Below are 230686 nucleotides of genomic sequence, written 5' to 3'. Positions count from 1 at the left end.
GTAAGTGGGTGGACATATTAAAATGGTGTCTTGGTATGCTTTACAAAAACTGCGAATGATAAGCTCTATGCCTTCATCTGCGCCTCGTGTTGCTAGGATTTTATCTTTTGCTAAGCCTGAATATTCGCTATAGGCTGAAATTAAACAATCGGGCTGAAAATCCGGGTAGCGATTGATATTTATCGCGGATAACTGATATTGACCTTTGCCTGGTGCTTCATTTGCGTTCAGCCATACTTTATCTTCTTGAGCATCAGCGCTAGAAAATAGACGTCGTGCCGATTGATAAGGCACCATAGCAATTAATTCTTCGCGTGCTAATTGCTCAGCGGTCGTTAAAGCGTGTTTAGCCATGCTTAAACTCCTTCCTCTAAGCGAATGGTCACCGCGCGCTGATGGGCATCTAGCCCTTCGGCATCGGTTAATTCAATAATACACTCAGCTAAACTCGCCAAACCTGATTTAGTTATCTCTTGCACGGTATAGCGCCGAGAAAAGTCAGCCAGTGATAAACTTGAGATAACCTTTGAATAACCATACGTTGGCAATACGTGGTTTGTGCCGCTGGCGTAATCACCCGCCGATTCAGGGGTATAAGCGCCGACAAAAATTGAACCGGCATTACGCAAACTGTTAAGCAAGCTTGGTGCATCTTCAGTTTGAATAATTAAGTGCTCTGGCGCGTATTGATTCGACACTTGCACCGCTTGCGCTAAGTCCTTGGTTAAAATTAACCTAGACTGGGTTAACGCTTGCTCAGCAATGTCACGTCGAGACAATACCACAACTTGCTTTTCTAGTTCAGCAGATACCTGTGCTATTAATGACTCGCTATCACTGAGTAGTATTACTTGGCTATCAACACCGTGCTCGGCTTGCGATAATAAATCTGCGGCAATAAATGCCGGGTTTGCTTGCTCATCGGCAATAACTAATACTTCAGAAGGGCCGGCGGGCATATCAATAGTAAAACCGGGGACTTGTTGTGATAACTGAGTTTTAGCTTCGGTAACATAGCGATTTCCTGGGCCAAAAACTTTATTTACCGCGGCTATTGTTTGTGTGCCGTAAGCTAAGGCGGCAATCGCTTGTGCACCACCTACTGTGTATATTTCACTGATACCACAAAGATCAGCCGCCACTAATATTTCATTAGCCAGTTGGCCATTTTTATCAGGTGGACAAACCAAGACCGTACGTTGACAACCGGTAAGTTGTGCCGGTATGCCTAACATCAATACCGTTGAGGGCAATGGCGCTGAGCCTGCAGGAATATATAAACCAACACTTTCAATGGCTTCAGTTTTTAAGGTGCACTTAACGCCTGGGATCGTTTCAACCGTTATATCTGTTGGCTGTTGTGCGCTATGAAAGGCTCTGATTTGCTGATAAGCGGTGTTAATTGCTTTTAAACGTTTAGCAGATAGGGCTAACTTGGCTTGCGCAATTTGCTCTGCACCCACTGATAAGGTGCTAAGCGCGATACCATCAAATTGTTCTGTTAAGGTAAATAGTGCCTTATCACCTTGATTTTTAACTTGCGCCAAGATGTTAGCAACTTGGGTGGACAATAAGGCACTATCCACTATTGCTGGTCGTGCTAGCGCACCTATTTTTTGCTGCTCTGACAGCTCTTGCCACTTGATTAGTTGATTAATCATAATTACTTGTTCCTAATACTTCGAGGATGTGTTTCTTTATAAGTAAAAAAAATAATTTACTTTAGCTCGACGCTAGTTGGTGCAAGTGCAAAGAGGGAGCACTCAGCTGACGTTAGTCAGTGAGTACTGCCGATGCTGAGCTTGCATCTACTAGCAATGAGGTAAGGTTAATTTAGCCCATCATCTTTTCAATCGGCATTACCAGGATAGAGTTACAACCTAATGCCTTTAGGCTTTCCATGGTTTCCCAGAAAAACGTCTCAGTAGCAACAACGTGTACGGCTACTAAATCATCACGACCAGCAAGCGGTAAAATAGTCGGCGTCTCACTACCTGGCATTAAAGCACTCACTTCATTGATCTTATCTTTAGGCGCATGCAGCATGATGTACTTGCTTTCTTTGGCTTTCATTACCCCTTGAATGCGTGGCAATAAGGTATCAAGAATTTTTTGCTTGGCTGGCGCTAAGACTGCAGGGTTTTGGATCAGTGATGCGGTTGATTTGAAAATCACGGCAACTTCTTTTAAACCGTTAGCTTCAAGTGTCGCACCAGTGGAAACCAGATCACAAATACCATCGGATAAACCAACACGTGGCGCCACTTCTACCGAGCCTTTGAGTAAACAAAAATCTACGTTAATGCCATTATTACGGGCAAAGCGGTTAAGCAGTTGTGGGTAAGTAGTGGCAAAGCGTAAACCATCTAAGCTTTTAATACCTTGATAATCAAACTCTTCCGGCATGGCTAGTGATAAACGGCAGCCGCCAAAATTAAGTGCTGTGGTTTTTATATAAGCAAATTTTTGCTCCATTAATTCACGCTCTAATGCCGCTTCTTCTAGGGTGTTATCACCGACAATGCCTAAGTCACATACGCCATCCATAACGAGTCCTGGAATATCACTACTACGTACGCGCATAACATCTATCGGCATATTGCTAACATGCGCGAGTAAACGACGGTCGCTAAGGTTAAGTTTCAATCCGCAGCGCTTTAATAATTCTTGTGTGTCTTCACTCAGGCGTCCTGACTTTTGCATGGCAATGCGTAAACGTGGCTCTGATGTGCTCATATTGGTAATTCCTATGGTGTCTTAATCTTTAAATTCGTCATGTATATACAATTTCTAATGCGCTAAAATGCGAAAAACCCCCGAGAGAGAAAAGACTCTTTCGGGGGTTTAGTAATGACATTTTATTGTTATAAAGCTTGTGCTATTGCTTGTATAACTGTTTACTTAATTCCACTGAAAGGCCTTTGCCCTGCAGTGTTTTTGTTACTAACGCTGAATGGGCTAATTGCTATGATTATGGTGATGTCGGCTATTCAGGTTAATAATCATGGTTAAATTCTCTGTTAGTAGTCAGTAATTTACTGTGCTGTTGTATAATTAATTGAACAGTATTGAGTAAGTAATTTATTTTGATGAACTTTACATTACTGCTTAATTAAGATAGCTGCAAGTAATAAATAGAAGTTTTTTATTACTTTTTGTTATATGAAAAACGGTTAAATTTATTAGTCGAGTCTTGGTAATAGTATTAGTCCCTAAGTGAAAAGCTAAAGCTAATGTATTTTTGGTCGATAATAGAATTAAGGGTTAACAAATTCGCAACATGAAGCAGTGTAGGAACTAAAGATGGATATTTTTACGACTCAACTAACACGTGTAGTCCAGATACCTATTAAGCCGGCAAGCTTAAAGGTAAAAGCACTGTTGAAAGAGGCTGCTAACAGTAAGCTAAGCGATGATGCTAATCATCTTGAAAATCATGAGTATTATTTTACTAGTGAAGAAGACAAATACCATAGTTCACAGCAAGAAACGGATGATAAAGAAGAAGGTGCTAATAGTGCTAATACTAATAAAGAACCTAGTGTTGAGTTTGAGCAGAGTGATGTAGACATCAATAAAGCTACCGATAATAGTAACGGTAAACACTTAGACCTTTATGCCTAAGCGGTAGTTAAGTATACTCTCAAGCATAAATTTTTATTCGTGCCTTTTTTTTAAATGATAGCATCCCAAGTTAGTCAAGCCTTTGCTAAAGACGGCGCTTTAGCTAAAGCCATTAAAGGCTTCTCTCCTCGCCAAGCGCAAATAGATATGGCCCTTGATGTTGCTGAAGCCATTGACCAGCAATCATCGCTCATTGTGGAAGCAGGCACTGGCACAGGCAAAACCTTTGCTTATTTGATCCCCGCCTTTTTAGCGTTAAATTCGAAAAACCCTAAAAAAATAGTGGTCTCAACCGGGACTAAAAACCTGCAAGAGCAACTATTCCATAAAGATATTCCTTTAATAAAAAAGGTGCTAGGCAGTAATGCACAAGTCGCTTTATTAAAGGGGCGTGCCAACTATTTATGCATTTATCGTTTAGCACAGTACCAAGATAGTCGCGGTCAACTTGATGCACAAATGTTACAGGATCTGGTGAAAATTAAAACCTGGTCTAATGGTACACAAAGTGGTGATATTGGCGAATTGGTTAATGTTAGTGAAGACTCCAGTATCTTTCCGTTTGTTACCAGTACCTTAGATAATTGTTTGGCCAGAGACTGTCCAGACTATGACGCTTGTTACCTAGTTAAAGCCCGTCAAAAAGCCAGTGATGCCGATATTATCGTGGTCAATCATCATTTGTTTTTTGCCGATATGGCTTTAAAAGATACCGGTTTTGGTGAGCTTATTCCTAAGGCTCAGGTGATGATTTTTGATGAAGCTCATCAAATTGGCGATATCGCCAGTGAATATTTTGGTGAGGCATTCTCAACTAAACAGCTCGTTGATTTGTGCACCGACGTATTACAAGTACACCGTAGTAGTTTAACCGATGTGAAGCAATTAGGGCGAGCAGCGGAAAAATTACAGAAAAGCTGTCAAGAATTCCGACTGTTATTTAATTACGATCCCGAACGGGGAAATTGGCGAGAAAAGCATAAACAAGTTCAATTTCAGCAAAAATTTGCTAACTTAAAAATCGATTTAGATTTTTTATACCAAGTGATAAAGCTTTGTGTCTCCAGAAATGAAGCCATCGATAATTGTTTTGATCGGGCGGTAAACTTATTGGCCCAATATGAAGTGATGGCCAATGTTGAAGCTTATGGCATGAGTTTTTGGTATGAAACTACGCCGCGCAGTGTGGTATTACATCAAACACCACTGACGGTGAGTGATAAATTTAGTGCTGTGGTGAAAGAGTCGGGTGCCGGTTGGATTTTTACTTCGGCAACCTTGGCGGTAGATAATAATTTTGATCACTTTGCCCAGCATTTAGGTTTACAAGGGGCAAAAAAGCTCTTACTTGATAGCCCGTTTGATTATCAAGCGCAATCTCAACTGGTCGTGCCACGTTATTTACCGCCCGCCAATGATAAAAATCGCGCTTTGGCGTTAGCAAAATTAGCGGAGCCGCTGATTGCAGCGAGTGGTGGTGCTTGCTTTATGCTCTTTACTAGTTATCGGGTAATGCATCAGGTTGCTGAAATTCTAGCTGACAGTATTGATAATCCCTTATTAGTGCAAGGGCAGATGGCCAAGCGCAAGTTACTTGAGCAATTTGTTGAGCATGATAAAGCGGTATTACTGGCAACCGCCAGTTTTTGGGAAGGCATTGATGTTCGTGGTGATAAGCTTACTTGTGTCATCATTGATAAATTACCTTTTGCTTCACCGGACGATCCGCTGTTACAGGCACGCTGTGAAGATGTCAGGCGACAAGGCGGCGAGCCTTTTAGCCAAATTCAACTTCCACAGGCGGTAATAGCGTTAAAGCAAGGAGTAGGGCGACTTATTCGTGATGTCAGTGACCGTGGTGTCTTAGTGATTTGTGATGATAGGTTAGTCAATAAACCTTATGGTAAAACTTTCTTAAAAAGTTTGCCTGATATGAAACGTAGCCGAGATATTAATAAAGCGGCGCAGTTCTTAGCCTCCTTGTCTTAAGGTAAAAAAGCAAGGCCAGAGTTTTTCCAAAAATGGCACGACTAAAACCTAAAAAACGACTGCTGATAGCAGTCGTTTTTTATTTGCATACTTTAAAGTTAAAGTGCTGGTTTATACCCATTACCATTCAAAGTGTTCTCTGAAACATGCATCTTGATTGGTCATGGGGATATAGTCTCGCCGTTTTACGGATGATTTTGGCCAATAAACATTAGCGTGAAATATCTACCATCAAGTCATCCGCTATTTGCTCTAAGGCACTGATAAGCTCATCAATAGAGTTTTCATCGATGGCAATTTTCACTTTTGCTTTGAAAATATTTTGGCCACTATAGGCGGCGCTCTCTTGCGAACTTACCAATTTGATTAAGTTACCATTTTGATGATGAATGACCGATGAAACTTCTTGCACTATACCCGCTCTGTCATTGGCGGTGATCTCAAGGACTAGGTTACTAGTCACCTTAGGTAAATTAGGCTCAGCTATTTCAATTTGGCAGCTTAAGCCATTAATGGCTTTTAATTCACTGATGAGCTGGTCAGTATTTTCACTTACTACGGCTACTTCAATAACGCCGGCGAAAAAACCGGATAAATGATGCAAGCTACTGACTTGCCAATTACCTTGATGTTTGGCAATAATTTTAGATAATGTGTCTACTAGGCCGGTTTGATCTGGGCCAATACAAGAAATAACTAGATGATTCATAAAAACTCCTAAAAGGTAGGGGGAATAGCTGAAAATCTTAACTTAACTTTTAACGTGATAACTGACTTAACTCTTTATTGAGTTGTTCACTGTCACCTAGATTGAGCTCAACCAAGCGGCGTAAATGGGTGACGCTGTCTATATCAATAGCATTACATTGCAAGCCAGTCTCATTTTTTTCTACGTGAACAACCGCAATGTTCATTGTTACTTCTGACTCATTGTCTGACAGTAAAAAATGTAAGGTGCCAAGTTTACCTTTCAATGATTTTTCACTGTCTATGGCGGTAACTAAGGCGCCATTAAGTGAGATATCATGGATAGATACTGAATAAATACTACCTTCAATGGCTAATTCAGCTTTAATTGAAAATAAAATGCGGGTGAATTGTCGTCTGTTTTCCATTTTTGACCATTACATTTTAGTATTGTGTATCCTTAGCATAGCCCGATTTTATTGAAAAGTAAAAAGTTACTGGGTAGTAAAAAGCCAGTTAAAATCAAAATTTTAACTGACTTTTAATCGGCTATTTCAGCTCATTAGCGCAAAGTTACCCGGGTATGACTAAGGGCTACTTTATTTAGCGACTAACCTATTTTCTTATACTTGATTCTATGAGGCTCTGTTGCTGCCGGACCTAAAGTTTTCTTTAACCAAGCTTCGTAATCGGTGAAGTTACCTTCGTAGAAGTTGATTTTACCTTCGTCACGGTAATCTAAAATATGGGTAGCAATTCTGTCAAGGAACCAGCGGTCATGGGAAATAACCATGGCACAACCTGGGAATTCTAATAAGGCTTCTTCTAGCGCACGTAATGTTTCAATATCTAAATCATTGGTCGGTTCATCGAGTAACAATACGTTACCACCTGTTTGCACAAGCTTGGCTAAATGAACGCGGTTACGTTCACCACCGGATAATTGACCAATAATTTTTTGTTGATCATTGCCTTTAAAGTTAAAACGGCTGACATAAGCACGACTCGGAATTTCATAATTACCAATTTTTAAAATTTCATGGCCTTGGGATATCTCTTGGTAAACGGTTTTGCTGTTGTCCATATCATCACGGAACTGATCAACACTGGCCAGTTTTACCGTATCACCCAAGATTATTTCACCTGAGTCGGGCTGTTCAGCGCCAGTCATCATTTTGAATAAGGTTGATTTACCCGCGCCGTTTGGCCCGATAATACCAACGATAGCACCTTTAGGTACGCTAAAACTTAAGTTATCAATGAGTACTCTATCGCCAAAAGACTTGGTTAAGTTGATAACATCTAATACTTTGTCACCAAGGCGTGGTCCAGGTGGAATGTAAAGTTCGTTGGTTTCACTACGCTTTTGATGCTCTCGAGAATTAAGTTCTTCAAAGCGAGCCATACGGGCTTTGCTTTTTGATTGACGTGCTTTTGGATTTGAACGCACCCATTCAAGCTCTTGTTTGATGGTTTTTTGTAAAGCACTTTCACTTTTACTTTCTCGTTCAAGGCGAGCGTTTTTTTGCTCTAACCAGGCAGTGTAGTTACCTTCATAAGGAATGCCGTGGCCTCTATCAAGCTCTAATATCCAACCGGCTACATTATCTAAGAAGTATCTATCATGGGTGATTGCTACCACAGTGCCTGGGTAGTCATGCAAGAAACGCTCTAACCAAGCTACAGATTCAGCATCTAAATGGTTGGTTGGTTCATCCAGTAATAACATGTCTGGTTTTTCTAGTAATAAACGACACAGGGCGACACGACGGAGTTCACCACCACTTAGCTCGGCAATTTTTTGCTCCCAAGGTGGTAAACGTAAGGCATCGGCGGCACGTTCAAGTACGTTATCAATATTATGGCCATCATTAGCATTAATAATATCTTCTAACTCACCTTGCTCTTTTGCTAGTTTATCAAAATCTGCGCCTTCTTCAGCGTACTCGTTATAGACTTGGTCTAAACGTGCTAAAGCATTTTTAACGGTAGCAACGCCTTCTTCAACGATCTCTCTAACCGTCTTTGTTTCGTCAAGGATTGGTTCTTGCGGTAAGTAACCAATTTTAGTGCCAGCTAATGCGGTAGCTTCACCTTCAAATTCTTTATCAACACCCGCCATAATGCGCAGCAAGGTTGATTTACCTGAACCGTTTAAACCTAAAACACCTATTTTAACGCCAGGGAAAAATGAAAGAGAAATGTCTTTTAAAATGGTGCGTTTCGGTGCGACTATCTTTGAAACGCGGTTCATCGACATGATGAATTTATCGGGTAACGGCTGAGCCATGTGAATACCTTTTAGTTTGATGGAATTTTTATTGCCAATATTTTAGGTGATAGAGTGAGGTTAAGGCAATAGTTTGTAGTGATAATAAATTTAATTTTTAAGCATTATTAGCCATAAATGAACGATAAGCGAAAATTTCTTACGGTAATGTCCATTTTAAAATGGTATAACGACTTTGTTTGGTCAATCCAGAGTGACTCTCTATGCCCGCCTACTTACCCGTAAGCTGACTCTGTTTAGTCGCTTCATCTTGAGTACCTCATTAAAATTAAGAATTAAGAATAAATCTAAAAACTATAAATAAGTACCGCTGAGGTTTCCGTATTTAAGTTAGCTTTATTGTCATCTACCTTTGAATTGTAATCGATAACAAAGTTGAGTTTAAGTTGTAGTGAATCAATCAACTTACTGGTGATTGAGCTTTCGGCTTTGTAAATGCTGTTTTGTCCCACTTCGATGGCATGTTTAATGGTGAAGGATTGTTTAAACTCAATGTGTTCATTTATTTTTTTTCTATAAAGCGCTTGAACCTGCAAAATGAAGGTGTCTTGTGTGTGACTTCTCATGCCATTAGACACTTCTTCAGTAGTCACATGGGTAACATCCCTCTTAAAACCTGGGCCAATATCGGCATCAAAACTGCTATCTTTACTTTCAAACCAGCGGCGACCCCAACCAGTAGACACGGAAGCTTGCGAGTCAAAACCAGAAAAACGGTTTTCTTCATAAAAGACACTGCCGTAGATGTAGTTTTGATTTATTGAATCAAGGGTGTAGTTAGTTTGTGAAGTAAAGCTCCATTTTTGATCTGTGGTTTCAAAGTTTTTACGAATATCATTGTTGTTAATTTGTGAAGCTTTTTCGGTTTTCTTGACCAATAAATCAAAAACAAAAGAGCTGCGCCAAAGACCTCTTTCAAAGCGTAGATCTAAACCTGTTTTAATATCGGCACTGCGAGTATTACCGGTTAAATAGAGGAAACCAAGTTGGGCCGAGGCGGTAAACAAGGTGCCAGATGAAGGCTGGTGTGACTCATCGGCCTTTTCTAAACTAAAGAGTATGTCTGAGGCATCTGCAGGGCTAGTCTCTGCTGTTTGCTCTTGGGCATAAGAAATTATAGGGAAAATGCAATAAATGACCAATAGGGGGAGAAGGATAAAGCGAGAAAACATCTTAATTAATACTACTTTTTAGGGTGAACCGCTGATAATTACCGGTGATTATACCTAAGTCGCCTATTTATTTCGAGCATAAAAAAAGGACCTAAGCCCTTTTTATGTAACTAGTTTATATCAGCAGTGTTACTTAATGATAGCCTTTAACTCACCGCTTTGATAACGGTCAAACATGCCATCAAGACTTATAGGTTTGATTTTACTGGCATGACCTGCAGTGTTAAATGCTTCATAACGTGCTTTACAAATGTCGTACATAGCATTGGTTGATACTTGTAAAAATTTACGCGGATCAAATTCACTTGGGTTCTGCGCTAAAAAGCGACGAATAGCACCGGTAGATGCAAGGCGTAAATCCGTATCTATATTGATTTTACGTACACCATGTTTAATGCCTTGTTGAATTTGCTCAACGGGTACACCGTAAGTTTCAGGGATTTTTCCGCCAAACTCGTTAATTACCGCCAGCCATTCTTGTGGTACTGATGAAGAGCCGTGCATAACTAAGTGAGTATCAGGTATACGTTTGTGAATGGCTTTAATAAGATCAATCGCTAAGATATCGTCTGTTGGTGGACGAGAAAACTTATAAGCGCCGTGAGAAGTACCACAGGCAATTGCCAGTGCATCTACTTGGGTTTTATTGACAAAATCAGCCGCTTCTTCAGGGTCTGTTAACATTTGCTCTTTTGTTAAAATACCTTCTGCGCCAACACCGTCTTCTTCACCAGCCATACCAGTTTCAAGAGAACCTAAACAACCTAATTCACCTTCAACAGAAACACCACAAGCGTGTGCCATTTCAACTGCACGTTGAGTTACTGCAACATTGTATTCATAACTGCTTGGTGTTTTACCGTCTTCCATTAATGAGCCATCCATCATTACTGATGAAAAACCTAGTTGAATAGAGCGTTGACAAATAGTAGGAGAAGTACCGTGATCTTGATGCATAACTACTGGGATATTTGGGAACTCTTCAATAGCCGCTAGAATTAAATGGCGTAAGAAAGGTGCGCCGGCGTATTTTCTGGCACCTGCAGATGCTTGCATGATGACAGGGCTATCAGTATCACTAGCGGCAAGCATTATTGCGCGTACTTGCTCTAAATTATTGACGTTAAATGCTGGAATACCGTATTCAAATTCTGCCGCATGATCGAGCATTTGGCGCATTGAAATTAAAGCCATTTACTTACTCCTAGATAAGTTTTGTTGCTGAGGTTGAAAGTTTTTATTTTGATAACGGAATTATAGCAAAGAGACCGCTTATCTTACAGAATAAATTTACTAAAGTTGTCTTTTGAACGGGAATGATTACAAAACCCGTATTTTGTACGAATATTACAAGATGTTCTTGTATCTCGTTATGTTTTAGTCCATTTATTAAGTATTAAATAGTAAGTTTACTACACTAGTATAGCAAGAAGTTTCGTTTATGTTTCGTTTTAATTTCGTTTTGTTGTTGTTTTAGCGTTGCTGGCTTTCAGTTTACTTTCTTTTTACGCATATTTACTTTTTATTTAGCGGATTTCTTGTGTCTTAGCATAAAAAACGAGCAGCTTAGAGAATAAGCTACTCGTTATTTTTTACTCTAAGCAATCGTTAAATTCTGGCTAAAAATTAAGCGTTAGCCATGTTGTGATTTTGCGCGCTGCTCTAAAATTTCAACGGCGGGAAGTTTTTTACCTTCTAAGAACTCTAAGAAAGCACCACCACCGGTAGAAATATAAGATATTTTATCGGCTATACCATATTTATCTACTGCTGCTAAGGTATCACCACCACCTGCAATTGAGAAGGCTGAACTATCGGCAATGGCTTGTGCAATCATCTTGGTGCCTTGAGAAAACTGATCAAATTCAAATACGCCAACAGGTCCGTTCCAAACAATGGTGCCAGCTTTAGCTATGATATCAGTTAATGCTTTTATCGAATCTGGGCCAATGTCAAAAATCATTTCATCATCACTGACTTCATTAACATTTTTTAATGTTGCTGATGCGGATGCTGAAAACTCAGTGGCGACAACCACATCCGTTGGAATTGGAATATCACCCTTATTGGCTTGCGCTTGCTTAGTTAAACGAGTCGCTTCTTCTACTAAATCGGCTTCAAATAATGATTTGCCGACATTGTGCCCTTCTGCTGCAATAAAGGTATTGGCGATGCCACCACCGACGATAAGCTGATCAACAATGCCCGCTAAAGAGTCAAGTACAGTCAATTTAGTGGACACTTTAGAGCCACCAACAATTGCAATAAAGGGTCTAGCTGGGTTGTCTAACGCTTTACCTAATGCTTCTAGTTCACCAGAAAGTAATGGACCAGCACAGGCTGTTTCAGCAAATTTTGCTACGCCATGGGTACTTGCTTGCGCTCGATGAGCTGTACCAAAAGCATCCATGACAAAGACGTCACATAAGGCAGCTAATTTTTTTGCTAGAGCATCGTCATTTTTCTTTTCGCCAATATTAAAGCGGACATTTTCAAAAACAACCAATTCACCCGTTGCCACTTCAACACCGTCTAAATAATCGGTGACTAGTCGAACCGGGTAGTTTAATGCAGCACTTAGGTATTCAGTTATAGGCTTAAGTGAAAATTTCTCTTCAGGCTCACCTTCTGTAGGTCGACCTAAGTGAGACATAACCATTACTTTTGCGCCAGCTTCTAAAGCAAGTTTTAAGGTAGGTAAGGCCGCACGTAAACGAGCATCCGAAGTGATTTTACCGTCGGTTATCGGTACATTTAAATCTTCACGAATTAACACACGTTTGTTAGCTAATGTTAGCTCAGCCATTTGGATAATAGACATTGTTGTCTCCTCATTTTACTGTCGGTAAATTATGTTCAATGCCTTGATAAATAGTTATTTTACAAGGTACTTTTCTTTTTTGTTAATTTCGCGCTAGGTGCATTGCCATGGCAGTATCTAACATGCGATTGGCAAAGCCCCATTCGTTGTCACACCAGATAAGCATTTTAACTAGACGTTTGTGGCTAACCCGCGTTTGGTTACCATCAACGATACAAGAGTGTGGGTCATGGTTAAAATCGATCGACACCAAAGGTTCTTCGGTATAGGTTAAAATTCCAGATAAATCTTGCTCTTTGCTAGCTGACACTATTGCTTGGTTGATGTCGTTAATGCTGACATCGGCATTGACCGTGATACTTAAGTCCATGGCGGTAACATTGAGTGTAGGGACCCGTACGGCGATGGCTTCAAAGCGGCCCTTAAATTTTGGTAATATTCGCTCAATACCCGCAGCCAATTTAGTATCTACGGGAATGATTGATTGACTGGCCGCACGCGAACGACGTAAATCTTTATGGTAAGCATCAATGACTTGCTGATCATGCATTGATGAATGAATGGTAGTGATGGTGCCACTTTCTACGCCAAAAGCTTCATCAATCACCTTAATCACTGGCACTATGCAGTTAGTAGTACAAGAGCCATTGGAGACAATGCGATGATCTGAACTTAAGGTTTTATGATTAATACCATAGATAATGGTTGCATCAACGTCTGGGCTACCTGGGTGAGAGAATAATACTTTCTTCGCGCCGCGGTTAATATGACTTAAACCGTCGGCTTGGCTGCCATATTTACCGGTACAATCAAAAACAATATCAATATCTTGTTGTTGCCAAGGTAGACTATTCAAGCTATCGATATGAGTTAAGATTACTTCATCGCCATCGATAATCAATTGATCATCATTTTGGCTGACATCGAAAGGAAAGCGACCATGGGTACTATCGTATTTTAACAGGTGGGCTATGCCAGAAGAAGACGCTAATTCATTAATTGACACTAGGGTAAATAACTCTGTTTTGCCATTTTCATATAGCGCTCTAACTACGCTGCGACCGATACGGCCAAAGCCATTAATGGCAATTCTTATTGTCATAATTTTACTGCATTTCTAAGTGATAATTTTAAGCGATAGTAAATTGATAATCTAAGCGGTAATTGTACCAGAGCTTACCACAAGTGCGATAGAGCGTTTGTGGTAAGCGTTATCTACTGAGTTATAACTGGTTTACTGTCTTAACAACATTGTCTACGGTAAAACCAAAGTGCTCAAGTAATACCTTACCTGGAGCTGACTCACCAAAGGTGGTCATGCCAACAACCGCGCCACTTAGACCGACATATTTAGCCCAAAAATCAACATGTGCCGCTTCAATGGCAACACGTTTGGTTACGCTAATAGGTAAGATAGCTTCTTTATAGTCAGAGCTTTGCTTATCAAAAACATTCGTGGATGGCATAGAAACGACACGTACAAGTTTACCTTGCTCGGTTAATACTTTTGCGGCATCTACGGCCAGCGAAACTTCAGAGCCGGTAGACATTAATATAACATCAGGTGTACCAGCACAATCAACCAGTATATAAGCACCTTTTTCAATGGCACTTACTTGCTCTTGAGTACGACTCATAGCCGGTAGGCCTTGGCGTGAAAATATCAATGCCGTTGGTGCTTTTTGGCTTTGCACCGCAGCTTTCCAAGCAACCGCCGCTTCAGTGGCATCACATGGGCGCCATGTTGTTAAGTTTGGCGTGGTTCTTAAGTTAGTTAATTGTTCAATAGGTTGATGCGTTGGACCATCTTCACCTTGACCAATAGAGTCATGGGTATAAACAAAGATATTTTGAATCCCCATCAATGCCGACATACGTATGGCATTACGCGCGTATTCCATAAACATCATGAAAGTAGCTCCGTAATTGATAAAACCGCCGTGCAGAGAGATACCATTCATAATACTACTCATGCCAAATTCACGCACGCCGTAGTAAATATAGTTACCAGCAGGGTCAGTATTGATACCTTTAGAACCTGACCATAAGGTTAAGTTAGAGCCGGCTAAATCAGCTGAGCCACCTAACATTTCAGGTAATATACTCGCAAAGGCTTCAATGGCATTTTGTGACGCTTTACGGGTTGCAATGTTTTCACCGCTTTCATGACATTGTTGAATAAAAGCATTGGCTTTTTCTTCAAAATCGCTCGGTAATTCACCTTTAATAACACGACGCTCATATTCGCTGGCCAGTGCCGGGTGTGCTGCTTTATATGCAGCAAATTTTTCATTCCAGCTCACTTGACTGAGTTGACCTTTTTCTTTGCTATTCCACTGAGCGTAAATGTCAGTTGGAATTTCAAAAGCTGGGTGTGGCCAATTTAAAAATTCACGTGTTGCAACAATTTCGTCATCACCTAAAGGCGCACCATGACAATCATGAGTACCTGATTTATTTGGCGAGCCAAAACCAATGATTGTTTTACAACAAATCATACTTGGTTTATCAGTGACTAGTTTCGCTGCTTCTATGGCATGTGCAATTGCTTGCGGGTCGTGACCATCAACAGAAACAACATGCCAACCGTAAGACTCAAACCGGGCCGGAGTATCGTCGGTAAACCAACCTTCAACTTTACCATCAATTGAAATACCGTTGTCATCCCAAAAAGCGATTAACTTACCTAAACCTAAGGTGCCAGCAAGTGAACATGACTCATGTGATAGACCTTCCATTAAACAACCATCGCCCAAGAAGCAATAAGTGTAATGGTCAACAATGGCGTGATCTTCGCGGTTAAATTGCGCCGCTAAGGTTTTTTCAGCAATAGCCATACCGACAGCATTGGCAATACCTGCCCCTAATGGGCCGGTAGTTGTTTCAACGCCTGGCGTATAACCGTATTCTGGGTGACCAGGGGTTTTTGAGTGCAATTGACGGAAGTTTTTTAAATCTTCAATAGATAAATCGTAACCCGATAAATGTAATAAAGAATAAATAAGCATTGAGCCATGGCCATTTGATAAAATAAAGCGATCGCGGTCTACCCAGTTAGGATCGGCAGGATTGTGCTTTAAAAAATCACGCCATAATACTTCGGCAATATCTGCCATGCCCATTGGGGCTCCAGGGTGCCCTGATTTTGCTTTTTGTACGGCATCCATACTTAATACACGGATAGCATTTGCTAGCTCTTGACGTGATGACATAATAGCTCCAGATCTTATAGTCTTGAAAGAATAAAAATTCTGCGTATTTTCGCTCACCAAAGCACGCAGCGCAAATTAAATTATGGAATTTTAACTATTATTTTGTCTCGCGATAAATTATTGCGATAATATAATGCTAGTATCGGGTAAAACTTGTGTCATTATTTACAAAATATTAACGGAATTACTCTGCCACTCTTGAATAATACTCTATGATGCAACTTCACTTAGCGCGATTTTTTATTTCTGCCATTTTGTACTTTACTACTTGTTTTGGTGCGATATGGCTTATCAATCCACAATCCCTCGTAAACTTTGTTGGTCCTGCCGCGGCAGTTGTCAGTGGCTTACTGATTATCTGGGGTCTCACGCCCATTGTTGCCGTCTTATTGGTAACACCAATATTGGCTTTTAGTCTGAAGTATTTGTTTTACTTTGATGCCAACTTAGCGGTGATGAGTATTGCCGTACTCGCTATTATTTTGCAGGCTTTCTGGACTAAACAGCTTGTTTTTCGCTTTATTCATTATAAAAAATGGTTACTATCTAGAAAGCACTTATTCTTTTTTCTGCTTCGTATTGGCCCTATTGCCAGCATAGTCTCAGCTAGCTCGGTTTTAGTTATTGCCATGCTAGATAACCAAGTTATACAAGGCACCTTTTTCTATACCTTTATTAATACCTGGTCCGCCAGCATGTTGGTGGCGGTATTTTTTATACCTTTATTGTTACTGGCAAAAAATGCGGAACAGCTCAAGTTAACTAAACGAATTTTTGTCGGTTTTACTTCTGTTTTGGGTGCTTTGGCTATTTTGATCTTGTTTAAAACTTCTCAGTATGAACAACAAAGTTATCGACAAGCGCTGTTTAAGCAATCAAAAGTGGCAATCGAGCGCTTGATACAAGCAGAAGTTGCTGGCGTAGTAAACCAAATCAATAGCCTGTCGGCATTTTTTAAAGCCAGTGATTATGTATCATTAACTGAGTTTACTGTGTTTAGTGAAAGTATTTTTAAGCAAGATTCTAGTATTAGGGCGTTAGAGTGGGCACCGATTGTACCTTTTAGCCATCGACAACGTTTTGAGCAACAAAGTTCAGTAACCTTGCAGCAAGACTTTCACATTAGAGAGCGTCTAGCCAATGGAAAAGTTGTTCTTGCTAAAACCCGCAGTCAATATGCTCCCTTGTATTATATATACCCACAATACGGTAATCAGGCTGCTTTCGGCCTAGATATTTATAGCAACCCCCTGCAGGTATTATCTATGCAGCAGGTTGTTGATAGTGAACAGGTGATTGCCAGCGCACCAATGACCTTGGTACAAGACGATATGGCTAAGCCAGGCATGTTGTTTAGTAAGGCTGTTTTTTCACCACCAGAGGATAACTACGCGACTAAGCCATCAGGGCAAAATAAGTTGTCGATAATCAAAGCAGATAAGTTAATAGGCTTTGTTGTGGCAGTCGTACAATTTGATCGCTTTTTTCAGCAGCTAGCGAAACAACAAGACCAAGACGTTAGCTTTTTTATTCAAGATGTCTCAAGTCACCAGCCCTTTACTCTCTTTGGTCAGGCGTTACCTAGCGCGAATAGATATATGGAAACCATTAACATGGAGGTCTTTTCTCGACTCTGGCAAATTAATATCGCCGAAAAGCAACCTTGGTTTAGTCAAGTGAAGACTTGGCAAGCATGGGCTGTGCTTATTGGTGGTACGCTTGGCGCTTTGCTATTTCAAATGTTGGTATTGATGATGGCTGCCTACTCAAGTGAACTAGGTCAGCAAGTCGACATTAAAACCAGGACGCTTATTTTAGCGAAAGAAAGTTCCGAGCAAAAAAACTTAGCTAAAAGTAATTTTTTACAGAATTTAAATAAAGAGTTACGTTTACCATTGCTAGCCATGAAGGCATTTGTTGAGCAATTAAAGAAAAAAGGCATAAATAACAAACAGGTGACAGGTATAAGCCATGCAGGCAGCAATATTGCTCTCTTGTTAGATACCATGATGGATTTATCTGATATCGAGTCAGGTAAGATCATTGCCAAAGAAGACTGTTTTGATTTTTATGGCTTTTTACAGCGCACTGAAGCGGTATTTAAAGCAAGTAATGCTTATGAAGGTAAGCCAATTTCTTTCCTTATTGATGACAGCGTGCCGCATTATATCAATAGCGATGAACTCTACATTCAAAAATTATTACAGGCACTGATTGAGAGTGCTCATAAGTTACTAGGGGCTGACGCCTTACGTTTATCTATTAAGCTGCATAAACACAAACGTGCAGACGCTAGTTTGTTTTTTATTATATCTTCTCAAAATGAGGCAGTGAGCAAGGCAAACGAGCAAAATCTCACTCAACAAAACTATGACGAACTATCAGTTAACAGTACGGCAATGGCTATGGCCATTAAATATAGCCATTTATTACGAGGCGATACCAAATTAGCGACGTTAAGCTCGGGAGCTGGCGTGTTAAGCGCTTCAATTAGAGTGATTATCTCATCTATTGAGCAACAAGAAGCTCAGCAAGGCTTAACATTTGATATAATTGACTAAGTTGTTTTTTATTTAATTGTTTATTTAACTAAAGAAAACGCTTGAAAATAAAAAAGTAATCGTTTAGTGTCTTTGTACCTGCTCATAAATAGTACAAATCAATAATAAATCAAGCAGGCAGTGATATAGGTAAAACAATGAATAATTCATCCTCGCGAGGGTTTAAATTAACAACCGTGATATTTGCAGTATTAATCATGGCTGTTAGTGCAATGCTGAGTGGTAACTCAGTCGCAGATGACATGGATGTAGAAATAACGCAAGCAGATGAGTAGCTAAGTCGCTGGTTATTTACTTGCTATGGAAAATTGAAGCTCCACCACTGGTTTAAGTACAGTGCTGGGGCTTTTTCATTTTCAGAACTTAATGATTTTGAAGGTGTATTTTAGGGAAAATAAAGTGTTCATGGGGGGGGGGGTTACTAGTAATGGCGTCTCCACCGGGACTCGAACCCAGAGCAGCAGCTTAGGAGGCCGCAGTTTTATCCAGTTAAACTATGGAGACATAGCACTAAGGTCGCTATTTTAACCATACTTCTTATGCTTTGTTAATGTTTTTATTAAATTTTTATGCACTTTAGCTTAGCTTCTTCTTATTCCAAGATAGTCACCTAGTTGTTAGTATGATTTTTATGCTTATTTATTGATCTGTATCGTCTCTTTATCACGCCCTAGTTATACAATGAGCTGTTTGTCATTCGTCGATAATCATTTCGGCGTTCTCTACTTTAGCAATAACTATTTCAGTAACAACTATTGCAGTAACAATAATGTGAAGGGGTTCTATTATGAAAGCAGCCGTTATTCATCAATTTAAAGGTAAACTTGAAATTCAACAGCTCGATAAGCCAATAATATCTAGCCAAGAAGTTTTAGTTAAAATTCATGCCTGCGGTGTTTGCCATACCGACTTGCACGCCTGTCACGGTGATTGGCCGGTTAAACCTAAAATGCCACTTATTCCGGGTCATGAAGGTGTTGGTGAAATCGTTGAAATTGGTGAGCAAGTTAAACATTTCAAACTGGGTGACCGTGTTGGTATTCCATGGCTTTACAGTGCCTGTGGCTATTGTGATTACTGCTTAACCGGTAATGAAAATTTATGTTTATCACAGCAAAACTGCGGTTACTCGGTTGATGGTAGTTATGCCGAATATTGTAAGGCCCATGGTGATTATGTGGTGAAAATTCCTGATGGTATTGATTATGTTGCTGCGGCCCCCTTATTTTGTGCAGGCGTTACTACCTATAAAGCACTGAAAGTCTCCACCGCAAAACCAGGTGAGTGGGTCGCTATTTTTGGTATCGGTGGTTTAGGGCATTTAGCGGTTCAGTATGCTGTTGCCATGGGCTTAAATGTTATTGCCATTGATACGGGCACTGATAAGCTGAAACTGGCTAAAGAACTGGGAGCCAGCATTTGTTTAGACTTTAAAAGTGATGATGTTGTTGCGCGCGTACTTGAGGAAACCGGTGGTGTGCACGCCAGTATTTGTACCGCCGTTAGTAAAAGTGCCTTTGAACAGAGCTATAAAGTCATTCGCCGAGGGGGTAAATGTGTGTTAGTAGGCTTACCGGCAGAAGATATGCCGCTGCCTATTTTTGATACGGTATTAAATGGCGTGAGTGTTATCGGCTCTATTGTTGGTACCCGTAAAGATTTAGTTGAGTGTTTAGACTTTGCCGCGAGAGGTAAAGTTAAAGCCATTACCATTGAGAAAAAACTAGAAGATATCAATGAGATTTTTGACGATATGATTAATGGGGATATTACTGGCCGTGTGGTGATGACGTTTTAGCTTTCTTTGGCAATACTTATTAGCGCTAACAGGCTTAATTTTATCTGTTTGTTCAAAGCCCTTTACTGTGGATAACGGTTAAGGGTTTTTTTATGTGCGTAGTTGTAGCCCTGTATTTAGGGGACGTTTGTTCTGCCTGTCCACCCACTTAATCAAAACAATTACTGTAAACGTAATAGCTAAAGATTAATTACCGCTAAAATAAATAAACTTTTTCCAAACTATTTTGCTTACCCGCGCTACTTTATAGTTGCATACCAGTAATAATGACGCTTATGTAGCGATAGCATAACAAATTTTTTTTAAGTAATTGTTTTTTAAGTAATAGACTAATAATAGGAGCCTTTGTGTTTGAAAGAAGCGATGAAAAGCTCATAGCGCAAGCGCTAAAAGGCAAAAAGTCAGCCTGGCTAACACTGGTAAAACGTTATGAGAAACCACTCTATAACTACGCTTTACGTATGGTGAATAATCCGGCTGATGCCATGGACTTAATGCAAGATATCTTTATGGCATTATTTCGGAATTTATCCAAGTTTCGAGGTGAATGTCCCTTTAAGAGTTGGCTGTTTAAGATTGCTCATTATCGTTGTCTTGAGTTTTATCGACGTAAACGGCCGATGCAATCACTTGATGATGTACCAGAGCAAGAAGATGAACAATCGTTATGCCTAGAAAAAGACTTATTTTTAAAACAGCAAAGTAGCACGCTATTACAAGCGATGCAGCATTTACCGGTCAAGCAAAAACTGGTAGTGGAGTTAAAGTTTTTCCAGCAGTGTACTTTTGAAGATATTAGTCAGCAACTTGGCATCTCAACCAATACCGCCAAGTCACAATTATATAGCGCACTCGATAAATTAAAACTGCAGTTAGCAGATGATCCAATTAGCAAGGTAGAGGTGGAGTATGTCTGAGCCAAAATCAGTTAATGCTCAAATGAGTGATGATGATAGAGCATTATTTAGCGAAAATATTGCCCAGCAAGCAAGCACTGAAATAGAGCAAGAGGTGCCAAACTGGCATAGAGCCCAAGCATTTGAACAACATTTTCAGTTTGATAAAACCAGTCAGAGTAAAGCCATTAACTGGGGGATGTGGTTTGGTGTGCCCGCATTATCTATGGCGTGTTCGGCATTTGCTATTACTGTGGTGATGACTTTTATGCCAGGTGAGAAAGTGGAACAACAGGCGTTTGCTCAACAAGCACTTTCTCATCAAGTAACCGCCTTCATTGCTCAACAAGTGCAACAGAAATGGGCAAGTACCAGTAATGCTGATATCGAAGCCATAGTGAATCTTAAATTACGCGAGTTTGCTGCCGAGCAACAAGTCATTTTAGCTAATTATCGTGCTGATATTAGCATCCAGCAGCAGAGCAATAACCTTGCTTTAGCAAGTTATGTTATTGGCGCATCGAGAAAAGAACGTAAAGAAGATATGAGTGATTTTATTCACTTTATTAATGCCCAGCGAGAAGATGAACAGTTAACTCATAAAATTAAATTTCAGCAACTGGAACGGGAAATCGGTTTTCAAAAACTTGGCTTTGAGCACAGTGTCAACACACAGAATAACTCAATAAAAGCTATTAACTACCAAGGCTAAGTTATTAAAAAGATAATTATTAGTAAATTAAGAAAAGACCAGAACTATCCATAGAGGGGAAAACTTATGATGAAATTAACAAGCTTAATAGTAAAAGTAAAAACGCGAGGCTCAGTGGTTAATGCCAAAGTTAAAACTAGAACTGGCACTAAAATAGCAGCAAAGCTTGCCCTGCTCAGTTCCGCATTTTTATTAGTCTTTAGCGCTCATAGCGTGCAAGGCGCAGAAAAAAACTATGACATTTTGCATAAACAATTAAATATCATGAATGACATCATGATGTCATCGGCAAAATCGCCGCAAAATTCACATCAGTCCTTAATTCGCTCAATCGAGAGTGTTTATTTGCAAGGCCAAGGCGCTATTTTTACCATCAATTCGGCTCATGGTGGTTCTTCCCATCGTCAGTTTTTTCAAAGGGTAGCGCCGCTAGCACCACTAGCGCCAAAAGCACCATTAGTTTCTGTTGCCTCTATCAGTGCTACTGACAGAGTGGTTATTGACAATGAAGACTTTGTCATTGACTTTGACGATCATGAAGATGAATTTGAACGAGTGATGGAAATTTTTGAGCTACAGCGAGAAGGGGCTAGAGAGCTTCGTAGTGAGGAGCGTGAGATTGCCTATGCAATGCGTGATATCGCTCGTCAGCGCAAAGATATTGAATACCAGCTACACCGCGCGGAAAAAATCGTACAAGTTGAGCTAACCGCTGAGCTTAATAAACTTAAAGTAGCGCGGGTTGTTTTGGATAGCAATAAAAAACAACTTGAACAAAAGGTCAGTCAATTAAACTCGCAGAGAAAACAGCAACAGCTTGCACAAAGCAAAGCAAGATCTGCACATTTCAGCGCACTTAATAACACTTTGGTGGAAACATTATGTTTATATGGTAATGGCTTAAGAGCAGTACCAAGCACTGAATATGTCAGCTTAATCATTAAAGACGCGGGTAGTAAGCAGGGTCGCGGCTACAAAGATCAAATCTTAGTCTTTAATAAAAAAGACATTAACGCTTGTGCCAACAGTAAGCTGACCGCTAAAAAGCTATTAGCCAAAGCAGAGCAGTATCAGTTCTAGTTTCGTTAGCTAAACGTTAAGGCAACTAAGTTTAGCTTCATCTAGCTAGACTTAGTTAAGTTACTGTGAATGTTTTCAGCCATAAATAGCGTAATGAATATTCGCTACTTATGGCTTTTTATATAGCATAAATTAGTGAGTGAGGATTTAATTCATAACAAGACTTTCTAAAATGGTGATAAGATAATATACTGTTTAAATGTACAGTACTTGTGTTGATGCTATGAAAAGTTGTCTGTTATGAAAGTTATTCCTATCTATATTGAAGCTGGTATTTCTGGCTTTGAATCGCCCGCTGCCGAATATAAAGAGTTAGGTCTAAGCTTAGATCAACTTATTATTCGCCATCCCAATGCGACTTTTATTGGTCAAGCCATAGGTCATTCTATGCAAGGCATAGGTATTTTTGAGGGTGATATACTTATTGTTGATAGGTCGCTTACCGCCAAAAATGGTGATGTCATTGTGGCAAACTATAATGGTTGTTTTGTCTGTAAAATTTTGGATAAGCCACAAGCACGGTTATTGTCTGCTTCTCAGCAATTTGCTCCGGTAAATATTAAACCCGAAGACACCTTCCAGCTAGAAGGCGTCGTTACTCAGTCTATTCGTCTGCACCATCCAGTCCCCGATTTACTTGCATGTTTGCACTAGTTGATGCGGTCTCATTTTACGCCAGTGCTGAGAAAGTCTTTGATCCCAGTATTCGTAATAGACCTGTGGTGGTACTAACCAATAACGATGGCTGTATTTGTGCGGTTTGTCCTATTGCTAGAAGGTTAGGTATTCCAAAATTTAAGCCTTACTTTCAAGTGAAGTGGTTATTAGACAAGCATGATGTGGTGGTTCGCTCTTCAAATTACGAACTCTATGCGGATTTGAGTGAAAAAATGATGGCGGTTATTGCTCGTTACTGTGATAAACAATATATTTATTCTATTGATGAATCATTTTTAGTTTTTAATCATTATCAAAATATTATTAGTGATTGGCATGCCTATGGCCATGAGATAAGGCGCGCTATATGGAAGGAAATACGCTTACCTGTGGGTGTTGGTTTTGGCTCCACTACTACCTTAGCTAAAGCGGCTAATCATGCGGCAAAAAAATTAACCGGCTTTAACGGCGTCGCGGTTATTGATAGCCCAAGTAGTGCTAAGGCCGTGCTCACCCGCATGGCTGTTAATGAGGTCTGGGGCGTGGGCCGACGCATTGCAAAAAAGTTAACAGCGCGGGGCATTAATAATGCCTACCAGTTAGCGCAGCAAAACCCTAAAGCTATGCGTAAAGAGTTTAGCGTTATGATTGAGCGAACCGTGAATGAACTCAATGGCATTACCTGCTTATCTTGGGATGAGGTTAAGCCGGCTAAGCAAGAGATCTTTTCAACGAGAAGTTTTGGTCAACGCATTATGGATATTCATGCATTGCACGCCGCATTAACCAGTCATGGCGCTATTGTTGCTAAAAAATTGCGACAACAAGATAGCTTAGTTAAGAAGCTGATAATATTTGCTTCGAGCTCACCTCATGATGACAACTATTATAAGCAGGCCATTAGTTACCGCTTCAACCAAGCAACAGATAATAATTGCGACATAGCTGCCGCAATAACGTGTGCGCTGAGTGATATTTTTGTGCTCGGTGTGCGTTTTTATCGCTGCGGTGTCGGTGCGATTGAATTACAAAGTCGTGTTTTTCAACAAGCGGATTTATTTTTACCCGCGCAAACAAAGCCAGCTTTGATGGCATGCCTTGATAAAATAAATAAGCGTTATGGTCAAGGTACCTTAAAAGTTGCGGCGCAAGGGCAAAGTGATAGCTGGCAGATGAAACGGAATTTTTTGAGCCCACAATACACCACCTGCTGGCGAGATATTCCTAAAATTCAGTGTTAATTTAAAGTGAAATAGTTGGTGTTCATGTATTGCTTTTAATCAATAACAGGAAAAATAAGCTATTGATGAAGGCTTAAAAGCTTTGCGCTGGCAAGTTAGCAAGGAATTAAGTAGTATGCCTTTTTTCAAGTAAGCAAATTTTTAAGGGTGTTATTGAATGAGTAAATTTATATTACTAGCCGTTGTTATTGGATTATTTGTCTTTTTCATTATGCGGCAAAGTAGTAATAAAGCAGCGGCCGAAATTAATATAAAATTAGGCAGTGAGTTTTTAGTGGCTAATAAAAGTGAGGCAGGGGTAATTACAACCGCTTCTGGCTTACAATATCAAGTGCTAACTCAAGGTAGTGGTACTGAGCACCCAAGTGCCTCGTCGAAAGTTAAAGTGCATTATCATGGAACTTTACTTGATGGCAGTGTCTTTGATAGTTCAGTCGATCGAGGCCAGTCAATTAGTTTTGGTTTAAATCAAGTAATTAAAGGCTGGACTGAAGGTGTGCAGTTGATGGTTGTCGGCGATAAAACGCGTTTTTATATTCCGTCAAATTTAGGCTACGGTAACAAGCCGTCTGGTAAAATAGGCCCAGGAGCATTATTGATTTTTGATATTGAGTTGCTAGCGATAAACTAATACCAGTTGTTATAACAAACAGCCAAGATCAAAGCCCATTTAGTATGACTAAATGGGCTTTTTTACTCGCTAATGATAGAAAACCTCGGCTAAATAATACCAAGTCCATTAAGTTAGTTCCCACTCAGAACTTACCAGCGGTTTGAGAATAAATAGAATTTTTTTGCATATAGTCACTCTATATGAAAGAAATTCTGTGCGGTTACCGAATCGGTGGAAAGCTCCCGAAGGGCGAGTTTAAAAGGCTTACATGCTGCGTTATTGATTTTGATAAGGGGGTAACTATTATCTACAATCAATGCCTTGCCTCTAAGACTTTTAATTCTCGCTGAGTGGGAATAAACTTATTGGAATTGGTATAAGCTTCGTTAATGGTAGCGCAACTCTTGTACTTTACCCCAAAACACCCGATAGGAGAAAATGGTATAGCTGATGATCACGGGAACTACTATGATTACTCCCCACAATATAAAGCTTAACGATTCCGGTGCTGCGGCTGTTTGCCAAATGGTCAATTTACCCGGCACTATGTAGGGAAAGAAGCTAAAGGCTAAACCGAAAAAGCACAAAGAAAAAATAGCGACCGCGGCAACAAAAGGTCGCCAGCAACCTTTATCATTTATCGCAGGTAAGTGTTTTAATTGCCTTTGGCTATAAGCAAATAAGGCAAAGCACAATACCGGTAAAGGCAATATATATAAGGTGGTCGGCCAAGCAAACCATTTAGCATAAACATCAGGGTTAATTAAGGGGTTTACCACCGAAACAGCCACTACGCCGATAAAGCAAACAACCCCGGTCTTTTTAGCCCAAGCTACCGCTTGTACTTGTAAGGCTCCTTCTGTTTTCATGATCAGCCAACATGCACCTATATAAGCATATGCTGCCGCAACACCTAGCGCACTGAGTAAACTAAAGGCATATGCCGCTAGTGAGTCTTCAAAGCCCATAACATACATGCCCAGCATATAACCTTGGCTCATGGCTGCGAGCAATGAGCCTATTTTAAATACCTTATTCCAGGTAGGTTTGTGGCTAAATGCGGCTTTGGTTCTAAAATCAAAAGCCACCCCGCGTAATACCAAGCTAATTAATAATACCGCGGTAGGTAAATAAAGCTCTTTAAAAATGTGGCTATGGGCCGCCGGAAAAGCAATTAACAACAAACCAATGGCTAAGACCAGCCAGGTTTCATTAGCATCCCAAAAAGGCCCAATAGAGGCAATCATGGTATCACTATCATCTGGCTGACTAAGAGGCAGTAATATGCCAACACCTAAATCATAACCATCTAAAATGGCGTACAACAATATTGAAAAGCCCATCAGCGCAACAAATATTACTGCCAGTGAATCTACTTCAAACATAATTATTCTCCTTTATTTGCTGTGGTAGGACGAATCACAGGTTTTACTTTTTCATCTTCGGTGATCTCTTCAATTTCAACAGCACGGTTTGCCATCGTAAATAAGGTGTGTAAGTAAGCGACCATTAACACCACATATAAAGTGAGATACATAGCCAGTGATAAGCCAACATTAGCCGGTGCTATAGTCGTTGCGGCATCTTTAACCGTTAAAATGCCGGTAACTAACCAAGGTTGTCGTCCTATTTCAGTCACATACCAGCCTGCTAATGTCGCTAACCAGCCAGAGAAACTCATGGCAACCAATACTTTTAACAGCCATGGCGGCAAAACATTATTACGCATGAGTTGTATTCGGCTGACCCAGGAGATAATGAGCATTAACATGCCAACACCCATCATAATTCGAAAAGCAAAAAATACTGGCGCTACGGGTGGGTGATTGCCTTCAAATTCGTTTAAACCCTTTATTTCACCTTCAAGATCATGGGTTAAAATTAAGCTGGCCAGTTTGGGTATAGCTATTTCAAAGTGGTTCTTTTTTTGCTGTTCATCAGGTATGGCGAACAGTAATAACGGCGCACCTTTTTGGGTCTGCCAAATTCCTTCCATAGCAGCAATTTTTTGTGGCTGATGTTCAAGGGTATTTAAGCCATGCAGATCACCCATAAATATTTGTAGTGGTGTTAAAAACATTGCCACAGTTAAGGCTATTTTTAGTGTCAGTTTAGGCGCTTTTTTATCATCGCCCTTAAGTAATCGATAAGCACTTATACCAGCGATTAAAAAGGCGGCGGTTAAGCCTGAGGCAATAAGCATATGGGTTAAACGATAGGGAAATGACGGGTTGAAAATAATCGCTAACCAATCGACCGGAAAAGCAACACCATCTCGCATTTCATGGCCTTGGGGTGTATGCATCCAAGAGTTAAGGGCTATAATCCAAAAGGCCGATAAGGTAGTGCCTATGGCAACAATTAAGGTGGATAAAGTATGCACTCTAGCTGACACTCTTCTTATACCAAAGAGCATAATACCGAGAAAACCGGCTTCGAGGAAAAAGGCGGTTAATATTTCATAGCCCAATAAGGGGCCGGCAATATTACCGACGGTTTCCATATATTTAGGCCAGTTAGTACCAAACTGAAATGACATGGTAATGCCAGTAACGACACCAATGGCAAAAGTGATAGCGAATATTTTTACCCAAAATCGATAGGCACGCATCCAAACTGGCTCGCCCGTTTGATCAAAGCGTAATTTGAAAAAAAACAAAAACCAACTTAGCGCTATGGTGATCGTGGGGAAAAGAATATGAAAACTTATATTAGCGGCAAACTGAATGCGTGACAGCATTAACGTTTCAATCATAATGGACTCCGTTAGCCGACGACTTACACGGCAGTAAAATAGCGGGCTGTAAATTGAGAATGTTCAGTATTTTTTACAAAAAAAAGTAAAAAAAAACGATTAAGCTCGCACTTAACCGTTGTTAATTAATTTATCTTTAAGGCTGATGATTTTACTTACCCCAGCGCCTAGTTTCATTAGTGTATTTAGCTGCTCTGGGCTCAGGCGTTGCAGTTCACTAGCCCAATGGGTGACAGTTTCTAGTAAGTCATGAATTTCATGCATCTGCTTTTGAGCATACTCTTCTTGTTGATTCGTCGGCTCAGTTAATAAGTTATCGCGCAATAGTGACAGGGTTGGGTCTATTTCGCGTTTACGGCGTTCTTCAAAGACCCGAATTGCCATTTCCCAAATAGAGCCTGCAGGTGAGTAATACTCTTTTCTGTCTTTAGGTTTATGTTGAACCTGCACTAAACGCCAGGATTGCAGCTCCTTAATACCCATGCTGACATTGCCACGAGAGATATTAAGTGCCTCAGATATTTGTATAGCACTTAAAGGCTCTTGATAAATAATCAATAAGCCATACATTTGACCGACAGTGCGATTAAAGCCCCATCGGCTGCCCATTTCGCCACAATGCATAACAAAAGATTCTATTTTTGACGGTAGTATCATAGGTTCGTTCTGAAGTTTCAGTAATTTCTGAAAGTTTAAACCTATATTGATATAGATCAAGGATTAACTGGCTTTATTTTGTACTGGTTATTCCTAGCAAGGAATAAATACATTGACATGGAAATAAAATATCAATCTAAGGTACTGTTAAGTAGGTTAATTAGTGATTTAATTCTTACTGGCGGGTAAGTGCTAACCTGTAGTGGAGTACTGCCGGGGCTTTTAAAAAGAACACTATAATATAGCTCAGGCAAAAAAAAGCATGTCTTGATGACATGCTTTTCATAGCGGTTTAACGCTTAACTAAACAAAAGCTAGACTAATAAATCGTGAATATTGACGAGATCTTTTTTACCATTGATGATCTCATCAGGGGTTAAGCCCGATAATTCATGGGGGAACACTAACCATTCATCAGAGGTATGAAGAAAGTAATCCGGAGCAAAATCTACTTTTGAATTTTGCGGCTTATACCAAGGACAAGCAACACGAACATCTTGTGGCATATTATTGCGCATATTTTTCTTAAGCTGCTTGATAAGTGCATCTATGCTTCGACCAGAATCAAAGACATCATCTACAATGAGCAAACCATCGCTGGCGTTAGCATTTTCTATAATGTAATGCAGGCCGTGCACTTTAATTTCTTTACTTTGTTTATTGATACCATAATAAGACGAAGTACGAACGGCAATGTGATCAGTTTCCACGCCTTTAAAGTCGAAATATTCTTGCACAGCGATACCAATAGGTGCACCACCACGCCAGATACCGACGATAAATTGTGGACGAAAGCCATCTTCAAATACTTTGGCTGCTACACGAAACGAATCTTCTAATAATTCTTGTGCGGTAATAAAACGTTTTTCCATTGCCGAGGAAACCTTTATTGAAAAAATAATAAGCGCTTATTATAACCTGACTATGGCAAATAGTGTACCGCTAGCAAGATTAAAAATGTGACAAAAGTGCAGGAACTAAATTTTCCCTTAGTAAATAAGCATAAAAAAGGCCTTTGTTTTTTACGAAGGGGCAGAGCCGAACACAAACAATTAAATAACTTTACCGCTGATCTTGATGGCAGAGTATTACGCAGTTCGTTGTTTTATGAGTTTACGTGGTTAAAAGTCCACTCGCTTAACATTGTCGGTCCATTTTTTACCGGTAAAGGCGGAAAATTCAACGGCTACAAGATGATAAAATAGTTAAATAGTTCAAATAGTCGTTTGACATTGGAGTTAACTCCAAGCTTTATAATGTAATATATTCATTAAGGGTGGACTTTTACATAATTAAGTAAGGGATAATATATGTATAGAATAGGTGAGCTGGCGCAAAAACTATCGGTATCGACAGATACCTTAAGGTATTATGAAAAACATCAATTATTAGCCGCGACCAGTCGTGCAGATAATGGTTACCGTTTATATAATGAAGAAGCACTGAGGATTATGCAGTTTATCATCCGAGCTAAAGCTGTTGGTTTTAGTTTAAAAGAAATCAGTGGTTTACTCTCTATTAAAATTGATAAAGCCAGTCATAGCTGTGCTGAAGTCAAATCATTTGCCGAGCAAAAACTTAGCCAAGTAAATAATAAAATAGCCGAGCTGGCATGTTTTAAAGGCTCACTGGAATTATTAGTTGCGGCTTGTTGTGGTGGCGAAGAAGAAGCAACCCACTGTTCAATTTTATCTGCACTGGAGAATGTCGATGCAATTATTAGTAAGTAATTTTTGGCAGTTGTTTGTCCTGTCGGCTCCTTGGTTAATGTTAGGTTTATTGATCGCGGGCTTAATTAATGTTTATCTACCAAAGGATTTCCTCATTAAACACCTAGGCAGTGAGGGTCTGCTTACCACGATAAAAGCCGCGCTGATTGGCGCACCTATGCCACTTTGTTCATGTGGCGTTATTCCAGCTGCTTTAGCACTGAGGCGTTCGGGCGCTTCCAAAAGTGCCACCACGGCATTTCTCGTTTCTACCCCAGAAACAGGCATAGACTCTATCTCGGTATCTTATGTGTTACTGGGCCCATTTATGGCCATTATCAGGCCTATTGCTGCGATAACAAGTGCAATTGTTGCGGGGGTTCTGGTTGGTCGTGATAGCAAAGACGAATTAGTTCAGCATGAAGCTAAAAATAATAATAAAACAGAAACTAAAGCTGAAAATAATGATAGCTCTTGTTGTGCGGATAAAGACGCAAAGCCTGACGTTACCATAGCTGCGACTAGTGAGCAAGCAAGTTGCTGCGCTAAACCAACAGTGGCAACTAAAACCTCATGCTGTGCATCTGAGACTAAGTTAGCTAAACCAACAGCATTACCACAAGAGTCGCAGCTTGCGCTTCAACAAGGGGTCAGCAAAGCATCGGCAGACACTTGTTGCAGTACCAAAGGGGACGAGCATGATTCTGCTCAAGGGTCTGTTTTTAATAAGTTGAAGCAAGCCTTAGCCTTTAGTTGTACCAAGCTGTTAAATGACACGGCAAAATGGTTGTTAATTGGTTTAGCATTCGCCGCTCTGGTGCAAACTTATATTCCGCTAAGCTTTTTTAGCCAATGGGGTAGCGGTCTATTAGCCATGATTGTAGTGATTTTAATTTCTATCCCTATGTATGTCTGTGCTACCGCATCAACACCTATTGCCGCCGGTTTATTATTGTCGGGTGTTTCACCCGGAGCCGTGTTGGTCTTTATGCTCGCAGGTCCCGCGACAAATATCGCTACCCTTGGCGTGGTAGCAAGTGAGTTGGGTAAGCGCGCGGTGGCCTCTTATTTAACGGGCGTTATTGGTGTCGCTATTGCTTTTGGTTTTTTAACCGATATGTTAGTGGAGCATTTCGACATTAAAGTGGCACCTATGTTAGGAGAGCACCATGAAGTGTTACCCAATTGGTTATCACAATCATTCGCCTTGATTTTGGTGTTACTGCTGGTGAGGTTGTTGGTGTTAAAGTTTGTCCCTAAGAGGCAAGAATTAAAAAGTTAACCAGCAGGGTTACGCGGGAGGCGAATTCAGCATGAATTCGGGTGATAAGTGATGGGAATAAACCGTTCTAATACTATTTTTACCGAGCAGGCAGCTCGGTCAAATTTACGTATTTTATCGTGCTGTAAGTAATAACTGAACTGAACTCAAGCTAAGTTCAGTCAGGATAGTCAACATATTGACGTAAGCTAATCACTTGCAGAAAAACTCACTTTATACGATAACGACATATGCAACGGAACAAACAATATAGTTAGTAATTATGTTTTATTTTAATTAGTGATATCGAGGCATAATTCCTTAAACAAATAGCACCTTAGAAGCAGTCTTCAAGCGTTAGATAAACATTACCTAGAAGCTGCTTAGGGGGGCAATATAGTGCAAGCTAGCGGCAATGGAGTGGCTATTAGTCTAAGGTCTGCACAGTATAAAAATTAACCTGTGGGCTATGGTTTTTATACCGTGCAGGTCATACGTATACAAGCTTTAACCTTAACACCTAGAAAATAAAATTATCTAGGTGTATCGACAAGGAGCTAAAGCCCTACTAGCCATGGGAATTATTTGATAATAATAAAATTGATGTTCATACCCGTCGACACTGATTAATAAGCAGAGTGACTCTGTTTAGCGGCAACCTATTAACTTTGGCTTATTATGTGCATATAAATAATTAATCTATTACGTTCAAGTAAAACACTTTTTATAAGCAGTGAATATACAATGAATAGTTCCGTTAAAAACTCAATGAGAGTTATTGTTTTTTTTATAAGTGCAATACTTGCTACAGGTTGTTTAAGCCTTGATGACTCAATACATTTATGTGCTGATGATAACGGTGAATTTCATCAATGTACTGATATTGAACTTATCGCAAGCACCACAGTAAAAAAATCGCCCGACTTTCAATCAGAGCGGAGTTTTCAAACCCTCAATGATACACAGATCCATCAAAACGTGACTCATTTAGCCAATAACTTATTTTCAAGTGCGAAAAACATCAAGTTATCTCAATCTGTTGCTATAGGTACTTTTTTGCCAATAAGCTTAAACAAGAATCCTAACTTAGCTGTACAGCATTATATTGGTCTGCAAATTCAAGAGAGTTTTATCACGCTTGCCACACAGGCAGGGTTGAATGTAATTGAGTTTAAAACAGCTTCAGCAATTGAAATAACATCAGATGCAGATATTATGCTCTCCAGAGATACAAATAATCTTACAGCTAGCATTCAAGCAGAGTATTTCCTAACGGGGACTTATTCAGAGCATGATAATAAATTAGTTGTTAATGCACGTATTATCGAATTTGCAACACAAAAAATTATTGCCGCAGCAACAGGTTATATTCCTATGCCCTCGCGGAACGACAAACAAACAATTACAATGAAAAATAAAATGCTTTACCGAAAAGCGCTTTAAGGTGAACTTATGAAATATACATTACCCATACTCATTATTGCCTCTTCCTTAGCAGGTTGTTCAATGGTTTATGATGATTTACCAGTTCAAGAAGACGTAACTGTAACTGTAACAGAAATAGTGAATATTAACTCACAAGGTAACTTTCGCTTTCAAGGGAACTCAATGAGTAAAAAACAACCAGTCGATGCTTTTGACAGTAAAGCCCTATCAAATAATATCAATTTTTATATGCGCGGTTTAATACAAGATTTGATCAGTAATCTGCAATACGTGAATAAAACAACACCTGTTGCGGTCACTAGCTTTGCACTTTTAGACAGTGATTTACAGCAAACAAACTTACTGGGCAACCAAATAGCAGAAAGCTTGATCCATGAACTTCATAAGGCTGGCTTCCTGGTGCTTGACTTTAAAGTGACTGACTCCTTGCGTATCACTCAAGAGGGTGATTTTATCTCAAGTCGTGATTTTAATGACTTAACGGCTACCATTCCTATTAGATATATTGTCACAGGTAACTTAGTAAAACATCAAGGTGGCTATTTAGTGAATGCTCGTGTGGTGGGTCTTACATCCAAAGTAGTAGTGGCTTCCGCACAAAGTTTTATCCCTGCCCATGTCGCTAAAGCGATATTAAGTAGCAAGCCGATTAGCTCTTCTGAACAAGCACCAAGTCGAGTGCCTTTAGTTCAAGGTTGATTGCATTATCAGGTGCTACTTTACACAAAACAACCATAGTATAAATACGGTTGTTTAAAAAACGCGGACTGAAAGTCCAACATTCGGCTAAAGCCGATTACTCAATTTCAAAGTTATCACTTGCTCTACGTTCAAAGCGGTACTCTAAATATTCTTTGATTACCTATTTCGCTTATTCTCCTGCGGTTACATAAAAGTAAACTCTAGTCTAGGAGCGTTGCCCTCAATATCGTTTCTTCAATTGAGGGAATTCTAAAAACAACTTTGTCGTTATCCGTCCTTTGATTCGTCATATTATTTCTGATAAAGAGAAACTTGGCAGAACTGAACGAGTATGTGAACATTAGCCTGACTAAACCTAGTAATATTTCCATTTCTAAATGCTTAACCTACACCGCCAGTTAAAACTCATACGGGGATGGTTGGTTTAATCTCACTAAATTATTATCAAGAAAAAAATTAATACAATAACAAATGGAAAAACTGATCAATAGACAGATCTAAAGATGGGGTTTTAACATTAGGCACGGACTAATAAAAATCATCTTGGGTCTGACGTCACTAAAATAAAGTTAGGAAGCATTTTTTTTGCACTAGAAATCACGCGTTTATCTTTAACACTTACAATTCTTGCATTTACAATCGTACCCTTATTCGTTTTTAATAACGTGCCGATTAATACATATTCATAATGAATATCACCAATAAAAAGGTCTTGCTCTCTTGATAATGAAAAGTCGCCCATAGGAGTAATCTCAATATAATCCCTTATTTTTATATCAGCAAGAATAAAACCTAATTTATGCATTTCTGTATACAATAATTCAGAAAGTTGATTACCTAACTCATTTCGTTTCTGTAATGTTGAGTCAAAAGGAACGAACGATGTTAGGGCAATAGCTCCTTTAGGAGGGGCTTTTTGAAGATTGTTTTTTAAATTCATTGCAAGCTGTTCTACGTAATCTGGCAACAACGCATGGTCGAATGATAATGGCTGAGGTAAACCTGTTTCTTTTTTGTCCATATAATGGCCTTCACCTCTTTTTTGATTATCAGCATCACATCTTTGATAAATACCATTATCCCCAATACATACCCGAGAACTATTATCAAAAAATGTTGAAGAACACCCCGTTAAAGTCAAAATTAACATTGTACTTTTCAGTGCATTAAGAGGTTTCATATTTATACTCCTTTTAAAAAATGGTTATCCATCAACAAAACAATCTGAACTTACCAGAGTTGTCACGTCATTAAGCTAGGTTACATTTACAGCTACCTACATATATCTAATATATGCCAGATATATGCCAGATATATGCCAAACACCTTAAATAGCTAAAATAACTACGCCCCCCTTATTGTCACAATAAAATCGCATATATTCAAATGGTTAGGTATTATCCTTTGGCTGGTAAGTGAACGTTTGTCCATTATAGGGTTCATTTTTTAAGGTGAAACTATCCAATTAGCGCAACCTGTGTCAATAAGTCGTGGGTTGCCAATAACCTATTTCACTTAATGCTGACCTAATGATTTTGTATAGCCAAACTGTTTTAGCAAAAGTATTCCATATACGATTCAAAAAAATACATTTAAATGCGTTAAGTGACGTAAGCAAAGGACTGTACCAGCGGGTATTCCTTTCGATAAGACCAGCCCCTCTAAAAAGTTGCTTTGCTGTTGTTTGCTGTTGTTTGGTATTTAAAAAGTTAGAAAAATGGCTCAATGTACTTGATAGGTACGCTTATTTGGGCTTGGCAGATAGCAAACTGCTTGAACAATACGTCATCGACTTGCTCATAGTGAATAATAAAACCTTAATTTAATGAAATAAAGCCTCGGCCAATTAAAATATTAATACCTAATCACCCAGCAACTTGCCACCCAGCAACTTGCCGCCGTGGCAAACAAATTCCGCTTGTTACCAACAACACTATATAAAAACCAAACATCAACAAACTGTAACGCCACAAAAAAAAATAAAGCATTGATAGTAAAGTAAAAAAAATGAATAAAATAAAAACAAATGATGTTGGTATCAAAAATGCTTAGAGCATAGGTGATTATTTAATTAAGTGGATCTTAAATCCCCCTTTAATTAAATAGAAACTTTTATTAACTTAAAAAATATAAGTAGTATTTTAACAAATGATTTTTGTGAAATAATATTTAAAGTTTTATTTATTTAAGTCGATATACAAAATAGCGGTGGTTTATTTACGCATGAACAAGCGAAAAATAAAATGATTAGAAAAATTAAATTAAATTTTTTCTAAAGTTTTCAAATAACGAACCGATATAACTTTTAAGCCAGCAATGATTGATAATTGTATCAAGAATGCAAAAGCGTTTAATAAACCAAGTTGAGGAATTACCATGATAAATAATTTTACTAAAAAAGCCGGTCTAGCTACCGCCATCGCTCTAGCTTTAGGTGCATCAACGGTTAGTGCAACAATATTCAATGCAAGTGCAAGTTTTCGTACCATTGCTGATGTAACTATTACAGAAGTTGCTGCCCTTTCATTTGGTACGGCAGTTACTGGTAAGGCGGGCACTGATTGTTCACTGGTTGCGGTCATTACGCCTGCCACCCCAGCATCAAATGTTGATGCAAATAATACCACTACAGGTACTGGTTGTAGCAGTACAGATGCGGTAGTCGCAGAGTATACTATTGGAGGTGCCAATGGCGCGACTGTGACTATATTAATGGCCACAGCCACTGATACAGACTTTACATTCGCACCAGCTGGTGATTATAGTGACCAATTAGCTGCAGGTGATACTATTACCACTTATTTTGCTGATGCTCCTTTTAATGTAACGCTTGACCCCGCAGCTGGTACAGGCATGTTAGCTGTTGGTGGTACTTTGACTATAATTAATGACCTTAACCCATCACAAAGTTATGCCGTGGCATATGATATATCTATTATTTATTAATAGATAAATAGATATTGAAAACAACTTCCCTTAAATTAAAGGGAAGTTGTTTTTATCATTAACAATTAATATATTTACCTATTATTTTTTATAAAAGTCATACTCCTTCCTTAATAATAACCTAAATACATAAACCCCTCTCAACTTTAAACTATTGGCATAATTTAAGCATAACAATAAGTATAATAATAAATTGACAAAAAAATGTCAGTTGTTTATTTTTAGTATTTTAAAAAACTATGCGAGATTATATTATGCACTATGCAACTAAAACCAAGATTACATCCTCACTATTAAGCATTTTTTGCTGTCTTTATTATATTTCTTTTCCAAATATTGCTCATGCAAAAGTAGATGTACACTATTCAAAATATCGTTTTGTTTTTGATGATAAGCACAGAAAAGATTCATTAACCATCCGTAATACAGGTAACAGTAATGTAAGCTGTAGCATATCTTTAGCTCACTTCATTATGAATGAGCTAGGACCTCAAAAAATAGCAAAGAATGCGACCGAAGTACCCAATTCTGCAAAAAACTTAATTCGTTTTTCTCCTCGGAAGGTAAACATTACTGCAGGTCAAAACCAAACAGTACGTATTAGCTCAAGACGTAAACCTAACATTGAAGACAAAGAATACCTTAGTTACCTTAAATTAAGCTGCCAAGAAATTGAGTTAAACAACAAGGAACAAGTAGGACAAGTAGTTATAAAACCGAAATTCATTCATTATATGCCTATACAAATAAGAGTCGGTAACTTAAGTGCCTCAATGAGTTTTGAGAACATTAAGGTGATTGAAAAGCAAGGAATGACCATGATCTCATTCGACCAAATAAAAACAGGAAATCGCTCACTTGTTGGTACAATAAAAATTAAGGAACGGGATTCCGACCGAGTACTAGGGCAGATAAATAATTCAGTGATTTATGCTGATTTTAATAAAAAACATCACAAGATTAATATCCTGAAAAATAAAGGATCAAAAGTACAACTTGAAATAGTTTTCACTGAAGATAAGAACACTTGGGGCTCTGTAACGGCTCAAGCCAATATAATATAATATTGACTAACAGGTTATAATATGATGATTTTAATTTATAAAAGGTTGCTACGTTGTTGTTTACCCTTCTATAGGTTAATAGCATTAATAGCATTAATAGCATCAACTCAAACACAGGCTTTAACGTACCAAAAAGTTGAAGTTCTGGATGAACAATTCTTATTACTCGATGTAAATTATAAAAAACTCCGCTTATTAGAGTCTGTTACTGCATATAAAGTAGATGAGCAAGTTTTACTACCTATCAGTTCAATTTTCAGTATATTAGAATTGGATTATAATGTTTCAACAATCGATAGTGTAGTTACGCTAACAATCGATAATAAAACAACCACAATTTATTTGTTACAACAAATTGAAAATGGTTATATTTCTTCAAATAAACATCACAAAAAACAAGATGTTTATTGGGCAAAAGATGAAGGTGAATTATTTGTTAGCCACTGGTTAATTGAGGCTTTGACAGATTCTGAACTGTTACTCAATATGAGCCGTTTAACGATAGAAATAATCCAAAACAAAACTTTATTTCCTTTAGAAAAGCGTTTAGCGCGAGAAGAACGTAGAAAAGATACATTGCAACAAAACAATATAAAAAATAATTCTGAAACAAATGTTGTTTTTGGTGATGAGTATATTTTAGATACCTATCAATTATTTAGTTCACCATCAGCATATATCAATTTAAATTTATTGTCTTCAGAAGCCATAAATAGTGATATTGAAACTCGATCTAGAGCTTCATTACAAAGTAATTTTGATTTTTTATATCATTATGTTCAATTAACCATTAACAAAAAAATTGACAATAACATCGCGAGTAATTTAACGTTTACCCGCCATCAAGCATCACCCTATGAAAGTTTTCCTTTAGGTATAAAACAGTATTCCTTCGGGGATGTTTTCGCTAAATCCAATAATATTTCTTTAGGAAATCAGGCAGGCGTTGGCATCACCGTATCAAAACGCCCCTTAAATCATAGCCGAAACTTTGGCAAATACACCATTGAAGATATGGCTCCTCCAGGGTGGGACATAGAACTATATCGTGGAGGAGTATTACTACAAACAGCAACAGTGCCTGACGATGGTCGGTATGTTTTTGAAGATATAAAAACGCTATATGGTGTGAATAAATTTCAAATAAAGATCTATGGCCCATATGGTGAAGAAATTATTCATCATAAAATCATCCAGATTGATTCGACTCAATTAAAAAAACAACAATATGGGTTTGACGGCTATATTCTCGATGCAGGTAATAAGCTCTTGAATACAAATGGTCAAAATACAAGCACGTTTAAACCAGATACCTTCGGGTTTTCATACGATTATGGTCTTAATGATGATTTCACTCTGGGTTTTAATTTAAGCCAAACAGAAAAAGAAAGTAATGAGATACAAATTATTGGCGCAGAATTAACCAGAAGCATACCGGGGGCATTATTTAACGTGAGTTTAGCTCACCAATTAGAGGCAGGGTATGCTAGCCATTTATCTGTCATTGGCCAGCTTGGAAATGGTTATACTTATCAAATATATTATTCAAAAAACCGTGATTTTCAAACTAAAAATACAGGTATTAATCAAGAATCTATTGAGGTGTCATTAAGTGCTAACATATTCGATATTTACAGCGCTAACCAAGTGTCTTTTAAAACGAATGAACAAACCGATACTTTAGACTTTACTAATCGCCTGTCTAAAAATTTAGGGTTAATTAATCTAACGCATTATCTCAATTATCGTAAAGAGTCACCAAATAAACTAAATACTCCATCAACATCATTTTTTACAGGGAACATTAATATTGCCGGTAGATTAAGTCCTACTATAAGAATCGCTGGTGGTTTAATTTATAACCTTAAAAAAAATGCAGAAATAAATTCACTTTACTTCAATAATCACTGGTCTTTATCTGATCAAATCAGCTTACACAACAGAGTAGAATATCTTCCTCAAAGTAAGACTCACTGGCGTTTAGAGAACTCATTAGTATGGCATACCTCTAAAGCCTTTTTTAACTCTTCATTTTCATATGATGCTCTAAATCAATGGTCTGTTGGCTTAGGCGTTAGCTTTTCAGTCGGTTTCGATAATAACAATAATGACTGGATAATAAGTAATAAAAACATAGGGAATTCAGGTACATTAGATATTAATAGTTACTTAGACCTAAATAATAACCAGCGACTCGATGCAGGAGATGTAGCTTTACCGAATGTAAGTTATACACCCTCCGCTGAATGGCAAGATATACGTTCAAATGCACACGGTAAAGCGACACTACCATTTGTTAATACTTTTGCCCCGACAAGATTTCGAGCAAGTTGGAATGATGGTGTTTATCCTTCAACCAATAGCTATACTGTTTTCACGCATCCCGGTAGCCATATTACCGCTGAAATACCTTTTGTGGTAACAACTACGGTGACAGGCTTTGTTTTATTTAATGATATTAACGGCAAACCTTTTACTGGCGCAAAAGTACAAATAAAAAATAACAACAACTTGATTGATGAAGTTACCACGGATGAAGATGGTTTTTTTGAGTTTGAAGAGCTAGATCCAAATGCTTATACAATCAATATAAAGGATAAAGCCCTTTCATCACGTAACTTAAAAAGTGACCCTGAAAGTTTAGCTTTTACGACGCCACCTGCGGGCGGGTATTTTGAATTAGGCATTATTACTGCTGTCCCATTAGGTCAAGAGAACATTTCAACAATACGAACTGTACTTCCTACTTCTGATAATTATGAGGCTATTTTGGAAGTTGAACAATTATTAAATATTAAGACTTTAGAAAAAGTTACGGTCATAAAAAATAAAATATTATCACCATTGCGTACAACAAAAGTTCTAGAAGAAAATATACAACCGCAACGTAATTTAAAGTTTTTATCCCAAGGAGCTGAGCAAACACTTAAAACGACGAGGTCACTAAAAAACTTAACTGCCAAATTAGAAAATAAAAAGATAAAGGCCACACAGTGGATTGTTCAAGTCTCAGCGTTAAGTACGAAAGATTTACCTGATGATTTTATAGTAAAAATGCAATCTGCTAATGTGAAAACAACGAGCTACTTTGATGCCAACATAAATATGTATCGAATAATTGCAGGCCAATTTGATTCAAAAGAACAAGCTCAACTATATTCTGATAAATTACAATTAAAAGGGATTCATACTTTAGTAAAATATTTGAGTATATCAAAGGATATAAATAAGTTAAAAGCTATGGATAAAATAGCATTAAACGGTTTTACCATCCAATTAATAGCTGCCGATAATAAAAGTACAATCGATGCGATAATGAGTGATATATCAACAAAACAGAATCACGACAAAGTTGATAAAAATGAGTTTTATCAACTGACGCAAGAAACACAAAATACTGTACGCTATTTATTATTAAAAGGTCATTATTCTACTCGAATTCAAGCTGAAAATGCGGTTCAGTTGTTAATTGAACCATGGAAAAGTAACACCTGGATACGTAAAACTGAAGATTTACGTACAAAATAAATCTATAACATTATGTGAAAATCTTGATGTATTAACAATTAACAAGGAACCACTAATGAGCAAGTTAAAGTACTTTTTTTTCATTGTATTCTATTCATCTGCCATTTACGCAGAACCCTATATAGTACAAGTGTCTACCACTTCTTTCGGCTCTGAAATAGCCATAAGTACAGGCTCTTGTAATTTAACCTTTGACACCAGTACTTTGACAAACACTTCAGGAGTTATTTGTACTGGAACTATGGGCAGCAGAGGACACTATAAAGTGTACGCGACCCCGAGTACTACTGTACGTATTGTAGTACGCCCCCATAATGATAGTGGCGACGGTGTAGTCTTCTCTCCTGACGGAGTCGTTTTTAGTGACTCTACCGCTGAAATAGCATTTGTAGAATACACCACTATCAATATAGATAGTGGAGTATCAGGCATTGTTGAAATTTATGTTGGTGGTGTATTGTCCCTTTTGAGTAAACAATTTCCCAATATGACAGTCAACTTTACTTATGAAATTGACTTTAGTGAAATATAGTCCAAATGAATCATAAAATAAAAAACTTATTATGCCTTTGCCTTTCAAGGTAATCACTTAGGCAGCGTTAGCCGTGAACATATTAATAAGTATTGATAAAAATCCGGTTGAAACTGGCTTGTTTTTTGCTTAACTATAAACAGTGAATTAATATAAAGTATTACTTATGACAATGAACAAACTACCCTCTACCTTTATTCTTATTACAGCTTTTATTTGCTGTTTATTATTAAGTGGTTGCTCAAATACAGTCCCATTAGAACAACTAGAAAACAAACAACTGTTACAGTCTTTATATCAAGTAAACCAGAAAAAGTGGTTAGTTGCTTCTTCTAGAGAAAATGACCTATTTAAACGTTATAATTTAAAAGTTCTTGCTTCAATCGAATGGAAAAAACGTTCAGATGCTCAGACCTACTCTTTTAAAAACATCACACTAGTAGGTGATGATGATAAATACACAATCAACCTACTCAATCCTGAATTTAGCCAAACAATGGCTTGTGGCTGGTATTGTGAATATCTTGATCAACCTATCACACAGGCTATGACATTACGTTATACAATGTTAGATAAAATATATGAAAAAGAAAAACAACAGCTTCATAACTTTTATAGCAGTATTAATAGATTAAATAACAATCTAGCAAAACTCCCTGAAGATAAATTAATACTATTACCTAATATAATAAAGGAACTTAAAAATAAGCCAGAAGTCTTTGATTCTTTGGCTGATTTAATGGGCTTTTTAAATAACTACTTTGATGAAGTAGACTTTAAAAACATTTCATTAGGAAAAGATATAATTAGTACGCGAGAGATAATTGTAAATAATGCTATGTTGGATCCGGAGTATGATTTACAACATCGCTTTAGCGAACCACAGACATTGCAGCAATTACTTGGTATACCACCATTAGAGCCTAGGCCAGTAGAAATCAGTAACGATATAAAAATTTCAGTTGAATCTAGATGGTTAATACAGCAAAAACTCCCTATATATAACGATCAATTCGTCTGTAGTTATAAAGAAAATTATTTTGGATATATCACTAACATTGAGCAGAATAAAATTACTGTTGCATTAAAAGGACAAGTTAAAGAGTTTCTCGATGGCTTATTATTAAATATGGAAAATGGTTTACTTTTTAACAAAAATCAAGATATTTCATTTATTACACTAGAAAAAAATAAAATATTTAACAAAACAGGACTTGCTCCTTGCTCATTACTTGGATTTGAAGAAGTATAAGATGACAAAAGTGGCAGATATGACAATTTAAAATTATTTTACACAGGTTGATTCAGTACTTTAAGTTAATTAATTTTTGAAAGCTAAAGGCTTACTGTTTCAAATTATTAATATTGAAAAGCAAGAAAAACGTGCTTATATTTTTATTATGTCAAATATTATTACGTGTGAATCATTGAGAGGAATTAAAAAAAACAATAGACCAATCCATTGCTATTTTTCCTAATAGTGCTAAATTTTGGTTCTACCTTGGCAAGTTGATGTTACTGCAAAAATGGAAATGTAGAAGACACCCACTCAAATGGAAAAAATGATTGGTATCAAATGTGACCAAATAACCATCAATTAATATCTTTGAGAGTTATTATGGCGACGGTAAGAAAACAACAAATAAGCTTAGTTGATACACCTTATTATGATTGTGTTTCTCGTTGTGTTCGCCGAGCATATCTATGTGGTGAAGATAAATTTACCGGACAAAGTTATGAACATAGACGTGCTTGGCTCGCCGATAAATTACAGGTATTAAGTGACGTTTTTGCGATTGGTGTCTGTGCTTATGCCTTGTCTATTTGAGAGGGAGTAATCACACCCATTTGGTGTTTTATTGATGAGCAGCAAGCTAAGTCATGGTCAATGCATGAAGTGATAAGCCGTTGGCATCAGCTATTTAAAGGAACCTTGCTAACGCAACAATATTTACGCGGTGAGCCACTTATTGACACCTTACAACAGGTCGTCGAACAAACCGCCAAGGTTTATCGTCAGCGATTGATGGATATCAGTTGGTTTATGCGTATCTTAAATGAAACTATCGCTAAACAAGCCAATCGAGAAGATGGCTGCACTGGACGATTTTGGGAAGGGCGTTTTAAATCTCCAGCCTTGCTTGATGACGCCGCATTAATAGCTTGTATGGCTTATGTCGATTTAAACCCCATTAGAGCTAAGGTAGCTAAAACCCCAGAAACATCGAACTACACCAGTATTTAACGACGGATAAAAGCCGCAATTAAAGGGCAACAAGCCCAACAACTACTGCACTTTATCGGCAATCCAAGAAAGAACATGCCTATAGGTTTAGCGTTTGCATTAAATGACTATATCCAATTGCTTGATTGAACCGGCCGTTGTATTCGAGCCGATAAACATGGTTATATAGACAAAGCCCAACCTGAAATATTAAGCCGCTTAGGCATTAGTACCCAAAACTGGTTAGTATTAACCACCCAGTTTAGACAATGTTTTCATGGCGCTGTGGGTAGAACGCAAGCACTTACGGATTTTTGCGAACATCAACACTTAAAAAAACGAGCAACGGTGTCAATTTGCCAAAAGTTGCTGGCTTAATTAACATGCTCCTTCTAAATAAATTACTCACTTAAGGCTAGTTGTGCCTTAAATTGGGTGAAACCTCTATTTTGCTAAATTAATTTGAATACCCTCTTCGTCACCATAATACTCAAAGTAAAACTCGGCCCAATGTAAATCAATAACGATGATTTATTGAACTTATGTATTAATTATTTTGAGTGGGTGTCTGGTATTTTCTTGGTGTTTTCCTGAAGAAGCAGTCCTTTGCAAATGTAGCTATTATTTTCCCTTATAAATTATTTACTGCCACTGATTTATTGTTCTACCAATAAATCAGTAAATTTATAACCCGTTAAATTATTTATTACCTTGGTAACATAAAACATAAGGCCACCAAGCATTATCATTGAGGGTATGGCAATGATTGGATAACTCATTAAGGTCATATAACCAAGTTCTTCATTAAAAGAAACTGTCCCTGCAGGACTCGTTACAAGCCACGTTGCTAACAAATAATTCATTACGGCTGAAAAGACAAACGTTAATGCCAACAACTTATTAGCAAAGCCTATTTTAGCTTTAAATGCCTCAGTATTCCCTGATGCACAAAGTTTTTCATATATCAGTTCGACCTTAAACATTGACTCATTCAATAATAATTTTGCGATTAAAGGTTTACCATACACACCAGAGAACACGACAAACACAGCGATTAACGCCGGTATAGAGGCTTCTTTTATTGCGAGCCAATGGACACTTAACTCAAACAGCGCAATCCCACCGGTTAATAGGGTACTTAAAAAGCCAAAGACAGATATTAGGTTCATTTTTTTTGTTCTAAGGTAATCATAAATGGCATACCCAAGAGGGAATGCTAAGGCTATGATTAATCCTGCCACTACCCCAAAATACTCAGGACTGGAAAACTTCATTAGCACCCAAGAAGGTAAGGCTACGTTAAAGATAATTTCCACGAAGGGTTTGTTTTTCGGTTTTTCCGTTGTCATATTTTATTACCTGGATATTAATTTATTTTATTTTATTGGTTATCTATAGCCATAATCATTCAAACTGATCGTGTTTATAAGCCTAAAAAGTTTCATCTACTGCGTTGCTCACCTGGAGGTGAGAACTTAGGTTTTGTCTGGAACAATAAAGCTGTGTAGTTCAAATCCTTAGCCATGCTAAAATTCAAGCATGTCCAATGGTCATGGGTATATAAAGAGAGTAATTATTTCAGCACCGACAATAAATTACTGTAATCATCCGTCCAAACTAATGGTTTTTTGGTACTGTGAGGCCAGTTACTAGCGTAACGCCTGACAATAGCATTATTGATGAATGCAGCATTATTGGTTAATAATACCCACTCAGCCTCATTATTATTTTTATCTCTTGTTGTTTTAAAGTATAACGCTTGTTTATTAAATGCGTCGGCAAGTCCAATAGTCAGCCGAGTTAAATCTAAATGACTATTGGAGATATGAATCGCTAAAATACCGTCAAATTTTAATTGCTGAAAATAAATAACTAAGGCTTCTTCCGTCAGTAAATGGGTCGGTATTGAATCACCCGAAAAAGCATCGATCACTAAAACATCAAAATTGTTGTTTTTTTCATTCGCCAATGAAACCCTACCATCGCCTAGTATTATTTCAATGTTAGCTTTTGATTTTGACAAATAGCTAAAATGCTTATTTGCCATTAACAGTACATCAGGATTTAATTCATAAAACCTATATTCATCACCAGCTTGACCATAAGCGGCCAGAGTACCCGCACCAAGACCAATAATACCGACCTTTAATGGCAAGGTTGCCCTTATCTGTTCTAACGCAATAGCCACGCCAGTATTTTGACGGTAATAGCTTCTTGGCGTAACATCATCACTAACATCCTTATTATTAAGATTAGTCACTAAATATTGAGTGCCATGTGAGGTACTGCCATCAATTAACCGACGTTCTATAATATTATTAATCTTTACATCTTTCACACTTAAAATACCATAAAAATTCCTGCTACTATCGATATTACTTTCGGCAAATAAATGATTAAGGTAACTAAAAAACACAAATAAAATCAACGCTGAAACTAGGCTTGCTCGTGCTAATAATTTTTCACGAAAGATAATTTTATGTCGATTAACGTCTTGGTCAGAAGTATGTTCATCAAGGTGATTGTTGACTTGGCAGCAAAAATAAAATAACAAATAAACCGCTAAAATAGCCAAAGGAAATTCTAAAAACTGAGTGAATAAATTTTGAGCAACAAAAGCAACAAAAACACTGCCTAAAAAACCACCTAAAGACATGTTTAAATAAAATAGGGTTAAGTGCTCTATCGATGGCTTCAGTCTTGCTAACTCTCCGTGACATAGCATGCAAGCAGAAAACAAGATCACGCAATAAATAACGACTTGAGAAATAATGTCGAATTGAGAGCCAATAAAAAACATAAAAACAGCAGTAAAAGAGCTAATTACAAATAAAACAAACCAATACCAGCGCACATACCAACGAGGACTATGAAAGCTAATAATAAAAGTAAGCAAATAAATACACAGAGGTAATATCCATAAAAAAGGCATTGGCGGGATATTTTGTGTCATGGCATTAGTCGTTGAAACTAACAATACCACGCCAGTGGCAGATAACATCAACCATAAGGCAATCACCGTTTTACTACATTTTTGAGCGTCGGTTTTAATCTTTGCGGCTAACATATTTGTTGCTAAGTGTGTTTGTTTAAACATGACTAACGCTAAACTGACAAACCCTAAAACAAAAATGGTATAACCAATTGACCAAATGAGTATTTGATTGCTCAGGGTAAATTGTGGTTCAAAAATAAAAGGGTAGCTCAACAAAGCTAGTAAGGAGGCAGTATTGGACAATGAATAAAGCTTATAAGGTAGCTTGGTACTATCTTTATAGGTCAACCACCTTTGCACTAAGGGCCCGGTTGATGATAATAAAAAATAGGGCAAGCCTATTGAAAGTATTAAAATAAAAACAATTTCAAATAATGGCGAGTCACCCATTAGTTTTGACAAATATGGCTTAAAATTGAAATTCAACGCCAGTGGTAAAAACACCAAACTTATCATCAATAAAGTTACGTGTACTATTACTTGGGTCTTTAACTTATTCAGTTTGGTCAGATAATGTGAATATAAATAGCCTAATAATAAAAAGCCTTGAAAAAACAACAAGCAGGCAGTCCATATTGCTGCCCCGCCGCCAAACAAAGGTAAAATCAACTTGGCAATTAATGGTTGAAGTTGAAATAATAAAAAAGCTCCAACAAAAATAACAAATAAATACAGCATTTTTCTAATGGTTTTCCTTGGTCAACAGGGGGTAATTAATCTGGCGAGCGAATATTAACTGATAGCTTAGCTTTTTGGTAGTGCTCTAGTTATCGATTTTCATCCACAATACTTGAGTAAACCATGATCTCGAAGCAAGCATACAGGGAAATATTTTAGAGTATAATTATATTAAAAAACTGCCTTGTTCGCAGCCTATTTTCTTCTAATGTAATTAATGAGTACCAGATGGGCATCAATAAAATACGTATTATTTCTTGTATATGAAAGCATAGACATAAAAACCACAATTAAGTGGTTTTTTAGTATTATAAACAAAGGCTTGCCTATGTTGTTGGCTGAAAGTTACTTGGTGTGAATAATGGATTAATAAATATAGCAGACATATATGTCTGCTGATTTCCCTTCTTAAAGCGGCTTCAATCTTTGCTAATAATACCTGCACTTTAATTTTATAATTAGGCTGTTCTAACAAAGATTTAATTCACCACTTCGTGCGTGATTTTTTTACATCTGGCTCTGTCTCTGATGATACAATCAATTTATATAGATAAAACCTAGCTAATCAATACTATTAGTTAGTAAATTACAAGGTTACTCCAATGGAATATAAACAAATTGAATTTAATAAGATCACTATTGATCACTTAACATGCCAGTCTTGTAGTTCTAAGCAGCATAGTGTTATTGGAAAACTGACTTATGCGTATTTTTATATAGAAAGTATTCCCTTTTTCCCAGTTAAAAAATCCATCAATATCGTCTGTGACCATTGTGATAGCTCTTTTGATGTCGACTCACTTTCATCGTCTGCTTATAAAATACTTAGGAAAAAACTATTCAAATCATATGCCTTGATCCCTATGTATACTGGCATTATTATGGTTTTACTGGCGTTGTCTTATTGGCAGTATGATAAATATCAGGCCAGTTTTCTCAGTAAAGAATATATTGAAAGCCCTAAAATTAATGATTTTTATTATATTGATCAAACGAGTATTAACGATAAAATAATACCCAATAAAAAGTATGTCTTGGGCAAGGTGGTCAGCCTTACTCCTAACACAGTTTCTTTGGTGTTTTCACGCTTTCTTTTTGAAAACGAGTCCTCTTTAGCAAGTGACATTCGAGGTGCCAAGGTCTTAAATGACAAGTATTTCAATAAAAAGCATCATGTATTTACCCGCGAGAAACTTATTAACCTTTATCAAAACGAGACGGTATTGTTGGTGCTACGTCCGAAAAACTCAAAGTTATTTGGCACCATAGTACTGACACCAAACCTCGGTGTTAATAGGAAGGTAGAAGGTTATCGTGAAAATAAAATCGGTTTATCTTTTATGTTACGTGCTGATATTAAAGTAAATTTAGAAGACGCTGAGAGATTTTTCTTGGAATCTGCCAATAAAGGATATGTTCAAGGCCAACTTAATTTAGCTCGTTTGTATCTTGACAGCAATAAAATAAACCAAGCATTAGAGTGGTCAAAAATAGCAGCATTAAAAGGCTATGATTTGGCAATAGAATTTCATACTAAACACTGTAGTGTTAGTGAAGATTGCGATGTAGCCGCCTTTAATGCAGAACTCATCGAAGTAGGATTTTAATTAACTGGGCAATAAAAAGTAACTTATTAGGCCATCTATAATAACTGTTGTCTGTTTAAATCAATAAACTAAGCTTATTTACCTTTGTTAAGTTTAGTGGTTATTATGCCTAAGTCTGAAATTAACGAGGACACTCACTGTTAATCATTATTCTAACATCAGCTGCTCGGACTATGATGACTAACTCTTTATTAACAGCAGTATCTGACTTTAGGTGTGTTCATATCAATAATAGTTTGTTATTTTAACGTAATATGTCATCAGATTGGCTTACTCGGTTATGGTCGAGCAAAGCCCTCTAATTCACAAAAAAAACAAATTAAATTGGGAGAATAAACAATGGTAAACATGTTAATTACCTATCAACTTAATGACGGTGAGGTTATTGAAATTAATCATCCAGAAGAGTTTGAGTTTAGAGATTTAGATGGAAACAGTTTAGGGAATGCTGAGGTAATCAAGCGTCATAATAATGATCTCATATTGGCTGAAGCCGCATTTGTGATCTCAGCCGAACATGAGAAAATTATTATACCAAGCGATGCTGCATTCATGGAATCAAAAGCAGGAGCAAAACAACCGTTTGACTTTAATGGTCTTGTAAAAGTCTGTGGATTTTCTTCGGTTAAATATAAATTTGATAAACAAGGTGATGAGAGCTCTGCTTGGGTGGTCGCTTATCCTCTGTACTAATTGGGGGCAGAGTAACGTTAAATGATTTGTCGTCGCCATCGCGACACGTCAAGCAAGGAAACAAACTCAAGCTAACTAGTAATGAAAAACTTATCAGATCACCTAGATAAATTATGGTGATTACTCATTATCATGGGTATCAATAAATATAAGTACCTTGTCGTTTATAACAAATTTCAGACATAAAAAAACCGCAATTAAGCGGTTTCCTTATCATAAACAATGACTTGTCTATGGCCAAATCTAAAAGTTACTAGGTATAACTAATGGATTAAAAAGGTCTTTATTTGGTGGAGCGGGGGGGAATCGAACCCCCGTCCAAAAAGCCTACATCCTCGGTACTACATGCTTAGTCGCTTATTTATTTAACCAATTGGACGCCAAGCGACAGGCTTCGTCATGGTGAGCTTAATACTATTTCGCGGTTCAGCCTTAAGCGTGCTTCCCTCGCTATCCTATTTAGGGTGACCATCGATCCTCTAACCAATAGGAGAGATTTCAAGGCGATGGCTAGCCTAAGCGGCTAGTGCGAACGTATCGTCGTTAGCAATTATAGTTTTTACGGCTTTTTACCAGGCAAACCGCCCCTGGGCATGCACCTTGGGTTTCATGAATCTTGTCGAATCCTAGATCCGCCCCAAAGTTTACTTTTCTACTTTTTTCTATTCTATTTTGCTAATACTATTTCTAATATTATCATAGACTCGATATGCCTATAATCTCATTATACAACGCTAAACATGAATAGACAACGTGGTAATTTTTAACCACTTATCTAAATAATCAATTTAACGGTCCAGATTTTTGTTCTTCATTAAACGTCCTTTATCAACAGCCCACTCTCTGTCTTTAATTTCAGCACGTTTATCGTGATCTTTCTTACCTTTACCTAAATAGAATTCTAGTTTTACCCAACATTGCTTCCAATACATGGCGGTGGCAATCAGAGAATAACCGTCACGTTCAACAGCGCCAATAAGTTTATCTAGTTCTCGTTGGTTAAGTAATAATTTTCTATCGCGGTTAGGATCACAGACAACATGACTAGAGGCCGCATTAAGGGGCATTATTTCAGCACCGAGTAAATAGGCTTCTCGGTTTTTTATATGGACGTAACAATCAGAAATGTTAACTTTACCACTTCTTATGCTTTTAACTTCCCAACCTTGCAAACTCATACCCGCTTCAAACTTATCGGTTAGGGTATAGTTGTGCCTAGCCTTTTTATTTAAAGCGATGGTATTGCTATTGGATTTATTTTTAGATTTCTTTTTAGCCATTTTTTGTTCCATTTTTCGTTGCCATAACAAGCAGCAAGCGCGGTGATTATACCGACATAAAGGCTTTTTTACATGGCAAATTAGTGTTTTTTAGAAAAATGACTAGATTAATGCGGTTTTAGCTGTGTTTTGTTATGATAGTGCCATTATTTTGTGAGCAATAGGTGAAAAAAGGTGGAGAGAGAATGCCAACCATAAGTCGTAGTGCGTTAGTTATGCACAGTGTTGAACAAATGTATCAGTTAATAAATGATATTGTCGCTTACCCTACTTTTTTACCTGATTGTAATGACAGTAAAATTATTGCTCAAGATGATGACACGGTAACTGCAGCCTTGCTTGTCTCCAAAGGGGGGTTAAGTAAGTGGTTCACGACTAAAAATACTATGATCTCTAATGAAAAAATAAAGCTATCTCTGGTTGATGGACCCTTTAAAAGTCTTGAAGGCTATTGGTTACTAACGCCCTTGTCTGATGACGCTTGTAAAATAAGCTTAGAGTTAGAATATGAGTTTTCAAATAAACTCGTTTCATTAGCCTTTGGTAAAATTTTTAGCCATTTTAGTAACAACTTGGTACAAGTGTTTACGCAACGAGCCAAAGAAATATACGGAGTTAATGGTTAATTATGACCGTTGATAGCACGGCGTTAAAAAATATTAATGATGTAATAGTCGTGGATAAAGTCACTATTGAAGTTGTTTATGGTGTTCCGCACAAGCAAAAAATATTAACTTTAGTGCTTGCGATGGGAACTACAGTAGAACAAGCCATTATCGAGTCAGGAATAATCGACTTGTTTCCTGATATAGATTTAAAGGTTAATAAAGTAGGTGTGTGGAATAGGGCGGTCAAGCTAGCGGATTTGATCAATGATCTCGATAGAATTGAAGTGTATCGTCCTCTTCTCGCTGACCCTAAAGATGTAAGGAAACGTCGGGCAGAAAAAGCCAAGCGAGAAGGTCGAGCAGATAAAACAACCGGTGGTCGGGTTAACCCACTACGAGTTGAGGCAAAGAAGTAGCGACTCAATTTCTGGCTATGTTCAGGCATAGCTTAAGGCAATAAAAAACGGCATAAAAGCCGTTTTTTTATGAGCTTTATTTATTGCTAAATAAGCTAAAGGATGAAAAAATTAAGGATACAGATTCAACTATCAAGTTAAAGCCAGTTAACTAAAGTGCTATTAATTTTTAATTGCTGCTTTGTTTTCACCAGGCTTATCTTCATCTTGCTTACCCTCAGTGACCACGTCACCTTGTTTGGCATTGAACTTGTTATTAGTGTCTGATTCTTCTTCTCCAGCAGGAGCATTGAACGGGGTATTAAACTTATCAGAAAGTTTAAAATCTCCAGAGGCAGAAACTAACTTGTCGTCGGAAAACTTAATGATAAACTGTTTTCTCAGATCGAATTTTTTACTACGGCCCGACTTTAACTTGTAGATATAGCTCCAGGTATCATTATCGAACGCGTCAACGACAACTGGGCTACCGAGAATAAATTTAACTTGTTCCTTGGTCATATCGACTTGTAATTTATCAATACTCTTTTGTTCAAGGTAATTTCCTTGTGGAACATCATAGCGATATACCCAACTAGAGCAGGAAGATAACGTGAGGGCTGTGATAATAATGGCAACACGAAAATACATAAAATTTATTTACCTTTAAGTAGCTCAAAAAAACAGGCTAAAAATGTGAGCAGGGATAATACCCAAGCCCAGCATGGATGCAAAGCTATTTATTGCATCCGTTTAAAAAACACTAGCTTGATTACTCGCTAGTGACAAGGAGAACACTTGTTAGTAGGCCAATGATAGCTATGTCGATAGCATGCAAGAGCTATTAGCCCGCTAATAGCTCTTGGGCATTTGCTAAACTGTGCTGAGATATTTTATCACCCGCTAACAAACGGGCAATTTCTTTGACCCGATTTTCTGCACTTAGTTCACTTACTCGAGTTTCTGTCAACTTACCATCGGTTATTTTACTAACAAAAAGTTGTTGGTGGCCTTTACAGGCAACCTGTGGCAAGTGGGTAACACAAATTACTTGGGTATTTTTAGAGAGTTGTTGTAGCTTTTTACCGACCATAGCGGCGGTCGGCCCGCTAATACCAACATCTACTTCATCAAAGATGAGTGTTGGGGTAATAACTTTATCGGCTAAAATAACCTGCATGGCTAGGCTGATACGTGACAACTCTCCCCCTGAAGCAACTTTGTGCATAGCCTCAAGTGCTTGACCTGGGTTAATACTGACTTTAAAACTGATAATATCAGCGCCATTACTATTGATGATTTCTTTGCCACTGTCGGCTTGCTTATTGCTTTCGACAGCAATATAGAATTGTCCATGGGGCATATTCAATTCTTGCATGCTTTTGCTGATGCGCTTACTAAGACTTTTGGCTGATTTTATTCTTGAACTTGATAATGCCTCTGCGCGGTCATAATAATGCTGCTTAGTTTGTTCTAACTCTTCAATAATGGCATTAATTCGCGTCTCATCACCAGATATTGATGCAAGTTGTTGTTTTAATTCGCTATGAAAGTTAACTAAATTTTCCGGTGAAAGTTGATGTTTCTTGGCTAATTGCAAAGCCGTGGAGTATCGTTCCTCGATGATGGCGTAACTTTGCGGATCTAATTCTAATTGTTGGTAATAGTGCGTTAAATCGTTATTTGCTTCATCTAATTGAATGAGGGTATTGTTTAGTATCGTGGCGACATCGTTTAATTGCGTATCAACACGCGCTATTGAGTTGATGTTTTCACTGCATTCTCTTAACGCGTCCAAAATATTAAAATTATCATTTTCAGAGAGCAGTTGTAATGAGCTTAGGGTTGTATCAAGTAAGTCTTGGGCATTACTGTGTCTTTTATAGTCTTGCTCTAATGTTGTAAACTCATCGGGCTGTAAAGAGAACTCATCGAGTTCAGTCACTTGATATTGAATGAGTTGCTGCTCAGCTTCCCGCTGCTGTTTACTTTGTTGCAGTGTTTCTAATTCTTTATTGAGTTTATGCCATTGCTGTGAATAATGTTTTACTTCACTCAGTAGTGTTGGATGATTAGCATAATTATCGAGTAAGCGGCACTGTTGGCTAGCTTTAACAATGAGTTGATGATCGTGTTGACCATGTATATTAATTAATAGTTGCCCAATCTCTTTTAACTGTACTAACGGCACTTGGCTGCCATTAATATAAGACCTTGACCGCCCTTCAGCCGATATAACACGACGAAGTATGCACTCACTGCCATGCTCTGACACCAGCTCATGCAGTTTTAACCAGGCTTTTGCCATTTTATTTTTATTGATGTCAAACGTTGCAGCTAAATCGGCTTTTTTGCAATTTGGCCTAACAACATTCGTTGTTGCTCTGTCGCCTAGACATAAACCCAGCGCACCAATGGCAATTGATTTACCCGCACCCGTTTCACCGGTAATTGTCGTCATACCCGCTTGCCAATCAATATCTAATGAACGGACAATGGCAAAATTTTGAATGTTAAGTTGCAGCAGCATAGTTAACCTTATAAGCATGAATAAAAAACCAGTACCTGTTAATTTATACAGTTATTGGTTTTTATTCAAGCTTATTTGTAACTATTTGCTTGTTTTTTGATAGGGTTATTCTTTTCTACCAGTCCAAAAGGCTGATTAATATAGCTTATTACCCCAGCTTAATTTATTTCGTAAAACGTTAAAATAGTTGTGATCAAGGGGGTGAATCAAACGAATACTGCATTCACTCTTTTTAATAATAACTTCATCGCCGGGCATTACCGATAAAATGACATGGCCATCGCAACTTACTTGTAAATTTTCATGGTTATCATTGGCAAGTATCAATTTGATTTCACTATTACCATCGACAACAATAGGGCGACTTGTTAGGGTATGAGGAAACATAGGCACCAGTGACAGTGCATTTAGATTAGGCGTTAAAATCGGTCCACCAGCAGACATAGAATAAGCGGTTGAGCCGGTAGGTGTTGAAACAATGAGGCCGTCAGAGCGCTGACTAAACATAAAAATCCCATCAATATAGACTTCAAATTCGATCATGCTAGCAACTTTCCCGGCATGAAGTACCGCTTCATTAACGGCACTATTAGAGCTTTTCAGTTTTCCATGGCGATATACTTCAGCTTCAATGATAAAGCGTTGTTCACTGCGAGACTTACCCGCTAATATTTGTGCTAAAGGTTCGATAAGTTCATTCGGTGAAAGATCGGTTAGAAAGCCTAAATTACCGCGGTTCACGCCAATAACACCAATGTCATAACAAGCTAGTACCCGTGCTGCGCCAAGCATATAACCATCACCACCGATAACAATTGCCAGATCAGCTTGCTCGCCAATGTCAGTCAACTTACCCGTTGTCATGTTTTTTATATCGAGTGATTGTGCTACAGAATGCTCAACAATCACTTGATAGTCATTCGCTAATAAATAATCATGCAAAGTTTTTATTGTGGCACTCGCGCCATCATGATTTGGTTTGCCAATAAGGCCAATAGTTGTATAGAGTTGAGCCATAAGGATAATTTACTTAGTTTGCTAGATATAGGGGCAGTTTCGCTGGATTTTATCCACTTGTAAAGTTCACTTTTTTATAAAATGTCTAAAATCACGCTTGAATCATTTTCCACAGCCCCCATAATGTCACCAATAGTTATAAAATTGAGGTTTTTCCATGACAACAAAGTCAACACCAACTAACGATGAGCAAGTAAGCAGCCCTGAGCAAGATATTAGCCCTGAGCAATTAGCAGATGAGATTGTAAAAGAAGCCGAAGAGCAGGTTGAAGAGCAACATGAACATGCTCATGAAGTGCTCAGCGAAGAGCAAGAAAAAATTAACGAGCTAGAGTTGGCGGTCGCTACTGCACAATCTACCGTTGCTGATCAAAAAGATTCGGTTATTCGTGCCAAAGCAGAAGTGGATAATATTCGCCGCCGTGCTGCTCAAGATGTTGAGAAAGCGCGTAAATTCGCCTTAGAAAAATTTGCTGGTGAGATGTTAGCAAGCGTTGATAATTTAGAACGTGCTTTACAAAGTATCGATAGAGAAGATGAAAGTAACAAAGATATTATCGAAGGTGTTGAATTAACTCTGCAAGGTTTAATTTCGTCATTAGAAAAATTTGGTGTTATTGCGGTTGATCCACAAGACCAACCTTTTAACCCAGAACTTCATCAAGCTATGTCTATGCAAGAAGCGCCGGATGTAGCACCAAACACAGTTATTGCCGTAATGCAAAAGGGCTATGAGTTAAATGGTCGTTTAATCCGTCCTGCTATGGTGATGGTCTCTAAAGCAGCACCTAGCGTAGACACTACTGCTTAGTAGCGGGTTCTCCTTGTTGCTGTAAAACTTAATTTATATATCAAGTGTACTCACTGACTAACGTCAGCTCCGTGCATTTTCTTTTAACTTGAGCCATACAGCTTAACGTTGAACACTACAGCTTAGTCGACTAAGGTACATTGTAGTTATAAAAGCCAGACATTTGTCTGGTTTTTTTATGTTGTTTTATAAAGAAAAAATAATATTTATTGTTTTATTTATTAGGAATAGTTGAAAAGCATTTTGCTGACCCCACTTACTATTCAACAAACAATTTAATTAATATTACTTTATCTTTTTCAGATAAAGACTAATGAATAGGAGCTCCCAAGATGGGCAAAATAATCGGTATTGACCTAGGAACAACTAACTCATGTGTTGCAGTTTTAGACGGCGACAGTGTACGTGTTATTGAAAATGCTGAAGGCGAGCGTACCACCCCTTCAATCATTGGTTATACAGCTGAAGGTGAAATTTTAGTAGGTCAACCTGCTAAACGTCAATCAGTGACTAACCCTGAAAATACTTTATATGCTATCAAGCGTTTAATTGGTCGTCGTTTTGAAGACGAAGAAACTCAACGTGATATTAAAATCATGCCATTTGGCATTGTTAAAGCTGACAACGGTGATGCTTGGGTTGAAGTAAAAGGCAACAAAATTGCGCCACCACAAGTATCTGCTGAAGTATTAAAGAAAATGAAAAAAACGGCAGAAGATTTTCTTGGTGAAACAGTCACTGAAGCGGTTATTACCGTTCCTGCTTATTTTAATGATTCACAACGTCAAGCAACTAAAGATGCGGGTCGTATCGCCGGTCTTGATGTTAAACGTATTATCAACGAGCCGACAGCCGCTGCTCTTGCTTATGGCATGGACAAACAAGAAGGCGATAAGGTTATTGCAGTATACGACTTAGGTGGCGGTACTTTCGATATTTCAATTATTGAAATTGATGAAATGGACGGCGAGCACACCTTTGAAGTATTAGCGACCAATGGTGATACTCACTTAGGTGGTGAAGATTTTGATAACCGTTTAATCAACTATCTTGTTGCTGAATTCAAGAAAGATCAAGGCATGGACTTAACGTCTGATCCATTAGCGATGCAACGTTTGAAAGAAGCGGCAGAAAAAGCGAAATGTGAGCTTTCTTCAGCACAACAAACGGATGTTAACTTACCTTACATCACTGCTGATGCCTCAGGTCCTAAGCACATGAACATCAAAGTAACGCGCGCTAAATTAGAGTCGTTAGTTGAAGACATGGTAAAAGCAACCTTAGAGCCATTAAGAAAGGCTCTTAAAGATGCCGACTTAACCGTAGATGACATCGATGATGTTATCATGGTAGGTGGTCAATCACGCATGCCTATGGTGCAAAAAGCGGTTACAGATTTCTTTGGTAAAGAGCCACGTAAAGACGTTAACCCAGATGAAGCAGTAGCGTGTGGTGCTGCGATTCAAGCGGGTGTTCTTTCTGGTGAAGTTACCGATGTATTACTTTTAGATGTTACGCCATTATCATTAGGTATTGAAACCGCCGGTGGAGTAATGACCAATGTTATTGATAGAAACACTACTATTCCTACTAAGCAATCACAAACGTTCTCAACGGCTGATGATAATCAATCAGCGGTAACGGTACATGTGTGTCAAGGTGAGCGTAAGCAAGCCTCAGCGAACAAGTCTTTAGGTCAATTTAACCTTGAAGGTATTCCAGCTGCACCACGTGGTCAACCGCAAATCGAAGTGACTTTTGATATTGATGCCGATGGTATTTTGCATGTAACGGCAAAAGATAAAAATACTGGTAAAGAGCAAAAAATTGTTATTAAAGCCTCTTCAGGTTTATCGGATGAAGAAGTAGAGCAAATGGTGCGTGACGCTGAAGCTAACGCAGATGCTGATGCTAAATTTGAAGAATTAGTACAAGTACGTAACCAAGCTGATGGTATGATTCACTCTACTCGCAAGCAAATTGAAGAAGCTGGTGATGAGTTACCAAGTGAAGATAAAGAGAAAATTGAAGCAGCATTGACTGAGCTTGAAGACGCGGTTAAAGGTGATGACAAAGAAGCGATTGATAGCAAAACTCAAGCGTTAATGGAAGCATCAGCTAAATTAGTGGAAATTACTCAAGCTAAGCAACAAGCACAAGCTGCTCCAGAAGGTGCTGAGCAAGCAACGGATGCTGCTGCACCTGCAGACGACGTTGTAGACGCTGAATTTGAAGAAGTTAAAGACGACAAATAATTAGTTTTTTATTCGCTTAGCTGTCGTTATATCGCTTAATTTCTGTGGCGAAGGTACTCACGTATAGTCATACGCTCTGTACCTTCTTGTTGAACTAAAGCGATATAGCTTAATCTTAGCGAGTAAAAGAGTTAAACTATGTCCTCTGTACTTGTATAGAAAAATAAAGCGTCGATATTTCTCGGCGCTTTTTGTGTGTTAGTAAGAGAAAAAAGTAATTTTTATTTGGTGCTGATTTTCTTGATTTTTTATCGAAAAATTTCGAAAAATGAAGAAAATTAGCCTCAATCAACTTGAAGTAAAGAAACAGATTTATGTCAAAACGTGATTATTATGAAACCTTAGGGGTTAGCCAAAGCGCCACTGAGAAAGAAGTCAAAAAAGCCTATAAAAAACTAGCCATGAAGTATCACCCAGACAGGACTCAAGGTGATAAGGCTAAAGAAGAAACCTTTAAAGAAGTTAAAGAGGCTTATGAGATCCTCAATGATGATCAAAAACGTGCTGCTTATGATCAATATGGTCATGCTGCTTTTGAGCAAGGTGGTGGCGGTGGTGGTGGCGGTGGTGGTTTTGGTCATGATTTCGGCGATGTTTTCGGTGATATCTTTGGCGGCGGTGGTCGTGGCCGTCAGCGCCAGCAACGTGGCTCAGACTTACGTTATAATGTAGATTTAACCCTTGAAGCGGCGGTTAAGGGTAAAAGCTTAGAAATTAAAGTACCTACCTTTGTCAGTTGTGAGCCGTGTGATGGCTCTGGTGCTAAAAGAGGCACTTCTGCTAGAACCTGTAGCACTTGTCATGGTCACGGCCAAGTACAGATGCGTCAGGGCTTATTTGCCGTACAGCAAACGTGTCCTACCTGTAGTGGTAAGGGCAAAGTTATTAGCGAAAAATGTACGTCATGTCGCGGTCAAGGTCGTGTTGAGAAAACTAAAACGTTATCCGTTAAAATTCCACCGGGTGTTGATACCGGTGATCGAATTCGTTTATCTGGTGAAGGTGAAGCCGGTGAACATGGTGCACCTGCTGGCGACTTATATGTGCAAGTTAATGTCCGTGACCACGAAATATTTGTTCGTGATGAAAACCACTTATATTGTGAAGTACCGATTAGTTTTGTTACCGCAGCCTTAGGTGGTGACATTGAAGTGCCAACATTAGGTGGAAAGGTTAAGCTGAAGATTCCTAAAGAAACACAAACAGGTAAAATGTTCCGCTTACGTGGTAAAGGTGTTAAGTCGGTACGCAGTACTTCTACCGGCGATTTAATGTGTAAAGTAGTATTGGAAACGCCCGTTAACTTATCCGCTGATCAAGCGGACCTATTACGTCAATTAGAAGAGAAAATGGCGAATAGTAGTAAAAAACATAGTCCAAAAGAAACTGGATTTTTTGATGGCGTTAAACGATTTTTTGATGACCTCAAAACCTAAAGTATTCGTTCATTGATAATATAAATCCCGCGTTATTAAATAATAGCGCGGGATTTTTTATGGCTTACTTTTAGTCACATTTAATACCAATTTCATTAAATTATTGTCCACTTGTGCTGGTTAAAATACTCCAAGGCGGCGTTGCTCTCAATCCCAATAGCCCGCTATTGCTCAATCGAGCGCCTTGCCCTGATTTATTTTCCCTACACACAACAAGATCACAAACTTAATGAAAATGGTATAATAGGCAATTGTTATTCGTCAAAATTGGGTAATATGCCACTGCGGCTATGCTCAAAAACCAGTGAGGTTTCTACCGTAGTTACTTCTTCGCGAGAAGTAATATTTTTGAAAACAAATTGACGTAAATGCTCACTATCTTTTACCGACATATGAATGTAGTAATCATAGCTACCACCCATATGGTATAAATTTAATATTTCAGGGTACATTAATAAATCATCGCGTAGGCTATTAACAATTTCTTCTGAATAGGGTTGCAAACGAATAGCGGCAATGGCCTCTATATTACCGCCAATAGTTTTTAAGTTAACATCGATAAATGCTCCCTTTATAACGCCACTTTGTTTTAAGCGCTTTACTCGCTCTAAACACGTTGAGGGCGCAATACCTATTTGGGCTGCAAGTTCTTTATTGGTAATATCTGCATCATCATAAAGTATGGTTAATACTTGTAAATCGATGCTATCAAGTTTTTTCATTAGTCACCTGTAAATTTAATAGCGCTACTTTAGCTAAATATTACACTTAATGGCGGTAGTGAGACTAGTGTAATATCGTAGTAATTTGAATTTTTGACGTTAAACGTTAAAGTATCCGAATTATTTTTATATTTCAGCCGATATTCTGCTGTTATAACGTGATAAAATTGTTACAAACTTTCACAATGTTAATGTTTGCTAGTACCTGCCATTGTGACATATTATGACATAATACTATGGATATCTTTTCCTCCTAAATAGCATAAGCAAAAAAAGGACAACTATGCCAATTTCTACCATTGATACATTTCTGAAAAAAGAATCTGCCAGCGGCATTATATTAATGTTCGCTGCCGTTTTTGCCATGATCTTAGCCAACTCTCCCTGGGCTCATTGGTATGCTTTATTACTTGATGTACCCGTTGTTGTTTCCGTAGGAAAACTTGAAATTGCTAAACCTTTATTACTTTGGATTAATGATGGTTTAATGGCGTTATTTTTCTTTCTTATCGGCTTGGAATTAAAACGTGAATTCTTAGAAGGGGGTTTATCACAGCCAGGACAAATTACTTTACCTGCCGTTGGCGCGTTAGGTGGTATGGCAATACCCGCATTATGTTATGTGGCATTGAACTATGATAACCCGAATGCGATAAATGGTTGGGCTATTCCAACTGCTACGGATATCGCTTTTGCTCTAGGTATTTTAGCGATTATTGGCTCGAAAGTACCATTACAGTTAAAAGTGTTTTTAACATCGTTGGCTATTTTTGATGATTTAGGTGCGATTGTGATCATTGCCCTGTTTTATACTGAGCAATTATCTATGTTGTCTTTAGTGATAGCAGCAGCGATGTTAACGCTTTTATTTACCCTGAATCGTTATAACATTACCAGTACATCGCCTTATATATTTATCGGCGTGATTTTGTGGATCGCCGTGTTAAAATCGGGCGTGCATGCAACCTTAGCGGGTGTTGCGTTAGCCTTTTTTATCCCAATGAAAGGTAAGGGTGATGAACCGTCACCCCTTAAATCGTTAGAGGAAAACTTACATACCACCATTGCTTTTGTGGTCTTGCCTATTTTTGCTTTTGCCAATGCGGGTATCAGTTTTGCAGGTGTTGGATTAGAGCAAATTACTTCCCCGGTACCACTGGGTATTATTTTAGGTTTAGTGGTTGGTAAGCAAATTGGTGTCTTTGGTTTTTGTTTTATTGCCATTAAATTAGGTTTTGCCAAATTACCAAGCAATGTTAACTGGAAGTTATTGTACGGTGTCTCGTTATTATGTGGTGTTGGTTTTACCATGAGCTTATTTATCGGTTCATTGGCCTTTGAGCAAAGCGCTAACTCGCCAATTTTCCAAGACAGATTAGGTATTGTCATCGGCTCACTTATTTCAGGCATCTTAGGTTACTTCGTTATTAAGAGCGCGGTGAAAAAGTTATAAAATCGCTAAGCAAGTCTGGTAAATAATTTAAAATGGCGATGGTATAATCGCCATTTTTCGTTACAATAGCCGGTAATAATTTCAGTAAATAAACGTCGTCATGCTGCAGCACAATTACCAAGATCTCATCGCTCTATTCGAGCAAGTTTTTTTTCAGCAATATAATACCCGCTTAATCAAAGGTGCTGATGAACCTTTGTATGCACCTGCTGATGAAAACTGTGCTTACCATCAGATAATCTTTGCCCATGGCTATTATGCTAGCGCTTTTCATGAGATTGCTCATTGGTGCCATGCGGGGGTGAAAAGGCGTCTATTAGAAGATTTTGGCTATTGGTATATCCCCGATGGTCGTAATGAACAACAACAAAATAAATTTGAGCAGGTTGAAGTGATCCCACAAGCTATTGAGTGGGCCTTTAATGTTGCCGCACAAAAAAAATTCCATACCTCTGCCGATAATCTTAATGGTTACCTTGGCGATACGAATGCCTTTAAGGCTAAAGTTCATCAACAAGTATTGGTTTTTATTGAACATGGCTTTCCGCCTCGTGCACAGCAGTTTATTGCTGCACTGACGCACTTTTATCAAAGCGAATCTCTTTTAACCGCTGGGCAATTTAGTTACCGGTAGAAAGTAGTGTCGAAACCAGTATCTAAAATAGTAAAAAGGAACATGCAGTGAAGCATTTTAAACTAGGTTTAGTGATCAACCCTATTGCCGGTATAGGAGGTAGTGTTGCGCTAAAAGGCAGTGATGGCATGGTAATGCATGCGTTAGCACTTGGCGCAAAACCGCAAGCTAATGCCAGAGCAAAATTGGCTCTTGAAATATTATTACCTTATCAAGATGAGATTGTCATCTACACCGCTAATGATCTTATGGGGGAGCACTGTGCCCGTGAACTAGGCTTTAACGTAGAGGTGCTCTATCAAGCCAAACATAAACACACACAAAGTGAAGATAGTAAGTTAGCCGCACAAGCATTACTTGCGCAGGGCGTAGATATTATTTTATTTGCTGGTGGTGATGGCACCGCCCGAGATATTGCCAATGTGGTCACCAGTGATGATGATTATCAGCAAGTGCCGGTGTTAGGTATACCAGCAGGTTGCAAAATTCATTCGGGTGTTTATGCCATTACCCCTAAAGCTGCCGGTCGCGTTATTGAATTAATGGTCACCAAAGAATTAGTTACCTTAACGACCGGTGATGTTATGGATATAGACGAAAATTTATTTAGACAAGGTATAGTCAAAGCCAAGCGCTATAGTGAGATGAAAATTCCCTGTGAACTTCGCTATGTCCAAGCGGTTAAATCCGGCGGTAAAGAAAGTGATGAATTTGTGCTGCAAGATATTGCCGCCACTGTTATCGAAGAAATGGCTGATTATGAAAACCGGCAATTTATCATTGGCTCTGGCTCAACGACTGCTTTCTTAATGAGTGAGTTGAGTCTGGATAACACCTTACTGGGTGTCGATATTGTCAGTGAACAATCACTTACTGCCGCCGATGTCACTGAAACTGAACTCTTTCAAGCTATCACAGATTTTCAAGGTATCAGCAAGTTGGTTATTACCTTAATTGGTGGCCAAGGCCATGTTTTTGGCCGTGGTAATCAGCAATTAAGCCCTCGTATTATTCGGACTATTTTAGCGCAGCCTGGGGGCCGTGATAATATTATTATTATCGCGACTAAAACTAAATTAGCGGCCTTGGCTAATAGACCCTTGATTAGCGATACCGGCGATAGCGAATTAGATCAGCAGTTATCTGGCTTTATGACAATAACAACAGGCTATAAAGACCAAGTACTTTATCCACTAGCAAGTCCCCAGTAACAATAAACCCTATTTTTCAAATTTTTAAGTGATTTACATGTCAAACAATTCAAACAATTCAAACAATTCAAACAATTCAAGTGAGCAATTAACGACCATTGCCGATTTTTATCAGTATTTAGATGGTTTATTCGATCTAGATGATACCGACAGTGACACCTTATTTTCGGGCGGTTACTTGCGCGGGTTATTTTCCCTAGTGGCTACCGAGTTTGGTGATGAGAGCCAAGCTATTACCAGTGCTTTGGTTGCAGGAGTAGACAAAAAATTAACTCAAGCTAAAACCGAATTGTCGCCACAAGATCACGCTATAGTGACTAATTTTTGGCTGAAGGTTCAACAGCGATTTCCACTTTAGTCCAAGCGTTACGCACTTTTATATTTAAAATGAGGGGTTAGTGATTGATGTTATTCTTTTTTAGAGATGTTTTTTCTAGTATTTCTAACAAGTTGCCCGATGATTTACTCGCTCTAGTGCTATAAAATTGCGCCAGCTCTTTAAAACTCACTTGGGTCAGTGTTTCGCTTTGCAATAAGTGAGTGTATTGCCAAAGGTGAATGGCAAAATAACCCCCAGTATAATGACGAGAGTCCACGGTTGTAATACCTTGCTAACACGGGTTATTATCTTGGCGTTTTGGCTCATGGTAAGCGAAATTTTAAGCTGGATATTAGCTACAGCATAGACGACTTCACTTCGAGACTTTTCTTTTAATAATGTCTCTGATGATAAATCGGTTAGGGCTTAGGTTAAATAACATTTGGTTATTCATAGGGTAAGGGGTATTACATAAGTCTGCGGTTAAAATATCTGCCGCTAACGGAGCAGAGCACAAACCGCGGGCACCTAAACCAAGTAACACATAAAGGTTACTTATACACGGCGCTGCTTGACTATATTTCCAATTTTTATCCTTGGCTAAATGAGGGTAAGCTTTTATATGTTCGCTGATATTGGGTACTGCGCCAACGAGGGGCAGGTGGTCTTGCGACATACAGCGTAACCTTGCCTTACTTGATGCAATATCTTGCTCTTGCCAATTAATGGATGCGGATAACTCGGGTAAACACTTAGCTAACATCGTTAGATTATAACTATCGTCAGCTTTATTGGTGTTGATATTGGTATCATTTTTCTGAAAAGTTGCGCCTATGCAGTGGATACCGTTATTTTCGGGCGTTAAATAGCCCTTATGACAAATAACGGTCGATAGTTTCTTTATCTTACTATTACTTGCCATATTCGTGACTTGACCACGAGTAGCGGTCAGCGGTAGCGCCTGTAGTTGTTCAATTTCAATGGCATCAGCGCCGCCACATATGACCAAAACACTGGCGTTAAATTCCCCTTGCTTACTCGATAAGCACCATGAGCTGTTACTTTCCCCTTTAGTGCTGCCTACATCTGCAGTAGCGTTAGCAACTTGTCGTATTTTGGTGATATGGGTATCGGTCACTATATCTAAAAGGTTACTTGCTTTAGCTGCATTAAAAATTTGTTTTACTAAGTGCTGAGGTGACAGCCAACCAGCACTTGGCATAAACAGACCGCCATAAGGTAGGTCTATATTGGCAAGTTTGCTGGCCTGCTTGGCATTGACGCCATGGATAAGCTCTTTAGGCCAAGTATTTAGCTGTTCAAATGCTTGTTGCCTTTTAGTTAATGCTTCTTTATAAGAGACTTCCAATAAACCACACCACTGATGGGGGAAGGAAAAACCTTGCTCAGTAATTTCATGGTATAGCGCTTTAGCACGCCAGAAGGCTTGCTGATAAAAAGAACTGATATCATCGGCTTGTTGGTGCAGTAAAGGGTATAAAGCGGCAATAGCATTACTAGAGGCGCCTTGGGCCAGAGCGCTATCTTTACAATACAAGGTAACTCTTATGCCTTGTTTAGTTAGTGCATAAGCCGCACAGGCTGAAGCGATGCCGCCACCGATAATACTGACATGTTGAGGCTTGGTAATACGTGGTCTTAATTGATAACCTTTATTTGTTAAGGGGTTACTTTGCCTGACAGCGTAAAACATGGCTTTATTTTTACCTACACCACTTTGATTTTCAAAGCGAAAGCCTATTTCGTGCAACTGTCTTGGTGAAAAGTCCGCTAGGGGCATAGTGGTAAGTGTTGCTTGCTCTTTTGCCAGTCGGCCAATTTGGCTGACTAGGGCTTTGCTGTACAGGTAAGGATTTGTTCTTGCAGAAAATTCAGCTAAATACCAAGCATCGACTACCCCTTGTGGGGCACATTTTAGTGAAGATAAAGCTTCGGCTGCCTCATCAAATACCAGGGTTAAACTCACTTGGCCATTTAAAAAACTTGCCTGAAAATCTGGCTGGAATTGTTCAACAGCGCAATCCGGGTAACTATTTGTGAGTGCTAACGCCAGCTCCTCTAGTTGCGGAAATTTAGCTAAAGCCTGGATAAGTTGCTCTTTTGAGCGTGGATACTGCTCAACACTAATAAAATGCAAAGGAGCAAGTGGGCTCGATGAATGTAGTTGCGCTTTTTGGTACGCCTGTAAGGTTAATAAAAAATTTAAGCCAGTAGCAAAGCCTATTTCAGCTACAGTAAAAGTTTGCTTAGCCGTTTGTAAACGACGTTTTATTTGATTTTTTTGAATGAAAATCGACTCACATTGCCGATAAGCTGACTCACTATCAAAATAAAAGGCATCAAAACGCTGGCAATAGGGAGTCGCATCTTCTTGATAGGATAATTTACTGCTTTTATATGTTTTATCTGGTTTTTTCATGAAAAATTCTTTTGCTTAAGTGATAAAAATAGTACATATTTAGCTTAGAGTACCTTATCTATTTTACCTGACATATTGATTCTAATCAGAAAGTAATAACAGATAGTTAAAATGTCATAGATATATTAGAATGGATATTATATTATAGTGTACAAGTGTACGCTGGTTTATGTTGCCATGAGCAACTAGTAATACCAGTTCGACGGCTATTACGAGTATAATAGCGCAAAATTTTATAATTATAGATGGTTAGTTAAATGAAACGTGTCGTAATAACAGGCTTAGGTATTGTCTCCAGTATTGGTAATAATATTGATGAAGTATTGGCCTCATTAAAAGCTGGTAAGTCAGGTATCACTCACTCGGATAGCTTTGCTGAGCAAGGTTTGAAAAGTAATGTTTGGGGAAAGCCTGATCTAGTGATTAAAGAGCATATCGACCGTAAAGCGGTACGTTTTATGGGTGATGCGGCAGGTTATGCTTATATTGCTATGGAACAAGCGGTTAAAGATGCCAAATTAACTGAAGAACAAATCTCCAATGTGCGTACGGGTATTGTTGCCGGTTCAGGTGGAGCATCATCAGCGAATATTGTTGCCTCAACAGACACCCTGCGTACCCGTGGTATTCGTCGTGTTGGCCCTTATGCTGTGCCTAAAACTATGGGCAGTACTGTTTCAGCTTGTTTAGCCACACCCTTCAAAATTAAAGGTGTTAACTACTCAATTAGCTCAGCTTGTGCAACCAGTGCTCACTGTATTGGTAACGCGATGGAATTAATCCAATTAGGCAAACAAGATATTGTTTTTGCGGGTGGTGGTGAAGAAGTTCATTGGTCTCTTGCGATGATGTTTGATGGTATGGGCGCATTATCAGCAGGTCGTAATGACACACCTGAATTAGCATCTCGTACCTATGATGCTGACCGTGACGGTTTTGTTATTTCTGGTGGCGGCGGTATGGTTGTTGTTGAAGAACTTGAACATGCTCTTGCCCGTGGCGCACATATTTATGCTGAACTTGTTGGTTATGGTGCAACTTCTGATGGCTATGACATGGTCGCACCTAGTGGTGAAGGCGCAGTGCGTTGTATGAAACAAGCAATGCAAGGTGTGGAAGGTAAAATTGATTACTTAAATACTCATGGCACTTCAACGCCTGTTGGCGATGTTAAAGAGTTAGGCGCTATTCAAGAATTATTTGGTGATGATTCACCGGCAATTAGTGCAACTAAAGCCATGACAGGTCATGCTCTTGGTGCTGCGGGTGTTCACGAAGCTATTTACTCAATTTTAATGATGGAGCATAGCTTTGTCGCGCCATCAATCAATATTGATAATTTAGATGAAAAAGCTCATGGCTTAGATATAGTGACTGAAAAACGAGATGTTGAACTTAATCTCATTATGTCAAACAGCTTTGGTTTCGGTGGAACTAATGCCACCTTGGTGATGAAAAAATATAAATAGCTTTATATTGCAGTAGTAAAGCTGCTCACTTGCTACGGAATTTAAAATAAACCATGTTAAGCGCCTGCTTGATGTGGTTTTTTATTTGTACAATAGCTTAATCTAGCTTTATCTAGATGAATATTCTTGGCTTACCTAGCGCTTAATAGCTAAATTAGCGTATAATTGTGCACATTAATGCCATTAGCCAGTTAGTTCAAGCCATGAAAATATTTTTTGATGAAAATATGCCCTTTGCCCAAGAGTTTTTTAGTGAACTCTGTCACCTTAATATGGGTCACAATGGCGATGAGCAGGGGGAATTAATCCCTTTTTCTGGACGAACATTAACCGCGGAGCAAGTTGCCGATGCTGATGTCCTACTCGTGCGTTCGATTACCCAAGTTAATGAGCAGTTACTTCACCTTAACGATAAACTCTCTTTTGTTGGTAGCGCCACCATAGGCACAGATCATATTGATCAGCATTATCTAGCAAAACGCAACATACCCTTCCATTCAGCGCCAGGCTGTAATGCTATTTCCGTTGCTGAATATGTATTAAGTGCATTAGTGGTGTTAGCTGAACGTTATCTACTTGATTTATCGTCATTAACCGTTGGTATCGTTGGTGGCGGTAATACTGGCAGCCGTTTAAGTGAGAAGCTACTGGCCTTGGGCATTGAGCATAAAATATGTGACCCCTTGTTAGCAGAAAAACAGGCCGAAAATCAGCGCCAACAGCAAGCGCAAGGTGACCCTATTGACCGTACAGATAAAAGAAAGTATGTCTCACTGGCGGAAGTCTTAGCTTGTGATGTCATCTCTTTACATGTGCCTAAAGTTGTTGGTGGCGCACACCCAACATTTCAATTATTAAATGAAGAAAACCTTACTCAGTTACACGATGAGCAAATATTAATCAGTGCTTGTCGTGGCGATGTGATTGATAACCATGCCTTACTAGCGCTTAAACAGGCGGGTCATGGGCTCAAAATTGTGCTCGATGTGTGGCAAGGCGAGCCGGACGTCCTTGAGGCCTTAATTCCTTATACTGAAATAGCCACGGCACACATTGCTGGTTATAGCTTAGAAGGAAAAGCTCGTGGTAGTGAAATGCTCTATCAGGCATTATGTCAACAGCTTAAAATTGAGCCAAAATATCAATTAGCCAATTTTTTACCGCCAGCAAGTATTCCAGCAATTGAAATTAATCAAAATTTTAGCCAAATACTACTAAACCAGTTAGTTAAAATGGTTTACGATGTCAGGCGAGACGATGCAATATTTCGTCAACAATTATTCACTCAAGGTTTCGATAGTCTACGGAAAAATTACCCCGTTCGCAGGGAGTTTTCCGCGGTTACCGTTACCTTGTCACCCAATACCGATAGTGATGTGCCACATCGCTTAGGTTTTAGTAAAATGTCCAACTAGAGAGAGAATCATGGCACAGAAATTTGATGTATGTATACTTGGCGCAACAGGATTAGTTGGCAAAACAATTATGGATATTTTAGCCGAACGAAAATTCCCCATTAATAAACTCTACCCATTAGCAAGTGCTCGCTCTGCGGGTGAGATCATTGAGTTTAATGGTGAAAGTATTGAAGTACTTGACGCCGAACATTTTGATTGGAGCCTAGCACAAATTGGTTTCTTCTCAGCTGGCGGCGCCACTTCTGCTAAGTTTGCGCCTATAGCGGGTGAAGCTGGTTGTATTGTTATCGATAATACCTCTGAGTTTCGTTACGATGACGATATTCCTCTTATTGTGCCTGAAGTTAATCCAGAAGCCTTAGTGGATTACCGTAATCGCAATATCATTGCTAATCCTAATTGTTCAACCATTCAAATGATGGTGGCGTTAAAGCCTATTTATGATGCCGTTGGTATTAGCCGGATCAATGTTTGTACCTATCAATCGGTATCTGGTGGTGGTAAAGAGTCTATGGATGAATTAGCGAAACAAACCGCTGATTTATTAAGTGGCAAGCCAGTGAAAAGTAAAAACTTTTCTCGCCAAATCGCTTTTAATGTTATTCCACAAATTGATGTCTTCTTAGAAAATGGTTACACCAAAGAAGAAATGAAGATGGTTTGGGAAACTAAGAAAATACTCGGTGATGAAAACGTCTTAGTTAATCCTACCGCAGTGCGTGTTCCGGTGTTTTTTGGTCATGGCGAAGCCCTGCACATTGAAACTAATTCTCCTATTTCTGCAGAAGAAGTTAAAGACTTGTTAGAGAAAGCTCCCGGTGTCGTACTTTGTCGTAATGATGAAGACTTCCCCACCCAAATTAGTGATGCTAGTGGTAAAGATGAAACGTATGTTGGTCGTATTCGTGAAGATATCAGCCACAATTGCGGCATAAATATGTGGGTTGTTGCTGATAATGTCCGCAAAGGGGCGGCAACAAATAGTGTACAAATTGCTGAGTTATTGGTAAAAGATTATTTAAGCTAGTGACTTAAGGTTGTTAACTACGATAAATTAAGTTAACAAAAGTTAAATACAGTCAATCAATAAAACTCGTCGTTCATTATCGCCATATAGTGAACGACGAGTTTTTTAGTTTAATCACCTAATCCCTTTCGATAACAGGTATTGCTCAAGGGACGCTGTCATAGTTAAAATCTCTAACTAGGTATTCACCATACCAAGTTTTTTTGCGACTTTGTTTATCGGGCCGTTACAAAAATAGAAGACTTATTGAGTGAATTTGCTATTATCTTGTTAGTTAATGCTTTTTTGGAATAAAGATTGCATTTTATCTGTTAGATAAGCTTTACTAGGTAAAAGGTGAAGTAATGCGGTGTTTTTTTGGCGCAACATATAATGCTTAGTGCCCATAACATAAAATAGTTAAACTAGCTTACATTAGGAATTCTGATGCAAAAATTATTACGCTTGTGCCTATGGCAGGCGATTATTATTGGCATACTCACTGCTCATTTCCCCGTTATTAGTGCAGAAGAAGATCGCGGTATTCGCATGCGTGGACCTAAAAGTAGTGATGTGTTTGTTTATAACCGATACGGCCCCATCATTTCTACAGATACTTTGTGGAACATTGCCACAAGAGTTAAGCCTGATACTCGCTTGAGTGTTTACCAAGTAATGCAGGCGCTATATCAAGAAAATCCACAAGCGTTTGTTGATAGTAATATCAACTATTTAGTCGAGGGGCAATATTTAAAAATCCCATCGTTTAATAACATGCTGGCGATTAATGCCGAGAGTGCCAAAAATAAGTCAGCGCGTGATAGTAAAGCTTGGCTAAAAAATCAGCCTAAAGCGACTAAAAAAAGAGTAGCGCAAGCGCAGACGCTTCAGAAAAAAGATTTGGATTCGGTAAAAACTGAAATTAAAGAGCAATTGCAAAAAATTGATGGTCAGCAACAAAAACGTTTAGAGAGTATTCAAAATGATATCTCAGATTCTATTGATGGCCTGCAAGCAATTTTAAGAGAAAATGAAGCTTTACGGCAGCGACTCAACTCTTTTAATGACACGCTTGACGTCATGCAAAATGAGGTCGCTAAAGGTAAAGAAATTAAGTTGCAAATGGACGACATGATCAAATTGCAGCAAGCCTTATTAGCAAAGGCGGAAGCTAGGGAACAGCAGTTATTATTAGAGCAGCAACAGGCAGCACTGGCAGAGCAAGATATAACCTCAACTTTATGGTTTAAAATTGTCATGGGCACCATGCCAGCTCTTTTAATCCTCGCCTTATTAGGCTTTTTGTTTAAGCGTAGGCAACAAGCATCGGATGAAGCTTTTTTCAGCGAGTTAGATAGCAAAAAGAAAACACCTAGTCCTAAAAAAGAAACTGATGTTAAAGAGGAACTATCACTTGATAATGAATTGTCATTAGACGATGAGCTGAGCTTGGATGATGAGCTTGATTTGAGTGATGACTTGTCATTGGATGATGAATTATCCATTGATTTAATTGACAACGATAGTGATGCTATTCATTTAGATGAAGACGATAGTTTAGATGATCTCGATGATCTCGATGATCTTGAAGATATACTACTCGATGATAGTAGTGACGATGATATTCTTGAGGGCGGTGAGTTGGCTCAAGATGATTTAGACTCATTGTTATCAGGATTAGATGATGAACCTCCTGGCTCGGCAAAGCCTTCAGCCGATGATAAAACCAATGACCAAACGGATGAGCTTGCTGGCGGTGAATTAAACCAAGATGACTTAGATGATTTACTTGGCGGTTTAGACGATCTTGACGATGAGGATCCCGTTATTGAAGAGCCAGCTAAAGAAAAATCCGAAGTTGCACTCGATGAAATAAATGAACAGGTAACTGACGAAAAAAATGACCAAGCAGACGAGCTTACTGGTGGTGAACTAAGTCAAGATGACTTAGATGATCTGCTGGGTGGTATTGACAAGCTTGATGATGACGAGCCAGCGAAAGAACAAGTATCAGTATCAGTACCCGCTAAAGAAGCGCCTGTTGAGATAACAGCAGAAAAAATAGCCGAAGAAACAGCAGAGGTCACGGATCCAGATGATATTGATGCGCTACTTGCTTCTGTTTCTGCTCAGGCAAGTGATGCGGCAAGTGACTCAGTTGCTGACGAACCGGTCAAAGCAGCCGAAAAAGGTGCTCCTATTGAAAAAATAGCAGAAAAAATAGTCGAAGACAAAGCAGCAGCAGATGTCACTGACCCAGATGATATCGATGCGCTACTTGCTTCTGTTTCTGCTCAGGCAAGTGATGCGGCAAGTGACTCAGTTGCTGACGAACCGGTCAAAGCAGCCGCAAAAGGTGCTCCTATTGAAAAAGCGGCAGAAAAAATAACCGAAGAAAAAGTAGCAGCGGATGTTACTGATCCAGATGATATCGATGCGCTACTTGCCTCGGTGTCTGCTCAGGGAAGTGATACGGCAAGTGACACAGTTGCTGATAAGCCGGTCGAAGCAGCCGCTAAAGAAGCTCCTGTTGAAATAACAGCAGAAAAAATAGCCGAAGAAACAGCAGAGGTCACGGATCCAGATGATATCGATGCGCTACTTGCCTCTGTGTCTGCTCAGGCAAGTGACTCAGTCGCTGACGAGCCAGTCGAAGCAGCCCCTAAAGAAGCTCCTGTTGAAATAACAGCAGAAAAAATAGCCGAAGAAACAGCAGAGGTCACGGATCCAGATGATATCGATGCGCTACTTGCCTCTGTGTCTGCTCAGGCAAGTGATGCAGTCGCTGACGAGCCAGTCGAAGCAGCCGCTAAAGAAGTACCTGTTGAAATAACAGCAGAAAAAATAGCCGAAGAAACAGCAGAGGTCACGGATCCAGATGATATCGATGCGCTACTTGCCTCGGTTTCTGCCCAGGGAAGTGATGCGGCAAGTGACTCAGTCACGGACAAGCCAGTCGAAGCAGCCGCCGACGAGTCAGCTGAACTTACCGACCCAGATGACATTGATGCTTTGATTGCCTCAATGTCCGATCATGCGCCAACGCCGTCAATATCGGAAAAAACAGCTTTGCCAGACGAAACATCGGCTATGGCAATGGACGAACAGGGCACTAAGGAAAACGATAGTGGCTTGAGTGCTGAAGAGTTACAAATCCAAAAAGAAATTGCAGAAAATGAAGCTAAAATTGCTGAATTTACCGCTGAATATGTCACGCCATTTCTCACCGCAGATTTTAGCGATATTCTGGCCAAGCAAAATGACGCTGAATTAACTGATGAAACAGTAGCGAGTAGTGAAAGTGCTGCCGTAGATGATGAGTTAGATATTGATGCCCTTATTGCTGATACACAAAGCGAAAATGAAGTTGGGCAAAATGAGCAACAAGGCACTCAAGAAGATATTGGCGATAGCTTAACGGACTATATGAGCGATGAAACAGCTAATGGACAAAGTGATGAATCATTCACTGAGTCGGCATTAAGTCAATTGTTAGTCGAAGAGGGGCTAGATGAAACGGCTGAGCAATCAGGGCAAGAAACAGAAATAAGTCCTCTTAATGTTATTGATCTTGCTCCTGACTTTTCTGACGAAGAGGTCTTAGCTGACTTATTGGCCGAGACTACTGATGTAGACGAAGAAAAAGATCCGGAAAAAATGGCTGATTTAGACATAATTACCGAGTTAGATAATGTTGATTTTGATGAATTGTTAGCAACTATTGAGAAAGAGTCAACCACTGCCTCAACAGCGGTTGATAAGGTTGAGCTAACCATTGATGATATTGATGATGATTTAATTAATGACAATCTTAGCGAAAGCCTTGAAAGCATCAAAGAAGCTGAGGCAACAGAGGATTATGTCTCTGTTGATGAACTGCTCTCTGAAAGTTTAGCCAATGCAGATGCCTCTGAGCCTTACGAAAAGACTAATATTGAAGTTGGTTTAGCTCGGTTTTCCGAAAATAATAGTGGTATTGATGTTGATAAAGATGGCTCCATGTCGAGTAAGTTAGATTTGGCAAAAATGTATATAGAGATGAGTGATGAAGAAAACGCTGAAGTAATCTTGCAGGAGGTCATTAAAAAAGGTAACAAAACTCAGCAAGTGGCCGCACAAAGACTATTAGATACATTGTAAGGCGCTAATATAAAATAGTATAACGGGATAAAATAAAGGATAATGCGCAGCGAAAATAATCTCCTCACCAAACAAGGTAGGTTTGCATGCGTTATGCGTTAGGTATTGAGTATGATGGTAAAAATTATTGTGGCTGGCAACGGCAAAATAACGCTATCACTGTACAAGAAAAAGTAGAGAAAGCCTTATCAAAAATTGCCGATGAAGCTATAGAGGTTGTTTGTGCTGGGCGTACTGATACGGGCGTTAATGCAACTAATCAAGTTATCCATTTTGATACCTCTAAACAACGTAAAGATATCGCTTGGACTTTGGGTGTTAATACTCATTTACCTGCTGATATTGCTATTTCATGGGTGAAGCAAGTCGATGACGAATTTCATGCACGTTTTAGTGCCACCGCGAGAAATTACCGTTATATCATCTATAATAAACCGCTACGTTCAGCTATATTAAGTTACGGCATCAGCCATTGTCACTATGCCTTAGATGAAAAACTTATGCAGCAAGGCGCCGATCATCTGCTTGGACAACATGATTTTACCTCTTTTCGAACCGTACATTGCCAGTCTCACTCTGCGGTTCGTACGATAAAACATTGTCGGGTGACTCGACAAGGTGATTACCTTATTGTTGATATCAAGGCGAATGCTTTTTTGCATCATATGGTAAGAAATATTGTTGGTAGTTTAATGCGTGTGGGTCAATCACAAGAAACAACCTCTTGGATAAAAGAGGTACTATTGGCTAAAAACCGCTGTGTTGCTGGCGTTACGGCCCCACCGGAAGGGTTATATTTTGTTGATGTTGATTACCCCGAAAGTTTTAACTTGCCTAAAAGTCGTTTAGGGCCACTATTTTTATAAGAAAAAAAGGTGGTGAAATCATGGTTTTCACTGAGCAGACCAGTTTTTTCTATATTCTATAGGGTATAGTATGCTCTAATATGTGGTTTAAAATTAGTATAAATTCAAACCAGAGTTTGGTGGATTATTTCCATCAATAAACCGACAGATATTTCGTTGCAACAGGCAAAAATAAAATTATGAGCTGGATAGAAAAAATTCTCCCGAAAGCAAAAACGACACAAAAAAGTAATATTCCTGAGGGTGTATGGAGTAAGTGTTCTTCATGTAATGCCGTGCTTTATAAAGCTGAATTAGAGCGTCAAATATCAGTATGTCCTAAATGTGATCACCATATGCGAATCAATGCGCGTAAACGTATTGATAGCTTTCTTGACCAGAACAATCGCATTGAATTAGGTGCGGAGTTTGAAGCACAAGATATCTTAAAGTTTAAAGACACTAAGCGATATAAAGATCGTTTAACTGCCGCTCGAAAAAACACCGGTGAGAAAGATGCTATGGTGGTCATGAGTGGTGAATTATATGGTATGCCAGTTGTTGTTGCCGCCTTTGAATTTGCCTTTTTAGGCGGGTCAATGGCTTCTGTAGTTGGTGCTCGTTTTGTTAAGGGTGTTGAATACTGTTTAGAGCATAATGTACCCTTTATCTGTTTCTCAGCCAGTGGCGGTGCCCGCATGCAAGAAGCGCTAATATCTTTAATGCAAATGGCAAAAACCAGTGCCGCTTTAGCTAAAATGAGTGAGCAAGGTCTGCCTTACGTGTCAGTATTAACGGACCCAACTATGGGGGGCGTATCGGCAAGTTTGGCTATGTTAGGTGATATTAATCTGGCTGAGCCTAAAGCACTAATAGGTTTCGCTGGCCCGCGTGTTATTGAGCAAACCGTTAGAGAGAAGTTACCTGAAGGATTCCAGCGCAGTGAGTTTTTATTAGAACGAGGCGCTATTGATATGATTGTTGATCGTCGTGAAATGAAAACAACAATAGCGAGAATGTTAGCTAAGTTTATGGGCCAAGATAGCGTAGTTTCGAAAGCAGAATAAGCCAATAGTCGTTATTGCTTATTTCACTTCAATCACTTATTGATGACATAAATGTTAAAATCAAATTCAAGCCACTATCAAGATTTCACTCATCTCGATCAGTGGCTTTATTATTTAGAAAATCTACATAGTACTGAGATAGATCTTGGTTTAGATCGAGTTGGCAAAGTTGCCCAGCGTTTAGCGATTGACTTAAGTTTTGCCAAGGTTATTACGGTTGCCGGCACAAATGGTAAAGGCACCACCTGTGCTTTTATGGAGAATGCCTTACTTAACGCCAAAATAGCAGGTGCAAAGCAAAGCGTTGCCGTTTATTCCTCTCCCCATATGCAGCGCTTTAATGAGCGCCTGAGGATTAATAAGCAAGATATTGAAGATCAGGCGTTAATGGCTGCTTTTGAACAAATTGAAGCGGCTCGTGGCGAAATATCTCTCAGCTACTATGAATATACAACATTAGCAGCACTGTTGGTGTTAATGGATGTTAAACCGAGCTTTATCATACTTGAAGTTGGCCTAGGTGGCCGTTTGGATGCAACGAATATCATTGATGCCGATATTGCGGTGATCACTACCATAGATCTTGACCATCAAGCTTTCCTAGGCAATGACAGAGAAAGTATTGGCTTTGAAAAAGCAGGTATTATGCGACAAGAGCAAGACATAGTCATTGGTGATAGTAATGTACCTAAGTCGGTGCTAGCTCATGCTCATGCGTTACACGCTCTTCATGGTGAAAGGTTATTTTTACGTGAGCTAGCGTTTGTTGTTACCGGTGAAAAAACTTCTTGGCAATGGCAATCAAAGCAAACGTTGTTAACCGCGCTAAAAACACCCTTTATCCCACGAGATAACGTGGCGACCGCGTTAATGGTGTTAGAAAAACTTGAAATACCTCTTAGCGCTGACTTTGTGAACCAAATTATTTCGATAACTAAAGTCGCCGGGCGAACAGAATTAATACCACAAAAAAATCATTGTGATGTAATTCTCGACGTTGGCCATAATCCCCAAGCAACTCGATACTTAGCGGATTACCTTAAGCAGTTAAAAGAACAAGCTAACTATGAAAATATTTATGCTGTCGTTGCTATGCTCGGTGATAAAGACATCAGTGGCTGTTTGCAATCACTAAAAGATGTTGTTGATTATTGGTATGCTGGAGCGCTAAGTGTACCAAGGGCTGCCAGCAAAGAAACTATGCAAAGTAAGTTGGCGATGTTCACTAATGCCACTAATTGTTTTGACAATGTTGATGAGGCATTTAGAATGGCGAACAAGCAGGCGAGTTCGTCTGACTTAATTCTTGTATTTGGCTCATTTTTTACTGTTGCTCAAATCAGAGCCCAGCTGACTATTTGTTAGTTTGGCCGTGTTAGTTTTACCGTATTAGTTTGGCGGTATTCATTTTGAGCGGTAAGTTTTCCGAATTACTTAAGTTGTATTAATTAGGAGTGTCTCTTGTCTACACCGTTTCAAAATCGCCTTGTCGGTACTGTTATTGTTGCCGCCGTGGTTATTATTTTCCTACCTGATGTACTTGATGGCGAGAAACAGTCACACCAAGCTGATTTTGAAGCTATCCCTCAAGCTGAAGTTTTTTCTGGAAAGCTAATCAATAAACCCTTTCCTGAAGAGAACTTAGTACGACAAAAAGCTATCTCAATTTCTAATGAGCAAGCTATCGATGAGGTTATAACTGATTATACCCATGGGCAGTCGCCGAAAACTGCGGAAAAGTTAAAAGATAAAGTGGCCGTTACTAAACCGCTCGCTAAAGCGCCAGTAAAAATACCAAACCAGCTAAGTAAAACCTTACCAGAAAAAGCGGTCCCTCAAGAAGCCTGGGTGATTCATTTAGGCAGTTTTAAAGATAAAAGTAATGTTGCCCAGTTATTAACAAAGTTAAAGTCTATGGGTTATATTGCTTTTACTAAACCAATCAAAACCAAGCAGGGCATATTAACTAAAGTCATTATCGGGCCAGAGTTAATAAAGTCAGCCATGGTTAAAAAGCTACCGGCGCTGAAGAAATTGACGGGTATCCAAGGGAAAGTGGCGTATTTTGAACCGATTAAGTAACAGGGTTTTATAAAATGTAGGCATTATTTTGCTACTTCTGGTAGAATGCGCGCCTCTAATTTAGAGAAACTCAACGAGACACTCAAGTTATGGTTTGGATAGATTACGCCATTTTGGCCGTTATAGGTATATCAACACTGGTTAGTTTGGTACGAGGCTTTGTCAAAGAAGCGGTATCTTTAGTGATTTGGGTCAGTGCATTTTTCATAGCCAGTACTTTTTATGCCAATCTTGCCAACCTGTTAACCAATATTTCTGATCAATTCTTGCGCAATGCCGCAGCCGTTGCCATTCTTTTCATTACTACCTTAGTGCTTGGTGCTTTGGTTAATTATCTTATTGGGCAGTTGGTCAGTAAAACTGGTCTTTCTGGTACAGATCGTATATTAGGTCTTGTTTTTGGCGCCCTTCGTGGGGTACTCATTATCAGTGCCATGTTGTTTTTTGTCGATGCTTTTACCGGTGCGGCAAAAACACAGTGGTGGCAAAGCTCCGAATTAATCCCTGAGTTTACTTTGGTGGTTGAATGGTTTTTTGAGTATCTTAAACAGTCATCAATTTTTTTAAGTTAGTTGTTACTCGTAACGGCTAAGTTCATGCGGAGTAACTCCGTATACTGTAATTTATAAGATATTATTTCAATATCCTATAATTCAATATTTATACGATGGTTCATACCATCCTGAGCATAGCGCTTTAGCTAAATAAGTATTGTAAATATTTTTTTGTGGAGAGAATTTTATGTGTGGTATTGTTGGTATAGTCGGTAAAACCCCTGTTGGTCAGTTTATATATGACGCATTAACTGTACTTCAGCATCGTGGTCAAGATGCTGCAGGTATTGTAACCATTCATAATAATACCTTCAGATTGCGTAAAGGAAATGGCTTGGTGAAAGATGTTTTTCATACCCGCCATATGCTCCGTTTACAAGGTGATATTGGCATTGGCCATGTTCGCTATCCTACCGCTGGTACTTCTAGCTCTTCAGAAGCACAACCTTTTTATACAAACTCACCGTTTGGCTTATCATTAGCACATAATGGTAACTTAACGAATGCTGATGAATTAAGAACATGGTTATTTAAGGAAGCCCGTCGACACGTTAATACTACTTCAGACTCTGAGGTTTTACTAAACATCTTAGCGCACGAATTACAGCAAGGTGATAATATTGTCCTTACCCCGGATGATATCTTTACGGCAGTAACTAATCTTCATAAACGTGTTCGTGGCGCTTATGCAACTGTCGCCTTGATAGTTGGCTACGGTATGATTGCCTTTCGTGATCCTAACGGTATTCGTCCTTTAGTATTTGGCAAGCGAGAAACTAAAGAAGGTGTTGAGTATATGGTGGCTTCTGAATCCGTAGCTCTTGATGCCTGCTCTTTTGATTTTGTCCGTGATATAGCCCCGGGTGAAGTTATATTCTTTTCTGAAAATGGTCAAATTCATAGCCAGCAATGCGCTGAAAATCCGGTTTATAGCCCTTGTATTTTTGAATTTGTTTATTTTGCCCGCCCTGATTCTACCATGGATAAAATGTCTGTTTATGCCGCTCGTGTAGAAATGGGCACTAAGCTAGGTCAGAAAATCGCGGATGAATGGCAGGATCTTGATATTGATGTTGTTATTCCTATTCCTGAAACTTCTTGTGATATAGCCTTACAAATTGCTCATCATCTTAACTTACCTTATCGTCAAGGTTTTGTTAAAAACCGTTATATTGGCCGTACCTTTATTATGCCAGGTCAAGAACAACGCAAAAAATCTGTTCGTCAAAAACTTAACGCTATTACCACAGAGTTTAAAGGTAAAAATGTTTTACTGGTAGACGATTCTATTGTTCGAGGAACTACTTCTGAACAAATTATTAATATGGCGCGAGCTGCAGGTGCCAATAAGGTCTACTTCGCTTCTGCTGCGCCTGAAGTTAGGTTCCCAAATGTCTATGGTATCGATATGCCAAGTGCTAATGAATTAATTGCTCATGGTCGTGAATTAGATGATATTTGTAATTTAATTGGCGCCGATAAACTAATTTATCAATCTCTTGAAGATTTAATTAGCGCGGTAGGCTCAGGTAACCCAGAAATTAAATCGTTTGACACTTCAGTCTTTGATGGTAATTATGTGACCAATGATATTGACCAAGCTTACTTAGAGAAGCTAGATGCGTTACGTAATAATAGCAGCAAAGAAACCTCAGATAAAAACGCTGATTCAATAATTGATATGCATAATGAAGGGGCAGAGTAGTTCCTATTACTTATAAGTAAGGAGTGAAATTCAAACTCTTCAATAAAAATTGCTAAAAAAGAAGCCTTATTTCTATAGCAGAGATAAGGCTTTTTTATTTATAGTTTGTCTACATTAATATTTCTAGTTCAATATTCTCTAGTTGAAAGTTGTCTAGGTTAGTTAAGGGACAAATTCTGGCCCAAATCCCATAGTCCACATCATTGCGGTAAGTCCCATTAAGGCGACTAACAATACTAACCCGCAAGTTACTACTGAGCTTGAATAGATAAAGCCTTTTTCTTCTGGGATGTTCATCATGATAGGTACGCCTGAATATAACAAATAGATTGAATAAACTACGGCGGCAAGGCCAGCAAGGGTGACAAACCATAGTACCGGGAATAAAGCGGTAATACCTACCATAAATAATGGGGTCGAGGTATAGGCAGCAAGTTCAAGTGCTTGCACATAATCAGGTTTTGAGTCAAAAGTTTTCGCCATCCACTGAATCAAATAAGCTAAGGCGAACACGCCAGATATTAAAGCGAAATACATGCTCACCGCCATAATTTTAGCACTTTCTACGCTTATTTTAATAGGGTCACCTACACCTATGGTCCAGCCAATGTAAGCCGTAGCATAATAACAACATATTGCAGGGATTAGCGCTATGGTTAAAATATGCATTAAACTATAACTTAAACTTTCGTGGCGTTTTTCGATAACATGCCATTCTTCTTTAGGGTGAGTGTATAATCCCCAGATGTGGTTTAGTATCATAATCATTCCTCTCGCACGTAAATATTCGGAAAGTACTTTTTAGTCTAAAAAACAACAATAAATAATTAAGCCATCAGTACTCTTATTATTACTTCTTTATTTATGAAAGATATAAGATGATTCGTCAAGTGTTGCTGTAAAAATAAACAATAAAACTCTATCAAAAGAGCTTTTAATACTTTTATGCGATAAAGAAAAAGACTGCCAGTTGATTACTAACTAATTTTGATACGCACAACCGACATGATCTCAATATTGAAGCCAGCAATGTTCTCACTTTCAGGGTAATAAGTTAAATTGACTCTTTGTCCCTGCAAATTTTTGTAACGCTTTTTACGTTTGTATTTGAACGGCACATCAATAGTATCTAACATCAGAGTATTGATTATCCAATCATCACACTCTCGCTGCACATGAGAGTTCACTTTCATGTTTTCACTATGCACCAATTTTTCATGCTTTTTCACCAGTTTTTCAGTGGCATTTTTTTTGCTAAGCGTTTTTTTTATAATAGAAGGCATAAAGTTGCTCTATGTAAGGTAAAAACAGATTTTGCTAGTATCTCAAGAAATAGGCTTTTAAAATAGCGTAATAAATCAAATTTATTCAAACGAGCTCCCTAGTTATATAGAGCAGAGATAAACAGATGACCGAAGTAGAACAACTATTAATACCCATATTAAGCTTTTTATCATGCGAAACACCTGAAACATGGGTAGATGAAGCGAAGAAAGCAGAAAATTTACCGATAATTTTACGCGACCATCTAGCTTGTGAGCTTAAAGCCGGACAAACTGCTATGTTTCTTCTGCGAAAGTATGCCATTGATAAAGCCAGTCACAAGGTGTTATTAGCATGGTTTGAACCTTATGAAGACTTTCTATATAGAAAAAAGGGTGACTTAGCGTCTCTTGCTAATAAAAACAACCTCTCTAAAGCTATCCTGCCTAAAAATGATTCGCCGTATAGCCAAGATCTTATTGATAAAATGGTGCTGTTAATTAAAGAGGAATTGCACCACTTTTACCAAGTCCTAGAGATTATGGTTAAGCGAGATATTCCTTTTGATGGTATCACTGCTGGTCGATATGCCAAAGGTATGCTCAAACATGTAAAAACTTTTGAGCCCGATGCCTTGGTTGATAAATTAATTATTGGTGCCTTTATTGAAGCACGTTCGTGTGAGCGTTTCGCTAAGTTAGCGCCACATTTAGATGATGACTTAAATAAGTTTTATGTTTCGCTGTTACGCTCAGAAGCCCGTCACTACCAAGATTATTTAACATTGGCTAAACAAGTAGCAGGGCAGGATATTAGTGAGCGAGTAGCATACTTTGCCAACGTTGAAGCTGAGCTTATTTTATCGCCTGATGAAGACTTTAAGTTTCATTCTGGCAGGCCGGTTTAAGCAATTGTTACCGCTTTAATGCTAATCGATAAAATAATAAGTTAAGGTGTATTGTCCGTTATTGTCGGGATAATAATTTAAACGATGCGATATGAGCAGGGGTTAGTATTTACGAAGTTAATGCTTGATTGAGTAATTCAATAGAGTTAGGTGTTACTTTTAGCCAAGCCCCCTGTTCGTACCAATCACCTAAGACAATACGTTGCGCGCTTTCGCCATTGGCGATAATTTTATGTACTGCAGGTCTATGTGTATGACCATGAATTAATAACTGGCTTTGGTAATGTTCTAGGCAGGCAATCACCTCGCTACCGGTAACATCCATTATCTCTTGTGATTTCACCGCCGTAGCGGCAGCGCTTTTTTTTCTATAATTAGCAGCCATATTTTTTCGAACAAATAATGGCAGACTTTTAACAATGGTTTGCCACCACCAAGAACGGGATTTTTTACGAAATTTTTGGTAATCAATGTCACGTGTGCATAAGGTATCACCATGCATGATGACCACAGGTTGACCATAAAGATCGATAGTATCGATTTCAGGTAGCAGCTGCATGCTTGCTTGTTTAGCGTAACGCTTACCGATAAGAAAATCTCTATTACCGTGAATATAATAAACCTTGGTACCACATTGGCTGAGCGTAGTGAGCGCAGCAGCGATAGTTTTAAGGTAAGGGCTATCATCATCATCGCCAACCCAAGCTTCAAACAAGTCGCCTAGGATATAAAGCTTTTCAGCATTAATCGCATCATTTTTTAAAAAACGTAAAAAACAGGCGGTTATATCCGGCCTGTTTTCACTTAAATGTAAATCAGCAATAAAGTAAGTTATTGCTGGCTTATTACTTGTTGTCATAATATTGATAAGGACTAAATTGACTTATTCAACAATGGCCGATTCGATTAATATGTCATCTTTTGGCACATCACCGTGGCCTTGTACATTACCCGTTTCTACTAACGTCATCTTATCAACTATGTCCATACCTTCAACAACTTCAGCAAAAACACAGTATCCCCAGCCTTGGGTGTTTTCAGCAGTGAAATCAAGGAAGTTATTATCTGATAAATTGATAAAGAATTGTGATGAAGCGGAATGTGGCTCTTGAGTACGCGCCATTGCTAAAGTACCGCGTTTATTGCTGACACCGTTGTTTGCTTCATTTTTAATATTGGCGCGAGATTCTTTTTCTTCTAAACCAGGAATGAAACCACCGCCTTGTGCCATAAAACCTTTAATTACCCGATGAAATATTGTGCCATCATAGTGACCTTCTTCAACATATTGCTGAAAGTTTTTTGCGGAAATAGGTGCGTTATCGAAGTCTAATTCAATTTTAATATCGCCAAGGTTGGTTTTTAGTATGATCATAATTATCTCTTGTTAAGTTTTAATAAATTAATTGCCACAATTGTACGCTAACTTGCTATAAAGTGCATTAGTCTTGATGATCCTTTAGATTTGTTCAGGTACAATCTACCGCCTAATCAAATAAAACTACTCAGTCGGAGTCATAAAACCTTATGTTGCAGATATACAACACTTTAAGTCGTAAAAAAGAAATCTTTACACCAATCAATGCAGGTAAAGTCGGCTTATATGTTTGTGGTTGCACAGTTTATGACTTATGCCATATAGGCCATGGTCGCACCTATATTAGCTTTGATAATATTGCTCGTTATCTACGTTTTTCCGGTTATGAAGTGAATTATGTCCGTAACATTACGGATGTTGAAGACAAGATAATTAATCGTGCCAAAGATAATAATGAAACAACTGAGGAATTAACTGAGCGTACCATTGCGGCAATGCATCAAGATTTTGATGCACTTAATATGCTTCGACCTGATTTGGAGCCGAGAGTAACCACACACATGGATGAAATCATTACCATGATTGAAACCTTAGTGGCTAAAAAACATGCTTATGTTGCTGGTGATAACGCTAAAGTTACTGGGCAGGGCGACGTCTTGTTTGCGGTGGCTAGTTATGCGAACTACGGTAAACTGAGTGGGCAAGATCTGGAACAATTACAAGCTGGCTCCCGTGTCGAAGTGGATAAAAATAAACATAATCCACTTGATTTTGTCCTATGGAAATCGGCTAAACCGGGCGAGCCAAGTTGGTCATCTCCTTGGGGCGATGGACGTCCTGGTTGGCATATAGAATGTTCAGCCATGAGTGCCAAAGAGCTAGGTCATCACTTTGATATTCATGGCGGTGGCTCTGACTTAACCTTTCCTCATCATGAAAATGAAATTGCACAAAGCTGTTGCGCCCTAGACACTGCTTATGTCAATTACTGGATGCACACAGGTATGGTGCAAGTCGATCAAGAAAAAATGTCTAAATCATTAGGCAACTTCTTCACTATACGTGACGTATTAACGCAATATGATGCTGAAACTGTGCGATTTTTCTTAACGACAGGTCATTATAGAAGTCAATTAAACTATTCGCTAGATAACTTAACCCAGGCGAGAGCATCAGTAGAACGAATTTACACTTCGCTACGAGATGTAAATATTGAAAGTGATTATGTCTTAGATAAAAACTCAAACTTTGTTAAGCAGTTTTGCCAAGCCATGGATGATGATTTCAATACACCACAAGCATTGGCAGTGTTTTTTGAGCTATCAAAAGAGTTAAACGTGGCTAAAGCGGCCAATAATGAAGCCTTAGCAAGTGAGTTGGCGTCAACATTAGTTGCTCTTGGTGATATTGTTGGCTTATTACAGCTTGATCCTGCAGCTTTCTTACAAGGTGAAAACGATAATGACGAAGTTGCTGTAATTGAAGCGCTTATTGTACAGCGTAATCAGGCACGTATTGATAAAGATTGGGCACTTGCTGATGATGCACGTGACAAGCTTAATGCGATGAATATTGTGTTAGAAGATAGCGCCGGTAAAACCACATGGCGTAAAGCTTAAAGTACTTTAGCGTGGTTAAATAAAGCACTAAGCACGAAGCATTAAACAATAAAAAAGGGTGAATACTATAAAGTATTCACCCTTTTTTGATGTCTAAGCGTAAATAAATATATTTTATTATACCATTTTCATTAAGTTTTTGATCTTGTTGTGCACAGGAAAACATTTCAGGACAAGGCGTTCGATTGAGCAATAGCTGGCTATTGGGATTGAGAACAACGTAGTCTTGGGGTGTTTTAACCAGCACAAGTGGGCAATAACTTACTGAAATTGGTATTAGGTAGAGTTAACGCTAGCTATTAATGCGTCGCTTGCTCACAAGCTATTAGGGTGTTTTCAATTAAGCTCGCCACTGTCATCGGACCCACACCACCGGGTACAGGGGTGATAAATGAGGCTCTATCTTTAGCCGTATCAAAGTCTACATCACCAACCAACTTACCGTTAGCTAAACGGTTAATACCAACATCTATCACTATTGCGCCTTCTTTAATCCATTCACCCGGAATAAAACCAGGTTTGCCAACGGCGACGACAATAAGGTCTGCATTGCGCACTTTACCTTCTAAATCTCTAGTAAAGCGATGCGTTGTTGTTACCGTGCACTTGGCTAGTAACAGCTCTAAACCCATAGGTCGACCGACAATGTTTGAAGCGCCAATAACAAGTGCGTCTAAACCTTTAGTTTCAACCCCGGTTGATTCAATGAGCGTGATGATGCCTTTTGGTGTGCAGGGTCTTAGACCGGGTTGTCTTAATACTAACTTACCGACATTAGAGGGATGAAAACCGTCAACATCTTTACGTGGATTAATATGCTCGATAATTAAGTCGGCATTTAAACCTTTAGGTAAAGGCAGTTGTACTAAAATACCATCGATAGCATCATCATTATTTAATTCAGTTACCAAGGCTATGAGCTCTTGCTCAGAGGTAGTGTTTGGTAAGTCATAAGAGCGGGAAATAAAGCCTACTTCATCACACGCTTTGCGCTTACTGCCGACATAGACTTGTGAAGCGGGATCACAACCTACTAATATAACGGCTAAACCAGGCACTCTTTGACCGTTGTTAATGCGCTGGGTAACTTTCTCTTTAACTGAATCTCTAAGTTGTTTGGCAATTGCTTTGCCATCGATTAATGATGCTGTCATAACTCTGGTGTAGACCCTAGATTTAAGTGATAAAAACGCGGTTATTTTGCCATAAATTACAGCTCTATTGTAGGTTTACTTTATATATTGGTTAAATGTGTCGCTCGATAGCGACAAAATAATGCTAATACTTTCGCTGTTTAAATAAAGCGCAAAAGCAAGCCACCTAGCTGAACTATTCAGCGACTTGTATCAAAAGTGAGCGAACAGTTATTTTTTTATAAAAAAGGTTTGACTGAACGTAAGCAACTCGGTAATATCCGCACCCGTTGAAACGAGACAGTTTACTGCTTGTTAAAACAGCATAAATCGGTGATTAGCGCAGCTTGGTAGCGCACTTGGTTTGGGTCCAAGGGGTCGCAAGTTCGAATCTTGCATCACCGACCACTTTTAACTTTTAGTTGAAGTGATATGCCTATGTAGGAAATTGCGCCCTTAGCTCAGCTGGATAGAGCAACGCCCTTCTAAGGCGTGGGTCGCAGGTTCGAATCCTGCAGGGCGCACCATACTTATACTACAAAGTATAAGTATAAAAATTGTTATGGTGGCTATAGCTCAGTTGGTAGAGCCCCGGATTGTGATTCCGGTTGTCGAGGGTTCAAGTCCCTTTAGCCACCCCATCTTTACTTTATTAGTGTCTACTAATGAAATATTGAGAGAATATGTCGGTGATTAGCGCAGCTTGGTAGCGCACTTGGTTTGGGTCCAAGGGGTCGCAAGTTCGAATCTTGCATCACCGACCACTTTCTTTTTCTGCAATATATATAAAGTCTCTATTTAATACTCTCAATAATATTTCACTAAGGCTAAAGTTAAAATCTTAACAGCTTTGCTATTGGAATATTGACAGCATATATCGGTGATTAGCGCAGCTTGGTAGCGCACTTGGTTTGGGTCCAAGGGGTCGCAAGTTCGAATCTTGCATCACCGACCACTTTCTATCGTTAACTAAACTGCTAGATAATACTGCATTTAATATTTAAGCTGAACTCTTGTTAATAGCTAGTTAAAATCTTGGATGATATTACTTAAGTTTTTCTAATCGATTCACTTGTGGTTATTTTATTGACGGCGAGTTTTGTGACAATAGCGGGCCTATTGCTGGTGAATTTAACGAGGAAATTAGTAAAGTGGCGGTTAAAGAAATAAGTATTAAGATAAACGCCGACTACTTAACCTCTATTCGAGCTACTTATTATAAAGTAAAGTCTCCTCTACATTTCTCATGCTAATTTTACTTTCCGTGTGTCGATAGTTAACTCTAAAAAATCTTTATTGTCTAAAATTTCCCAGTCAGATCCCCGTACAACTTCAAGATGTAATATTTCGTAGCAATTAAAAAACTTTAAGAAAGGCATTTATTATAAATCAAGGCTTGTTCAGGATAATTGCTCCTGCATTATCTAATAAGGGACTCCTGTTCCGTCTGCATTCTTTATTAAGCTGCATCCATGCAGCGTCCTTATATTAACAGTAAGGATGAAGTGCTGTTGCTCAAATGCTTCTTTGAGGGGGTTAAAATGACTTTATACCGCGTTAAATAATCAAACCATAGAAGTGACTATGCTTTAATTATTTCCCTGCCTAAAGCCATTTTAATTGCCACTGAAATCCTGCACTTTAATTGGTAACGGGTATATACCTTGCGTTGAGCTGATAAAATCATGCTTATTGGTAGGTGCTAATTTATAAAAATGTTAGCTAATTATCGAGGAATGAGGATGATTTATTTAATGGTTAAAACTTACACCTTGCAACTTTATTTTGCTCTAGCTATAATTTAGCGTCATATTTTTGTAACAGGGCATCATTTTGTCACAAATTTGGTAATAATTACCAAAGATGTAGACTATTAATTGGTGCGTAAAAAAGCGTTATACGCTAAGTTTTTGAGGTATTTAAATGCAAGTTTCAGTTGAGACTACCCAAGGTTTGGAACGTCGTCTGACTATTTCTGTTCCGGCCGAAAAAGTAGATGTAGAAGTTAAGAATCGTCTTCGTCAAATGAGTAAAACACAGCGTATTAACGGTTTCCGTCCAGGTAAAGTGCCAGCGTCAGTTATTCAAAAACGCTTCGGTAAATCAGTACGTCAAGAAGTTGCTGGTGAAATAATGCAGCGTAATTTTGTTGATGCTATTGTTGCAGAAAAAATCAATCCAGCAGGTCGTCCTTCATTTGTTGCTAAAAGCAATGAAGATGGTAAGGCATTCGAGTTTGAAGCAACGTTTGAAATATATCCTGAAGTTGAATTAAAAGATTTAGATAAAATTACTATCGAGCGTCCACAAGTGGAAGTGACTGATACTGATTTAGATGAAATGTTTGTTACGCTGCAAAAGCAACACCAAACATGGAAAGAAAACAATCGTAATACCAAAATGGGCGATAAGTTAACACTTGATTTTACTGGTCGTGTCGACGGTGAAGACTTTGACGGCGGTAAAGCTGAAGGTTTTGAATTAGAACTTGGCGCTGGTCGTATGATCCCTGGTTTTGAAAAAGAAGTTACGGGCATGAAAGCCGGTGATGAAAAAACTATCAAGGTCACTTTCCCTGAAGATTATCATGCAGAAAACCTTAAAGGTAAAGATGCAGAGTTTGATATTGTTGTTCATAAAACTGAAGCTCCAGAGCTGCCAGAAATCGATGAAGCCTTTGCAAAGCTTTTCGGTATTGAAGATGGTGGTGTTGAAGCTTTACGTGTTGAAGTAAGAAAAAATATGACACGTGAATTAACACAAGCCGTTAAAGCGAAAGTTAAAACACAAGTACTTGATGGTTTATTAGCCGGACATGACGTTGATTTACCAGCAGCACTTGTCACTCAAGAAGTAGATGTTCTACGTCAACAAGCGATGCAACGTTTCCAAGGAAAAATGGACCCTAAAAACCTGCCACAACTTCCTGCAGAAATGTTTACAGAGCAAGCAGAACGTCGCGTTAAAATCGGTTTACTTTTAGGTGAAGTCATTAAAGTAAATGAACTTAAAGTTGATGAAACTAAAGTAAATGAACTAATTACATCTGCGGCCTCAGCTTACGAAGACCCTAAAGAAGTTGTTGAGTATTATGCTAAGAATAAAGAACTGATGCAGCAAATGCAAAATGTTGCTTTAGAAGAGCAAGCCGTTGAGCTTTTAGTTGAAAAAGCTAATGTTGCTGATAAAAAATCAAGCTTCAATGAGATAATGAACCCAGAAGCTAAATAATATTAAGTAAAGCTGAAGTTTATCGCAGTTTTGCATTGACAATAGACTCAGCAATCGCTTAAATTTAATGGCTTGTATGGCAACATACGGGCCATTATATTCATTAAGGGAAGGTATACTCTTGTTTAATTCTCAAATTACATCACAAAGTTCATTTCAGATTTCATCACAAAGCAGTACTACAGGTATCGAAAGCACATTAGTGCCTATGGTTGTAGAGCAAACCCCTAAAGGTGAACGTTCATATGATATATACTCAAGGCTGTTAAAAGAACGGGTAATCTTCCTTTGTGGCCCAATTGAAGATCATATGGCTAACCTGATTATTGCGCAGTTATTATACTTGGAGTCTGAAAGCCCAGATAAAGATATTTTTCTTTATATAAATTCACCCGGTGGTTCAGTCACTGCAGGTCTGGCAATTTATGACACGATGAAATTTATCAAGTCGAATGTCAGTACTGTCTGTATTGGTCAAGCGGCAAGTATGGGCGCTTTTCTATTATCCGGTGGTGAGAAAGGCAAACGATACTGTTTGCCAAACGCCCGGGTGATGATTCATCAACCTTTAGGTGGTTTCCAAGGGCAAGCATCAGATATTGAAATTCATGCTAAAGAAATTTTATACATAAAAGATAAACTTAACAGATTAATGGCTGAACATACTGGCCAGACGTTAGAACAAGTTTCTCAAGATACCGACAGAGATAATTTTTTAAGTGCTGAAGCTGCGGTTGAATATGGATTAGTTGACTCTATATTAGAACAACGTGATGATAAATAAGATTTCGGTGTATACTTAGCAGTGTAGATCGAGAAATAAATGGATTTATTAGTATTATAAGTTTAGAGGTAGGGCATGACCGATATTAAAAGTGGTGGCGATAATGGTAAATTACTTTACTGTTCATTTTGTGGCAAAAGCCAACATGAAGTACGTAAATTAATTGCTGGTCCATCAGTCTTTGTTTGTGATGAATGTGTAGAACTGTGTAATGACATTATTCGCGAAGAAATTTCTGAAATTTCGCCAAAAGAAAGTAAGGAGGCATTACCTTCTCCTATGGAAATCCGAGAAAAGCTTGATGAGTATGTTATTGGTCAAGATCACGCGAAAAAAGTATTAGCGGTAGCCGTTTATAATCACTATAAACGTCTGCGTAAAGGTGATAATCATAATGGTGTTGAGCTGGGTAAAAGTAACATTTTACTTATTGGACCAACGGGTAGTGGTAAAACGTTATTAGCACAAACCCTGGCTCGATTACTGGATGTGCCATTTACTATGGCAGATGCAACCACGTTAACCGAAGCTGGTTATGTGGGTGAAGATGTTGAAAATATTATCCAAAAGTTATTGCAAAAATGTGATTACGATGTGGAAAAAGCACAGCGTGGTATTGTTTACATTGATGAAATTGATAAAATTTCACGTAAATCAGATAACCCGTCTATAACCCGTGATGTTTCAGGTGAAGGTGTACAGCAAGCCTTATTAAAGCTTATTGAAGGAACGATTGCCTCCGTTCCACCGCAAGGTGGGCGTAAGCATCCGCAGCAAGAGTTTTTACAAGTTGATACCTCCAAGATCCTCTTTATTTGTGGTGGCGCGTTTTCTGGTTTAGATAAAGTGATTGAACAACGTTGTCATACAGGTACGGGGATTGGTTTTGGCGCTGATGTGCGTGGTAAAGATCAGGAAAAATCTTTAACGGATCGTTTAGCTGAAGTTGAACCGGAAGATTTGGTTAAATATGGTTTAATTCCTGAATTTATTGGACGTCTACCTGTGTTAGCTACATTACGTGAACTGGATGAAGAAGCCCTTATTCAAATACTGAAAGAGCCTAAAAATGCTTTAACTAAGCAGTTTACTGCCTTATTTGAAATGGAAAATGTTGAGCTAGAGTTTAGAGAAGATGCTCTGCATGCCATAGCTCGTAGAGCCATGGCCAGGAAGACGGGTGCTCGTGGTTTACGTTCAATTGTTGAAGCCGTTTTACTCGATACCATGTATGAATTACCATCAATGGATAATGTCAGTAAAATTGTGGTCGATGAGAAGGCCATCAATGGTGAAAGTCAGCCTATTGTTATTTATGACAGTAAGAAAGAGAAAGTTGCGGCTAAATAATTTTTAGCACTGTTATCTCGCTTAACAGAAAATATATTATCCTCAACAAGTATATAATTATTACCTTTTATAATTACTTACTTGTTGAGGATTTTTTGATCTTATCGCTTAAAACAAGTGAGTTTGGCTATTATTTTTTATCTTTTGTTGAAAGTTAACAGCCTAGCCCCATATAGTTTCTATAGCTTTATTTTTATATTAATTTTATATCAATTAAAACAATTCCCAAGAAGAGTAACCAATGAGTAAAGAATTATCTGGTGTCGTTGAGATCCCCGTTTTAGCCTTAAGAGATGTGGTTGTTTACCCTCAAATGGTTATCCCCCTTTTTGTCGGTCGTGAAAAATCCATCCGTTGTTTAGATTTAGCCATGGAGCAGGATAAACAAGTATTTCTTGTTGCACAAAAAGATGCCGCAATAGATGACCCTAAAGCGGAAGATGTATACAGCACAGGGACAGTAGCGACCATTTTACAAATGTTAAAGTTACCCGACGGTACGGTAAAAGTTCTGGTAGAAGGTTCTCAGCGCGCAAAAATAAAGAAATTCATTGAAACGGATGAGTATTTTAGCGCAGAAATTGAATATATTAAGCCAAATACAGATCTGGGTGACGATATTGAAGTATTAGTCCGCTCAGCAATTTCTCAATTTGAAGGTTATGTAAAGCTTAATAAAAAAATCCCACCGGAAGTGCTCACTTCGGTATCAGGCATTGATGACCCTGAACAACTTGCCGATACTATGGCCGCGCATATGCCTCTTAAACTGGCTGACAAACAAAAGGTTTTAGAAATTATTGATGTTAATGTTCGATTAGAGCATCTGATGGCATTGATGGAAGGGGAGATCGACTTACTGCAAATTGAAAAGAAAATTCGTACCCGTGTTAAAAAGCAAATGGAAAAAAGTCAGCGTGATTATTACTTGAATGAGCAAATGAAAGCCATTCAAAAAGAGTTAAATGAGGGCGATGATACTCCTGATGAGCTTGAACAAATGGCTAAGCGTATAGAGAAGGCGAAAATGCCGAGTGAAGCGAAAGAAAAAACTATAGCTGAGCTGCAAAAGTTGAAAATGATGTCGCCTATGTCAGCAGAAGCAACTGTGGTGAGGAGTTATATTGACTGTATGATCAATGTACCTTGGACAAAACGCAGTAAATTAAAGCGTAATCTTACTGTTGCCGAAGAAGTACTTGATAAAGATCATTTTGGCTTAGATAAGGTTAAAGAGCATATTTTAGAGTACTTAGCCGTACAACAACGTGTAAGCCAGTTAAAAGGTCCTATTCTCTGCTTAGTTGGACCTCCTGGTGTTGGTAAAACATCGTTAGGTCAATCCATTGCTAAAGCCACTGGGCGAAAATATGTGCGCATGGCATTAGGTGGCATTCGTGATGAAGCTGAAATCCGAGGTCATCGCCGTACTTATATTGGCTCGCTGCCAGGTAAGTTAATCCAGAAGATATCAAAAGTAGGTGTGAAAAATCCTCTTTTCTTATTGGATGAAATAGATAAAATGTCTTCTGATATGCGTGGTGATCCTGCCTCTGCTTTACTTGAAGTGTTAGATCCAGAACAAAACACCACGTTTAATGATCACTATTTAGAAGTTGATTATGATTTGTCTGAGGTTATGTTTGTTGCGACATCAAATAGTATGAATATTCCAGCGGCATTGTTAGACCGTATGGAAGTTATTCGATTGTCCGGCTATACCGAAGATGAAAAATTAAATATTGCTAAAAATCATTTACTCAATAAGCAAATTGAGAGAAATGGCTTGAAAGCTAAAGAAATCGACATTGATGACAGTGCTATTATTGGCATTATCCGCTATTACACCCGTGAAGCAGGGGTACGTAATTTAGAGCGTGAAATTTCTAAATTATGTCGTAAAGTGGTGAAAGCAATTTTACTTGATAAAAAGTTAACTAAAGTCACCATCAATCAAGAAAATCTTAATAAGTTTTTAGGTGTGCAACGCTTTGACTACGGCAAAGCCGAGGATAAGAACCGTGTTGGCCTAGTAACGGGTTTAGCTTGGACTCAAGTTGGCGGCGAGCTACTGACCATAGAAACGGCCTCTGTGCCAGGTAAAGGTAAGTTGACTTATACCGGTTCCTTGGGTGAGGTTATGCAAGAGTCTATCCAAGCCGCTATGACAGTGGTGCGAAGTCGTACTAAGAAATTGCGTATCAATGAGGATTTTTACGAAAAACGTGATATCCATGTTCATGTACCTGAAGGGGCAACACCAAAAGATGGTCCAAGTGCGGGTGTTGGTATGTGCACGGCATTAGTGTCAAGCCTTACCGGAAATCCAGTAAGGGCAGACGTAGCCATGACCGGCGAAATCACCCTTCGTGGTGAAGTTCTTGCCATTGGTGGTTTAAAAGAGAAGTTACTTGCAGCTCATCGCGGAGGTATAAAAACAGTCATTATACCCCATGAAAACGAACGTGATTTAGAAGAAATCCCGGAAAATGTTAAAGCTGAATTGTCTATTCACCCAGTAAAATGGATAGATGAGGTATTTGCCTTAGCGCTTGAACACCCAGTAGAACAATGGAAAGTGGAAAAGTAATTTGTTCAATGCTTGGTCTTTTTTGATGATTTATATCAAAAAAGACCGGAAAAGTTAAAATAATTGCCCAAAATAGCAATTTTCCCTTTGCAAACGCTGAAACTATGGTAAGTTATCTACGCTTATATCGCTAGACCCCTTATTCGCTATGTTATATAGATGAATTGACGGGAACTAGAGAGCAAAATATTTTCTACACTCAACGCTTCAAGGAGTCTATCGAAATCATATTTCAATTGACTGCATTAATAAAAAGGATAGCGTTGTATAATAACAATTGAAGGGGTATACACTGTGAATAAATCTCAACTAATCGAGAAAATTGCTGCTGGTGCAGACATTTCAAAAGCTGCTGCGGGTCGTGCATTAGATTCATTTATTGGCGCTGTAACTGATGAGTTAAAAGACGGCGAGCAAGTTGCTCTTGTTGGTTTTGGTACTTTCTCAGTACGTGACCGTGCTGCACGTACTGGTCGCAACCCTCAAACGGGTGCTACTATCCAAATCGCTGCTGCAAAAATCCCATCTTTCAAAGCGGGTAAAGCATTAAAAGACGCATGTAACTAGTCACCTATTTAGATTAAGTTATACCGCGTATCAGAAACCACCTTTTAGGTGGTTTTTTACTTTATACCCGGAATAAAAATAAAAACATTTTAATTAATTTGCATTTAATTAATTTTGTGCTTCAAGCAATGTTATTCATCTGTTAAAATCGCGAGCAACTTTGATTTATATCAATTAATCTACTTGCTATAAATATACCTAAGCCTAGTTTTTTAGGCATAAAAAAAGAGACAAAAATGTTAGAAGAGATTCGTGAAAAATCGCAGGGATTGACTGCTAAAATTATTCTTGGTTTGATTATCCTAACCTTCGCTGTCGCAGGTGTTGGCAGTTACACCAACTCAGTTGATACATCAGTTGCTACCGTGAATGGTGAACCCATTAGCTTACAAGCATTTAATAAAGCTTATCAAGCACAGCGTGGCCGCATGGAACAACAATTTGGTGGCATGTTTGATACCTTATCTAATGATGAAAATTATATGGCTAACTTTCGTCAAGGCGTTTTAGATAGCCTCATTAACGAAAAGCTTATCGATCAAAACAGCGAAGCCTTGGCTATTCGTGTTTCTGATTTGCGTTTAAAAGAAACTATTCGAAATATGCCTGAATTCCAAGTTGACGGTGTGTTTGATAATAATCGTTATCTAGCTATCATCAACCAAGCTGGGTTCTATCAATCATCTAATTTCCGCGATTATTTAAGAGTTGAAATGACTCGTCGTCAATTAAGCCAAGCATTAGTTAATACAGAGTTTAATTTACCTTACCAAGAAAAATTGCAATTGGCGTTACAAAACCAAACGCGTGATATCCGTTTTGCTACCATTTCAGCACAACAGTTTAAAGCGACAATTGAATTAACGGATGAAGAAGTAAATAATTACTATTTAGCCAATCAAGCTCGGTTTGAAAATAAAGAACAGGTTAAAGTTGACTATATCAGCCTAAATGTTGCTGATATTGCTAAAGACATTAATGTTACTGATGAAGCGTTAACTAAGTATTACCAAGAGAATTTAGCTAGCTTTACTGAAGTAGAACAGCGCCGTATTTCTCATATTCTGATTGAATTCACTGATGGCAATGTTGACGATGATGCTGCTAAAAAGCAAGCTCAAGCGGTATTAAGTCGTCTTGAGCAAGGTGAAGATTTTGCCGCATTAGCGAAAGAAGTTTCTCATGATAGCTATAGTGGTGAAAACGGTGGTGATTTAGAATGGTTAGATCCCGGTGTGATGGAAGAAACTTTCGACCAAGCAGCATTAGCATTAATTAATGTTGGTGATATGAGTCCTCTGGTTACTACTAGTTTTGGTTATCATATATTGCTGTTAACTGACTTTAAAGCTGAAGCCGTGCAAGAATTTTCTGAGGTACAAGCTGAATTACGACTTAAATTAAGCAACGAGCAAGCACAAGATACATTCTTTACTTTACAGCAAGAAATGGCGCGTATTAGTTTTGAATTTCCTGATAGCTTAGAAGATGCTGCTGCCGAGGTAAATGTTGCCATTCAAACATCTCCTTGGTTATCAAGTCGTGGTAATAGTGTTCCTTTTGATCAAGTAAACGTTATTGAAGCCGCTTTTTCAGACATGGTTTTACATGACAATATGAACTCTGACCTTATTGAAGTTAATGATGATGTTGCCCTTGTACTACGCCTCAATACCTTCCAAGCTGCGAATATTAAGCCTTTAACGGAAGTGGCCGCGCAAATTAAAGATATTTTAGTTAATCAAAAAGCTACTAAGAAAACTCAACAAACTGTTGATGATTTATTGGCCGACTTTAAGGCGGGTACTGATATTTCTACTCGATTAACCGCACTTAATACTAGCTTTGTTAGTAAAGAGAAAGTTGCTCGTTATAGCGCTGTCATTGATCAAAGTATCAGTCGTGCTGCGTTTGTATTACCGCACCCAGTCAAGGGTGTTGTTTCAGCATCTACGGTAGCCTTAAGTAATGGCGATCTTGCCTTAGTTGAAGTTACGGGTGTTGATGTCAGTGAATCTGCGGCCAATCCGAATTTAGCACAACAACAAACGTCTCAGTTAGCACAGTCTGCTTACCAAAGCTTTGTTAACTCGTTAAAAGTGGATGCTGAAATAACTCGCAAACAACTGACTGAACAGGTGTCAGTTTATTAACAGCTAACACCGTTAGTGACTGAAGGTGACGAACGCTGACTAAAAAGCCAATAGCAGTATTCTGCTATTGGCTTTTTATTATGTTTTATTTAGTGAGTGAAGTTAATCTGCTTAAAGTATTGGCGAATTGAAGTAGGTGACTAAGTTAAGCGCATTATCTATATTTACTTTATTTGGAAATTCTGGCTCATCATCAGCTTTTGCGTCACTTTATGTTGGGGATTACGCATGATCTCAATGGTTTTTCCTGACTCAACTACCTTGCCATGGGACATGACTAGTACATCATCACTGAAATGACGAACAATGCCCAAATTGTGAGAAATTAAAATATACGCTAAGCCCATCTGTTGTTGTAAGTCGAGTAATAAGTTAATCATTTGTGATCGTAGTGAGGGATCTAAAGAGGCTAAGGCTTCATCTAGAATGATAACCTGTGGCTGTAATATGATCGCTCGAGCGAGAGATATTCGTTGTTTTTGCCCGCCTGAAAACATATGAGGATAAAAATTCATATGATCTCCCAGTAGGCCAACCTTTTGTAAAGTCAGACGAATAAGCTGACGCCGCTGTTTTTCGTCTAAATCAGTATTTAGTGTCAAGGGTTCGTCGAGTAGCTCTTGAATGGTTAAACTGGGGTTTAAGGTGGTGCCAGAGTCCTGAAATATCATCCGGATCTGTTGGCATCTTTGTTTAAAACGTTGGTTTTGTAGTAACTGACCATTGAGGTATATTTTACCCTTGCTTGGGGGTTCAGCCCCTACTAATATCTTTGCTAAGGTCGATTTACCCGAACCATTTTCGCCAACAATTGCTAGAGTCTTTTTTGCTTCAATGGTAAACGATACCGGTGATAAGGCATTAAACTCTCGTTTATGATACCAGTAGCCTTTTAATTTATACGATTTCGCTATTTCATTTACCTCTAATAAAACACTCATCTTAGTCTGTACCTTTTACTGGTTTGTGCTTTACGGGCTCTTTTTTTACTGTTTCACGAAGTATCGGGAAGTGACAACTTACTTTGTGACCATGAAAGTTACTCACTTTGGGCGCTGAAACACAGGTTTGCTGAGCTCTTGGACATCGAGGACCTAGCCGACAACCAATAGGTAAATGTTGTAAAATTGGAATACTACCAGGTAAGGTCATTAATCTCGACTTAGCGGGTAATTGCAGATTGGCTTTAGTACTACTATCAACTAGAGCGCGGGTATAAGGGTGCATAGGTTGATTAAATATTTGTTCTGTGGTGCCCGCTTCAACAAACTGACCGCTATACATTACTGTGATAGTGTTGGTCCAGTGGGTGATTTTTTCTAAATCATGGCTGATCAATAAAATAGCCATATTTTTTAATTGATTTAAGTTTGCTAATAATCTAAATATTTGCCCCTGATTGGTACTTTCCATAGCCGCTGTTGGCTCATCGGCAATCAATAACAATGGTCGGCCTGCCAAGGCGATTGCTATCATAACGCGTTGACAAATTGCCTCGGTGAGCTGATGTGGGTAACTACTAATACATTGACTATGCTTTTTAATACCCACTTTATGAAGTAATTTTATCACTGCTTCTTTGCGTTGTTTATTACGTTGCCAAAAATAACCTGATAATTGTGAAGTATCAATTGCTTCACTTAATTGTGCCCCTATCAACGTGGTGGGGTCTAAGCAGCTCATGGGCTCTTGAAATATCATTGCTATATCACGACATAATAATGTTCTACGTTCATCGATTGTTAGCCGTAATAGGTCGATGCCACGCCAATGAAATCTGTCAGCATGGACACGCCACTTATCGTCTAACACCCCGATAATGGCTTGCGCCAATAATGATTTACCAGAGCCTGACTCACCCACTAAACCCCGTATTTCACCTTCCTTCATTGATAAGCTCACTCTATCAACTGCCAATATTTTCCCGTTAGGTGTATCTAGTTCAATGGATAAATTTCTAATATCGAGTAAGTTCATTAGTTTTCCTTACGCAACTTGAGGGCGTGGCGAATACCTTCACCCACTAAGTTAGTGGCAACTACGGCGAATAATATCGCTAGGCCAGGTAAATAAACCGTCCATGGCGCTATATAAAATCGCTCAAGGCCATTGGCTAAAATAGCTCCCCATTCAGGTAAGGGGATTTGTGCCCCTAGCCCTAAAAAGCCTAGTGTCGCGATATCTAATATTGCCGCAGATTGCGCAAGTGTTGCTTGACTCATTAAGCGCTCAACAATATTAGGGAATACTGAGTAGTACAAAATACGGAAATTACTGGCACCATCAAGGCGCGATGCTAAGACATAATCTTTTCTAAATTCTTCTTTTACCGCATAGCGGGTTATGTGGATAAATTGCGGGATAAAGACTATAGCGATTGCCCAGACAGTGTTACTGATGCCAGGGCCTAAAATGGCGACAATAATAATGGCGAGTAATAGCGATGGGATAGAGAGTACTACATCGAGAAAGTGGTTTAAAAAACTGGATTTAATACCTCGAGTTAACGCGGAGAGTGAACCAATGACCACGCCTATTACTAAAGAAAAAAACACCACAATAAAACTTAAACCAAAGGTAAGTGAAGTGCCATACATGAGCCGAGACAGCATATCTCTGCCAAGCTCATCGGTACCTAACAAATAACTTACATTGCCATCTACATGCCAAGCAGGAGGCAATAAAATCATATCTAAATTGCCGTCCACTGGCGAGTAGGGTGAAATAATTGGTGCGAAAATAGCTAATAAAATAAGTAAAATAAAACAACAGAAGCCAACCATAGCGACGGGAGTTTTACGAAAAATCCTCCACAACTGCATAAAAGGAGAAGGAAAAACTTCTTCAAGGTATATTTTTTCACGAGCCATATTTATTACCTCGGGCTAATGGATTGAGCGCCGCATAGATAAAATCTGTTAAAATATGAATAATAAATATAAAGCATGACAGCACTAATAAACCGCCTTGAATTGCGGTGTAATCGCGCTGATATATACTTTCTATTAGCCATCGACCAATGCCAGGCCAACTAAAAATAACCTCAGTTACCATGGCGATGGTGACCAAATTGGCAAATTGTAAACCCACATGTCGTATTATTTTGATCAGGGCATTACGTATGGCGTGGCGAAAAATTATTTGTTGAAAGCTTAATCCTTTAGCACGAGCAGCTCTGATATAACTGGCGGCTAATACTTCTATCATCGCGGCACGCGATAAGCGAATGAAAATAGTCGCGGGTGCTAGGGCTATGACACATGCGGGGAGAATGATATGGGCACTGGCATTACTAAAAGCTTGCCATTTATAGGGGCTATCACTTAATAAAATATCAATAAACTGGATGCCAGTAACAAACTCTATTTCAAACAGTAAGCTAATTTTTCCTGCTGAAGGCAACCAACCAAGGCCGATGGAAAAGACAAGTATAGCCAGTAAACCTAACCAAAAAACAGGAATGGAATAACCAAGCATAGCTAAAGATAATATCACATGGTCACTGGTTTTATTGTGTTTGATCGCGGCAATAAAACCTAAAGGAATACCGACTATCATAGCAATAAGTAAAGCTACTAAGCTGAGCTCTATGGTTGCCGGCAGTAATTCTATAATCTCTTTGCTAATGGGCGATTGGCTGGCCATAGATTGACCAAAATCACCATTAAGGATATGAGTTAAATAAGCGCCATATTGATTAACTATGCTCTTATCCATTTGGTAAGCTTGATTAAGTTGTGCTAATTCGCTTACCGTAGCATTAATTTGACCAGAATGATTAATAACGGTATCACCCGGAAATAAAAAACTTAAGCTAAATGATAATAAAGTTAGCACTAGCATAGTAAAAATAAATAAGCTGATGCGTCTTAAGGTAAAAGTCAGCATCTTAGTTACTCACCTTGTTAACCATGTCATCAGCTTTGTTATTGGTATTTATTTTAGCCGCTTGATAAAAACTGATACCACCAAAGTTTGACAATATATCACCTACCACATCGGTACCACGAGCTTGATAGCGCTTTGAGTGAGCAATGGGTAATAAAGGCATTTCTTCATTAATTATTGCCATAGCCTGAGCATAGTAACGCTTTCTTTGCTTCATATTGGTTGTTTTAAGCGCTTCTTGCAGTAGTTGGTCAAATTCTTTATTACACCAAAAGGTCCGGTTATTACCCGTTTCGCTGGCCGAGCAACTTAGCATTGGTGTGAAAAAATTATCGGGTTCTGGCGTATCGGCATTCCAGCCTAATAAAAAACTTTGGTGCTCACCCAAGGATAAGCGACGCAAGAAGGTGCTCCACTCATAACTGACAATCTTCACCTTTACGCCAATTTTCTTTAAATCAGCTTGGATAAGCTTGGCCATGGTTAAGGCATTTGGATTATAGGCTCTTTGCACTGGCATTGCCCATAGGTCCATAGTAAAACCTTGCGCATAACCGGCTATTTCTAATAGTGACTTAGCCCGAACAGGATCATACCCTTGTTCGGGAGTATTGGTGTCATAAGCCCATGATGTTTCAGGTAGTATTGATTTAGCTCGGGCTGCTTTAGAGTGGTAAACGGTATCAATGATCGCCTGCTTGTTAATAGCTAAGCTGATGGCTTGGCGTACTAATTTATTATTAAAAGGCTCTTTTTTAGTATTAAAACCAAAGTAACCTACATTTAATGAGGTAATCGACTCCAATATCAAGTCAGTTCTTTCTGCAATTTTTGCATGGGCTATAGGGTAACTACTGACATCACATTCTTTGGCTAACAGTTTAGTTAAGCGACTGGTTCTACTCAGTGTTATATCAAAAACAAGTTGTTCAATCTTTGCTTGTCCTTGCCAATATGAATCATGACGGTAAAAACGAATTAATGAACCGACCCGATACTCTTTGAATTTAAACGGTCCGGTACCAATGGGCAGTATATCTATTTTATGCGGTGTACCTTTATTGAGTAGTTTTTCACCGTACTCAGCCGATAATATTATCGCATAATCGGTGGCTAAATTAGCTACAAAGGAGCTGTCGCTTCGTTTTAAAATAAAGCGTATGGTATAATCGTTGATTTTCTCAATTTTCTCAATTAACTCGGTAAATTTTGTACTTTGGAAAAAAGGGTACTGGCCACCAGATACTTGATGATAAGCATGGTTTTTATCTAAAATTCGATTAAAGCTGAATAAAACATCATCGGCATTAAGTAATCTTGTCGGGGTAAAGTAGCTCGTTTGATGAAAGCGTACATCTTGACGTAAATAGAAGGTGATTTTTTTACCGTCACGAGTAACATGCCAAGACTTAGCCAGGGAAGGGCCCAAGGTGTTATTTTTCCCTTTATAAACAATTAGGCTGTTATAAAGCTGTTTAGATATGGCGTCAGTCGTTGTTCCTGAGGTACTAAGCTGAGGGTTAAACGTTTCTGGCGAGCCTTCAGAGCAATAGATAATACTGCGCTCACTTAACGATAATTTATTACCCTCGTTACATCCAACGAGCAGGCTAACAAAAGCAGAAATAAGTAAAGGGAGTGTTGGCTTAAAGCTCATCGTTAATACTGCCATCAAGCAAGTTATATTTTTTTAGGTAACCTCTTAATTGATGATACGTTAATTTCAATGCTTCCGCGGTTTTCTTTTGATTAAATTGACAATGTGCTAACGCCGATTGTATTAACTCTATTTCATAATCTTGTGATAATGATTTTAAGGACTGGGGAAACTGTTGCGTCACAGTTTTAGTGGCTAGCTTAGCACTTGTTGGCTTAGTCGTAGCGGTTAGTTGACTTGTATCGCTGGCCACACTCTCAGTTGCAGCGACAATGTTACCGCTGAGTGTTTTGATTCTGTCATGGGTCTTATTGCTTTGCCTAGGTCTATAAGGAGAGTCGAAAGGGTCTATGATCAATTCGTGTACGGGCAAATGTGGATTATTACCGCGATAAACGCTGCGCTCAACCACATTTTTCAACTCACGAATATTACCAGGCCAAGGATATTCAAGCAGGCTACGTTTGGCTTTTTCGGTAAAACCACTAAATAATTCAAAATCAAGCTCACGAGCCATGTTGATAGCGAAGTGCTCTGCCAGCATCATAATATCATCTAAACGCTCTCTTAACGGTGGTAGCGTGATAACATCAAAAGCTAATCTATCTAATAAATCGGCTCTAAATTGTCCCGATGCCGCTAACGTAGGCAAATCTTCATTGGTTGCCGCCACCAAACGAACATCGGTAGTAATAGTTCTTGAACCACCAACACGCTCAAATTCACCGTATTCAACGACACGTAATAGCTTTTCTTGAATGAGGCCAGAGGTATTAGCAATTTCATCTAAAAATAGTGTGCCTTTATCTGCACGTTCAAATCGTCCTTCATGACGTTTATTTGCACCGGTAAAAGCGCCACTATCATAACCGAACAATTCTGTTTCAAGTAAATTTTCATTTAAAGCCGCACAATTAAGTTTTATATAATTTTGTTGCCAGCGTTTAGATAGAAAGTGTAAGCGGGCAGCGACCAGCTCTTTACCTGTGCCTCGTTCACCAATTATCAGTACGGGTTTACTCAAAGGAGCAATTTGAGATATTTGCTCTAGTACTTCTAAAAAATTATTTGATTGGCCCAGAAGATTATCTTGTTGGTTAAAACGCGCCATAGTAAACTCAAATGTTGGTTTATTTCACTAACAAATAGTGTATTTTATTACTTAGTCGGTTGAAAGTCTTTTTTAAATAAATAATAATTCTATTTAAAACAGTATGTTATTATTGTTTTGAAAGTTGGCGTAAAAAATGAATGTATTAAAATAGTAATTCAGCACTAAGTAAATGCTTAGTTTAAGTAAATGTAAATACAGTTTGGCATAATTTAGCCACTAGTTGAGGAAGATGTTATGGGTATTTTTTCAAGATTCACAGATATTATTAACTCTAATATTAATAATTTATTAGATAAAGCCGAAGATCCAGCCAAAATGGTCCGCTTGATCATTCAAGAAATGGAAGATACCTTAGTTGAAGTGCGTTCTAGTTCGGCTAAAATATTAGCAGAGAAAAAAGAATTATCCCGTAAAGTAACCCGCCTTGAAAAAGACGCGGAACAATGGCAAGGAAAAGCAGTACTGGCTTTAAGCAAAGATCGTGAAGACTTAGCTCGTGCTGCCTTGATGGAAAAGAAAAAAAGCAGTGAAAGCGCACAAGCTTTATTAGCTGAGTTGAGCCACATTGATGAACATATTTGTAAATTGCAAGATGAAATCAGCCAATTACAAGATAAGCTTACTGATGCCAAGTCGCGACAAAAAGCCATTGTCATTCGAGAAAAATCAGCAAACTCTCGTTTAAAAGTAAAAGAAAACATCCACAGCACTCGGGTTAGTGATGCATTAAACCGTTTTGATCATTATGAACGTAAAATTGATGATATCGAAGCCGAAGTTGAATCCTATGATTTAGGTGGTAAATCATTAGCAGATGAGATTGCCGAGCTTGAGACTGATGAAAAGGTTGATGATGAATTAGCTCAGTTAAAAGCTAAGATGAAAAAGAATAAAAAATAATAACGAAAAATAGGAATAAAACCTAAATAAAGCGATCGCTAGCATAGGATAAAGGAGAAGTATTGTGGAAGAGATTATCATGGCACCTGTCATTATATTTATGATTATTGTTGCGCCCATATGGTTGGTGTTGCATTACCGCAGTAAAAAGCAAGTAAGCCAAGGTTTAAGTCAAGAAGAGTATATTCAATTATCAGAATTGTCAGAAGTTGCCGATACCATGGCCGATAGGATACAAACACTCGAAGCTATTTTAGACGCGGAGTCCCCAAACTGGAGAGCCAGATTATGAGTCGAAAAAGAGGAGAGTTATATCGTAACGCCGAGCGGGGAAAAATAGCAGGGGTTTGTGCTGGCCTAGCAGATTATTTCGGTTGGGAAACTTGGTTGGTAAGAATTTTAGTGGTCTCTGGTGTGCTTTTTGGCTTGCCATTTCTTATCTTAATTTATATTGCTGGTTGGTTTATTTTGGATAAATCCCCAGGGAAAATCGTAAGAGGTAGCCATGAACCAAGTGAAAGTCGCTTTGGTAAACGGTCTCAGCAAGGGCAGTACGAGGCTGATGTTAGCAATGAATCAATAAAAGTAAAATCGAGGATTTGGCAAGCGGGTGAGCCGCCCAAGCAAGCACTTTATGACATTCGTCGTAAGTTTAGCGCTTTGGAAAAAAAGGTACAATTGATGGAACAATATGTTACCTCAGCGGAGTTTACTGTTTCAAGGGAGATTAATAAGCTCTAAGCACAGGAGAAATGCTGTCAGTTGGCAGCTTTTTTATTAGTCCAGTGCCAGTAATGTCTTGCCAGTCTTAATCGAGATAGCTTAACCTTTCTGGTGAAAAGCAATCAATAAGGTGTCATGTTATTTAAAGGCCCTTATTATCCTAGGGTTCTTAAATAAGATATTAATATATAAGTTATCAATTCGTTATGGCATTAATAAGTAAATTATTCATAAAAAAACGTGGTCTAGATAAGTTGAAAAACAATCTAAAAGGTAAGGCTAATGAATTACTGAGTCGCACATTCGATCAACATGTTACTTTAGCGGTAACCGGATTAAGCCGTAGCGGTAAAACGGCATTTATTACTTCCTTGGTAAATCAACTAATCAATGAAGGTAATGGTACAAAACTTAGTTTTTTTGATCCCGTGCACAAGGGCACTTTTATCGCCGCTAAACGTGTACCGCAAAAACACTTTCATGTGCCGCGCTTTGATTATGATGCAGCCATTTCTGCGTTAACAGCAGAGCAACCCAGCTGGCCAGAACCAACACATGGTATTAGTGAATTACGTTTGTCTATTCGTTATCAGCCGAAAAGTTCAATACTTAAATACGCCACAGATATGGCAACATTAACCTTAGATATTACCGATTACCCCGGTGAGTGGCTGCTTGACTTACCCATGCTAAAGCAAACTTATCAACAGTGGTCACAGCAAACGTATGATTTAATGACCAGTGCGCCACGGGCTGAGCTCAGTAAGGGGTTTTTGGCTAAACTGGCAAAAATTGATCCATTAGCTTGTGCTACTGAGGAACTCTTAGGGGAGCTAGCGCAAGAGTATACCGCGCTTTTATATACTTTTCGTTATGACCTAGGTTTATCGGTAATACAGCCTGGACGATTTATATTACCAGGTGAGCTAGCAGGGGCGCCAATTTTAGAGTTTTTCCCCTTACTAGCAAACCTTGATGAAGCTGCTTATCAAAATGCGGCTGATGATAGCTTTGTTGGTATGTTACGTTCACGCTACCTTGAGTATAAAGAACAAGTAGTCCGTAAATTCTATCGTGAACACTTCCTGCGTTTTGATCGACAAATAGTCTTAGCCGATTGTTTAACGCCCTTAAATAAAGGGAGAGAAAGTTTTGCCGATTTAGAACTTGCCATGTCGATGATCCTACAAAGTTATAGTTATGGTAAATCAGGGCTGTTTTCTCGCTTGTTTTCCCCTAAAATTGACAAACTATTGTTTTGCGCGACTAAAGCCGACCATGTTACCCCAGAGCAACACGCACCTATGGTGGCGTTGTTAAACCAATTGATTCACCAAAATAAACACAAAATAAGCTACGAAGCCGTACAAATTCAAACCTTAGCCATTGCTGCGGTTAAAGCGACAACTTCAGGTGTCAGTAAATATAGAGGGGCAGACATCCCTGTTATCCAAGGTCAATGTTTAGCTCAGCGTGAGGGAAAAGAGGAAACTGAAGTGTTTGGCCAAAAAATAACGGTGTTTCCTGGGGCGGTACCCAATCAGTTGCCGCAAGAAGATTATTGGCGTTCGAACACCTTTAATTTTATCGCGTTTGCTCCCTTATCGGGTTTCAATAAACATCAATGTTTACCACATATTCGCATGGATCAAGTGTTACAGTTTTTACTCGCCGATAAAATGATATGACTAATAAAGACAACATAAACAAAGAAAACTTAGCTCAGCAAATACTTTTTAGCGAGAGTGACAGCCTAGCTGAGCAAAGTGATAATCAAGGTAAAGACACTCGTACTAAGGTAACCGAACAGCTTCTGTTTACTAATGAGGACTATTTACCGCTAAGCCCTGATGAAGGTAACCTAGATGAATTGAGACCTGCAGAGCTTGATGGAGAACAGCTACACCAAGGTGTTACTAACGTGCAAGGTGGCCAATATTCATGGCTATGGCGGATAATTACCGCTTTATTTATCACCTTAATTGCCATTGAAGCCGTAGATTTCTTTATCGCTGGCTTTGAAAATTCTCCGATAATTACTAGCCTTTATGCCTTGTTATTAGCCTCATTGACCTTGGTGGTTGGTAAGGTGTTGTGGCATGAATTTATTGGCCTTAAGCAGTTCAAAAGTCGTCAGAAAATGAAACAGCAAGCTAAGGAACTGTTATTAATAGATGCTGTTCAGCATACTGAATCATCGAATCAACGTGGTAAAGATTTTTGTAACCATATTAGCGACAACCTACCTTGTGATTTGGTATTTGATTGTACGAAAGAACAGCAGGTTTGGCATGATGCTTTGGCGGCAGAGCATAGTTCTAGTGAGTTAGTTCAGCTCTACTCGCGGGTGGTATTAGCTAAAGTTGATGAAAAAGCGTTAAATGAAGTCGCAAAGTTCTCTAGTGAAGCAGTGGTTTTAATTGCCTTAAGCCCGGTAGCGTTTATAGATATGTTAATTATGTTATCGCGCAATTTACGCATGATAAATAAAATAGCAGGACTGTATGGCTTGAAGCTGGGCTACTGGAGTCGAATAAAGTTAATAAAACAAGTGTTTGTTAATATGGCTTATGCTGGCGCTAGTGAATTAGTGGCAGACCTTGGTAGTGACATGCTGGGCGCCGAGTTGATGGGTAAACTCTCGGCTCGATTCGCCCAAGGGCTAGGTGCCGGCATGTTAACCGCTAGGTTAGGTGCTAAAACGATGGAGCTTTGTCGACCAATTCCATTTGAAGAAAAACTTAAATTAAGCCATGTTCGTAAAAAAATTACTCAGCAAATTAAAGCGTTAGTCAGTCCTAGTAAACCGTAATAACCAGGGAATCTCTGGCTGTAATTACTCCTGTAACCTTTCATGTACAACAAACGTGTTTGTTGTTTTTTTGACCGTTTTGTGTTGCTTTATTTTATCTACCCTGATGTCTTAAGATGAATGCAGTAACAATAAAAATTATTACATTAAAATATTATAACAAAAGTCGCTTAAGAAGAAAGGTTACCACTATGGCAAAAGGCACAAAGTATATTTCTAAAGTACCTGATGAACAGGGCTTTATACAATGGTCAGCAGAAGAAAACTCCATTTGGCAGGAGTTGTTTGCTCGTCAATTAGCATGCATTAAAGATAAAGCTTGTGATGAATATCATGATGGTTTAGTAAAATTAAACTTGCCAACCGACCGTATCCCGCAACTTGATGAAGTAAGCAAGGTCTTAAAAGCAACCACAGGGTGGCAATGTTACCCGGTACCGGCCTTAATCGGTTTCGGCGAGTTTTTTAAACTACTTTCTGAAAAGAAATTCCCCGTTGCTACCTTTATTCGTAGTCGTGAAGAAATGGACTATTTACAAGAGCCAGATATTTTTCATGAAATATTTGGTCATTGTCCTCTGTTAACTAACCCTTCTTTTGCCAACTACACCGAAGCGTTTGGCAAGATGGGCTTAAATGCCAGCAAAGAGCAACGGGTGTTTTTAGCTCGCCTATATTGGTTTACTATTGAATTTGGTTTGCTCGATACGCCAAAAGGCCTGCGTATATACGGTGGTGGTGTATTGTCCTCACCAGGGGAAACGGAATACGCTATGCACAATACGGAGGTGGAACGTAAACCTTTTAATGTGTTAGATATTTTAAGAACGCCTTATCGTATCGATATTATGCAACCTATATATTACCTGCTGACTAAAGTATCTGACTTAGATGAAATTCGAAAGTTAGAAGTTGATGACATTATGGCGTTAGTTGCTAAAGCGCAAAGGTTAGGTCTGCACGAAGCTAAATTTGAGACAAAACAAGCCAGTTAATGATTCAGCTAGGATAAGTCAAGTAAAAGCAATGTAGCAAATAAATAAAAAACACTAAGGATAAATAATGACTGCACAATCAAGTGATATATTAGCGAGTCAAGCATGTGAAGCTTGTCACGTCGATGCACCCAAAGTAAGTGATGAAGAGCTGAAAGAACTGATTGCCTTAATTCCAGATTGGGTGCCACAAGTACGTGATAATGTCATGATGCTTGAGCGTGAATATAAATTTAAAAATTATAAGTTGGCCTGGGCATTTGCCAATAAAGTGTCAGAGCTGGCAGAAAGTGAGTTCCATCATCCCTCTATTTTACTTGAATGGGGTAAGGTTACTGTTACATGGTGGACACACTCTATTGGTGGGCTGCATAAAAATGATTTTATCTGCGCAGCTAAAACCGATGAATTGGGTTAATAACTTACTTAAGTAACTCGTTTACATTATTGTTTAAGTGAAATATAGAGCAAATTTAAGTACTGACATTTATCAAAATTCAACTTGGTAAATGTTGTGCTTTATTAACGTAAAAATTAGTTTACAATAGCCCTTTTGTTAAATTCTAGATTAAGGGCTTGTGAAATGCGTTTGGAAATTACTTGTCATGACCGTGTTGGCATGGGACAAAAAGTATTAGGTATCTTTGTTGAACACGGCATTAATGTACGTGGTATTGAATTGATGCAGCCTGGGCGTATTTTTATTAATATTCCTGATTTAGATTTTTCCGACTTACAAACCTTTATGCCGCAATTACGCTTGATTGAGGGAGTAGGTGATGTAAAAACAGCACCTTACATGCCATCTGAGCGTGAAAGAAATGAACTTGCCACCTTAATTAAAACCTTCCCTGACCCCTTTATTTCAATCGATAGAAAAGGCAATGTTCGTATTGTTAATACCATAGTCTCAAACATTATTGGTGAAGATGAAGATTCCCTTGTCGGTCAACATATTAGCTTGTGGTTGAAAGGTTTTAATTTTAATCGCTGGTTAGATGCTAAGGATGTACTTGCGCAAACTAGACGGTTAAAATTTCTAGGCGATGATTATGTTGCTGACATCATGCCAATTCATGTTACGGGTGAAAATGACAGCTGTGTACTTGCCGGGGCCGTGTTAATTTTAAAATCTGAAGCGCGCCTTGGTCAACAAATGAATGCCTTTAAACAGCCTAAAGAAAATACTTTTTCAGGTATTCAGGCAACTTCAAGTGCTATGCGAAAAGTTATTCGTGAAGCTAAGCGCATGTCGTCACTCGATTCTTCTATTTTAATTATGGGTGAAACCGGTACCGGTAAAGAGTTACTTGCACGGGCTTGTCATGGTGCTAGTAAGCGTGCCGAGCATGCTTTTATGACCTTAAATTGTGCCGCTTTACCTGATGATGTCGCTGAGTCTGAATTATTTGGTGTTGGCGAGAAAGATCAAGAATCAAGTAGACGTGGCCTCTTTGAAATGGCGGATGGCGGTACTGTTTTTCTTGATGAAATTGGTGAAATGTCAGCTACACTACAGAGTAAACTATTGCGGGTAATACAAAACGGTAGTTTTAGGCGTGTCGATTCAGAGCAAGAAGTTACCGTAAATGTGCGTATCATTAGCTCGACCAATAAGGATTTATTAAACCTTGTTTCAATCGGGGACTTTAGAGAAGATCTTTATTATCGACTCAATGCTTTTGGTTTAACATTACCAGCCCTTAGAGAACGTCGTAGCGATATTTTACCCTTGGTAGAGTTTTTTATCGGTAAAGCTGCTCATCAAATTGGTCGCAGCCATCTTAAAGTTAGCGATGATTGTCGTGACTTTATTGAACATTACCCATGGCCAGGTAATATCCGTCAATTAGAAAACGTACTTACCCGGGCCGCTTCACTGCTTGAGGGCGATGAAATCGAAATAAGTCACTTAGCATTACCGGCTTATACCCGCGAACATGGCTATTTAGAGCAAGAGTTTGAGGGCACACTAGATGCGGCAGTGAAAAAATTTGAAGCTGATCTGTTACGTAAGCTCTATCCAGCTTACCCAAGCACCAGACAACTTGCTAAGAAACTTGGCCTTAGCCATACCGCAATCGCTAATAAATTACGTGAATACGATATTAATAAAAAAACAGTTAAAATATAACGGCTAAGACACTTACTTGGCGTAAAACAAGTGTCTTAGCAGTGTAATAATAACCGTAAAGAAATTATGCCGTACGGTTAGTGAATAAGCTGGCCCTATAGCTTGGTTGTCAGGTGAAAAATTCGTACCATACTTTTATACTTTAAATGTATCGATAAATATTACAGTTATAATTTAATATAATTAAAAGGTTTAACAATGAAATTAGCAACACTTAAAAATAATACACGCGACGGTCAACTCGTTGTTGTTAGTCGCGCACTTGATAAAGCTGTCGTGGTCAGTGATATTGCCACAACTTTACAAGCTGCTATTGATAACTGGAGTGAAATTTCACCAAAATTAGCTGAAATTTACCAATCGCTAAATAACAATGAAATCACTGATACCTTAGTTTTTGAACAAGATCAATGTGAATCACCATTGCCTCGTGCCTATCAGTGGGCTGATGCTAGTGCCTACGTAAATCATGTTGAGTTAGTGCGTAAAGCGCGTAATGCTGAAATGCCGGAAACATTTTGGACCGATCCATTAATGTATCAAGGTGGCTCAGATGCTTTTATTGGTCCACGTGATGATATTGCCGTTGCCAGTGAAGAGTTTGGTATTGATTTTGAATCGGAAGTCGCTGTGATCACTGATGATGTTCCTATGGGCGCAACACCAGAGCAAGCAGCCAAGCATATTAAGTTACTTATGTTGGTTAATGATGTCTCTTTACGTAATTTAATTCCTGGTGAATTAGCGAAAGGTTTTGGCTTTTTCCAAGCTAAACCGTCAAGTGCTTTTTCTCCGGTTGCGGTAACACCTGATGAATTAGGTGATGCATGGGATGGTAAAAAATTACACCTACCGTTAACAACCCATTTAAACAAAGCGCTATTTGGTCAGCCAAACTGTGGTGTAGACATGACCTTTGATTTTCCAACCATTGTTGCTCATGCAGCCAAAACACGGCCATTATCAGCCGGTTGTGTTATAGGCTCTGGTACTATTTCAAACTACGACCGTTCAGCAGGATCAAGCTGTTTAGCTGAAATTCGTATGTTAGAGATTATTGCCGATGGCAAAGCTGTGACACCCTTTATGAGTTTTGGTGATACCGTACGCATTGAGATGTTTGATAATGAAGGTAGCAGTATTTTTGGTGCCATTGACCAAAAAGTTGTTGAATATAAAGCACAGTAGTTTTTAAGCTAAAACCACTTTAACTAAATATATACCCAAGCCACCTCAAAATGCAGGATTGAGCTGGAATGAGAAACGCCTTTAGGCAAGGCATTGATTGAAGAGAATAGTTATTCTATTATCGAATCAATAACGATGGATAAAGCGTTTCTAAACCAGCCCTACGGGGACATCTGAGCAAATCATGTTCATCGTTGCGTATGTAATTAAGGGAACAACCATGAATAAAATACGCGCCTTGATCATGAGTCGCTCAGGTGTCCTGAAACGAGCATATTGAAGTCGCTTGGGTATAAGTAAATGCTAATTATCAGTACTTGAGCTAACTAGAGACGTTAACTCAATCAGGTAATTAGCATTTTTTTTAAGACTAATAACTCAATATAAGGAATACGATGAAACTTTATGGCTACTGGCGTTCTACGGCCGCGTACCGTGTCCGGATTGCTCTGCATTTAAAAGATATACCCTTTGAATCCATTTCTATACATCTAGTTAAAAATGGCGGTGAACAACATGGCCGCGAGTATAGTGAACTCAACCCTAACCATTTAGTGCCAACCTTAGTGGATGGCGATTTTTCGTTAAACCAATCGTTAGCCATTATTGATTATCTGGAGCAAAGTAAGCCAAAATATGCTTTATACCCAAGCGATGCAAAAGCAAAAGCAAAAGTTCAGGCCTTAGCTTTGGATATAGTCTGTGAGGTTCACCCCCTGAATAACTTACGAGTACAACAATACTTAGCTAACTCACTAAACATTAGCGCTGAGGCGAAACAGCTATGGCTTGAACATTGGATGGCCATAGGGTTTAAAGCCATAGAAAAACAATTAACGGCTAGTGCAGGGCAGTATTGCTTTGCTGATACAATAAGTGTTGCTGATATTTGTTTAGTCGCGCAAGTGTATAATGCCCATCGATTTAAGGTTGATATGAGCGCTTATCCACTAATTAACCAAGTGGTTGAAAACTGTAATAAGCTGCCTGCCTTTATCAAAGCGCTACCCGAAAACCAGGCCGATGCCCAGTAAGTAAGTTTAACCCTGAAAACTATACAGCCCTAACATTTTAATAATATTAACGCATTAAATCTCGGCCAGAGAACAATGGGCTATTGTTAAGTGATTGACACTTTAAAACAAAAAACACCGATAAAAAGCAAAATAACTGCACATGATGGTTGCATAACGAGGCAAAAAGCGTTGCAATAATGTTTACTTAGCATTAACTCAAAATAATTTGGATAGCCATGGAAAACGTAGCAGCAACACAGTTAAATGAGCGGGGCGAAAGTAAAAAAAATACCGGCCCATTGATTATATTTATCGTGACTATTGTTTTAGTCGCTGTCGCTTTATGGCAATTTTCAACAGGGAAAACCGAACAACGCCCTGTGGATTCAAGTAAATTGTTAGAACTAGCGCAGGGTGACAACATCTCTGCGACAAGGCACAACGAGGAAGAAATTAATGACAGTATTGATGTATCACTTGATGTGGTAACAGATGTTACCGAAGAGGTGGCGGCAACTGTTAAAGCGCTTGATATCGAACAGGTTATTGCGCTGACATTACCGCCATTGGATGAAAGTGATGTTTGGCTTCAAGGTAAATTACCAGAATTAACCTGGCGCAATGAGTTATTATCACTGTTAATTACTGACGATATAATTCGCCGTTTTGTAGTTTTTACCGATAATTTTGCTCAGGGCCTACTGGCTTATGAACATAGCCCCTTTATTCAGCCTCAAGTAAAATTCGCTATTGATGAGCAATCAACCAATATAGATGGCGAGAAAAACGTTTGGCAGTGGGACGAAGATACCAGTAAACGATTTGACATCTATGTCGACCTATTACGTTCAGTTGATAGCACAACCTTAGTGCAATGGTATGTTGACCTTAAGCCATTAATTGATGAAGCGTATAGTGAACTTGGCTATGAAGATGATTTTTCTTATACCTTGCAAGACGCTATAACCCGGGTACTCGATATGGAGTTACCTAAATCAGCAATGAATGTAACACGTAGCAGTGTTATGTATAAGTATCATGATCCGCAACTGGAAGCGCTAGATGATAGTGACAAACTTCTACTACGTATAGGTAAAGAAAATTTATTAATTATTAAATCGGTGTTATTAGAGGTGGATGAAAAGCTGGCTAAAAAACGGGCTAAATAAGTACCTAAGGATCGATAATTTTAGTGTAGAGATGGAAAAATAAGCAAACAGTCAGTTTTTACCAACTTATGCTTGCAAATTTACTTAGCTTTAGCGATAATTTGCGCCGCTTTAAGATGTTATTTATTTTAAAGCCTCTATGGTGACCCTTTCGGTCCCCTCGCAATGATACTCTGTGAACTCGGCCAGATCCGGAAGGAAGCAACCGCAGCAGACGACTCATGTGCCGAGGTGTGGCTGGTTGGGTCGCCACCCAACCTCTCTCTACTATTATTCCTTTCTATTCACTTGCATAAAAGCAAGCGCCTTAGCGATAGCTTCTTTGACTTTATTCTCCATGTCGAAACGCTCCGATGGCGGCAAATAAAAAGCCATATCAACCTCATGACGGATATAACGAGTAGGCAACTGGTTTAATACCACACAGGTTAAATCTGCAATAAAATCTTCATCGTATTTATCATCAAATTTTGCTTTGAAAAAATGTTGCATAACTAATTTTTCATAATAGTTATGAATATCCTCTGAAATTTTCATAAAACCCCTTTTATATAGTGAAGAAAATAATACGGTTCAATAGAGCTTAGACAAAGAGTAACCTTAGTTAAAACAAAATGCGAATATATCAGGTTAAGCTCTTATTGTTATCTAAGGTTTTTCTTTTGGGCAAGTTCAATATTATGTTCAATGGCTGAAATAGCCTTGCGACATCGTCCTAAACGTTGGTGTAAAGCCAGTACTTCCTGTGAAAGCTTGTCACTATTACTGGCTTTACTTTGAATACGTTGCCGCTCTCGTTCAGTAATCATCACCATTAGCCTTCTTTCGAATTCATGATGTTCACTAAGTTGCTGATGCAGTTGATGACTTGAGAGTAAAACTTCTTTTGCCATTTTATTATAGCTATCATTTTGCCTAGATTTCGTTGCTTTTATCCGGACTCTTTTCCTCGCGTCGACGCTAACTTGGGCCGCGTGATGCATTGCTTGGTTTGCCTCTATCGCTTTCATTAAAGCAGCAATTTGTTGTTCAATTTTTAGTAACGATGATAAAGCAATTTCTGCTTTATTCTCATTGTTTGCACTTGAGCGGTACAGCCGAGAGAATTCATTTAAGCGTTTTGTTACTTCTTTAGCGTAGGGTGAAAATTTATCACTTTCGGTACTAAATAGGTGTTGAGAAAATAGATTATTATTTTCAATAAGGTGATGGGATTTATGTTTAGTGTTTAATAGGTCAGTTTGTTTTGCCTGTACAGATAAATGCTCAAGTAGAGTTGTTAGGCGCTGAATAGCCATTTCATGTCTATTTTTATTCATATAGCGAGCTGTTAAGTCATGTGGGGCATAATTATAGCGTAGATTATAGTAAAGCTAAAATAGTATCTAGCGCTAAAATAGATAGGTAAATGTTGCATGAGTGTTAATTTATCATAGGTTAAAAAAAACGCTTTTGTAATTATAAATGTACGGTATGAGTTTTGTTGTATTTAAGTAATTGATAATGATGATTTTATATTTTTTTTGTTAAAAGGTTAATTTAAATGAAAAAAGTAAGTCATTAGAGGGGTAAGCTTTAAGTTACTGTTAATAAAGGGAAATATGTACTTGTTGCTAAAGTGTAAATGTTGATTGGTTTTTTTTATATTATATTTTAAAATCAATTCATTTGCTTAAATATACTCAGCCCTATGTTTTTTTAAATATTAAAAACAAATGGTTAGTGATTTATTACTGTAGTAGTATAAATTAGTCAAAATGTGTCCATTTGTATCGTTTTGTTAAAAAGATTACCATTTGGTTGCAAATAGTGTTGACGATTCAAGTAATTCCCGTTTACTATCTTAACCGACAGATCAGGTCATACGACTTGATAAAAGATAAACGAGGCAGCATAGCCTTGAGTCTTTTTAAAATAAAAAACAAACAAATAAACAACCAATCACTTATGTGATCCAGGGAGTAAACATGTATAACAATAGTAAAGTAGCTAAAGCCATACGTTTAGCGATGATGTTTGGTGCCGGCGCTGCCGTAGCAATTTCAGCTCCAACTTTCGCAGCAGCTGATGAAGGCCTAGAAGAAATAGAAAAAATCCAAGTAACAGGTTCACGTATCAAGCGTGCTGATATGGAAACTTCTAGTCCCATTCATATAACAAGCGCTGAAGACATGAAAATAGCAGGTTTTACTCGTGTTGAAGACATGCTAAATAACTTACCTCAACTTGAAGCCGCATCTACCGCTTTCCAAGCAAATGGAGCTTCTGGTCGTGGTAGCCTTGATTTGCGTGGTTTAGGTTCTAATCGCACACTAGTACTAATTAATGGTCGTCGTATGCAACCCGGTGGCGGTGATTCAGGTGCTGCTGATGTTAATGCAATACCTGGTGCATTAATCAAGCGTGTTGAAGTTATGACTGGTGGTGGTTCTTCTGTTTATGGCTCAGACGCGATTGCAGGTGTTGTTAACTTTGTGATGGATGATGATTTTGAGGGTGTCAGAATTGACCTTAATGGCTCTGGTTATCAACATAATAATGATAACGCGTATATGCAAGATCTAATGACGCAGAAAAACTTTGATTTTCCTACAGGTAGTTCAGGTATTGATGGCAAGACATTTGGCATCGATATTACTATGGGTAGTGACTTTGCAGACGGTAAAGGTCATGCCGTAGCCTTCGCAACTTGGAAGAAAACCACAGAACTTCGTAAAGGCGCTCGTGATTACTCAGCATGTGCTTTGAGTGCTTCAGGTACAAGTTGTAACGGTTCTTCTACTGCAGTAATACCAAATTTCTTTATCACACCAATTGATGCAGATGGTAATTATGACTTCGATCAACAGCAATGGGTTAAATTAACACCAGATAGTGGTTTTAGTGAAGACCGTGCGGATAACGTTTATAACTATGAACCTATTAATCACTTTATGCGCCCGGATGAAAAATTTACTTTCGGTACTTTTTTGAATTACGAAATTAATGATACATTTAATCCATACATGGAATTAATGTACATGCGTGACCAAACTAAGGCACAAATTGCTGAGTCAGGTACTTTTTATGCAGATAATATTGTCATAGATTATGACAATCCATTAATTTCTGATGTAGCACGTCAATATTTAACTGACAATTTTGGTCTTGGTACCGGTGACCAATTTGGTGCATACATTGGTAAACGTAACGTTGAAGGTGGTCCACGTACAAGTATCATTCAGCATGATTCCTTCCGTATTGTCATAGGTACAAATGGTGAATTAAATGATGATTGGACTTACGATGCATCAATCCAATATGGGTCTGCAACTAGCGCTGATATTTCAATTAACGATTTGTCTCGTCCAAACGTAATTGCAGCGGTAAATGGTGATGGTAAAGACTGTGCAACTATTGACGGTTGTATACCTTATCAAGTATTTACTTACCAAGGCGTAACGGCAGAGCAAGCTAATAGTTTGACTGCTGTTGGTCAAAGTGTAGCATTCTCTGACCAATTTATTTTCTCCGCTTATGCTACGGGTGAAGTAGATTTAACAGTGCCTTCAGCAGATAGCCCTATCGCCCTTGTTATTGGTGTAGAGTATCGCAAAGAAGAATATCAATATGTTCCAGATCAAATCATTGCTTTAGGTGCATTGACGGGGATGGGCGGGCCTTCAGATCCACTTGAGGGTGGTTTCTCAGTTGCAGAAATTTACGGTGAAGTTAATATCCCTCTAATTTCTGATGCTCCAATGGTAGAATCTTTATCCATTGATTTAGGTTACAGATATTCTGACTATGATATCACCGGTGGTGATTCAACCTATAAAGTTGCACTTGACTGGACTCCAATCGAAGATTGGAAAATTCGTGCTAGCTACAACCGTGCTGTACGCGCACCAAACATCGGCGAATTGTTTGCTGTTCAAAGCATAGGTTTATGGACTGGTGTTGATAACTGTTCTGGTGCAACTCCTAATTATAGTGCAGCACAATGTGCTAATAGTGGTGTAACGGCAGCTCAATATGGTAATATTTCTCAAAGTCCTGCAGGTCAATACAATAGTGTCACTGGTGGTAACCCAGACTTGCAACCTGAAATTGCTGACACCTACACCTTTGGTGTTGTTGGTCAAATAACTGATGAAATTGATTTTTCAGTGGATTACTGGTCAATTGAAATAGATGAAGTTATCGGCAGTATTAATGAAGAACTTACGATTGATCAATGTTCTGAAACAGGTAATGCAGCATTTTGTGATAACATCACCCGTTCACCAACAGGTAACCTTTGGCAAGGACAAGCAGGTTTTGTTCAAGCGACTGACATTAACTTAGCAAGTCGTAAGTGGGAAGGTGTAGACTTTAGCGCTGCATATAACACTGAAGCTTTGGGTGGCGCAATTAGCGTAACTTTGATGTCTACCTATATGATGACCAAAGAATATACGCCTTTACCAGGTAATGAAGAAGCTGTATATGATTGTAGTGGTCAGTTTAATGGCAAGTGTTTCCCGCAGCCTGAATGGCGTTCGGTGATAAATGCTAACTATGACTACGAAGATTTTGGAATCAATCTTAAATTACGTTACTACGGTGAAGTTGAATACGACGGAGAGACCGATCAACTCTTAGTCGGTAATGGTGGTAAAATCGATTCACAAACTTATTTCGATATTGCCGGTCGTTATACTGTAAGTGACAACGTTACACTTCGTTTAGGTGTTAACAATGTTCTAGATAAAGAAAAGCCATTAACAGGTGGCTCTCTTAATACTGGCGCATTTTATGACCCAATAGGTCGTTACCTTCACGCAAGTGTATCACTTCAATTTTAATTGATATTTGATTTACTAAATATAACGGCTAACTGAAAAGTTAGCCGTTTTTTTATTTATAATTTTAAAGTATTCTAAAATAGACAATGAAACGTGAATTAACAGTTAATGAAGCACTTAGGTTATTAAATGCAAATAGAGCATTAGAAGGTTGTGGTGTTTTAGATAAACTTTTATTAAAAAGTCCTAATGACATACAGGCTCATCAAGTGATGGTTAAGCTTGCTTTTAAGACAAAAAATCTCACATTAGCAGAAAAACACCTAAAAATATTACTGACAATACAACCCGGTTCAGATCACTATGCAAATTCTCTAATCGAACTATACTGTCAGCAAAATAGATGGTTTGATGTTGCTTCAATTTATTTAGATTTAGCCCAAAGTCAAACAGAAAATCCTATGTTATTATTTAATTGTGCTTACTATATGAAATTGGCTGGGAAGTTCGATGAAGCCCTTGTGTATTATAATAAAGTGCTGAATTTAGGTATTAATGATCAATATGAAGTTTATTTAAATATCGCAATTATTTATAGTGAACACTTATCCGACCCTGATAAAGCTATTAATATTTTGACCCATGCTATCAGCATCTACCCAGATCAGGATTCATTATTATATAACTTAGCGAATGTTTATGAACAACTAGGTAATAAAGAAAAAGCAATCAGTTCTTTTAAAGCCGCTTTTAACAAAAACCCTCAGAACTATGACGCGCTAGCTAGACAAGCTGATATTTATAAAATTAGTCAAAAGACAGATGATTTAATATCAAAAATGGCCAATGTTTATCATTCAGATAATATCTCATTGTCAAATAAAATAAATATTGCCTACGCACTCGGGAAATCACATGATGACTGCGGTGAATATTTTTTAGCATTTGATTTTTACCAACAAGCCAATAACCTTGATCAACAAATTTTACCGCAATACAATAAAAAATCTCATGAAGTATATGTAAATAAGGTAATTAATACGTTTAATAAATCTTGGTTTGAAACTCTTAAGCAGCCAGTAAATAAACAAGGTAGTCATGCTGACTGTCAGGCACCTATTTTTATCTGTGGCATGTTCCGCTCTGGTTCTACTTTATGTGAGCAAATTTTGGCTGGTCACTCACAAATAAGTATCGGTGGAGAGCAAGAATTTTTTCATCGCACTATAGTCAATAATTGTGCAGATTATCCAAGTAATGTCAGTGAATATTTAACGATTAATAAAGAAAATATGTTGGATGAATATCTTAAAGAAATTAACCAATTTAGAAAAAAAGGTAATCTGTTAACGGATAAACGCCCTGATAACTTCTTATATTTGGGTGTTATTAAGACTTTAATGCCAGAAGCAAAAATAATTTGGACACGGCGGTCCATGTTAGATAACTGTTTATCGGTGTTTTTTCTGCGCCTAGGCGCATCAATGGCATATGCCACTAAACTTGAAAATACTATTCATTTTTATCAGCAGCAAGAAAAATTAATGAATCATTGGCAAACTTTATTTGCTGAAGATATTTACGAGTTTAATTATGATGAGCTAGTAGAGGAGCCTGAGAGCAATATTAAAAATTTGTTGTCATTTATTGACTTGCCATGGGAAAACAGTTGCTTGCAATTTCATCAAGTTGAAAACCAAGTCAAGACAGCAAGTGTTTGGCAGGTCAGACAGCCATTGTATAAAAGCGCGTCAGGTAGATGGAAAAACTATCAACATTGCTTAAAAAATCTAGCATTAATTTAATCTATATTTACTAAAATATGGCCTTTAATCTTAAGTCGGACATAAAGTTACTTTAAATCATGAATAACAATAACAATAACAATAACAATAACAATGCTGCTAGCGCTAGTACAACGATTACTAGTCAACAGCACGAATGTTTAATTCGGGCTGAAAAGGCTCAGGCAAGTCGTGACTTTAAACAAGCAGAATTATTATATAGAAATCTAATGGCACAAAATATACACTTACCTTCTGTATATTCACAATTAGCACTTATTTGTGCCATGTCAAACCGAATAAACGAAGCACAGAAACTTTGGTTATATACGTTAAAACTAGCACCAAACTTTATTGGTGCATTGACGGGCTTAGGTGATATCTGCAGGTCTCAACGAAACTTTATCAAAGCAATCAGCTACTATCAAAAAGCAATTATTGAAAATCCTAAATTTGCTATGGGATATCTGAGCTTGAGCATGTCATTAATGCAGCTCAGAAAGTTAGGGGAAAGTGAGCAAGCTTGTCGAAAAGCTATTGAACTTGAGCCAGGGTTACTGGAAGCAAAAGATTATCTTGGTCAAGTTTTGGTCACAAGAGGGAAACTAAGTAAGGCTCAAGTTATATTTGAACAATTGATTACTGAAAATCCGAAAAATGTTAAGGCACTTTACCAGTTGGGTAATATATTTAAGTCACAGGGGGAATTTTCGCAGGCATCTTCGTATTATCAACAAGCGTTTACCATACAACCAGGCTATTCAGAGGCACATTTAACCTACTCTTCTATTTATAAGTATACTGATCAAAAGGATAGTCATATTGCTTTAATGCTGGAACAGCACCAGAGAGACAAATTACCAACAGAAAACAAAATTCAACTTTCCTTTGCTTTAGCGAAAGCCTATGAAGATGTTGACGATTTTGTTGAAGCTTTTAAGTATCTAGAACAAGGCAATACACTGAGGTTTAACAGATATAATTATACTATTGAATCTGATCAGGTTTTTATAAATAACATTATGAAAACTTTCAATAAGGAGGCAATAGCAAAACTCCAGTTGTCAGCTGATAACTCAGCTAAGCCAATTTTTATCGTCGGTATGCCGCGTTCAGGCACTACTTTGGTCGAAAAGATATTAGCTACGCATACCGAGGTACATGGCGCAGGAGAGCTCGATTATTTTTTCAAACTTGGCACAAATCAGTTTTTGACTGAGGAAACTGGTTTTTTATTTGCACCGCTAAATGCCTATTCAAAAAAACAGTTAGAAAATGTCGGTCATAGTTATCTTAAACAAATAGAACAATTGAATAAAGACTCTGCTTATATAACCGATAAATTACCATTTAACATGTTATTGATTGGCTTGATAAAAATTGCATTGCCTAATGCAAAAATAATTCATTGTGTTCGTGAGCCAAAAGATAATTGTCTTTCTATATATAAGAAGAATTTTACCACTGATAATTATCGTTTTGCCTACAATTTAACAACATTGGGTCAATTTCACAATTTGTACCGCCGTTTGATGAAGCATTGGCATGATGTTTTTCCTGATACTATTTATGATGTACATTACGAATCCTTGGTTAGTAATCCAGAGCCTGAAATTAGAAAGTTAATTGCTACTTGTGATTTAGATTGGCAGAGTAAATGTCTTAAATTTAATAAAAGTAAATCGACGATCACTACGGCTAGCGCAGTACAAGTACGTAAGCCAATCTATACCAGTTCTGTAGGTCTTTGGCATAAGTACCAAGAGCATTTACAGCCTTTGTTTGATGCATTAGATGATGACTAACTTCACCACATATATTCTTATAATAAATAATCAGGGGTAGCATTTTAGCTTATTTCTAGTAACTAACTCGATGATAGTCTCAGCCATTAATATCATTGGGTTAAAAACAGCTTAAAAAATATTTAATGCATACTAGAGTCAGTACTATGACTGATTTGAATAGAGCAAAATAGAAAAGCATAAGTTTTGCTCATATAAACTAAACTTTAGCGTTAATTTTTTTTATGTTAATAACATACCATCTGTAATATGTTTATCATTGTTCGAGGCAGGATCTATTTTCAGAAAGATCATGGGATTCTGACTATCAACGAAAATGGCGATAATGTGCTTTATATTACAATCAAGTATCTCTTGCTATAAAGTTTTACGCAACCTCCACCGTGCAAGTTTATCTGGTCATCGATAAAAGATAGAAAACATCAATTTTTCTCTATATACCTATGGGCGAATTAAAGTAGATACTGAGGTTTAGCCTATTTATTCCATTGAGATCAAGTCGGTTTTAGATAATTATTGTTTTAAAATTAAAATTAAAATTAAAATTAAAATTGACAGTTGGCTTACCGTGCAAAGAATAAGTAAAAATAAAGGCTGATTTAAACAAAGTAAGTACTAAAGCACCCTTTGGTTATCATCAGCTTGAAGGTTTACAATGGCATATTTATATATTTATATATTTTGTTAGTGACGTTCAATATGAGTTTCCTCTCTAAATTAGTCAAAATCGATGATACACATAGAAAGTGTATATTTAAACACCAATTTATTGAAATAAATTTGACTTACTACGAAGATGTTAGTAAAACATACTTCTACAAAATTTTTGTCCCTCAGCTTATTAAGCTAAGCTGAGTAATTTTGTTAGCAAAACGATACAGTTTAGTGTCAATCAAGTGGTTAACACTAAAATATAATACCGCAAGTTTTAAAGTCTCACCTTGACAGCCTTGCTGTCATTTGGGACTATTGCTCAGTTGTATTCATAAAAAGTTACATTTTAAAAAAGACAGACTTTTATATTCGTGATAACAAATATTTTGTTATTAAGATTAAAATAGCAATGGTTGGGAACTATGTCCAAAGTAAGTAAGAAAAGCCTTATCGCCACAGCGATGGTTGGCGCACTAGCACTAGCTGGTAGCAACATCGCTGCTGCTGATGCACTAACAGACCTTCAATATGCTGAAGCGAAAATCTTCAAGCAATCTGCAAAGTCACAAGCTAAAGTCAATAACATTTACGAGCAAACGCAAGAACTTCTTGCTGAATACCGTAATACTGTTGATTCTGCTGACGTATTACGTGGTTATAACGACCATGTACAACGTATGGTTGACGATCAAAAAAGCACTCTTGTTTCGTTGCAAAGACAAATTGATAGTATCGATAAAATCAAGCAAGGTGTTGTACCATTAATGTACAAAATGATTGATTCGCTTGAACAATTCATTGAATTAGATGTACCAATGAATCTAGTACTTCGTAAAGAGCGTGTTGCTAATTTACGTAACGTAATGGAAGATTCAAATGTAACCGTTTCTGAGCAGTTTCGTCTAGTCCTTGAAGCTTATGAAATTGAATCCGGTTACGGTACTATTTTTGCTGCGTATCAAGGCGAACTTGATTTAGGTAGTCGTACTTTAACTACTGATTTCGTCCATATGGGTCGTATTGCTTTGGTTGCACAGTCTCTTGATGCTAAACAATCTTGGTTATGGAATAATAAAAGTCGCGCATGGGAAGAGTTAGGTGATGAATATTTAAAACCTATTACTGATGCAATTCGTATGGCGAAAAAACAATTGCCAATGGATTTAACTAAATTACCAGTATTTGCAGCAGGAGCAAAATAATGAAAAAAATTATTAATTTCTTATCCCTTGCAGCGATTATGACGGTAGGCATGGTAACAACCACACAAGCTAACTCGTTAGATGACTTGTTAAAGCAAGTAAAAGCTGATCGTGTATCTGAAGCAAAACTTGATAAAAAACGTGAAGCTGAATTTTTATCTGCTCGTAGTGATAAGCAAGCCTTATTAAATACAGCAAAAAAAGAGTTGTTGAGTCAGGAAGCGCGTAACAAACGTTTAACGAAAGCCTATGCGGCAAATGAAATTACCTTAGGGCAAAAAGAAGTTGAATTAGACAATGCAACTGGCACCCTAGGTGAAATGTTTGGTGTGAGTCGTGCTGCGGCTGCCAATGCTTATGGTCAAATCAGTACTTCTATTGTTAGTGCTGAATTTCCTAATCGTGGTGCTGCACTTAACCGTATCGCTAACTCTAAAGAAATCCCAAGTTTAAGCGATTTAGAAGAATTATGGTTTGCTTTACAAACCGAAATGACTGAATCTGGTAAGGTTTCTCGTTTTAGTGTGGAAGTAACTAAACTTGATGGTACTAAATCTACGGAAACAATCATCCGTATTGGTGCCTTTAACTTAATTTCTGAAACAGGTTTTTTAACTTATAACGATGAAGTTGGTCAAGTTCAACCTTTACCTAAGCAACCAGCAGGTTTCATTGCCGAAACAGCAGCTGATTTCTTCACTATTACTTCTGGTTATGCCCCTGTATATGTTGATCCTTCACGTGGTGCTATCTTAGCTTTAGAAACACGTAAGAAAACTGTTCAAGAGTTTTTCCATGAAGGTAAAGAAGTTGGTTACGCTATCACAGTATTATTTATTGTCGGTCTTCTTATTGCTGCTGAGCGTTTAATCGTTTTAGGTGGTATGACCTCTCGCATTAAAACTCAAGAGAAAAATCTTGATAAACCTAATGAAAACAACCCTCTAGGTCGTTTACTTAAAGTTTTCTATGATAATCAAAATGTAGATGCTGAAACATTAGAATTAAAACTTGATGAAGCCATCCTTCGTGAAACGCCAAAAGTTGACCGTGGTGTTAACTTAATCAAAATGTTTGCTGCTATTGCCCCGCTTATGGGTCTATTAGGTACAGTAATCGGTATGATCATGACTTTCCAAACCATTACCTTATTTGGTACGGGTGACCCGAAAATTATGGCGGGTGATATCTCTCTGGCGCTTGTTACTACAGCATTAGGTTTGATTTGTGCATTGCCACTTATCTTAATCCATTCAGTTGTTGCCGGTAAGAGTAAGTCAGTATTACAAAAACTAGACGAGCAAAGCGCAGGGTTAATTGCGGCGATTGCTGAGAAGGGGTCTAAATAATGTTATTCCTGATAGAGCTTTGGGAATCTGTCAGGGGTTTTATTGCGACTGGCGGTAACGTACTTTACGCTGTTGCCTTCGCACTCTTATTAATGTGGATACTGATGATTGAGCGCTTTTGGTTCTTAACATCAGAGTACCCAAAACTTAGAGAAAGTATTATCTCTAATTGGGAAGCTCGTACAGACACTACGTCTTGGTATGCACATCGAATTAGAGAAACTTGGATCTCCGAAGCAGCAGAATTACTCGAAAAAAATATGATTACCATTAAAACCTTAGTGGCTATGTGTCCTCTTATCGGCTTACTGGGAACAGTAACCGGCATGATTGGCGTATTTGAAGTCATGGCAGAGCAAGGTACAGGTAATCCGAGACTAATGGCCGCTGGTATATCGCAAGCAACTATTCCGACAATGGCGGGTATGGTAGCAGCGTTATCAGGTGTGTTTTTTAGTACAAGACTAGACGCTAAACTTAAACTAGCAAAGGCTAAACTGGTTGACAGTTTACCTCATCACTAGAGAGAACTAATCATGTCACGTAGAAAAATCCGTGAGGACGAAGAAGCAATGATTGATATGACACCGATGTTAGACATCGTATTTATCATGCTGATCTTCTTTATCGTAACCACCTCTTTTGTTAAAGAAGCTGGTATTGAAGTAAATAAACCTAAAGCGGCGAATCAAACCAAGCAAAAAAATGCCAATATCTTTATTGCAATCAAAGAGAATGGTGAAATTTGGTTAGATAAAGGTCGAGTGGACATTGAACGTGTTGGCGCAAGAATTGAAAAATTACTTGCTGAGCAACCGACCGATGTTGTTATCATTCAAGCTGACAAAAATGCCAAACATGGTGTTGTTGTTACGGTAATGGATGCAATTAAAGACGCTGGCATAGACCGAATTTCTATCGCGGCTGCGAAGGGGTAGTAATATGGTTCGCTTTTTAGGATCGATACTACTAGGCGCTTTGGTTACATTTTGCTTATTTTCTTTTATGGCCTTCCTTGTTTCTACAGGAGATAGAACCAAGGACGACCAGTTAGAGAGTATTATTGTAGAAGTAAATACTACGCCGCCAAAGTCAGCAGCACAACAGCGTCGCCGTGTACCACCACCGCCGCCACCGCCGCCTAAAACGCCACCGAAGCAGCAAACACCGGAGCCTGAAACCAGCAATAATACTGATGGTTTAAACTTCAATATGCCGAGTGTACAGATGGCAAGTGCGTCAACGGGCTTGTCTGCTCCTGGAGCCGGAATAGGACGTGATGGCGATGCTACACCGATTGTACGTATTGAACCAAAGTACCCGATTCAAGCTGCTCGAGATGGTAAAGAAGGTTACGTTATTCTTTCCTTTACTATCAATAAAATTGGTGGTGTTGAAAATGTTAAAGTACTTGAAGCTAAACCTAAGCGTGTCTTCGATAAAGAAGCTCGACGTGCACTTAGGAAGTGGAAATACAAGCCAAAAATTGTTGATGGTGTACCTTTAGAACAAAAAGGCTTAACCGTGCAACTTGACTTTAAAATGGGAGGTTAATAGTTATGTTTAATAAATTAGTGTTTAAAAACTTAAAACTTAAAAAATTATCGACTTCTCTAGTTATTGTCGCTTCACTACTTGTTGCGCAAGCTCCCTTTGCAAATTATGCAGAAGCGGCTGGTGCAGAAAAAGTTGAGAAGAAAAAGAAGCGTAAGACTCATCTAGTTGGTCCTCGTGTAGGTAAAAAAGTGCAGAAAGCTTTTGAAGCTTATAGTGAAGATAATGTCAAAGATGCTCTGGTTATTTTATTAGATATATCTGCTTCAAAATCTTATGACAAAGCTTATGTAGCCCGTATGATTGCGGTTATGTACGCTACGTTAGGTGATAATGAGCAAAAAACCATTGACTATCTTAAATTAGCTATAGAACCTGATCTGCTTAATGCATTAGATCATAGCGAGTCTTTAAAGTTATTGGGTGATATGCAAATGCAAACCAAAGACTATAAAGGTGCGTTGACGAGTTATTATGCTTGGATGGACTTCACTGGCAAAGAAGATGGTCAAACCTATATTAAAATTGCTAATGCGTATTACTCATTACAGCAATTAGATAAAGTGATTGAACCAGCTGATAAAGCCATTGCTGCTTTTGGTGATAAGCATAATCAAAACCCGTATATTTTGAAAATTACTGCTTTCTATGAACTTAAAAAGTATAAGGAAGCGGTTAATGTTTTAGAGACGGTAATACAACTTTTCCCCGAAAATAAGCAATGGTGGACACAATTACCAATGTTTTATTTACTCATCGAGGATTATGATAAAGCGGTACAAACACTGGACTTAGCTTATAAACTTGGTCACTTGAATAAAGAAGGTCAGATAAAGACACTAGCAAGTTTATACTCACAATCTGAAACGCCTTTTAAGGCTGCTAAGTTGTTAGAAAAACATATTGCTTCGGGTCAAGTTAAACGTGACGATACAAATATCGCTACTTTAGCTAATGCTTGGCATTCTGCACAACATATCGATAAAGCAGCAAGTTATTATGGTGAACTAGCCAAAATGACGAACAAGGCTAAACATTATCGTAAAGAAGGTATGTTGTTAAAACAAGATGAACAGTTTGCTAAAGCTATTGTTGCTTTAAAGAAAGCCATTGAACTTGATATATCTAATCAAGGTCGAATTCATATGAGCATTGCTGAATCGTATTTCTATCTTGAGAAATACAAGCAAGCATATGCGGCTATTCAAAAAGCAATGAAATACCCAGGTACTCGTAAATCTGCCAAGAGTTGGAAAAACTTTATTGTTGACACAGCTAAGAGAAAAAAGGTTAGCATTTAATTTAAACGCTTAGCGTTAAGTTACATAGTGCAACTAAAAACCAGCATATCTTTTATTGATACTGCTGGTTTTTTTATGATTAAATTTTGAGTATATAACAATAAAAAATTGAAAGATTTAATTAGCCGCGCAGGTCTATGTAAAAAGTCATATAAATAAATCTCAATAATATGAGAACACCCAAATACAAGTCTAAATTAAAGGAAATAAATCATGAATATAGTTAAGACATCATCACTAGCAGCTGTACTTGGCTTACTTGCTTTTAGCCTTTTTGCTAGTAATGTAGTAAAAGCTGAAGCAAACCCTTTTGCCGCAAATGAATTAGTAACCATTGCTGCGGATCACGCTGAGGGCAAATGTGGCGAAGGTAAAATGAAAGACCACAGCAAGGGAAAATGCGGTGAAGGTAAAATGAAAGGCCATACCAAGGGTAAATGCGGTGAAGGTAAAATGAAAGGCCATAGCAAGGGAAAATGCGGTGAAGGTAAGATGAAAGATCATAGCAAGGGTAAATGCGGTGAAGGTAAGATGAAAGGCCATACCAAGGGAAAATGTGGCGAAAGTATGATGAAAGACCACAGCAAGGGAAAATGTGGCGAAAGTATGATGAAAAATCACAGCAAGGGTAAATGTGGCGAAGGTAAAATGAAAGCTGCTAAAAAAGGAAAGTGTGGTGAAGGTAAATGTGGTGAAGGTAAAATGAAAGACAAAAGTAAAAAGTGTGGTGGTTAATCACAAAACTTATGTTTAGCTAAGCCATAAAGACGGGGTAGTGCCCGTTTTTGTCGTTGTTAGGCCAGCCGGTAGGCATAATATTACTTAGCAAGTAACTTAGTGTATATATGGCTATACTGTAATAAGTGTACTTAATGTATCGAGGTTTATATGAATATTTCAACCAGACTTACCCGTTACTTGAATGAAAAAAGTATTCCGTACCAAGAAGTTGAACACTTTCACAGTAACAGTTCTATAGGCACTGCCATCACGGCAAATATATCATTAAAACAAATAGCCAAGGCTGTGTTGTTAAAAAACCACGAAGACAAAAAATTAATGGCGATATTACCCGCGGCTGATAAAATTAACCTGTCAGTACTTAATGAAAATTTACATGGTAGCTATCAATTAATGAAGGAGCATGAAGTCTATCAGCTTTTCTCTGATTGTAATCTTGGTGCAGTGCCTCCTGCAGCTGAAGCTTATCATTTGAGTATGGTTTGTGCGCAAGAGTTAACTCAACTAAAAAAAGTTTACCTCGAAGCTGGGGATCATGAGACACTACTTTGTGTTAATCAGGATGACTTTAAAACATTAATGACGTCTGGTAAACACCTACACTTTAGCCGAGAAGTATTTCATTAACTTATATGTTTGCTATTAGCCTTAGTGTGTATAATAGCCTTCTTATGCTTATGTACTGGATTTTACCGTGAACAATAATGATATTTTGCGCCGCTTGCGTTATACCTTTAATTTTAATGATAAACAAATGGTAGCGATCTTTGCCTCTGCCGGTGAGGACGTCACTCGTGAGCAGATAAGTCAATGGCTGAAAAAAGACGATGATAGCGATTTTGTTGCTCTATTTGATACCAAGTTAGCGGTGTTTTTAAATGGTTTTATCAATGAAAAACGAGGTAAAAAGCCCGGTGTCCAGGCAATACCCGAAAAGCGTCTATCTAATAATATTATTTTAACAAAACTTAAAATAGCCTTAAATTTACAAGCCGAGCAAATAATTTCTCTACTCAGTGAGGTAGACTTTCGCCTGAGTAAACCGGAGTTAAGTGCATTTTCGCGTAAAGTAGATCATAAACATTATCGAGAATGTAAAGATCAGGTTTTACGAAACTTGTTGCAGGCTATTGATAAAAAATATCATGTAGAAAGAAGTAAGAAAATGGTTAGCTCTGCTAGTGGTAATTCAACATCGGCTAATGATAAAAAGGATTACGCTAAGAAAAAAACTAACAAAGGTATTAAAAAAACACCCTCATCGCCTTGGGTTGAAGGGGCTAGACCTAATGCAAGTAGTGTCTATGTTAACCCTAACAGTACAGCTAGCCCTAAACGTCCGCGCCTTAAACTGGCCAAGTAAAGGCTCCCTTGGCAAAAAAATTACACATTAGTGCTAAGTTTACGTTAGATTTGAATCATACTGTTTCATAATTTATCTAAGATAACCCTATATACTGTAATAATTATAGGGTAAGATCCGCGCCAAATTAGCTCTTACTGTTTAAAAATTGTATATGAATATTTTAGTTGTTGATGACAAAAAAGCGGTTCAAGATATGCTAACAGAGTTGCTCATTTCACAAGGGCATAATGTTGATAAAGCTATTAATGGACTTGATGCACTAGGGAAAGCGCAACAAGGTAACTACCAACTCTTTGTTATCGACCATTTAATGCCTTTGATGGATGGTTTACAGCTTACTAAAAATCTAAAAAATATCCCTGAATTTGCTGAAACAAAAATTATCTTTATGACTACCCAGGGCATTGATAGCCTGAAAAATCTGCCAGAATACTCACTCTTTGATAAAGCTATTGATAAGCCCATTAATAAGGATAAATTCCTTGCTTTGTTATCTGAACTCACTGATTCGAACTTTGAATGCGAACCCTTGCAAGTTAATTTATAATATTGCTTAAGCTAGTGTTTTATCGCTGTAAAAATTAGCAGAATTGCTTTATGATTTGTTTATCTATTTATTACTATTACAGAGAGCCCATCTAAGGCTTTCTGCTTTGCTATCATGAATGATTCCCAACAGCAGCAGTTGCTTAATGCGATACATACTGTGCCAGATTACCCCGTTAAAGGCATCATGTTTCGTGATGTCACCAGTATATTAGAAGATGCTCAAGCTTTTTCATTAACAATTGAACTCTTAGCTGAGGCCTATAAAAATAAAGGCTTTACCAAGGTGGTTGGTACTGAAGCTCGAGGATTCCTCTTTGGTGCACCTTTAGCGTTAGCTTTAGAAATAGGTTTTATACCCGTAAGAAAACCGGGGAAATTACCTCGTGATACCTATGCACAGGCTTATAAATTAGAGTACGGTGAAGATGTCTTAGAGATTCACCAAGATGCATTAAATTCTGCAGACAAGGTACTGATCATTGATGATTTATTAGCAACGGGTGGTACCATAGAGGCAACAACTAAATTGATTCGACGCCTAGGTGCGCAAGTACAAGACGCAGGCTTTGTCATTTCTTTACCCGATTTAGGTGGCGAAAAACGCCTTGCAGAGCTTAATATTACCCCTTTTTCGCTTATTCAGTATCAAGGTGAATGATTTTTCACCGCATCAAAAAGTAATTTAATATGAGTTATCAAGTTTTAGCGAGAAAATGGCGACCTAAAAATTTTCAAGAATTGATAGGGCAAGAGCATGTGGTCAATGTGCTTGCCAATGCTTTATCTCAACAGCGCTTGCATCATGCCTATCTTTTTACCGGCACTCGAGGTGTCGGTAAAACCACCATTGCCCGAATTTTTGCTAAAAGTCTTAATTGTGAAATTGGCATTACAGCTAAGCCTTGTGGCGAATGTGATGCCTGTATCGATATAGATCAAGGTCGCTTTGTTGACCTGTTAGAAATTGATGCCGCGTCTAAAACTAAAGTAGATGATACTCGAGAAATTCTTGATAATGTGCAATATGCTCCAAGCCGAGGACGCTTTAAGGTTTACTTGATAGATGAAGTACATATGCTATCACGTCATAGTTTTAATGCCTTGTTAAAAACTTTAGAAGAGCCGCCGGAGCATGTTAAATTTATTTTAGCAACCACTGATCCACAAAAACTGCCTGTTACCGTGTTATCACGTTGTTTGCAGTTTCATTTAAAAGCCTTAACCGTTAAGCAAATTGAAGAAAAACTGGCTGAGATCTTATCTAAAGAGCAAGTAACTTATGAGCAAGGCTGCCTAACTTTACTCGCTAAAGCCGCTCGTGGCAGCATGCGCGATTCATTGAGCTTAACGGACCAAGCTATTGCTCAAGGGCAAGGAAATATTAGCTTAGCTAATATTCAACAGATGCTCGGTGGTATCGATCAAAACTGGGTTTACCAGCTGGTCGTCGCTTTACTAAAACAAGACAGCCAAGCGTTAATGGCGTTATCACAAGAAATTGCTTCTTATGCGCCAAGCTATAGCCGCTTATTTGCCGAATTAATTCAATTATTTCATCAAATAGCATTGCTGCAAATAGTTGATCAGCATTTCGATTTACCCGCTGACTTATTAACTTTATTGAAAAAGTTTAGTCAAGCTATGTCTGCTGAAGATGTGCAACTGTATTACCAAATAAGCCTCAATGGTCGCAAAGATTTACCCTATGCTTTTGATGAGCAAGCTGCTTTTGATATGACCTTATTGCGTTTAATTGCTTTTAAACCAATGCAAAAACCACCGCTTAGCAGTGAAGCAATTGTCGCTACGAATGTCTATGCCAATGAAGTTAGCCCCAACGAGGTTAACTTTAATGATGTTGCATTAGCAAAAACCGCTCAAATACCGCCAAGTACTGCTGCTTTAGACCAAAAGCCAGTAGTTGCCACTACCACGAAAACTGCAGTGGTCGATACTCAATCCGAGCCTATGGTTAACCCTGATGTTATTGAGCCTTTTATTACTCCGGATAACATTCAACAAAATGAATTGAATGAACAAATGCTCGCCATTGAGCAACAAGCTGACGATTTTAGCAATAGCGACAGGGCAATGTCACACCAAGCTGCTGGTATGCCAAGCGAAGCAGCTGTTATTCCAGATGAAATAGCCGCTATTCCTCGGCCAACAACATCAATAGTCAAGAGTAACGAGCAACAAAAGCCAACTCCTCTTGTTAATCAACAAGACGGCCAGCTTAGTATTGATAGCCCAGTAGCTTCAGTGCTGGCAACACGAAATATGTTACGCAGTCGCAAGAAAGAGCTGGAGAAGCATGCAAAAAAGCCAAGTGACGCAGCTCTGCGTCAATCTAGTAACCTAGATAGTAGTAAAGGTAGCGCTATAGCAGCACCTGTTGAGTCACAAGTGGCAGCAACGGCAAGTGCTGTTATAGTGCCCGAGCCGGAAGCTCCGTTTCATCAAGATAACATTAATCCTGCGACCATAACTAAAGCAAACCAAGTCGATAAATGGGCGCATATGATTGACTCTATGCAGCTCACCGCCCGTATTAGGCAATTAGCGATACATGCTACCATCAGTGAAGACTCTACTGATGATAACTTGATCTTGCTATTAAATCAGGCAACCAGGCATTTAAAAACCGATGTTGCTCAGCAACAATTACAAAGCTATATTTGTCAGTTTTTATCTCGTCAAGTTACCGTAACACTCAATATCGTTGAAGAGACGGTGGCCGACCCTTATCAAATTCAAGTGCAAATTAATGACAAACGACTTGATTATGTTAAAGCTTTATTAAAAGAAGATGCTGTGGTGATTGCCTTGCAAGATACTTTTCAGGCAAGCTTGAATGAAGAGAGCATTGCGCCACGTTAACTCAAACGCTACGCTGAAATAGACTTTACCCTAGAGTATTTAATCACTTCATTTACATTCAAAACTTGCTGTCTTTCAGGTAAAATAAGACAATCAATGTAAAAATAGTCAACCTAGTAATATCGGAGAAAATATCATGATGAAAGGCGGAATGGGCAACTTAATGAAACAAGCCCAACAAATGCAGGCCAAAATGGCTAAAGCGCAAGAAGAGCTGGCAAAAATGGAAGTTGTTGGTGAAGCAGGTGCTGGCATGGTTAAAGTAACTATGACCGGTAGTCACAGTGTTCGTCGTGTTGAGCTTGATGACAGCTTAATGGACGATGATAAAGACATGATTGAAGACTTACTTGCTGCAGCGGTAAATGATGCGGTACGTCGTGTTGAAGAGCAAAACAAAGATAAGATGGGCGCACTTACTGGCGGGATGCAATTACCACCAGGTATGAAAATGCCTTTTTAGGCTGCTTTCGAAGCCAGATTATTTTCAAACTGGCGTTTTTAAAGAGGGTGTATTTTAAAGAATAAAAGCTCAAGAGATCCTTGAGCTTTTTTTTCCTGCTATTTTCGGTAAAATTATGGGCAAACCTGGTTAAGATAAGCGGCAGCACCGAGTAAACCTGGTTGGCTTTCGGTGATGATGTAAGTCGGCGTTTGTTTGTTTAAATACGACATACGACCTTTAGTTTCAAACCTTGCTCTAAACTCACTGTTTTTTAAATAATCGACAAACCTCGGCACTATACCACCCGCGATATATACACCACCAATGGAGCCTGTGGTTAAGGCTAAGTTACCGGCAAAGCTGCCTAAAATTTTACAAAACTGTGATAAAGCCTGTGTGCTTATCGGGCAGTTGCCATTTAATGCTTGTGCACTAATATCTTTAGCCGTTAGTTTAGTCGCTGCAGGGGCTTTGTCATTTGCCATAATAACCGTTAATGCGTGATATATTTGCTCTAAGCCGTAACCAGAGAGTAGCTGTTCATAAGAAATGCGATTTTTTGTCGTTTTTAATTGTTCAAATATTTTAACATCAAGTTCATCGACAGGGGCAAAGTCGATATGACCTCCTTCGCCACCTAAACAGTGCCAGTGATTATTGATGTTCACTAAATTAGCAACCCCCAGCCCTGTTCCCGGACCACAGACCGCTATTGGTTGGTTCTTCACTGCTTCTCCGCCGCCAATTTTTATCTTTTGCTTATCATTCAATAAAGGAATGGCCATAGCGATTGCGGTGTAATCATTTATTAGCGTTAAGCTATTTAACTTAAGCTCTGCTTTCAGCTGTTTTTGTGAAAACTGCCAGGGCAAGTTGGTCATGGCGATAGCATCGCTATCAACAGGGCAGGCTATGGCTAAACAGGCATTAACGCGTGTGTTAAGTAGTTTTTTTTTGGTTAAGTATTGATAAATTACCGTACTTAAGTGGGCAAACTGCTGACACTGATAGGTTTCAATTTCGTTGAGATTATTATTCTTATCAGTCATTGCCAACCTGATATTTGTACCACCAATATCAGCAACTAGATTGATTACTTGCCTATCTTGTGAATTCATCATCTTTTGTCTTACTTCTCGTTCAAAGGTGTTTATTTTTCAATGTCACTAGTTACGGCATTAACTTTGCTGCCATGGTGCCCATTAAATTTACTGGATTATCTATGGTAGTCAGTTTCGGGTAGGTATGTCGTGCAAAAATGATATTATCAAAGCCTATTATCGATAGATCTTTAGGTAAAGAAAACCCTCGCTCTCTGGCATAAGTAATTGCCCCCGAAGCCATCTCATCATTGGCACAAATTAATGCACTAAATTTCTGCTTACTCTCAAGAAAATGGTTTAAACCGTCACTGCCACCGGTCTCTTTAAAGTCGCCTTCAAAATATAACGTGTCACTAAAAGGGATATTACTTTCTGCTAATGCTCGTTTATAACTGGCTAATCTGTCTTTTTGAATCGGTTTTAAATTGGAGACTAGCGATACGGGCAATAGTTGAGTGTCCTTGCGCTATTACTGACTGGGCAATAAAATTAGGGCGATAGCCCCGTTCAGTCATTGCGTCAAAAACTTTTTGACGTGTTTTATCGCTGACTCGTGGATTTTTATTTATCACACGAGAAACCGTTGCTAAAGAAACGCCAGCAAGTTTTGAAACTTCGTATATAGTGGCCATGTTATTCCTAAGTTGGCAAATTTAGTGGTAAATACTTTGAATTTTAACGGTTTAATTCTAACATGTTTGCCAATATGTTAACTAGTAGCAGTCTTTAATTGTGCTTGTATTTTAACTACTTGCTGCTCTGTTAAGGTATGTTTTCGTATTAGCCAGGCAACAGAAAATCAGCCTAACGCCGGTAAAATGGTAAAGGATAATAGTATACCCTGTTTAGTTGCTTCAGTTTGTTCAACATTTGGCTGGTAGTTGTAAAGGCTAATAACCAACCAGCAAGTGCGCCATCAATGGCCTATGCTGTCAGAAAATTTTTCCCATAACACCGGCTTGCCATATCTAAAAAGAATTTCCAAGCAATAAAGGCAATAGTAAGCTAAAACAATTAGCTGTTACCGATTAAAAAACGGAATAAACATATGGTTGCTGAGATTGTTTTTAAGGCGATAGAGGCAATCATTAATAGGGTATAGGTAACAAAAGCATAAATTATTTATTGTCTTCGGATATATCATGTGTGGTAGAAGCTAAAATACTGATAATGGCAAAAGGCAGGGCTAACCATACTTAATAGGGTCTAATCAGACCCCTTTTTTTGTTTGTATTATTGGCAATATTATCCATCAGTGGAGCAGTAATCGCATCGATAAGTTGTACCAATAAAAACATGGCTCTGTTATAGATTATTGTTGTTGCCTGCCCAAAGGCTTATAACTAAGGGCTGCCAGCACATTAAGGGTTTAAAGCGTAAATCCTTTGCAAGCGTCTCTACATAATGGCTGTAGCTAATTTGATTAATGCGACAACAGAGCCGTTAATTATAAGATGGCTAGGTTAAGTTGTTGGCAAAAATAACTTTGTTAAAATTGTGATTTAATTGCTAAAGGAAACATGCGCGCCACAAGCTTTAAGGTTAATGGCGTATTGGTATGAAAGACCATGATGCCTGGACTCTGGTTTATTTTGAGGATGAGTTTTATCAGTGGTTATTATCAGACAACATCAATAACTAACTAACTGCGACGGGGGCTATATTGCTATGAGCTAATTCTCGTTGCAGCCAAACTCTAGCTTGCTGCCAGCCTAAATCTAAAATGTCCTGACATTTAATTGGTCAATGATGCGTTTATCAGTAATCGCTTTGCTAGATTGCTCGCCTTGCTCATTATAATTCACCGCGGCAACCGCCACTATTTGTACGATAGAACCCATGATGAATTGTGCTTCAGGACTATATGAATAGTTATTGATTTTATTGAGTAAAACACCATAATCACCCTTAAAAATATTGGTAAGAAAGTTATCATGCTCTTCAACCATTTCTAAAGATACTTCAATTCATTCATCGATAATAACTTCGGCAATGCTATCACTGATAATGTTACTATCAGCAAAACTTATTCTTTACCTAACTACTTATAAAGTATAAAAAATTAATCCATTGGCCACCTTGTCTAGCAGTGAGATTTTTCTGCTCATCGTTATTTTACCCCACACTTTAACATGATGTTTACTGAATTACCCTCTGCTCTAAGACAGCTGCGACTCTCTTCTGCAGCAGTTAACTGAAAGATGAGCAAATATTTTCGATAAGCCACTACTATTTAGCCATTAGTTTTATTAAAATTAGCCTTATGTTTTGAAAAAGAGCCGATATTGACTATTACTTTTTTTCATAAGGCGATTTTTTTATCAGCCTGTCATTAAATTTAAAATAAAAGCAGTTACCTATGAAATTTAGTCCACTTGTGCAAGAGTTAATTGATTCACTAAAATGTTTACCTGGGGTTGGCGCTAAGTCAGCACAACGCATGGCATTCCAGTTACTTGAGCGTAACCGACGTGGCGGTAGTAAACTCGCCAAAACCTTAGCAAAGGCGATGACAGATATTGGCCATTGCCAACAGTGTCGTAACTTTACCGAAGAACCACTCTGTGAAATTTGTCAAAACCCTAAACGACAGTTAGCGACTAAGCTTTGTATTGTAGAGACACCGGGTGATGTTATTGCTATAGAGCAAACCGGTGAGTTCTTTGGTAAATATTTTGTCTTGATGGGGCATTTATCCCCTATTGATGGCATAGGGCCAGATGACTTAGGTTTAGATATATTAACTAAACAATTTGCTAGTGGTCAGTTTAGTGAGGTTATCTTAGCAACTAACCCTACGGTAGAAGGGGAGGCAACCGCGCACTATATTGCTGAGCTTGCCCAGCAATATCAAATTAATATTACTAGAATTGCCCACGGTGTTCCTGTGGGTGGGGAGTTAGAGTATGTTGATGGTAATACCCTATCGCATGCCTTAGCCGGCAGAAAAGCTTATGAAATTTAACTCGGTAATAATAAAGCCTAGCTAGCGTAGAGCCTTAACCGCCGGTAAACTTAACGTTAAAACCCGCCTTTTCTAGCACCTGCTGTATTACATCACGCTTATCGCCTTGAACCTCAATGGTTTCGCCAACGACTGAGCCACCACTGCCGCAGGTCTTTTTAAGTTTTTTTGCTAATTCTTTTAGTGCCTTGTTGTCTAGACCTAGGCCGCTGATGACCACAACACCTTTGCCTTTTCGCCCTTTTGTTTCACGTCTGACCTTGGCAAAACCATCACTTGGCGTAACCGTTTTTTCCTTCTGTTGGTTAATGCGGCCAGTGTCAGTTGAATAGACCAGTGTGTCATCACTTGCTGGTGTCAATTTATCACGCTCAATGGGGGCTTTACCAAAAGCTGCGGCTAAATCACTTAAACTAGACAAATTATTTTTCATATATCACTCAATACTCTTAGCTAAACTGGTTAATCAAATTTCAGATAAAATAAAACCACAGCAACGTTAATAGTCACTGTGGTTTTATTATATCAAGGCTAGAACACGCTGAAAACCGCTTGTTAGGGGTATATTATTGCCTGAATATTTTAAAGCTTGCTTTCTAACTCAGGTAAAGCATCAAATAAGTCAGCAACAATACCGTAATCTGCAACTTGGAAGATTGGCGCTTCGGGATCTTTATTGATAGCGACAATGACTTTTGAGTCTTTCATACCGGCTAAATGCTGGATAGCACCACTGATACCGACGGCAATGTATAAGTCAGGAGCAACAATTTTACCTGTTTGACCAACTTGCATGTCGTTTGGCACAAAGCCAGCATCAACAGCAGCACGTGATGCGCCAATAGCTGCGCCAAGTTTGTCGGCAATACCTTCAAGTAATTTAAAGTTATCGCCATTTTGCATACCGCGACCACCAGAAATTATCACAGTAGCTGCGCCTAGATCAGGTCGCTCAGAGACAGTTAACTCGTCACTTACATGGCTTGATATACCAGCATCAGTAACCGTATCTAATTTAACAACTTCAGCATTGCCATCGGTTGCTACCGCATCAAAGCCAGTAGTACGGACAGTGATAACCTTTTTGTTATCTAAACTTTGTACGGTTGCAATCGCGTTGCCGGCATAAATAGGGCGAATAAAAGTATCACTACTTTCAACGTCAATAATATCAGAAATTTGCGCAACATCTAATAACGCGGCAACTCTAGGCATAAAGTTTTTGCCGGTAGTTAGCGCTGTTGCCAGAATGTGTTCATAATCGCTCGCTAATTCAGTGACTAATAAACTAAGATTTTCAGCAAGCTGATGTTCATAAACGACATTATCACAGACTATTACTTTATTGACGCCATTGACTTTTGCTGCCGCATCAACAACATCTTGACAATTTAAGCCTGCCACCAGTAGTGTTATATCACCACCAATTTTTTGCGCAGCGCCTACTGTTTTTAGGGTCTCAGCTTTTAACGAGCTGTTGTCGTGTTCAACAATTACTAAAATACTCATGAGATCACCTTGGCTTCATTTCTTAATTTATCAATTAATTCATCAATACTTTTTACCATAACACCGGCTTTGCGCTCTGCTGGCGGAGTAACTTTTAATAATTTAGTACGTGGGCTTAAATCAATGCCAAAATCTGCCGCTGGTCTTACTACTAATGGCTTACGCTTAGCTTTCATAATATTAGGTAATGAAGCGTAGCGAGGTTCGTTTAAGCGTAAATCTGTGGTTACAATAGCGGGCAAGTTAAGCGCAACAGTTTGTAAACCGCCATCAACCTCACGGGTAACATTGACTTTATCGTCAATAAACTTCACTTCTGAGGCAAAGGTACCTTGTGGCATACCTGTAAGTGCCGCTAGCATCTGGCCAGTTTGATTGTTGTCACTATCAATGGACTGTTTACCTAAAATAACAAGTTGCGGTTGCTCTTCTTCAACCACTTTTTGCAATAATTTAGCAATGTTCAATGCATCTAGGTTTTCATTCGTTTCAATTTGAATAGCGCGATCGGCACCTAAGGCTAATGCGGTACGCAATTGTTCTTGGCAAGACTTATCACCGATAGAAATTGCAATTACCTCTGTTGCGATACCCGCTTCTTTTAAACGTACCGCTTCTTCAATGGCAATTTCACAAAAAGGGTTGATCGCCATTTTTGTATTGGCAAGATCTACATTGGAATGATCGGGTTTTACTCGAACTTTGACGTTATAGTCAATAACACGTTTAATCGGAACTAATACTTTCATCGCAGCCTCTGAAAAGGTTTGTTAATTTACAATAATAGTTAAAAGATACCCCTGGCTTACGTCAACGTCAACGTAATCTTGGTGAAAACTTTTAAACTAAGATACAATCTAGATAAGTGCTTGTAACAGTGCCTTGCTTGGACATCTGTTATAAGATACTATCAAACACTTGTTTGAATATCAAACGCATGTTTGAATTTTACTGAAAACTTAACAGTCTAAATATAATAATACTGGGAGATCTTATGGAACGCGAATCGATGGAATTTGACGTAGTCATTGTTGGTGCTGGCCCTGCAGGTTTATCAACGGCTTGTCGCTTAATGCAACTAGCACAAGATAAGCAGCAAGAGTTAATGGTTTGTGTGGTTGAAAAAGGCTCAGAAGTGGGCGCGCATATTCTTTCCGGCGCTGTTTTTGAACCAAGATCTTTAAATGAATTATTTCCTGATTGGCAACAAAGAAATGCACCATTAACCACCAAAGTAACTGCTGATGATATTTATCTATTAACGAATGAAAATTCAGCTATCAAGTTACCTAACTTTGCCGTACCCAAAACTATGCATAATGACGGCAACTATATTGTTAGCATGGGTAATGTTTGTCGCTGGTTAGCTGAGCAAGCAGAGCAACTAGGTGTTGAAATTTTCCCCGGTTTCCCAGCGCAAAGTATCATATATAATGATGATGGTAGTGTTGGTGGTGTTATCACCGGTGATATGGGGCTAGATGCCGAGGGCAAAGAAAAAGACTCCTTTATGCCAGGTATGGAATTACGCGCTAAGTACACGGTTTTTGCTGAGGGCTGTCGCGGTCACTTAGGTAAAGAGTTAATTGAAAAATTTAACCTTGATGAAAACAGCTCGCCACAACATTACGGTTTAGGTTTTAAAGAAATTTGGGACATAGCGCCAGAAAAACATCAAGAAGGTCTAGTGGTACACACTGCTGGTTGGCCGTTAGATAAAGGAACTACCGGTGGTGGTTACCTTTATCATGCAGAAAATAATCAGGTATTTGTTGGTTTAATTGTTGATTTAAATTACAGCAACCCACATCTAAGCCCTTTTGATGAGTTTCAGCGTTATAAACATCACCCTAAAATTAGTCAATACCTTGAAGGGGGTAAACGCGTTTCCTATGGTGCACGAGCTATGGCGAAAGGTGGTTTTAATTCATTACCTAAAATGACCATGCCGGGTGGATTATTGGTGGGCTGTGACGCCGGTACCATTAATTTTGCTAAAATTAAAGGTAATCATACCGCAATGAAATCAGGCATGTTAGCGGCTGAAGCCATTGCCCAAGTATTGATTAATGATGAAGGTATTGCCGAAGCAGGTAAGCAGGATTTAACGCACTTCAGCCAACTCTATAAAGACTCTTGGTTATATGAAGAACTATACAACACCCGTAATTTTGGTCCAGCGATGCACAAGTTTGGTACTTTATTAGGTGGCGCTTATAACACTTTAGATCAGAATTTTTTCTCCGGTAAATTACCGTTTAATTTTAAAGATGATAGCCTAGATCATGCCCAACTGAAGCTTGCGGCTGATGTTCCAGTGATTAAGTATGCAAAACCAGATAATAAATTAAGTTTTGATAAACTGTCTTCGGTATTTTTATCTAATACCAATCATGAAGAAGAGCAGCCTTGTCATTTAAAACTCAAAGATGCTGACATTCCTATTAGTGTTAATTTATTGAAATATAATGAACCCGCACAGCTATATTGTCCTGCCGGAGTGTATGAAGTTGAAAAAACTGAGCAAGGTGATAAGTTTATTATTAATGCGCAAAATTGTATTCACTGTAAAACGTGCGATATTAAAGACCCAAGTCAGAATATTACTTGGGTAACGCCGGAAGGCACTGGTGGGCCAAACTACCCGAATATGTAATACCATAGCCATTAAGTTTGTTGCGACTCAGCAACAGAGTTAAATTGCTATTATATACAGCTATTAGGTTGTTTTTGTTGCAAGGCCCAATATACTCTAAGGAGTGTCTTGGGTTTTTTTCTTTTTTGAGGGGAGGGCTATATAATAACCCTACTTGCTTGTTGATTTTTAATTAAGCGTAACTCGTTGATTTTACTTGAGTATTATTCAGTCATTATCCAGAGTTCAGCTTAGTTAGATATATCGATAAGGTTATATGCTTTTAATACGGGTATGGCTTGGTGAAGCTGAGTTTCAATTTCATCTAATCGACTCAGTTTTTGACAAAAAATAGCCGTTTTTTTATCAAGTGCTTGACTACGTTTAGTCACATCGTTATCCAAGCTGGTACTAATGTTTGTTAATCGCTTAGCAAAGGTGGTTATTCGTGTTTCAGCAACGTATTCGTTGCTATCACGGTCAACTAATATTGACTGACCCACTGCGGCTAATATTGAACCGATAGAGGTTGAAATTATCGCTTCTATCTCTTGTTCAAATTCACCGGTTAACATTTCATCAACATCATTTAAGTCTTGTGGCGCGATATAATAGTTATTGGCACTTTGATTAAAACGTGCACGTATGCGCCATTTTATCTCATCAAATTTGGCTTGTACTTTTTGTTGTGCAGCGCTGTTTTCCCCCGTTAAGCCAGCAATCATTTCATTGATTGCTTTTAACGCAATATCTACGCCTTCAATAGCCATAGCGATTATTTCCGGGACTTGTTGGCGGATCCCGCTACTGAAGCTATTTAACAGTTGTTGCTGCTCTATAGATAAGGAAACTTCCCTACCTTTAATAAAAAGTTGCTCGCTATTGTTAATTTGTACTTGGGTTTTACCTTGATCGACGATGCGGATATGTTTAGGGGCAATAATAATCCCATAATTAAGATGAATGGAGCATTGCTGGGCATAGACCTGCTGGCTTAAGGGTAAGGTGAAAAAGAGCAGCGTACAATATTTTAGCGTTGAGGTGTTTACCATAACTGTTAGGTATTCACTATAGGGTCAATAAGTATCTTTCTCTCATGATAAATCATTTTACTTGGACCATACTCTCGGCGTGTTTTCTCATTAAAGTCACCGATAATTAGCTCAACGCCATGATAAAGTTTTTCGGTTGCTTCAAGATAAACACTAGCCATGTACTCTTGTAGGCTGTTTTCAAGGCTGCTTTTTTCATTAAGTTTTTCACCCATTTTATTGGCATGATATTGGTAGGTTGGCACTATTTTGGCTATTAACTCTGGTTTTGCTTTATCTTTAGGTAGTTTCTTTAATTTATTTATCGTCGCTTTTAATTCATTGGTTTTATCCGACTCTATTTTGAGTAACTCATCTACTTGCTGAATATCATTTTTAAATTTTAGGATTTTATGCTCAAAATTAACTACGGTATTACTACCCGCAGTAGCACCAATTATGCCGGCATTAACTGAAGAGCCTGCTTTGGTATAGCCGCCGATGAGTTTACCATCAGCTTTACCCTCTTTACCTATCCATAGGCGACCATTAATATCCAAAATACTGTGTAGTAACTGGTTTTCAATACGTACGTCTTGAGCACAGGTGATTTGTGCATATTGTCCATACTTGGCATAAACACTGCCTTTAGCATGAATATTTACACTCATAGTGATATCGGTAATCTGGGTTTTTTCAGTATCATGTTTTCGGCCAATAATACCACCAGTAATGGTAATATCACCACCGGCTTCTAAAGTTGCCGACTCAACAAAACCACCAACGGTAATATCGCCAGAAGCGGTAACTTTCATGCCTTCGGTAATATCGCCATCAATAATAACACTGCCAGTAAAATTGATATTACCGGTAGCCACGGTGACATTTTTAATTTTATATACCTCATCAACTTCCATACCGTTGTTAATGAGTTTAGGCAGGCCAACTTTCTCTGAAACTAAAAGATTAGTATTTTGTGAGCTTATATTGGTACCTTGCCCAGCAACGAGTTCGATATCATTACCTGGCTCTGCGGATAAAGGCGTAGCCGTTACCGTGTAACCTTGTTCACCCTTGGTTAAGGGGACCTTTTTGGCCAGAGGATCACCAACCTTTACACAGATGATATCGCCAAGGTCTCGCATGTCTACGCTACCATCTTCGCGTTTTTTAGGTTTGAGAATGCGTGTTTGTGAACTTTCAACCAAGGGTTTTATAATGGCATCTTTACCATTAATTGCTATTTTTCCTGTGGCAATTTGCAACTCAACTTGATTGTTAGGCGCTTCTTTGGCGGCAAGTTGTGCCAGTTGGATTAAATGATCTTTACTAAAACCTTTTTTTACCCCAGCGGCTTGTGCCGCAGTTAATATGGCTTTTGCCGTTAGATGTTTACCGCCTTGAGCGCTGGTGATTTCTGCACTAGCACCCATTTCATCCGCTTCTATGGTTATATTAATTTTCGCGTCAACGCGCTCAAGCACTTCATAGCGTATAGTTCTACCAGTATTTTTATCTTGCAATGGTTTGAGCACATCATTTAACTCAGCAATGGCATTTTTCACATTACCATTGTTGATGCGAAGCTTTTTATACTCTGATGCCTCTATTAGCTCATTGATAGTTGAGGTGGAAATCGTGTCACCCCCTTTAATTGGCTCTAACACTAAATCGATATTATTCTTGTCATTGCAAATTAAACTGGCTTTGGTCATTACTGTGCTCCCCTAACCGTTAAACACTGCTGAGCCAAATAACGGATAGATGCTGTTGTTATTTTATAATTATTATGTTATGTCTACTCGTAAGTTGGCTTGATGTAGACTTAACTTATATGTAATGGTTTTGATGAATTTTAATAAAGCTAGTGGTACCTTCTTTAGAGTAATCAATTTTATACTCTACACCATCAAGAGCTTGGATGAATAAGAGTGTTTTCTCTTCACCAAAAATTTCCGTAGATGAAATATTAACAATGTCTTGATATGCTTTTTTAGCAATAGAGCGTTTCGCGGGTACTTCACCCTTATAAATACCAATGCCACGATGGCTAATAATGACAACCAACTTCTCACCATTAATAATAAGTAAGTCGAACTTCTTTATCTTGTGAATAATGGTATTTCGGCCACTGGTTATAAAATTTTTCTCTATCACAATAGGCTCCTGATATTCATGTGTTATTTCTTTTTACACTTTGTCTTAATATATAAATTTTTACTAGACTAAGCAATGATTAAGCGATGATTTATCCGCTGGTTATATTGATTCTAGTTTATATCTTGTTAAGGTTTTGTCTATCATTATTGCCCTTTACTGAGGAGGAAAAGCTCTTTCGGTAATATAGTTTGGTATAGTCGTTAAATTTTGTTGGTATCTACGGAGTAAGTCTAGCCCTATTGCCGCGACAAATTGTTGAAATTGACGTCTTTTATAAGGTAATTGTAAACATTGAGTTTTGATATCTCCCAGGCGGCCCCAAGCAAACCAAACGGTACCCACAGGTTTATCTTTACTGCCGCCATTGGGTCCGGCAATTCCGGATACCGCTATGGCAATATCAGCCTTAGATTTTAATAATGCACCTTGCGCCATGGCGATCACCACAGCCTCACTTACCGCACCTTCTTGCGCTAAAATACTTGCGGGAACATCTAGCATAGCTGTTTTCATTTCGTTGCTATAAGTGACAAAACCGGCCTCAAAGCTGCTCGATGAGCCACTAATCTCAGTTAATTTACTGGCAATGAGGCCGCCAGTACATGACTCGGCTGTGGTGACTTTTATATTGTGCTGTTGTAATTGATTGAGCAGGTGTTCCGCCAGCGATTTTGGCTTGCCTTGCACCTCAGCGATTAAATGATCGCCAAGCACATTGACTAATTTATTTTGCCAAAGTGATTTTAATGCCAAACCTTGCTTGGTATTTGTGGTTAGCTTTATTTCAAGTAAGGGCATACCCGCACGAAAACCCAGTTCTATTTCTGTCGGCCAATTGGGCAGTTGCTCATCAATTGCTTTTTGTAAACTTGACTCACCTAAGCCAAAAACCTGTAGACGAGTGACGTCAGTGATTAAATCACTCGGTATGTTTTTAGCGATAATCGGCACTATTTGCTCTATTAACATGGTTTTTAGTTCGTGCGGAACACCTGGGGTACAGTAAATGTCACAATCTTTATAACGCACAGAAAAACCAACGGCACTGCCACTGCTATTGGCTATTATTTGGCAGCCTTTAGGTAATATGGCTTGTTTGAGGTTAGGGGCATTTAATTCTGTCCCGCGTTGCAGGCACCAGTGGGTTAAATGACTCAGCGCTTGTGGGTGTTGGTTTAACTCTACCCCGATGGCAAGCGCTAAAGCTTGGGCTGTTAAATCATCCACCGTTGGGCCTAAGCCACCATTAATTATTAATAGATCACTAGTACTTGCCATGTAAGTAATTTCACTGACCAGCAGTGCCAAATCATCAGCAACGGTGACCTTGCGGTTAATTTTAAGTCCAATTTCTTTTAGTGTTTGTGCCATCATGGCGGAGTTACTGTCAACAATATCGCCGGTCATCAACTCATTACCGGTTAATAATAACTGTACTTTTGGGGCTGACATCGTTCATCTATCCTTCAGGTATTTATTTGTCGATAAATTTAAACCTTTTTCTCTAAAGTTACATCATAATTTTTTTATGAAGTTAAAAAAATATAAAATAGAGGGCATAAGCCTTGAGTCATGTAATTAAAAACTGGGTAAAGAGCTTAATGCTTTTTACCGTGTTTAATTTTTCTAGTCAGCATAGTTGTCATGGTTAGTAAAAATCATGGCTGAAATTACCCCGTCTTTTCGGTAACAAGGCAAAGTAACTTTAGTTTGAATAAGCTCAATGGCACAGTGAAAATCGAATCGTTAGTCGCCGCTAGTTAGCCATAACCACAAGTCTGTTGATTCAGATTTGTAATTTTTATGAATAACTAATAATTTTAAATTATAATTCCACATAGTAAAATGAAGGACAATACCTAGTGAGTAAAAAAACCTATGCAAGAGCGTTACTTTTTGGCCGCTGGTATCGAAATGATATCGATGAGCAAGGTAATGAAACCGTTGAGTATGCTGAGCTTAGTAGTGATGGCAGTTTTGAATTTACCTTTATTACGCTGGATGTTAATGGCGTAATTATTGAGCAAGTTACCGAGCTTGGTGATTGGGGCTTAGTGGCAGATATTCACTTTACCTTAACAAAAAACGAACTGATTAATGATGAAATATATGCCGCAGATTTAAATAATGATGATAATTATCAAGTGTATAAGGTGTTATCATTGGATCATAAAAAATTTCATTATCAACATAGATTAACCAATGAAGAATATATCATGACACGGGTTGTTGATAACACCGGTCATTGTTAGACTAACTGGCAAGAATTTACTGATTTACCTTAATTAAAATCAAATAAAAAATTAGAGACAGTTCATGAAGCGATTAAAAGCAGCAAGTTTAATTACCGCAATAAAAACGCCCTACACTGAAAAAGGGGAAGTTTGTTTAAAAAGTTACGATTTCTTAATACAGCAGCAAATCGCGGCCGGTGTTGATGGTATTGTGGTCGGTGGTACTACCGGGGAAGGGCACTTACTTAGCTGGGAAGAGCACTTAATGCTAATTGCTCATTGTGTGCATAACTTTGGCGATAAATTAATTATTGTGGGTAATACCGGTAGTAATAATACCCGTGAAGCAATAAAAGCCACCGAATATGGTTTTGCTATAGGTATGGATGCCGCACTACAGATAAACCCATACTATGGTCGTACTTCGCTTAAAGGGGTAATTGAGCACTTAAAAATAGTACTCGATATAGGTCCTGCCTTTATTTATAACGTTCCAGGGAGAACGGGACAAGACTTAACCCCAGAATTCATTGAGCCTTTAGCCTCGCATAAAAACTTTATTGGTGTGAAAGAATGTGCCGGTAACGAACGCATTGCCTATTATGAAAAACAAGGTATTGCTTGTTGGTCCGGTAATGATGATGAAAGTTATGCTGGGCGTCATGAACATGGCTCACATGGCGTGATTTCAGTTACTTCAAATATTATCCCCGGCATTATGCGCCAGTTAATGGATAAAGAAAATTTAACACAAACCACACAACTTAATGAACAAGTAGCAGATTTAATGGCCTGGCTATTTTGTGAGCCTAACCCTATTGCCATTAATACTGCGTTAATGATGACAGATGCGGTGCCTAAAAACATTCGTTTACCTTATCAAGCACTGACACTAGAGCAACGTCAGCAAGGCTTAAAGATTTTAACTGCGATTGCCAGTAAAGAGTTGGTTGGTAATAGCTTATCTCTACTTGAAGATGCTGACTTTAATTATTGTATCTAAGCGTTGGGTATAGTCGCTCTGCTCTGATGAATAGGGTTCATCTATAAATTTAAAGCCTCGGTGATAACTGAGGCTTTAATGTTTCTGGCAACTCAAAATATCGCTCTTTTTTAGTGACTGTTCCAGCACTTACTGATGTGATCTCAGGGGTGAGCGGGCAAGTGAAGCGTAAGCTAACCGCACACAGCTGCAAATTACACGGCTCACTATCATTTGCTATACCATGTAATCTATCACCGACCACAGGCAGGCCAATACTTGCCGCATGTAGTCTGATTTGATGCTTTCTACCACTGTCTATTTTGACTTTTATTAATGAGCGATCGGCACAGCTATCATAGGCCAAGCAAGTAAAGGTACTGCGGGCACTCTTGCCATCAATGTCAGCGGTAATAACTTCTGGTTGTGGTCTTTTACTGTGATCACCATGAACAATAATATGATAATTTTTCTCTAACTGGTGTTGCTCAAACATTGCTGACAGCGCCCGTGCCGCTTTTTTACTGTGCGCTATTAATATCAAGCCAGTCGCCGCTCTATCTAATCGATGGACAATAAAAGCTGGGCGCTCGTTTGGCAAGTTTTGCTGAGCAAAGCGGGCAATGGTGCAATGATCACTCCATTTAGAGCCCTGCGATAACATACCGTAGGGTTTATACCAGACGCTGTAATCAACTAAATCTTCAATGAGTATTGCTGGTGGAACCGGTGTTGACAGCACTGTACTATTGTAATAAAAATGCAGTTCATCACCAGGGAGTAATTGTTTTTTTATCCGGCGTAATCGTTGTGTTTGTTTTTTATTTTTTGCCGGCGTTAACCATAAGGCGCCTTTACTAATGGCCTGCTTTAACGCTGCTGTTGATAACGACGTTTGTGGTGAATTACTTTGGCCATCACGATAACTTTCTAATATTGAAATGGCAGTGCCATTAACGTGCCCATCGACTTTGATATGCCACTCAAACTTTTGTTGGTTTTTAGTGGTGGCGTCGTCCTGATTTTCTGAACAGCTATTATCTATAGGCATATTGGCAAGAAGTCGTTAGGGCTTTGCCGTTATTTTACTAGGTTTATGGTCGGTGCAAAGCTAAAATAACGCATTGATAATAATAATCGGCAAATATTACAGTAATGACTATGAATATGAGCCGTGAGCTGACATGTTGTCCCGAAGATCCAAGCGGCAATAACTTTTTGAAGATGAGCGAATAAATGAGGGTAAATCGACTGCTCAGTACTATTTTCTCGTTAAAAGTTGTGCTTAACTTCGGTCGGTTATTACTAGCAAACAAGCAAAGTTTTTCTTTAACGGCTTGCCCAGCAAAGTAAAAGTCAGCCGCTGTTTTTCTCAAGTGCCACGCCGTTAAAGGGACAGTTTGATAGCGTTTATTTTGTGGTAATTTTGACTAACTGGGCTATTACTCGCTATAAAATGGTATTATTCTCTACAAATCAAGCGAGTTTAGGACGTATATGAACATAGATCTAAAGCAATTTTCCGCCTTACAAAAAGCAAGCCAATCATCCTTTTTTGAGCAAAAGAAACTGCTTAAACAGGTGATGTTAGGTAAAACCGTATTATGTAAAATCTGTAAACAACCGTTAAAACTCCATACCCCTGAGCAAGCTGGACCAACAGGCGTACGTTGTGTAAAAGGCTGTACCGATATTTCATTAGATTTTGTTTAGTTTATTGAGGTAAATTACCTGATAAAAATTAACTTAAATCAATGTATGTGCAGCAAATGTTGTTTTGTCTGCTTGAGGGATAACATTAAGTAAAGTCTAAAATCTTATGCCCACGTTAATACCGTAAACATTGCCAGACTTGTGTGAGTCACTGGTATCGTAATAACGTCGAATATAAGGTGTGATTTGGATACTTTCAATGTTAAATTCAATGCCAAATTCAGGATAAACAGCAAGTACTGGATCATCTGTACAGTTCTCAAATTCCTCTTCGTGACTGGTACAGTGCTGTGTTTTTCCAATAAAAAAACCTAAACCGAGATATGGATTTATTAATTGATCTAAATGTACAAAGGCAAATCCTGAAAAGCCAAGGTAAAGCTCATTACTTTCAAACTCGGTTGTAGTTGTATTACCTTCAGGGTAAAAATGACCATCAGTAGAAAAGTAACTCGTTATTTCAGCTGTTTTAACGTTATTACCACCATTATACAAGGTGCCACTTAGTCTCCCGCCAAACATATCTCCTTTTACAGATACCGATATTTCGGCACCAGCACGATCTCCTTCAGATTCATTGAACGCACCAATAGAGAAAGTAGGCTCATCTTGGCTTACTTGAGATATAGTAGAAAAAGCGAATAAAGCCGTTAACAAATATAATTTAACTAAGTAACCTGAACTCTGGATAAGCAGCACTTGCTCAATATTCCCCTTTATCTGATTATCAGCGTTAAAACGTCGATAAATAACCCGTTATTCATAAACGTTTTGCCTTGATAATCGAATAAATTGAAACATTGATAATATATATCGCGACTTATTTTGTAAATTTTATTCTTAATAATCGTAAGTTGTTTTTTTTACTTAACCATCAAGCACTCATTATCCAGAGTTCAGGTTAAGTAATGCATAATTCCATTTCCGCACAGATACAATCGTTTCAAACAACGAGCGTTTATTATTGAGTGGTAATTTTAATTGCTAGTGTAATTTTAAATTATTGAATCCAAGCAACGAGATATTGAAGAATATCATTAATAAAAATAAAAAACCGACGATTCTCAAATGAAAGTGTCGGTTTTTATAAGCCTGAACTCAATAATTAATGAAGCGCTATTATTGAGCGTGATCTTGAAGATAATTACGCCAAATCAAAGGAAAAGCCCGGAGCTGACGAATGTCAGTAATTTTGGCGCTTAGGATAGTAGGCATTAAAAAACCGGAAAATCTCTTTACAGAAATTTACCGGCTCAAATTTATTGTTTATCTTGCAGCGGATTAGGTCTAGTTCGAGGAGGTAGCGCGGAGTTGACGCATGTCAATGAGCACTTCCGACAACGAAATCGACCTTATCAGCAAAAAGATTACCCTAGCTCTTTAGCCAATGAAGGCGCGAGCGTTACGAAACATGCGTACCCAAGGTGAATCTTCACCCCAGCTATCAGGATGCCATGAGTTAGCAACGGTTCTAAAGACACGTTCAGGATGTGGCATCATAATGGTGACACGACCATCAGTAGTCGTTAATGCAGTGATACCATCAACTGAGCCGTTCGGGTTAGCAGGATATGTTTCAGTAACGTCACCGTAGTTATTAACGAAACGCATTGATACTGTGCCTGAGTTGTTGGCAGCATCAATAGCATCGTCAGAGCTAAATTCTGCATAACCTTCACCGTGCGATACCGCGATTGGCATACGTGAACCGGCCATGCCTTTAAATAATACCGACGGACTCTCTTGAATTTCAACTAATGAGAAGCGTGCTTCAAAGCGCTCTGATTTGTTTTGCACAAAGTGAGGCCAGTGCTCAGAGCCTGGGATGATGTCTTTTAAGTTTGACAACATTTGACAGCCATTACACACACCTAGGGTGAAAGTATCTTTACGTTCAAAGAATGTTTTAAACATAGTGCGTGCATTAGCGTTAAATAAGATTGATTTAGCCCAACCTTCACCAGCGCCTAAAACATCACCGTAAGAGAAACCACCACAAGCAACTAAGCCGTTAAAATCCGCTAAATCAGTACGACCTGATAAGATATCCGACATATGTACATCAACGGCAACAAAACCAGCTCTATCAAAAGCGGCCGCCATTTCTACATGAGAGTTAACACCTTGCTCACGTAAAATTGCAATACGTGGGTTGGCTATACCATCAGTACTGCTTTGTGCATCTTTGATAATTAAATCAGCAACAATGTCTTCGTTGATATCAAAAGTAAGCTCAGTGTTTAAACCTGGATCTTCAGTATCAAATTTAACATCATGCTCTTGTTGTGCACATTCAGGGTTATCACGCAGTGACTGCATTCTATAAGTCGTTTGTGCCCAAACAGTACGGTAATAAGTACGAGAGTTTTCTAGGACAACTTCGCCATCACGGCTAAAACGAATAGTATCTTCGTTGTTCAAATGACCAATGTCAGTGCAGTAATCTAAAATACCATGTTCAGCTAAAATAGCGTTAATAGCGTCAACATCGCTGGTACGAATTTGCATAACAGCGCCAAGCTCTTCATTAAACAAGGTCGCTAAATCATCACTTGCGCCATTTGAAAGCTTACTGATGTCAATATCAACACCGGTATGACCAGCAAACGCCATTTCAGTAACCGTAGTGAATAAACCACCATCGGAAATATCATGATAAGCAACTAGCTTCTCTGCGCGTACTAGAGCTTGCATGGCGTTAAAGAAACCTTTTAGTACTTCTGGGCTATCAACATCAGGGGTTTCATTACCAAGCTGTTTGTAAACTTGCGCTAAACATGAACCACCAAGGCGTTTTTTACCTTGTGATAAGTCGATAGCGATTAGACGTGTCTCGCCTTTGTCGCTGCGAAGTTCAGGCGTTACTGTTTTACGAATATCTTCAACAACACCAAAAGCGGTGATGATTAATGACATAGGTGAAGTGACAGATTTTTCTACATGAGAAGTTTGACCCTTTTCATCTGTTTTTTCTTCAGTCCACTGGGTACGCATCGACATTGAGTCTTTACCGACCGGAATGGTTAAACCAAGAGCTGGACAAAGTTCTTCACCAATGGCTTTAACTGCTTCATATAGACCGGCATCTTCACCAGGGTGACCCGCAGGTGACATCCAGTTAGCCGAAAGTTTGATACGGTTTAAATCGCCAATATCAGTACCAGCAATGTTGGTTAAAGACTCAGCGACGGCTAAACGAGCAGAAGCGCCAAAGTTTAATAAGGCAACTGGTGTACGTTCACCAAGAGCCATGGCTTCACCATGGTATGAATCAAGGGCAGAAGCGGTAACACCACAATCGGCTACCGGTACTTGCCAAGGACCAACCATTTGGTCACGGTTAACCATGCCGGTTACGCTGCGATCGCCAATGGTAATTAGGAAGGTTTTTTCAGCAACCGTTGGTAAACTTAAAATACGGTTCGCAGCATCCGTTAAGGTGACATTGCTTAACTCTAATGAATCACCAGCAGCGGTTGCCGTTTTAACGTCTTTAAATATTTTAGGTGTTTTACCTAATAATAGCTCAAGCGGTAAATCTATTGGTGTCGCTAATTTGTCGTTGTCGGCAAAGTGTGCATCGGTAACGGTTAATTGCAATTCTTCAGTGGCGCGACCAACCACAGCATATGGCGCACGCTCACGTTGACATATTTGTTCAAAAACCGCTAAGTTCTTGTCTGATACGGCAATAACATAACGTTCTTGAGATTCGTTACACCAGATTTCGTGCGGTGCCATGCTACGTTCATCGTTTGGTACGTTACGAAGTTCAAAAACACCACCACGACCGCCATCAGAGACAAGCTCAGGGAAAGCATTTGATAAGCCACCAGCACCAACATCATGAATAAAGGCGATAGGATTATCTTCACCTAATTGCCAGCACTTATCGATAACTTCTTGGCAACGACGTTCCATTTCTGGATTTTCGCGTTGTACTGAAGCAAAGTCTAAACTTTCAGCTGACTGACCTGAAGCCATTGATGAAGCAGCACCACCGCCTAAACCAATGTTCATTGCCGGGCCACCTAAAGCAATTAAGTTAGCGCCAACAATTATTTCACGTTTTTGTACGTGTTCATCACGAATATTACCTAAACCACCGGCAAGCATAATTGGCTTGTGGTAACCACGTACTTCTAAACCATTAAAGGAGTTAACTTCTTCTTCATAAGTACGAAAATATCCTAAAATAGCCGGGCGACCAAATTCATTATTAAATGCCGCGCCACCTAATGGACCTTCCATCATGATGTCGAAAGCAGTAACAATACGGCTTGGTTTGCCAAAATCTGTTTCCCACGGTTGCACAAAGTCAGGAATACGCAAGTTAGATACCGAGAAACCCACTAAACCCGCTTTTGGTTTTGAGCCAATACCCGTTGCGCCCTCATCGCGAATTTCACCGCCTGAGCCTGTAGCAGCACCAGGGTAGGGTGAAATTGCCGTAGGGTGGTTATGCGTTTCAACTTTCATCAATATCTGAATATCTTCATGGTGGTAAGCATAAATATTTGTTTCAGGGTTAGGGAAGAAGCGACCGCCTTTATTACCCACCATTACCGCGGCGTTATCTTTATAAGCACTCAGTACATAATCAGGGTTGATCTCATGGGTATTACGGATCATTTTAAATAAGGATTTTTCTTGTTTAATGCCGTCTATGGTCCAGTCAGCGTTAAAAATTTTATGACGACAATGCTCAGAGTTTGCTTGAGCAAACATATAAAGCTCAATGTCGTGTGGGTTACGGCCTAACTTAGTGAAATTTTCAAATAAGTAATTCACTTCATCAGGGGCTAAGGCCAAGCCTAACTCTATATTCGCTTGAACTAATGCATTTTTACCGCCGTTTTCAATATCAATGACGGTCAATTCACCCGGTTCACTGCTCGAAAATAACTTACTTGCCTCGGCGAAATCATTAAAAACACTTTCCATCATGCGGTCGTGCAGTAAAGCGTTTAATTGCACTTCTTGCTCTGTACTTAATGGCACATCATTTTTTAATGAGACGTAATAAGCAATGCCGCGTTCTAAGCGAACAACTTTGTCCAAGCCACAGTTGTGAGCTATGTCGGTAGATTTTGATGACCAAGGAGAAATAGTGCCTGGACGAGGTGTCACTAATAAAAATAAGCCTGTTGGTTGATGTTCTTCAATTTTTGGGCCGTAAGTAAGTAATTGCTGTAAAACATTCTCTTCACTGGTACTTAATTCTTGATTAAGTTGGGCGAAATGGGCAAATTCAGCATAAATATCATTTACAGGCAGTTGTAACTGTTCACATTGAGCTAATAGTTTTTTAACTCTGAACTCAGAAAGTGCTGGAGCGCCACGAAGGTTTTTAATTAACGTCGTCTTAGGCATCGTCATAAGGTAAGTCACCAAGTTTTATGTAGGGCTTTGATCGGCTTTTACTTGTTAAATTGTCACAGTAAAAGCAAACCGAAAATTTCGCGCGTATTATAGTTGAAATTTACGCTTTTGTTAATGGAAAAAGTCAAGTAAAAACTTAACACAAGTGTCAAGTAAAAAGTACTTGGCTAATAGCACAATACACGACACAATTGAGCTTATGACTAAATATTTTTCTTTTTCAATAAAAACTAAGCTCATTACTCTGTTAGAGAGGAAGTTAGAGGGTAAGCTAGTAACTAAGTTTACCTCTTTACTCTTGGTTATTTTTGCCACTGCTTTATTAAGTGCCTGTGATAAAAAAAATGACAGTGCAAGTTTATCGCGTATTTTGAGCCGTGGTTATATCAATGTTGGCACTTTTTTTGGCCCGACAAACTATTACACTACAGCCAATGGCTTTGCCGGTTTTGAATATGAGCTGGCAAAAAAATATGCACAATCACTCAATGTTGAATTGCGCATAATTCCAACTTATAGCTTGGATGAGCTTTTTATTAAGTTAAATACCGGTGAAGTTGATTTGTTGGCTGCCGGTTTATCCATAACTGAAAAACGCCGGCAACGTTTTCGCTTTGCGCCAAGTTATGAAACCATCAGCCAGAAGTTAGTGTTCAAGCAAGGCAATGTAAGACCGAGAAAAGTGGCCGACTTAACGGGCAGGTTAATGGTTACGACCGGGTCAAGCTATGTGGAAAATCTTGAAAAGTTACAAAAAACACACAGTAAGCTCACTTGGCAAGAGACAGTAGATTTTGATAGCGAAGAGTTATTGGCGAAAGTACTCAGTGGTGAAATAGATTATACCGTTATTGACAGTAATAATTTAGCGATTAACCGCAGTTATTACCCTGAGATAAGTATTGGCTTTAGTATTAAGCCACCTGAGTCTTTAGCTTGGATGGTTAGTGAGAATAGTCATGATGATATCTTAGCAAGCTTGGTTGAATTTTTTGGTAAGGTACATCACGATGGTACTTTATTGGCGCTAGATGACAAGTACTATGGCCATATTGAACAGTTTAACTATGTTGAAACTCGAACCTTTATTAAAGCAGTAGCAAGTACGTTACCTAAATATCAAGGGCTATTTGAGAAGTATGCGCAAGAGCTTGATTGGCGTTTATTGGCGGCCATTAGTTACCAAGAATCACACTGGAATCCAACCGCGCGCTCATATACTGGGGTTCGCGGCATGATGATGTTGACGTTAGCAACCGCTAAACAAATGGGTATAAAAAGTCGTTTAGATACCGAACAAAGTATTCGAGGTGGGGCAAAATACTTTAAGCGTATGATAGCTATGATGCCTGATAGAATACCGAGTCCAGATCGTATTTGGTTTGCACTTGCTTCTTATAATATTGGTTTTGGTCATTTAAACGATGCTAGAATTATTACTCAGCGCCAAGGTGGCGATCCAGATCGCTGGGTAGAGGTGAAAACTCGTTTGCCATTATTACAGCAGAAAAAATATTACAAAAATACAAAACATGGTTATGCGCGTGGTGAAGAGCCAGTACATTACGTGGATAATATCCGTCGCTATTATGACACCTTAAGCTGGTTAGATAATAAAGCCAAGGAGCAAGCTTTAGCCTTAGAGCAACAGCAAGAAGAATACTTGTCAAGAGAAAACCTGCTTGCTGATGGTGAGGCTTTGCCAATACCGTTAGCCACTAAGGTCAAAGACGCCGAAAAAGAGACGCTACAATAAAAGTCACTGCTGCAACTTCGTTGTTTAGCTAAAGCCGCCACTATAATCATCTTCAACAGCAGAGAGCAGTTAACTAATCTAGCCTACTTCGTCACCTGGATTTAAGTACCTTATTGCTAAGGCACTAGTCCTTAATGCACCATTGCTTAATAAAAAAGAGTTTTTCTTGTTGCAATTATTTACGGAAAAGTGGCTGGCGTTCGCTTGCTAAAGACATGACATCCTTGTGATTATACCCGTTACCATTCAAAGTGCAGGATTTCAGTGGGAATTAATATGGCTTTAGGCAAGAAGAATAATTTAAGCATAGTCATTCTATGGTTTGATTATTTAACGCGGTATAAAGTCATGTTAAACCCATCGAAGAAGCGTTTGAGCAACATCACTTCATCGTTGCTGTAACTTATAATGGAACAAGCATTATTTCATCACAGCGCCTTGAATTGAAATTGCTCAAGCACTCTGAAACATGCATCTTGAATGGTTACGGGTATATACTGTCATAAAAGTGACATTTTAGTAGGCTATAGTAGACACAATTGTAACGCTGCTCTTATTGAGAATGATAAAATGAAAAGACCATTTAAAAGTAATCAACGTAGAAAACAGCTAAGTCGCCAGCATGATAAAATGACCTCGCGTAGGCAGTCTTATTTTAACCTAGTAATGAATGAATTCATTAAATCGCAAGGCAGAAATTTGCTTAGCAAGTGATCCCCCTTAACTCGCTAATAATGGCGGTTTTATCGAGTTTCATTACATGAGTTTTGTTGCTTATCAATTAACTGAAACTGGTTGAAACCTATGGTGACCATGTCATCATGATTTAATCTTTCACGCGAGACCTTGTTACCATTTAATTCGGTACCATTAGTACTGGCAAGATCTTCAATATAAGTAATCAGTTGGCCATCAATATAGGGGTCTGGCTCGGTAATTAATCGAGCATGTTTTGAACTAACAGCGGCATCATTAATTTGAATGTCATTACTACTTGCTCGACCTATGAGTAAAACCCCCTCGACTAACGGCCATTTATTAATAATTACGTCTTCAACACTTAAGGCTAAATAAACCATGTAAATTCCTAATTATATTGTTGTTTTTTTGCTCTGTTGTAGATCGCAGTTGTCTATAATGTAACACACTGATTTAAAGGAAGGTGTTGCTGATGTGATAAGATCGAGCTTCACAAGCATGGATGCTTGTGTGGAGCCCCATGGAGGGGTTTATGCGTCTCGCTCGTTTACTCAACAACACCAAACTACAACAGAGCCTATTTCTTAGTCATAACTATGCTAGATTATGGGGTAAATTGATTAAACCTACCGTCAGGTTATCTCGACTGTTTTTGGCTATTGCTTGGTTTATCATGTCATGACAGACATTTTTATTGACAGAAAATTGCGATAAATAGTGACTAATTTCTTGTTCAGTTAAATAATCATGTAAGCCGTCGGTTGATAACATGATGGTATCGCCATGACTTATTACTATGGTTACTGTATCAATGGTTATTTTTTCTCGTACACCAATCGCTTGTGAAAGTATGTTTTTTGTATTGGATTTTTTTGCTGTTGCCACGCTTATTACGCCTTTATTGACTAATTCTTGCACCATGGTGTGGTCGACAGTCTCTTGTTGTAATTGCTCACTTTTAAAAGAGTAAGCGCGTGAGTCGCCAACCCAGCCAATATTGCAGTTATACTGGTCTATTACCATCAATACGCCAGTAGTGCCCATGCCTTGTTGTGTTTGCTGGTTTTTTGCTTGCTGTAAAATAGCCATGTTTGCGCCATTAAGCTGCTTGGTAATCCAGGTATCCCAATGGGGGTATGGACTAACGGAAATTTTATCCCAGGCTTTCTTGATATGGTCAACTAACATAGCGCTAGCAACTTCGCCAGCATTATGGCCACCCATGCCGTCTGCGACTAGCATCCAAATAATGCCTAACTCTTCATTGATGCCATAACTTATCGCATCTTCATTATTGTCTCGAATCGCGCCCTGATGACATAGGGATTTAATGTGATAATTCATAGGAGTTAACGGTTACTACCTTTATCTTATTATGAAAAGTGGCTATTTAGCGGAGCAGTTCATAGGTTACTTAATTAATTAGCGCTGATCTTAAAGTCTATTTTAAGCGCATTAGCCAAGGCTAATTTAAATTCAGCCATTGTTTGATAACGCTTAGTTATATCTTTATGCCTGGCTTTACTACATATACGTAGAGCACTTGCCGGTAGAGCAGTATTTCGTTGATTAATAGCAATGGCTTTTGCTTTGGTAATTTGATAGGCAACGGTAGCGATGGACTCTCCCTCAAAAGGTAAATGGCCACAAAGTAGTTGGTAAAATGTTACGCCTAAACTGAAAACATCACTACGTCCATCTACTTTTAAGCCGAGTATTTGCTCTGGTGACATGTAATAAGGGCTGCCCATAATGATACCCGTACGGGTTTTACTGTTATCACTGACGTAGGCTATGCCAAAGTCTGTTACCGTAACTTTGAGCAAGTCATCATCATAAATAATGTTGGCTGGCTTGATATCTCTATGAACCACGTTTTGCTTATGGGCATAATCTAAGGCATCGGCTATTTGTATTAATAACTGATAAACCAATGGCGTTGGTAGTGTTTGCCCAGGCTGAGTGAAAAGTGATAATGGCGCGCCGGTAAGTAAATCCATGGCGATATAGCCGAGGTTTTGTTCTTCACCAACGTCATAAATAGTGACTATATTTGCATGACTTAGGCCACCTGCCGTTTGCGCTTCCCTAAAAAACATTTCCTTAGCTTCAATAAACCCAGCTGAGTCGATATCATCACTTAATTGCAGGGTTTTAATGGCCACGTGACGGTTTATTTTAGGGTCAACACCTTGGTAAACAATGCCCATGGCACCCTTGCCTAATATATCTTCCACTTGATAGCGGCCGAAACTTTCAACCGTTAAGTGATGTTTAGTGCTAGTTTGATTTTGTCTTGGCTTATTAAGTATCACTAAGGTTTGTTGTAATTCTTCTTCGAGCATAGGGGTAGTGTCCACTGACGAGGGGACTGGTGGTGCTATTTTTGCTTGTTGATTGCTCAATGATTGCCCTTTGTCGATTATTGCTGTGGCAAGAGTGGTACTATTTAACTGCGCTGTTTGTCCCTTTAGGGCCAATAAAAATAACTGGTACTCTTTTTGATAGGCGAAAAATAATAGCCATGAGCCCGTCAGAAAAAACACCACGGGTAATACCTCAAGCCACTGTTGTTGCTTGAACATGAAAAATTGTATGATAAATAACACTAAGCAGTAGCTCACTATACTTAGTAGATGTCGCCTAACGGGCCAACAACGTATGAACCAAGCTAAACTTAAGGCGATTGCGGCTAAAGCCCAGCACAATAAAATAGTGCTTAACTTTTGAGATAAATAATCCTGTTGCAGTAATTCTTTAAGTACTCCCAGCACCATTTTATGCTGGAATTGATTATGGTCAGTGATGATTATAACTTTATATAGCGGTGTAGGCACAGCACTAACAGCTTTACTGATTCCCTGAGCAACAAATGTCTTAACGCTAGTAAATTCCTTAGCTGCTATGCTCTTAGTTCCTTGCTTATCTGGCGTTGTTTGCTGACTAGAGTAAGCTGCCCCTGAGGTGAATATCTCCCCAAAAAATCCTAAGGACAATTTTTTAGTAACCTGCTCGTTGTCTGTGTTAGTTAAACTAAGCTGCCAACTTTGATTCAGGCTAAGCTCAATATTTACACTTAATTGCCGTATGATCTCACCCACTAAACTTAAGTAGACTTCCTCTTGCTGTTGCCATACTATCGGGAAGCTTTGTCGTTTATTGATTAAAAATGGACTGTAAATAAAGTGTTCTGAGCTGGTTTTTTTTAGGTTATGCGTAGAGTAACGAAACCAAGCCAATGTGTTGGTATAGAACGTTGAGGGTGGGGTATTTAGTTTTTGCTTTGACCAACTATTGGCGGCAGCGATGACAATTTTATTTTTTCTCTGGCTGGTAGCTAAATAGCTTGCCAGCTTGGTCATAAATTCTTTTGAGGGTTTACCCAGTAAGGTGATTTGACTTTGAGGGTACGATGACAATATTGTCGTTATTGAGTCTATCTCGTGTCCGTCGAAGGAGGAATACAGGGTTAAAATTTTAGTTGGCTCAGACGTTGGCTTATCTTTTGGTAATGTTGGTGTAGATGTTAGCTGAGCGAGGGCATTGATATTAAATTGGTTTACCTGGTTTAGACCGCCAATGGAAACATACCAAAAACTAAAACCCCAGAATAATAGAAGCAGATAAAACCAAAACGTATGATAAAGGGGCAGAATACGTTTAATCATGTGTAGTGATAACCTTTAGCTATTTTTTAGTATTATTGTTTGCTGTCGTTACGCCCCTATTAATACCTTAATGTGCTTGGCATATCAAATTTAAGCGAAGTTAATAACGATAAAATAGCACAAACTAATCTGCGCTAGCGTTAGCTAAATTCATTATTTTCCTCTTTGTCTCAACTCTTGATGAGTTTCTCATTTAATACTTGTTTTAGTTTTTGTTCAAGCGCTTGATAAGCTAATTGCATCGCTTGGAATAACGCCTCTATTTGAGTATTAGCGGGGCTGGATGTTTTTACATATTGATTAAAATTCTTGGTATGTTTGAGCAAACATTCAGCACTTAAATTTGCCGACATCCCTTGAATTTTGTGACTAATTTCATGTTGTAATTTGTTATCTTGCTGGTGAATACTTTGTGCTAAGGCGTTAAATTGCTTTGGCGTTTCTTCAATAAACAGTGCTATGAGCTTGTATTGAAACTCTTCATTGTTATTTAAGCGTTTACTAAAGTTACCTCTGTGCCATACCATCAGTTTTTCTTGTTCTTGTTCTTGTTCTTCAGCTAAAGGAGTATCGCTATTGGCAGGGGCTGTTTTAGTGACTAGGTCTTGCGCAATTTCCCCTGGGATTGCAGGGCTCATAGTTTCAGTTTTAATTACTAAATTAAGGTACTGTTTCAGCTTTTCTTTCAGTTTTACTGGCTCAATAGGTTTGCTTAGATAATCCGTCATACCTGCTTCAAGGCACTTTTCCCTATCTCCTTTCATGGCATTGGCGGTCATAGCTATAATCGTTACTGTCTTGTTTTTTTCTCCTGCATCGCCTTGACGAATGGCTGCGGTAGCTTGATAACCATCCATTTCAGGCATTTGGCAGTCCATTAAAATAATATCGTATGGCGCTTCATCTGGAGTTGCTTGTCCCTTTGTCGATTGACCTCTTGTTGAGTTAAGGAAAGTTAATGCTTCTAGGCCATTAACCGCAATGTCTGGCACTATGCCAAATTCAGCTAAAATATGCCGTGCTACTTCTTGGTTTATCCGATTATCTTCGACTAATAATAATCGACACTGACTTAAGTCTTTATTGTCGTTAATGTCCTCAGCAGAGCCTAGTTCATTTAAATAGTGATGTGTAATAAGGGGTAATTGTGGTGATGATGTGGTCTGTGATAAACACAAACTTAAGGTTTTAAATAAATCCTTGGTAATGGCAGGTTTGGGGAAGTAAGCCGAAAAGCCAAGCATTCTAAAGTAGCGTGCATCACCACGGCTTGCCATCGATGTCATCATCACCAGCTTTATTTCGGTTAAATGTGGCTGTTCTTTCACCTTTTTAGCCAATGTAGCCCCATCCATATGAGGCATATCCATATCCAAAAATGCCATTTTTATATTGCTTTGTTCTTGGTTAAGGGCATTATTTTCAAGTAAAGCCAACGCGGATAAACCACCATCAGCTTCATAAACTATTGCTCCCCAGTGCTCTAACTGAGCCTTTAAGACAAATCGGTTAGTCGCATTATCATCAACGATTAACATAGGCACATTATTTATATCAACATCAGGTAGCACAATACGTGCTTGTTTACTTTTAGCTAAATTTACCGTAAATGAAAAGTTAGAGCCCTGTCCTAATATGCTAGATACCTTTATATCTCCTTGCATTAATTGACAGAGCTGTTTACAAATGGCTAGCCCTAAGCCAGTACCACCGTACTTTCTCGTGGTTGAGGCATCAACTTGAGTAAAGGATTGGAATACGTTAGCTAGCTTATCTGGTGGAATACCTATGCCGGTATCACTAATACTACAATGCAAGGTTAGTTGACTTTCTTGGGCGTTATTCATTGCTTGTGTTTCGACTAATTTTGCCGTGATGACAATTTCACCTTGTTCGGTAAATTTAATGGCGTTGCCCGTTAGGTTGTTTAAAATTTGCCTGATACGTCCAGGATCACCTTTTACATGGCTTTGCTGAATTCCTCTATTATCTAGAATGATCTCAATATTTTTCTCTTGGCTTTTTAACGCCAGTGACTCACTAAATTCACCAAAAAGATTCCTTAAGTCAAAATCTATTACTTCTAAATCAAGCTTACCTGCCTCTACTTTAGAAAAATCCAGAATGTCGTTAATTAAAGTCAATAGGGCTTCTGCACTCGAATTTGCCAGCTCTACTCTATGCCTTTGTTCTTCGCTTAATTCATGTCTCATCAGTAAACCAAGCATGCCGAGAATGCCATTCATCGGGGTACGAATTTCATGGCTCATACTGGCAAGAAACTCAGCTTTATGGCGAGCCGTATCTTCTGCTAATTCTTTGGCGGCAATGTGCTCCTGTTCAACAGCCTTGCGTTCGGTAATATCAAAGTTAACCCCTATCATTTGCAACGCTTCGCCCTGACTATCGAGTTTTACTAAAGCCATTGCTTTAATGTGTTTTATCGTACCAGTTGGGGTAATGATCCTAAACTCATCATCTAATTTAGTCTTGTTTGCAATGGCATCCAATATTGCTTGATTAGCAGAGTCTTTATCTTCAGGATGAACAGACTTTTGCCAATGTGAGAAACTTCCTGAAAACTCTTGTGGCGTTGTTGCATATATTCTATGCATCCATTTATCCCAAGTAAGCTTGTCATTAGCTATATCGTATTGCCAAATACCTATGCCAGCCGAGTCAGTTGCTAGGCTTACCCTTTCGTTTACTGCCATTAAAGCGTGTTGATGTTGTTCTTGCTCTAATTCGAGTAGTTCTTCTTTTGAAATATCTCTGATAATACCGGTAAAGACTATGCCTTGTTCACTGGTGACTTTAGATATGGATAAGTGAATGGGAAATATTTCCCCTGACTTTTTCTGTGCGCGTAATTTTCTACCTATACCCATTATATGGGCTATGCCCGTGGCTTTATATTGATTAAGGTAGCCATCGTGTTTTGTACTTTGCTGCATTGGCATTAAAGTACGAACATTTTGATTAAGCGCCTCAGCCTCGCTATAGCCAAACATTTCTTGCGCCGCTTGGTTAAAAGCAATAATACTGCCTTGCTCATTGATGGTGATGAAACCCTCTGCGGCACTTGAGAAAATGGCCTTTATTTGTTCAGAGCTTTGTTTTGCCAATAGTGCCGAGTGCTCTTGCTCTCGCAGGGCAAATTGCATTTGGGTAAATAGGTTGCTAAAGCTGCGAGCCAGTACACCAATTTCGGTATTACTATTGGTGGGTAGGGAACTTAAGGTATTATATTTATCATAATTTTCTATGCTGTCTGTTATTTGCTGTAATGGCGTGGCAATACGCCTAGCCGCAACGGTTGCTATGGCTAATGCGACTAAGGCCAAGGCACTACCCAGTAATAAACTCCGCATTCTAAAGGCCGCTAGTGTTTGTTCCATTTCAGTGCTGTCTTTTAATAGCAATAAGTTAAGTTGATGAATGTTATCAAAGCGATTTAAATTTACTTGTTGGTAATGACCAAGATAGTTATGCTCATCAATAGTGACCGTCTCTATTCTATATTCGGTAAATTGTTCACTAATAACCGTTTTTAACTGAGGAAATTCATCTTGTATTAAATATCGATGTCCTAGATTGAAGCCAAAGGTTTTACTATTATCTGGGTGGGAAACAAAATCTCCCTCTTCATTGGTTAAATAAAAAGATAATTGACTCAATTCTCTATTTTTAAGCTGGGCAATAAAGTTGCCAAAATTTATATTAATAACGATAAGGCCAAAGATATCACCTGTGGTTGGATGGTATATTGGTGTGGCTACTCGTAAGACCGGTTTATGAGGTTTTTCAACTTTACCGTAATTTTTAGCTAGCTCAATTTTGGAAAAATATACTTGGCCGGGATCTTTATCAATAGCGGCTTTAAAATAGGGACGAGCAGATTTTTGTTGTAGGCGAGAGCTAGGTATAACGATACTGTGGCTATCATTGCGCACGTTAATTAATTCCTGGCCGTTATTGGCTATGCCTATATAGCGGATTTGATAATAAAATTCTTTATTAATAAGAAACTCACTGAATGTTTGCTCAATTCGGCTTTTCCATAATCGATAGTTGTGCTCATCAATGTCGTTAAAAGAGTTAAGCATTCCTAATACACCTGGCATACGACTCAAAAATAAGATGTCAGTATTGGCTTGGCGGTAAAGTTGTTTGATCATAGGTTCAACAAGCTTACTTTCAATCGCCACTTCATTGCTTGTTTGTTGAATTAACAAGCGTTCAGTTTCAAAATAAAATAAAAAACTCACCAAAGTAGCAACACTTAAGACCAAAACAAAAGCGGCAATAGGTATTTGCATGCTAATAGAATGCCGAGCGTGGCCAACGTCTAATAATTCACTTTGCAAGATAACATCATCATTTTTATTTGTCAGTGGACTTATTGGCGGAAATTTTTCTCCTGTGCCCGTGCTCAATTGACTTATTGAGGTGGTTTTTAGATCAAAGAGTAAGCCTAAAAAGGCACAACCGTAAGCCAATATTTTCAAACCATGGGCAATATTAAAGTGGTTATCAAACAATGCCGTTGAACCAAAGGCCATATGAATTTGTGTGGTCACTTCGGGGATAACACTGAGCAATAAACCATATTTGGCTATGGTGGGAAATTGCCGGTAGAGGTTGATAAATAAGCTGCCGGCAAAGATAAATAGACCTAAAGGTAAGACATCATAAGGGCGAGTGATTAGAGCCTGTTTAAACATGGTTTGCGGTAAGTTTGTACTATTAGCGGCAATATGAACTAAGACATAAGCCAGTGTAATAAAACAAAGGCCTATAATAAGTATGGCTCGATAATCTTTTTTTCTCTTATTTTGTGCATATTCAATGCTCTGTTTATCCGTATTGTCATCTTGATGTTCCCTGGCATAAAGCATAAAAGATATCAAGGTGCCGGTTATCATGATACAAGCATTAAATATCCGTGATAAAGCCCAAGTAAAAGGAATAAAATCGGTATTTTCTGCTTGTGCCGAAATAATACGGGTGGCTGCCAAGGTGTGAAAAGCATCTACTGAGCCAGCACAAAAAATAGCCATGCCCATTATCGGGATAGCAACGTCCCGATGAATTCGATAATGCACCAGTGCCAAAATAAAAGTAAGTAAAGCTAAAACCACAGCGGACCATTCTAATAACGTGTGGTGAAGTGCTCCGGCAAGGGCATAAAACAAATGATTAGCTTCGATAGTTTGCTTGAAATTTAGTGCCGTTGTATTTGACGAGAAATCGATGCCAAGTACATTGAGTAGGCTAGGTAATAAACACAACACCAGCACTAGCACTAAAAATGCTTTTTTCTTACCATCAAAAAATATCGGGCTAGCGCTAGGCTCTGTTAATTGTAGACTAGAGGGGGAATTTGAATTATTAGTAAAATAAGCCGACATAGGAGTCTATCCATGAGCCAAGTACAGCGTTAAGATGAATACTTATAAGTTAGCACAGGGTTCAATATTCGCCATCAATTTTCGGCTATTTCTATTAGCCAAAGCCTACCGGCTATATTTATCGTTAAAGAGAGGCTTTATCAGTGGCTTTTTTGGCTTGTTTTTTTTCTTTTCTACGTCGTTTAAAAAAAGCAGATAGCAATTGGCTACACTCTTCTTGCATTATATCTGGACTTACGGCCAACTGGTGATTTAGTTGCGGATTATTGACTAGGTTAAAAGCACTACCTGCGGCTCCTGTCTTAAGGTCACTGCAAGCATAGACTAAGCGCTTAATTCGGCTATGTACTAATAAACCGGCACACATAGGGCAGGGCTCTAGGGTTACATATAAAGTACAGTCTAGCAGTCGATAATTATTGAGAAACGTCCCCGCTTGTCTAATGGCATTCATTTCTGCATGGCTAGACGGATCGTTAAGCATAATAGACTGATTAAAGCCCTCAGCAATAATCTTGCCTTGATACACTACCACGGCACCAACTGGAATTTCATCGTGTTGCTCCGCTTGCTGCGCTAGCTCAAAGGCCCTTTGCATAAAGCTTAAATCAAGCTGGCGTTGCTGAACAGCTTGATTTAACTGAGCGCTTGAAGAGGGTGCTAACGTCATAAGAAAATCTCTAACAAATCATTTAGATATCTTTGTCCATGGTTAGTGACTCGCCAATATTTTTCATTGTCTATGACTTCATAAACCATAAGGTTTTTTTGTTGAGCTTCTTTTAGTTGTGGCAGTACCGAGCTGATGGCCAGGCCTGTGCTTTTTTGAAAATGCGCAACACTAAAAGCACGAAAAAGCCTCAACTGATTCATCATAAACTCAAACGGGCGGTCACTGTCATCGACCTCGGTTAATTGATCTAAGAAATCACGACTGCGATCTAAATAGCCCTTAGGGTGCTTTACTTTTACCGTACGCATTATTTTTTGTGTTCGGCTATCGGATATTTTGCCATGGGCGCCACAACCAATGCCAAGGTAGTCGCCATATTGCCAATAATTTATATTATGCTGACATTGGTAACCTGTTTTAGCGTAAGCTGAAATCTCATACTGGTGATAACCCGCTTCTTTGAGCAGTTCTACGCCCATATCTTGGATTTCCCACAAAACATCATCCACGGGTAATTTCGGTGGCTTAGAGTGGAAAATAGTATTAGGTTCAATCGTTAATTGATACCAAGAAATATGATGAGGATTCAGGCTAATGGCAATTTTTAAATCGTCTAAAGCATTAGCTAAAGACTGGTTAGGTAAACCATGCATTAGATCTAAATTAAAACTGCTGACGCCGCTATCTGTGGCAAGTTTTGCTGCTGTTTTGGCTTGATCGCTATCATGGATACGGCCGAGTTTTATTAACTTATCTGAAGCAAAGCTTTGTACACCAATAGAAAGTCGAGATACTCCAGCGTCAAAAAAGCCAATGAATTTATCGGCCTCAACGGTACCAGGGTTGGCTTCTAGGGTGATTTCTATCTCGGCTTTATGGTCAAAGCGACTAAGAACCTGGCTTAGCAAGCTTTTAATCGATGCGGCTGAAAATAAACTCGGTGTACCGCCACCAATAAATATGGAGTGTAAAGAGCGCTCGGTTAGGTCAAACCGCTTAATGTCGGCATCTAAATCGGCAATTAAGGCCTCGACATAATCCTGTTCAGGAATAGCACTTTTAACAGCATGGGAGTTAAAGTCGCAATAGGGACATTTTTCTACGCACCAAGGAATATGAATATAGAGTGACAAGGGTTGATTTTCTAACATTATAACGGTACTCATGCTCACTTTATGCTCTCGCCTTAGCCAGTTGTGTAACCAACTTTGCTAAGGCTTGACCACGATGACTACGTTGGTTTTTTACATCTCGTGATAACTGCGCCGAAGACATTTGTAAGTCATCTTGCCAAAAAATGGGATCATAACCAAAGCCTTGATCGCCTTGCTTACTCCTACTGATACTACCTTCCCAGACGCCATGACAAATAAGTGGTGTTGGATCATTTTCATGCTTCATATAAACCAAAACACAGTGAAAACGAGCGCTACGCTGTTCATCAGGAATATCCGTTAACGCAGCAAGTAACTTATTGGTATTATCATCATCGGTTACTTGCCCTTGGGTGATATCTGCAGCGTAACGAGCTGAATAAACCCCCGGCGCGCCATTTAAGGCATCAACTTCCAAACCAGAGTCATCAGCAATCGCAGGTAAGCCGGTGATTTTTGCCGCATGACGGGCTTTAATGATGGCATTTTCGACAAAAGTTGTGCCTGTTTCTGCCACTTCTGGAACATCAAATTCACTTTGCGGTACTATATCAATGCCCTGCTCAGTCAATAAGTGGGCTAACTCTTTAACTTTGCCCTGATTTCCTGTGGCTAATACAATTTTTGACATGATGGTTACCTGTTTACTCGTTTTATTAATGATATTTTATGAGCGCTATTCTACCTTAAACCGTAATAAACTTGCTATGTTTCGCTAAAATTAAGCGCAAAAAAAAGAGCTATATAAAGCTCTTTTTTAATAACGTGTTAGGGTGTTTTCGCTTAATCAACATAGAATTTTTGTGAAAATTTCAACTGCTGCTTTTCTTTGCCATCATTAATCATAATATCAAAATGAAGGGTTTCTTCATTGCGATAGCGAACTTGGGCTAGGTAATAAATAGCATTGCCTTCTTTGACCTCGACAAAATCTAGATCTTTAAATTGTCCAAGGTTGTTTTTAGCTTTACCGGTAATACTAACGGCTTTAGCAGGCGTGCCTTTTTTACTATTGTCTAACACTGATATATTGATTAAACCATTGTATCTGCTGCGCGTAATACCATAAGCTTTAGCTATTTCAGGGGTGAAAAATGTTGACCCAATAGCCATGTAATGTACATTCATTGAGCCTAGTTTTTTCATGTTTTCAGCGCTAACACTGGTCATCACAAACAAGCTAAGGCTAAGTGCGATAAGTAGTTTGATGATTGAAATTTTCATGTGGATCTCCAAAAAAGTATAGAGGACTCGAAACTGTGCTGTTACTTGCTCTTAATTATAGAACAGTTCCGAAGTAAATTAAGTTGATAAATATGAGTTTAACTTTTTTATAGCGCGCCCCAATAAGGCAGTGAACTGGCCAATAATATATTGATGACATTCATCGCCAAAAAAGCGACCAACATAGATAAATCTAAACCACCCATATTAGGAATTATTTTGCGAAGTGGTCGTAAAAAAGGGTCCGTTAATTGGCTAAGAACCATAGCCGTGGCATTATAACCTTTGACTACCCAACTCATGATAGCCATGATGATCATTAAAATAAACAGCAAAAATCCTGCTTGTTTTAATAATACTAATAAGCCAATGTAAAAGGCTAACACACCTAAACTTTCACCGGATAAAGCCGCAAGGGTGACAAATTTTAATGTTGCGACAATATATGCCACCAATATAGTTGCCAGGTCAAAACCACCTAACCCGGGAATAATTCGGCGCAGTGGTACCACTAATGGGTTACTTACTTTGACAATAAATTGGCTTAGGGGGTTATAAAAATCAGCTTTAACCCATTGTAGCCATACACGCATGATTAAAATCATTAACAAGGCATCGAAGGCGAATCTCAGCAAATAAATAATTGCTTCCATTGGTTTTCCTCTAGGTAATTATAAATATTCTAATTAAAGTTTTTGTCATTGAAATGCCTTATTTAGCCATTTCTTCAGCACGGGCAATGGCCGCATTCATGGCATTTTTGACCATGTCTTCCATACCATCCTGTTTAAATTGTTCAATTGCCGCATGTGTTGTCCCTCCTTTTGAGGTGACATTGGCACGCAAGGTACTGATCGCCTCGTCACTATGGGCAACCATTTGTGCAGCGCCAAGAGCGGTTTGTTGTACTAACATGCGGCTCTCTTGACTTGAAAAGCCTAAATGTTGCGCTTGTTTCTCCATGGCTTCCATAAACAAGAAAAAATAGGCTGGAGCAGAGCCAGCCACGGCGATAATATCATTAATCTTATCCTCGGTGGCAAGCCAAATAATTTTACCTACTGCCGTCATTAGCTTCTCGGCAATCGCCTTATGCTCAACGCTGACTTCATTTGAGGCAAATAAACCACTCATACCTAAGCCCAATTGTGCTGGAGTATTTGGCATAACTCGAACCACAGGGGGCAGGTTAACCTTGTTGTTTTTTGATAGGGCTACTTGGATCTGTGCAACCGTTGTCCCTGCGGCCACCGAAATAAAAAGCTTTCCTGAAATACTGATAGCCTGACTTATTTGCCGACAAACCTCAGTGATAAGGTGTGGTTTAACACAAAGCACTACTACTTCGGCAAACTCACTAGCCTTGTTATTGTCATCCGTTTGTAAAACGCCAAACTCTTGCGCCAGGTTTAGTCTCTTGCTTGGCGATGGATTAGCTACCATAATGTTTTGTGGTGCAACACCTGAGTTGACTAAGCCAATAATAATCGCGCGCGCCATATTCCCAGCACCGATAAAGGCAATTTTGTTCATAAAGATAGTCCTAAGGTTAATTTTTATATGTTCGTGTACCAAAGATGGCGCTACCAATTCTCACCATGGTTGAACCGTGGGCTACCGCTTGCTGAAAATCATTAGACATGCCTAAAGAAAGGGTATCGACACTTGGGTACTTTTTTTGTAATTGTATAAATAGTTGCTGCATCTTTTCATAGCAATCGTTACCGGCGTTTTTTTCAGGCAAGGCCATTAAGCCACGTAAGGTGAGTTTATCACAGTTGTTGACAATTTCAGCGAGCGAGAAAATGTCATTAATAGCAACGCCTGACTTAGACTCTTCATTGCTAATATTCACTTGTAAACATATGTTTAGCGGAGTATTGTGACCATTATCATCTTGAAGATGTTTATTTAGGCGCAGGGCGATTTTTTCTCTATCGACACTATGGACCCAAGAAAAATTATGGGCAATTTGTTTGGTTTTATTCGCTTGAATTGGGCCAATGAAGTGCCAATTTAACTCAGGTAAATGTACTAGCTGTGTTATTTTTTCTACGGCTTCTTGCAGGTAATTTTCACCAAAATCATGTTGTCCTGCTAAATATGCCTGTTCAATGAGTTCCGCTGGCTTAGTTTTACTGACTGCCAGTAGTGATACGGGCAGTGATTGCTTTGCTCGTACAGTATAAGGAATTAATCGACCACTTTGCTGGCAAGCTTGCTGAATTTGCGCTTTAATTTTATCAAGATTATCTTTTATGTTTATCATGTGAACTTAGTGTGGACTGTTTTAACTTAACTTATTTTCTGGATAGTATAACCTATTAAATTATTACCGATAAAAGATAAAAATATTATTTTCTATCACCCTATCAATAGAGGCTTTTATGGATATTACCGAACTACTTGCATTTAGCGTACAGCATAACGCATCAGATTTACATTTATCAACGGGTACACCACCTTGTATTCGAGTAGATGGCGATATACGTAAACTCAATATTCCCGCTTTTGATGCTAAAGACGTCAATGCTTTAGTGTATGACATTATGAATGACCGTCAGCGTAAAGAATATGAACAAAATTTAGAGGTCGATTTTTCCTTTGAAGTGCCAGGCCTTGCTCGTTTCAGGGTTAATGCTTTTAATCAGAACCGCGGTCCGGCCGCAGTATTTCGTACCATTCCAAGTAAAATTCTGTCACTAGATGACCTAGGTTGTCCTGAAATATTTCGTGATATTGCCGATACCCCGCGCGGCTTAGTACTGGTAACTGGACCTACGGGCTCAGGTAAGTCAACCACCTTAGCGGCTATGGTGGATTATATTAATAGTACTAAACACGATCATATTCTCACCATTGAAGATCCCATAGAATTCGTCCATGAAAATAAGAAATGCCTGATAAATCAAAGGGAAGTACATCGCGATACCTTAAGCTTTTCAGCGGCATTGCGCTCAGCTTTACGTGAAGATCCCGATGTTATTCTTGTTGGTGAGATGCGTGATTTAGAAACTATTCGTTTAGCCATGACCGCGGCAGAAACGGGACATTTAGTCTTTGGTACTTTGCATACCACCTCAGCGCCTAAAACCATTGACCGTATTATTGATGTTTTCCCCGGGGAAGAAAAATCCATGGTGCGCTCTATGCTTTCTGAGTCACTGCGTGCGGTTATTTCACAAACCCTGATTAAAAAGGTGGGTGGTGGTCGTGTTGCCGCCCATGAAATTATGATTGGTGTACCCGCTATTCGTAATCTTATTCGTGAAGATAAAATAGCACAAATGTATTCTGCTATCCAAACGGGTATGCAACACGGTATGCAAACCATGGATCAATGTCTGCAAGGCCTAGTAAATCGCGGCATAATCACCAAGCAACATGCTATGGAAAAAGCGGTTGATAAGACCCAATTCTCAGGCTTTTAACCCATAGCTTTTGCAAAAAGATGAAATAAAGGATATTAAATGAGACTTCATCAATTTTTAGAAAAAATGGTAAAACAAGGCGCTTCTGATATGTTTGTTACCGCCAAAATGCCGGTTAGCGCAAAAGTAAATGGTGAATTAAAACCCATCGATGATGTGGTGTTGACGGCTGAAGAGTCTTTAGAGCTCGTTCATGCTGCCATGACTGAAAAGCAGCAGCATCAATTTGACACTGAAAAAGAATGTAACTTTGCCATTGAAATTGAGGATATTGGCCGTTTTCGTATCTCGGCTTTTTGGCAACGTGATATGGCGGGCATGGTTGTGCGTCGTATTATTACCGACATTCCAGATGTTGATGACTTAGGTTTACCATCGGTACTTAAAGACGTTATTATGTCTAAGCGTGGTTTAGTACTCTTTGTTGGTGGTACAGGTACGGGTAAATCAACCTCGATGGCCTCTCTTATTGGTTATCGTAACCGTAACTCTTATGGTCATATTTTAACCATCGAAGACCCAGTAGAATTTGTCCATGAACATGGTAAAAGTATGATAACTCAGCGAGAAGTTGGCTTAGATACGCTGTCATTTGATGCAGCACTGCAAAGTTCATTACGCCAAGCTCCCGATGTTATTTTAATTGGTGAGATTCGTAACCAAGAGGTTATGGAACATGCGTTAAGCTTTGCTGAAACAGGTCATTTATGTATCGCTACCTTACATGCTAACAACGCCAATCAAGCCATTGACCGTATTATGCATTTAGTCCCTGCTGATCAACATGGTAAATTACTGTTTGATTTAGCTTTGAACTTGCGCGCTATTATAGCTCAACAATTGGTGCCGACAAAAGATGGGCTTAGCCGAGTTGCCGTTATTGAAATCTTACTGAACTCGCCTTATGTTAGTGAGCTGATCAAAAAGGGTGACGTTAGCAGTATTAAAGAGGTGATGGAAAAGTCTAATGAACTCGGCATGAAAACATTCGATCAGGCGCTATTTAGCCATTATCATCAGGGGATGATCACTTATGCGGATGCCATTCATCATGCGGACTCGCCCAATGATTTACGTTTAATGATCAAATTGCGTAGTAATGAACAAGGCGGTATGGGTGGATTATCAGGGGTAACCTTGGATGGTGCAGATCCCGATGATAATTAGTCTTGCTTAACTCAATAACTCAAGGGTTTACCTTTTTAAAGCGGGCCGTTAGTTGTTTTTTTGACAAGTAACGGCCTGCTTTTTTTATGCTCAATAGTGAAAGGTATTAGGCTAATGCTTCTTATGCTTTGGCTTTGTGCTATTACCGACATAGTAGTAAATCGTCCAAGTCGTGGAAAATAAACCCGATGTTGGTACTAAGTGTGTTGAAAAAGTTACCTGCTCACTTGGTTTAGCCTTATTATTGGTGAAACTTGCTTTCATGCCATCATCATGTCTTCGATTACTCTCTTCTAATTGCCACTCATCCCCTAAACATTGCTTAGTGATTCTTTTAGCACTGCGGTAATAATTTTGAGCGGTTTCTTCATTCGGCGCCACTAAGCGACAAGAGTAGGTATGTTGCTTGCCTCCCCAGGAAAAAACTTGGCAATTTTCACCAAAAAGGTGGTATTTAGCTTTCCATATATTACTGGCTCTACCGCCAACTTTAACCTCTTTAAGTTGCTTAAAGTCATCATAATAGGCATTTTTAAGTTGTTCTAGTTTAGTACATGGATTTGTAGTGGGCATGATATTGGCGGAAATCTTGGTATTTTGATTAACGCAACTTGTCAAAAATATACTGGTAAGGATAAGAGTCAATTTTGTAATTTTTTTCATAAAATTATATCAGCCTGAGGTAAAATTTTAAGGTGAATATTTATTACTAAGGGATGGTACAGAGTTTTAGCACTTTTTCCTAGCGAAGACTTTAGCGGAGCTAGCAATAATAATTTAAAACATTGCTGTAAATTAACCCTGCTATCATAGTGAAAACAGTTATGTTTTTAATGAGTTAAATAGCTTAAAATAAGGTCATTATTTTTATTTTTAACCACTCCCCTAGACTAAAGCTCATGATGGTAATCTTACCATTAAGTAAAGCAACATTAGCCGTTATACAAACTAAAATTGACGAAAAAACGAAACCGCTAGGTGCCTTAGGTGCACTTGAGCCCTTGGCTGTGCAACTTGCTTTAATTAGTGAGCAAAGACGAAAAAAACATGCGGAGCTTATTAGTCGTAGCTCAGCTGATAAAGGTAGTGGCCAAATCAGTATGAACATGCCGACCATGTTAGTCTTTACGGGTGATCACGGTATCAATGAAGAAAATTTAAGTATTGCCCCCAGTGACGTGACACAACAAATACTACTCAATTTTTTACAGGGAGGGGCGGCAATAAATTGTTTTTGTCAAAGTAATGAGCTTGCGCTTAGGGTGATTGATTGCGGCATATTACAAGCCATTAACCCTAATGACATAGCGCAACTTCTTTAAGGTAACAGCGGTGACGTTAAACTTATTGAACAACGACTTGGCGCAGGAACTAATAATTTTTCAGTCAGGCCTGCTATGTCTATCACTCAGGTAGACCAAGGCTTTGAACAGGCAGAAAAACTTGTTAATGCGCAAGTAGCACAAGGTGTCGAGTTGTTTTACTCGGTGAAATGGGCATTGCTAATACTAGCTCTGCTGCGGCCTTAATATCAGCGCTCACTTGTTTTAGTGTTGAGCAGTGTGTTGGTCGAGGTACAGGTATCACTGATGAACAATTAGCTAAAAAAATCACCTTGATTGAACATGCTTTACAACGAGTAAACCTATCAGACAGTGGCCCTGAAACGTTAAATCAAGCTGAAGTCACTGAGTTACTATCACAACTCGGCGGTTTTGAAATTGTACAAATGGTGGCGGCGATATTAACAGCCGCCGCTAACACTATCCCCGTTGTCATTGATGGCTTCATTGTTAGCGTGGCCGCACTTGTTGCACTGCGCTTAGATAAAAATGTAGCTAATTACCTTATATTTCCCCATGTTTCCGAAGAAAAAGCCCATCAGCTATTATTGAGTGAACTACTGGCGGCACAAACGTTAACTAAGCAAGGTGGTCAACCCTTATTAAAGCTAGGTTTGTGTTTGGGGAAGGGCACAGGTGCCGCACTTGCTTATCCTCTGATTAAAGCTGCAGCAAGCTTTTATAATCATATGGCCAGCTTCGAAAGTGCGGGTGTGACCGTGTGATTAAGCCGATAAAAGGCCAGCTAATAGAAACCTTATCGAGAACGTAAAAGCTAAACTGAATTTATTTTACTTGGCGCTAAGCTTTTTTACTCGTTTACCTGTGCCCAAAACCATGATTTATTCAGAGGCATTACTGAATAAAGCTAACCGATACTTCTCTTTAGTGGGGTTAGTCACAGGTTTGTTGCTCGGCTTAACGTATGTCGTTTTTAGTCACTTTTTACCGGTCAATGTCGCTATTTTGTTAATTATGGTGATAAGTTTGCTATTAACCGGCGCTTTTCATGAAGACGGTTTAGTCGATATGGCTGATGGCATAGGTGGCGCTTTCGCCAGAGAAAAACGACTAAGTATCATGAAAGATAGTCGTATTGGTACCTATGGTGCTGTCACCTTAGTGATGGCTTTGCTATTAAAGTCCACTTTGTTAGTAGGGCTAGCTCAACAAGATAGTAAGCACTTGCTTTTAGCGTTTTTTTAGCGGCAAGCTTGTCTAGATCAGTTGCTGGCAGTTTAATTTCTAGCCTACCCTTGATGGGTCTAGCCCCGCTAATTTTTTATACCAGTGAAGTGGTTTTTTCTTTATTGTTGGTGTTATTGTTTTTTCGTTGGTTTTTTAAACAGTGGCTTATGGCTAAAATAGGTGGCTTTACCGGCGATTGTTTAGGCGCAGCACAACAAATTTCTGAGTTGCTTATTTATTTAACCCTCGTTGCCTTTCTCAAAAACGATACTTTAACGAGAGTCATAGGGTGATTCATTTTGTGCTAGGTGGTGCTCGCTCGGGCAAGTCGACATATGCAGAGCAACAAGTGCAAGTGTTGGCAAGTAAGCTAAATAAACCCGCGGTGTATATTGCTACGGCAACCGCCATTGATATTGAAATGGGCAAGAGAATAAAGGCAACAGCAAAGTGATAGAGGTGATAACTGGCAATTAATGGAATGCCCATTAGCGCTTGCGGAAACGCTGGCTGAACTTGATAACAACAATGTCTATTTATTGGATTTTTTAACGTTGTGGTTGAACAACCAACTTTATGCGGTACAAGAGGCAAGTAATGTCCAGCAGGGAGAGCATTTACAAACTGAGATAGATAATTTAATGGCGTCTTTTAGCTCAGTAAAGACAGATATTATTATTGTCAGTAATACAATTGGTTTAGGTGTTGTGCCCATGGGTGAGTCGACGCGATTATATGTGGATTATTGTGGTTGGTTAAACCAAAAGGTTGCTGATCTCGCCGATAAAGTTACCTTGGTAACTGCCGGTATACCACTAAATATAAAAAATATTTATGAGTGCAAAGAGAGTTATTAAAATGCTACTTGTTAATAGGACCGCCATTAAGGTGATTAATAGTTTTGCTTGAAATTGACTTAATAAGGTATGTTAAAGTTGTAGGCAAGCCAGCTTTATATGGCTGTACTGATGTCGCCCCTATTGCGAACGAGAATAGCCGTTTACTTAAATATTTAGTTGGCCAACAAAAAACCGCCCATGCCTACCAGGGTATTATTTGTTCGCCTTTAAGGCGCTGCCAGCTATTAGCTACAAAATTTTCACAGCTATGCCAATTACCGTTAGAGATATCAGCAGGTTTACAAGAGATGAATTTTGGCTGCTTTGATGGCATGCCTTTTGATGATATACCTTTTGATGGACAAGGTCATAACATAAGTAACCAAGACAAATGTTTTAAACAGCCAAAAGCTAAAGCGCATTGCTCACAACTTGAAGCGTTTTTTCAGGCTCCGGCTGAGGTAATATTACCTCAGGCTGAGGCCTCAGCTGATTTTCACTGCAGAGTAATAAAGGCTTGGCAAAACTTGCTAACGCAACAAGTGGCTATTGCCAATGAGCAAAGAGAAAATTTTTATGCTAAGCCGCAAGGGCCATTAGCAAAAAAACGCCCGCATTGAGACGCGTGTTAGTTATCGCCCATGGCAGTCTCTCGCGGGTTTGTGTTAGCCAGCCTTATCAAGGTAAAAACCAAGCTTCGCACTTATATCAACAAGCAGAGCAACAACTACATCAACAAGTGACGACTATTGCCATGCCGCTGCTTGAGGACTTTTAATATGCCAGTTAAACAAAGTAACACTCATACTAACCATAGCTCCATTACCTTAACTAAATCAGCTCAAGGTAAAACCTTGATGGTCCAAGGAACTACTTCTGATGCAGGGAAAACCACCTTAGTGGCCGGCCTTTGCCGCTTGTTTGCTGATTTACATATAAAGGTAGCACCTTTTAAACCGCAGAATATGGCACTTAATAGTGCGGTTACCCCTTGTGGCGGCGAAATTGGCCGAGCCCAAGCACTGCAAGCAAAAGCGGCGCGTTTACCTCTAGATGTCGACTTTAACCCTATTTTGTTAAAACCTAATAGTGATACTGGTGTGCAAGTTATTGTGCACGGTAAGGCGCTCAACCATAATAGCTCGTCGAATATGGAAGCGAGCGAGTATCAAGATTATAAAAAAGTGGCTATGCAAGCTGTGCTTAGTTCACATCAGCGCTTGATAGAAAAATATGACCTAGTCGTGGTTGAAGGTGCCGGCAGTCCAGCAGAAATAAATTTACGCGAGGGTGATATTGCTAATATGGGCTTTGCTGAAGCCGTCGATTGCCCCGTTTTGATCATTGCTGATATTGATAAAGGTGGTGTTTTTGCCCAATTGGTCGGTACCCTGATGTTATTGTCACAATCAGAGCAAGACCGAGTGGTTGGTTTTGTCATTAATCGCTTTCGAGGTGATATTAAGTTACTTGAGTCTGGCTTGACCTGGTTAGAGAAAAAAACCAATAAACCTGTGTTAGGGGTGTTACCTTTTTTACACGGTTTAGATATTTCTTCAGAAGATGCCTTAGTGACCCAGCAAGCGTCAGTAACAGGAGATTCGTCTGCAGACAAAGTGCGCATTGTGGTATTAGTTTATCCCTATATGAGCAATCATACTGATTTTGATGCCTTACGCCATCATAAAGATATAGATTGCCAGTTCCTGTTTGCTAAAGGGGTTGAAGGTGATAACAGTCCTGAAAAAATCGCGATTCCCCCGTGCGAGTTGATTATTTTACCCGGTAGTAAAAATGTCCGTAGTGATCTCACTTTTTTACGTCAACGTGGTTGGCATGATGATGTAGCCAAACATTTGCGTTATGGCGGTAAAGTGATAGGTATCTGTGGTGGTTATCAAATGCTTGGAGAATTGATTGCTGACCCCGAAGGATTAGAAGGGCAAGCGGGGAGTAGTAAAGGACTAGGCTATTTTTCTATGAAGACAGTATTAAAGCGGGAAAAAACTCTGCTTAATGTTTCCGCGATATTACAACTTGCTCAGCAAAGGGTTGAAATTAGTGGCTATGAAATTCATGCCGGTGAAAGCACCTTGATTAATGATGACGCGCAACCGTGTCATTATTTACTTGATATTCAAGGTAAGGAGCAAGGGTTATTAAGTGACGATGGGCAAGTAGCTGGTTGTTATTTACACGGTCTATTTGATCAACCCGCTGGGCTACAACTCTTTATGCTGTGGCTTGGTTATGAGGTCAGCAAAGCGCCAAGTGTGGCGGTACTCGAAGAGCAAGCTATTGAGCGAGTAAGTAAAGCCTGTCAAACACATCTGGATATGGTAAAAATTAAACAAATAATAACCGACTGGTACAAATAACTAAAAAATATAGCGGCTATTATTTATTGCCTTGATGTCTAACGTAGTAACTCCCTTAAAACCAACCGTGACAAAGTTAATGATCGGATTAGTGATAAGCTAATCGTTTATGCTTGCCCAGGTTAAACTATGCATCTTTATCTAGGAAAGGTGCGTACTGCAGGTTTTTACCCAAGACTGCTTGGCTACCATTAAGGGAGAAACTATAACCACATAATGAAAACTTACCGCGAAAAGCCAGAGCTTGTACTAATTCCCGACTATCGAGCGGGGAGAAGCTAGCAAAGTATTCACTACCGTTTTCAACTAAAACCGTTAAAGGACGTAAAGGTTCACCTTTATTAAACTTAATGCTCTGACAGCTTTTATCACCTTGTGCGGATAGTAGTGACCAGAGTTCACCATCAGGGACTTGATCGGCTTGCCAGTGAATAATAATGCCTTGGTACTCGGATAAGTATAAATTGAAATTATCTGGCATTGCCAATAAATGTTTTTTAGTAATAATAATATTATCAGAGGTGTTTTTAGTGATTTCTTTGGCTTCATTCAAAGTAGTATTACGGCTAGTTAAATGTTGCTGGTTGATTGAGTTTAAAACACTACTAACAAATACTGCGATAAAAATCAGTGCTACGCTGGCAATTACCCCAAGTTGTAATTTACGGTTACTGAGCATCTTTAGCCGAATAAGCTCACCAAGATCCGCTTGTTTACGGGCAGTTTCATCATTAGGCTGGTAATTTGGCGTATTGTTTTGCTCCGCCGCAACAGTTTCACTAAGAAAAACTTGCTCACTGGCGCTGTCAGCAACTAAGGTTGGTTCAATACGCTGATGAAGCGTTGTTATGCCAACGGACTTTTGTTGGTAGGTACCTAGATCTACTGGGCCGTAATAACCCAAGATATAATCATGCTTAACTTTTTTATTTGTACTGGGGTAAGTGAGCAGCAGTGCGCAGCTCAAGGCCGGTAAAATTAATAAATAGTAGCTGCTACTATTTTCAATGATTAAGCTAAGCACACCCGTAAGTAAAAGTAAGCCGCCAGGCACCAATTGCCAATTCTTATTAAGCGTGGCATCGTATAATCGTCGTTTGGTACTACAGGTGAGCACAGCAGTTAAGATGAATAAAAGTGCAATACTTACCAGTAAATTGCTGGAGAAAATGGCTGAAAAAAAGATAAAACCCAAAAGAGCAAACATTGAGCTGGCAAAAAATCGACTACGGTCGTCAAATCCTTTTAAACAAAAAACGGTTTGTAAAAATGGCAAAATCATCTCCAATAGATAGATTAAATTAGCGCTAGGTTATTTATTAACTTATTGTTTAAGCTAACAGTAACTTAACGGCTAGTCTAACAATAAAGCTTATTGATTAAGGTCAGTACTAATTTACCCGATAAGCGGGTAAGTTGATTTGCTCTAGCTTTAAACCATAAAGCGTTAGATAACCGTGGTTATTTGACTCGCCATCACCACTAAAGTCAAAATCAAAAGTGCTATAAATACAGAGGCCATGCTGCTTGGTAAACTTGGGTCGACTTGAACGTCTCGCCAAGGAAATAAACTGCAGACCCGTTTCTTTGCAGTAATTATTTACATAACGTTGAGCAGCCTCCGACACTTGTCTTAAATAGACGAAGTACCAGCAAAATAAACAGAAGAATAACAAATAATAAATATTTTCCATAAACGATAATACCTAAGCTTGGTTAAATAATTGTCCAATGGCTTGTGCGAGTGCCTCAGAGCGATGTTCACTGCGAAGGCAATGAAAAACAATGGCTTTCATGGTCGGAATCGCCACTAAATCTTTAAAAGTACTGGAAAATAGGGCTAGATCATTAATATTAACTAGGTGTTCAAAATAACACATTAGCGTTTTCTCATCCGCTAAAGCTGGCCAGCAACGGCTTGATAGGGTAATTAATAATTCACTATTTACTGGCTGAGCAGTCAAAATCTTGGCAACAACTGCTTTCACATGGATGTGGTGACTATTGGCTGCCAGTGCTCGTAATAATGGTGCCGCTTTTGCTGTCTCTGCTGGCTTTATTAAAGCATTTTCCACTAAGGCGACCAGGGCATCTATTAAAACCAGCGGGTATTGTTCATTTTCTAAGGCACTGCAAACCGGGGAAAGTACTTCATTGGGTAAATGAGGCAATGCTTTGACTAGCAGTTCGCTGTGGTTATCTTGCTTTATTCTGGCAATGAAGTCGGTAATGCCTTGTACACCAATGTGCTGCCAGTTATCTGGTAAATTTTCTTGGCTAAGGTAGTGCTTAAAAGGTGCAAAAAACTCACTGGGCTGTTGCTGTAAATCAACTTTGATTTTACTGTTTATACTGGCTAATTTATATTGAGGCGGAGTATAAAGGTATGGATTAGACTTGAGTAATTCTTCTTGTTTTTTAGATGTTTTTTGAGTTAAATCAGCACCTAGGGCTTCAACAACAATAGCGATAAAGTGATTTATTGCCCCTTGGTTTAATAAGCCACGCTCATCAAGAGGTAACTTCAATAGCCATAAATAAGGTTGAGACGATTTTTTTTGCCAAAAAGCAATCGCAAGGCAAGCATGACCCTGAACGGGGGTAGGATAGGGTAATTGGTTTAACTCCATCTTTTCAAAGTGTTCTTTGGCTAATTTAGTGACGAGTCGACCAATATCATAAAGGCGATATTGTGAGCCAGAAAGTTTAAGTAATTCTGATAGGGTAGCTATGTTCGCTGCTGGTACTGTGTCAGTCATAAATTCAAAATATTGCTGCTTGTTATAGCACCTTATTATAAGGATAATGACGCTATTAACATAGTAAAACTATCGGCCGGCACTAATCGGCCTTAAATAATTGACCCCTGATGATGAAAAAACACCTTGAACACACCACAGCGTTGCTGGCAGCGCTAACCACTGAACTTAAATTGCTTAAACTTTGGCAAACACAGCAACCCAGTGCAGTAGAGCTGGCGAGTAGTGCACCTTTTTGCTGTGATAGCTTAGCTTTTGAACAATGGTTACAGTTTGTTTTTATTCCTCGAATAACTCAACTGATAAATCAACAACAAGCGCTACCGAGTAAAATAGCGCTAAGACCAATGGCAGAAGAATCTTTTAAACAGTTATCGGCGCAAGCTTTACTTGCTGTTATCAATAAAATAGACCAAACATTGACCGGACAAGGTGATTACTGTGAGTGATATTGACGGGCGTATTTTAGCTAAGACGTTAGCTACGGGCTCAGCTATGGATTTAGCTGAAGAAAAAGCGGTGCCATTAGTCAAACCAGTGCTTACTATTTTATATCAAGATGAGTTTATGGTAGCGGTTGATAAACCTGCGGGTTTATTTGTCCATCGTAGCTTTATGGATAAAGATGAAATCTATTTTGCTTTGCAATTAGTACGAGATCAAATCGGGCAATATGTCTATCCGGTACATCGTCTAGATAGACCAACATCAGGGGTGCTACTTTTTGCTTTAACTAAAGCGGTAGCAACTAAGCTAAGCGAAGCTTTTGCCAATAAAAGTAGCCAAGCTGAGCATAGGCCTAAACTTGATGCCGAGCTTGCGCCGAAATTCGCTGCGCAAGATAACATCGAAGCCAGTGGCATGGTGAAAACTTATTATGCCTTAGTACGAGGTCACTTGGCTGTGCCAACAGGTTTTATTGATCACCCATTGAAAGAAAAACTGGATAAATTAGGCGATAAAAATGTGAGTCGTGATAAGCCCGCACAATCGGCACAAAGCTACTATCAAGTAAAGCAGCAAGTGAGCTTGCCAATCAAGGTTGGGAAATTCGATAGCGTGCGTTATTCTCTAGTTGAAGTACAGCCAGTTACTGGCAGACGTCATCAAATCCGTCGTCATCTAGCGCATTTACGTCACCCCATTCTAGGTGATATTAATTATGGCGACAATAAACAGAATCCGTTTTTTATTGCACACTTCGGCTTTAAACGTTTAATGCTGCACGCACAATCATTAACGTTCAATCATCCGGTTAGCGATAAAAGAATCACCATATCTGCGCCGTTTGATCAGCAATGGCGACAGCTTTTTACTGAATTGAAATGGCCCGTCATTTAATATTTCTTGTTAACGCTACGCTTTATTTGTTAGCTAATGGATGATGCTTGAATAGCTAAACAAAACAATAGCTTTTACTTGGCGTGATTATTTCGGGTAAGGGAATATCCCAACTCTCTATCGGGATATTTGCTACTTGCTGACAATCATGGGCAAGCCCAAGTGGGTATAGTTTAGTTTGTTGCCAGTGGGCTAGACTTCGGTCATAAAAACCACCACCCATACCTAACCTGGCGCCAGTATCATCAAAAGCCACTAGCGGTGTACATATGATATCAAGCTCTGCTAACGGGCAAACCTTGGTGACATCTAATCTAGGCTCTAAAATACCAAAGGCATTGGTAACTAGCTCGGTATCTTGTTGGTAACGTAAAAAAAGTAAATGCCCAGGGTTAAAAGGGTGTATAACCGGTAGGTAAACCTCTTTTTGTTGTTGCCAACACCAGTCAATAAAAATTGACGTCCCCAACTCACCATCATTGGTTAAGTAAACCGCAATGCACTTAGCGGGTTGAATCTTACTATGGCTAGATAAGCTAGTTGCTAGAGCAATCGCTGCATTATACTGTTCACTTGCTGATAAGCTATTACGGCGTTGTCTGATTTCTTTTCGTAATTGTGAGCGTGCATTCATAAGGGAGGTTATCTTTATGAGTTCTTTATTGTTTATTCGGAATAAAAAAAGCTGGGCGATTGCTCACCCAGCTTAATACTATACTTGTAACTTGTACTATTACGAATTATCTGCGTGTTTCTGAAATACCTTCATGGGTGCCAGTCACTGAAATTTCTTCTTCAATTTTAGACTCTAAATCATGCGTATTCTCGCCTTCGGCGCCATGCATCCATTCAACGAGTTTACCTGCAGAAAGGTAGATGATAACACCGGTAATTAATGCACCAATACCAACACCCATAAAAATGTTAGCGGCATTATTAACCATTTCTTCACCTTCACCAACAAATGAGCCAATAAATGCAGCTAACCAGTTAGATAAAGCGGTAAAGAAGAACCAAATACCCATTAATAAGGAGGTAAATTTAAGTGGCGCTAATTTAGTGACCATTGACAAACCAATCGGTGATAAACATAACTCACCTAACGTATGGAAAAAATAAGCAAATACTAGGAACAACATACTTACTTTCACCGCAACATCGCCGCCTTGAACCATAGTAGCCCATAACATCACGAAGAAACCTAAAGCTAAAAATAACATAGCTAAAGCGAATTTTTTCGGTGAGGTCGGCTCGTTTGAGCCCATTTTAACCCAAGTAGAGGCAACAAAAGGCGCAAGTAAAATAATGAACATGGCATTCAATGATTGAAATGATGAAGCGGCAATTTCAAAACCAAACAAGGTACGATCGGTGAAGTCCGACGCATAAATAGTGAATAAACCACCGGCTTGTTCAAAGCCCGCCCAGAAAATTACCGAGAACATGCTCACGATCAAAATAACTTTCATGCGGTCGATATCTTGCGGGGTTAACGGCGCATCTGCTTTTTCTTCACCTTTAACACGTTTAGCTGATGGTAGAACACCAATATCCCCTAAATATTTATTTGCTAGGGTCAGTTGTAAGGTTAAACCAATCAACATACCACAACCGGCTAAGATAAAGCCGTAATGCCAGTCAACCGTTTCGCCAAGAACACCAACAGTAATAGGTGCTAAAAAGGCACCTAAGTTAATGCCCATATAGAAAATGGTAAAAGCAGCATCACGGCGTTTATCGCCTTCTTCATAAAGCTCACCAACTAAACTTGAAACATTGGCTTTAAATAAACCGTTACCAATAATAATAAGCGCTAAACCGATATAAAATACCGTTTCTTCCATGCCGACAATCAATGACTTTTGAATACCTAAGGTAAAGTAACCTAAGGAGAAGATAATACCCCCCCAAATAATAGCCTTACGTTGACCAAGATAGTTGTCAGCTAACCAACCACCGATTACCGGGGTTAAATAAACAGCCATAGTGAAAAAACCATATAACCGTAACGCTTCTTGGTTGGTCCAGCCAAAACCGCCATCTTGTGTTGAGGCAATTAGGTACAAGACCAAAATGGCACGCATACCGTAATAACCGAAACGCTCCCACATTTCAGTACCGAATAACAGGAAAAGTCCTTTAGGGTGGCCAAATAGCGTACCCGCATTAGGTGTAGTCATATAATTATCCTAGATTTTATTTTTTATAATTTTTTGCGTTAGTTTCACTTTTGTATGGGCAGAGGGTATGACCATACAAAAGTAAAGAGAGAGTTATACCTGTGTGTTGCTTTAAAGGCAAGTTTTGCGTGAAATCAATAGCCTGCTTGCTTTGAGAGCCGTAGAGAAATGTTTCCTTGCACTTACCAGGTAAATAGTCAGTTGTTGGCTGATATTACTTCACACTAGGTTGGTTCATATATTGTTTGCCTGTCCATATGCTGGTAAACTTCGGCGTCACTAATGTAAGTGGTTTAGCTCAGGCGCTATTCATTCAAGGACGGATTGTTCCAATGATAAATGGTCGCCCTGCTTAAATGTATTACTGCACCGGCTATATAAATAGGAATTTTTGCTAAAATGATAAGCGCCATCAAACAGTTTATTCAAAATCACCATGCCCATACCCGAAATGTTTTTATAATAGCATCGCTTTTTTTGACTTTTTCTCTGACCAATTTCCCCTTAAAAGTATTCGCTAATACTCAGATCAGTCAGCAGCAGTTAGAGCAGTTTAAGAAATTGCCGCCATCACAACAAGCAGCGCTTGCTAAAAGTATGGGTATTGATTTAAATAGCATTAAAGGTCAGCTATCGGCGAGTGGTTTAAGCAATGAGATAATAAATACCGATGTATTTCCGCGCGGCACCATGTTTGATGCGGACGGCAACCCTATTGTTGAAGATGAAGAATTAGCAGAGTTAGAAGAAAGTGATGAGTTAAAAGCTTTTGGCTATGATGTTTTTGCTAATGCCCCACAAACGTTTGCACCTATGATGGATATTGCCATTCCAGCCGATTATATCATGGGTCCAGGTGATAAAATTTCAGTACAAATCTTCGGTAAAGACCAAGACGAGTTAGAATTAACGGTGAACCGTGAAGGGAAAATAGTCTTTCCATCACATGGACCTTTTACGGTTGCGGGTTTAACCTTTGATGAAATGAAACGTTTATTGACCGCACGTATTAAAGAGAAGGTGATTGGTATTGATGTTGTTATCGGTATAGCCTCTTTACGCTCAATGCGTATCTTTGTTCTTGGTGATGCTTTTAAACCAGGTCCTTATACCTTAAGTTCATTATCAAGCATTACCCATGCGATTTTTGCTGCCGGTGGTATTAGTGATATTGGTAGTTTGCGTAATATTCAGCTTAAACGTGGCGGTAAATTAATCACTACGCTGGATTTATATGATCTGTTAATTAAGGGTGACTCAAGCTCTGATGTTTTATTGCAATCGGGTGACGTGGTTTTTATTGCCCCTAAAGGTCATACCATTAGGGTTGAAGGTGAAGTACGACGCCCTGCTATTTATGAACTAAGTCTCAATGCTGACTTTAATGATGTCTTGACTATGTTCGGGGGCTTGTTACCAACAGCCTTTGCTAAAACAACCCGAGTGGAACGTTATAATCAAGATGCTTTGCGAACGGTAGTTAATATCGATTTAACCAACGCCAGTGATTTAGCTAAAAAAGTTCAAGCAGGCGATGCAATTTATGTGATGAAAGCGGCTGAAATGTTTGAACAATCTATTACGGTTATTGGTGCGGTTACTCGCCCGGGTAAATACCAATGGCAAACAGGGCAGCGTATTACCGATATCTTGCCAAATATCGACTCTCACTTATTACACTCTGCCGATCTAAATTATTCTATTGTTGTTCGTGAAATTGATATTGCTCGTAATATTGAAATTCACCAGTTTGATTTAGCCAAAGCTATTTCAGCACCAAATTCAAAAGATAACCTGCTTTTACAAGGTAATGATAAAATATTAGTTTTTGCTAATATTGTTAAATTAATGGACAGTAAAATTAATTTAGATACCTTGGCCTTTACTCAAGATAATCTCGCCAAAAAAGAGCAGCAACTAGCGAAAGATAAATATAAGCTAAAGCAATTCTGGTTAAAATACGGCGATGAAGAAAAAATATCTCAACTTGATAGTGAACAAGTCGCCGCAGCTAAACGCATTGAGCAATCAATTGCACTATTTAGTGGTGGTGAAATTGAAGAGGAACTTGACCTTAAAGAGTTAACCCTGTTTTCACGTCAACGATTATTGATGCCTATTATTGAACAGTTAAAACGTCAGGGTAAATCTGGACAGCCTATTCAACTAGTGGAAGCTGATGGTGAAGTGAAATTCCCTGGGGTTTATCCGCTGGCTAAAAATGCCCGCGTTGCTGATCTGGTGGCGGCTGCTGGCGGCTTAACAGAATCTGCCTATGTGGTCCGCGCTGAAGTGACTCGTAATCATGTCGTTAACTATATGGCGCAGCAAACGTCTATTACCATAAATCTTGGTGCAGCACTTGCCGGTGATGAAAAGGATAATGTCTTATTAAGCTCTAAAGATAGATTGAATATTCATCAAATCCCCGCGTGGAGTGAAAACAATGTGGTTGAGTTGAGAGGCGAATTTGTTTTTCCGGGGAAATATACCGTACGCCGTGGCGAAAGCTTAGCGGATTTAATTGCTAAAGCAGGTGGTTTTACCGCGTTTGCTCATCAAGAAGGCTCTGTTTTTACCCGGGTGCAGTTACGAGAAATTGAACAACAAAACTTATTAAAATTGACCGCTGACTTACGTATCGAAATGGCGTCTAAGTCAATGACGGATCAAAATTATTCACAATCTTATGCTGAAGTACAACAAATGTTGGCTGATATGGCTAATGTCCAGCCAGTGGGACGTTTAGTGCTTGATTTACCAAGAATTGTACATGATAAAAATTATGACGTTTTACTGGAAGGCGGCGATGTGCTTTACGTACCAACATTGAAAAACTCTATTAACGTCGTTGGTCAAGTACAAGTTACCTCGTCACATATGTATGATGTTAATTTATCGGCTCAAGACTATCTTGCCCAAAGCGGCGGTAGTAAAAAACGTGCGGATGAAGGTAGAATCTATATTATTGCTGCTAATGGTAGTATTAAAATGATGGACAGTGGCAATTGGTTTACCAGTGATGCCGGTGATAACTTAAAACCTGGCGATACCATAGTAGTACCTTTAGATGCTGAGTATATGAATAACTTAGCCTTATGGACTAGTGTCACGGGCATTATCTATAACTCGGCCGTGGCAATCGCCGCTATCAGTGGTATTTAGCTGAAAGCGTATAGTATAAATAAGTAAATACTGCTAGGGGGTTAATGCCTAGCAAGTAATAAATAAAAGCGTTAATAAAATACTCATAGAGTATTCATCAAACATTAAATGGACCTAGTATGTTGCATTCATTAAAAAACGTAAATTTAGCTATAATTGGTCTAGGTTATGTTGGTTTACCCTTAGCTGTAGAATTTGGTAAAAAATACCCTACCTTAGGTTTTGATATTAATAACAAACGGGTAGAGGAATTAAAGCAAGGCCATGATTTCACTTTAGAAGTATCAAGTGACGAGTTAGCCGATTCAGCCTTTATTTCCTATTCTACTCAGGTTGACGACTTAAAAAAATGTAATATCTATATTGTTACTGTGCCAACACCTATTGATCAACACAAGCAACCTGATTTAACGCCGCTAATTAAAGCCAGTGCTATGTTGGCCAAAGTGATGAGTAAAGGTGATATCGTTATTTATGAATCAACGGTATATCCTGGGGCAACCGAAGAGGTCTGTTTACCTGAGATTGAGCGTAATTGTCAACTGGTTTTTAACCAAGATTTTTTTGCCGGTTATAGTCCTGAACGTATAAATCCCGGAGATAAAGAACATAGGGTTACCAATATTTTAAAGGTTACCTCAGGCTCAACCCCTGAAATTGCTGATTTTATCGATAGCTTATATAAATCTATTATTACCGCAGGTACCTATAAAGCATCAAGTATTCAAGTAGCTGAAGCAGCTAAGGTGATTGAGAATACTCAAAGAGATCTCAATATTGCTTTAATTAATGAATTAGCGGTTATTTTTAATAAACTTAATATTGATACCGAAGAAGTATTAAAAGCCGCCGGCACTAAATGGAATTTCTTACCTTTTAGACCAGGTCTTGTTGGCGGCCATTGTATTGGTGTCGATCCCTATTATTTAACACATAAAGCTCAAGCGATAGGTTACAATCCAGAAGTTATTTTAGCGGGACGTCGTATTAATGACTCTATGGGAAAATATGTGGTATCACAATTAGTGAAAACCATGCTTAAAGCCAAGTTACCGGTGAGTGGCGCTAATGTGTTATTAATGGGTTTAACTTTTAAAGAAAACTGTCCTGATGTGCGTAATACTAAGGTAGTTGATATTTATACAGAATTAGCTGAGTTTGATGTTAAAGTTGATGTTTACGACCCTTGGGTAAATCCTGAAGATGCAAAACAACAATATGATATTGATTTAATTTCATCGCCTAAGCAAGGTCATTATGATGCGGTGATTTTTGCGGTAGCTCACCACCAGTTTAAGGCCTTAACTGCTAGTGAAATAAAAGCTATGATGAAAAAAGAACATGTAATTTACGATCTGAAATATATGCTAGATAAAGAGTTAGCAGATATTCGTCTGTAATCCCATTTAGCTCAATTCAACTAATATATGACATAAAGGCTCTGTTCCATAATACGGTTGTCTACATTGTAACTATCTGATTTTATGGTGAGTATTGCTGAAGTTATAATATAGCTTCACAAGCATGACGGTACAGGATGTACTTTAAGATAATGCTGGGAGCATATTATCCTGAAGCTTGTAGAGAGCCCCATGGATGGGTTTACGCGTCTCGCTTGTTTACTCAGCAACACTAAACCACAACAGAGGCGACATAAATACCCCTAGCTGACTTTCTCAGTTATTAGGTATTTTGTTAAAGAAGGACTATTTAACTCATGGGCTTCTCATTGAAGGAAAAGAAAATGACTCAATTTCAAAAAATTAAACAAGCGCTTATCAATTCACCTAAAACTTGGCTGATTACGGGTTGTGCCGGATTTATCGGTTCAAACTTATTAGAAACGCTGCTGTTATTAAATCAAAAAGTGGTAGGTTTAGATAATTTTTCTACCGGTCATCAACACAATTTGGATGAAGTGGAAACACAAGTTTCATCTCAGCAATGGCAAAGTTTTCATTTCGTTAAAGGTGATATCAGAGAGCTAAGTGATTGTAATAAAGCCTTAAGTCATTATAAAGAGGGGGTTGATTATATCCTCCATCAAGCGGCGCTCGGCTCAGTGCCCCGATCGATTGCCGATCCTTTACTAACCAATTCAGCCAATATTACTGGTTTTTTAACTATGTTAACGGCGGCAAAAGATAGCAAGGTTAAAAGTTTTGTTTATGCGGCTTCAAGTTCTACCTATGGCGATCACCCGGGGTTACCTAAAGTGGAAGATATTATTGGTAAACCGTTATCTCCGTATGCGGTTACTAAGTATGTTAATGAGCTTTATGCGGATGTTTTTTATAAAACCTATGGCTTAAATTGTACCGGTTTACGTTATTTTAATGTCTTTGGTAAAAGACAAGACCCCGATGGCGCTTATGCTGCGGTAATACCTAAGTGGACTGCTGCCATGATAGCGAACGAAGCCGTGCTGATTAATGGTGATGGTGAAACCAGCCGTGATTTCTGTTTTATTGAAAATGTCGTACAAGCTAATATTTTAGCGGCCACAGCAAACGCTGCGGGTAAGAATCAAGTGTACAACGTTGCCTTAGGTGATAGAACAAGCTTGAACAGCTTATTTACTAGCTTAAAAGTCGCTTTACAAGCGAATGGTATCGAGTATCAACAATCACCAACGTATAGAGACTTTAGAGCGGGAGATGTTAGGCATTCACAAGCCGATATTACTAAAGCTAAATCATTGCTTGGTTTTGAACCACAATTTCAAATTCAACAAGGCATAGATAAAGCCATGCCTTGGTATATTAATTTTCTGAGCTAAGAAGGTAGTCATAGCAAAAGATTATTAAAAGTCACCTTGTAATTTAGCGGTGGTATTAGATAAGCAGCAACTCACTCGAGGCGCTGCTTTTTTTATGCCCTTAGCCATTTATTAGCTAAGCACTTTTTTACTGTAATATAAATGTCACATAACTTACTTATACTTTGCCCAGTTATTTTATCATATTCTCTATATTGGATAAGCTAGTCGTTAGTTTATTAATAATAAGGTTAATTAAGTGGCAACTCTTATTAGTGCAACCCGAAGTCGGGCGGTTAAAAATTCATTAGCAAAATGGTTAATAACCCTAGGTGGTATTAGCGTTTTGTTCACCCTAGTGCTGATTTTTTTGTATTTGCTTTATGTCGTTATGCCTATTTTTGAGTCCGCAAAAATAGAGCCTGCCGTTAATATCAGTATTGACTTACCAGCGAATGACAAAGTGTTAGCGACCGGTGTCGATGAATTACAAGAATTGGTTTATCAAATTACCGATACGGGTACTATTCATTTCTATCATTTAACCGCCAGTGCTGAGCAAGCAAGTAATCAGTTTTTAGTGGGTGATAAAGCGCTTTCAAGGTCTCTTTTTGCCAGTGATGGCTTTAATCAAGAGCAGCTTGTTAGTGTGGTAAATTCTTTTTCCGCTAATAAATTACTGCATACCCGTAGTGGTAAAACCTTATTAATTCAACCCGGTTTTCATGCCCTATACGCCAATGATACCCGGGAAATTATTGCCCAAGTAAATTACCCCTTAGGACAAAAATCGTTAAAGATAGATGAGCAACAAGCGAAATTACCTCAACTGGCTTTTGCACTAGATGACGAAAAAATTGTCTTTGTTGCCTTTACTGAGGATAAACGTTTAATAAAAACCAGCTTTATTGCGGATGATGAGTTTGGCTCAAACAGTGCTGGTGATGACATTGACTATGAAATAATTTATCAACAAATAGACTTGCCAACCGCTATCGTTAATAGTGGCGTTGATGAAATTAAAGTAACGCCTGATTTGAGTTTGGCTTTTGTGCGTACTGGTTCAACCGTGTGGGTTTATTCGTTAAAAGAGCATGACGAGGTTCGCTTAAAAGCAACGATTACCCCTATTCTTAGTAGCGAAGATACTTACCTGACTTCAATGGCTTTGCTCTCTGGTAGTAGTTCAGTATTACTGGGTGATAGTAGTGGCCACGTCAGTCAATGGTTTGAAGTGGCCACAGAGTCAGGTCGCCAGTTTAAACAAATAAGAAGTTTTAATGCCAATGATGACAGCCAAAAGCAAACATCAAAGGCGATAACCGCTATTTACACCGAGCGTTTTCGTAAAAGTTTTTATACTATGACGGCCAGTGGCTGGGTCAATGTCTTTTATACCACGAGTTCCGCACATTTATGGCAAGGGCAGTTAGCCTCTAGCCAACCTGCAGCTTTTACCATAGCGCCGCGAGCAAATGGCTTAATAATAATTGGTAATGATCCACTCGATGCCAATAAGCAAAATTTACAAACGTTCAGTGTTCATAACGAGCACCCAGAAGTTACTTGGCAAGCGTTATGGCAAGAAGTTTGGTATGAAGGTTATCCTGAGCCTGATTATATTTGGCAATCTAGCTCTGGCTCTGATGATTTTGAAGCTAAGTTCTCTTTAGTCCCTATTTCTTTTGGTACCATTAAAGCGGCTTTCTATGCGATGTTATTTGCGGTACCCGTTGCCTTAAGCGCAGCCATATATACGGCTTACTTTATGACGCCAAACTTACGTAAAAAAGTCAAACCCACTATCGAAATGATGGAAGCACTGCCGACCGTTATTTTAGGCTTCTTAGCGGGTTTATGGTTAGCGCCGTTAATGGAAGAGTATTTACCTGCAATATTTATGCTCTTTATTTTATTACCTTTGGCGACACTGTTAACCGCCTTTTCCTGGCATAAACTACCCAATAAGGTCAAAGATAAATTACCTGAAACCTTGGCGCCAATTTTATTAATCCCCGTGATAATCTTGACAACCTATGTGGCCTTTTCTTTATCACCATGGCTTGAGGCTATGTTATTTAATGGCGATATGCGTCAATACCTTACTAACGACCTGGGTATCAATTTTGATCAAAGGAACGCTTTAGTGGTCGGTATTGCCATGGGTTTTGCTGTTATTCCCACCATATACACTATGGCTGAAGATGCAATTTTTAGTGTTCCAGGCCATTTAACCAATGGCTCATTAGCGCTTGGTGCCACTCAATGGCAAACCTTAGTAGGGGTAGTGCTGTTGACCGCAAGTCCAGGTATTTTTTCCGCGGTTATGATGGGGCTTGGTCGCGCGGTTGGTGAAACTATGATTGTCTTGATGGCAACGGGTAATACGCCGATATTAGATTGGAGTATTTTCCAAGGAATGAGAACGTTAGCAGCCAATATTGCCGTAGAAATGCCAGAGGCAGAAGTGGGCAGTTCCCATTATCGTATCTTGTTCTTAGCCGCCTTTGTCTTATTTATTTTTACCTTTATTTTCAACACCGCAGCAGAATTTGTTCGCCAACGCTTACGAGAGAAATACAGTTCAATGTAGTCGTTAGTATCGAATTTAGCATATACACAATAATTTTTATAGAGGTCAATGGCTATTCAGCTTTAGGCTGTAGAGTTCAATTTTAAGGGAAATGTACGCAGTTGATGACTATCAATGACTACTTTTGCCGCATAAATAGGGTTTTACAGTAACAAGATGAAAAGTCATTCACCCATGATGAGTTACTTTATGAACAAATGGTTTAAATCAGGCGCCCCCTGGATCTGGTTATCAGCAGCGGGCGTCAGTATCAGCTTAATCTCAGTGTTGGGCTTGTTATGGCTTATCGCTTCACGTGGACTGTCATATTTTTGGCCAAGTCAGCTTTACCAATTTGATGTTCTTGATAAAAATGGTGTCAAGAGTGTTGTTATTGGTGAAATATATGATCGAGAAGAAATACCTGTCAGTCAATTAGCGCATTTAAATTTAGTACTTCCTCCCGAGCAAGAAGTATTAGAGCGCTTATTAATCAAAACCGGTAATCGAGAACTGGTCAGTTTAGATTTTCGTTGGTTGTTAAGTCACTACATTCAAAAGACCGAAACACCAAAAGATTTAGTTGTGGTTGAACGCCGTACTAATGGTAACTTTTACGGTTACATTGACAGTGTTGTTGTTGACGGCAAAGTAGTCGACTCTAATCAGCTAACTACATTATTAGCGCGAGTTGAGAATTTTCAACAACAGATTGATGACTTACAAAAGTCTGATATCGGTGCGATAAACTACCAGCTAGAACGTTTACGTTTAAAAACGCGCAAGTATCAATTGCAAAATAAGTTAACCGCGAGTGTGCAAGCCGAGATTGATAGTGAGGTGGTTAGCTTAAATCAACGCTATGCCAAGTTAGAGCAAGAGTTAATGGGCTATCGCGAAGAAATTTCGCGTGACCATCTTGTTATGCGTGCTATGGATGGGCAGTTAGTACCTATTAATTTGGAATACATCCTTAAAGTCACCTTTAATAATAAACTTAACTTTTTTGAAAAACTGAGCACTTTCTTTAGCCAGATTGGGTCATTCATCATAGAAGACCCGCGTGAGGCAAATACTGAAGGTGGTGTGTTTCCTGCTATTTTCGGTACCGTACTTATGGTGTTGTTGATGACCGTTATCGTTTCACCTTTGGGCGTTATCGCGGCGATTTACTTACATGAATATGCCGGTAAAAATGCCTTCACTAGTTTTTTACGTATAGCGGTTATTAATTTGGCCGGTGTGCCGTCTATCGTTTATGGCGTATTTGGTTTAGGATTTTTTGTCTATATGGTGGGGGGCTCACTCGACCAATTGTTTTATTCAGAAAACCTACCTAGCCCCACTTTTGGAACACCAGGCGTATTATGGTCTTCGCTAACACTGGCAATATTGACCTTACCTGTGGTCATCGTTTCCACCGAAGAAGGTTTATCACGTATTCCCTCAGAGATGCGCTACGGTTCCTTGGCCTTGGGCGCAACAAAGGCTGAAACCTTATGGCGCATTATCTTACCTATCGCCAGTCCTGCTATTATGACCGGTATTATTTTAGCTATTGCTCGAGCCGCAGGGGAAGTAGCACCGCTGATGTTAGTCGGCGTGGTTAAAATGGCGCCTAATTTACCCCTAGATGGTAATTTTCCCTTCTTACATTTAGATCGCAAGTTCATGCATTTAGGTTTTCATATTTATGATGTTGGCTTTCAAAGTCCCAATGTAGAAGCTGCGCGTCCCTTGGTTTTTGCAACCGCTTTACTCTTAGTCAGCATTATTGTTGCCTTGAATATGACTGCCGTTTCAATTCGCAATAGATTACGTGAAAAATATAAGATGTTAGAGCACTAGTTTGCTTAAACAGTATGTTTAAATTAGTCATTTCAAATTAGCCTTTAAAATGACAAGTAATGATCAATGAAAAGTAATTAGAGAAAAACCTATTATGATTTCTATAAGTCCAAAAGTATTAGCTACAGGCTCGGACCCTTTAATTAAAAGCCCGTTAGATTTAAATAATTTACCGCCCGAGCAAGTTGCCTTAGATATTAAACAATTAAATTTATTCTATGGTAAAAAACAGGCGCTAAATAATATTACCATGTCGATTCCCAAGGGGCAGGTCACTGCGTTTATTGGACCAAGTGGTTGTGGTAAATCAACCTTATTACGTTGTATTAACCGTATGAATGACTTAGTTGATGATTGTCATATCAGTGGTGAAATAAACCTTAATGGTCATAACATCTATAACAAACATGTTGATGTGGCCGAATTGCGGCGAAAAGTGGGGATGGTGTTTCAGCGTCCTAATCCTTTTCCTAAAACTATTTATGAAAATGTCGTCTATGGTTTACGTATTATGGGCGAAAATAACCGCAGAAGGCTCAATGATGCGGCCGAGCAATCATTACGCAGTGCCGCGCTCTGGAATGAAGTGAAAGACCGACTACACGAAAGTGCATTAGGCCTTTCCGGTGGTCAACAACAGCGTTTAGTTATTGCCCGTGCTATTGCCATTCAACCTGAGGTATTGCTGCTTGATGAGCCGACATCTGCACTTGATCCCATTTCGACCTTGGTCATTGAAGAATTAATCAATGATCTTAAAAAGCAATTTACCGTGGTAATCGTTACGCATAATATGCAACAAGCTGCACGGGTGTCTGATCAAACGGCATTTATGTATATGGGTGATTTAATAGAGTACAGTGATACCAATACATTATTTACCACGCCATTGAAAAAGAAAACTGAAGATTATATTACGGGTCGTTATGGTTAACTCCCTCAGTAGTAATCTATTGGTAACTCATTAGCAAGTAAGTAGATAAGTATGCAAGAACATACCGATAAAAGGACACACCATGGATAATTTACAAATAGGTCGTCATATTTCTGGCCAGTTCAATGAAGATTTAGAGCGCGTCATTAATAATGTTATGCATATGGGCGGTTTGGTTGAAAAACAACTAGCCGATGCACTAGCGGCGGTTGATCAAAGGGATGTAACCTTGGCTAAGCAAGTGTTGAGCAAAGATTATCAAGTGAATGCTTATGAAGTGAGTATTGATGATGAGTGCACCCGCATCATTGCCAAACGCCAACCAGCGGCTGGCGATTTACGGTTAGTTATGGCGATCGTTAAAACCATTACAGATTTAGAGCGTATTGGCGATGAAGCAGAGAAAATAGCACGAGTCGCCCTGGAAAATTTTTCCACCTCGCAGCAATACTTACTGGTGAATCTTGATAACTTAGGTCGACGGGTGTTAGAGTTTTTACAATTAAGCTTAGATGCTTTTACTCGAATGGATGTTGATGCAGCTATTAAAATTCATCAAATGGATGACAAAATCAACCGTGAATATGAAGCACTGATTCGTCAATTAATGACCTATATGATGGAAGACCCACGTTCCATCCCGCAAGTTATGACGGTTATCTGGTCCGCTAGAGCGTTAGAGCGTATTGGCGACCGTTGTCAAAATATTTGTGAATACATTATTTATTTTGTTAAAGGTAAGGTGGTACGCCATATCACAGCGGAAGAGATGAAAAATATTTAAATAATTAGGACGTAATTTCAAAGCAAGATAGTTACATAGAAGTACATTAAATTCAATTGATTAGCCAAGCTATAACCGAGAGTTTAGTGGATATAAATTAACACTGTTGTGGTTAGCTAATATAGGTATGCATTAAAGCTCATATTAGCATTTAACATTGGAAGTTAAATGAGTTACTATCCGCCGCGCATAGCAATGACGAGAGTTATACAGACTGGAAACATAATTATGGCCAGAAATACAATCATAGGTGTATTTGCAAAATCACCAATAAAACCGTTAGAAAAACATATTCAAATAGTTGTTAAATGTAGTAAACAACTTATCCCATTTTTTGATGCATGTTTTGCAAATGACTGGAGTGAAGCGGCAAAAATTCGTCGTAAACTGTCTAAGTTAGAGCAAGATGCTGATACTTTAAAACGTCAATTACGTCTTGAGTTACCTGGTGGCTTATTTATGCCAGTGGATAGAGCTGACTTACTTGAACTCCTTACCCAACAAGACAAAATAGCCAACAAAGCAAAAGATATTGCCGGCCGAATCTTAGGGCGTAAACTTGAAATACCAACTAGCTTGCAAGCAGAGTTTTCTACTTATCTAATGCGCTGTCTTGATGCTACCGAAAAAGCGGCGGAAGCCATTAATGAACTAGAAGACTTATTAGAAACGGGCTTTCGTGGCCGTGAAGTTGTCTTAGTTGAGAAAATGATCAACCAATTAGATGCTATCGAAGATGATACCGATGGCTTGCAAATTATTTTGCGTAAAAACTTATTAACGATTGAAAAGGATTTGAATCCAGTTGATGTAATGTTCTTATATCAAATTATTGATTGGGTTGGCGACTTAGCCGACCTTGCTGAACGTGTAGGTGCACGTTTAGAAATTCTTCTTGCTAGGAAATAGAGACTTAACTGATGGATATTATACTTAACTCAGGCGGCACCTTTGTCATTATTGCTGCTGTTGTGGGCTTCTTCATGGCATGGGGTATTGGTGCCAATGATGTCGCTAATGCCATGGGAACCTCTGTTGGTTCAAAAGCGCTAACCATTAAACAAGCTATTATTATAGCGATGGTTTTTGAATTTGCTGGTGCTTACCTTGCTGGTGGTGAAGTGACCTCAACCATACGTAAAGGCATCATTGATGCTAGTTACTTTATCGACACGCCTGAATTACTTGTTTATGGCATGATTTCAGCACTATTTGCTGCGGCAACCTGGTTATTAATCGCTTCAGCCTTAGGTTGGCCGGTCTCTACTACTCATTCTATAATTGGCGCCATTGTTGGTTTTGCTGCGGTAGGCGTAAGCCCTGATGCTGTTGAGTGGGGTAAGGTTCTTGGTATTGTTGGTAGCTGGGTTATCACGCCACTTATCTCAGGTGTTATCGCTTTTGTTATTTTTAACAGTGCACAAAAATTGATTTTTGATACCGATAAACCATTACAACAAGCTAAGCGTTGGGTTCCTGTTTATATGTTTCTTGCTGGTTTTGTCTTATCACTGGTTACCATCAAAAAAGGTCTTAAACACATAGGTTTAGAAACTGTCGACCTTGGTATTGTCACCCTTGAAATCAAAGGCGCAGGTGGCTATTATTTAGCAATTATTGTCGCTGTTATCGTGGCAATCATAGGTAAAGTATTGATTAGTCGCTTGAAGTTTGACGAAACGCTTGCCAAAAAAGCGCAATACGTCAATGTAGAAAAAGTATTTGCTGTATTAATGGTAATTACCGCTTGTGCTATGGCTTTTGCTCACGGTTCAAATGATGTTGCTAACGCCATTGGTCCACTGGCCGCGGTGGTGAGTATTGTTGAAAATGATGGGCAAATTTCCGCTACGTCAGCCATTGCTTGGTGGATTCTTCCATTAGGTGGCTTTGGTATTGTTGCTGGACTAGCGCTGTTTGGTCATAAAGTAATGGCCACCATTGGCCAAGGTATTACCCACTTAACGCCAAGTCGTGGTTTTGCTGCTGAATTAGCTGCGGCTAGTACTGTGGTCATCGCCTCGGGTGCAGGTCTACCAATCTCAACCACACAAACTCTTGTTGGTGCAGTGTTAGGTGTCGGTATGGCCCGTGGTATTGCGGCTATTAACTTAGGTGTGGTGCGAAACATTGTTATCTCTTGGGTTGTCACTTTACCTATAGGTGCAGGTTTATCCATTTTGTTCTTCTGGATGATGCAGGCAACTTTTAGCTAGCTTGTTACTTCTATAAGCTTCTAGAAAAAAGAGACAAAAAAGCCGCAAATTTTGCGGCTTTTTTATGTTTTTTATTTAAACTTAGTCTTTACAAACTATTAGCTTAACTAGCTTTTTATTGGACTAGGTTTAGCTACGTTCAGTTACTTCTAATAAGTGGTAACCAAACTGAGTTTTTACTGGGCCTTGTACGGTATTTAAAGGTGCTGAAAAAACAACTGCATCAAACTCCGGTACCATCTGGCCAGGTCCAAAGCTACCTAGATCACCACCTTGGGCATTAGATGGGCAGTTAGAATGCTCTTTAGCTACTTCAGTAAAGTCTTTACCTGCTTCAATTTCTGTTTTCAAGGCTAAACATTGTTCTTCTGTATCCACTAAAATGTGGCGTGCACTTGCTTGAGACATACTATTTTCCTGTTACTTTAAATTTGAAATTATATTTTCGACATAATTATAATCATATCATTGAGCGCCTGTACAGTAACGCATCTACATAGCAATTGAAAGTCAGGGCAATGAAACTCGTGCCTACCCATCGGTAACACCTTAGGTATAGTTGATTATCATACGGGTGCTTTAAACGGCTAGCTAAGCTTACCATTCAAGAGGCATATTTCAGAGTGCTTGAGCAATTTCAACTCAAGGTGCTATGAACAAAAAATAGGGCTGTGTTGTCAACATAGTAACCTATTGATTTTACAGTGAGTGTTGGTGATGTGATAAAAGCGAGCTGCACAAGCATGACGGTATATGGATATACCCTTACTAGACAGTGCAGGAGCACACTGTCCTGATGCTTGTGCAGAGCCCCATGGATGGGATTATGTTCAGGACGCACGGTATATCGCGGTGACAGGATGTCAAAGAGCGTGTATGCGTCTCGCTTGTTTACTCACCCACACTAAACTACAACAGAACAAAAAATAGAGACTATTGCATATCTACAGCGTCTAGCTACAAGCTCTTACTTTAGTCATAAGCTAGCTTGATGCGGTCCTTTGGAGTCTTTATGCGCCTAAATTGGCACTTACACTTAAATATGGGTAGAATAGCAAAAATTTTCGCCTCAAATATTGCCCAAAGCAGTAAGGAATTCATCATGGCTTCTCTTCAAGAACAGTTGCTCAAAGCGGGTTTAACTACCAAGCAAAAAACGCGTCAAGCAAATGCCGATAAACGTAAAAAGAATAAACAACAGCGTAGCGGTGTTGATCATGGCGCGAGTTTACAAGAGCAAGTAAAACAAGACTTACTTAAGTCAAAAGCTGAGAAGGTTGCTAAAGATAGTGCACTTAATGATGTTAAAAAACAAGAAGTTGCTACTAAGGAACAGCTATTACGTATCAAGCAAATTCTTGAACATCACCAACTGACAGGTGTTAGCGGGGAAAGTGAATATAACTACACCTTTAATAATAAAGTTAAAAAATTATCACTTAATACCATCACCCATAAAGCTCTGGTCAATGGCCGCTTGGCATTATGTGGCTTAAATGAAATCACTTACCTTGTTACCAGTGAAACGGCTGCTAAAGTTGCAGAGCTCGACCATACTATGGTGCTAGTGCAAAACGACAAGCTAGCTACTGAAGAATCGGATGAAGATGATCCTTACGCGGATTATCAAATTCCCGATGACCTAATGTGGTAGTGAATTAATAGGACAATGGTCAGCAAAATAATAGTCTGACAATTGTGATAGAATAATGGCCGGAATTGGTGTCTTGAACGCCTAAAACACTAGTACCTATATTAATAGTTAACCGAAACAAAGTGTTAATTATGCATATAGAAATTACCTTATTTACAAGAGTTACTAAATATTATGTTGATGAAAGCTATCCGTTGGCCCATAGGGCAATTAATTTTAATACTAAATTTTATTTTTTCACCGCGCTCACCAAAACGCGCGGTAGAGGAACAAGCTAAAATTGATGATAAAACCCAAAGTTTAAGCTTGTATCAGCTACCATCTTGTCCTTTTTGTGTAAAAGTGCGTCGTACCATGAAACGAGAAGGTTTAAAGATTGAGCTACGTAACATCAGTGGTAAAAATGATTTTAGTGAAGAGCTTATTCGTGGCGGCGGTAAACGCAAAGTACCTTGTCTACGTATAGAAAAATCAGATGGTCAAGTGCAATGGTTATATGAGTCAAGTGATGTGGTAGCACATTTACAAACCTTAACTAAAGCCGCTTAATTTTAGTTAAGTTCAGTTCAGTTGAGATAAGTGAAGTTAAGCACACTTACCTTATTATAAAGTGTGCCATTGTTGGCGCACTTTTTTTATTTTAAATGTTAGCCATATTTTTAATGAGCATCTTTGAAATTTTCTTAAGCTAAAGCCTTTCTTATTGATAGTTGTTGAAAATAATTAAGGCGTTAGTTGTGCTTATAAAAATACCGAAGAGCTATGATTTAAAAGAAAGCGATGTAACCCCAGAAGCTGTATATCTAAATAGACGTGAATTACTAAAAGGTATGGGCTTTTTAGGGGCGGGTGCTTTGTTAGCTACCGCTAGTGCTAATGCGAACGCTGGTTGGTTCTCCAAAGATGAGCCAAGAAAATTCAAAACAACACCGTTAAAGTACACACCGGATACCAATCCAGATAAGTTAATTCTTACTCCTGAAAGTAAAGTTATTTCCCACAACAATTTCTATGAATTTGGTGCACAAAAACAGCAACCACAAGAGTTAGCACAAAACTTTAACGTTAATCCTTGGCAGTTAACTATTGGTGGTGCATGCGATAAGCCCATCACTTTAGATTACCATGACCTAAGCAGTATGTTTCCCCTTGAAGAGCGAATTTATCGTTTGAGGTGTGTTGAGGCTTGGTCCATGGTCATTCCTTGGATCGGCTTTTCTTTAGCTGACTTATTAAAGAAAGTAGCGCCTAACGCCTCGGCAAAATATGTATTGTTTGAAACCCTTGATGATCCAGAGCAGATGCCAGGACAAGCCAATAGACGCTTAGGCGGTGGTATTGCTTACCCCTATGTTGAAGGACTTAGACTTGATGAGGCGATGAACCCACTGACTTTAATGAGTGTTGGTTTATATGGTAAAACTTTACCGCCGCAAAATGGTGCGCCTATTCGGTTAGTGGTGCCATGGAAATATGGCTTTAAAAGTATTAAATCCATAGTGTCGATTAAGTTAGTAAGTCAGCAACCACAAACCACCTGGCATAAGCTGGCACCTAAGGAATATGGTTTTTACGCCAATGTTAACCCAGAACATGACCATCCAAGGTGGAGTCAAGCCAGTGAACGGCACATAACGACGGGAGGCTTATTTGCCCGAAACCGTATTAAAACTTTAGCTTTTAATGGTTATGGTGAGCAGGTAGCTCATTTATATAAAGGTATGAATTTAAGACGGTTCTTTTAAGGTGTTTTGTTGTATGAAGAGAAAAACATCCACGGCGAATAAAGTATTCATGTTAAAAGTTGTTATTCATCTAGCGGCTTTTTTACCCTTGTTCAATTTATATTACCTTGCTTTTAATGATTTGCTCGGTGCTGATCCGGTGCAACGGGTGATTCATTTTACCGGTATCGGTGCTTTTAACTTGTTACTGCTAACGCTTACTGTGTCACCGCTGGCCAAAAAATTTAAGCAAGGTTATTTATTGCCAGTAAGACGCTTACTTGGTTTATATGCTTTTAGTTATGCCTTTATGCATATACTGAATTTTTTAGCTTTTGACTTGCAGTTTGCTTGGTTGTTATTTTTTAATGAAATTGTTAAACGCCCCTATATCACAGTTGGTATGGTAGCCTTTGTTTTCTTAGCTGCGTTGGCTATTACTTCCGTCAACCTCCTTAAACGGAAAATGGGTAAATCATGGCAAATTTTACATAATTTTTCTTATCTTATAACTGTTTTGGTGTCGATTCACTTTTATTGGTCGGTTAAATCGGAACTTATTTCACCGTTATTTTATTTTATCTTAACCCTCATTTTATTAGCTTTTCGCTATAAAAAAATTAAAGCGTTGCTCTTCTCTATCGTTAAGAAGAAATAACCAGCGTTTGTTTAGACACGCTCAATGCTGCCTTTTGAGGTAAAGGGCTATAAATATTTTCTCAGCGTTAGGGGCAGACTCGGACGGGAGCTTAATCTCTGTCATTAAACTTAATTTTTTGACTGTTTGTCGTCATAACCTTGTTGTTTTAGCAAAAAAAAATTATGGTATTGGGCAATATGTTTCGCTACAGGAATTAAGATGCCTAAAAAGTCATTACCACGCAGTTTATTTAACGGTAAATTCACTCAAAAAATCACTTATCATAAAAGTGTGTTTACCTTGCTCGCCACCAGTATGTTGTCACTCGGCTTAACGGCCTGTTTACCCAATGAAAAACAAGATGCTAAAGTTGTTATCAATAAAAACCCTTACCCCAGTACTTACCAAGCACTACCGGCGCAAAGTGTTTTACTAACCAATGCCACTATTTTAACGGGCACAGGTGTACGCTTAAATGATGCCGATATTTTGTTAGTAAACGGCAAGATTATGCAAGTAGGTAGTGACTTATCCGCAGGCAATGCGAAGGTTATTGATATGACAGGTAAATGGATTACCCCAGGTATTATTGATGTTCACTCCCATTTAGGTGTTTATCCAAATCCACAAGTGGAATCACATTCCGATGGCAATGAAATGAGCTCGCCTAATACTTCAGAGGTTTGGGCTGAGCATAGCGTTTGGCCGCAAGATCCTGCCTTTGAAACCGCCCGTGCCGGTGGGGTAACTACCCTACAGATTTTACCAGGTTCGGCTAACTTATTTGGTGGCCGTGGTGTTACTTTACGTAATGTACCCAGTGTAACTATGCAAGGCATGAAATATGCCAAGGCACCTTATGGTTTGAAGATGGCTTGCGGTGAAAATCCTAAACGTGTTTATGGTAGCCGAAAAGTTTTACCTTCTACCCGCATGGGTAATGTTGCCGGTTACCGCAGTGCTTGGCTTGCGGCGACAGAATACCAGCGTGCTTGGGATAAGTATGACAGTGACTACAGCGCGGGTAAAAACCCGGAAGCACCAAAACGTGATCTAGAGCTTGATACCTTAATGGGGGTTTTAGACGGTGAAATTTTAATTCATAACCATTGTTATAAAGCGGAAGAAATGGCGGTAATGATTGACCTAGGTAAAGAGTTTAATTATCACTCGGGTACTTTTCACCATGCTATTGAAGCGTATAAAATAGCTGATTTATTGGCTGCCAATGGCAACTGTGCGGCCATGTGGCCAGATTGGTGGGGCTTTAAAATGGAAGCCTTCGACATGGTTGAAGAAAATGTGGCCATTGTTGATGCCGTTAAAAATTCTTGTGCTGTGGTTCATTCAGACTCAAGCACCACTATTCAACGGTTAAACCAAGAAGCGGCGAAAGTTATGTACCGCGCCAATGAGCATGGTTTTGCCTTAAAAGAAGAAGACGCCATTAAGTGGATTACCGCCAATGCCGCCAAATCTTTGGGTATTGATGATGAAGTTGGCAGCTTAGTGGTGGGTAAAAAGGCTGATGTTGTCGTTTGGAATACTAATCCGTTCAGCGTTTATGCTCAAGCTGAGCAAGTCTTTATTGATGGCGCTAAGGTTTATGATAGGTATGATGATAAATACCAAGCTATAAGTGATTTTTTACTTGGCCAAACACTGGATAGTTATGTTGATAGCGATACCAGTAAAGCCGTTAACAAATCAAGCACTGAATCAGTAAACAGTTCAGAAAATAACTCAGCAAACAAGCCAGCAATCAAATAAGGGGAATCCCAATGAAAAACACTCAATTACTTACTTCATTGCGTTATGTTTTGTTTGGCGCATTTGCCGTAACAACTAGCGCGGTACAGGCAGAGACAATCGCTATCACCAATGCCACTGTGTATACAGTGGCTGAACAAGGTGTGCTTTCACAAGCAACTGTTGTGATTGATGGCGGAAAAATCACTGCCGTATATAACAAGGATGAGGTGCCAGAATCCCTTAGTGTCGACACTGTTATTGATGCTAAAGGGCGTATTTTAACGCCAGGTTTTATTGCCACTAAGAACTTACTGGGTTTAGTTGAAGTGGGTGCTGTCTCTGCTACTCGTGATGGCAAGGATAAAAAAGCCGATTTAACCTTTGATGCCAGTTTAGCCTTTAATCCTAAATCGAGCTTAATACCTTATGCGCGCAAGGGTGGTATTACCAGTAACGTGGTTATGCCGCAGGGTGGCGAAAAAGTGTTCACCGGTCAAAGTTTTGTCGTTAATTTATCCGGTGAATTTGACAGTGTTATTGTCTCTCAAAACGCGGTGATAGTGTCACTTGGTAGTAGTCGTAAAGGCTCAAGAGCGGTTAAATTACAAACCTTGAGTAATGAACTTGAAGATGCAAAAAAAGCCTTAGCCAAAGCCGAAAAAGCTAAAGCCAAGAAGAAAAAGTCGAAAGGAAAAGACAAAGACGAAAAAGAAGCTAAAACGCCATCACGCGCAGAGCAGGTTATGTATACTTTATTGTCAGGTGAAAAGCCACTATTGGCTTACGCGGATAGAGCAACAGATATTCTCGCCTTACTTAAAATAAAGAAAAAATATAACCTTGATCTAATACTGGTTGGCGCAAGCGATGCTGTGCTGGTTAGCGATGAAATAGCGAAAGCCAAGGTAACGGTAATGATGAGTGCTATTGATAACTTACCGACTAGCTTTGATTCATTGCATAACTCACTTGCCAATGTCGCTATATTGAGCAAAGCGGGTGTTACCGTTATTATCACTAATAGTGGAGAGAGCCATAACATTAATCAATTACGCTTTGATGCGGGTGTGGCCATTGCCAATGGTCTAGCAAAAACCACTGCCTTAGCCGCCATTACGGCCAATGTTGCCGATAGCTTTAACTTAAACTCTGGCCGTATTGTTGTCGGTAAAAATGCTGATTTAGTTTTATGGAGCAGTGATCCCTTTGAACTAAGTACCAAGGTTGATGCTATGTGGATTAATGGTAAGGCCATGTCGTTAAAATCACGCCAAGATGTTTTGCGTCAACGTTATACTGCCAATACTGATATGCCGCGTGCCTATACTAAATAATTATGAGATTATTAAAGTAAAGTACCAAGGCTAAGCACTAAGCTAAAGCCCTATGCAGTTGAGGGAATTACGGTACTGTTAACAAAGCCCGTATGTTAAGGAAACTTAACCTATGGGTTTTTTATTTTTCTGGTCACTATTTTTAAAATAAGTTGCCTTGGTCGGTAATATATTAAGGGTAATCGCCAAGAGATTAAGCTTGTATTTTAATTACGGATCATTATTATAATGATTTATATTTAACTAACTAACTAGTTTTTAAGCGATTATTATGCGTTTTATTTTACTGGCTTTTTTACTCTTTAAGCTAGCTACTTTAGCTTTTTCTGTTCATGCCCGGGATAAAATTGGTTTAGTCTTAAGTGGCGGTGGCGCGAAAGGCTCGGCTCATATTGGTGTGCTTAAAGTACTAGAGCAGCATAACATTCCTATCGATTATGTGGTCGGTACCAGTATTGGCGCTTATGTCGGCGGCATGTATGCCTTAGGTTATGAAGTTGATGAAATTGAACGTATTATGCTGGCACTGCCTTGGCATGATGGTTACTCTGATTTCATCCCAAGGGAAGCACTCTCTTTTGCCAAAAAACAGCACCGAGATAGGTACAATTTATCAATACGGTTAGGTTATAGCGACGGAAAATTTAAAGTTCCCCATGGCTTGTTGTTAGGACAAAGTGCTTATCAAATCCTACAGCGCTCAACGGATACCGTCGGCTCTTTTGCTAGTTTTGATGACTTGGCCATACCCTTTCGGGCGGTTGCCTCAAATATAGCAACGGCACAAATGGTGGTACTGGATTCGGGCAGTATTAACCAAGCAATGAAAGCCTCCGCCGCTGTCCCAGGTATTGTTGCAGCGGTTGAAATTGATGGCCTAATGTTAGTCGATGGTGGTATCACCAATAACATGCCCATTGATGTGGTGAAAGCGATGGGCGCCGATATTGTTATTGCTGTCGATATAGGCTCGCCATTAGCAGAGCAAAGTGAATTAACCAGTACGGTATCAGTGCTCAATCAGTTATCTACCATTTTAACGAACAATACCAGTTTGGCGCAAAAAGCCTTACTGAGTGATAAAGATGTGTTGTTACGGCCAGCCATTGATGAGCTAAGCACCACAGATTGGTCGGTTATGCCACAAGCGCTAAAGTTGGGGGAACAAGCTGCGTTGGCTAATTTAACTATTTTGGCAAAGTTAGCCATTGATGATATTGATTATCAAGCTTATCAACAACAAAAGAGCAATAAAGCTCAACAGTGGTTTGCTGAGCTAACTGACAAAATTATTGAAATTCAATTTAGCAACGATTCAAAAGTAGAAAACGATATTATTGCCCTGCATTTTGCCGTTGAGTTAAACAAAGAGCTGAGCAAAGAAGCCTTAGATTTAGCCATTGATAGAGTCTATGCCCTGGATAAATTTGAACAAGTAACGGTTGAGTTTAATGATACCGAGCAAGGTAGGGTTTTAATTCTACATACTAAAGCTAAGTCTTGGGGGCCTAATTACTTTGATTTTGGTTTTAATTTAAAGACAGATTTTTCTAATCGATCTATCACTGCCATTAATATGTCTTATTTGATGACAGATCTTACTCCTAATGGTGGCTACTGGTTAAATGAAGTTAGAGTCGGTTGGGAATCATTACTCGCGAGTGAATTCTATCAACCGTTGAACAAGTCACATGATTTATACAGTCGCGCTAGAGTTGCCTTTGCTCAAGATCGGTGGGAAAAAACCAATCAACGTCCTGAACTTAGTAAAGACTATTACTTGGCAATATTATCCTTAGGTTATAATTATTCTTTTAACGGTATCATTGAAGTCGGTGCCAGCGCTGAAACAGGAAATCTCTCTATTGATGCCCCTGCTGCGGATGAGTTTGATTATGAGAGTTACGGCAGCTTTGTTAAGTTTGGCTATGATACGCTGAACAGTATTAATTTCCCCACGCAAGGTAATAAGTTATCCGTTGAAGTGCAGTGGCTAAATGATAAGTACTCACCGCATTTAACCTCAACTACAAGAGATAAAACCCTGATCTTTACTCTTGATTGGCGTGGTGCTGTTGGTCTTGGCGGCCATACTTTTGTTGGTATAACCTCCTTTGCCACTATAGATAATGACAGTGACTTTAGTGTCCATGTGACCGAGTTAGGTGGTTTCTTAAACCTGTCTGGCTATCAAGAGGATGCGCTTATTGGTGTACATAAAGTCTTTGCTGCGGTTGTTTATCAGTATGATTTAGGCCGTGAAGTACCCGGTGGCTCAGGATTACCTATTTATTTAGGGACCAGTATTGAGGCGGGTAATGTTTGGGCTATTAATGAAACCGTTAAATACAGTGATTTAATTCACTCCGGCAGCATTTACATAGGCACAGACACCAGTTTTGGTCCTGCGGTATTTGGTATAGGGATTGCCACAGGCGGTGAGTATTCGCTATTTTTATCGCTAGGTAAGAGCTGGTAGATAGGCCACTGCAGCTAACGAAGTAACTTCTCGCTTAGATAGCACTTTTTTATATGGCTTGCTGTTAAGTAAAAGCTAACAGGTAAGCTTTTACACTATCAACCAGTGTTAGCTTCTTATAGAATTTAGCCGGTTATAGCTACTTGCTAATAAAAGCTAGCTTAATCTACCGTTTAAAAACGCTATCAATTGATTTTGGTATAACAAGCACTTACCACTTTATAACCTAACCACATTAGTTACCTTTATGACACAACTACTATTAGATAACGATTTTGCTCAAGTTACCGCCATCACCCTAAGCCAGGGTGATTATTCACCAGGAAATCTTCCAGCGGGTAATGGTACTGAATGTCATGAGGGATTCAGTATTACCCATGCACATTGCCAAGCACAGCTAAGTTTGTATGGCGGGCAAGTGTTAAGTTTTACCCCCAGGGGCCATAAAGATGTTTTATGGTTAAGTGAGCAAGCTAGTTATCAAAGCGGTAAAGCAATTCGCGGTGGTATCCCGTTGTGTTGGCCTTGGTTTGGTGCTCATGAGAAACAAGATAAGCAGCTAAAATCAGCTAACCATGGCTTTGCTCGCCAACTGCCATGGCAACTTGAAGCCATTGAGGCCGATGAAAGTGGCGTTACCCTTGTTTTGGTCTTAGAGGGAGAGCAGCAACATCCGCTTTGGCCGAATGCCTATAAATTAAAGCAAACGCTGTTTTTTGGTAAAAGCCTTAAACAGACACTAGCCATGAGCAACCTTTCGCCAGACGATGCGCAATACTCGACTGCCTTGCATAGCTATTTTAGTGTCAGTAAGCCAAAGAACGTCACCATAGATGCGTTAACTGGCGTGAATTATTATGATAAGTTAACCGGTAATTCGAGCATTCAACAACAGAGCGTTAGTTGTGTCGGCGAGATTGATCGTGAATATCATAGCAGTGAACAAATGACCCTTGTTGATAGCCAGTGGCAACGTAAAATTACCATCGTCAGCCGTAATTGCCAACAGTGGGTGTTATGGAATCCAGGCGTTGAGTTAGCCAATACTATGGCAGATATTCACCCTAATGGTGAGCAAGAATATGTTTGTTTAGAAGCCGCTAATACTCGCTGGCAAGCACTGCCCGCAGGGACAACGGTCATCATATCGCAAGAAATAACTGTCACTAAACTTTAACTAAGCCCTTGCATTGTCTAGGACTTAGTGAGTACTAATTAACTCTTAAATAGCGATGTAACAAAGCGTGAGTAAAGTTTATCTTTAGATAAAAACCCCGCGGTAAGGTCATAAAAGGTTTACCGTTGCGGTCAAATGCTTGGGTTTTTACTTTGCTGTTGGCCGCTTTTGGTCTTAACTGCATCACTTGCCCGTGTTTGCCATGAATATTCTCTACTTCACCCAGTACTATCATATCGGTGAGCTCTTGCCAGTCTTGGGCTAATAACGCTTCTTCTTCAGCGTTGGGCGACCATAAAAAAGGTGTAGCCACTACACGCTCACTCAAGGGTATATCTTTACGGGTGATCACTGGCACCCAGAGCACTCGCGCTAACTTCTTACGTACGTAGCAATTATGCCAAGTTACCCCAACTAGACCTGTTAAGGGGGCAACACTGACAAAGGTTGTTTCAATAGGTTTAGCTTGCTCGTTAATGGGTAAGGACTTTAATTCAATCCCTAAATGAGGGAAATCTGGCTCAGGCCTAGAGCCGGCACTGGCGCCTAAAACATGCTCGAATAACAAGCCTATCCAACCTTTATTACGGCTTAAATCCTTAGGAATGACAATACCTGCTTGTTGCGCTATTTCACCTAGGGTTAAACCGGCTAAATTTTGTGCTCTTTGCATCAGTACTTGTTCAGAAGAGGGTATGTTCATAAGTGCAGTGAATTAACCATGAAATATATTCTTACTAAGTTAATAACTATTATCATGGTTTTGCTAAAAAAATCAAAGTAATCATTTGCCCCTCTGACGTTAATATGGTTGAATTGAGGCAAGAATTTTATAAATTGTCAGGAGTTCCTGTGATCGATGCCGAAGGCTATCGCGCCAATGTCGGCATAGTAATAATTAATGACAGGGGACAAGTATTTTGGGCAAGGCGATTTGGACAACATTCATGGCAATATCCACAAGGTGGTGTTGATGAAGGTGAGTCGGCTGAAGAAACCATGTATCGAGAATTACATGAAGAAGTTGGCTTAAAACCTGAACACGTGAAAATTGTTACTTCAACTAAACATTGGCTAAAATATAGATTACCAAAACGTTATATTAGGCATGACTCTAAACCCGTTTGTATTGGACAAAAACAAAAGTGGTTTTTATTAAAATTAACGGCACCGGAATCTTCAGTTGATCTACTGCATAGCTCGCATCCTGAATTTGATGATTGGCGATGGGTAAGTTACTGGTATCCAGTTAGGCAGGTAGTCTCTTTTAAACGTGATGTTTATCGCATGGTCATGAAAGAGTTTGCCAGTTTTGCTTTACCGTTAACCTATGAACGGCGGCCAGAGCGTCGTAAACGTCGCGCCTAGTGTCAATAAAACTTAATTATTACTATGATTGTAGATTCGCGTTAAGAATCTTAATAGCCCACTTTATTGTGGGTTATTTTTTTCTCAATTTTACTTTAGGGTAAACATGACTAAATTTTTGAGGCCTTAAATGTTAACTACCTTACGTCGAATAGTCTTGGAATTTAGTCAAGAGGCTGAACTGCAAAATGCGCTAGAACGTATGGTCTCTAGTGTAAAAAAAGCCATGAAAACTGATTGTTGCTCAGTTTATCTTGCCGATTATCACCAGCAACATTTTTTATTAATGGCTTCAGATGGCTTAGCTAAAACGTCACAAGGACAAACCTGTATCGGTTTTTCTGAGGGCTTAGTTGGTCTTGTCGGCCAACGAGAAGAACCGTTAAATATTGCTGATGCTCAGCAGCATCAAGACTTTATTCACGCTCCTGAAGTTGAAGAAGAGGATTTTAATGCCTTTTTGGGCACGCCCATTATTCATCAACGTAAAGTGTTAGGTATTTTAGCGATTCAGCAAAAAGAGTCGCGTCATTTTACTGAAAATGACGAAGCTTTTTTAGTGACACTGTCAGCGCAATTAGCCAGTGCTTTGGCTAATGCCGAAATTAAAAATTTACTCAATCAGCAAGAAGAACACAATCAAGGTGTTAAACAATTACATGGTATTGCTGGCGCGCCAGGAATAGCCTTAAGTGAAATTTTTGTCTGCCAACCGCAAGCTGATCTTGCTGCGGTCCCATTAAAAAAATCTAACAACAGTGCACAACAATTATTGCGCTTTGAACAGGCGGTTGAAAAAACGCGTTTAGAATTTAATGCCTTAAGTAGTAAGTTGAGTGAAACGATTGATGATGACAGCTTAGCTATTTTTGATGTTTATAAACAATTACTAGAACATGCCAATTTAGGCCAAGAGGTTGCCGCGAAAATCGCCCAAGGCTGGCGTGCAGATAGTGCCTTAAGGTTAGTGATCGAGCATTATATTAGTCAATTTGAAGCCATTGAAGACAGTTACTTTCGCGAGCGCGCTAGTGATATTCGAGACTTAGGCACGCGTTTATTGGTTAATCTTCAGCAACAAGCGCAAGAAGAACTGTTATTGCCCAGCGAATTTATATTGCTGGCACAAGATGTTAGTGCCGCCATGGTGGCTCAATATCAGCATCAGGGACTGTTAGGTATTATTTCCTTATCAGGTTCAAATAACTCTCACGCGGCCATTTTAGCGCGTTCATTAGGTTTGCCGGCCATTATGGGGGTTAATGCCATAGTGCTCAGTCAATTACACCAGCAACAGGCGATACTTGATGGTTATAGTGGTGAGTTATTTATCAAACCTGATGAGACTTTAATACAAGAATATCAGTATTTATTAAGTCAAGAAAAAGCCCTCACCGATAAAGTTATGGCAGTGGCACACCTGCCTTGTATTACCCAAGATGGTAGAGCGATTGAAGTGTTACTCAATGCGGGTTTATCGGCAGGATTTGAACATAATACGCAACTTGGTGCCATTGGTATTGGTTTATATCGCACCGAAATTCCTTTTATGAACCGCCACTGTTTTCCCTCGGAGCAAGAGCAAACTCAGCTATATCGCAAGGTGTTACAGGCCTTTCCTAAACATGCTGTCACCATGCGGACTTTAGATGTCGGCGGCGATAAATCACTACCGTACTTTCCTATTAATGAAGAAAACCCTTTTCTGGGGTGGCGCGGCATTCGCATTACCCTAGATCATCCGGAAATATTTCTGGTGCAAGTGCGGGCAATGCTAAGGGCCAATCAAGGCTTAAATAATTTAGAAATTATGTTGCCGATGATCTCTGGTGTTGAAGAAGTAGATGAAGCCCTTCGCTTAATCAATCAGGCTTTTTTGGAGCTAAAAGCGGAATTGACCACAGCAATAACCACCGAACTGATGTCAGCAAGTAATGTCGATGGTCATTTAAGTCTCCAGCAAGCACAAATGAAAGCACAGGCTGTATCGGCGCAATTAGTACGGCCTAAAGTAGGCATTATGCTGGAGGTACCTTCGGTTATATTTCAAATGGAAGCCCTCGCTAAACGTGTTGATTTTTTCTCTGTTGGTAGTAATGACTTAACGCAGTATTTATTAGCGGTCGATCGAAATAATAGCCAGGTGGCTAATTTATATGATGCTTTTCATCCTGCGGTATTAACGGCTTTAAATAGCTTAGCTCAGCAATCGGCGCAATATTTAACGCCCATTAGTTTATGCGGTGAGTTGGCGGCACAACCTGCAGGGGCTATTTTATTATTGGCCATGGGTTATGATAAAATAAGTATGAATGGTCATAACGTACCCCGTATTAAATGGGTTATTCGTCATATTTCTTTTGTCCAAGCAGAAATTATTTTAGCTAAAGTCTTAACCTTAACAACGGCTAAGCAAGTACATAGTTACCTTAATGAACAGCTTGAAGCACTTGGTCTGGGTGTTTTTATTCGCGCGGGTTACTAGGGCTGTTACCCCTCATATTTTATCAAAAGTTTATAGAAGGGCGGACTTGCCGCAAACTAGTATGATTTTAACGGTATTAATATTTTGTCTCGTTTTAGGCTGTATTGTTGGTTTTCTGGCCGGCCTGTTAGGCATAGGTGGTGGTCTTATTATCGTACCGGCACTGGTGTATTTACTACCACTGGTTGGCGTGAGTAGCGATATTGTAATGCCGGTGGCGTTAGGCACGTCTTTAGGGGCGATTGTCATTACCTCAGCCAGTGCGGCATTAGCCCACCATAGACAAAATAATATCCCCTGGTCTTTAGCCAGACCCTTAATGATCTTAATCGCCATAGGGGCATTGCTAGGCGCTTTTATTGCTGATTCTCTTTCGAGTGAAGCGTTGGCCGGATTTTTCTCTATTGTCGTGGTTTTACTGGCGGTTTACATGTTACTTTCGATAAATTCCTCAAAAGAAAGGTCACTGCCCGCGACTTATGTTTTGCCATCACTTAGCTTTTTTACCGGCGTTATTGCCAGTTTAATGGGCATTGCTGGCGGTGCTATTTTAGTACCCATGTTGAGCTTTTTCGGCGTATCGGTGCGCCATAGCATAGGTATAGCAACCGCTTGTGGCGTTATGGTGGCCTTATTTGGCTCACTTGGTTACATCATTACTGGCTTTAATTTAACCAAGTTGCCTGAGTGGAGTTTTGGTTATATTTATTTGCCAGCCTTATTGGGCATAGTGATGACTTCGATAATATTTGCACCGATAGGGGTTAAATATGCCAGTAAATTACCGGTGAAAACCTTAAAGAAAATTTTTGCAGTTTTTCTTATATTTGTCGCTATTAAAATGATGCTTGGCTAGCTTTTAAACGTGTTTTTCCGTGGTGTACTTTAATAAATAACCTTTTAACCATAACAGGGTATAATCGTGCACATTAAGCAAATATTTTATCTTTTAATCTTTTATCTCTAACTTTTATCTAAAAAATGGACCAGCAATGACAGATAAGTTTTTACAATTCCCAGTGATAGACCCTATCATTTTTAGCATTGGCCCAGTATCATTACGTTGGTATGGCACCATGTACTTAATTGGCTTTCTTGCCGCACTGTTTATGGCAAACAAGGCGGCGGATAGAAGTAATGGCTTATGGACACGTGAGCAAGTAAGTGATTTGTTATTTTACGGTTTTCTCGGCGTTATTTTAGGTGGTCGTATTGGTTATGTGCTGTTTTACCAGTTTGACTACTTCTTAGCTGATCCTTTATACCTATTGCAAATATGGCAAGGCGGCATGTCTTTTCATGGCGGCTTACTGGGGGTTACTTTAGCGGTATTGATTTTTGCCCGTAAGACCAATAAGTCCTTTTTAACGGTTGGTGATTTCATTGTACCCTTAGTGCCTATTGGTTTAGGTATGGGCCGTTTAGGCAACTTTATTAATGCCGAGCTTTGGGGACGTCAAACCGATGTGCCTTGGGCTATGGTTTTCCCTACGGATGCCTTACAAGTTCCGCGTCATCCATCGCAGCTCTATGAATTCTTTTTAGAAGGCGTGGTACTGTTTATTATTTTGTATGTTCTTACCCGTAAGCCGCGCAGTTTAGGTTTAGTGTCTGGTACCTTCTTAATTGGTTATGGTATCTTTAGAAGTCTGGTCGAATTCTTCCGTGAGCCAGATGCTCATTTAGGTTTGTATTTCTCTTTTATTTCCAAGGGGCAAATATTAAGTATTCCCATGATACTCATTGGACTGTTTATCATTTATTGGGGGTACAACCAGCAGCAAAAATCGGCCATTAATGATAGTAAAAAAATGAGCAAAGCAAGTTCGAAGTCGACCAGTCAATCTGCTAGTTCATCATCAAGAAAATCAGTAAAAGGAAATAGCTAATGCGCGCTTATTTAGATTTATGTCAACGCATTGTTGATCAAGGTACTTGGGTTGAAAATGAGCGTACTGGCAAGCGTTGTTTGACCGTGATTAATGCCGATTTAGAATACAACGTTGGTGCTAATGAATTTCCGTTAATCACCACCCGTAAAAGCTTTTATAAATCGGCCATCGCGGAATTTATTGGTTATATCCGTGGTTATGATAATGCCAGTGATTTTCGTAAATTAGGCACCAAAACGTGGGATGCCAATGCCAATTTAAATGCAGCTTGGCTTAATAACTCACACCGTAAAGGTGAAGATGATATGGGCCGAGTGTATGGAGTTCAAGCGCGCGCCTGGGCTAAGCCCGATGGCGGCACTATTGATCAACTGAAGAAGATTGTTGATAACCTAAAAAACGGTATCGATGATCGCGCTGAAATTATGACTTTTTACAACCCAGGTGAATTTCACTTGGGCTGTTTAAGACCTTGTATGCATACTCATAACTTCTCGTTATTGGGTGATACTTTACACCTAACCAGCTTTCAGCGTTCGTGTGATGTACCGCTAGGACTTAACTTTAATCAGGTGCAAGTGTTTACCTTTTTGGCGTTAATGGCGCAAATAACCGGTAAAAAAGCCGGTATGGCCTATCACAAAATTGTTAATGCCCATATTTATGAAGACCAGTTATCGTTAATGCAAGATGTGCAGCTAAAACGTGAGCCGATGGCGTTGCCAAAACTTATCATCAACCCAGACATCAAATCATTAGAAGATTTAGAGACTTGGGTAACCATGGATGATTTTAACGTGGAAGGTTACGAGTGTCACGATGCGATTAAGTATCCGTTTGCGGTGTAGTGTTTAAGCGATAAGCTGTTAGCCGCTACTCAAGACCTAACTGAATAGATAAAGCAAAGCGGAAAAGGCCAGCTGATAACAGCTGGCCTTTTTTTTCAGCCTAGTCAAATAAGCGCAAGCCGAAATAAAATAATACTCGAAATAACTACAAAAGAATTTTTTTACTAGCCGCAGGTTAAGAACTGCTAGTAAACTGTCTAGCCGCGACTATTTTGTGCCAGAATTGCCAAAATGTTGATCTGAAAACTGTTCTATCTTTTTATAGGGCTTCACTCTGTTTTCAAACTTGGCCAAGCCATAGCCTTCTTTTCTTTTATAACGAACGCCCTCTATACCATCCTTCGTCAGGCCAGTAGCAAGACGTATGTTTCCCGAATTATCGCCAATATAAACAGGACTTCGAGTTGTTTTTTTTACGTTTCCCAGAAAATACATTTAATTTATATGCTGTTGGGTACTCACACGTTGAGGTGTCTAAGATCAATATATGCACTTTGTCATCTTTAAGAATATTAATAATGCTAAAAGGGCGGCTAGCACCACCAAGTGATCGTTTAGTTAACTTAAATCTGCTTTTCTACTGTCATTAGCATTCGAATAAAAATATTCACCGGTTAACATGGCTCGATCTAAATAGGGTGTTTAAGACCTTGCATGTATATTCATAAATTCTTTTTATTTGGCGGTATATTGCAGCTAACCGGTTTCGTGTGATACCCCTGTAGCGCTAATGGCGAACATTACCGGTAAAAAAGTAGATATTATCGTTTAAAGTAGTATGGTCATGATGGGAACTTGGCAAACATCAAGTACCTGTGGAGGCTTTCTATAGAAAAAATTATCAGGCCGTACTAACCTGGTATGTAACTTTTTTTTAAAAGCAACGGTGTCCGTACGCTCTATCAAAACCCTATATTGTTTGTTTATTGGTAAGTCACTTGCTATAACCATGCTTTTAATTACAGTGGCATTGTTAGCATAATCAAAGACACCATTATTGTTTTTATCGCCACGATTAATTTTTTGTACTATATCCATTCCCAATATCACTCGTCCAAAGATAGTCGTTATCCTATCTAAATATCTGGGTGCTTGGCCGATGACAATGTAAAAATCTGTTGTTGCTGTATTGGGCTCTTTGTTACGTGACATGCCGACAACACCTGGACAGTGGGTTAACCAAGTTTGTAAACTGCCACTACTTTGAGCGGCTCCAAAACCTTCGATAAACCCCGTTTGAGAGGCAAATAAATCGGGAGATTGCACCAAGGTGAATGTTTTATTGCCAATACTGCTCAACCATGGCTCTAGCTTTAATTGTAGAGATTTATCACTTATTTTAAAGTTTTCGCTACCATCATCTTCATCAATACTTGTGCCTGCTTGTGCAACAAAACCATCTATTACGCGATAAAAACTTAAACCATGATAAAAATTAGCGCGAACAAGTTTTTTTATTTGTGCGACATGTTTTGGTGCAAAAAGTGGATTTAATTCTATAATAATCAAGCCAGTATTTAGCTCTAGGTATAATAGATTGTCGGTATTTGGTGTACGATAAAGTGATTTATTTACCTCTGCTGCATTAACTGAAAAACAGAGGCACAGTAATAATATTATCAGCTTGTTTAATTTAATCACCATCATTTATTCCTAATTTAATGAACATAAAAAAGCCACACTGGATAAAAAGTGTGGCTTTGCTAAAAATTGTTAATTTTATTAACTCTAAGGGTCTCTATGAAGACCCTATATCATTAAAACTCTTTTTTCACACCCATGTAAAGGAATCTACCACGGAATGAGTAAAGATTATCATCAGTAGCGGTACCATTAGCCATTAAGAATGGTGGCTCTTTATCAAAGATATTTTGAATACCAAGATGTACATCGGTACCAATACCTTCTATAAAGTAACCTACTTGCATGTTATGGAATACTGTTGCTGACATTACATCATCTTCAGACGCTTCAATTTCAGAATTGTAGTTAGCATCCCATGTTGCGCGGTAATTACCCATTGACCAATCAATTTGTAAATTGGCTTTATATTCTGGTAGGCTGCCGAAGGCTGAATCGTAAGTACCAACAATGTCTCTAAAGTCTGAAGCACTAGTATCTTGAACTTCAAACTTACTCATCATTGTGGTATCAAAGTTTATGCGCCATTCACCAAACTCAGTTTCTAACATGTAATTAACATTAAAATCAAAACCAGCAATGTTACGAGCTGCAATATTATTTTGTGGTGAGAATACCGTTTGAATATAGCCAGTACCATTATTGGTACGAAGTACATCACCTGAATAAGTTGGGTTACCTATTAAGTTTTGATCAATTACATAACGAGAGCTACCAAATACTACATCAGTTTGCTCAATAGAAAAATAATCAAGGGTAAATGATAAGTTATCCATTGGCTCTACAACCAAACCTAAAGTCACGTTTTCAGCTTCTTCAGGTTTTAAATCTGGATTACCACCACCAATAATATCGTTACTTAATAGTGTGTTTTTACTCAACGCTGGATCTAAGCCAAGAGCAACACAATCAGAATTTGTTGAGCTAAAGTTAGCCTCATTATTTGGATTACAAGGATCATAAATATTAGTATTAATACTTGATGTTCTGCCTTGATACATTTGTGCCATTGTTGGTGCACGGAAACCTGTGCTGTAACTTGCACGTAGTTTTAACATATCAAGTGGTCTGTAGCTGATACCAAACTTAGGATTAGTGGTACTTTCGTTAATATCACTATAGTCACTGTAACGAACTGCAAGTTCAACGTCTAAATTATCAAGTACAGGAATTGCTAGCTCTAAATAAACTTCAGTAATTTCACGCACTGGAGAAATTACTGGCGTACTTGAACCACCCCAAGATACGTCAAATGTTGCCGTACGTTGTGCCTGATCTACTTCCAAAGATAATTGATCTTCGCGATATTCAACACCTGTTGAGAACATCAAATCACCCGATGGCAGTGACATCACAGGGCCAGAAATATGTGCTTGCATAAACATTAAATCATTTTTATTAGTCACTACAGGAGCCGTAGTATTAATGAAGTCTAACATTTTAGGCGTAATAGAGCCTTCAGGGCCAAATACATTTAAGGCTACACAAGTAGGATCTGCCGCTGTTTCACATTCATCAGACAAAGCCCGCTCAATTTGATTAATTGATGGTTGAGCACCGCCTCGAGTAATTAACTCAGCAGATTGACTTGAAAAACTTAGTTCCCAATCAAACTCTTCAAAAACAGTACCCTGTAAACCAAGGGTATAACGTTGAATGGTGTTATCTGTTTTGTAGATACGAGAGCCATATTCACTAAAACGGCGATCGACATTACCAGCAGCACCAAACGGGTTATATTTTTGGTTAGGACCTACACCAAAGTTATTACCGTCTCCGTCTGGGTAACGTTTAAATGCATTAGGGGTGTCAATGCTATCACCATACCAGCTTGTACTAACTGCTGGCGGCGCTTGGTTTCCTTGAACAAAACCATTATGGAAAGATAGTTCTGTATAGAATAATACATCGTCACTTAACTCGTAATCAGCACTTACAAAAACACTGGTGGTTTTATTATCATTGGCACCTGATTGAGCATCGCGATAATTATAACCCATGGTATCATAATCAAATGGAACCGCTACACTTGGATTGTTGGCATCTAAAACAGTCCAATTTCCATCACCTAAACCGAAACCAGAAAGCCTAGCATTAGGCGCATAGCCTGACCTAGAGTTAGTGCCACCTAAATACTCCTGGTTAGCATCTTGGGTCATGTAGCGGTCTTTTTCTTCCCAGCCTGCATTGTTGCTGCTAGAAGCCGCGATCATTATGCTACCTTTATCCGCGCTTAAACCCATAACAAAACCGACTTTTCGCTCTTGTGCATCACCTTCTGAAGATTCTCCATAAGTCGCGTTAACTTCAAAACCTTCGTAGTTGCTACGAGTAATAATGTTAATAACACCGGCAATGGCATCAGAGCCATAAATAGCGGAAGCACCATCTTTTAATACTTCAATTTGTGAAATAGCTTCAAAAGGGATTGAGGAAAGATCCACTAGACCATCTGCATTTGAGCCCACCAAACGTCGGCCATTCAGTAAAACTAAAGTATTGGTTGCTTCAATACCACGCAGTGTTGCCGTTTGAATGCTGCTAGCACCAGAACTACTTTGATTATTAGTACTGTTACCAGTAATAGCAGGTAAACGGCGTAAGGCAGAACTTACGTCAGTAATGCCTAACTTAGTTAATTGTGCTTTAGTTACTATGGTAATAGGTGAGCTTGAAGTAATTTCAGCACGTGCTATACGTGAACCTGTAACCATAATTTTCTCAATTTCTTCTTCTTCAGCCGCAAAAACGGGCGTGGCAATGCTTGATGCTATAGATAGCATCGCCGCAGAGATTGCCGATAGCTTAAATGTTCTAGTTATACTCATTGTTCTTCCTTAGAAGTATTTATTATATTTATTTTAGGTCGTATTAACGTTTAATGTTCGCACTATATATATACTTTATATTGTATGCAATTTCAATGATCATGAAGTGTAATAAAAGTAACAAAAAGTAACAGCTTCGTGAAAGTTATGTGAATAATAAAAGGGTAAACCTTATCTATCCATAATCTTTCAGCGGTGGACGATGCCTTCCCTTGGTTGTACCTTAGTAGAAAATTATTTTGCTACCAAACAGCTTTAAATAAATTCGTAAATAGGCAGTAAATAACTTGGTCATATACTGTTATTTTTCAATAGTGAGCATTGACTAAATCAGACCGTGGTACTACTGATTAATTGAAGAAGGTCGTTAATGCTCATATTTATGAAGACCAGTTATCTTTAATGAAAGATGTACAGCTTAAACGTCAGCCGATGGCGTTGCCAAAACTTATTATAAACCCTGAGATAAAGTCACTAGAAGACATTGAAACTTGGGTAACTATGGATGATTTTAAAGTAGCAGGCTATGAGTGTCACGACGCGATTAAATATCCTTTTGCAGTGTAGCTAATTACTATGACAGCGTGATAAAAGCCGATTATTGATGAAATTATCGGCTTTTTTGTAGGTTTTAATTAATTTCTATTGATGTGTTTACCAAGCTAGTAGTAGAGTGTTACTCAGTCAATTCTCCAGCTGAATTCTGCATCTTCATGTGGTTTGGCTATATTGTCTCATTATTAGTTTTTTATGCTGTTAAAGTAGTTAGCTTTATCAGGCTAGACAAATTCTATTATAAACGTTTAGGCCTATTTTTTAATGCAATTTTTGGTAATCGCGATCACTCTTTTGTTTTATTGTTGTTATAGCATTAATAGCTACGCACAAAATAAAATTTATTGGTTCAGTGACAGCTTAGAAGACTCGGTAGAGATAACCCAAAGCACAAATACTCATATTTCAACAATAATAGATACCACTCGCTTATTGATGAAATCCCTACCTCAATACCAATTTAGTACTGAATTTTCCGACAGTCCGAGTATTGCGCGCTTATTGAAAAAACTGCCTAACAGTTGTGCTCCTAACCGGGTAAAGACCCCTGAGCGACTAAAAGATAATATTTACAGTTCCCCCCTTAATATCTATTTAGGTTTACGTCTGTATTATAAAAAAGGCGACAGATTTAGCATATTACCAAAGAATGCCCTTGATAATGACCAGCGCTTAAAATCATTAGCTGCTTTATTTACCGGTAAATCGAATCACACTTTAGCTATCAATGATGGCCGGTCTTTTGGTGTTTTCTTAGATACTCAAATCACTGCATTGGAAAAGCATAACCTAGTGATAAGACGTGGTGTAGAATCTACTACTTCACTGGTCAAAATGTTGCTGAAAGATCGTATAGATTACACCATTGAGTATCCAGTCAATGTTAACAAGGTACTAAAACGAACTACCACAGACATTACGCTAGAGTCATTAGCAATCGCTGGCTCTCCAAGTTACATTGTTGGTTATGTTGCTTGCCATAAAGGTCCTGTAGGGCAGAAAGTCATTGCGGATATTAATATAGCTTTACAAAGGCTTTATCAAAGTTACTCGTTTTATCAGGCACATATTCGATATATAGATAAAGTCGATGTATCAGACTTTAACCGAGCTTATCAAACAATATTTCACGTGGATATTCCGCTAGAAAACTCTCACTAACTAGTGGGGTAGTTAAAGTTAAAATACAGTTCAAACTTGTGTTAAGAGATATAATGGCCGTATCAATGATACGGCCATTATTTATTACATAGTAAATTAGTTCAGTGAATTAGCTAAACTAATATCAATTAAATTGCTAGAAATCATAACGCATTGATGCGGAGAAGCTACGTCCAGCTTCAGTAACCTCTGATAAAGTCGCAGTATCTTTATGGCCAGCGCCATTTAAGTATTTAACATACTCTTTGTCAGTGATATTGGTTATCGCTAGGTTGACTCTTAATTCATCAGTAACTTGATAGCTAGTTAAGAAGTCAACCGTGCCATAACCGGCAACTTCAGTATGGCCTACATTCACTTTTTCCATGCGGTCAGCCCAGTTAACAATTAACTCAGCAGATAAATCATCTACTTCATAACTAACACCAGTGATGCCTGAAAGTGGAGAAATACTGGTTAGGTAGTCACCACTTTCATCATCTTTACCGTCTTGATAGGCGGCATTGGCAAAGACAGAAAAACTATCATTGATATGATAACGAACCGCTGCTTCAATACCTTTAAGCGTCACTGAGTCAATATTTTGATATTGATGGATTGCTACCCGCATATCTTGACCTGTGTATGGGTCGGTAATAGTTTCATGGCCAATAACCTCTGTTGCTAAGAAATTATCAAACGTACTGTAATATATAGCGGTTGAAAATAAAAAATTGCCAGTATGGCCACGTAGACCCATTTCAAAATTATCACTTTCTTCGGGTGCTAAATCATTACTAGGGACAATCTTATACCCGTACATTGAATTATCATGCTCAATGTAGGCTAAATCATAAGCCGGTACTTTAAAACCTTGTCCATATTGGGCAAAGCCAGCAATGGTATTGGTAAATTTATACAAGCCGCCAATGCTTAATGAAACATGGTTTTCATCAAAATCTGCGTAGGGCATTCCGTCTTCTTTTAGCACGCCATTAGCATCCATTTGGTAAGTATCAAAACGGGCACCAGGGGTGAATAAAAGCTTGCCATCTAACAACGAAATTTCGTCATTTATAAAGAAACCAGCGCGAAAAACATCAGTCTCTGGGAATTTATCTGTTTCTTGTGGGTAACCCTTTTTTGGTGTACCTTCGACTGAGTACAGTTTCACTTCGGTACGGCTAGAAGTCGATTGTTCAATATCTAAACCATAACCAATAGTGTGAGTGTCATTTAGGGCTAGGCTGGCGTTAGATAAAAAACCTAGGGTCTCTTGTTTATAAAGCGCTGTTTTGTACATATCGCGAATTTCAATCAGCGGATAACCATAATTAGCGTTTATGTCTAACTGACCATATTCAACATCTTCTTGTTCAGTATTATTGCTATAAAGCGAGACATTGAGCAGATCATAAACGGCTGTTTTAGTCTCACTATGAAAGCGTAATTGCAAGGATTGGTTATCTTTTTGACTTTGGCTATTTTCATCAATAATGCTATAACCTTCAAGATCTCTAAAATAACCTAATAAGCCGTAAGCAACGTTCCCCGTAACCTCTTGCTGCCAGATGTCAGCAGTAAAGCTAAGGTAGCTATTTTCATTGAAATGGTATTTTGCTTTATAGAAAATACTGCTTGATTCAATAGCTAATGAAGGTCTTGTACCCGCATAGTTTTGTGACTCTTCACCGTCGCGGTAAGTTAGGTTTAGTACCTGCTCAAAGTCACCTGTCGCTAAAGCTAGGGTAGTACCTAAATTGCCTTGCTTACCATCATCGGTGTAGCCAACTTTAACCGTACCGGCAAATTTTTCACCATCCGTTAAATAATCTGCAGCATCTTTGGTGGTAAAGACGATAATACCGCCTAATGCATCTGAGCCATAAAGTGAAGAATACGCGCCTTTAGCCACTTCCACTTGTTTTAGAGTATCGGTGTCAATAAAGCCACGACCAACAATATCATTTAAGCCATTGGCGCCATAACCTTCGTTCATACGCATACCGTCTTTGATCATTAAAACACGATCGCCACCCATGCCACGCACGATAATATTTTGTGCGCCGCCGATACTGCCGGTCACTTGTACACTGGGATCATATTTAAATAACTGGCTCATATCGGTAACTAGCTGTCTTTCAATGTCTTGCTCTGTGATGACCGAGATACTACCAGCAACATCTTTTAGCGGCTTTTCTGTTTTAGTACCACTAATAACAATTCTTTCTAAGGCACTATGAACAGTGGCATGGACATTGTCTTCAGCATAACTTGACGGTGCAACAAAAAGGGCTGTGGAAATCGCAGTGGCGAGGAGGGCGCGCTTGGGCATAAACATTTTTTATTCCTATTAGAAAGAGATATACCTAGATATCAAGTAGGGGTATCTAGTAAATAATTTGCTTCAGGAAAAGCAATACTTCAGCAAGTGTCCATTGTGACTTTGTGCAATAAATAGACGCTGCTTATTAATTTTGTGAGTACCATACAGAGCACAAATGCAAATGTAAACCTAAATGATAATAATTACTATTTGATAAGTCATTCGGGGAGTTGTACAATCGTTGGGCTTAATTTTTACGAGGTAATTAGCACAGTGAATATTCATTCTTTAGAAATAACCATGGCACAAACATCAGAACTATTGATGACGCCTGTTATTATTTTAATCTGTTCTTTAGTCGTTTACGCCATATACGCATTAGGACGATTTTTCTCACAGTACTTAGTGAGAAAACAAAACAAACTGGCTTATGTACGCCAGATTTCCCAAGCAGCCCTACCGAAGGTGACCACACATAATGGTTATCCCATCCATAACTATTTTATTAATAACCCTCAAGCCAGTGAAGATGAATTGGAAGTGGTGGCGCTAAAGCAATTAGAAAACCTGCGTATAGTGACTCGAATTGCGCCAATGTTAGGCTTGATTGCCACCATGATTCCCATGGGGCCAGCACTACAAGCATTGGCTGATGGCAATATCCAAGGCATTAGTGAAAATTTGATCATTGCTTTTGCCGCCGTTATTTGGGGCATGGTGATTTCATCGTTAACGTTTTGGCCGGCCTCGGTGAAAAAACGCTGGTGTGCGGTTGAATTAATTAACATTAGAAAAATTAAAGGTCAGGCATAATGCGCTTTCTTGATGAAGATGAAGAGCTAAACCCCATTCTTAGCGCGGTTAACTTGATTGATGTGTTCTTGGTCATCATTACTGCCTTGTTAATTGCGTTAGCACAAAATCCCTTGAGCACCTTTTCCAGTGATGATGTTACCGTGATAAAAAATCCAGGTAAGCCAAATATGGAAGTGATTGTTAAAAAAGGCAAAGAAATTAAACAATACAAATCTACTGGAAAAGTCGGCTCAGGTGAAGGTGTGCGAGCCGGTGTTGCTTATAAAATGGCTGATGGTAGTTTTATTTATGTACCTGAAGGTGTTAAAGCACAAACTGAGGCCATGTCAGTAGCAACTAAGCCAACGAGGGATTAGTTGAGTTAGTTAAGT

189 protein-coding genes, 6 tRNA genes, 2 other RNA genes and 5 pseudogenes (1 of these 202 cut by a window edge) are annotated in these 230686 nt (G+C 38.9%); 127 read left to right on the top strand and 75 right to left on the bottom strand.

What is annotated here, in order from left to right:
- The 3 genes from hisC to hisG form a co-directional block, all read right to left on the bottom strand.
- Positions 1–354 carry the beginning of a histidinol-phosphate transaminase gene (gene hisC / locus ASU03_RS13180; RefSeq protein WP_057832215.1) on the bottom strand. It extends 744 nt beyond the left edge of the window, so only the first 354 of its 1098 coding nucleotides appear in the window; it begins with the start codon at positions 352–354; its stop codon lies off the left edge, out of view.
- 2 nt (positions 355–356) lie between these two features.
- Positions 357–1661 carry a histidinol dehydrogenase gene (gene hisD, locus ASU03_RS13175; RefSeq protein ID WP_057832214.1) on the bottom strand — a complete coding sequence of 435 codons (1305 nt, stop codon included), beginning with the start codon at positions 1659–1661 and terminating at the stop codon, positions 357–359.
- Between the two features lie 172 nt (positions 1662–1833).
- The gene (gene hisG, locus ASU03_RS13170) at positions 1834–2736 is read right to left on the bottom strand and encodes an ATP phosphoribosyltransferase (protein ID WP_057832213.1); all 903 of its coding nucleotides are present in this window, start codon (positions 2734–2736) and stop codon (positions 1834–1836) included.
- A gap of 567 nt (positions 2737–3303) precedes the next feature.
- On the opposite strand from hisG, the gene ASU03_RS13165 reads away from it, so the two are divergent.
- Both ASU03_RS13165 and ASU03_RS13160 read left to right on the top strand, forming a co-directional pair.
- Positions 3304–3624 carry a hypothetical protein gene (locus tag ASU03_RS13165; protein WP_057832212.1) on the top strand — a complete coding sequence of 107 codons (321 nt, stop codon included), beginning with the start codon at positions 3304–3306 and terminating at the stop codon, positions 3622–3624.
- Between the two features lie 54 nt (positions 3625–3678).
- Positions 3679–5613 carry an ATP-dependent DNA helicase gene (locus tag ASU03_RS13160; RefSeq protein WP_057832211.1) on the top strand — a complete coding sequence of 645 codons (1935 nt, stop codon included), beginning with the start codon at positions 3679–3681 and terminating at the stop codon, positions 5611–5613.
- A gap of 211 nt (positions 5614–5824) precedes the next feature.
- Here ASU03_RS13160 and ASU03_RS13155 read toward each other — a convergent pair whose 3' ends face one another.
- The 8 genes from ASU03_RS13155 to tkt all read right to left on the bottom strand — a co-directional run bounded on the left by ASU03_RS13155 (position 5825) and on the right by tkt (position 15795).
- Positions 5825–6322 (bottom strand): glycine cleavage system protein R, encoded by a 498-nt coding sequence (locus tag ASU03_RS13155; RefSeq protein WP_057832210.1) that lies wholly within the window; start codon positions 6320–6322, stop codon positions 5825–5827.
- Between the two features lie 49 nt (positions 6323–6371).
- Positions 6372–6728: a PilZ domain-containing protein gene (locus ASU03_RS13150; protein ID WP_057832209.1), complete on the bottom strand. Its 357-nt coding sequence runs from the start codon at positions 6726–6728 to the stop codon at positions 6372–6374.
- Positions 6729–6910: 182 nt separating this feature from the next.
- Positions 6911–8590 (bottom strand): energy-dependent translational throttle protein EttA, encoded by a 1680-nt coding sequence (gene ettA, locus ASU03_RS13145; protein WP_057832208.1) that lies wholly within the window; start codon positions 8588–8590, stop codon positions 6911–6913.
- A 287-nt stretch (positions 8591–8877) separates the two neighbouring features.
- On the bottom strand, positions 8878–9762 hold the full coding sequence (locus ASU03_RS13140) for a DUF481 domain-containing protein (protein ID WP_057832207.1): 885 nt from the start codon (positions 9760–9762) through the stop codon (positions 8878–8880).
- Positions 9763–9891: 129 nt separating this feature from the next.
- Positions 9892–10956, bottom strand: a complete 1065-nt coding sequence (fba, locus tag ASU03_RS13135; RefSeq protein WP_057832206.1) for a class II fructose-bisphosphate aldolase — start codon at positions 10954–10956, stop codon at positions 9892–9894.
- A 439-nt stretch (positions 10957–11395) separates the two neighbouring features.
- Positions 11396–12583 carry a phosphoglycerate kinase gene (locus ASU03_RS13130; protein ID WP_057832205.1) on the bottom strand — a complete coding sequence of 396 codons (1188 nt, stop codon included), beginning with the start codon at positions 12581–12583 and terminating at the stop codon, positions 11396–11398.
- An 82-nt stretch (positions 12584–12665) separates the two neighbouring features.
- Positions 12666–13685, bottom strand: a complete 1020-nt coding sequence (gene epd, locus ASU03_RS13125) for an erythrose-4-phosphate dehydrogenase (protein WP_057832204.1) — start codon at positions 13683–13685, stop codon at positions 12666–12668.
- A 121-nt stretch (positions 13686–13806) separates the two neighbouring features.
- Positions 13807–15795: a transketolase gene (gene tkt / locus ASU03_RS13120; RefSeq protein ID WP_057832203.1), complete on the bottom strand. Its 1989-nt coding sequence runs from the start codon at positions 15793–15795 to the stop codon at positions 13807–13809.
- 212 nt (positions 15796–16007) lie between these two features.
- Here tkt and ASU03_RS13115 point away from each other — a divergent pair, with 212 nt between their 5' ends.
- Together ASU03_RS13115 and ASU03_RS20770 are read left to right on the top strand one after the other, a co-directional pair.
- The gene (locus tag ASU03_RS13115) at positions 16008–18356 is read left to right on the top strand and encodes a CHASE domain-containing protein (RefSeq protein WP_057832202.1); all 2349 of its coding nucleotides are present in this window, start codon (positions 16008–16010) and stop codon (positions 18354–18356) included.
- Positions 18357–18493: 137 nt separating this feature from the next.
- A complete protein-coding gene (locus ASU03_RS20770; RefSeq protein WP_157447811.1) occupies positions 18494–18631 on the top strand; it encodes a hypothetical protein in 138 nt (45 codons plus the stop codon).
- Between the two features lie 153 nt (positions 18632–18784).
- Here ASU03_RS20770 and ASU03_RS13110 read toward each other — a convergent pair.
- A tRNA-Arg gene (locus tag ASU03_RS13110) sits at positions 18785–18860 on the bottom strand.
- Between the two features lie 283 nt (positions 18861–19143).
- Between ASU03_RS13110 and adhP the strand changes: the two genes are divergently transcribed.
- The 7 genes from adhP (at position 19144) to ASU03_RS13075 (ending at position 25371) form a co-directional block, all read left to right on the top strand.
- Entirely contained in the window at positions 19144–20154 is a 1011-nt protein-coding gene (gene adhP, locus ASU03_RS13105) for an alcohol dehydrogenase AdhP (RefSeq protein ID WP_057832201.1), read from the top strand.
- 347 nt (positions 20155–20501) lie between these two features.
- Positions 20502–21071, top strand: coding sequence for an RNA polymerase sigma factor (locus tag ASU03_RS13100; protein WP_057832200.1), 570 nt, complete (start codon positions 20502–20504; stop codon positions 21069–21071).
- A complete protein-coding gene (locus ASU03_RS13095; RefSeq protein WP_057832199.1) occupies positions 21064–21762 on the top strand; it encodes a hypothetical protein in 699 nt (232 codons plus the stop codon). The genes ASU03_RS13100 and ASU03_RS13095 overlap by 8 nt, the downstream gene beginning before the upstream one ends.
- A 66-nt stretch (positions 21763–21828) precedes the next feature.
- A complete protein-coding gene (locus ASU03_RS13090) occupies positions 21829–22842 on the top strand; it encodes a hypothetical protein (protein WP_231731578.1) in 1014 nt (337 codons plus the stop codon).
- 240 nt (positions 22843–23082) lie between these two features.
- Complete coding sequence (locus ASU03_RS13085) at positions 23083–23496, top strand: LexA family protein (RefSeq protein ID WP_057832198.1); 414 nt, start codon at positions 23083–23085, stop codon at positions 23494–23496.
- A complete protein-coding gene (locus tag ASU03_RS13080; RefSeq protein ID WP_057832197.1) occupies positions 23484–24740 on the top strand; it encodes a Y-family DNA polymerase in 1257 nt (418 codons plus the stop codon). The genes ASU03_RS13085 and ASU03_RS13080 overlap by 13 nt, the downstream gene beginning before the upstream one ends.
- Positions 24741–24897: 157 nt before the next feature.
- Positions 24898–25371 (top strand): FKBP-type peptidyl-prolyl cis-trans isomerase, encoded by a 474-nt coding sequence (locus tag ASU03_RS13075; protein WP_057832196.1) that lies wholly within the window; start codon positions 24898–24900, stop codon positions 25369–25371.
- Positions 25372–25739: 368 nt separating this feature from the next.
- Here ASU03_RS13075 and cydB read toward each other — a convergent pair whose 3' ends face one another.
- The 4 genes from cydB to ASU03_RS13055 all read right to left on the bottom strand — a co-directional run bounded on the left by cydB (position 25740) and on the right by ASU03_RS13055 (position 29637).
- On the bottom strand, positions 25740–26738 hold the full coding sequence (gene cydB, locus ASU03_RS13070; protein ID WP_057832195.1) for a cytochrome d ubiquinol oxidase subunit II: 999 nt from the start codon (positions 26736–26738) through the stop codon (positions 25740–25742).
- A 2-nt stretch (positions 26739–26740) separates the two neighbouring features.
- Complete coding sequence (locus ASU03_RS13065) at positions 26741–28108, bottom strand: cytochrome ubiquinol oxidase subunit I (protein ID WP_057832194.1); 1368 nt, start codon at positions 28106–28108, stop codon at positions 26741–26743.
- A gap of 111 nt (positions 28109–28219) precedes the next feature.
- Positions 28220–28765: a GbsR/MarR family transcriptional regulator gene (locus ASU03_RS13060; protein WP_057832278.1), complete on the bottom strand. Its 546-nt coding sequence runs from the start codon at positions 28763–28765 to the stop codon at positions 28220–28222.
- 314 nt (positions 28766–29079) lie between these two features.
- Entirely contained in the window at positions 29080–29637 is a 558-nt protein-coding gene (locus ASU03_RS13055; protein WP_057832193.1) for a phosphoribosyltransferase, read from the bottom strand.
- Between the two features lie 438 nt (positions 29638–30075).
- Between ASU03_RS13055 and zntR the strand changes: the two genes are divergently transcribed.
- The 4 genes from zntR to ASU03_RS13030 all read left to right on the top strand — a co-directional run bounded on the left by zntR (position 30076) and on the right by ASU03_RS13030 (position 33880).
- A complete protein-coding gene (zntR, locus tag ASU03_RS13045; RefSeq protein ID WP_057832191.1) occupies positions 30076–30495 on the top strand; it encodes a Zn(2+)-responsive transcriptional regulator in 420 nt (139 codons plus the stop codon).
- Complete coding sequence (locus ASU03_RS13040) at positions 30476–31756, top strand: SO_0444 family Cu/Zn efflux transporter (RefSeq protein WP_057832190.1); 1281 nt, start codon at positions 30476–30478, stop codon at positions 31754–31756. Before zntR ends, ASU03_RS13040 begins: the two co-directional genes overlap by 20 nt.
- 723 nt (positions 31757–32479) lie before the next feature.
- Positions 32480–33178, top strand: coding sequence for a FlgO family outer membrane protein (locus ASU03_RS13035; protein WP_057832189.1), 699 nt, complete (start codon positions 32480–32482; stop codon positions 33176–33178).
- 9 nt (positions 33179–33187) lie between these two features.
- A complete protein-coding gene (locus ASU03_RS13030) occupies positions 33188–33880 on the top strand; it encodes a FlgO family outer membrane protein (protein WP_057832188.1) in 693 nt (230 codons plus the stop codon).
- Positions 33881–34421: 541 nt separating this feature from the next.
- Here the strand turns inward: ASU03_RS13030 and ASU03_RS13025 are convergent.
- A complete protein-coding gene (locus ASU03_RS13025; RefSeq protein WP_057832187.1) occupies positions 34422–35063 on the bottom strand; it encodes a FlgO family outer membrane protein in 642 nt (213 codons plus the stop codon).
- A 1196-nt stretch (positions 35064–36259) separates the two neighbouring features.
- Between ASU03_RS13025 and ASU03_RS13015 the strand changes: the two genes are divergently transcribed.
- The 6 genes and pseudogenes from ASU03_RS13015 to ASU03_RS12990 all read left to right on the top strand — a co-directional run bounded on the left by ASU03_RS13015 (position 36260) and on the right by ASU03_RS12990 (position 44555).
- Positions 36260–36829, top strand: coding sequence for a hypothetical protein (locus tag ASU03_RS13015; protein WP_057832185.1), 570 nt, complete (start codon positions 36260–36262; stop codon positions 36827–36829).
- Between the two features lie 254 nt (positions 36830–37083).
- Entirely contained in the window at positions 37084–37893 is an 810-nt protein-coding gene (locus tag ASU03_RS13010; protein WP_157465895.1) for a hypothetical protein, read from the top strand.
- 21 nt (positions 37894–37914) lie between these two features.
- A complete protein-coding gene (locus ASU03_RS13005; RefSeq protein ID WP_057832183.1) occupies positions 37915–41421 on the top strand; it encodes a carboxypeptidase regulatory-like domain-containing protein in 3507 nt (1168 codons plus the stop codon).
- A 55-nt stretch (positions 41422–41476) separates the two neighbouring features.
- Positions 41477–41953 carry a hypothetical protein gene (locus tag ASU03_RS13000; protein ID WP_057832182.1) on the top strand — a complete coding sequence of 159 codons (477 nt, stop codon included), beginning with the start codon at positions 41477–41479 and terminating at the stop codon, positions 41951–41953.
- Between the two features lie 166 nt (positions 41954–42119).
- On the top strand, positions 42120–43205 hold the full coding sequence (locus ASU03_RS12995; RefSeq protein WP_057832181.1) for a hypothetical protein: 1086 nt from the start codon (positions 42120–42122) through the stop codon (positions 43203–43205).
- Between the two features lie 366 nt (positions 43206–43571).
- A pseudogene (locus ASU03_RS12990) lies at positions 43572–44555 on the top strand (transposase).
- A 278-nt stretch (positions 44556–44833) separates the two neighbouring features.
- Here the strand turns inward: ASU03_RS12990 and ASU03_RS12985 are convergent.
- Positions 44834–45526, bottom strand: coding sequence for a VC0807 family protein (locus ASU03_RS12985; RefSeq protein ID WP_057832180.1), 693 nt, complete (start codon positions 45524–45526; stop codon positions 44834–44836).
- Positions 45527–45750: 224 nt separating this feature from the next.
- Complete coding sequence (locus tag ASU03_RS12980) at positions 45751–47850, bottom strand: spermidine synthase (protein WP_057832179.1); 2100 nt, start codon at positions 47848–47850, stop codon at positions 45751–45753.
- Between the two features lie 602 nt (positions 47851–48452).
- Here ASU03_RS12980 and ASU03_RS12975 point away from each other — a divergent pair.
- Complete coding sequence (locus ASU03_RS12975; RefSeq protein WP_057832178.1) at positions 48453–49457, top strand: sel1 repeat family protein; 1005 nt, start codon at positions 48453–48455, stop codon at positions 49455–49457.
- Between the two features lie 339 nt (positions 49458–49796).
- Positions 49797–50150 (top strand): hypothetical protein, encoded by a 354-nt coding sequence (locus ASU03_RS12970; protein ID WP_057832177.1) that lies wholly within the window; start codon positions 49797–49799, stop codon positions 50148–50150.
- Between the two features lie 288 nt (positions 50151–50438).
- Here the strand turns inward: ASU03_RS12970 and ssrA are convergent.
- Together ssrA and smpB are read right to left on the bottom strand one after the other, a co-directional pair.
- Positions 50439–50789, bottom strand: a transfer-messenger RNA (tmRNA) gene (ssrA, locus tag ASU03_RS19995).
- 149 nt (positions 50790–50938) lie between these two features.
- Positions 50939–51430 carry an SsrA-binding protein SmpB gene (gene smpB, locus ASU03_RS12965; RefSeq protein ID WP_057832277.1) on the bottom strand — a complete coding sequence of 164 codons (492 nt, stop codon included), beginning with the start codon at positions 51428–51430 and terminating at the stop codon, positions 50939–50941.
- A 185-nt stretch (positions 51431–51615) separates the two neighbouring features.
- Here smpB and ASU03_RS12960 point away from each other — a divergent pair, with 185 nt between their 5' ends.
- Entirely contained in the window at positions 51616–52056 is a 441-nt protein-coding gene (locus ASU03_RS12960) for a type II toxin-antitoxin system RatA family toxin (RefSeq protein WP_057832176.1), read from the top strand.
- A 2-nt stretch (positions 52057–52058) separates the two neighbouring features.
- The gene (locus ASU03_RS12955) at positions 52059–52454 is read left to right on the top strand and encodes an RnfH family protein (RefSeq protein WP_057832175.1); all 396 of its coding nucleotides are present in this window, start codon (positions 52059–52061) and stop codon (positions 52452–52454) included.
- 162 nt (positions 52455–52616) lie between these two features.
- Here ASU03_RS12955 and ASU03_RS12950 read toward each other — a convergent pair whose 3' ends face one another.
- The 3 genes from ASU03_RS12950 to nadK form a co-directional block, all read right to left on the bottom strand.
- Positions 52617–53084 carry an outer membrane protein assembly factor BamE gene (locus ASU03_RS12950; protein ID WP_057832174.1) on the bottom strand — a complete coding sequence of 156 codons (468 nt, stop codon included), beginning with the start codon at positions 53082–53084 and terminating at the stop codon, positions 52617–52619.
- 193 nt (positions 53085–53277) lie between these two features.
- Positions 53278–54963, bottom strand: a complete 1686-nt coding sequence (gene recN, locus ASU03_RS12945; protein ID WP_057832173.1) for a DNA repair protein RecN — start codon at positions 54961–54963, stop codon at positions 53278–53280.
- A gap of 135 nt (positions 54964–55098) precedes the next feature.
- Positions 55099–55980, bottom strand: coding sequence for an NAD(+) kinase (gene nadK, locus ASU03_RS12940; protein ID WP_057832172.1), 882 nt, complete (start codon positions 55978–55980; stop codon positions 55099–55101).
- 157 nt (positions 55981–56137) lie between these two features.
- Between nadK and grpE the strand changes: the two genes are divergently transcribed.
- The 3 genes from grpE (at position 56138) to dnaJ (ending at position 60482) form a co-directional block, all read left to right on the top strand.
- Positions 56138–56791 (top strand): nucleotide exchange factor GrpE, encoded by a 654-nt coding sequence (gene grpE, locus ASU03_RS12935; RefSeq protein ID WP_057832171.1) that lies wholly within the window; start codon positions 56138–56140, stop codon positions 56789–56791.
- A 332-nt stretch (positions 56792–57123) separates the two neighbouring features.
- Positions 57124–59046 carry a molecular chaperone DnaK gene (dnaK, locus tag ASU03_RS12930; RefSeq protein ID WP_057832170.1) on the top strand — a complete coding sequence of 641 codons (1923 nt, stop codon included), beginning with the start codon at positions 57124–57126 and terminating at the stop codon, positions 59044–59046.
- Positions 59047–59360: 314 nt separating this feature from the next.
- Positions 59361–60482: a molecular chaperone DnaJ gene (dnaJ, locus tag ASU03_RS12925; RefSeq protein ID WP_057832169.1), complete on the top strand. Its 1122-nt coding sequence runs from the start codon at positions 59361–59363 to the stop codon at positions 60480–60482.
- A 254-nt stretch (positions 60483–60736) separates the two neighbouring features.
- Here dnaJ and ASU03_RS12920 read toward each other — a convergent pair whose 3' ends face one another.
- Positions 60737–61204 carry an Lrp/AsnC family transcriptional regulator gene (locus ASU03_RS12920; RefSeq protein ID WP_057181777.1) on the bottom strand — a complete coding sequence of 156 codons (468 nt, stop codon included), beginning with the start codon at positions 61202–61204 and terminating at the stop codon, positions 60737–60739.
- Between the two features lie 283 nt (positions 61205–61487).
- Between ASU03_RS12920 and nhaA the strand changes: the two genes are divergently transcribed.
- The 4 genes from nhaA (at position 61488) to ASU03_RS12900 (ending at position 64860) form a co-directional block, all read left to right on the top strand.
- Positions 61488–62657: a Na+/H+ antiporter NhaA gene (gene nhaA / locus ASU03_RS12915; protein WP_057832168.1), complete on the top strand. Its 1170-nt coding sequence runs from the start codon at positions 61488–61490 to the stop codon at positions 62655–62657.
- A gap of 100 nt (positions 62658–62757) precedes the next feature.
- Positions 62758–63291: an elongation factor P hydroxylase gene (locus ASU03_RS12910; protein WP_057832167.1), complete on the top strand. Its 534-nt coding sequence runs from the start codon at positions 62758–62760 to the stop codon at positions 63289–63291.
- 47 nt (positions 63292–63338) lie between these two features.
- Entirely contained in the window at positions 63339–64502 is a 1164-nt protein-coding gene (locus ASU03_RS12905; RefSeq protein ID WP_057832166.1) for an ATP-NAD kinase family protein, read from the top strand.
- A 37-nt stretch (positions 64503–64539) separates the two neighbouring features.
- Positions 64540–64860, top strand: coding sequence for a YfcL family protein (locus ASU03_RS12900; RefSeq protein ID WP_057832165.1), 321 nt, complete (start codon positions 64540–64542; stop codon positions 64858–64860).
- A 37-nt stretch (positions 64861–64897) separates the two neighbouring features.
- Here ASU03_RS12900 and ASU03_RS12895 read toward each other — a convergent pair whose 3' ends face one another.
- Positions 64898–65098 (bottom strand): hypothetical protein, encoded by a 201-nt coding sequence (locus ASU03_RS12895; RefSeq protein ID WP_057832164.1) that lies wholly within the window; start codon positions 65096–65098, stop codon positions 64898–64900.
- 96 nt (positions 65099–65194) lie between these two features.
- The gene (gene mnmC, locus ASU03_RS12890) at positions 65195–67261 is read right to left on the bottom strand and encodes an FAD-dependent 5-carboxymethylaminomethyl-2-thiouridine(34) oxidoreductase MnmC (protein WP_057832163.1); all 2067 of its coding nucleotides are present in this window, start codon (positions 67259–67261) and stop codon (positions 65195–65197) included.
- A 257-nt stretch (positions 67262–67518) separates the two neighbouring features.
- Between mnmC and fabB the strand changes: the two genes are divergently transcribed.
- The 10 genes from fabB to purF all read left to right on the top strand — a co-directional run bounded on the left by fabB (position 67519) and on the right by purF (position 81547).
- The gene (fabB, locus tag ASU03_RS12885; protein WP_057832162.1) at positions 67519–68730 is read left to right on the top strand and encodes a beta-ketoacyl-ACP synthase I; all 1212 of its coding nucleotides are present in this window, start codon (positions 67519–67521) and stop codon (positions 68728–68730) included.
- Positions 68731–68933: 203 nt separating this feature from the next.
- Complete coding sequence (locus tag ASU03_RS12880) at positions 68934–70145, top strand: 4-phosphoerythronate dehydrogenase (RefSeq protein WP_057832276.1); 1212 nt, start codon at positions 68934–68936, stop codon at positions 70143–70145.
- A 10-nt stretch (positions 70146–70155) separates the two neighbouring features.
- Positions 70156–71175 carry an aspartate-semialdehyde dehydrogenase gene (locus ASU03_RS12875; RefSeq protein WP_057832161.1) on the top strand — a complete coding sequence of 340 codons (1020 nt, stop codon included), beginning with the start codon at positions 70156–70158 and terminating at the stop codon, positions 71173–71175.
- 426 nt (positions 71176–71601) lie between these two features.
- Positions 71602–75294: a FimV/HubP family polar landmark protein gene (locus ASU03_RS12870; protein ID WP_057832160.1), complete on the top strand. Its 3693-nt coding sequence runs from the start codon at positions 71602–71604 to the stop codon at positions 75292–75294.
- A gap of 86 nt (positions 75295–75380) precedes the next feature.
- Complete coding sequence (truA, locus tag ASU03_RS12865) at positions 75381–76160, top strand: tRNA pseudouridine(38-40) synthase TruA (protein ID WP_057832159.1); 780 nt, start codon at positions 75381–75383, stop codon at positions 76158–76160.
- A 179-nt stretch (positions 76161–76339) separates the two neighbouring features.
- Positions 76340–77206 (top strand): acetyl-CoA carboxylase, carboxyltransferase subunit beta, encoded by an 867-nt coding sequence (gene accD, locus ASU03_RS12860; RefSeq protein ID WP_057181767.1) that lies wholly within the window; start codon positions 76340–76342, stop codon positions 77204–77206.
- Positions 77207–77257: 51 nt separating this feature from the next.
- Positions 77258–78571: a bifunctional tetrahydrofolate synthase/dihydrofolate synthase gene (gene folC, locus ASU03_RS12855; protein WP_057832158.1), complete on the top strand. Its 1314-nt coding sequence runs from the start codon at positions 77258–77260 to the stop codon at positions 78569–78571.
- 96 nt (positions 78572–78667) lie between these two features.
- A complete protein-coding gene (locus ASU03_RS12850) occupies positions 78668–79288 on the top strand; it encodes an SPOR domain-containing protein (protein WP_057832157.1) in 621 nt (206 codons plus the stop codon).
- Between the two features lie 89 nt (positions 79289–79377).
- Complete coding sequence (locus tag ASU03_RS12845) at positions 79378–79860, top strand: CvpA family protein (RefSeq protein ID WP_057832156.1); 483 nt, start codon at positions 79378–79380, stop codon at positions 79858–79860.
- A 169-nt stretch (positions 79861–80029) separates the two neighbouring features.
- Positions 80030–81547 carry an amidophosphoribosyltransferase gene (purF, locus tag ASU03_RS12840; protein ID WP_057832155.1) on the top strand — a complete coding sequence of 506 codons (1518 nt, stop codon included), beginning with the start codon at positions 80030–80032 and terminating at the stop codon, positions 81545–81547.
- Between the two features lie 162 nt (positions 81548–81709).
- Here purF and ASU03_RS12835 read toward each other — a convergent pair whose 3' ends face one another.
- Positions 81710–82309, bottom strand: a complete 600-nt coding sequence (locus ASU03_RS12835) for a Yip1 family protein (protein WP_057832154.1) — start codon at positions 82307–82309, stop codon at positions 81710–81712.
- 215 nt (positions 82310–82524) lie between these two features.
- Positions 82525–82830: a hypothetical protein gene (locus ASU03_RS12830; protein WP_057832153.1), complete on the bottom strand. Its 306-nt coding sequence runs from the start codon at positions 82828–82830 to the stop codon at positions 82525–82527.
- A gap of 125 nt (positions 82831–82955) precedes the next feature.
- Here ASU03_RS12830 and miaE point away from each other — a divergent pair, with 125 nt between their 5' ends.
- Positions 82956–83717: a tRNA isopentenyl-2-thiomethyl-A-37 hydroxylase MiaE gene (miaE, locus tag ASU03_RS12825; protein WP_057832152.1), complete on the top strand. Its 762-nt coding sequence runs from the start codon at positions 82956–82958 to the stop codon at positions 83715–83717.
- Positions 83718–83826: 109 nt separating this feature from the next.
- On the opposite strand, the gene lpxH is transcribed toward miaE, so the two are convergent.
- Positions 83827–84576, bottom strand: coding sequence for a UDP-2,3-diacylglucosamine diphosphatase (lpxH, locus tag ASU03_RS12820; protein ID WP_057832151.1), 750 nt, complete (start codon positions 84574–84576; stop codon positions 83827–83829).
- A gap of 24 nt (positions 84577–84600) precedes the next feature.
- Positions 84601–85092, bottom strand: coding sequence for a peptidylprolyl isomerase (locus ASU03_RS12815; RefSeq protein ID WP_057832150.1), 492 nt, complete (start codon positions 85090–85092; stop codon positions 84601–84603).
- Positions 85093–85244: 152 nt separating this feature from the next.
- Here ASU03_RS12815 and cysS point away from each other — a divergent pair, with 152 nt between their 5' ends.
- Positions 85245–86654 (top strand): cysteine--tRNA ligase, encoded by a 1410-nt coding sequence (cysS, locus tag ASU03_RS12810; protein ID WP_057832149.1) that lies wholly within the window; start codon positions 85245–85247, stop codon positions 86652–86654.
- Positions 86655–86953: 299 nt separating this feature from the next.
- Here the strand turns inward: cysS and folD are convergent, their stop codons facing one another.
- Positions 86954–87808 (bottom strand): bifunctional methylenetetrahydrofolate dehydrogenase/methenyltetrahydrofolate cyclohydrolase FolD, encoded by an 855-nt coding sequence (gene folD / locus ASU03_RS12805; RefSeq protein ID WP_057832148.1) that lies wholly within the window; start codon positions 87806–87808, stop codon positions 86954–86956.
- 310 nt (positions 87809–88118) lie between these two features.
- On the opposite strand from folD, the gene ASU03_RS12800 reads away from it, so the two are divergent.
- The 11 genes from ASU03_RS12800 (at position 88119) to ASU03_RS12750 (ending at position 98462) form a co-directional block, all read left to right on the top strand.
- Positions 88119–88195: transfer RNA gene (locus ASU03_RS12800), tRNA-Pro, on the top strand.
- A 42-nt stretch (positions 88196–88237) separates the two neighbouring features.
- A tRNA-Arg gene (locus ASU03_RS12795) sits at positions 88238–88314 on the top strand.
- A 38-nt stretch (positions 88315–88352) separates the two neighbouring features.
- Positions 88353–88428, top strand: a tRNA-His gene (locus tag ASU03_RS12790).
- Positions 88429–88474: 46 nt separating this feature from the next.
- Positions 88475–88551, top strand: a tRNA-Pro gene (locus ASU03_RS12785).
- Positions 88552–88665: 114 nt separating this feature from the next.
- Positions 88666–88742 (top strand) — tRNA-Pro (locus ASU03_RS12780).
- A 968-nt stretch (positions 88743–89710) separates the two neighbouring features.
- Positions 89711–91018 carry a trigger factor gene (tig, locus tag ASU03_RS12775; RefSeq protein WP_057832147.1) on the top strand — a complete coding sequence of 436 codons (1308 nt, stop codon included), beginning with the start codon at positions 89711–89713 and terminating at the stop codon, positions 91016–91018.
- A 160-nt stretch (positions 91019–91178) separates the two neighbouring features.
- Positions 91179–91802 (top strand): ATP-dependent Clp endopeptidase proteolytic subunit ClpP, encoded by a 624-nt coding sequence (gene clpP / locus ASU03_RS12770; protein WP_442855143.1) that lies wholly within the window; start codon positions 91179–91181, stop codon positions 91800–91802.
- Between the two features lie 75 nt (positions 91803–91877).
- Positions 91878–93152: an ATP-dependent protease ATP-binding subunit ClpX gene (clpX, locus tag ASU03_RS12765; RefSeq protein WP_057832146.1), complete on the top strand. Its 1275-nt coding sequence runs from the start codon at positions 91878–91880 to the stop codon at positions 93150–93152.
- 241 nt (positions 93153–93393) lie between these two features.
- On the top strand, positions 93394–95742 hold the full coding sequence (gene lon, locus ASU03_RS12760) for an endopeptidase La (RefSeq protein ID WP_057832145.1): 2349 nt from the start codon (positions 93394–93396) through the stop codon (positions 95740–95742).
- A 294-nt stretch (positions 95743–96036) separates the two neighbouring features.
- A complete protein-coding gene (gene hupB / locus ASU03_RS12755) occupies positions 96037–96309 on the top strand; it encodes a nucleoid-associated protein HU-beta (RefSeq protein WP_011044534.1) in 273 nt (90 codons plus the stop codon).
- A 236-nt stretch (positions 96310–96545) separates the two neighbouring features.
- The gene (locus ASU03_RS12750; RefSeq protein WP_057832144.1) at positions 96546–98462 is read left to right on the top strand and encodes a SurA N-terminal domain-containing protein; all 1917 of its coding nucleotides are present in this window, start codon (positions 96546–96548) and stop codon (positions 98460–98462) included.
- Positions 98463–98626: 164 nt separating this feature from the next.
- Here the strand turns inward: ASU03_RS12750 and ASU03_RS12745 are convergent, their stop codons facing one another.
- From ASU03_RS12745 to pspF, 6 genes are read right to left on the bottom strand one after another with little or no spacing between them, the layout of a single operon-like run.
- A complete protein-coding gene (locus ASU03_RS12745; protein WP_057832143.1) occupies positions 98627–99403 on the bottom strand; it encodes a peptide ABC transporter ATP-binding protein in 777 nt (258 codons plus the stop codon).
- Between the two features lies 1 nt (position 99404).
- Positions 99405–100439 carry a peptide ABC transporter ATP-binding protein gene (locus ASU03_RS12740; protein ID WP_057832142.1) on the bottom strand — a complete coding sequence of 345 codons (1035 nt, stop codon included), beginning with the start codon at positions 100437–100439 and terminating at the stop codon, positions 99405–99407.
- A complete protein-coding gene (locus tag ASU03_RS12735) occupies positions 100439–101332 on the bottom strand; it encodes an ABC transporter permease subunit (RefSeq protein WP_057832141.1) in 894 nt (297 codons plus the stop codon). The genes ASU03_RS12740 and ASU03_RS12735 overlap by 1 nt, the downstream gene beginning before the upstream one ends.
- Positions 101322–102350, bottom strand: a complete 1029-nt coding sequence (locus tag ASU03_RS12730) for an ABC transporter permease (protein WP_057832140.1) — start codon at positions 102348–102350, stop codon at positions 101322–101324. Before ASU03_RS12730 ends, ASU03_RS12735 begins: the two co-directional genes overlap by 11 nt.
- 1 nt (position 102351) lies before the next feature.
- The gene (locus tag ASU03_RS12725) at positions 102352–104007 is read right to left on the bottom strand and encodes an ABC transporter substrate-binding protein (protein WP_057832139.1); all 1656 of its coding nucleotides are present in this window, start codon (positions 104005–104007) and stop codon (positions 102352–102354) included.
- Positions 103997–105118, bottom strand: coding sequence for a phage shock protein operon transcriptional activator (gene pspF, locus ASU03_RS12720; protein ID WP_057832138.1), 1122 nt, complete (start codon positions 105116–105118; stop codon positions 103997–103999). Before pspF ends, ASU03_RS12725 begins: the two co-directional genes overlap by 11 nt.
- A 237-nt stretch (positions 105119–105355) precedes the next feature.
- Here pspF and pspA point away from each other — a divergent pair, with 237 nt between their 5' ends.
- The 12 genes from pspA (at position 105356) to ffs (ending at position 116304) form a co-directional block, all read left to right on the top strand.
- The gene (pspA, locus tag ASU03_RS12715) at positions 105356–106021 is read left to right on the top strand and encodes a phage shock protein PspA (RefSeq protein WP_057832137.1); all 666 of its coding nucleotides are present in this window, start codon (positions 105356–105358) and stop codon (positions 106019–106021) included.
- 79 nt (positions 106022–106100) lie between these two features.
- On the top strand, positions 106101–106313 hold the full coding sequence (gene pspB / locus ASU03_RS12710; RefSeq protein ID WP_057832274.1) for an envelope stress response membrane protein PspB: 213 nt from the start codon (positions 106101–106103) through the stop codon (positions 106311–106313).
- Complete coding sequence (gene pspC, locus ASU03_RS12705; protein ID WP_057832136.1) at positions 106310–106762, top strand: envelope stress response membrane protein PspC; 453 nt, start codon at positions 106310–106312, stop codon at positions 106760–106762. The genes pspB and pspC overlap by 4 nt, the downstream gene beginning before the upstream one ends.
- 188 nt (positions 106763–106950) lie before the next feature.
- Positions 106951–108432 carry a YcjX family protein gene (locus ASU03_RS12700; protein ID WP_057832135.1) on the top strand — a complete coding sequence of 494 codons (1482 nt, stop codon included), beginning with the start codon at positions 106951–106953 and terminating at the stop codon, positions 108430–108432.
- Positions 108429–109556, top strand: a complete 1128-nt coding sequence (locus ASU03_RS12695) for a YcjF family protein (RefSeq protein ID WP_057832134.1) — start codon at positions 108429–108431, stop codon at positions 109554–109556. Before ASU03_RS12700 ends, ASU03_RS12695 begins: the two co-directional genes overlap by 4 nt.
- A gap of 116 nt (positions 109557–109672) precedes the next feature.
- Positions 109673–110551 carry a phenylalanine 4-monooxygenase gene (phhA, locus tag ASU03_RS12690; protein ID WP_082627268.1) on the top strand — a complete coding sequence of 293 codons (879 nt, stop codon included), beginning with the start codon at positions 109673–109675 and terminating at the stop codon, positions 110549–110551.
- 67 nt (positions 110552–110618) lie between these two features.
- Entirely contained in the window at positions 110619–110969 is a 351-nt protein-coding gene (locus ASU03_RS12685; protein WP_057181739.1) for a 4a-hydroxytetrahydrobiopterin dehydratase, read from the top strand.
- 165 nt (positions 110970–111134) lie between these two features.
- Positions 111135–112685 (top strand): transcriptional regulator TyrR, encoded by a 1551-nt coding sequence (gene tyrR / locus ASU03_RS12680; RefSeq protein ID WP_057832132.1) that lies wholly within the window; start codon positions 111135–111137, stop codon positions 112683–112685.
- A 198-nt stretch (positions 112686–112883) separates the two neighbouring features.
- Positions 112884–113873 carry a fumarylacetoacetate hydrolase family protein gene (locus tag ASU03_RS12675; protein ID WP_057832131.1) on the top strand — a complete coding sequence of 330 codons (990 nt, stop codon included), beginning with the start codon at positions 112884–112886 and terminating at the stop codon, positions 113871–113873.
- Between the two features lie 395 nt (positions 113874–114268).
- On the top strand, positions 114269–114907 hold the full coding sequence (gene maiA / locus ASU03_RS12670) for a maleylacetoacetate isomerase (protein WP_057832130.1): 639 nt from the start codon (positions 114269–114271) through the stop codon (positions 114905–114907).
- Positions 114908–115125: 218 nt separating this feature from the next.
- The gene (locus tag ASU03_RS12665) at positions 115126–116058 is read left to right on the top strand and encodes a DUF3014 domain-containing protein (protein WP_057832129.1); all 933 of its coding nucleotides are present in this window, start codon (positions 115126–115128) and stop codon (positions 116056–116058) included.
- 149 nt (positions 116059–116207) lie between these two features.
- Positions 116208–116304: signal recognition particle sRNA small type (gene ffs, locus ASU03_RS19985), an RNA gene on the top strand.
- A 24-nt stretch (positions 116305–116328) separates the two neighbouring features.
- Here ffs and ASU03_RS12660 read toward each other — a convergent pair.
- On the bottom strand, positions 116329–116595 hold the full coding sequence (locus tag ASU03_RS12660) for a late competence development ComFB family protein (RefSeq protein WP_057832128.1): 267 nt from the start codon (positions 116593–116595) through the stop codon (positions 116329–116331).
- A gap of 107 nt (positions 116596–116702) precedes the next feature.
- On the bottom strand, positions 116703–117377 hold the full coding sequence (gene priC / locus ASU03_RS12655) for a primosomal replication protein PriC (RefSeq protein WP_057832127.1): 675 nt from the start codon (positions 117375–117377) through the stop codon (positions 116703–116705).
- Positions 117378–118025: 648 nt separating this feature from the next.
- On the opposite strand from priC, the gene ASU03_RS12650 reads away from it, so the two are divergent.
- From ASU03_RS12650 to ASU03_RS12575, 16 genes and pseudogenes are all read left to right on the top strand, one after another.
- Positions 118026–120884, top strand: a complete 2859-nt coding sequence (locus tag ASU03_RS12650) for a TonB-dependent receptor domain-containing protein (RefSeq protein WP_057832126.1) — start codon at positions 118026–118028, stop codon at positions 120882–120884.
- 86 nt (positions 120885–120970) lie between these two features.
- Complete coding sequence (locus tag ASU03_RS12645) at positions 120971–122629, top strand: tetratricopeptide repeat-containing sulfotransferase family protein (protein ID WP_057832125.1); 1659 nt, start codon at positions 120971–120973, stop codon at positions 122627–122629.
- Between the two features lie 59 nt (positions 122630–122688).
- The gene (locus ASU03_RS12640; protein WP_057832124.1) at positions 122689–124413 is read left to right on the top strand and encodes a tetratricopeptide repeat-containing sulfotransferase family protein; all 1725 of its coding nucleotides are present in this window, start codon (positions 122689–122691) and stop codon (positions 124411–124413) included.
- A gap of 1076 nt (positions 124414–125489) precedes the next feature.
- Positions 125490–126269, top strand: a complete 780-nt coding sequence (locus ASU03_RS12635; RefSeq protein WP_057832123.1) for a DUF3450 domain-containing protein — start codon at positions 125490–125492, stop codon at positions 126267–126269.
- Positions 126269–127618 (top strand): MotA/TolQ/ExbB proton channel family protein, encoded by a 1350-nt coding sequence (locus ASU03_RS12630; protein ID WP_057832122.1) that lies wholly within the window; start codon positions 126269–126271, stop codon positions 127616–127618. The genes ASU03_RS12635 and ASU03_RS12630 overlap by 1 nt, the downstream gene beginning before the upstream one ends.
- Positions 127618–128142 carry a MotA/TolQ/ExbB proton channel family protein gene (locus tag ASU03_RS12625; RefSeq protein WP_057181691.1) on the top strand — a complete coding sequence of 175 codons (525 nt, stop codon included), beginning with the start codon at positions 127618–127620 and terminating at the stop codon, positions 128140–128142. Before ASU03_RS12630 ends, ASU03_RS12625 begins: the two co-directional genes overlap by 1 nt.
- 12 nt (positions 128143–128154) lie before the next feature.
- A complete protein-coding gene (locus ASU03_RS12620) occupies positions 128155–128556 on the top strand; it encodes an ExbD/TolR family protein (RefSeq protein WP_057832121.1) in 402 nt (133 codons plus the stop codon).
- Between the two features lie 4 nt (positions 128557–128560).
- The gene (locus ASU03_RS12615) at positions 128561–129172 is read left to right on the top strand and encodes an energy transducer TonB (protein ID WP_057832120.1); all 612 of its coding nucleotides are present in this window, start codon (positions 128561–128563) and stop codon (positions 129170–129172) included.
- A gap of 5 nt (positions 129173–129177) precedes the next feature.
- Entirely contained in the window at positions 129178–130473 is a 1296-nt protein-coding gene (locus ASU03_RS12610) for a tetratricopeptide repeat protein (RefSeq protein ID WP_057832119.1), read from the top strand.
- 213 nt (positions 130474–130686) lie between these two features.
- A complete protein-coding gene (locus tag ASU03_RS12605; RefSeq protein ID WP_057832118.1) occupies positions 130687–131208 on the top strand; it encodes an HvfA family oxazolone/thioamide-modified RiPP metallophore in 522 nt (173 codons plus the stop codon).
- 153 nt (positions 131209–131361) lie between these two features.
- Positions 131362–131841, top strand: a complete 480-nt coding sequence (locus tag ASU03_RS12600) for an aminoacyl-tRNA deacylase (protein ID WP_057832117.1) — start codon at positions 131362–131364, stop codon at positions 131839–131841.
- 67 nt (positions 131842–131908) lie between these two features.
- A pseudogene (locus tag ASU03_RS21535) lies at positions 131909–132367 on the top strand (DUF1456 family protein); the annotation flags it as partial.
- A gap of 364 nt (positions 132368–132731) precedes the next feature.
- Positions 132732–133127, top strand: a complete 396-nt coding sequence (locus ASU03_RS12590; protein WP_057832115.1) for a response regulator — start codon at positions 132732–132734, stop codon at positions 133125–133127.
- Between the two features lie 114 nt (positions 133128–133241).
- Positions 133242–133787, top strand: a complete 546-nt coding sequence (gene apt / locus ASU03_RS12585) for an adenine phosphoribosyltransferase (RefSeq protein ID WP_057832114.1) — start codon at positions 133242–133244, stop codon at positions 133785–133787.
- Between the two features lie 29 nt (positions 133788–133816).
- On the top strand, positions 133817–136009 hold the full coding sequence (dnaX, locus tag ASU03_RS12580) for a DNA polymerase III subunit gamma/tau (protein ID WP_057832113.1): 2193 nt from the start codon (positions 133817–133819) through the stop codon (positions 136007–136009).
- A 133-nt stretch (positions 136010–136142) separates the two neighbouring features.
- On the top strand, positions 136143–136472 hold the full coding sequence (locus ASU03_RS12575) for a YbaB/EbfC family nucleoid-associated protein (RefSeq protein ID WP_088568907.1): 330 nt from the start codon (positions 136143–136145) through the stop codon (positions 136470–136472).
- 113 nt (positions 136473–136585) lie between these two features.
- Here the strand turns inward: ASU03_RS12575 and ASU03_RS12570 are convergent, their stop codons facing one another.
- The 3 genes and pseudogenes from ASU03_RS12570 to ASU03_RS12560 all read right to left on the bottom strand — a co-directional run bounded on the left by ASU03_RS12570 (position 136586) and on the right by ASU03_RS12560 (position 139506).
- Positions 136586–137575, bottom strand: coding sequence for a glucokinase (locus ASU03_RS12570; RefSeq protein ID WP_057832112.1), 990 nt, complete (start codon positions 137573–137575; stop codon positions 136586–136588).
- 55 nt (positions 137576–137630) lie between these two features.
- Positions 137631–138189, bottom strand: a pseudogene (locus ASU03_RS12565) (LacI family DNA-binding transcriptional regulator); the annotation flags it as partial.
- A 1086-nt stretch (positions 138190–139275) separates the two neighbouring features.
- Positions 139276–139506 (bottom strand): hypothetical protein, encoded by a 231-nt coding sequence (locus ASU03_RS12560; protein ID WP_057832111.1) that lies wholly within the window; start codon positions 139504–139506, stop codon positions 139276–139278.
- Positions 139507–139916: 410 nt separating this feature from the next.
- On the opposite strand from ASU03_RS12560, the gene recR reads away from it, so the two are divergent.
- Positions 139917–140522, top strand: coding sequence for a recombination mediator RecR (recR, locus tag ASU03_RS12555; protein ID WP_057832110.1), 606 nt, complete (start codon positions 139917–139919; stop codon positions 140520–140522).
- A gap of 34 nt (positions 140523–140556) precedes the next feature.
- Here the strand turns inward: recR and ASU03_RS12550 are convergent, their stop codons facing one another.
- The 3 genes from ASU03_RS12550 to ASU03_RS12540 all read right to left on the bottom strand — a co-directional run bounded on the left by ASU03_RS12550 (position 140557) and on the right by ASU03_RS12540 (position 142780).
- Entirely contained in the window at positions 140557–140883 is a 327-nt protein-coding gene (locus ASU03_RS12550; RefSeq protein WP_057832273.1) for a translation initiation factor, read from the bottom strand.
- A 221-nt stretch (positions 140884–141104) separates the two neighbouring features.
- Complete coding sequence (locus ASU03_RS12545) at positions 141105–142031, bottom strand: electron transfer flavoprotein subunit alpha/FixB family protein (protein ID WP_057832109.1); 927 nt, start codon at positions 142029–142031, stop codon at positions 141105–141107.
- Positions 142028–142780 carry an electron transfer flavoprotein subunit beta/FixA family protein gene (locus tag ASU03_RS12540; protein ID WP_057832108.1) on the bottom strand — a complete coding sequence of 251 codons (753 nt, stop codon included), beginning with the start codon at positions 142778–142780 and terminating at the stop codon, positions 142028–142030. The genes ASU03_RS12545 and ASU03_RS12540 overlap by 4 nt, the downstream gene beginning before the upstream one ends.
- A gap of 245 nt (positions 142781–143025) precedes the next feature.
- On the opposite strand from ASU03_RS12540, the gene ASU03_RS12535 reads away from it, so the two are divergent.
- The gene (locus ASU03_RS12535; RefSeq protein ID WP_057832107.1) at positions 143026–144687 is read left to right on the top strand and encodes an electron transfer flavoprotein-ubiquinone oxidoreductase; all 1662 of its coding nucleotides are present in this window, start codon (positions 143026–143028) and stop codon (positions 144685–144687) included.
- Between the two features lie 230 nt (positions 144688–144917).
- Here the strand turns inward: ASU03_RS12535 and ASU03_RS12530 are convergent, their stop codons facing one another.
- From ASU03_RS12530 to ASU03_RS12515, 4 genes are all read right to left on the bottom strand, one after another.
- Positions 144918–145718: a DUF2884 family protein gene (locus ASU03_RS12530; RefSeq protein WP_057832106.1), complete on the bottom strand. Its 801-nt coding sequence runs from the start codon at positions 145716–145718 to the stop codon at positions 144918–144920.
- Positions 145719–145723: 5 nt separating this feature from the next.
- Positions 145724–147412, bottom strand: a complete 1689-nt coding sequence (locus ASU03_RS12525; protein WP_057832105.1) for a DUF342 domain-containing protein — start codon at positions 147410–147412, stop codon at positions 145724–145726.
- A 115-nt stretch (positions 147413–147527) separates the two neighbouring features.
- Positions 147528–147854 (bottom strand): hypothetical protein, encoded by a 327-nt coding sequence (locus tag ASU03_RS12520; RefSeq protein ID WP_057832104.1) that lies wholly within the window; start codon positions 147852–147854, stop codon positions 147528–147530.
- A gap of 156 nt (positions 147855–148010) precedes the next feature.
- A complete protein-coding gene (locus ASU03_RS12515; protein ID WP_057832103.1) occupies positions 148011–149309 on the bottom strand; it encodes a CinA family nicotinamide mononucleotide deamidase-related protein in 1299 nt (432 codons plus the stop codon).
- Positions 149310–149719: 410 nt separating this feature from the next.
- Between ASU03_RS12515 and ASU03_RS12510 the strand changes: the two genes are divergently transcribed.
- Positions 149720–150109 (top strand): hypothetical protein, encoded by a 390-nt coding sequence (locus tag ASU03_RS12510; RefSeq protein WP_057832102.1) that lies wholly within the window; start codon positions 149720–149722, stop codon positions 150107–150109.
- A 64-nt stretch (positions 150110–150173) separates the two neighbouring features.
- Positions 150174–151094 (top strand): 4-hydroxy-tetrahydrodipicolinate synthase, encoded by a 921-nt coding sequence (gene dapA / locus ASU03_RS12505; protein WP_057832101.1) that lies wholly within the window; start codon positions 150174–150176, stop codon positions 151092–151094.
- A gap of 49 nt (positions 151095–151143) precedes the next feature.
- Here the strand turns inward: dapA and ASU03_RS12500 are convergent, their stop codons facing one another.
- Positions 151144–152124, bottom strand: coding sequence for an RluA family pseudouridine synthase (locus ASU03_RS12500; protein WP_057832100.1), 981 nt, complete (start codon positions 152122–152124; stop codon positions 151144–151146).
- A gap of 446 nt (positions 152125–152570) precedes the next feature.
- Between ASU03_RS12500 and ASU03_RS12495 the strand changes: the two genes are divergently transcribed.
- Positions 152571–152786 carry a hypothetical protein gene (locus ASU03_RS12495; protein ID WP_057832099.1) on the top strand — a complete coding sequence of 72 codons (216 nt, stop codon included), beginning with the start codon at positions 152571–152573 and terminating at the stop codon, positions 152784–152786.
- Positions 152787–152882: 96 nt separating this feature from the next.
- On the opposite strand, the gene ASU03_RS12490 is transcribed toward ASU03_RS12495, so the two are convergent.
- Positions 152883–153485, bottom strand: a complete 603-nt coding sequence (locus tag ASU03_RS12490) for a hypothetical protein (RefSeq protein ID WP_057832098.1) — start codon at positions 153483–153485, stop codon at positions 152883–152885.
- Positions 153486–154166: 681 nt separating this feature from the next.
- Complete coding sequence (gene purL, locus ASU03_RS12485; protein WP_057832272.1) at positions 154167–158159, bottom strand: phosphoribosylformylglycinamidine synthase; 3993 nt, start codon at positions 158157–158159, stop codon at positions 154167–154169.
- A gap of 208 nt (positions 158160–158367) precedes the next feature.
- Here purL and mltF point away from each other — a divergent pair, with 208 nt between their 5' ends.
- On the top strand, positions 158368–159924 hold the full coding sequence (gene mltF, locus ASU03_RS12480) for a membrane-bound lytic murein transglycosylase MltF (protein ID WP_231731577.1): 1557 nt from the start codon (positions 158368–158370) through the stop codon (positions 159922–159924).
- A gap of 743 nt (positions 159925–160667) precedes the next feature.
- On the opposite strand, the gene ASU03_RS12470 is transcribed toward mltF, so the two are convergent.
- The 11 genes from ASU03_RS12470 to ASU03_RS12420 all read right to left on the bottom strand — a co-directional run bounded on the left by ASU03_RS12470 (position 160668) and on the right by ASU03_RS12420 (position 175022).
- Complete coding sequence (locus tag ASU03_RS12470; RefSeq protein ID WP_057832096.1) at positions 160668–161003, bottom strand: FHA domain-containing protein; 336 nt, start codon at positions 161001–161003, stop codon at positions 160668–160670.
- Positions 161004–161217: 214 nt separating this feature from the next.
- Entirely contained in the window at positions 161218–161967 is a 750-nt protein-coding gene (locus ASU03_RS12465) for a PP2C family protein-serine/threonine phosphatase (protein WP_057832095.1), read from the bottom strand.
- Positions 161968–162041: 74 nt separating this feature from the next.
- Entirely contained in the window at positions 162042–164291 is a 2250-nt protein-coding gene (locus ASU03_RS12460; RefSeq protein ID WP_057832094.1) for a serine/threonine-protein kinase, read from the bottom strand.
- A 170-nt stretch (positions 164292–164461) separates the two neighbouring features.
- Entirely contained in the window at positions 164462–169702 is a 5241-nt protein-coding gene (locus ASU03_RS12455) for a response regulator (protein ID WP_057832093.1), read from the bottom strand.
- Between the two features lie 124 nt (positions 169703–169826).
- On the bottom strand, positions 169827–170372 hold the full coding sequence (tadA, locus tag ASU03_RS12450) for a tRNA adenosine(34) deaminase TadA (protein ID WP_057832092.1): 546 nt from the start codon (positions 170370–170372) through the stop codon (positions 169827–169829).
- Positions 170369–171541, bottom strand: coding sequence for a radical SAM family heme chaperone HemW (gene hemW / locus ASU03_RS12445; RefSeq protein ID WP_231731576.1), 1173 nt, complete (start codon positions 171539–171541; stop codon positions 170369–170371). Before hemW ends, tadA begins: the two co-directional genes overlap by 4 nt.
- A 7-nt stretch (positions 171542–171548) precedes the next feature.
- Positions 171549–172160, bottom strand: a complete 612-nt coding sequence (gene rdgB / locus ASU03_RS12440) for an RdgB/HAM1 family non-canonical purine NTP pyrophosphatase (RefSeq protein ID WP_057832090.1) — start codon at positions 172158–172160, stop codon at positions 171549–171551.
- Between the two features lie 152 nt (positions 172161–172312).
- Entirely contained in the window at positions 172313–172753 is a 441-nt protein-coding gene (locus tag ASU03_RS12435) for a DUF4426 domain-containing protein (protein ID WP_057832089.1), read from the bottom strand.
- Positions 172754–172860: 107 nt separating this feature from the next.
- Positions 172861–173406, bottom strand: a complete 546-nt coding sequence (locus tag ASU03_RS12430) for a YggT family protein (protein ID WP_057832088.1) — start codon at positions 173404–173406, stop codon at positions 172861–172863.
- Positions 173407–173464: 58 nt separating this feature from the next.
- Positions 173465–174286 carry a pyrroline-5-carboxylate reductase gene (proC, locus tag ASU03_RS12425; RefSeq protein WP_057832087.1) on the bottom strand — a complete coding sequence of 274 codons (822 nt, stop codon included), beginning with the start codon at positions 174284–174286 and terminating at the stop codon, positions 173465–173467.
- Positions 174287–174302: 16 nt separating this feature from the next.
- Entirely contained in the window at positions 174303–175022 is a 720-nt protein-coding gene (locus ASU03_RS12420) for a YggS family pyridoxal phosphate-dependent enzyme (protein WP_057832086.1), read from the bottom strand.
- A gap of 118 nt (positions 175023–175140) precedes the next feature.
- Here ASU03_RS12420 and ASU03_RS12415 point away from each other — a divergent pair, with 118 nt between their 5' ends.
- Positions 175141–176184: a type IV pilus twitching motility protein PilT gene (locus ASU03_RS12415; protein WP_057832085.1), complete on the top strand. Its 1044-nt coding sequence runs from the start codon at positions 175141–175143 to the stop codon at positions 176182–176184.
- A gap of 39 nt (positions 176185–176223) precedes the next feature.
- Positions 176224–177351: a PilT/PilU family type 4a pilus ATPase gene (locus ASU03_RS12410; protein WP_057832084.1), complete on the top strand. Its 1128-nt coding sequence runs from the start codon at positions 176224–176226 to the stop codon at positions 177349–177351.
- A 111-nt stretch (positions 177352–177462) separates the two neighbouring features.
- On the opposite strand, the gene ASU03_RS12405 is transcribed toward ASU03_RS12410, so the two are convergent.
- The gene (locus ASU03_RS12405) at positions 177463–177924 is read right to left on the bottom strand and encodes a hypothetical protein (protein ID WP_231731575.1); all 462 of its coding nucleotides are present in this window, start codon (positions 177922–177924) and stop codon (positions 177463–177465) included.
- 326 nt (positions 177925–178250) lie between these two features.
- Here ASU03_RS12405 and cobT point away from each other — a divergent pair.
- The 8 genes and pseudogenes from cobT to ASU03_RS12380 all read left to right on the top strand — a co-directional run bounded on the left by cobT (position 178251) and on the right by ASU03_RS12380 (position 183099).
- Positions 178251–179419 (top strand): annotated as a pseudogene (cobT, locus tag ASU03_RS12400) (nicotinate-nucleotide--dimethylbenzimidazole phosphoribosyltransferase).
- A gap of 112 nt (positions 179420–179531) precedes the next feature.
- On the top strand, positions 179532–179900 hold the full coding sequence (locus ASU03_RS21810) for an adenosylcobinamide-GDP ribazoletransferase (protein WP_269433019.1): 369 nt from the start codon (positions 179532–179534) through the stop codon (positions 179898–179900).
- 8 nt (positions 179901–179908) lie between these two features.
- On the top strand, positions 179909–180175 hold the full coding sequence (locus tag ASU03_RS21805; RefSeq protein ID WP_269433018.1) for an adenosylcobinamide-GDP ribazoletransferase: 267 nt from the start codon (positions 179909–179911) through the stop codon (positions 180173–180175).
- Entirely contained in the window at positions 180172–180336 is a 165-nt protein-coding gene (locus tag ASU03_RS21800) for a bifunctional adenosylcobinamide kinase/adenosylcobinamide-phosphate guanylyltransferase (RefSeq protein WP_269433017.1), read from the top strand. Before ASU03_RS21805 ends, ASU03_RS21800 begins: the two co-directional genes overlap by 4 nt.
- A gap of 22 nt (positions 180337–180358) precedes the next feature.
- Complete coding sequence (locus ASU03_RS12390) at positions 180359–180739, top strand: bifunctional adenosylcobinamide kinase/adenosylcobinamide-phosphate guanylyltransferase (RefSeq protein ID WP_269433016.1); 381 nt, start codon at positions 180359–180361, stop codon at positions 180737–180739.
- Between the two features lie 44 nt (positions 180740–180783).
- Positions 180784–181341, top strand: a complete 558-nt coding sequence (locus ASU03_RS12385; RefSeq protein ID WP_057832082.1) for a histidine phosphatase family protein — start codon at positions 180784–180786, stop codon at positions 181339–181341.
- Positions 181338–181499 (top strand): hypothetical protein, encoded by a 162-nt coding sequence (locus tag ASU03_RS21530; protein ID WP_231731574.1) that lies wholly within the window; start codon positions 181338–181340, stop codon positions 181497–181499. The genes ASU03_RS12385 and ASU03_RS21530 overlap by 4 nt, the downstream gene beginning before the upstream one ends.
- 1 nt (position 181500) lies before the next feature.
- Positions 181501–183099 carry a cobyric acid synthase gene (locus ASU03_RS12380; RefSeq protein WP_057832081.1) on the top strand — a complete coding sequence of 533 codons (1599 nt, stop codon included), beginning with the start codon at positions 181501–181503 and terminating at the stop codon, positions 183097–183099.
- A gap of 127 nt (positions 183100–183226) precedes the next feature.
- On the opposite strand, the gene ASU03_RS12375 is transcribed toward ASU03_RS12380, so the two are convergent.
- The 3 genes from ASU03_RS12375 to ASU03_RS12365 all read right to left on the bottom strand — a co-directional run bounded on the left by ASU03_RS12375 (position 183227) and on the right by ASU03_RS12365 (position 185858).
- Positions 183227–184381 carry a hypothetical protein gene (locus ASU03_RS12375; RefSeq protein WP_231731573.1) on the bottom strand — a complete coding sequence of 385 codons (1155 nt, stop codon included), beginning with the start codon at positions 184379–184381 and terminating at the stop codon, positions 183227–183229.
- A gap of 109 nt (positions 184382–184490) precedes the next feature.
- On the bottom strand, positions 184491–184793 hold the full coding sequence (locus ASU03_RS12370; protein ID WP_057181628.1) for a DUF3301 domain-containing protein: 303 nt from the start codon (positions 184791–184793) through the stop codon (positions 184491–184493).
- 12 nt (positions 184794–184805) lie between these two features.
- The gene (locus ASU03_RS12365) at positions 184806–185858 is read right to left on the bottom strand and encodes a DUF3549 family protein (protein ID WP_057832080.1); all 1053 of its coding nucleotides are present in this window, start codon (positions 185856–185858) and stop codon (positions 184806–184808) included.
- 110 nt (positions 185859–185968) lie between these two features.
- On the opposite strand from ASU03_RS12365, the gene ASU03_RS12360 reads away from it, so the two are divergent.
- On the top strand, positions 185969–186307 hold the full coding sequence (locus tag ASU03_RS12360) for a YqcC family protein (protein ID WP_231731572.1): 339 nt from the start codon (positions 185969–185971) through the stop codon (positions 186305–186307).
- A gap of 46 nt (positions 186308–186353) precedes the next feature.
- Positions 186354–187199, top strand: coding sequence for a tRNA pseudouridine(65) synthase TruC (locus ASU03_RS12355; protein ID WP_057832269.1), 846 nt, complete (start codon positions 186354–186356; stop codon positions 187197–187199).
- 55 nt (positions 187200–187254) lie between these two features.
- Here the strand turns inward: ASU03_RS12355 and ASU03_RS12350 are convergent, their stop codons facing one another.
- Positions 187255–187833, bottom strand: a complete 579-nt coding sequence (locus ASU03_RS12350) for a 5-formyltetrahydrofolate cyclo-ligase (protein ID WP_057832078.1) — start codon at positions 187831–187833, stop codon at positions 187255–187257.
- Between the two features lie 106 nt (positions 187834–187939).
- Positions 187940–189379, bottom strand: a complete 1440-nt coding sequence (locus ASU03_RS12345; protein ID WP_057832077.1) for a peptide MFS transporter — start codon at positions 189377–189379, stop codon at positions 187940–187942.
- A 399-nt stretch (positions 189380–189778) separates the two neighbouring features.
- On the opposite strand from ASU03_RS12345, the gene ASU03_RS12340 reads away from it, so the two are divergent.
- The 9 genes from ASU03_RS12340 to ASU03_RS12300 all read left to right on the top strand — a co-directional run bounded on the left by ASU03_RS12340 (position 189779) and on the right by ASU03_RS12300 (position 203656).
- Positions 189779–192544 (top strand): SLBB domain-containing protein, encoded by a 2766-nt coding sequence (locus ASU03_RS12340; RefSeq protein ID WP_057832076.1) that lies wholly within the window; start codon positions 189779–189781, stop codon positions 192542–192544.
- A 119-nt stretch (positions 192545–192663) separates the two neighbouring features.
- Positions 192664–193944, top strand: a complete 1281-nt coding sequence (gene tviB, locus ASU03_RS12335; protein ID WP_057832075.1) for a Vi polysaccharide biosynthesis UDP-N-acetylglucosamine C-6 dehydrogenase TviB — start codon at positions 192664–192666, stop codon at positions 193942–193944.
- A 344-nt stretch (positions 193945–194288) separates the two neighbouring features.
- Positions 194289–195323, top strand: a complete 1035-nt coding sequence (locus tag ASU03_RS12330; RefSeq protein ID WP_057832074.1) for an NAD-dependent epimerase/dehydratase family protein — start codon at positions 194289–194291, stop codon at positions 195321–195323.
- 238 nt (positions 195324–195561) lie between these two features.
- Entirely contained in the window at positions 195562–197895 is a 2334-nt protein-coding gene (locus ASU03_RS12325) for an ABC transporter permease subunit (RefSeq protein WP_057832073.1), read from the top strand.
- Between the two features lie 189 nt (positions 197896–198084).
- A complete protein-coding gene (gene pstA, locus ASU03_RS12320; protein WP_057832268.1) occupies positions 198085–199722 on the top strand; it encodes a phosphate ABC transporter permease PstA in 1638 nt (545 codons plus the stop codon).
- A gap of 94 nt (positions 199723–199816) precedes the next feature.
- Positions 199817–200656, top strand: a complete 840-nt coding sequence (pstB, locus tag ASU03_RS12315) for a phosphate ABC transporter ATP-binding protein PstB (protein ID WP_057832072.1) — start codon at positions 199817–199819, stop codon at positions 200654–200656.
- Positions 200657–200738: 82 nt separating this feature from the next.
- A complete protein-coding gene (phoU, locus tag ASU03_RS12310) occupies positions 200739–201440 on the top strand; it encodes a phosphate signaling complex protein PhoU (protein ID WP_057832071.1) in 702 nt (233 codons plus the stop codon).
- Positions 201441–201668: 228 nt separating this feature from the next.
- Positions 201669–202349: a TIGR00153 family protein gene (locus ASU03_RS12305; protein WP_057832070.1), complete on the top strand. Its 681-nt coding sequence runs from the start codon at positions 201669–201671 to the stop codon at positions 202347–202349.
- Positions 202350–202360: 11 nt separating this feature from the next.
- A complete protein-coding gene (locus tag ASU03_RS12300; RefSeq protein WP_057832069.1) occupies positions 202361–203656 on the top strand; it encodes an inorganic phosphate transporter in 1296 nt (431 codons plus the stop codon).
- 129 nt (positions 203657–203785) lie between these two features.
- Here the strand turns inward: ASU03_RS12300 and ASU03_RS12295 are convergent, their stop codons facing one another.
- Positions 203786–204064, bottom strand: a complete 279-nt coding sequence (locus ASU03_RS12295) for a peptidylprolyl isomerase (RefSeq protein WP_057832068.1) — start codon at positions 204062–204064, stop codon at positions 203786–203788.
- 694 nt (positions 204065–204758) lie between these two features.
- Between ASU03_RS12295 and ASU03_RS12290 the strand changes: the two genes are divergently transcribed.
- The 8 genes from ASU03_RS12290 (at position 204759) to ASU03_RS12255 (ending at position 214416) form a co-directional block, all read left to right on the top strand.
- Positions 204759–205310, top strand: a complete 552-nt coding sequence (locus tag ASU03_RS12290; protein WP_057832267.1) for a DUF2058 domain-containing protein — start codon at positions 204759–204761, stop codon at positions 205308–205310.
- A 180-nt stretch (positions 205311–205490) separates the two neighbouring features.
- On the top strand, positions 205491–205859 hold the full coding sequence (locus ASU03_RS12285) for a glutaredoxin family protein (RefSeq protein ID WP_057832266.1): 369 nt from the start codon (positions 205491–205493) through the stop codon (positions 205857–205859).
- Positions 205860–206047: 188 nt separating this feature from the next.
- A complete protein-coding gene (gene msrP / locus ASU03_RS12280) occupies positions 206048–207055 on the top strand; it encodes a protein-methionine-sulfoxide reductase catalytic subunit MsrP (RefSeq protein ID WP_057832067.1) in 1008 nt (335 codons plus the stop codon).
- Positions 207056–207068: 13 nt separating this feature from the next.
- Positions 207069–207692 (top strand): protein-methionine-sulfoxide reductase heme-binding subunit MsrQ, encoded by a 624-nt coding sequence (gene msrQ, locus ASU03_RS12275; RefSeq protein ID WP_057832066.1) that lies wholly within the window; start codon positions 207069–207071, stop codon positions 207690–207692.
- 297 nt (positions 207693–207989) lie between these two features.
- Positions 207990–209444, top strand: coding sequence for an amidohydrolase (locus ASU03_RS12270; protein ID WP_231731586.1), 1455 nt, complete (start codon positions 207990–207992; stop codon positions 209442–209444).
- An 11-nt stretch (positions 209445–209455) separates the two neighbouring features.
- The gene (locus ASU03_RS12265) at positions 209456–210760 is read left to right on the top strand and encodes an amidohydrolase family protein (RefSeq protein WP_057832064.1); all 1305 of its coding nucleotides are present in this window, start codon (positions 209456–209458) and stop codon (positions 210758–210760) included.
- 271 nt (positions 210761–211031) lie between these two features.
- Positions 211032–213239, top strand: coding sequence for a patatin-like phospholipase family protein (locus tag ASU03_RS12260; protein WP_057832063.1), 2208 nt, complete (start codon positions 211032–211034; stop codon positions 213237–213239).
- Positions 213240–213486: 247 nt separating this feature from the next.
- Complete coding sequence (locus tag ASU03_RS12255; protein WP_057832062.1) at positions 213487–214416, top strand: D-hexose-6-phosphate mutarotase; 930 nt, start codon at positions 213487–213489, stop codon at positions 214414–214416.
- Between the two features lie 34 nt (positions 214417–214450).
- Here ASU03_RS12255 and mutH read toward each other — a convergent pair whose 3' ends face one another.
- Positions 214451–215119, bottom strand: a complete 669-nt coding sequence (gene mutH / locus ASU03_RS12250) for a DNA mismatch repair endonuclease MutH (RefSeq protein WP_057832061.1) — start codon at positions 215117–215119, stop codon at positions 214451–214453.
- Positions 215120–215268: 149 nt separating this feature from the next.
- Between mutH and rppH the strand changes: the two genes are divergently transcribed.
- From rppH to ASU03_RS12225, 5 genes are all read left to right on the top strand, one after another.
- The gene (gene rppH, locus ASU03_RS12245; protein ID WP_057832060.1) at positions 215269–215784 is read left to right on the top strand and encodes an RNA pyrophosphohydrolase; all 516 of its coding nucleotides are present in this window, start codon (positions 215269–215271) and stop codon (positions 215782–215784) included.
- Between the two features lie 130 nt (positions 215785–215914).
- Positions 215915–218269, top strand: coding sequence for a phosphoenolpyruvate--protein phosphotransferase (gene ptsP / locus ASU03_RS12240; protein ID WP_057832059.1), 2355 nt, complete (start codon positions 215915–215917; stop codon positions 218267–218269).
- A 46-nt stretch (positions 218270–218315) separates the two neighbouring features.
- Positions 218316–219125: a sulfite exporter TauE/SafE family protein gene (locus tag ASU03_RS12235; protein ID WP_231731570.1), complete on the top strand. Its 810-nt coding sequence runs from the start codon at positions 218316–218318 to the stop codon at positions 219123–219125.
- Between the two features lie 136 nt (positions 219126–219261).
- Entirely contained in the window at positions 219262–220158 is an 897-nt protein-coding gene (lgt, locus tag ASU03_RS12230) for a prolipoprotein diacylglyceryl transferase (RefSeq protein WP_057832057.1), read from the top strand.
- Positions 220158–221009: a thymidylate synthase gene (locus ASU03_RS12225; RefSeq protein WP_057832056.1), complete on the top strand. Its 852-nt coding sequence runs from the start codon at positions 220158–220160 to the stop codon at positions 221007–221009. Before lgt ends, ASU03_RS12225 begins: the two co-directional genes overlap by 1 nt.
- A gap of 768 nt (positions 221010–221777) precedes the next feature.
- Here ASU03_RS12225 and ASU03_RS12215 read toward each other — a convergent pair.
- Both ASU03_RS12215 and ASU03_RS12210 read right to left on the bottom strand, forming a co-directional pair.
- A complete protein-coding gene (locus ASU03_RS12215) occupies positions 221778–222656 on the bottom strand; it encodes a peptidylprolyl isomerase (RefSeq protein ID WP_082627267.1) in 879 nt (292 codons plus the stop codon).
- Between the two features lie 110 nt (positions 222657–222766).
- Positions 222767–225478, bottom strand: coding sequence for a TonB-dependent receptor (locus ASU03_RS12210; RefSeq protein WP_057832053.1), 2712 nt, complete (start codon positions 225476–225478; stop codon positions 222767–222769).
- A 360-nt stretch (positions 225479–225838) separates the two neighbouring features.
- Here ASU03_RS12210 and ASU03_RS12205 point away from each other — a divergent pair.
- Positions 225839–226045 (top strand): annotated as a pseudogene (locus ASU03_RS12205) (thymidylate synthase); the annotation flags it as partial.
- A gap of 252 nt (positions 226046–226297) precedes the next feature.
- Positions 226298–227194, top strand: a complete 897-nt coding sequence (locus tag ASU03_RS12200) for a hypothetical protein (protein WP_057832051.1) — start codon at positions 226298–226300, stop codon at positions 227192–227194.
- Between the two features lie 136 nt (positions 227195–227330).
- Here ASU03_RS12200 and ASU03_RS12195 read toward each other — a convergent pair whose 3' ends face one another.
- On the bottom strand, positions 227331–229514 hold the full coding sequence (locus ASU03_RS12195; protein WP_057832050.1) for a TonB-dependent hemoglobin/transferrin/lactoferrin family receptor: 2184 nt from the start codon (positions 229512–229514) through the stop codon (positions 227331–227333).
- Between the two features lie 258 nt (positions 229515–229772).
- Here ASU03_RS12195 and ASU03_RS12190 point away from each other — a divergent pair, with 258 nt between their 5' ends.
- Both ASU03_RS12190 and ASU03_RS12185 read left to right on the top strand, forming a co-directional pair.
- Positions 229773–230312 carry a MotA/TolQ/ExbB proton channel family protein gene (locus ASU03_RS12190; RefSeq protein ID WP_057832049.1) on the top strand — a complete coding sequence of 180 codons (540 nt, stop codon included), beginning with the start codon at positions 229773–229775 and terminating at the stop codon, positions 230310–230312.
- On the top strand, positions 230312–230671 hold the full coding sequence (locus tag ASU03_RS12185; protein WP_057832048.1) for a DUF2149 domain-containing protein: 360 nt from the start codon (positions 230312–230314) through the stop codon (positions 230669–230671). Before ASU03_RS12190 ends, ASU03_RS12185 begins: the two co-directional genes overlap by 1 nt.
- Positions 230672–230686 lie beyond the last annotated feature (15 nt).

Source organism: Colwellia sp. TT2012 (assembly GCF_001440345.1).
GTDB lineage: Bacteria > Pseudomonadota > Gammaproteobacteria > Enterobacterales > Alteromonadaceae > Colwellia.
Note: the sequence above shows the minus strand (reverse complement) of the source record. Positions and strands in the feature narration are given on the sequence as shown.

Coding starts and splice junctions, on each gene's coding strand:
- hisD (WP_057832214.1), bottom strand. CDS start 1,661: ATGATTAATCAACTAATCAAGTGGCAAGAGCTGTCAGAGCAGCAAAAA.
- hisG (WP_057832213.1), bottom strand. CDS start 2,736: ATGAGCACATCAGAGCCACGTTTACGCATTGCCATGCAAAAGTCAGGA.
- ASU03_RS13165 (WP_057832212.1), top strand. CDS start 3,304: ATGGATATTTTTACGACTCAACTAACACGTGTAGTCCAGATACCTATT.
- ASU03_RS13160 (WP_057832211.1), top strand. CDS start 3,679: ATGATAGCATCCCAAGTTAGTCAAGCCTTTGCTAAAGACGGCGCTTTA.
- ASU03_RS13155 (WP_057832210.1), bottom strand. CDS start 6,322: ATGAATCATCTAGTTATTTCTTGTATTGGCCCAGATCAAACCGGCCTA.
- ASU03_RS13150 (WP_057832209.1), bottom strand. CDS start 6,728: ATGGAAAACAGACGACAATTCACCCGCATTTTATTTTCAATTAAAGCT.
- ettA (WP_057832208.1), bottom strand. CDS start 8,590: ATGGCTCAGCCGTTACCCGATAAATTCATCATGTCGATGAACCGCGTT.
- ASU03_RS13140 (WP_057832207.1), bottom strand. CDS start 9,762: ATGTTTTCTCGCTTTATCCTTCTCCCCCTATTGGTCATTTATTGCATT.
- fba (WP_057832206.1), bottom strand. CDS start 10,956: ATGGCTTTAATTTCAATGCGCCAAATGCTCGATCATGCGGCAGAATTT.
- ASU03_RS13130 (WP_057832205.1), bottom strand. CDS start 12,583: ATGTCTATTATCCAAATGGCTGAGCTAACATTAGCTAACAAACGTGTG.
- epd (WP_057832204.1), bottom strand. CDS start 13,685: ATGACAATAAGAATTGCCATTAATGGCTTTGGCCGTATCGGTCGCAGC.
- tkt (WP_057832203.1), bottom strand. CDS start 15,795: ATGTCATCACGTCAAGAGCTAGCAAATGCTATCCGTGTATTAAGTATG.
- ASU03_RS13115 (WP_057832202.1), top strand. CDS start 16,008: ATGATGCAACTTCACTTAGCGCGATTTTTTATTTCTGCCATTTTGTAC.
- ASU03_RS20770 (WP_157447811.1), top strand. CDS start 18,494: ATGAATAATTCATCCTCGCGAGGGTTTAAATTAACAACCGTGATATTT.
- adhP (WP_057832201.1), top strand. CDS start 19,144: ATGAAAGCAGCCGTTATTCATCAATTTAAAGGTAAACTTGAAATTCAA.
- ASU03_RS13095 (WP_057832199.1), top strand. CDS start 21,064: ATGTCTGAGCCAAAATCAGTTAATGCTCAAATGAGTGATGATGATAGA.
- ASU03_RS13090 (WP_231731578.1), top strand. CDS start 21,829: ATGATGAAATTAACAAGCTTAATAGTAAAAGTAAAAACGCGAGGCTCA.
- ASU03_RS13085 (WP_057832198.1), top strand. CDS start 23,083: ATGAAAGTTATTCCTATCTATATTGAAGCTGGTATTTCTGGCTTTGAA.
- ASU03_RS13080 (WP_057832197.1), top strand. CDS start 23,484: ATGTTTGCACTAGTTGATGCGGTCTCATTTTACGCCAGTGCTGAGAAA.
- ASU03_RS13075 (WP_057832196.1), top strand. CDS start 24,898: ATGAGTAAATTTATATTACTAGCCGTTGTTATTGGATTATTTGTCTTT.
- cydB (WP_057832195.1), bottom strand. CDS start 26,738: ATGTTTGAAGTAGATTCACTGGCAGTAATATTTGTTGCGCTGATGGGC.
- ASU03_RS13065 (WP_057832194.1), bottom strand. CDS start 28,108: ATGATTGAAACGTTAATGCTGTCACGCATTCAGTTTGCCGCTAATATA.
- ASU03_RS13060 (WP_057832278.1), bottom strand. CDS start 28,765: ATGATACTACCGTCAAAAATAGAATCTTTTGTTATGCATTGTGGCGAA.
- ASU03_RS13055 (WP_057832193.1), bottom strand. CDS start 29,637: ATGGAAAAACGTTTTATTACCGCACAAGAATTATTAGAAGATTCGTTT.
- zntR (WP_057832191.1), top strand. CDS start 30,076: ATGTATAGAATAGGTGAGCTGGCGCAAAAACTATCGGTATCGACAGAT.
- ASU03_RS13040 (WP_057832190.1), top strand. CDS start 30,476: ATGCAATTATTAGTAAGTAATTTTTGGCAGTTGTTTGTCCTGTCGGCT.
- ASU03_RS13035 (WP_057832189.1), top strand. CDS start 32,480: ATGAATAGTTCCGTTAAAAACTCAATGAGAGTTATTGTTTTTTTTATA.
- ASU03_RS13030 (WP_057832188.1), top strand. CDS start 33,188: ATGAAATATACATTACCCATACTCATTATTGCCTCTTCCTTAGCAGGT.
- ASU03_RS13025 (WP_057832187.1), bottom strand. CDS start 35,063: ATGAAACCTCTTAATGCACTGAAAAGTACAATGTTAATTTTGACTTTA.
- ASU03_RS13015 (WP_057832185.1), top strand. CDS start 36,260: ATGATAAATAATTTTACTAAAAAAGCCGGTCTAGCTACCGCCATCGCT.
- ASU03_RS13010 (WP_157465895.1), top strand. CDS start 37,084: ATGCACTATGCAACTAAAACCAAGATTACATCCTCACTATTAAGCATT.
- ASU03_RS13005 (WP_057832183.1), top strand. CDS start 37,915: ATGATGATTTTAATTTATAAAAGGTTGCTACGTTGTTGTTTACCCTTC.
- ASU03_RS13000 (WP_057832182.1), top strand. CDS start 41,477: ATGAGCAAGTTAAAGTACTTTTTTTTCATTGTATTCTATTCATCTGCC.
- ASU03_RS12995 (WP_057832181.1), top strand. CDS start 42,120: ATGACAATGAACAAACTACCCTCTACCTTTATTCTTATTACAGCTTTT.
- ASU03_RS12985 (WP_057832180.1), bottom strand. CDS start 45,526: ATGACAACGGAAAAACCGAAAAACAAACCCTTCGTGGAAATTATCTTT.
- ASU03_RS12980 (WP_057832179.1), bottom strand. CDS start 47,850: ATGCTGTATTTATTTGTTATTTTTGTTGGAGCTTTTTTATTATTTCAA.
- ASU03_RS12975 (WP_057832178.1), top strand. CDS start 48,453: ATGGAATATAAACAAATTGAATTTAATAAGATCACTATTGATCACTTA.
- ASU03_RS12970 (WP_057832177.1), top strand. CDS start 49,797: ATGGTAAACATGTTAATTACCTATCAACTTAATGACGGTGAGGTTATT.
- smpB (WP_057832277.1), bottom strand. CDS start 51,430: ATGGCTAAAAAGAAATCTAAAAATAAATCCAATAGCAATACCATCGCT.
- ASU03_RS12960 (WP_057832176.1), top strand. CDS start 51,616: ATGCCAACCATAAGTCGTAGTGCGTTAGTTATGCACAGTGTTGAACAA.
- ASU03_RS12955 (WP_057832175.1), top strand. CDS start 52,059: ATGACCGTTGATAGCACGGCGTTAAAAAATATTAATGATGTAATAGTC.
- ASU03_RS12950 (WP_057832174.1), bottom strand. CDS start 53,084: ATGTATTTTCGTGTTGCCATTATTATCACAGCCCTCACGTTATCTTCC.
- recN (WP_057832173.1), bottom strand. CDS start 54,963: ATGCTGCTGCAACTTAACATTCAAAATTTTGCCATTGTCCGTTCATTA.
- nadK (WP_057832172.1), bottom strand. CDS start 55,980: ATGGCTCAACTCTATACAACTATTGGCCTTATTGGCAAACCAAATCAT.
- grpE (WP_057832171.1), top strand. CDS start 56,138: ATGACAACAAAGTCAACACCAACTAACGATGAGCAAGTAAGCAGCCCT.
- dnaK (WP_057832170.1), top strand. CDS start 57,124: ATGGGCAAAATAATCGGTATTGACCTAGGAACAACTAACTCATGTGTT.
- dnaJ (WP_057832169.1), top strand. CDS start 59,361: ATGTCAAAACGTGATTATTATGAAACCTTAGGGGTTAGCCAAAGCGCC.
- ASU03_RS12920 (WP_057181777.1), bottom strand. CDS start 61,204: ATGAAAAAACTTGATAGCATCGATTTACAAGTATTAACCATACTTTAT.
- nhaA (WP_057832168.1), top strand. CDS start 61,488: ATGCCAATTTCTACCATTGATACATTTCTGAAAAAAGAATCTGCCAGC.
- ASU03_RS12910 (WP_057832167.1), top strand. CDS start 62,758: ATGCTGCAGCACAATTACCAAGATCTCATCGCTCTATTCGAGCAAGTT.
- ASU03_RS12900 (WP_057832165.1), top strand. CDS start 64,540: ATGTCAAACAATTCAAACAATTCAAACAATTCAAACAATTCAAGTGAG.
- mnmC (WP_057832163.1), bottom strand. CDS start 67,261: ATGAAAAAACCAGATAAAACATATAAAAGCAGTAAATTATCCTATCAA.
- fabB (WP_057832162.1), top strand. CDS start 67,519: ATGAAACGTGTCGTAATAACAGGCTTAGGTATTGTCTCCAGTATTGGT.
- ASU03_RS12880 (WP_057832276.1), top strand. CDS start 68,934: ATGAAAATATTTTTTGATGAAAATATGCCCTTTGCCCAAGAGTTTTTT.
- ASU03_RS12875 (WP_057832161.1), top strand. CDS start 70,156: ATGGCACAGAAATTTGATGTATGTATACTTGGCGCAACAGGATTAGTT.
- ASU03_RS12870 (WP_057832160.1), top strand. CDS start 71,602: ATGCAAAAATTATTACGCTTGTGCCTATGGCAGGCGATTATTATTGGC.
- truA (WP_057832159.1), top strand. CDS start 75,381: ATGCGTTATGCGTTAGGTATTGAGTATGATGGTAAAAATTATTGTGGC.
- accD (WP_057181767.1), top strand. CDS start 76,340: ATGAGCTGGATAGAAAAAATTCTCCCGAAAGCAAAAACGACACAAAAA.
- folC (WP_057832158.1), top strand. CDS start 77,258: ATGTTAAAATCAAATTCAAGCCACTATCAAGATTTCACTCATCTCGAT.
- ASU03_RS12845 (WP_057832156.1), top strand. CDS start 79,378: ATGGTTTGGATAGATTACGCCATTTTGGCCGTTATAGGTATATCAACA.
- purF (WP_057832155.1), top strand. CDS start 80,030: ATGTGTGGTATTGTTGGTATAGTCGGTAAAACCCCTGTTGGTCAGTTT.
- ASU03_RS12835 (WP_057832154.1), bottom strand. CDS start 82,309: ATGATACTAAACCACATCTGGGGATTATACACTCACCCTAAAGAAGAA.
- ASU03_RS12830 (WP_057832153.1), bottom strand. CDS start 82,830: ATGCCTTCTATTATAAAAAAAACGCTTAGCAAAAAAAATGCCACTGAA.
- miaE (WP_057832152.1), top strand. CDS start 82,956: ATGACCGAAGTAGAACAACTATTAATACCCATATTAAGCTTTTTATCA.
- lpxH (WP_057832151.1), bottom strand. CDS start 84,576: ATGACAACAAGTAATAAGCCAGCAATAACTTACTTTATTGCTGATTTA.
- ASU03_RS12815 (WP_057832150.1), bottom strand. CDS start 85,092: ATGATCATACTAAAAACCAACCTTGGCGATATTAAAATTGAATTAGAC.
- cysS (WP_057832149.1), top strand. CDS start 85,245: ATGTTGCAGATATACAACACTTTAAGTCGTAAAAAAGAAATCTTTACA.
- folD (WP_057832148.1), bottom strand. CDS start 87,808: ATGACAGCATCATTAATCGATGGCAAAGCAATTGCCAAACAACTTAGA.
- tig (WP_057832147.1), top strand. CDS start 89,711: ATGCAAGTTTCAGTTGAGACTACCCAAGGTTTGGAACGTCGTCTGACT.
- clpX (WP_057832146.1), top strand. CDS start 91,878: ATGACCGATATTAAAAGTGGTGGCGATAATGGTAAATTACTTTACTGT.
- lon (WP_057832145.1), top strand. CDS start 93,394: ATGAGTAAAGAATTATCTGGTGTCGTTGAGATCCCCGTTTTAGCCTTA.
- ASU03_RS12750 (WP_057832144.1), top strand. CDS start 96,546: ATGTTAGAAGAGATTCGTGAAAAATCGCAGGGATTGACTGCTAAAATT.
- ASU03_RS12745 (WP_057832143.1), bottom strand. CDS start 99,403: ATGAGTGTTTTATTAGAGGTAAATGAAATAGCGAAATCGTATAAATTA.
- ASU03_RS12740 (WP_057832142.1), bottom strand. CDS start 100,439: ATGAACTTACTCGATATTAGAAATTTATCCATTGAACTAGATACACCT.
- ASU03_RS12735 (WP_057832141.1), bottom strand. CDS start 101,332: ATGGCTCGTGAAAAAATATACCTTGAAGAAGTTTTTCCTTCTCCTTTT.
- ASU03_RS12730 (WP_057832140.1), bottom strand. CDS start 102,350: ATGCTGACTTTTACCTTAAGACGCATCAGCTTATTTATTTTTACTATG.
- ASU03_RS12725 (WP_057832139.1), bottom strand. CDS start 104,007: ATGAGCTTTAAGCCAACACTCCCTTTACTTATTTCTGCTTTTGTTAGC.
- pspF (WP_057832138.1), bottom strand. CDS start 105,118: ATGGCGCGTTTTAACCAACAAGATAATCTTCTGGGCCAATCAAATAAT.
- pspA (WP_057832137.1), top strand. CDS start 105,356: ATGGGTATTTTTTCAAGATTCACAGATATTATTAACTCTAATATTAAT.
- pspB (WP_057832274.1), top strand. CDS start 106,101: ATGGCACCTGTCATTATATTTATGATTATTGTTGCGCCCATATGGTTG.
- pspC (WP_057832136.1), top strand. CDS start 106,310: ATGAGTCGAAAAAGAGGAGAGTTATATCGTAACGCCGAGCGGGGAAAA.
- ASU03_RS12700 (WP_057832135.1), top strand. CDS start 106,951: ATGGCATTAATAAGTAAATTATTCATAAAAAAACGTGGTCTAGATAAG.
- ASU03_RS12695 (WP_057832134.1), top strand. CDS start 108,429: ATGACTAATAAAGACAACATAAACAAAGAAAACTTAGCTCAGCAAATA.
- phhA (WP_082627268.1), top strand. CDS start 109,673: ATGAATGCAGTAACAATAAAAATTATTACATTAAAATATTATAACAAA.
- ASU03_RS12685 (WP_057181739.1), top strand. CDS start 110,619: ATGACTGCACAATCAAGTGATATATTAGCGAGTCAAGCATGTGAAGCT.
- tyrR (WP_057832132.1), top strand. CDS start 111,135: ATGCGTTTGGAAATTACTTGTCATGACCGTGTTGGCATGGGACAAAAA.
- ASU03_RS12675 (WP_057832131.1), top strand. CDS start 112,884: ATGAAATTAGCAACACTTAAAAATAATACACGCGACGGTCAACTCGTT.
- maiA (WP_057832130.1), top strand. CDS start 114,269: ATGAAACTTTATGGCTACTGGCGTTCTACGGCCGCGTACCGTGTCCGG.
- ASU03_RS12665 (WP_057832129.1), top strand. CDS start 115,126: ATGGAAAACGTAGCAGCAACACAGTTAAATGAGCGGGGCGAAAGTAAA.
- ASU03_RS12660 (WP_057832128.1), bottom strand. CDS start 116,595: ATGAAAATTTCAGAGGATATTCATAACTATTATGAAAAATTAGTTATG.
- priC (WP_057832127.1), bottom strand. CDS start 117,377: ATGAATAAAAATAGACATGAAATGGCTATTCAGCGCCTAACAACTCTA.
- ASU03_RS12650 (WP_057832126.1), top strand. CDS start 118,026: ATGTATAACAATAGTAAAGTAGCTAAAGCCATACGTTTAGCGATGATG.
- ASU03_RS12645 (WP_057832125.1), top strand. CDS start 120,971: ATGAAACGTGAATTAACAGTTAATGAAGCACTTAGGTTATTAAATGCA.
- ASU03_RS12640 (WP_057832124.1), top strand. CDS start 122,689: ATGAATAACAATAACAATAACAATAACAATAACAATGCTGCTAGCGCT.
- ASU03_RS12635 (WP_057832123.1), top strand. CDS start 125,490: ATGTCCAAAGTAAGTAAGAAAAGCCTTATCGCCACAGCGATGGTTGGC.
- ASU03_RS12630 (WP_057832122.1), top strand. CDS start 126,269: ATGAAAAAAATTATTAATTTCTTATCCCTTGCAGCGATTATGACGGTA.
- ASU03_RS12625 (WP_057181691.1), top strand. CDS start 127,618: ATGTTATTCCTGATAGAGCTTTGGGAATCTGTCAGGGGTTTTATTGCG.
- ASU03_RS12620 (WP_057832121.1), top strand. CDS start 128,155: ATGTCACGTAGAAAAATCCGTGAGGACGAAGAAGCAATGATTGATATG.
- ASU03_RS12615 (WP_057832120.1), top strand. CDS start 128,561: ATGGTTCGCTTTTTAGGATCGATACTACTAGGCGCTTTGGTTACATTT.
- ASU03_RS12610 (WP_057832119.1), top strand. CDS start 129,178: ATGTTTAATAAATTAGTGTTTAAAAACTTAAAACTTAAAAAATTATCG.
- ASU03_RS12605 (WP_057832118.1), top strand. CDS start 130,687: ATGAATATAGTTAAGACATCATCACTAGCAGCTGTACTTGGCTTACTT.
- ASU03_RS12600 (WP_057832117.1), top strand. CDS start 131,362: ATGAATATTTCAACCAGACTTACCCGTTACTTGAATGAAAAAAGTATT.
- ASU03_RS12590 (WP_057832115.1), top strand. CDS start 132,732: ATGAATATTTTAGTTGTTGATGACAAAAAAGCGGTTCAAGATATGCTA.
- apt (WP_057832114.1), top strand. CDS start 133,242: ATGAATGATTCCCAACAGCAGCAGTTGCTTAATGCGATACATACTGTG.
- dnaX (WP_057832113.1), top strand. CDS start 133,817: ATGAGTTATCAAGTTTTAGCGAGAAAATGGCGACCTAAAAATTTTCAA.
- ASU03_RS12570 (WP_057832112.1), bottom strand. CDS start 137,575: ATGATGAATTCACAAGATAGGCAAGTAATCAATCTAGTTGCTGATATT.
- ASU03_RS12560 (WP_057832111.1), bottom strand. CDS start 139,506: ATGGTTGAAGAGCATGATAACTTTCTTACCAATATTTTTAAGGGTGAT.
- recR (WP_057832110.1), top strand. CDS start 139,917: ATGAAATTTAGTCCACTTGTGCAAGAGTTAATTGATTCACTAAAATGT.
- ASU03_RS12545 (WP_057832109.1), bottom strand. CDS start 142,031: ATGAGTATTTTAGTAATTGTTGAACACGACAACAGCTCGTTAAAAGCT.
- ASU03_RS12540 (WP_057832108.1), bottom strand. CDS start 142,780: ATGAAAGTATTAGTTCCGATTAAACGTGTTATTGACTATAACGTCAAA.
- ASU03_RS12535 (WP_057832107.1), top strand. CDS start 143,026: ATGGAACGCGAATCGATGGAATTTGACGTAGTCATTGTTGGTGCTGGC.
- ASU03_RS12530 (WP_057832106.1), bottom strand. CDS start 145,718: ATGGTAAACACCTCAACGCTAAAATATTGTACGCTGCTCTTTTTCACC.
- ASU03_RS12525 (WP_057832105.1), bottom strand. CDS start 147,412: ATGACCAAAGCCAGTTTAATTTGCAATGACAAGAATAATATCGATTTA.
- ASU03_RS12515 (WP_057832103.1), bottom strand. CDS start 149,309: ATGTCAGCCCCAAAAGTACAGTTATTATTAACCGGTAATGAGTTGATG.
- dapA (WP_057832101.1), top strand. CDS start 150,174: ATGAAGCGATTAAAAGCAGCAAGTTTAATTACCGCAATAAAAACGCCC.
- ASU03_RS12500 (WP_057832100.1), bottom strand. CDS start 152,124: ATGCCTATAGATAATAGCTGTTCAGAAAATCAGGACGACGCCACCACT.
- ASU03_RS12495 (WP_057832099.1), top strand. CDS start 152,571: ATGAACATAGATCTAAAGCAATTTTCCGCCTTACAAAAAGCAAGCCAA.
- purL (WP_057832272.1), bottom strand. CDS start 158,159: ATGCCTAAGACGACGTTAATTAAAAACCTTCGTGGCGCTCCAGCACTT.
- mltF (WP_231731577.1), top strand. CDS start 158,368: ATGACTAAATATTTTTCTTTTTCAATAAAAACTAAGCTCATTACTCTG.
- ASU03_RS12470 (WP_057832096.1), bottom strand. CDS start 161,003: ATGGTTTATTTAGCCTTAAGTGTTGAAGACGTAATTATTAATAAATGG.
- ASU03_RS12465 (WP_057832095.1), bottom strand. CDS start 161,967: ATGAATTATCACATTAAATCCCTATGTCATCAGGGCGCGATTCGAGAC.
- ASU03_RS12460 (WP_057832094.1), bottom strand. CDS start 164,291: ATGATTAAACGTATTCTGCCCCTTTATCATACGTTTTGGTTTTATCTG.
- ASU03_RS12455 (WP_057832093.1), bottom strand. CDS start 169,702: ATGTCGGCTTATTTTACTAATAATTCAAATTCCCCCTCTAGTCTACAA.
- tadA (WP_057832092.1), bottom strand. CDS start 170,372: ATGACGTTAGCACCCTCTTCAAGCGCTCAGTTAAATCAAGCTGTTCAG.
- hemW (WP_231731576.1), bottom strand. CDS start 171,541: ATGAGTACCGTTATAATGTTAGAAAATCAACCCTTGTCACTCTATATT.
- rdgB (WP_057832090.1), bottom strand. CDS start 172,160: ATGTCAAAAATTGTATTAGCCACAGGAAATCAGGGCAAAGTTAAAGAG.
- ASU03_RS12435 (WP_057832089.1), bottom strand. CDS start 172,753: ATGAAAATTTCAATCATCAAACTACTTATCGCACTTAGCCTTAGCTTG.
- ASU03_RS12430 (WP_057832088.1), bottom strand. CDS start 173,406: ATGGAAGCAATTATTTATTTGCTGAGATTCGCCTTCGATGCCTTGTTA.
- proC (WP_057832087.1), bottom strand. CDS start 174,286: ATGAACAAAATTGCCTTTATCGGTGCTGGGAATATGGCGCGCGCGATT.
- ASU03_RS12420 (WP_057832086.1), bottom strand. CDS start 175,022: ATGATAAACATAAAAGATAATCTTGATAAAATTAAAGCGCAAATTCAG.
- ASU03_RS12415 (WP_057832085.1), top strand. CDS start 175,141: ATGGATATTACCGAACTACTTGCATTTAGCGTACAGCATAACGCATCA.
- ASU03_RS12410 (WP_057832084.1), top strand. CDS start 176,224: ATGAGACTTCATCAATTTTTAGAAAAAATGGTAAAACAAGGCGCTTCT.
- ASU03_RS12405 (WP_231731575.1), bottom strand. CDS start 177,924: ATGCCCACTACAAATCCATGTACTAAACTAGAACAACTTAAAAATGCC.
- ASU03_RS21810 (WP_269433019.1), top strand. CDS start 179,532: ATGATTTATTCAGAGGCATTACTGAATAAAGCTAACCGATACTTCTCT.
- ASU03_RS12390 (WP_269433016.1), top strand. CDS start 180,359: ATGGAATGCCCATTAGCGCTTGCGGAAACGCTGGCTGAACTTGATAAC.
- ASU03_RS12380 (WP_057832081.1), top strand. CDS start 181,501: ATGCCAGTTAAACAAAGTAACACTCATACTAACCATAGCTCCATTACC.
- ASU03_RS12375 (WP_231731573.1), bottom strand. CDS start 184,381: ATGATTTTGCCATTTTTACAAACCGTTTTTTGTTTAAAAGGATTTGAC.
- ASU03_RS12370 (WP_057181628.1), bottom strand. CDS start 184,793: ATGGAAAATATTTATTATTTGTTATTCTTCTGTTTATTTTGCTGGTAC.
- ASU03_RS12365 (WP_057832080.1), bottom strand. CDS start 185,858: ATGACTGACACAGTACCAGCAGCGAACATAGCTACCCTATCAGAATTA.
- ASU03_RS12360 (WP_231731572.1), top strand. CDS start 185,969: ATGATGAAAAAACACCTTGAACACACCACAGCGTTGCTGGCAGCGCTA.
- ASU03_RS12355 (WP_057832269.1), top strand. CDS start 186,354: ATGGATTTAGCTGAAGAAAAAGCGGTGCCATTAGTCAAACCAGTGCTT.
- ASU03_RS12350 (WP_057832078.1), bottom strand. CDS start 187,833: ATGAATGCACGCTCACAATTACGAAAAGAAATCAGACAACGCCGTAAT.
- ASU03_RS12345 (WP_057832077.1), bottom strand. CDS start 189,379: ATGACTACACCTAATGCGGGTACGCTATTTGGCCACCCTAAAGGACTT.
- ASU03_RS12340 (WP_057832076.1), top strand. CDS start 189,779: ATGATAAGCGCCATCAAACAGTTTATTCAAAATCACCATGCCCATACC.
- tviB (WP_057832075.1), top strand. CDS start 192,664: ATGTTGCATTCATTAAAAAACGTAAATTTAGCTATAATTGGTCTAGGT.
- ASU03_RS12330 (WP_057832074.1), top strand. CDS start 194,289: ATGACTCAATTTCAAAAAATTAAACAAGCGCTTATCAATTCACCTAAA.
- pstA (WP_057832268.1), top strand. CDS start 198,085: ATGAACAAATGGTTTAAATCAGGCGCCCCCTGGATCTGGTTATCAGCA.
- pstB (WP_057832072.1), top strand. CDS start 199,817: ATGATTTCTATAAGTCCAAAAGTATTAGCTACAGGCTCGGACCCTTTA.
- phoU (WP_057832071.1), top strand. CDS start 200,739: ATGGATAATTTACAAATAGGTCGTCATATTTCTGGCCAGTTCAATGAA.
- ASU03_RS12305 (WP_057832070.1), top strand. CDS start 201,669: ATGGCCAGAAATACAATCATAGGTGTATTTGCAAAATCACCAATAAAA.
- ASU03_RS12300 (WP_057832069.1), top strand. CDS start 202,361: ATGGATATTATACTTAACTCAGGCGGCACCTTTGTCATTATTGCTGCT.
- ASU03_RS12295 (WP_057832068.1), bottom strand. CDS start 204,064: ATGTCTCAAGCAAGTGCACGCCACATTTTAGTGGATACAGAAGAACAA.
- ASU03_RS12290 (WP_057832267.1), top strand. CDS start 204,759: ATGGCTTCTCTTCAAGAACAGTTGCTCAAAGCGGGTTTAACTACCAAG.
- ASU03_RS12285 (WP_057832266.1), top strand. CDS start 205,491: ATGAAAGCTATCCGTTGGCCCATAGGGCAATTAATTTTAATACTAAAT.
- msrQ (WP_057832066.1), top strand. CDS start 207,069: ATGAAGAGAAAAACATCCACGGCGAATAAAGTATTCATGTTAAAAGTT.
- ASU03_RS12270 (WP_231731586.1), top strand. CDS start 207,990: ATGTTGTCACTCGGCTTAACGGCCTGTTTACCCAATGAAAAACAAGAT.
- ASU03_RS12265 (WP_057832064.1), top strand. CDS start 209,456: ATGAAAAACACTCAATTACTTACTTCATTGCGTTATGTTTTGTTTGGC.
- ASU03_RS12260 (WP_057832063.1), top strand. CDS start 211,032: ATGCGTTTTATTTTACTGGCTTTTTTACTCTTTAAGCTAGCTACTTTA.
- ASU03_RS12255 (WP_057832062.1), top strand. CDS start 213,487: ATGACACAACTACTATTAGATAACGATTTTGCTCAAGTTACCGCCATC.
- mutH (WP_057832061.1), bottom strand. CDS start 215,119: ATGAACATACCCTCTTCTGAACAAGTACTGATGCAAAGAGCACAAAAT.
- ptsP (WP_057832059.1), top strand. CDS start 215,915: ATGTTAACTACCTTACGTCGAATAGTCTTGGAATTTAGTCAAGAGGCT.
- lgt (WP_057832057.1), top strand. CDS start 219,262: ATGACAGATAAGTTTTTACAATTCCCAGTGATAGACCCTATCATTTTT.
- ASU03_RS12225 (WP_057832056.1), top strand. CDS start 220,158: ATGCGCGCTTATTTAGATTTATGTCAACGCATTGTTGATCAAGGTACT.
- ASU03_RS12215 (WP_082627267.1), bottom strand. CDS start 222,656: ATGATGGTGATTAAATTAAACAAGCTGATAATATTATTACTGTGCCTC.
- ASU03_RS12210 (WP_057832053.1), bottom strand. CDS start 225,478: ATGAGTATAACTAGAACATTTAAGCTATCGGCAATCTCTGCGGCGATG.
- ASU03_RS12200 (WP_057832051.1), top strand. CDS start 226,298: ATGCAATTTTTGGTAATCGCGATCACTCTTTTGTTTTATTGTTGTTAT.
- ASU03_RS12195 (WP_057832050.1), bottom strand. CDS start 229,514: ATGTTTATGCCCAAGCGCGCCCTCCTCGCCACTGCGATTTCCACAGCC.
- ASU03_RS12185 (WP_057832048.1), top strand. CDS start 230,312: ATGCGCTTTCTTGATGAAGATGAAGAGCTAAACCCCATTCTTAGCGCG.